Origin of the sequence: Salimicrobium album (assembly GCF_900107115.1) — a bacterium.
In the GTDB taxonomy this organism is placed as follows: Bacteria; Bacillota; Bacilli; order Bacillales; family Halobacillaceae; genus Salimicrobium; species Salimicrobium album.
This window is the reverse complement of the sequence record NZ_FNOS01000002.1, coordinates 236,778-467,463: the sequence shown is the minus strand read 5'-3', so window position 1 is coordinate 467,463 and position 230,686 is coordinate 236,778. Positions and strand designations below refer to the sequence as shown.

At 45.8% G+C, this 230,686-nt stretch carries 239 protein-coding genes, 5 tRNA genes, 1 other RNA gene, 1 pseudogene, 2 riboswitches and 2 other annotated features (1 of these 250 running past the window's edge); of the genes and pseudogenes, 35 read left to right on the top strand and 211 right to left on the bottom strand.

The window, feature by feature from the left end:
• Window positions 1-919 carry the 3' end of a PBP1A family penicillin-binding protein gene (locus BLU03_RS05925; protein ID WP_093106275.1) on the top strand. The gene continues 2,639 nt to the left of window position 1, outside the view, so 919 of the gene's 3,558 nt are visible here — the last part of the coding sequence; its start codon lies beyond the left edge, outside the window; it ends in the stop codon at window positions 917-919.
• A gap of 152 nt (window positions 920-1,071) precedes the next feature.
• Here the strand turns inward: BLU03_RS05925 and nth are convergent, their stop codons facing one another.
• The 13 genes from nth to BLU03_RS05865 all read right to left on the bottom strand — a co-directional run bounded on the left by nth (window position 1,072) and on the right by BLU03_RS05865 (window position 13,470).
• The gene (gene nth, locus BLU03_RS05920) at window positions 1,072-1,722 is read right to left on the bottom strand and encodes an endonuclease III (RefSeq protein ID WP_076570113.1); all 651 of its coding nucleotides are present in this window, start codon (window positions 1,720-1,722) and stop codon (window positions 1,072-1,074) included.
• Between the two features lie 10 nt (window positions 1,723-1,732).
• Complete coding sequence (locus BLU03_RS05915) at window positions 1,733-2,419, bottom strand: DnaD domain-containing protein (RefSeq protein WP_076570216.1); 687 nt, start codon at window positions 2,417-2,419, stop codon at window positions 1,733-1,735.
• Window positions 2,420-2,545: 126 nt separating this feature from the next.
• Complete coding sequence (gene asnS, locus BLU03_RS05910) at window positions 2,546-3,841, bottom strand: asparagine--tRNA ligase (RefSeq protein ID WP_008587552.1); 1,296 nt, start codon at window positions 3,839-3,841, stop codon at window positions 2,546-2,548.
• A gap of 17 nt (window positions 3,842-3,858) precedes the next feature.
• Window positions 3,859-5,043 carry a pyridoxal phosphate-dependent aminotransferase gene (locus BLU03_RS05905; protein ID WP_076570110.1) on the bottom strand — a complete coding sequence of 395 codons (1,185 nt, stop codon included), beginning with the start codon at window positions 5,041-5,043 and terminating at the stop codon, window positions 3,859-3,861.
• A 15-nt stretch (window positions 5,044-5,058) separates the two neighbouring features.
• Window positions 5,059-5,556: a hypothetical protein gene (locus BLU03_RS05900; protein WP_076570108.1), complete on the bottom strand. Its 498-nt coding sequence runs from the start codon at window positions 5,554-5,556 to the stop codon at window positions 5,059-5,061.
• Complete coding sequence (locus BLU03_RS13515; RefSeq protein ID WP_102335854.1) at window positions 5,546-5,707, bottom strand: DUF4264 family protein; 162 nt, start codon at window positions 5,705-5,707, stop codon at window positions 5,546-5,548. Before BLU03_RS13515 ends, BLU03_RS05900 begins: the two co-directional genes overlap by 11 nt.
• Window positions 5,708-5,757: 50 nt before the next feature.
• A complete protein-coding gene (dinG, locus tag BLU03_RS05895; RefSeq protein WP_176765414.1) occupies window positions 5,758-8,583 on the bottom strand; it encodes an ATP-dependent DNA helicase DinG in 2,826 nt (941 codons plus the stop codon).
• 25 nt (window positions 8,584-8,608) lie between these two features.
• On the bottom strand, window positions 8,609-9,601 hold the full coding sequence (locus BLU03_RS05890) for a biotin--[acetyl-CoA-carboxylase] ligase (RefSeq protein ID WP_076570105.1): 993 nt from the start codon (window positions 9,599-9,601) through the stop codon (window positions 8,609-8,611).
• Entirely contained in the window at window positions 9,565-10,764 is a 1,200-nt protein-coding gene (locus BLU03_RS05885) for a CCA tRNA nucleotidyltransferase (protein WP_176765413.1), read from the bottom strand. The genes BLU03_RS05890 and BLU03_RS05885 overlap by 37 nt, the downstream gene beginning before the upstream one ends.
• A complete protein-coding gene (bshA, locus tag BLU03_RS05880) occupies window positions 10,754-11,887 on the bottom strand; it encodes an N-acetyl-alpha-D-glucosaminyl L-malate synthase BshA (protein WP_093106267.1) in 1,134 nt (377 codons plus the stop codon). The genes BLU03_RS05885 and bshA overlap by 11 nt, the downstream gene beginning before the upstream one ends.
• 17 nt (window positions 11,888-11,904) lie before the next feature.
• A complete protein-coding gene (gene mgsA / locus BLU03_RS05875) occupies window positions 11,905-12,309 on the bottom strand; it encodes a methylglyoxal synthase (RefSeq protein WP_008587536.1) in 405 nt (134 codons plus the stop codon).
• 58 nt (window positions 12,310-12,367) lie between these two features.
• Complete coding sequence (gene dapB, locus BLU03_RS05870) at window positions 12,368-13,162, bottom strand: 4-hydroxy-tetrahydrodipicolinate reductase (protein WP_093106264.1); 795 nt, start codon at window positions 13,160-13,162, stop codon at window positions 12,368-12,370.
• Entirely contained in the window at window positions 13,162-13,470 is a 309-nt protein-coding gene (locus BLU03_RS05865) for a nucleotide pyrophosphohydrolase (protein ID WP_076570211.1), read from the bottom strand. The genes dapB and BLU03_RS05865 overlap by 1 nt, the downstream gene beginning before the upstream one ends.
• A 163-nt stretch (window positions 13,471-13,633) precedes the next feature.
• On the opposite strand from BLU03_RS05865, the gene BLU03_RS05860 reads away from it, so the two are divergent.
• The gene (locus tag BLU03_RS05860) at window positions 13,634-14,509 is read left to right on the top strand and encodes a YitT family protein (RefSeq protein ID WP_008587531.1); all 876 of its coding nucleotides are present in this window, start codon (window positions 13,634-13,636) and stop codon (window positions 14,507-14,509) included.
• Window positions 14,510-14,569: 60 nt separating this feature from the next.
• Here BLU03_RS05860 and BLU03_RS05855 read toward each other — a convergent pair whose 3' ends face one another.
• From BLU03_RS05855 to prsW, 29 genes are all read right to left on the bottom strand, one after another.
• Window positions 14,570-15,244, bottom strand: coding sequence for a zinc metallopeptidase (locus tag BLU03_RS05855; protein WP_008587529.1), 675 nt, complete (start codon window positions 15,242-15,244; stop codon window positions 14,570-14,572).
• Window positions 15,245-15,421: 177 nt separating this feature from the next.
• On the bottom strand, window positions 15,422-16,072 hold the full coding sequence (gene lhaT / locus BLU03_RS05850; RefSeq protein ID WP_176765419.1) for a lipoprotein heptaprenylglyceryl N-acetyltransferase LhaT: 651 nt from the start codon (window positions 16,070-16,072) through the stop codon (window positions 15,422-15,424).
• 88 nt (window positions 16,073-16,160) lie between these two features.
• On the bottom strand, window positions 16,161-16,964 hold the full coding sequence (locus BLU03_RS05845) for a menaquinol-cytochrome c reductase cytochrome b/c subunit (protein WP_076570096.1): 804 nt from the start codon (window positions 16,962-16,964) through the stop codon (window positions 16,161-16,163).
• 29 nt (window positions 16,965-16,993) lie between these two features.
• Window positions 16,994-17,668 (bottom strand): menaquinol-cytochrome c reductase cytochrome b subunit, encoded by a 675-nt coding sequence (qcrB, locus tag BLU03_RS05840; RefSeq protein WP_008587523.1) that lies wholly within the window; start codon window positions 17,666-17,668, stop codon window positions 16,994-16,996.
• Window positions 17,669-17,682: 14 nt separating this feature from the next.
• The gene (locus tag BLU03_RS05835; RefSeq protein ID WP_008587521.1) at window positions 17,683-18,180 is read right to left on the bottom strand and encodes a QcrA and Rieske domain-containing protein; all 498 of its coding nucleotides are present in this window, start codon (window positions 18,178-18,180) and stop codon (window positions 17,683-17,685) included.
• Window positions 18,181-18,301: 121 nt separating this feature from the next.
• Complete coding sequence (locus tag BLU03_RS05830) at window positions 18,302-18,763, bottom strand: DUF2487 family protein (RefSeq protein ID WP_008587518.1); 462 nt, start codon at window positions 18,761-18,763, stop codon at window positions 18,302-18,304.
• 161 nt (window positions 18,764-18,924) lie between these two features.
• Window positions 18,925-20,175 (bottom strand): tetratricopeptide repeat protein, encoded by a 1,251-nt coding sequence (locus BLU03_RS05825; RefSeq protein ID WP_093106258.1) that lies wholly within the window; start codon window positions 20,173-20,175, stop codon window positions 18,925-18,927.
• A gap of 145 nt (window positions 20,176-20,320) precedes the next feature.
• Entirely contained in the window at window positions 20,321-21,607 is a 1,287-nt protein-coding gene (gene aroA / locus BLU03_RS05820) for a 3-phosphoshikimate 1-carboxyvinyltransferase (protein ID WP_093106255.1), read from the bottom strand.
• Between the two features lie 28 nt (window positions 21,608-21,635).
• On the bottom strand, window positions 21,636-22,730 hold the full coding sequence (locus BLU03_RS05815; protein WP_093106253.1) for a prephenate dehydrogenase: 1,095 nt from the start codon (window positions 22,728-22,730) through the stop codon (window positions 21,636-21,638).
• Window positions 22,727-23,827: a histidinol-phosphate transaminase gene (hisC, locus tag BLU03_RS05810; RefSeq protein ID WP_008587508.1), complete on the bottom strand. Its 1,101-nt coding sequence runs from the start codon at window positions 23,825-23,827 to the stop codon at window positions 22,727-22,729. Before hisC ends, BLU03_RS05815 begins: the two co-directional genes overlap by 4 nt.
• The gene (gene aroH, locus BLU03_RS05805; protein ID WP_008587506.1) at window positions 23,824-24,201 is read right to left on the bottom strand and encodes a chorismate mutase; all 378 of its coding nucleotides are present in this window, start codon (window positions 24,199-24,201) and stop codon (window positions 23,824-23,826) included. The genes hisC and aroH overlap by 4 nt, the downstream gene beginning before the upstream one ends.
• Entirely contained in the window at window positions 24,198-25,265 is a 1,068-nt protein-coding gene (gene aroB, locus BLU03_RS05800) for a 3-dehydroquinate synthase (protein WP_093106250.1), read from the bottom strand. Before aroB ends, aroH begins: the two co-directional genes overlap by 4 nt.
• Window position 25,266: 1 nt before the next feature.
• On the bottom strand, window positions 25,267-26,433 hold the full coding sequence (gene aroC, locus BLU03_RS05795) for a chorismate synthase (protein WP_008587501.1): 1,167 nt from the start codon (window positions 26,431-26,433) through the stop codon (window positions 25,267-25,269).
• Between the two features lie 251 nt (window positions 26,434-26,684).
• The gene (ndk, locus tag BLU03_RS05790) at window positions 26,685-27,131 is read right to left on the bottom strand and encodes a nucleoside-diphosphate kinase (protein ID WP_093106248.1); all 447 of its coding nucleotides are present in this window, start codon (window positions 27,129-27,131) and stop codon (window positions 26,685-26,687) included.
• Window positions 27,132-27,210: 79 nt separating this feature from the next.
• The gene (gene hepT, locus BLU03_RS05785; protein ID WP_076570087.1) at window positions 27,211-28,185 is read right to left on the bottom strand and encodes a heptaprenyl diphosphate synthase component II; all 975 of its coding nucleotides are present in this window, start codon (window positions 28,183-28,185) and stop codon (window positions 27,211-27,213) included.
• Between the two features lie 24 nt (window positions 28,186-28,209).
• Complete coding sequence (locus BLU03_RS05780; protein WP_093106245.1) at window positions 28,210-28,914, bottom strand: demethylmenaquinone methyltransferase; 705 nt, start codon at window positions 28,912-28,914, stop codon at window positions 28,210-28,212.
• Window positions 28,915-28,928: 14 nt separating this feature from the next.
• Window positions 28,929-29,711, bottom strand: coding sequence for a heptaprenyl diphosphate synthase component 1 (locus tag BLU03_RS05775; protein WP_008587492.1), 783 nt, complete (start codon window positions 29,709-29,711; stop codon window positions 28,929-28,931).
• Between the two features lie 24 nt (window positions 29,712-29,735).
• Complete coding sequence (gene mtrB / locus BLU03_RS05770; RefSeq protein ID WP_008587489.1) at window positions 29,736-29,966, bottom strand: trp RNA-binding attenuation protein MtrB; 231 nt, start codon at window positions 29,964-29,966, stop codon at window positions 29,736-29,738.
• Between the two features lie 120 nt (window positions 29,967-30,086).
• On the bottom strand, window positions 30,087-30,359 hold the full coding sequence (locus BLU03_RS05765; protein ID WP_008587486.1) for an HU family DNA-binding protein: 273 nt from the start codon (window positions 30,357-30,359) through the stop codon (window positions 30,087-30,089).
• 311 nt (window positions 30,360-30,670) lie between these two features.
• Window positions 30,671-31,393: a hypothetical protein gene (locus tag BLU03_RS05760; protein ID WP_093106243.1), complete on the bottom strand. Its 723-nt coding sequence runs from the start codon at window positions 31,391-31,393 to the stop codon at window positions 30,671-30,673.
• A 13-nt stretch (window positions 31,394-31,406) separates the two neighbouring features.
• Complete coding sequence (locus BLU03_RS05755; RefSeq protein WP_008587482.1) at window positions 31,407-31,604, bottom strand: DUF2768 domain-containing protein; 198 nt, start codon at window positions 31,602-31,604, stop codon at window positions 31,407-31,409.
• A 143-nt stretch (window positions 31,605-31,747) separates the two neighbouring features.
• Window positions 31,748-32,788 (bottom strand): NAD(P)H-dependent glycerol-3-phosphate dehydrogenase, encoded by a 1,041-nt coding sequence (locus tag BLU03_RS05750; protein ID WP_093106240.1) that lies wholly within the window; start codon window positions 32,786-32,788, stop codon window positions 31,748-31,750.
• A gap of 21 nt (window positions 32,789-32,809) precedes the next feature.
• The gene (der, locus tag BLU03_RS05745) at window positions 32,810-34,120 is read right to left on the bottom strand and encodes a ribosome biogenesis GTPase Der (protein ID WP_076570083.1); all 1,311 of its coding nucleotides are present in this window, start codon (window positions 34,118-34,120) and stop codon (window positions 32,810-32,812) included.
• A 208-nt stretch (window positions 34,121-34,328) separates the two neighbouring features.
• Entirely contained in the window at window positions 34,329-35,342 is a 1,014-nt protein-coding gene (fni, locus tag BLU03_RS05740) for a type 2 isopentenyl-diphosphate Delta-isomerase (protein ID WP_093106238.1), read from the bottom strand.
• Window positions 35,343-35,434: 92 nt separating this feature from the next.
• A complete protein-coding gene (gene rpsA, locus BLU03_RS05735) occupies window positions 35,435-36,577 on the bottom strand; it encodes a 30S ribosomal protein S1 (protein ID WP_093106235.1) in 1,143 nt (380 codons plus the stop codon).
• 103 nt (window positions 36,578-36,680) lie between these two features.
• On the bottom strand, window positions 36,681-37,265 hold the full coding sequence (locus tag BLU03_RS05730) for a lysophospholipid acyltransferase family protein (protein WP_008587473.1): 585 nt from the start codon (window positions 37,263-37,265) through the stop codon (window positions 36,681-36,683).
• Window positions 37,262-37,942: a (d)CMP kinase gene (gene cmk, locus BLU03_RS05725; RefSeq protein WP_076570078.1), complete on the bottom strand. Its 681-nt coding sequence runs from the start codon at window positions 37,940-37,942 to the stop codon at window positions 37,262-37,264. Before cmk ends, BLU03_RS05730 begins: the two co-directional genes overlap by 4 nt.
• A gap of 61 nt (window positions 37,943-38,003) precedes the next feature.
• Window positions 38,004-38,645, bottom strand: coding sequence for a flagellar brake protein (locus BLU03_RS05720; RefSeq protein WP_076570076.1), 642 nt, complete (start codon window positions 38,643-38,645; stop codon window positions 38,004-38,006).
• Between the two features lie 103 nt (window positions 38,646-38,748).
• A complete protein-coding gene (gene prsW, locus BLU03_RS05715) occupies window positions 38,749-39,426 on the bottom strand; it encodes a glutamic-type intramembrane protease PrsW (protein ID WP_076570074.1) in 678 nt (225 codons plus the stop codon).
• Window positions 39,427-39,485: 59 nt separating this feature from the next.
• Here prsW and BLU03_RS05710 point away from each other — a divergent pair, with 59 nt between their 5' ends.
• Complete coding sequence (locus BLU03_RS05710) at window positions 39,486-40,454, top strand: asparaginase (RefSeq protein WP_076570209.1); 969 nt, start codon at window positions 39,486-39,488, stop codon at window positions 40,452-40,454.
• Window positions 40,455-40,614: 160 nt separating this feature from the next.
• Here the strand turns inward: BLU03_RS05710 and BLU03_RS05705 are convergent, their stop codons facing one another.
• The 7 genes from BLU03_RS05705 to BLU03_RS05675 all read right to left on the bottom strand — a co-directional run bounded on the left by BLU03_RS05705 (window position 40,615) and on the right by BLU03_RS05675 (window position 47,750).
• Window positions 40,615-41,664 carry a YpdA family putative bacillithiol disulfide reductase gene (locus BLU03_RS05705; RefSeq protein WP_093106233.1) on the bottom strand — a complete coding sequence of 350 codons (1,050 nt, stop codon included), beginning with the start codon at window positions 41,662-41,664 and terminating at the stop codon, window positions 40,615-40,617.
• A gap of 83 nt (window positions 41,665-41,747) precedes the next feature.
• Window positions 41,748-43,010, bottom strand: coding sequence for a Glu/Leu/Phe/Val family dehydrogenase (locus tag BLU03_RS05700; RefSeq protein WP_093106230.1), 1,263 nt, complete (start codon window positions 43,008-43,010; stop codon window positions 41,748-41,750).
• A gap of 145 nt (window positions 43,011-43,155) precedes the next feature.
• A complete protein-coding gene (locus BLU03_RS05695) occupies window positions 43,156-43,728 on the bottom strand; it encodes an adaptor protein MecA (protein WP_093106228.1) in 573 nt (190 codons plus the stop codon).
• A gap of 42 nt (window positions 43,729-43,770) precedes the next feature.
• Window positions 43,771-44,493 (bottom strand): metallophosphoesterase, encoded by a 723-nt coding sequence (locus BLU03_RS05690; protein ID WP_008587455.1) that lies wholly within the window; start codon window positions 44,491-44,493, stop codon window positions 43,771-43,773.
• Window positions 44,494-44,657: 164 nt separating this feature from the next.
• A complete protein-coding gene (locus BLU03_RS05685; protein WP_176765412.1) occupies window positions 44,658-45,227 on the bottom strand; it encodes a CPBP family intramembrane glutamic endopeptidase in 570 nt (189 codons plus the stop codon).
• Window positions 45,217-46,716, bottom strand: coding sequence for a RecQ family ATP-dependent DNA helicase (locus BLU03_RS05680; RefSeq protein ID WP_093106223.1), 1,500 nt, complete (start codon window positions 46,714-46,716; stop codon window positions 45,217-45,219). Before BLU03_RS05680 ends, BLU03_RS05685 begins: the two co-directional genes overlap by 11 nt.
• A complete protein-coding gene (locus BLU03_RS05675; RefSeq protein WP_093106220.1) occupies window positions 46,716-47,750 on the bottom strand; it encodes a helix-turn-helix domain-containing protein in 1,035 nt (344 codons plus the stop codon). The genes BLU03_RS05680 and BLU03_RS05675 overlap by 1 nt, the downstream gene beginning before the upstream one ends.
• A gap of 89 nt (window positions 47,751-47,839) precedes the next feature.
• On the opposite strand from BLU03_RS05675, the gene BLU03_RS05670 reads away from it, so the two are divergent.
• Window positions 47,840-48,088, top strand: a complete 249-nt coding sequence (locus tag BLU03_RS05670; protein WP_008587447.1) for a ferredoxin — start codon at window positions 47,840-47,842, stop codon at window positions 48,086-48,088.
• Between the two features lie 53 nt (window positions 48,089-48,141).
• On the opposite strand, the gene BLU03_RS05665 is transcribed toward BLU03_RS05670, so the two are convergent.
• The 19 genes from BLU03_RS05665 to BLU03_RS05575 all read right to left on the bottom strand — a co-directional run bounded on the left by BLU03_RS05665 (window position 48,142) and on the right by BLU03_RS05575 (window position 66,185).
• Window positions 48,142-48,654: an ECF transporter S component gene (locus BLU03_RS05665; RefSeq protein ID WP_093106217.1), complete on the bottom strand. Its 513-nt coding sequence runs from the start codon at window positions 48,652-48,654 to the stop codon at window positions 48,142-48,144.
• A gap of 6 nt (window positions 48,655-48,660) precedes the next feature.
• A complete protein-coding gene (locus BLU03_RS05660) occupies window positions 48,661-49,065 on the bottom strand; it encodes a DUF4430 domain-containing protein (protein WP_093106215.1) in 405 nt (134 codons plus the stop codon).
• Window positions 49,066-49,204: 139 nt separating this feature from the next.
• Window positions 49,205-49,373: riboswitch (cobalamin riboswitch) on the bottom strand.
• A gap of 24 nt (window positions 49,374-49,397) precedes the next feature.
• Complete coding sequence (locus BLU03_RS05655; RefSeq protein ID WP_176765418.1) at window positions 49,398-51,161, bottom strand: ATP-binding protein; 1,764 nt, start codon at window positions 51,159-51,161, stop codon at window positions 49,398-49,400.
• Entirely contained in the window at window positions 51,161-51,877 is a 717-nt protein-coding gene (locus tag BLU03_RS05650; RefSeq protein ID WP_076570047.1) for a response regulator transcription factor, read from the bottom strand. Before BLU03_RS05650 ends, BLU03_RS05655 begins: the two co-directional genes overlap by 1 nt.
• A gap of 161 nt (window positions 51,878-52,038) precedes the next feature.
• Window positions 52,039-53,223, bottom strand: coding sequence for a c-type cytochrome biogenesis protein CcsB (gene ccsB, locus BLU03_RS05645; RefSeq protein ID WP_093106210.1), 1,185 nt, complete (start codon window positions 53,221-53,223; stop codon window positions 52,039-52,041).
• On the bottom strand, window positions 53,204-54,880 hold the full coding sequence (gene resB / locus BLU03_RS05640; protein ID WP_093106207.1) for a cytochrome c biogenesis protein ResB: 1,677 nt from the start codon (window positions 54,878-54,880) through the stop codon (window positions 53,204-53,206). Before resB ends, ccsB begins: the two co-directional genes overlap by 20 nt.
• Before the next feature lie 27 nt (window positions 54,881-54,907).
• Window positions 54,908-55,459, bottom strand: a complete 552-nt coding sequence (resA, locus tag BLU03_RS05635; RefSeq protein WP_076570039.1) for a thiol-disulfide oxidoreductase ResA — start codon at window positions 55,457-55,459, stop codon at window positions 54,908-54,910.
• Window positions 55,460-55,511: 52 nt separating this feature from the next.
• Window positions 55,512-56,240, bottom strand: a complete 729-nt coding sequence (locus tag BLU03_RS05630) for a pseudouridine synthase (protein ID WP_076570037.1) — start codon at window positions 56,238-56,240, stop codon at window positions 55,512-55,514.
• 264 nt (window positions 56,241-56,504) lie between these two features.
• Window positions 56,505-57,071, bottom strand: coding sequence for an SMC-Scp complex subunit ScpB (gene scpB, locus BLU03_RS05625; RefSeq protein WP_076570034.1), 567 nt, complete (start codon window positions 57,069-57,071; stop codon window positions 56,505-56,507).
• Window positions 57,058-57,804 carry a segregation/condensation protein A gene (locus BLU03_RS05620; protein ID WP_093106205.1) on the bottom strand — a complete coding sequence of 249 codons (747 nt, stop codon included), beginning with the start codon at window positions 57,802-57,804 and terminating at the stop codon, window positions 57,058-57,060. Before BLU03_RS05620 ends, scpB begins: the two co-directional genes overlap by 14 nt.
• A gap of 114 nt (window positions 57,805-57,918) precedes the next feature.
• On the bottom strand, window positions 57,919-58,272 hold the full coding sequence (locus tag BLU03_RS05615; protein ID WP_008591313.1) for a GNAT family N-acetyltransferase: 354 nt from the start codon (window positions 58,270-58,272) through the stop codon (window positions 57,919-57,921).
• Between the two features lie 214 nt (window positions 58,273-58,486).
• Window positions 58,487-58,918 carry a peptidylprolyl isomerase gene (locus BLU03_RS05610; RefSeq protein WP_008591312.1) on the bottom strand — a complete coding sequence of 144 codons (432 nt, stop codon included), beginning with the start codon at window positions 58,916-58,918 and terminating at the stop codon, window positions 58,487-58,489.
• Entirely contained in the window at window positions 58,899-60,224 is a 1,326-nt protein-coding gene (gene lysA / locus BLU03_RS05605) for a diaminopimelate decarboxylase (protein ID WP_008591309.1), read from the bottom strand. Before lysA ends, BLU03_RS05610 begins: the two co-directional genes overlap by 20 nt.
• 303 nt (window positions 60,225-60,527) lie before the next feature.
• Window positions 60,528-61,829 carry a pyrimidine-nucleoside phosphorylase gene (locus BLU03_RS05600; RefSeq protein WP_093106202.1) on the bottom strand — a complete coding sequence of 434 codons (1,302 nt, stop codon included), beginning with the start codon at window positions 61,827-61,829 and terminating at the stop codon, window positions 60,528-60,530.
• 84 nt (window positions 61,830-61,913) lie between these two features.
• Window positions 61,914-62,729, bottom strand: a complete 816-nt coding sequence (locus BLU03_RS05595; protein ID WP_093106200.1) for a purine-nucleoside phosphorylase — start codon at window positions 62,727-62,729, stop codon at window positions 61,914-61,916.
• Between the two features lie 17 nt (window positions 62,730-62,746).
• Entirely contained in the window at window positions 62,747-63,925 is a 1,179-nt protein-coding gene (gene deoB, locus BLU03_RS05590; RefSeq protein ID WP_076570024.1) for a phosphopentomutase, read from the bottom strand.
• A 103-nt stretch (window positions 63,926-64,028) separates the two neighbouring features.
• A complete protein-coding gene (gene xerD / locus BLU03_RS05585) occupies window positions 64,029-64,916 on the bottom strand; it encodes a site-specific tyrosine recombinase XerD (RefSeq protein WP_076570021.1) in 888 nt (295 codons plus the stop codon).
• Between the two features lie 37 nt (window positions 64,917-64,953).
• Complete coding sequence (gene fur, locus BLU03_RS05580; protein WP_008591296.1) at window positions 64,954-65,418, bottom strand: ferric iron uptake transcriptional regulator; 465 nt, start codon at window positions 65,416-65,418, stop codon at window positions 64,954-64,956.
• Between the two features lie 209 nt (window positions 65,419-65,627).
• Window positions 65,628-66,185, bottom strand: a complete 558-nt coding sequence (locus tag BLU03_RS05575; protein WP_093106197.1) for an NUDIX hydrolase — start codon at window positions 66,183-66,185, stop codon at window positions 65,628-65,630.
• Between the two features lie 72 nt (window positions 66,186-66,257).
• Here BLU03_RS05575 and BLU03_RS05570 point away from each other — a divergent pair, with 72 nt between their 5' ends.
• The gene (locus BLU03_RS05570) at window positions 66,258-67,175 is read left to right on the top strand and encodes an aldo/keto reductase (RefSeq protein ID WP_076570016.1); all 918 of its coding nucleotides are present in this window, start codon (window positions 66,258-66,260) and stop codon (window positions 67,173-67,175) included.
• A gap of 80 nt (window positions 67,176-67,255) precedes the next feature.
• Here the strand turns inward: BLU03_RS05570 and BLU03_RS05565 are convergent, their stop codons facing one another.
• The 3 genes from BLU03_RS05565 to BLU03_RS05555 all read right to left on the bottom strand — a co-directional run bounded on the left by BLU03_RS05565 (window position 67,256) and on the right by BLU03_RS05555 (window position 69,435).
• Window positions 67,256-67,594 carry an iron-sulfur cluster biosynthesis family protein gene (locus BLU03_RS05565; RefSeq protein WP_076570014.1) on the bottom strand — a complete coding sequence of 113 codons (339 nt, stop codon included), beginning with the start codon at window positions 67,592-67,594 and terminating at the stop codon, window positions 67,256-67,258.
• 103 nt (window positions 67,595-67,697) lie between these two features.
• Complete coding sequence (locus tag BLU03_RS05560; protein ID WP_076570011.1) at window positions 67,698-68,480, bottom strand: SDR family NAD(P)-dependent oxidoreductase; 783 nt, start codon at window positions 68,478-68,480, stop codon at window positions 67,698-67,700.
• Window positions 68,467-69,435, bottom strand: coding sequence for an MBL fold metallo-hydrolase (locus BLU03_RS05555; RefSeq protein ID WP_084193843.1), 969 nt, complete (start codon window positions 69,433-69,435; stop codon window positions 68,467-68,469). Before BLU03_RS05555 ends, BLU03_RS05560 begins: the two co-directional genes overlap by 14 nt.
• A gap of 191 nt (window positions 69,436-69,626) precedes the next feature.
• On the opposite strand from BLU03_RS05555, the gene BLU03_RS05550 reads away from it, so the two are divergent.
• The 4 genes from BLU03_RS05550 (at window position 69,627) to BLU03_RS05535 (ending at window position 74,347) form a co-directional block, all read left to right on the top strand.
• Window positions 69,627-71,147 carry an AbgT family transporter gene (locus tag BLU03_RS05550; protein WP_008591284.1) on the top strand — a complete coding sequence of 507 codons (1,521 nt, stop codon included), beginning with the start codon at window positions 69,627-69,629 and terminating at the stop codon, window positions 71,145-71,147.
• 109 nt (window positions 71,148-71,256) lie between these two features.
• Window positions 71,257-71,994, top strand: a complete 738-nt coding sequence (locus BLU03_RS05545; RefSeq protein WP_076570005.1) for a glycerophosphodiester phosphodiesterase — start codon at window positions 71,257-71,259, stop codon at window positions 71,992-71,994.
• Between the two features lie 4 nt (window positions 71,995-71,998).
• The gene (gene rnz / locus BLU03_RS05540; RefSeq protein WP_076570003.1) at window positions 71,999-72,931 is read left to right on the top strand and encodes a ribonuclease Z; all 933 of its coding nucleotides are present in this window, start codon (window positions 71,999-72,001) and stop codon (window positions 72,929-72,931) included.
• Between the two features lie 60 nt (window positions 72,932-72,991).
• A complete protein-coding gene (locus BLU03_RS05535) occupies window positions 72,992-74,347 on the top strand; it encodes an aldehyde dehydrogenase (protein ID WP_093106194.1) in 1,356 nt (451 codons plus the stop codon).
• Here BLU03_RS05535 and BLU03_RS05530 read toward each other — a convergent pair.
• The 5 genes from BLU03_RS05530 to BLU03_RS05510 form a co-directional block, all read right to left on the bottom strand.
• Entirely contained in the window at window positions 74,344-75,573 is a 1,230-nt protein-coding gene (locus tag BLU03_RS05530) for a DNA polymerase IV (RefSeq protein ID WP_093106192.1), read from the bottom strand. The genes BLU03_RS05535 and BLU03_RS05530 overlap by 4 nt on opposite strands.
• Window positions 75,574-75,656: 83 nt before the next feature.
• Window positions 75,657-76,775: a M20/M25/M40 family metallo-hydrolase gene (locus tag BLU03_RS05525; protein ID WP_093106189.1), complete on the bottom strand. Its 1,119-nt coding sequence runs from the start codon at window positions 76,773-76,775 to the stop codon at window positions 75,657-75,659.
• 59 nt (window positions 76,776-76,834) lie between these two features.
• The gene (locus tag BLU03_RS05520) at window positions 76,835-78,382 is read right to left on the bottom strand and encodes an acyl-CoA carboxylase subunit beta (protein ID WP_076569993.1); all 1,548 of its coding nucleotides are present in this window, start codon (window positions 78,380-78,382) and stop codon (window positions 76,835-76,837) included.
• A 5-nt stretch (window positions 78,383-78,387) separates the two neighbouring features.
• Entirely contained in the window at window positions 78,388-79,200 is an 813-nt protein-coding gene (gene mce / locus BLU03_RS05515; protein ID WP_076569990.1) for a methylmalonyl-CoA epimerase, read from the bottom strand.
• Window positions 79,201-79,215: 15 nt separating this feature from the next.
• A complete protein-coding gene (locus BLU03_RS05510) occupies window positions 79,216-80,865 on the bottom strand; it encodes an acyl-CoA mutase large subunit family protein (protein ID WP_093106188.1) in 1,650 nt (549 codons plus the stop codon).
• Window positions 80,866-81,019: 154 nt separating this feature from the next.
• Between BLU03_RS05510 and prli42 the strand changes: the two genes are divergently transcribed.
• Window positions 81,020-81,136, top strand: a complete 117-nt coding sequence (gene prli42 / locus BLU03_RS13645) for a stressosome-associated protein Prli42 (RefSeq protein ID WP_233129772.1) — start codon at window positions 81,020-81,022, stop codon at window positions 81,134-81,136.
• A 37-nt stretch (window positions 81,137-81,173) separates the two neighbouring features.
• Here prli42 and BLU03_RS05500 read toward each other — a convergent pair whose 3' ends face one another.
• From BLU03_RS05500 to BLU03_RS05455, 10 genes are all read right to left on the bottom strand, one after another.
• Window positions 81,174-82,127 carry an aromatic acid exporter family protein gene (locus BLU03_RS05500; protein ID WP_093106183.1) on the bottom strand — a complete coding sequence of 318 codons (954 nt, stop codon included), beginning with the start codon at window positions 82,125-82,127 and terminating at the stop codon, window positions 81,174-81,176.
• A 60-nt stretch (window positions 82,128-82,187) separates the two neighbouring features.
• Window positions 82,188-82,625 (bottom strand): BrxA/BrxB family bacilliredoxin, encoded by a 438-nt coding sequence (locus BLU03_RS05495; RefSeq protein ID WP_076570207.1) that lies wholly within the window; start codon window positions 82,623-82,625, stop codon window positions 82,188-82,190.
• 85 nt (window positions 82,626-82,710) lie between these two features.
• Window positions 82,711-83,994 (bottom strand): dihydrolipoamide acetyltransferase family protein, encoded by a 1,284-nt coding sequence (locus BLU03_RS05490; RefSeq protein ID WP_093106181.1) that lies wholly within the window; start codon window positions 83,992-83,994, stop codon window positions 82,711-82,713.
• A gap of 14 nt (window positions 83,995-84,008) precedes the next feature.
• Window positions 84,009-84,992: an alpha-ketoacid dehydrogenase subunit beta gene (locus BLU03_RS05485; protein ID WP_076569982.1), complete on the bottom strand. Its 984-nt coding sequence runs from the start codon at window positions 84,990-84,992 to the stop codon at window positions 84,009-84,011.
• Between the two features lie 12 nt (window positions 84,993-85,004).
• Window positions 85,005-85,997, bottom strand: coding sequence for a thiamine pyrophosphate-dependent dehydrogenase E1 component subunit alpha (locus BLU03_RS05480; RefSeq protein ID WP_076569980.1), 993 nt, complete (start codon window positions 85,995-85,997; stop codon window positions 85,005-85,007).
• Window positions 85,998-86,016: 19 nt separating this feature from the next.
• The gene (gene lpdA, locus BLU03_RS05475; protein ID WP_093106178.1) at window positions 86,017-87,438 is read right to left on the bottom strand and encodes a dihydrolipoyl dehydrogenase; all 1,422 of its coding nucleotides are present in this window, start codon (window positions 87,436-87,438) and stop codon (window positions 86,017-86,019) included.
• 19 nt (window positions 87,439-87,457) lie between these two features.
• On the bottom strand, window positions 87,458-88,528 hold the full coding sequence (gene buk / locus BLU03_RS05470; RefSeq protein WP_093106176.1) for a butyrate kinase: 1,071 nt from the start codon (window positions 88,526-88,528) through the stop codon (window positions 87,458-87,460).
• Window positions 88,529-88,541: 13 nt separating this feature from the next.
• Window positions 88,542-89,639 carry a Leu/Phe/Val dehydrogenase gene (locus BLU03_RS05465; protein ID WP_076569973.1) on the bottom strand — a complete coding sequence of 366 codons (1,098 nt, stop codon included), beginning with the start codon at window positions 89,637-89,639 and terminating at the stop codon, window positions 88,542-88,544.
• Window positions 89,640-89,641: 2 nt separating this feature from the next.
• A complete protein-coding gene (locus BLU03_RS05460) occupies window positions 89,642-90,535 on the bottom strand; it encodes a bifunctional enoyl-CoA hydratase/phosphate acetyltransferase (protein WP_093106173.1) in 894 nt (297 codons plus the stop codon).
• Window positions 90,536-90,546: 11 nt separating this feature from the next.
• On the bottom strand, window positions 90,547-92,589 hold the full coding sequence (locus tag BLU03_RS05455) for a sigma 54-interacting transcriptional regulator (RefSeq protein ID WP_093106171.1): 2,043 nt from the start codon (window positions 92,587-92,589) through the stop codon (window positions 90,547-90,549).
• Between the two features lie 136 nt (window positions 92,590-92,725).
• On the opposite strand from BLU03_RS05455, the gene BLU03_RS05450 reads away from it, so the two are divergent.
• The 3 genes from BLU03_RS05450 (at window position 92,726) to BLU03_RS05440 (ending at window position 95,652) form a co-directional block, all read left to right on the top strand.
• Window positions 92,726-92,959: a DUF2627 domain-containing protein gene (locus BLU03_RS05450; protein ID WP_008591245.1), complete on the top strand. Its 234-nt coding sequence runs from the start codon at window positions 92,726-92,728 to the stop codon at window positions 92,957-92,959.
• Between the two features lie 69 nt (window positions 92,960-93,028).
• Window positions 93,029-94,933 carry a DUF294 nucleotidyltransferase-like domain-containing protein gene (locus tag BLU03_RS05445; RefSeq protein ID WP_076569966.1) on the top strand — a complete coding sequence of 635 codons (1,905 nt, stop codon included), beginning with the start codon at window positions 93,029-93,031 and terminating at the stop codon, window positions 94,931-94,933.
• The gene (locus tag BLU03_RS05440) at window positions 94,933-95,652 is read left to right on the top strand and encodes a 3'-5' exonuclease (protein ID WP_093106168.1); all 720 of its coding nucleotides are present in this window, start codon (window positions 94,933-94,935) and stop codon (window positions 95,650-95,652) included. Before BLU03_RS05445 ends, BLU03_RS05440 begins: the two co-directional genes overlap by 1 nt.
• 31 nt (window positions 95,653-95,683) lie before the next feature.
• On the opposite strand, the gene BLU03_RS05435 is transcribed toward BLU03_RS05440, so the two are convergent.
• From BLU03_RS05435 to BLU03_RS05360, 16 genes are all read right to left on the bottom strand, one after another.
• On the bottom strand, window positions 95,684-97,033 hold the full coding sequence (locus tag BLU03_RS05435) for an aspartate kinase (RefSeq protein ID WP_093106165.1): 1,350 nt from the start codon (window positions 97,031-97,033) through the stop codon (window positions 95,684-95,686).
• 184 nt (window positions 97,034-97,217) lie between these two features.
• Window positions 97,218-98,945 carry a DNA repair protein RecN gene (recN, locus tag BLU03_RS05430; RefSeq protein WP_093106163.1) on the bottom strand — a complete coding sequence of 576 codons (1,728 nt, stop codon included), beginning with the start codon at window positions 98,943-98,945 and terminating at the stop codon, window positions 97,218-97,220.
• A 17-nt stretch (window positions 98,946-98,962) separates the two neighbouring features.
• A complete protein-coding gene (gene ahrC / locus BLU03_RS05425) occupies window positions 98,963-99,418 on the bottom strand; it encodes a transcriptional regulator AhrC/ArgR (protein ID WP_008588939.1) in 456 nt (151 codons plus the stop codon).
• Between the two features lie 30 nt (window positions 99,419-99,448).
• Entirely contained in the window at window positions 99,449-100,270 is an 822-nt protein-coding gene (locus BLU03_RS05420; RefSeq protein WP_008588938.1) for a TlyA family RNA methyltransferase, read from the bottom strand.
• A gap of 3 nt (window positions 100,271-100,273) precedes the next feature.
• Window positions 100,274-102,166: a 1-deoxy-D-xylulose-5-phosphate synthase gene (gene dxs, locus BLU03_RS05415; RefSeq protein WP_008588937.1), complete on the bottom strand. Its 1,893-nt coding sequence runs from the start codon at window positions 102,164-102,166 to the stop codon at window positions 100,274-100,276.
• Between the two features lie 34 nt (window positions 102,167-102,200).
• Window positions 102,201-102,773 (bottom strand): hypothetical protein, encoded by a 573-nt coding sequence (locus tag BLU03_RS05410; RefSeq protein WP_093106160.1) that lies wholly within the window; start codon window positions 102,771-102,773, stop codon window positions 102,201-102,203.
• Between the two features lie 693 nt (window positions 102,774-103,466).
• Window positions 103,467-104,339 (bottom strand): polyprenyl synthetase family protein, encoded by an 873-nt coding sequence (locus tag BLU03_RS05405; protein WP_093106158.1) that lies wholly within the window; start codon window positions 104,337-104,339, stop codon window positions 103,467-103,469.
• The gene (gene xseB / locus BLU03_RS05400; protein WP_008588931.1) at window positions 104,339-104,572 is read right to left on the bottom strand and encodes an exodeoxyribonuclease VII small subunit; all 234 of its coding nucleotides are present in this window, start codon (window positions 104,570-104,572) and stop codon (window positions 104,339-104,341) included. The genes BLU03_RS05405 and xseB overlap by 1 nt, the downstream gene beginning before the upstream one ends.
• Complete coding sequence (xseA, locus tag BLU03_RS05395) at window positions 104,565-105,914, bottom strand: exodeoxyribonuclease VII large subunit (protein ID WP_076569944.1); 1,350 nt, start codon at window positions 105,912-105,914, stop codon at window positions 104,565-104,567. Before xseA ends, xseB begins: the two co-directional genes overlap by 8 nt.
• An 18-nt stretch (window positions 105,915-105,932) precedes the next feature.
• On the bottom strand, window positions 105,933-106,781 hold the full coding sequence (locus BLU03_RS05390) for a bifunctional 5,10-methylenetetrahydrofolate dehydrogenase/5,10-methenyltetrahydrofolate cyclohydrolase (protein WP_076569941.1): 849 nt from the start codon (window positions 106,779-106,781) through the stop codon (window positions 105,933-105,935).
• Window positions 106,782-106,803: 22 nt separating this feature from the next.
• Window positions 106,804-107,178: a transcription antitermination factor NusB gene (nusB, locus tag BLU03_RS05385; protein ID WP_076569938.1), complete on the bottom strand. Its 375-nt coding sequence runs from the start codon at window positions 107,176-107,178 to the stop codon at window positions 106,804-106,806.
• A gap of 158 nt (window positions 107,179-107,336) precedes the next feature.
• A complete protein-coding gene (locus tag BLU03_RS05380) occupies window positions 107,337-107,726 on the bottom strand; it encodes an Asp23/Gls24 family envelope stress response protein (protein WP_076569936.1) in 390 nt (129 codons plus the stop codon).
• A complete protein-coding gene (accC, locus tag BLU03_RS05375) occupies window positions 107,726-109,093 on the bottom strand; it encodes an acetyl-CoA carboxylase biotin carboxylase subunit (RefSeq protein ID WP_076569934.1) in 1,368 nt (455 codons plus the stop codon). Before accC ends, BLU03_RS05380 begins: the two co-directional genes overlap by 1 nt.
• 16 nt (window positions 109,094-109,109) lie before the next feature.
• Window positions 109,110-109,628 carry an acetyl-CoA carboxylase biotin carboxyl carrier protein gene (gene accB, locus BLU03_RS05370; protein ID WP_076569932.1) on the bottom strand — a complete coding sequence of 173 codons (519 nt, stop codon included), beginning with the start codon at window positions 109,626-109,628 and terminating at the stop codon, window positions 109,110-109,112.
• 169 nt (window positions 109,629-109,797) lie between these two features.
• Complete coding sequence (gene efp / locus BLU03_RS05365) at window positions 109,798-110,355, bottom strand: elongation factor P (protein ID WP_076569930.1); 558 nt, start codon at window positions 110,353-110,355, stop codon at window positions 109,798-109,800.
• A 15-nt stretch (window positions 110,356-110,370) separates the two neighbouring features.
• Window positions 110,371-111,432: a M24 family metallopeptidase gene (locus tag BLU03_RS05360; protein WP_093106155.1), complete on the bottom strand. Its 1,062-nt coding sequence runs from the start codon at window positions 111,430-111,432 to the stop codon at window positions 110,371-110,373.
• A 257-nt stretch (window positions 111,433-111,689) separates the two neighbouring features.
• On the opposite strand from BLU03_RS05360, the gene BLU03_RS05355 reads away from it, so the two are divergent.
• Complete coding sequence (locus BLU03_RS05355) at window positions 111,690-112,079, top strand: SA1362 family protein (protein ID WP_093106152.1); 390 nt, start codon at window positions 111,690-111,692, stop codon at window positions 112,077-112,079.
• A gap of 66 nt (window positions 112,080-112,145) precedes the next feature.
• Here the strand turns inward: BLU03_RS05355 and mntR are convergent, their stop codons facing one another.
• Window positions 112,146-112,571 (bottom strand): transcriptional regulator MntR, encoded by a 426-nt coding sequence (gene mntR, locus BLU03_RS05350; protein ID WP_076569924.1) that lies wholly within the window; start codon window positions 112,569-112,571, stop codon window positions 112,146-112,148.
• A gap of 234 nt (window positions 112,572-112,805) precedes the next feature.
• Complete coding sequence (locus BLU03_RS05345; protein ID WP_008588899.1) at window positions 112,806-115,370, bottom strand: vitamin B12-dependent ribonucleotide reductase; 2,565 nt, start codon at window positions 115,368-115,370, stop codon at window positions 112,806-112,808.
• A gap of 328 nt (window positions 115,371-115,698) precedes the next feature.
• Between BLU03_RS05345 and BLU03_RS05340 the strand changes: the two genes are divergently transcribed.
• The gene (locus tag BLU03_RS05340; RefSeq protein WP_076569922.1) at window positions 115,699-116,079 is read left to right on the top strand and encodes a rhodanese-like domain-containing protein; all 381 of its coding nucleotides are present in this window, start codon (window positions 115,699-115,701) and stop codon (window positions 116,077-116,079) included.
• Window positions 116,080-116,144: 65 nt separating this feature from the next.
• Here the strand turns inward: BLU03_RS05340 and gcvPB are convergent, their stop codons facing one another.
• From gcvPB to gcvT, 3 genes are read right to left on the bottom strand one after another with little or no spacing between them, the layout of a single operon-like run.
• A complete protein-coding gene (gene gcvPB, locus BLU03_RS05335) occupies window positions 116,145-117,608 on the bottom strand; it encodes an aminomethyl-transferring glycine dehydrogenase subunit GcvPB (RefSeq protein WP_008588895.1) in 1,464 nt (487 codons plus the stop codon).
• Window positions 117,601-118,953: an aminomethyl-transferring glycine dehydrogenase subunit GcvPA gene (gene gcvPA, locus BLU03_RS05330; protein ID WP_093106150.1), complete on the bottom strand. Its 1,353-nt coding sequence runs from the start codon at window positions 118,951-118,953 to the stop codon at window positions 117,601-117,603. The genes gcvPB and gcvPA overlap by 8 nt, the downstream gene beginning before the upstream one ends.
• 12 nt (window positions 118,954-118,965) lie before the next feature.
• Entirely contained in the window at window positions 118,966-120,069 is a 1,104-nt protein-coding gene (gene gcvT / locus BLU03_RS05325) for a glycine cleavage system aminomethyltransferase GcvT (protein ID WP_093106147.1), read from the bottom strand.
• Between the two features lie 139 nt (window positions 120,070-120,208).
• A riboswitch (glycine riboswitch) is annotated at window positions 120,209-120,313 on the bottom strand.
• A 188-nt stretch (window positions 120,314-120,501) separates the two neighbouring features.
• Between gcvT and comGA the strand changes: the two genes are divergently transcribed.
• The 8 genes from comGA to BLU03_RS05285 all read left to right on the top strand — a co-directional run bounded on the left by comGA (window position 120,502) and on the right by BLU03_RS05285 (window position 124,569).
• Window positions 120,502-121,467, top strand: coding sequence for a competence type IV pilus ATPase ComGA (gene comGA / locus BLU03_RS05320; protein WP_008588889.1), 966 nt, complete (start codon window positions 120,502-120,504; stop codon window positions 121,465-121,467).
• The gene (locus BLU03_RS05315) at window positions 121,454-122,482 is read left to right on the top strand and encodes a type II secretion system F family protein (protein ID WP_093106145.1); all 1,029 of its coding nucleotides are present in this window, start codon (window positions 121,454-121,456) and stop codon (window positions 122,480-122,482) included. The genes comGA and BLU03_RS05315 overlap by 14 nt, the downstream gene beginning before the upstream one ends.
• Before the next feature lie 17 nt (window positions 122,483-122,499).
• Window positions 122,500-122,811, top strand: coding sequence for a competence type IV pilus major pilin ComGC (gene comGC, locus BLU03_RS05310; RefSeq protein WP_076569915.1), 312 nt, complete (start codon window positions 122,500-122,502; stop codon window positions 122,809-122,811).
• Window positions 122,795-123,235: a competence type IV pilus minor pilin ComGD gene (comGD, locus tag BLU03_RS05305; protein WP_008588885.1), complete on the top strand. Its 441-nt coding sequence runs from the start codon at window positions 122,795-122,797 to the stop codon at window positions 123,233-123,235. The genes comGC and comGD overlap by 17 nt, the downstream gene beginning before the upstream one ends.
• A complete protein-coding gene (locus BLU03_RS05300; RefSeq protein ID WP_008588883.1) occupies window positions 123,225-123,506 on the top strand; it encodes a hypothetical protein in 282 nt (93 codons plus the stop codon). Before comGD ends, BLU03_RS05300 begins: the two co-directional genes overlap by 11 nt.
• Window positions 123,499-123,912, top strand: coding sequence for a competence type IV pilus minor pilin ComGF (locus tag BLU03_RS05295; RefSeq protein WP_008588882.1), 414 nt, complete (start codon window positions 123,499-123,501; stop codon window positions 123,910-123,912). The genes BLU03_RS05300 and BLU03_RS05295 overlap by 8 nt, the downstream gene beginning before the upstream one ends.
• Window positions 123,881-124,243 carry a hypothetical protein gene (locus tag BLU03_RS05290; RefSeq protein WP_008588881.1) on the top strand — a complete coding sequence of 121 codons (363 nt, stop codon included), beginning with the start codon at window positions 123,881-123,883 and terminating at the stop codon, window positions 124,241-124,243. The genes BLU03_RS05295 and BLU03_RS05290 overlap by 32 nt, the downstream gene beginning before the upstream one ends.
• Before the next feature lie 83 nt (window positions 124,244-124,326).
• On the top strand, window positions 124,327-124,569 hold the full coding sequence (locus tag BLU03_RS05285) for a DUF2626 domain-containing protein (RefSeq protein WP_008588880.1): 243 nt from the start codon (window positions 124,327-124,329) through the stop codon (window positions 124,567-124,569).
• A gap of 42 nt (window positions 124,570-124,611) precedes the next feature.
• Here the strand turns inward: BLU03_RS05285 and BLU03_RS05280 are convergent, their stop codons facing one another.
• Window positions 124,612-125,235 (bottom strand): MBL fold metallo-hydrolase, encoded by a 624-nt coding sequence (locus tag BLU03_RS05280; RefSeq protein ID WP_008588878.1) that lies wholly within the window; start codon window positions 125,233-125,235, stop codon window positions 124,612-124,614.
• Between the two features lie 142 nt (window positions 125,236-125,377).
• On the opposite strand from BLU03_RS05280, the gene BLU03_RS05275 reads away from it, so the two are divergent.
• On the top strand, window positions 125,378-125,542 hold the full coding sequence (locus BLU03_RS05275; RefSeq protein WP_008588876.1) for a DUF2759 domain-containing protein: 165 nt from the start codon (window positions 125,378-125,380) through the stop codon (window positions 125,540-125,542).
• Window positions 125,543-125,570: 28 nt separating this feature from the next.
• On the opposite strand, the gene BLU03_RS05270 is transcribed toward BLU03_RS05275, so the two are convergent.
• From BLU03_RS05270 to BLU03_RS05190, 17 genes are all read right to left on the bottom strand, one after another.
• Window positions 125,571-126,371: an ABC transporter permease gene (locus BLU03_RS05270; RefSeq protein WP_093106142.1), complete on the bottom strand. Its 801-nt coding sequence runs from the start codon at window positions 126,369-126,371 to the stop codon at window positions 125,571-125,573.
• 10 nt (window positions 126,372-126,381) lie between these two features.
• A complete protein-coding gene (locus BLU03_RS05265) occupies window positions 126,382-127,068 on the bottom strand; it encodes an ABC transporter ATP-binding protein (RefSeq protein WP_093106140.1) in 687 nt (228 codons plus the stop codon).
• Between the two features lie 71 nt (window positions 127,069-127,139).
• Window positions 127,140-129,011, bottom strand: a complete 1,872-nt coding sequence (locus BLU03_RS05260) for an LTA synthase family protein (RefSeq protein WP_076569910.1) — start codon at window positions 129,009-129,011, stop codon at window positions 127,140-127,142.
• A gap of 150 nt (window positions 129,012-129,161) precedes the next feature.
• Complete coding sequence (locus BLU03_RS05255) at window positions 129,162-130,142, bottom strand: ROK family glucokinase (RefSeq protein WP_008588860.1); 981 nt, start codon at window positions 130,140-130,142, stop codon at window positions 129,162-129,164.
• A gap of 7 nt (window positions 130,143-130,149) precedes the next feature.
• A complete protein-coding gene (locus BLU03_RS05250) occupies window positions 130,150-130,362 on the bottom strand; it encodes a YqgQ family protein (RefSeq protein WP_008588843.1) in 213 nt (70 codons plus the stop codon).
• Between the two features lie 119 nt (window positions 130,363-130,481).
• Window positions 130,482-132,005: a rhomboid family protein gene (locus BLU03_RS05245; RefSeq protein ID WP_008588840.1), complete on the bottom strand. Its 1,524-nt coding sequence runs from the start codon at window positions 132,003-132,005 to the stop codon at window positions 130,482-130,484.
• A gap of 23 nt (window positions 132,006-132,028) precedes the next feature.
• Window positions 132,029-132,982 carry an L-lactate dehydrogenase gene (locus BLU03_RS05240; RefSeq protein ID WP_008588838.1) on the bottom strand — a complete coding sequence of 318 codons (954 nt, stop codon included), beginning with the start codon at window positions 132,980-132,982 and terminating at the stop codon, window positions 132,029-132,031.
• A 4-nt stretch (window positions 132,983-132,986) separates the two neighbouring features.
• A complete protein-coding gene (locus tag BLU03_RS05235; RefSeq protein ID WP_008588836.1) occupies window positions 132,987-133,556 on the bottom strand; it encodes a 5-formyltetrahydrofolate cyclo-ligase in 570 nt (189 codons plus the stop codon).
• 92 nt (window positions 133,557-133,648) lie between these two features.
• A complete protein-coding gene (rpmG, locus tag BLU03_RS05230; RefSeq protein WP_073991986.1) occupies window positions 133,649-133,798 on the bottom strand; it encodes a 50S ribosomal protein L33 in 150 nt (49 codons plus the stop codon).
• A 219-nt stretch (window positions 133,799-134,017) separates the two neighbouring features.
• The gene (locus BLU03_RS05225) at window positions 134,018-134,632 is read right to left on the bottom strand and encodes a superoxide dismutase (protein WP_008588831.1); all 615 of its coding nucleotides are present in this window, start codon (window positions 134,630-134,632) and stop codon (window positions 134,018-134,020) included.
• 204 nt (window positions 134,633-134,836) lie between these two features.
• Window positions 134,837-134,909 (bottom strand) — tRNA-Phe (locus BLU03_RS05220).
• Between the two features lie 13 nt (window positions 134,910-134,922).
• A tRNA-Ser gene (locus tag BLU03_RS05215) sits at window positions 134,923-135,017 on the bottom strand.
• 7 nt (window positions 135,018-135,024) lie between these two features.
• Window positions 135,025-135,098: transfer RNA gene (locus BLU03_RS05210), tRNA-Ile, on the bottom strand.
• A 3-nt stretch (window positions 135,099-135,101) separates the two neighbouring features.
• Window positions 135,102-135,177: transfer RNA gene (locus BLU03_RS05205), tRNA-His, on the bottom strand.
• 13 nt (window positions 135,178-135,190) lie between these two features.
• A tRNA-Met gene (locus tag BLU03_RS05200) sits at window positions 135,191-135,264 on the bottom strand.
• 115 nt (window positions 135,265-135,379) lie between these two features.
• Window positions 135,380-137,017 (bottom strand): Na/Pi cotransporter family protein, encoded by a 1,638-nt coding sequence (locus tag BLU03_RS05195; protein ID WP_093106137.1) that lies wholly within the window; start codon window positions 137,015-137,017, stop codon window positions 135,380-135,382.
• Window positions 137,018-137,163: 146 nt separating this feature from the next.
• Complete coding sequence (locus BLU03_RS05190) at window positions 137,164-137,787, bottom strand: NfeD family protein (protein WP_008588826.1); 624 nt, start codon at window positions 137,785-137,787, stop codon at window positions 137,164-137,166.
• Between the two features lie 199 nt (window positions 137,788-137,986).
• Between BLU03_RS05190 and ispG the strand changes: the two genes are divergently transcribed.
• Window positions 137,987-139,090, top strand: coding sequence for a flavodoxin-dependent (E)-4-hydroxy-3-methylbut-2-enyl-diphosphate synthase (gene ispG, locus BLU03_RS05185; protein ID WP_008588823.1), 1,104 nt, complete (start codon window positions 137,987-137,989; stop codon window positions 139,088-139,090).
• A 121-nt stretch (window positions 139,091-139,211) separates the two neighbouring features.
• On the opposite strand, the gene BLU03_RS05180 is transcribed toward ispG, so the two are convergent.
• Both BLU03_RS05180 and BLU03_RS05175 read right to left on the bottom strand, forming a co-directional pair.
• Entirely contained in the window at window positions 139,212-140,105 is an 894-nt protein-coding gene (locus tag BLU03_RS05180) for a deoxyribonuclease IV (protein WP_076569907.1), read from the bottom strand.
• 18 nt (window positions 140,106-140,123) lie between these two features.
• Window positions 140,124-141,446, bottom strand: a complete 1,323-nt coding sequence (locus BLU03_RS05175; protein ID WP_093106133.1) for a DEAD/DEAH box helicase — start codon at window positions 141,444-141,446, stop codon at window positions 140,124-140,126.
• Window positions 141,447-141,582: 136 nt separating this feature from the next.
• Here BLU03_RS05175 and BLU03_RS05170 point away from each other — a divergent pair, with 136 nt between their 5' ends.
• The gene (locus BLU03_RS05170; protein ID WP_076569903.1) at window positions 141,583-142,554 is read left to right on the top strand and encodes a 4-hydroxy-3-methylbut-2-enyl diphosphate reductase; all 972 of its coding nucleotides are present in this window, start codon (window positions 141,583-141,585) and stop codon (window positions 142,552-142,554) included.
• Between the two features lie 131 nt (window positions 142,555-142,685).
• Here BLU03_RS05170 and BLU03_RS05165 read toward each other — a convergent pair whose 3' ends face one another.
• The 30 genes from BLU03_RS05165 to lepA all read right to left on the bottom strand — a co-directional run bounded on the left by BLU03_RS05165 (window position 142,686) and on the right by lepA (window position 172,108).
• Window positions 142,686-143,789: a Nif3-like dinuclear metal center hexameric protein gene (locus BLU03_RS05165; RefSeq protein ID WP_093106130.1), complete on the bottom strand. Its 1,104-nt coding sequence runs from the start codon at window positions 143,787-143,789 to the stop codon at window positions 142,686-142,688.
• Window positions 143,776-144,486 (bottom strand): tRNA (adenine(22)-N(1))-methyltransferase, encoded by a 711-nt coding sequence (locus tag BLU03_RS05160; protein WP_093106126.1) that lies wholly within the window; start codon window positions 144,484-144,486, stop codon window positions 143,776-143,778. The genes BLU03_RS05165 and BLU03_RS05160 overlap by 14 nt, the downstream gene beginning before the upstream one ends.
• Before the next feature lie 59 nt (window positions 144,487-144,545).
• A complete protein-coding gene (gene cccA / locus BLU03_RS05155; protein WP_076569897.1) occupies window positions 144,546-144,902 on the bottom strand; it encodes a cytochrome c550 in 357 nt (118 codons plus the stop codon).
• 138 nt (window positions 144,903-145,040) lie between these two features.
• Window positions 145,041-145,571, bottom strand: coding sequence for a hypothetical protein (locus BLU03_RS05150; protein WP_076569895.1), 531 nt, complete (start codon window positions 145,569-145,571; stop codon window positions 145,041-145,043).
• A 73-nt stretch (window positions 145,572-145,644) separates the two neighbouring features.
• On the bottom strand, window positions 145,645-146,772 hold the full coding sequence (rpoD, locus tag BLU03_RS05145; RefSeq protein WP_008588808.1) for an RNA polymerase sigma factor RpoD: 1,128 nt from the start codon (window positions 146,770-146,772) through the stop codon (window positions 145,645-145,647).
• 30 nt (window positions 146,773-146,802) lie between these two features.
• Window positions 146,803-148,617 (bottom strand): DNA primase, encoded by a 1,815-nt coding sequence (gene dnaG, locus BLU03_RS05140; RefSeq protein ID WP_093106123.1) that lies wholly within the window; start codon window positions 148,615-148,617, stop codon window positions 146,803-146,805.
• Window positions 148,618-148,644: 27 nt separating this feature from the next.
• Window positions 148,645-149,100: a YaiI/YqxD family protein gene (locus BLU03_RS05135; protein WP_093106121.1), complete on the bottom strand. Its 456-nt coding sequence runs from the start codon at window positions 149,098-149,100 to the stop codon at window positions 148,645-148,647.
• A 169-nt stretch (window positions 149,101-149,269) separates the two neighbouring features.
• Complete coding sequence (locus tag BLU03_RS05130; protein ID WP_008588801.1) at window positions 149,270-150,082, bottom strand: pyruvate, water dikinase regulatory protein; 813 nt, start codon at window positions 150,080-150,082, stop codon at window positions 149,270-149,272.
• A gap of 21 nt (window positions 150,083-150,103) precedes the next feature.
• A complete protein-coding gene (locus BLU03_RS05125; RefSeq protein WP_008588798.1) occupies window positions 150,104-150,733 on the bottom strand; it encodes a helix-turn-helix transcriptional regulator in 630 nt (209 codons plus the stop codon).
• Window positions 150,734-150,818: 85 nt separating this feature from the next.
• Window positions 150,819-152,900: a glycine--tRNA ligase subunit beta gene (glyS, locus tag BLU03_RS05120; RefSeq protein WP_093106117.1), complete on the bottom strand. Its 2,082-nt coding sequence runs from the start codon at window positions 152,898-152,900 to the stop codon at window positions 150,819-150,821.
• Complete coding sequence (glyQ, locus tag BLU03_RS05115) at window positions 152,893-153,777, bottom strand: glycine--tRNA ligase subunit alpha (protein WP_076569887.1); 885 nt, start codon at window positions 153,775-153,777, stop codon at window positions 152,893-152,895. Before glyQ ends, glyS begins: the two co-directional genes overlap by 8 nt.
• A gap of 295 nt (window positions 153,778-154,072) precedes the next feature.
• Window positions 154,073-154,816: a DNA repair protein RecO gene (gene recO, locus BLU03_RS05110; RefSeq protein WP_076569885.1), complete on the bottom strand. Its 744-nt coding sequence runs from the start codon at window positions 154,814-154,816 to the stop codon at window positions 154,073-154,075.
• 107 nt (window positions 154,817-154,923) lie between these two features.
• Window positions 154,924-155,826 (bottom strand): GTPase Era, encoded by a 903-nt coding sequence (gene era / locus BLU03_RS05105; protein ID WP_076569884.1) that lies wholly within the window; start codon window positions 155,824-155,826, stop codon window positions 154,924-154,926.
• A gap of 16 nt (window positions 155,827-155,842) precedes the next feature.
• Window positions 155,843-156,211 carry a diacylglycerol kinase family protein gene (locus BLU03_RS05100; protein WP_093106115.1) on the bottom strand — a complete coding sequence of 123 codons (369 nt, stop codon included), beginning with the start codon at window positions 156,209-156,211 and terminating at the stop codon, window positions 155,843-155,845.
• Window positions 156,186-156,653 carry an rRNA maturation RNase YbeY gene (gene ybeY, locus BLU03_RS05095; protein WP_076570205.1) on the bottom strand — a complete coding sequence of 156 codons (468 nt, stop codon included), beginning with the start codon at window positions 156,651-156,653 and terminating at the stop codon, window positions 156,186-156,188. Before ybeY ends, BLU03_RS05100 begins: the two co-directional genes overlap by 26 nt.
• A 17-nt stretch (window positions 156,654-156,670) precedes the next feature.
• Window positions 156,671-157,630 (bottom strand): PhoH family protein, encoded by a 960-nt coding sequence (locus BLU03_RS05090; protein ID WP_008588786.1) that lies wholly within the window; start codon window positions 157,628-157,630, stop codon window positions 156,671-156,673.
• Window positions 157,631-157,867: 237 nt separating this feature from the next.
• Window positions 157,868-158,293 (bottom strand): hypothetical protein, encoded by a 426-nt coding sequence (locus BLU03_RS05085; protein ID WP_076569880.1) that lies wholly within the window; start codon window positions 158,291-158,293, stop codon window positions 157,868-157,870.
• A gap of 43 nt (window positions 158,294-158,336) precedes the next feature.
• A complete protein-coding gene (gene floA / locus BLU03_RS05080; protein WP_008588782.1) occupies window positions 158,337-159,329 on the bottom strand; it encodes a flotillin-like protein FloA in 993 nt (330 codons plus the stop codon).
• Complete coding sequence (locus tag BLU03_RS05075; RefSeq protein ID WP_093106112.1) at window positions 159,326-160,666, bottom strand: NfeD family protein; 1,341 nt, start codon at window positions 160,664-160,666, stop codon at window positions 159,326-159,328. Before BLU03_RS05075 ends, floA begins: the two co-directional genes overlap by 4 nt.
• A 103-nt stretch (window positions 160,667-160,769) precedes the next feature.
• The gene (locus BLU03_RS05070; protein WP_076569876.1) at window positions 160,770-161,216 is read right to left on the bottom strand and encodes a GatB/YqeY domain-containing protein; all 447 of its coding nucleotides are present in this window, start codon (window positions 161,214-161,216) and stop codon (window positions 160,770-160,772) included.
• A 29-nt stretch (window positions 161,217-161,245) separates the two neighbouring features.
• A complete protein-coding gene (gene rpsU, locus BLU03_RS05065) occupies window positions 161,246-161,419 on the bottom strand; it encodes a 30S ribosomal protein S21 (protein ID WP_008588775.1) in 174 nt (57 codons plus the stop codon).
• 110 nt (window positions 161,420-161,529) lie between these two features.
• Entirely contained in the window at window positions 161,530-162,201 is a 672-nt protein-coding gene (gene deoC / locus BLU03_RS05060) for a deoxyribose-phosphate aldolase (RefSeq protein WP_093106109.1), read from the bottom strand.
• A 73-nt stretch (window positions 162,202-162,274) separates the two neighbouring features.
• Window positions 162,275-163,018, bottom strand: coding sequence for a 16S rRNA (uracil(1498)-N(3))-methyltransferase (locus tag BLU03_RS05055; protein WP_076569872.1), 744 nt, complete (start codon window positions 163,016-163,018; stop codon window positions 162,275-162,277).
• The gene (prmA, locus tag BLU03_RS05050) at window positions 163,018-163,968 is read right to left on the bottom strand and encodes a 50S ribosomal protein L11 methyltransferase (RefSeq protein WP_093106373.1); all 951 of its coding nucleotides are present in this window, start codon (window positions 163,966-163,968) and stop codon (window positions 163,018-163,020) included. Before prmA ends, BLU03_RS05055 begins: the two co-directional genes overlap by 1 nt.
• A gap of 189 nt (window positions 163,969-164,157) precedes the next feature.
• The gene (dnaJ, locus tag BLU03_RS05045) at window positions 164,158-165,279 is read right to left on the bottom strand and encodes a molecular chaperone DnaJ (RefSeq protein ID WP_093106107.1); all 1,122 of its coding nucleotides are present in this window, start codon (window positions 165,277-165,279) and stop codon (window positions 164,158-164,160) included.
• A gap of 192 nt (window positions 165,280-165,471) precedes the next feature.
• On the bottom strand, window positions 165,472-167,304 hold the full coding sequence (dnaK, locus tag BLU03_RS05040; protein ID WP_093106104.1) for a molecular chaperone DnaK: 1,833 nt from the start codon (window positions 167,302-167,304) through the stop codon (window positions 165,472-165,474).
• 30 nt (window positions 167,305-167,334) lie between these two features.
• Window positions 167,335-167,880 carry a nucleotide exchange factor GrpE gene (gene grpE / locus BLU03_RS05035; RefSeq protein ID WP_008588763.1) on the bottom strand — a complete coding sequence of 182 codons (546 nt, stop codon included), beginning with the start codon at window positions 167,878-167,880 and terminating at the stop codon, window positions 167,335-167,337.
• Window positions 167,881-167,976: 96 nt separating this feature from the next.
• Complete coding sequence (hrcA, locus tag BLU03_RS05030; protein ID WP_093106101.1) at window positions 167,977-168,999, bottom strand: heat-inducible transcriptional repressor HrcA; 1,023 nt, start codon at window positions 168,997-168,999, stop codon at window positions 167,977-167,979.
• A gap of 101 nt (window positions 169,000-169,100) precedes the next feature.
• Window positions 169,101-170,237: a radical SAM family heme chaperone HemW gene (gene hemW, locus BLU03_RS05025; protein ID WP_093106099.1), complete on the bottom strand. Its 1,137-nt coding sequence runs from the start codon at window positions 170,235-170,237 to the stop codon at window positions 169,101-169,103.
• 56 nt (window positions 170,238-170,293) lie between these two features.
• Window positions 170,294-172,108 carry a translation elongation factor 4 gene (lepA, locus tag BLU03_RS05020; protein ID WP_093106097.1) on the bottom strand — a complete coding sequence of 605 codons (1,815 nt, stop codon included), beginning with the start codon at window positions 172,106-172,108 and terminating at the stop codon, window positions 170,294-170,296.
• 279 nt (window positions 172,109-172,387) lie between these two features.
• On the opposite strand from lepA, the gene rpsT reads away from it, so the two are divergent.
• Complete coding sequence (gene rpsT / locus BLU03_RS05015; protein WP_076569862.1) at window positions 172,388-172,645, top strand: 30S ribosomal protein S20; 258 nt, start codon at window positions 172,388-172,390, stop codon at window positions 172,643-172,645.
• 91 nt (window positions 172,646-172,736) lie between these two features.
• On the opposite strand, the gene holA is transcribed toward rpsT, so the two are convergent.
• The gene (holA, locus tag BLU03_RS05010; RefSeq protein ID WP_076569861.1) at window positions 172,737-173,738 is read right to left on the bottom strand and encodes a DNA polymerase III subunit delta; all 1,002 of its coding nucleotides are present in this window, start codon (window positions 173,736-173,738) and stop codon (window positions 172,737-172,739) included.
• A gap of 227 nt (window positions 173,739-173,965) precedes the next feature.
• Between holA and BLU03_RS05005 the strand changes: the two genes are divergently transcribed.
• On the top strand, window positions 173,966-174,100 hold the full coding sequence (locus tag BLU03_RS05005; RefSeq protein ID WP_008588751.1) for a YqzM family protein: 135 nt from the start codon (window positions 173,966-173,968) through the stop codon (window positions 174,098-174,100).
• A 31-nt stretch (window positions 174,101-174,131) separates the two neighbouring features.
• Here the strand turns inward: BLU03_RS05005 and BLU03_RS05000 are convergent, their stop codons facing one another.
• From BLU03_RS05000 to BLU03_RS04950, 11 genes are all read right to left on the bottom strand, one after another.
• On the bottom strand, window positions 174,132-176,312 hold the full coding sequence (locus BLU03_RS05000) for a DNA internalization-related competence protein ComEC/Rec2 (RefSeq protein ID WP_143023816.1): 2,181 nt from the start codon (window positions 176,310-176,312) through the stop codon (window positions 174,132-174,134).
• 47 nt (window positions 176,313-176,359) lie between these two features.
• Window positions 176,360-176,929 (bottom strand): ComE operon protein 2, encoded by a 570-nt coding sequence (locus tag BLU03_RS04995; RefSeq protein ID WP_093106093.1) that lies wholly within the window; start codon window positions 176,927-176,929, stop codon window positions 176,360-176,362.
• 59 nt (window positions 176,930-176,988) lie between these two features.
• Window positions 176,989-177,579 carry a helix-hairpin-helix domain-containing protein gene (locus BLU03_RS04990; RefSeq protein ID WP_008588745.1) on the bottom strand — a complete coding sequence of 197 codons (591 nt, stop codon included), beginning with the start codon at window positions 177,577-177,579 and terminating at the stop codon, window positions 176,989-176,991.
• A gap of 194 nt (window positions 177,580-177,773) precedes the next feature.
• Window positions 177,774-178,496: a class I SAM-dependent DNA methyltransferase gene (locus BLU03_RS04985; protein WP_093106090.1), complete on the bottom strand. Its 723-nt coding sequence runs from the start codon at window positions 178,494-178,496 to the stop codon at window positions 177,774-177,776.
• A complete protein-coding gene (rsfS, locus tag BLU03_RS04980; RefSeq protein ID WP_008588740.1) occupies window positions 178,493-178,849 on the bottom strand; it encodes a ribosome silencing factor in 357 nt (118 codons plus the stop codon). The genes BLU03_RS04985 and rsfS overlap by 4 nt, the downstream gene beginning before the upstream one ends.
• Window positions 178,842-179,426, bottom strand: a complete 585-nt coding sequence (gene yqeK, locus BLU03_RS04975; protein ID WP_076569856.1) for a bis(5'-nucleosyl)-tetraphosphatase (symmetrical) YqeK — start codon at window positions 179,424-179,426, stop codon at window positions 178,842-178,844. Before yqeK ends, rsfS begins: the two co-directional genes overlap by 8 nt.
• Entirely contained in the window at window positions 179,413-179,982 is a 570-nt protein-coding gene (locus BLU03_RS04970) for a nicotinate-nucleotide adenylyltransferase (RefSeq protein WP_093106088.1), read from the bottom strand. The genes yqeK and BLU03_RS04970 overlap by 14 nt, the downstream gene beginning before the upstream one ends.
• Before the next feature lie 15 nt (window positions 179,983-179,997).
• On the bottom strand, window positions 179,998-180,288 hold the full coding sequence (gene yhbY / locus BLU03_RS04965; protein ID WP_008588734.1) for a ribosome assembly RNA-binding protein YhbY: 291 nt from the start codon (window positions 180,286-180,288) through the stop codon (window positions 179,998-180,000).
• Between the two features lie 4 nt (window positions 180,289-180,292).
• Window positions 180,293-181,123 (bottom strand): shikimate dehydrogenase, encoded by an 831-nt coding sequence (gene aroE / locus BLU03_RS04960; protein ID WP_008588732.1) that lies wholly within the window; start codon window positions 181,121-181,123, stop codon window positions 180,293-180,295.
• 17 nt (window positions 181,124-181,140) lie between these two features.
• On the bottom strand, window positions 181,141-182,241 hold the full coding sequence (gene yqeH / locus BLU03_RS04955) for a ribosome biogenesis GTPase YqeH (protein WP_093106085.1): 1,101 nt from the start codon (window positions 182,239-182,241) through the stop codon (window positions 181,141-181,143).
• Window positions 182,242-182,257: 16 nt separating this feature from the next.
• Window positions 182,258-182,761 carry a YqeG family HAD IIIA-type phosphatase gene (locus BLU03_RS04950; protein WP_093106370.1) on the bottom strand — a complete coding sequence of 168 codons (504 nt, stop codon included), beginning with the start codon at window positions 182,759-182,761 and terminating at the stop codon, window positions 182,258-182,260.
• A 511-nt stretch (window positions 182,762-183,272) separates the two neighbouring features.
• Here BLU03_RS04950 and mbhE point away from each other — a divergent pair.
• The 6 genes from mbhE to mnhG are packed head-to-tail and all read left to right on the top strand — an operon-like array spanning window position 183,273 to window position 188,552.
• On the top strand, window positions 183,273-185,600 hold the full coding sequence (gene mbhE / locus BLU03_RS04945; RefSeq protein ID WP_093106083.1) for a hydrogen gas-evolving membrane-bound hydrogenase subunit E: 2,328 nt from the start codon (window positions 183,273-183,275) through the stop codon (window positions 185,598-185,600).
• A gap of 2 nt (window positions 185,601-185,602) precedes the next feature.
• Window positions 185,603-185,941 (top strand): Na(+)/H(+) antiporter subunit C, encoded by a 339-nt coding sequence (locus BLU03_RS04940; protein WP_008588723.1) that lies wholly within the window; start codon window positions 185,603-185,605, stop codon window positions 185,939-185,941.
• The gene (locus tag BLU03_RS04935) at window positions 185,934-187,418 is read left to right on the top strand and encodes a Na+/H+ antiporter subunit D (RefSeq protein WP_008588722.1); all 1,485 of its coding nucleotides are present in this window, start codon (window positions 185,934-185,936) and stop codon (window positions 187,416-187,418) included. Before BLU03_RS04940 ends, BLU03_RS04935 begins: the two co-directional genes overlap by 8 nt.
• Window positions 187,419-187,424: 6 nt before the next feature.
• Window positions 187,425-187,901, top strand: coding sequence for a Na+/H+ antiporter subunit E (locus BLU03_RS04930; protein ID WP_093106080.1), 477 nt, complete (start codon window positions 187,425-187,427; stop codon window positions 187,899-187,901).
• The gene (locus BLU03_RS04925) at window positions 187,901-188,212 is read left to right on the top strand and encodes a Na(+)/H(+) antiporter subunit F1 (RefSeq protein WP_093106078.1); all 312 of its coding nucleotides are present in this window, start codon (window positions 187,901-187,903) and stop codon (window positions 188,210-188,212) included. Before BLU03_RS04930 ends, BLU03_RS04925 begins: the two co-directional genes overlap by 1 nt.
• Window positions 188,193-188,552, top strand: coding sequence for a monovalent cation/H(+) antiporter subunit G (gene mnhG / locus BLU03_RS04920; RefSeq protein WP_008588715.1), 360 nt, complete (start codon window positions 188,193-188,195; stop codon window positions 188,550-188,552). Before BLU03_RS04925 ends, mnhG begins: the two co-directional genes overlap by 20 nt.
• Before the next feature lie 102 nt (window positions 188,553-188,654).
• On the opposite strand, the gene mtnN is transcribed toward mnhG, so the two are convergent.
• The 16 genes from mtnN to BLU03_RS04840 all read right to left on the bottom strand — a co-directional run bounded on the left by mtnN (window position 188,655) and on the right by BLU03_RS04840 (window position 203,885).
• A complete protein-coding gene (gene mtnN, locus BLU03_RS04915) occupies window positions 188,655-189,335 on the bottom strand; it encodes a 5'-methylthioadenosine/S-adenosylhomocysteine nucleosidase (RefSeq protein WP_008588714.1) in 681 nt (226 codons plus the stop codon).
• Between the two features lie 20 nt (window positions 189,336-189,355).
• Window positions 189,356-190,096, bottom strand: a complete 741-nt coding sequence (locus tag BLU03_RS04910; protein ID WP_093106075.1) for a YrrS family protein — start codon at window positions 190,094-190,096, stop codon at window positions 189,356-189,358.
• Window positions 190,097-190,180: 84 nt separating this feature from the next.
• Window positions 190,181-190,657 (bottom strand): transcription elongation factor GreA, encoded by a 477-nt coding sequence (gene greA / locus BLU03_RS04905; protein ID WP_093106073.1) that lies wholly within the window; start codon window positions 190,655-190,657, stop codon window positions 190,181-190,183.
• A 91-nt stretch (window positions 190,658-190,748) separates the two neighbouring features.
• Window positions 190,749-191,396 (bottom strand): uridine kinase, encoded by a 648-nt coding sequence (gene udk / locus BLU03_RS04900; protein WP_008588708.1) that lies wholly within the window; start codon window positions 191,394-191,396, stop codon window positions 190,749-190,751.
• Entirely contained in the window at window positions 191,386-192,066 is a 681-nt protein-coding gene (locus BLU03_RS04895) for an O-methyltransferase (protein ID WP_040609192.1), read from the bottom strand. The genes udk and BLU03_RS04895 overlap by 11 nt, the downstream gene beginning before the upstream one ends.
• 85 nt (window positions 192,067-192,151) lie before the next feature.
• A complete protein-coding gene (gene mltG, locus BLU03_RS04890; protein WP_076569848.1) occupies window positions 192,152-193,276 on the bottom strand; it encodes an endolytic transglycosylase MltG in 1,125 nt (374 codons plus the stop codon).
• Between the two features lie 172 nt (window positions 193,277-193,448).
• Window positions 193,449-193,733: a DUF1292 domain-containing protein gene (locus BLU03_RS04885; RefSeq protein WP_008588702.1), complete on the bottom strand. Its 285-nt coding sequence runs from the start codon at window positions 193,731-193,733 to the stop codon at window positions 193,449-193,451.
• Between the two features lie 14 nt (window positions 193,734-193,747).
• Window positions 193,748-194,164 carry a Holliday junction resolvase RuvX gene (ruvX, locus tag BLU03_RS04880; RefSeq protein ID WP_076569845.1) on the bottom strand — a complete coding sequence of 139 codons (417 nt, stop codon included), beginning with the start codon at window positions 194,162-194,164 and terminating at the stop codon, window positions 193,748-193,750.
• A complete protein-coding gene (locus BLU03_RS04875; RefSeq protein WP_008588699.1) occupies window positions 194,161-194,433 on the bottom strand; it encodes an IreB family regulatory phosphoprotein in 273 nt (90 codons plus the stop codon). Before BLU03_RS04875 ends, ruvX begins: the two co-directional genes overlap by 4 nt.
• Before the next feature lie 60 nt (window positions 194,434-194,493).
• Window positions 194,494-197,130 carry an alanine--tRNA ligase gene (gene alaS / locus BLU03_RS04870; protein WP_093106070.1) on the bottom strand — a complete coding sequence of 879 codons (2,637 nt, stop codon included), beginning with the start codon at window positions 197,128-197,130 and terminating at the stop codon, window positions 194,494-194,496.
• A gap of 372 nt (window positions 197,131-197,502) precedes the next feature.
• Window positions 197,503-199,824: an SF1B family DNA helicase RecD2 gene (gene recD2, locus BLU03_RS04865; protein WP_093106068.1), complete on the bottom strand. Its 2,322-nt coding sequence runs from the start codon at window positions 199,822-199,824 to the stop codon at window positions 197,503-197,505.
• A gap of 11 nt (window positions 199,825-199,835) precedes the next feature.
• Window positions 199,836-200,498, bottom strand: a complete 663-nt coding sequence (locus tag BLU03_RS04860) for a tetratricopeptide repeat protein (RefSeq protein WP_093106065.1) — start codon at window positions 200,496-200,498, stop codon at window positions 199,836-199,838.
• 64 nt (window positions 200,499-200,562) lie between these two features.
• The gene (mnmA, locus tag BLU03_RS04855) at window positions 200,563-201,675 is read right to left on the bottom strand and encodes a tRNA 2-thiouridine(34) synthase MnmA (protein WP_076569836.1); all 1,113 of its coding nucleotides are present in this window, start codon (window positions 201,673-201,675) and stop codon (window positions 200,563-200,565) included.
• A gap of 12 nt (window positions 201,676-201,687) precedes the next feature.
• A complete protein-coding gene (locus BLU03_RS04850; protein ID WP_076569833.1) occupies window positions 201,688-202,818 on the bottom strand; it encodes a cysteine desulfurase family protein in 1,131 nt (376 codons plus the stop codon).
• 19 nt (window positions 202,819-202,837) lie between these two features.
• Window positions 202,838-203,257, bottom strand: a complete 420-nt coding sequence (gene cymR / locus BLU03_RS04845) for a cysteine metabolism transcriptional regulator CymR (RefSeq protein ID WP_008588689.1) — start codon at window positions 203,255-203,257, stop codon at window positions 202,838-202,840.
• A complete protein-coding gene (locus BLU03_RS04840; RefSeq protein WP_093106062.1) occupies window positions 203,211-203,885 on the bottom strand; it encodes a YczE/YyaS/YitT family protein in 675 nt (224 codons plus the stop codon). The genes cymR and BLU03_RS04840 overlap by 47 nt, the downstream gene beginning before the upstream one ends.
• Window positions 203,886-204,002: 117 nt before the next feature.
• Here BLU03_RS04840 and BLU03_RS04835 point away from each other — a divergent pair, with 117 nt between their 5' ends.
• Window positions 204,003-205,277: a replication-associated recombination protein A gene (locus tag BLU03_RS04835; protein ID WP_008588687.1), complete on the top strand. Its 1,275-nt coding sequence runs from the start codon at window positions 204,003-204,005 to the stop codon at window positions 205,275-205,277.
• Between the two features lie 70 nt (window positions 205,278-205,347).
• Here the strand turns inward: BLU03_RS04835 and ssrS are convergent.
• The 26 genes and pseudogenes from ssrS to radC all read right to left on the bottom strand — a co-directional run.
• Window positions 205,348-205,541: non-coding RNA, 6S RNA (gene ssrS / locus BLU03_RS04830), on the bottom strand.
• Between the two features lie 56 nt (window positions 205,542-205,597).
• Window positions 205,598-207,361: an aspartate--tRNA ligase gene (aspS, locus tag BLU03_RS04825; RefSeq protein WP_008588683.1), complete on the bottom strand. Its 1,764-nt coding sequence runs from the start codon at window positions 207,359-207,361 to the stop codon at window positions 205,598-205,600.
• 3 nt (window positions 207,362-207,364) lie between these two features.
• Window positions 207,365-208,639: a histidine--tRNA ligase gene (gene hisS, locus BLU03_RS04820; protein ID WP_093106060.1), complete on the bottom strand. Its 1,275-nt coding sequence runs from the start codon at window positions 208,637-208,639 to the stop codon at window positions 207,365-207,367.
• A gap of 104 nt (window positions 208,640-208,743) precedes the next feature.
• Window positions 208,744-208,960, bottom strand: a binding site (T-box leader).
• A 52-nt stretch (window positions 208,961-209,012) separates the two neighbouring features.
• A complete protein-coding gene (gene dtd, locus BLU03_RS04815; protein WP_008588680.1) occupies window positions 209,013-209,459 on the bottom strand; it encodes a D-aminoacyl-tRNA deacylase in 447 nt (148 codons plus the stop codon).
• A gap of 12 nt (window positions 209,460-209,471) precedes the next feature.
• A complete protein-coding gene (locus BLU03_RS04810; protein ID WP_093106057.1) occupies window positions 209,472-211,673 on the bottom strand; it encodes a RelA/SpoT family protein in 2,202 nt (733 codons plus the stop codon).
• 116 nt (window positions 211,674-211,789) lie between these two features.
• On the bottom strand, window positions 211,790-212,305 hold the full coding sequence (locus BLU03_RS04805) for an adenine phosphoribosyltransferase (RefSeq protein WP_076569821.1): 516 nt from the start codon (window positions 212,303-212,305) through the stop codon (window positions 211,790-211,792).
• Window positions 212,295-214,595 (bottom strand): single-stranded-DNA-specific exonuclease RecJ, encoded by a 2,301-nt coding sequence (gene recJ, locus BLU03_RS04800; RefSeq protein ID WP_093106054.1) that lies wholly within the window; start codon window positions 214,593-214,595, stop codon window positions 212,295-212,297. Before recJ ends, BLU03_RS04805 begins: the two co-directional genes overlap by 11 nt.
• Before the next feature lie 55 nt (window positions 214,596-214,650).
• Window positions 214,651-214,983, bottom strand: a complete 333-nt coding sequence (locus BLU03_RS04795) for a LapA family protein (RefSeq protein ID WP_076570201.1) — start codon at window positions 214,981-214,983, stop codon at window positions 214,651-214,653.
• Between the two features lie 376 nt (window positions 214,984-215,359).
• Window positions 215,360-217,645, bottom strand: a complete 2,286-nt coding sequence (gene secDF, locus BLU03_RS04790; protein ID WP_093106052.1) for a protein translocase subunit SecDF — start codon at window positions 217,643-217,645, stop codon at window positions 215,360-215,362.
• A gap of 455 nt (window positions 217,646-218,100) precedes the next feature.
• The gene (gene yajC, locus BLU03_RS04785) at window positions 218,101-218,361 is read right to left on the bottom strand and encodes a preprotein translocase subunit YajC (protein ID WP_076569814.1); all 261 of its coding nucleotides are present in this window, start codon (window positions 218,359-218,361) and stop codon (window positions 218,101-218,103) included.
• A gap of 14 nt (window positions 218,362-218,375) precedes the next feature.
• A complete protein-coding gene (gene tgt / locus BLU03_RS04780; protein ID WP_076569811.1) occupies window positions 218,376-219,512 on the bottom strand; it encodes a tRNA guanosine(34) transglycosylase Tgt in 1,137 nt (378 codons plus the stop codon).
• A gap of 15 nt (window positions 219,513-219,527) precedes the next feature.
• Complete coding sequence (queA, locus tag BLU03_RS04775; protein WP_093106049.1) at window positions 219,528-220,562, bottom strand: tRNA preQ1(34) S-adenosylmethionine ribosyltransferase-isomerase QueA; 1,035 nt, start codon at window positions 220,560-220,562, stop codon at window positions 219,528-219,530.
• 12 nt (window positions 220,563-220,574) lie between these two features.
• Complete coding sequence (locus BLU03_RS04770) at window positions 220,575-220,775, bottom strand: DUF2905 domain-containing protein (RefSeq protein WP_076569807.1); 201 nt, start codon at window positions 220,773-220,775, stop codon at window positions 220,575-220,577.
• Window positions 220,772-221,776, bottom strand: a complete 1,005-nt coding sequence (gene ruvB, locus BLU03_RS04765; protein ID WP_076569805.1) for a Holliday junction branch migration DNA helicase RuvB — start codon at window positions 221,774-221,776, stop codon at window positions 220,772-220,774. The genes BLU03_RS04770 and ruvB overlap by 4 nt, the downstream gene beginning before the upstream one ends.
• A gap of 16 nt (window positions 221,777-221,792) precedes the next feature.
• Complete coding sequence (gene ruvA / locus BLU03_RS04760; protein ID WP_076569803.1) at window positions 221,793-222,401, bottom strand: Holliday junction branch migration protein RuvA; 609 nt, start codon at window positions 222,399-222,401, stop codon at window positions 221,793-221,795.
• Between the two features lie 154 nt (window positions 222,402-222,555).
• On the bottom strand, window positions 222,556-223,305 hold the full coding sequence (locus BLU03_RS04755; protein ID WP_008588667.1) for a YebC/PmpR family DNA-binding transcriptional regulator: 750 nt from the start codon (window positions 223,303-223,305) through the stop codon (window positions 222,556-222,558).
• 113 nt (window positions 223,306-223,418) lie between these two features.
• Window positions 223,419-224,291 carry a prephenate dehydratase gene (gene pheA, locus BLU03_RS04750; protein ID WP_076569802.1) on the bottom strand — a complete coding sequence of 291 codons (873 nt, stop codon included), beginning with the start codon at window positions 224,289-224,291 and terminating at the stop codon, window positions 223,419-223,421.
• 18 nt (window positions 224,292-224,309) lie between these two features.
• Window positions 224,310-224,759: an ACT domain-containing protein gene (locus BLU03_RS04745; RefSeq protein ID WP_093106047.1), complete on the bottom strand. Its 450-nt coding sequence runs from the start codon at window positions 224,757-224,759 to the stop codon at window positions 224,310-224,312.
• A gap of 13 nt (window positions 224,760-224,772) precedes the next feature.
• The gene (gene obgE, locus BLU03_RS04740) at window positions 224,773-226,059 is read right to left on the bottom strand and encodes a GTPase ObgE (protein WP_093106044.1); all 1,287 of its coding nucleotides are present in this window, start codon (window positions 226,057-226,059) and stop codon (window positions 224,773-224,775) included.
• A 426-nt stretch (window positions 226,060-226,485) separates the two neighbouring features.
• Window positions 226,486-226,776 (bottom strand): 50S ribosomal protein L27, encoded by a 291-nt coding sequence (gene rpmA, locus BLU03_RS04735; RefSeq protein WP_008588663.1) that lies wholly within the window; start codon window positions 226,774-226,776, stop codon window positions 226,486-226,488.
• A gap of 14 nt (window positions 226,777-226,790) precedes the next feature.
• Window positions 226,791-227,111, bottom strand: a complete 321-nt coding sequence (locus BLU03_RS04730; RefSeq protein ID WP_008588662.1) for a ribosomal-processing cysteine protease Prp — start codon at window positions 227,109-227,111, stop codon at window positions 226,791-226,793.
• An 11-nt stretch (window positions 227,112-227,122) separates the two neighbouring features.
• Window positions 227,123-227,431, bottom strand: a complete 309-nt coding sequence (gene rplU / locus BLU03_RS04725) for a 50S ribosomal protein L21 (protein ID WP_076569796.1) — start codon at window positions 227,429-227,431, stop codon at window positions 227,123-227,125.
• Window positions 227,432-227,444: 13 nt separating this feature from the next.
• Window positions 227,445-227,517: a sequence feature (ribosomal protein L21 leader region), on the bottom strand.
• A 205-nt stretch (window positions 227,518-227,722) separates the two neighbouring features.
• Window positions 227,723-228,241 carry a rod shape-determining protein MreD gene (gene mreD / locus BLU03_RS04720; RefSeq protein ID WP_093106041.1) on the bottom strand — a complete coding sequence of 173 codons (519 nt, stop codon included), beginning with the start codon at window positions 228,239-228,241 and terminating at the stop codon, window positions 227,723-227,725.
• Window positions 228,238-229,110, bottom strand: a complete 873-nt coding sequence (mreC, locus tag BLU03_RS04715) for a rod shape-determining protein MreC (RefSeq protein WP_076569793.1) — start codon at window positions 229,108-229,110, stop codon at window positions 228,238-228,240. The genes mreD and mreC overlap by 4 nt, the downstream gene beginning before the upstream one ends.
• 12 nt (window positions 229,111-229,122) lie before the next feature.
• Complete coding sequence (locus tag BLU03_RS04710) at window positions 229,123-230,163, bottom strand: rod shape-determining protein (RefSeq protein WP_076569792.1); 1,041 nt, start codon at window positions 230,161-230,163, stop codon at window positions 229,123-229,125.
• 133 nt (window positions 230,164-230,296) lie between these two features.
• Window positions 230,297-230,593: pseudogene (radC, locus tag BLU03_RS04705) on the bottom strand (RadC family protein); the annotation flags it as partial.
• Between the last annotated feature and the right edge of the window lie 93 nt (window positions 230,594-230,686).

Genomic DNA, 230,686 nt, shown 5'->3' with positions numbered 1-230,686 from the left:
AAATAATGGTTCCGGAAATCAGAATAATGAGTCAGACGGCCAAAATAACGAAGCCCCGGAAGAAGACAGCAGTTCCGGGGCTCAAAATAACAATTCGGAAAGTGAAGGAAACGGATCAGACAGCCAGAATAACAGCTCTTCCGAAGGTAACAACAGCTCTTCTCAAAACGAAAGCGGTAATTCAGACTCTCCGGAAGAAGGAAATTCCGGAACAGATTCACCATCCGATAACAGTTCTGATGAACAGTACAACGGTTCCTCCGAAGAAGGAAACAGCGATTCCGGTCAGGAAAGTAATCAAAACTCCGATTCTTCAGGCGAAGGCTCCGGTGCAGACGCTGGTAACGGAAGTTCAGACAGTGCTCCCGCTTCCCAGGAAGACTCAGGCAACTCGGAACAGGATCCCGCCCCTTCCTCAAGTAACAATTCCGGCGGTTCTTCAGAAGGAGAAAGCAGCGATTCCGGTCAGGAAAGTAATCAAAACTCCGGCTCTTCAGGCGAAGGTTCCGGTGCAGACGCTGGTAACGGAAGCAGCTCCAATTCTTCGGAACAGAGCAGCGAGACGGAGACACCGGCTACTGGTTCAGATAATGAAGAAAGTAATGGATCTTCCGGCTCCTACAACAGCTCATCCGAGAGAAATACCGAATCATCTCCGGAACAGAATAGCGGTTCAGACGCCCAGGAAGAAAGCTCCGACCCGGCATCGGGCACAGGTGATTCAAATGAACGTTCCTCGAATGCCGACAGTGAAACTCCGGATACCTCTCAAGAGAACTCTGAATCCCCGGATGAAAATTCCAATCCATCAGAGTCCGACAGTAATTCGGATAACCAGACGACCACCCCCTCTGAAACAGAAGAAAGTTCAACTCAGAAAAACAGCGACCGTCGCGAAGACAATGACTCCACTGATTAAAAACCCACTGAATATACATCCCGTCGCACGACGTGACAATACCTCCATGCGTCAATTTTTACACCATATAAAATTTGTTTGTATATGCTTTTCAGCCAGGTCATTTACTGAAAACAAAAATGAGTACCGGCGCTTTTCACAAGCACCGGTACTCATTTTTTCTGTTTCATTCTTTTTTGCCCTTCCCGGCACAGCGAAAGAAGCGGACACTCCTCACACCGGGGATTTTTTGCTCGGCAGTGGTACCTTCCGAAAAAAATGAGTCGATGATGTGTAGCACTCCACTCTTCTTTCGGCACCTTTTTCATCAGAGTCTTCTCCACCTGTAACACTGAATCTTTCCAGCGGCAGATGCCTAATCGTTTCGAGACTCGCTCCACATGAGTATCCACTGCGATCGCAGGTTCCCCAAAAGCGACCGAAGCTACCACATTTGCAGTTTTCCTGCCTACCCCTGCCAGGGACTCCAGCGACTCTTTACTTTCCGGTACTTCTCCATCGAAACGTTCCAGAAGCGTCGCCGCCATCTTCTTAAGATTTTTCGCCTTGCTTCTGTAGAGACCGATCGATTTAATATCTTTTTCCAACTCTTCTGTCTCAACAGCAGCTATATCCTCCGGACTTTTGTATTTCCTGAAAAGATCCGGTGTCACTTTGTTCACAAGATTATCAGTAGCCTGAGCCGATAAAATCACGGCCACCAGCAGTTCAAAGGCGTTCGAATGGGACAACTCGCAGTCTGCATCCGGGTACATTTCCTCCAGTATATCCAGGCAATATCGTATCTGTTTTAAAGTAAGCATTTCTTCTCCTTTACTCTTCTTCCAGCCAATTGTAGTACAGGGACTTGTCCCGTTTTGAATTTGATGGCGAAAAGTTCGGTTTCTGACCGTTTCTAAACTGTTTCCCGTGATTCTGGGCCTGTTTTATCGTCCGGATACCCTTCCGATCCCATTCCGACAGAATACGGTCAATGTACTTGAAATTCATTTTTCCCATCAGAACAGCTTCCCGTAACGCAGCTTTTATCAGATTTTCTTTATAGTTCTCCTCATCAAGCCAGATATTAATCGTTTCTATTTCGAACGGGGATAAAGGCCTTCCGAATTCCTTCTCAAATAGTGGAAACAGCGACTCTTTCATATCTGACGAAGATTCTTTCTTCGCCTGCTGTTTCTGGAATAGTAATACGAAAAGAGGTTCAAGGGAGTATGTTTCCTGAATGATTCCTTCAGGTCCTTTTTCATGTAGTATTTCGACTATTCCTTTTTGTATCAAGGAGCGAAGCAGATTGGAACATTCCTCTTCAGACACAGTCAAATATTCGGCTATTTCCTCCGGAGTAGGAAAATTCACTCCTTCCTGCTTGAAACGGAATAGCTGAAGTACGATTGCCAGTTCTGTTTCATTCATCCCCAAGGCTTTATACCCGGTAACCAATTGTTGCGGGAGGGTCAGCTGAGTCTGCAGTATATATTCGTAAGGTTGGTTCTTGGTCATGATGATCCCTCTCTTTAAAAGTACTAAACCTCCATCTTTCGTTTCTCCTGCTGTCGGAGACACCCTTCTCATTCAAGTGAAATATCAGGCACCGGTAATTCCCGATGCCTGACAGCCACTGCACAATTATGGATATAAACGGTTCAACAGACGAGGGAACGGTATCGTTTCCCTCACATGTTCGACTCCGGCTATCCAGGCGACCGTTCTTTCCAGTCCCAGTCCAAAACCGGAATGCGGTACGCTACCGTACTGACGAAGCTGCAGGTACCACTGATAAGCATCGCCGGTAAGATTGTGTTCTTCATAACGCTGTTTCATCAGCTCCAGATCGTCAATGCGCTGGGAACCGCCGATGATTTCACCGTATCCTTCCGGAGCAATAAGATCTGCACATAAGGCCACGTCCGCACGTTCCGGATCCGGTTTCATATAGAAAGCTTTGATCTCAGTCGGAAAGTGGGTAATGAAGACCGGTTTCTCATAACTGTCCGCAATCGCTGTTTCATGCGGAGCACCGAAGTCATCGCCCCAATCAATGTCCGTGAATCCTTTATCCTTCAGCAGTTGGATAGCATCATCATAAGTAATCCGCGGAAAAGGCGCCTCGATCTTCTGGAGGGAAGTCAGGTCCCTTTCCAGAACCTCAAGCTCCATTTTACAATTCCGCAGTACGGATTGTGCGATGTACGAGACATATTCCTCCTGTACTTCCAGGCTGTCCTCGTGATCCATGAACGCCATCTCGGGTTCAATCATCCAGAACTCTATCAAATGCCGGCGTGTTTTCGACTTCTCCGCACGGAATGTAGGTCCAAAACTGAATACCTTATTGAAAGCCATGGCAGCCGCTTCCAGGTAAAGCTGGCCACTCTGAGATAGATAAGCTTCCTCATCAAAATATTTCGTATGGAACAGTTCTGTCGTCCCCTCTGCAGAAGAACCCGTCAAGATCGGTGGATCGATTTTGACATAACCGTTATCATTGAAAAACTCATAAGTTGCCCGGATGATTTCATTTCTCACCTTCATCACGGCATGCTGTTTTTTGGAGCGAAGCCACAGGTGACGATGGTCCATCAGGAATTCCGTACCGTGTTCTTTCGGCGTGATGGGATAGTCCTCCGCTTCCTGAATGATGGAGAAATCGCTTATCTGCAGTTCAAATCCAAGCGGAGACCGCTTGTCTTCCACTACCGTGCCCGTAACGTATAACGACGTTTCCTGTGACAGAGTTTTTGCTTTATTGAACTTATCTTCCCCTAGATCATTCTTTCCTACTACTCCCTGAATGAATCCTGTGCCGTCACGGAGTTGCAGAAACGCTATTTTACCGCTTGAACGCTTATTATGGATCCAGGCACCAATAGTAACTTCCTCGTTTAAATGTCTGGATACGTTTTGAATTGTAGTTTTAGCCATAACTGAATGTCCCTTCCCTACTTATGATGTGTCTTTAGAAATTTTTCTATTCTGTCTGCCGCTTTATTCAGGTTATCCATGGAAGTCGCATACGACAGTCGTACGTTATTTTCGGAACCGAAACCCGACCCGGGTACGAGAGCCACCTTCTCTTCCTCAAGGAGCGCTTCCACGAATGCATCTACGTCCCGGAAGCCGCAATTGGAAGCAGCTTCTTTGACGTTCGGAAATAAGTAGAAGGCTCCCTTCGGTTTTTCGCAACTGATGCCGGGAAGGTTTACGAGTCTTTCATAAAAAACGTCCAGACGTTCCCTGAAAGCGTCTCTCATTTTCATTACCTCGTCTTCACCGCCGGAATAGGCTGCCAGAGCAGCATGCTGGGCTATGGATGTTGGGTTCGAGGTTGAATGTGAAGCCAGACTTGTCATAGCTTTAATGATCTCCCCGGGTCCTGCTGCGTAACCGATTCTCCATCCGGTCATGGAGTGGGATTTGGATACCCCATTGATCACTATCGTACGTCCATACAAGTCATCCGACAACTGCGCCATGGAAACGTGAGGGTCCTCGGTATATACCAGTTTCTCATAAATTTCATCGGAGACGACGAGAAGATCTTTTTCCCGCACTACTTCTCCGAGTTTTTCCAGTTCTTCCCTTGTGTACATCATACCTGTAGGGTTGCTCGGGGAATTGATGATAACAGCTTTAGTTCTGGAAGTGACGGCATCTCTGAGCTGGTCGGGAGTGATTTTAAATTCGTTCTCCTCACCTGCTTTCACGAACACCGGTTTTCCACCCGCAAGCTTCACCTGTTCCGGATAGCTGACCCAGTATGGTGCCGGGATGACTACTTCATCTCCAGGATTAAGAAGTACCTGAAATAAAGTGAAAAGAGCGTGTTTTGCCCCCGTCGTTACAATTATCTGGTTTTCATTGTACTCGAGTTCCTGATCTTTTTTCAATTTGTCGGCTACCGCTTTTCTGAGTTCCGGAATCCCTCCGGAGGGGGTGTACTTCGTCAGCCCTTCATCCATGGCCTGTTTGGCCGCCTTAAGTATATACTCCGGCGTATTGAAATCAGGTTCTCCCGCCCCGAGACCTATCACGTCGTGTCCTTCCTGTTTCAAAGCTTTCGCTTTAGCCGTAATAGCCAGTGTGCTGGAAGGTGTCAACGTCTGTACTCTGTTTGCTAATTCCATAATCATACCCCTTTTCTACTCATTTTTTTTAAAAGCGAATCTCTGAAACTCTTCCCCGGTCTCTCCATTGAAATAAGCAAGACCATATCTTCCTTCCTGATCGGTAAAAGTGACCTCCCAGGAGGGGGTACCGTCTTTGTAAGCAGGCTGGATATGAGTAAATGTACAGTTACGGCAACTGTCCTCCCACCTGTTCACAATTTCTTCTCTCGGTACAAAATCTTCCCGATCTATCCGGTCAGCTATGGTGCCGCTTTTTTTGTTTACATAATAGATCATATCTTTATCGTTGCTCGTAGTAAAGAGTATCTCAAACGGCGCAGAGCTGTTGAAAGTATAATTTGCCATGACTTTTACATCCCCTGCCTTCTCCTGCACGGTTTTCAGTGCAGTGTCCGCTCCCTCGGTACGTCTCTCTTCAAGTATGTTATAGACACTGATATACAGTATCATCAAACCGAGGAGTATTGCTGCAAGAACTCCGGCAATCCACCACAGATGTTTACCCTTCATAAAATTTTATCACCGCTGTTCCGGACTCTTTCAGAGAAAGACCGATTATAATATTATTTTTCTTAAATTTCTTATTCAGATAATCGATAACTTTATACAGGTCCTCATTATAAACCGTTTCGATTCTTGCTACGAGGGTCTGTTTATTCATGATGTCCTTCCCCCTCCCCCGCTGTGGACCCGCGTCTGCTGTCCAATATCTTATTCCCCCGGTTCGGCGCCGGGTGTCGGAAGATAATCGTCGAACTTCTCCAACAGCTCTCTGGATTCGACTTCATGCACTCTTGTAACAGGCAACGCTTCTATGAAATAACGCCCGTAGTTCGCTTCAAGTATCCGCTTATCGAGAATGACCAGCAGGCCTCTGTCGTTTTCACTGCGGATAAGACGTCCCACTCCCTGTTTGAACCGGATAACCGCTTTCGGAAGGGTCAGATCCATAAACGGGTTCTCCCCTTCACGGCTCCAGAGCATCTCTTCCTTCTGCTGACCGGGGTGAGCAGGAGGATCGAAAGGCAGTCTCACCATCACGAGACAACTAAGATCTTCTCCGGGAATGTCCACTCCTTCCCAAAAAGTGTTCGTTCCAAGAAGTATAGAGGAATCAAGCGCCTGAAAATCCTTTTTAAGCCGGTCTCTGCTGCCACTCGTAATCCCCTGGGCGATCAGCTGATAACGGGAGGATTCCTGAAATTCCCTGAGCAGATAATAAACGCTTTTTAACATAGAGTAGGAAGTGAATAAAACGAGCATTCTGCCGTTCGTTTTCAAAGCCAGGGAAAAAATCATTTCACTGATGGCATAAAGGAACCCGTTTCCCTTCTTCTTAATGGAAGGTATATCAGTAGGGACGACCACCTTCATCTGGTGTTCGTAATCGTAGGGAGAAGGGATGATTTCTTCCTTTTCCACCGACTCCATACCAAGCTGTTTTTTCACAAATTGAAACGATCCCCGGGCCGCGAGAGTAGCACTTGTGAATATGATACTGTCCTTTTTGGTGTGCAGCCGTTCCGACAAAACGTGCGTATGCATATGGCTTTCACTTTCCAGCGTCAGCGTCCCCTGGGGATGTTTAAGATCGAATTCCGCCCATACCGGATTCTCCGTGTTTTTAAGGAAGATAGAATCGATCTCTTCAGTCAGTTCCTTATAGTATCCGATCTGATAATCAAGACGGGTAATAAGAATGACAAGATCCGGGTTCTCATGGGTCTGTAATTGCATAAGCAGCTCATTCATCAGTGTTTCTGTCCCCCGGATCAGCTGATTCAATTCTTTCAATAAACGCTCACACATATCAGAGATGATTCTCAAAAACTTTCCGGATCCGAGATTGTAAAAGTCGAAAATCACTTTGCCGGTATCCGATGAAACCGCAGGACGGTTCTTCACGGCATAAGAAGAAAAATACGAAGACAGCTCTGCCCACTCAGATTTGGCATTATCAATATGAACAGTGCAATATTTTAAAAGTTCCTGCTTTTTTTCTTTGTTCATCGTCACATTCTGATAGTAGGACGGTTCGAAAATTTCTTTCCACTGGGAGAACAGCTGCTGCACGGACGGATAGTACAGACGTGAGCCGAAGTATTTAGCTGCCACGCTGTTTAAATGATGCGCTTCATCAATAATAGCATATCGGCACGAAGGAATAAATTCCTCTTCTTTCAGGAGATCATAACAGAACAGAGCATGCGTCGTTACGATAATATCGGCGTATGCGGCTTTCTCATAAGCTTTGTGATAATAGGAATAGTTTCCCATGGACAGCGCAATTTCTTTTCCTTTCTGATCTGCCGACACTTTGCGCCAGAATTTATAACCGTTGGAAGGCATCTGAATTTCCTCGATATCACCTGTTTCGGTTTCGAGCACCCATACGAGCAGCATCGCTTTCGTCAGTACATCGTCATAGTTATGGAGCGTCCCATATTCAAGTTCATACCGGAAATGGGCGAGGCTTAAATAATGCTCGCTCCCTTTCAGGGTGGCAAAGGTGAAAGGGACCGGACTGATCCTTGAAAGGAGCGGTAATTCTTTTTGAGCAAGCTGGGACTGGAGCGTATTTGTATGGGTGGAAATCAGTACCGGTTCCTTTTTTTCGACAGCTGTATGTACAGCGGCTGTTACATAGGCCATCGATTTTCCTATACCGGCACCGGCTTCTATAAAAGCGGATTCCTTCTCATGCAAAGACTGATGGATCGATTCGGCCATTTTCTTCTGTTCTTTCCGGGAACGGTATGACTTTATAATACTGTCAAGGCCCTCCGGCTCTTCAAAAAGAAACTGTAGCCACTCTTCCCATGCGGGAGCAAGACGTTTCCCTCGGTAATCCTTCTCCTGGGAGGACAGTTTAAGTACAGGAACGCCTTCCCACAGTTCATATTTATCATCGGCAGGACCGCTCCCCTCATACCTTCTTGCAGTCAGAAGATCTTCGAGTATGAGAGTTACATCACTTTTGAAAGCCGCTGAAAGCTTCAGCAGGTACAGAAGCGTCTTTTCCGGCAGACTTTTCATTTTAGCTTGAAGTACTTTCCACAGTTCCGCGGTCACACGTGCATCCGAAATGGCGCGGTGGGGTTGATCATGCGACAATTCAAGGGACTCCGAAAGTTCCGACAGTTTATGACCGGAAGCTTTGGGCATTAATACTCTCGAAAGCTCCACCGTGTCGATTACCTTCGCGGAAATCTGATCTTCTCCGAGCTGAGCCAGAGCATCGTTTATGAAAGTGAGATCGAAATCAATATTATGTGCTATTACGTAGTCCTGACGAAGAAGTCTCTTCAAATCGGGAACGATTTCCGAGAAGAGCGGGGCATCCATAACATGATCATCCGTAATTCCGGTCAGATTACTGATAAACGGTGGAATTTCAGCTTCAGGGTATATAAAAGTCGAAAATTCCTCTGTTACCTTATCGCTCTCCATTACTACTATTCCTATTTCTATGATTTTATCTCCGCGACCCGAAGAATTGCCGGTGGTCTCCAGGTCAATAATCGCATAGGTACTCACGTTTACCACTTCTTTCCGGAAAAACTTAATAGTGTTTATTCCACAATATTTCAGCTGAATAAAGACGCTCTCTTTTTCCTGATTCATCTGTTACCGACAGCGCTCCGTCAGCTTCTATCTTATCAATTCTCGCAAGCCACGGCTCTTTCCACGTAGACACCTGCACCCACTCTCCCACTTTATAACCGATAGTTGAGAAGTCATTTTCAAAACAGGTGAACCCCTCTTCTATAAACCGCTCATATTCCTGTTCAAATTCATGAAGCACAGCAACAGCCACTTCGCCTATCGAAGTCTTTTTACCGGTTTCTCTTTGAATAGAAGTAGCTTTCTCCCGGAGATTTTCCGGAAGGTCTTCCTCCCTCTGGTTGATATTCACCCCGAGACCGAGAACGATATATTCGACGAAATCCTGTTCAGCTCTCATTTCAGTCAGAATACCACTTACTTTTCTGTCTCCTATCATAACATCATTCGGCCATTTGATCGTAGCACTGATACCAAAATTCCGTAGCGCTTTCACCAGGGCCGAAGCAGCCACGATCGTAACCTGGGGAGCTCGCTGCGGGGAAAATGAAGGTCTCAGCAGCAGACTCATCCAGACTCCGCTTCCCTTCGGAGAATCCCATGCCCTTTTGCGTCTCCCTTTCCCGGCTGTCTGTTCATCCGCTAATACGACAGTGCCATGAGGTTTCCCTTCTTTCGCTAAAGTATGTATCTTTTCCTGAGTGGAGGTGACTTCTTTAAAGTGAAACAGGGGATGGCCGATTTCTTCAGTAGTAAGAGCAGATTGAACGAAGGAAGGAGGCATGTCGTCTGCTTCGTCTTTCAGCCTGTATCCCTTTTTCTTAACAGCCTCGAAAGTAAACCCCTCTTTTTCCAGTTCTTTGATATTCTTCCATATAGCTGTTCTCGAGACGTTGAGCTCCCCGGCCAGCTTCTGACCTGATAAATACCCTCCACTTTCCTTCAACAGGCTTATCAGCCTTGTCTTTGTCGATCCAGTTCTATTATCCATTTTATCAACTCATCCTTCTCGTTTACACAATTTCCTTCCACCACACTCTGCACCAGAGCATTTAAATATTCGCCGATCCACTTTCCTTTCTTTCGTTCCGGGAACAGCTGCAGCAGTTCTTCCGTATCAAGATGGAGCTCCGACCGGGAATGGATCGGAAGCGACCGGTATCGTTCGACCGGGTCCGTCTCCAATTCATATCCCAGACTTCTCATTACGTTTACCCAGCTGCCCAAGTCGGCTTCCCCAAGAGTGTAAAGCAGATAATTCCCAAGCCCCCGCTCTTTATACATCTGAACCGCTCCGGAAATATTCTGGGCCTTCTTCTTCGTACGGTTTGAAAGTTTCCACTTCCTGCCCCAATCTTCTGCTGGTACCCCGGGGATCTGCTGATGGTAAAAACTGAGCATTTCGCTCCAATCCCGCAATCTTACCAAGGGGAACCGCCCGGCCGCATCCGTGTGGGCACAGAATACCGGAAGGTGTGCAAACACCCCCGTCCCGGCGAGATAATTCAACCCTTTACGATACCACGGGCCTGCAACCGTCTTTTCGAACTCCGCAGCTAATCTTTCCACGGACAGGTGCTGCAGCAAAGAGCTTTTTTCTTTTATCACTTCCAGCACGGAAGGACTGACTGTAAACCCGAGTTGGGAGGAAAACCGGAGAGCCCTCATCATTCGTAACGGGTCTTCTTCAAAACGATTCGAGGGGCTTCCCACCGTCTCGATCTGCTTTTCACTGATCGCTTTCTCCCCGGAGAAAGGATCGATCAGCCGGCCTCCGGAAGTCATAGCCATCGCATTCATAGTGAAATCCCTGCGTGACAGATCCTGTTCTATCGATGAAACGAAATACACCTGACTCGGGTGTCTGTAATCTTCGTAGTCCTCTTCCATTCTGTAAGTCGTCACTTCGAATGAAAGGGACCTTTGTCTTACAATTACGGTGCCATGCTCTATTCCGACAGGGATGACTTTATCGAATATGTTTATGATCTCTTTGGGGCGAAGGGAGGTTGCTATGTCTACATCTTTTACTTCCTGTCCCAGAAGGAAGTCTCTTACGCAGCCTCCCACCATAAAAGCTTCCCCCCCATGATCTTCAATGGCGGAAATCACTTCTATGGCCGGACCAAACAACGCGTGCTGTTTAAAGTTCACTGTGCAACACCTGCTCATACAGTTTTTCGTACTGTTTAACGATTTTCTCTGCCGAAAACTTCTCACTTACCGCCCGGACGGCGTTTTCGGAAAACGAGCGACTGAGCTGAGCATCTTTCAGTATCCGAAGCGCTTTTTCCTTCACCTGTTCTATGTCCTGAACCTCTACGATATAGCCATCCACGCCATCGTCTATGACTTCGGGAATTCCTCCTATGTTCGTTCCTATGCAGGGAACTCCGCATGCCATAGCTTCAAGCAATACGAGACCGAAGCTCTCCTTCTCGCTTAACAAAAGCTTTACATCCGCAATCGATAAAAGCTCCTGTACACGTTCCTGTTTACCCACAAACAGTACTTTCTCTTCTATGCCGAGCTGCTCCACCAGGTTATACACCTTGTTGAATTCGGGACCGTCTCCGACCAGAACAAGTTTTGCAGTCACTTCCTGCTGTATCAGATGAAAAGAGCGGACTACGTCTTCCACCCGTTTCACCTTACGGAAATTAGAGACGTGGATAACGACCTTTTCGTCTTCCCCAATGTTAAACTGCTGTTTCAGGTTGCGCGAGTCTACGTGTTGGTATTCCCGCTCGTCCACGAAATTATGGACGACGTGCATGTCTTTTTCCGTATCCAGCATTCTTCTCGTCTGATCCACAAGACTGTTGGAAACGGCTGTTACCGCATCCGACTTCTCGATCCCGAATTTGATCAACTGTTTCAGGTTATCGTCAATGCCGAGTACGGTGATATCTGTTCCGTGAAGCGTAGTAATAACTTTAAGATCCAGTTCGCTGCACATCTGCTTAGCCAGAATAGCACATACTGCATGAGGCATAGCATAATGGACGTGCAGCAGATCGAGTTCCTCCCGTTTCGCTACCTCCGCCATTTTGTTGGCAAGAGCGAGATCGTAAGGGGGATGCTGGAAGACCGGATAGTTGTTCACTTCCACTTCATGGAAATAGATGTTCGGATATATTTTGTTCAACCGGAAAGGGATCTGCGTCGTTATAAAATGGACTTCGTGCCCCTTTTCAGCAAGGAACTTCCCGAGTTCCGTCGCCAATACCCCGGACCCGCCCACGGTCGGGTAACACGTAATACCTATTTTGGACATTTACGTCACCTTCAATTTCATTTAGACTCTTTCTTTATTTGCCGGTAATCAAGGTCGCCTCTGCTTATACCATGAACGAGCATTTCGGCTCCTGCCATGTTAGTGGAGAGAGGGATCTGGTGAACATCACACAGACGCAAAAGCGCACTGATGTCCGGCTCATGGGGCTGGGCAGTCAGTGGGTCCCGGAAGAAAATTACAACGTCCATCACTTCCTCTGCAATTTTTGCACCGATCTGCTGATCACCTCCGAGCGGTCCGGACTGGAACTTAACCAGATCAAGACCCGTAGCCTCTTCAATTCTTGCTCCGGTCGTCCCTGTGGCGTAAAGGTTGTGGTTCTCCAGCACAGGCAGATACGCCTGCACAAAATTTACCAGGTCATCCTTCTTTTTATCATGAGCTACAAGTGCAATGTGCATGTGGTTCCTCCCCTGTAATGATGTATTTGACGACGGGCCTTTTATTTTTCAGTTCTGTTCATTCCAGCAGATGCTCGAGGCCGTAAACGAGTGTGTCCAGTTCCATCACTTTTTCACACGAAAGTTTCACGCCGGACATAAAGGATGCGCGATTCATGGAGTCGTGCTGGATGGTAAGCGTCTGCCCGTCTCCACCGAACACTACTTCCTGATGGGCTACGAGACCCGGAAGTCTCATACTGTGAATTTTCATTCCGTCTACATCTGCGCCGCGGGCCCCTTCAATCGTCTCTTTTTCTTCCGGGTGCCCCTGGCTTTTCCTTTCTCTCTCTTCTTTTATCAGCTGGGCCGTTTTGACAGCCGTACCCGAGGGAGCATCGAGTTTCTGATCATGATGCTTTTCAATGATTTCCACATCCGGGAAATGTTTTGCTGCCCATTTAGCAAACTGCATCATAAGTACAGCACCGGTAGCAAAGTTGGGAGCGATGACGGCGCCAAGTTTTTTCTCTTCACTCAGTTTTGTGACTTCCTGAAGCTGCTCCTCTGTGAATCCGGTCGTACCGACTACAGGACGCACTCCATGCTCAAGGGATGCTTTCGTATGCTTATATCCGAATTCGGGAGTCGTCAAATCTATGAGCACGTCTGCATCCGTTTCCTTCAGGCATTGTTCGGCATCTTCATAAATTTTCGCTTCAAACGGGGGAAGTCCCTCAATATCTTTGACACGGGACTGGTCGTTTTTTCGATCGATGCATCCGACAAGCTGTAAATTATCTTCACCTTCGATCATATCAAGGGCGGCACTTCCCATCTTTCCTCTTGGTCCGGCTACTATTACATTTATCATCAGTCTTCCTCCTTCTTTGTCCATCTGTCTTTATCTCTCGTTTCGATTTTGCTCATAGACATATCAAAAGCTTCCGATATATCTATACCCAGGGAATTAGCAAAGCTTGTAAGAACAAACATCACGTCCCCCAGTTCTTCTTCCAGAGCCTTTTCCGCTTCCGAATCTTTCTTCGGTTTCTCTCCGTATACGTGGTTGATTTCCCTGGCAAGCTCCCCTACCTCTTCGGAGAGTCTTGCAAGCATGCTCAACGGGGAAAAATACCCCTCTTTGTATTGCGATATATAGCGGTCCACCCGTTCCTGCATTTCTTCAGTCGATATACTCAAAGCTCAGAACTCCTTTCGAAGCATCTTCTTAAATGGTAGCTAAAACTCCTCTGTTTGACAAATCTTTCCCACTGTTATTGTAAGTCCTATACTCTTTCCTTATAATTAAACAGGAAAAGAAAAATATTACAGAGGTGATTTCTTGAAAAAAATTGGATTAAAATGGAAAAATATTATATTCATCATACTCGGATCTGCCATCTTCTCTTTCGGACTTGTACATTTCAACATCCAGAACGAGCTGGGCGAGGGTGGCTTCACCGGGATTACACTGCTCTTATTATACCTCTTCGATCTTGACCCCGGGGTTATGAACATCGTCCTTAACATTCCCATTCTGCTTATAGGATGGACCTCTCTCGGAAAGCAGACTTTCTATTACACCCTTCTCGGCATAGTCTCCGTTTCCGTGTTCATTTGGGTGGCACAGTCCTACATGATTGTAATCGATCTCTCCGCTGATCTTACACTGGCCTCGCTATTCGCCGGAGTGTTCATCGGAGTTGGTCTCGGCATCATTTTCCGCTACGGAGGAACGACAGGAGGCGTTGATATCATCGCCCGGCTCATCAATAAACATCTCGGTTGGAGTATGGGCAGAGCTATGTTCTTATTTGACACCGTCGTTATTTTTACTTCTATCGTTACGTACCTGAACCCGGTTCGCGGGATGTACACATTAGTAGCCGTGTTCATAAGCGCCCGGGTGATCGACTTTATTCAGGAAGGGGCTTATGCTGCAAGGGGCGTGACAATCATTTCCAACCACAGTGAACAGATTGCCAGTAAAATACTCGTTGAAATGGACCGCGGTGTTACTACCCTTGAAGGAAGGGGTACGTTCACCGGTGAAAAAAGGGATGTGTTGTACTGTATTATAGGCCGATTGGAAATTGTACGGATGAAACAGATTATAGAAACCATCGATCCTCATGCTTTCGTCGCCGTCAGCCACGTCCACGATGTAATCGGGGAAGGCTTCACACTCGATGAAAACAAGAACCCTATCGATCCATAATACAAAAAGAAAAGTAGCGGGCCTTAAAGCCTCCGCTACTTTTTTTAGTGCTTCTTTCATTTAATCTTGATTCATACCGATAAACATGAATATGAACCGGAGAAGTTCCGCCAGAGCGACAAGAGCACCCGCCACGTAAGTCATCGCAGCTGCATTGAGAACTTTTTTCGTACTTCTTTCTTCATCATTCTTAATGACCCCCGTGGAGATCATCTGTGTCATCGCCCGGTTGGACGCATCGAACTCCACCGGAAGCGTTACGAGCTGGAACAGCACGGCTGCTGCGAAAAAGATGATCCCGAACAGGAATAGCTGCTGCATGCCGAGCAGCAGTCCACCCATAATAAGAAATATGGATATGTTTGAACCGAACCCGGCTACCGGTACCAGAGCGCTCCGGAACTTTAGGAACGCATACTCCTGATCATCCTGGATGGCATGTCCTACTTCGTGCGCAGCGACGGCCGCCCCTGCCTGGGAAGCATAGTGATAGTTATGGGAAGACAGACGGACCACTTTCTTCCGCGGATCATAGTGGTCTGTAAGTGTACCTTTGACTTCTTCCACACCGACGTCGTATAAACCGTTATCATCCAGAATTTTTCGTGCTACCTGAGCCCCGGACATCCCTGAGGATGTAGCGACTTTAGAGTATTTTTTATACGTACTCTTCACTTTTGACTGCGCCCATAAAGGCAGAATCAAAATTATTGCAATGTAAATAAGAAATTCCATCTTTTTTCTTTTCCCCCTGTCATAGTAACTAAAGGTCTTCACAAATTTCCGGAGGTTGAATAGCGGAAGATATAACCGTTCCTCTTGCTCTTCCGTCTATAACTTTCCACTTATAATTTTACCTTTATTCTTCAAACGTGTCCATAACTTTGCATCAGTCAAAAATCCCGCTGAATGTCACTTTACATCTCTTAGCGGCGATGCGGGAGTATTCTCCCTGAGCTTCTTCCCGGTTCCGGATTTGACAACCAACCATGCCACTCCTATGCATCCTATACTGAGCCAGAATGTGCCGTAACCTATTTTGTCCATATACTGATTGATAGAAGGGTATACCGGCATCTGTCCGAACACGTAATCGATCACGTCATTGTGAAGCGTCCATACAGCTGCAATAGAGAGGTGAATGTAACTGAATTGGTATCTGCCGAGATAAAGCAGTGCCTGCAGGGCCATGGCACCGTGTGAGACGATCAACATATAACTCGTCCAGGGAAGCGTCCCCTCGACTGTCAGTGACAGCAGATTCATAGCTACTGCCCATACCCCGTATTTCACGAGTGTCACCAGAGCAAGAGCTTCAATTAATTTAAAGTGTTTGCCGAAAATCCAGCCCGCAACAGCTATAGTGAAAAACAGACTGGCCGTCGGACTATCGGGGACAAAAATAAGAAAAACCGGAGCGGTATCGACTAATTGAGGTATGTACCAAATATATCCATACAGCGTTCCGAAAAGGTTCACAAGCAGCAACACGGTCAAAAACGCTCTTGAATGCATTATGTATCTTATCACCCTGTTCAGCCTCCCATTCAAAGAAACTATCATCATTTCGGAATTTTCTGCGACATTCCTTTAAAAAAACAAGTCGTGCTTAATAAGCACGACTTGTAAAGATGTCTCTGTTCCAATGGAGTTACTCGCCAGAGCCGCCTCCACTGTTAGCTTTCGCAGTTTCTTTAATGAATTCGGCCAGTTGCTGACGTTCTTCATCAGAGCCGCTGAACATATCAGCAGGCATACTGCCTATACCATTAACAGCGATGTCTTTGATTTCCTCTACAGATTTCTCTGTTTCCAAGAGCGAAGGGTTATTGCCCGAACCCTGAAGCTGTTCGCCGTGACACTGCATACAGTTGGCTTCATATGCGGCATAACCTGCAGCTTCGGTGTCGATTTCCACCTCCGACTCCTGAGCTTCTACGTCCACGGCATATTTCTCGCCGCGTGCCTGGTAGTCAACTCCTGAGACCGACTCGTATGTAAGCCAGATGGTCGTAGCTACTCCGATCAGCATCAACCCAACAGCAATCGGACGCTTATTGACATTACGTCCCGGCGCACGATCGAGAAACGGTGCGAGAAGTAGAGCTGTAAAAGCCAGACCGGGTATGACGATAGCACCGATTACGATGTACTCACCGCCTGCGAACTGATATTTAAGCAACTGGTAAATAAAGAGAAAATACCAGTCGGGCAACGGGATGTACCCTGCGTTCGTCGGGTCGGCCTGCTGCTCGAGAGGTGAAGGGTGGGCAGCCACCAAAATAAGAAACCCTATAAGAAACACGGAGCCCGTCAACCACTCTCTAAGCAGGAAGTTAGGCCAGAAGGCTTCCGTCCGTCCGGGATATTCCGAATAATCCTTCGGGACGTTCCTCTCCTTGTTCGCCTTGATACGGGAATCTCCCACAAATTTCATTCCTTTTCCTCTATGCATGTCTTTCCCTCCTTTGTTTCGCTAAAGATTTATAGCGGTCCTGAAATACCTTGTCTTCTTATCAGAATAAAGTGTGCTCCAAGAAGTCCGAATAGTACAGCTGGAAGGAAGAACACATGAATCGCAAAGAATCTTGTAAGTGTCTGAGCTCCTACGATAGACTGATCACCTGCGAGTAACGTTCTCAGCATATCACCTATGACAGGTGTAGCTGCTGCAATTTCAAGACCTACCTGAGTAGCAAAATAAGCTTTGTTATCCCATGGAAGAAGGTATCCGGTAAAGCCCAGACCCAGGATTACGAAGAACAACAGAACTCCGACAATCCAGTTGAGTTCACGCGGTTTCTTGTAAGCTCCCTGGAAGAAAACCCTGAGTGTATGTAAAAATAACATGACCGTCACAACACTGGCTCCCCAGTGGTGCATCCCCCGGACGATTTGTCCATGAGCAACTTCCATTTGCAGATAGTAAACTGAATTCCAAGCATTTTCAATGTCAGGTACATAATACATCGTCAAAAACATACCTGATAAAATCTGAATTACGGTAACGAAAAACGTAAGACCACCGAAACAATAAACAAACGCCGAGAAGTGGTACGCCGGGTTCACGTGTTCAGGTACTTCGTGATCCGCGATATCTCGCCATATCGGGTTGACGTCTACACGCTCATCGACCCAATCATATAATTTTTGCAGCATGAACTACGCCCCCTTTATCTAGCAATTTCTTCACCTAAGTACAACATGCCTTCTTCGACCTTCGTTTCAAAAACCGGTAGCGGTGCGGTCGGAGGCGTGCCCGGAACGTTAACTCCATCTTTCGTATAGCGTCCGCCGTGACATGGACAAAAGAACTGTTTTGGATATTCCTCATTCGAGGCCCAGTCCACCGTACAGCCCAGGTGTGTACAGATAGGTGATAGTGCGATGATTTCGTCATCTTCTTTGCGATACACCCATGCTGTTTTCTGGATAGTGGATTCATACCAGGCATCCACCTGCTCCACTTCCCACTCAAAACGCTGTGGTTCGTTCGTCACTTCTTTAACGTCGGCAACAGAATGGAAATCGCCTGCCGCAGCGGGCTTGAAAACAGGATCAATGGCAAATCTGACCATGGGAGCCATCATTCCTGCGGCCATAAAACCGCCGAGCCCTGTTAGTGTGTAGTTAAGAAATTGACGACGGGATACTTTTTTTGGTTCACTCATTCTTTTCCCCCCTCTATACTGACCCGATGTTTCATGGATATTAAAAATACTTTACTAAGACACTACCATGATAGCGTAAAAAGCCTGTTCGGTCAATAAATTATCAACTGTCGCGTAGGAATTATGTCTGCCAGCTTTCTTTAATAATCTCCACGATTTCTTTCGCCTGTTCTTTAACGAACGACTGGGTCTCCGTGGACTGTAAATCTCCGTTCCGCAGGCCGGGGAACCAGAGCAGTTCACCACGAAGGTCACTTTCCGATTTTCTCCAGTTTCTGTCAAAACTGAACAAGAATACGTAAGAGAAAGGTTTTTCGGTGAAGGAGTCTATCCAGTTGTTCACTCGTTCCACCTCGGCTTCCGCGTTCCCGGCTATATAATAATAATCCGGAGCCAGCACAATCCTTCCCCTGAACTGCTCTTCAATGATTCTTGAGAAGAGATTCGTCAGTTCCGCCTGAAAACCGGAACCGGTCATCTTTTCGTCAATAGAGGTATGAATTGGTATCAATGGAATAAAAAGGGTGTCGATATATTCTTTTTCTTTTACGAATTGTTCAAGATCTTTTTTTGCCCATTTCATCATTACACCCCCCTCCGAATAACATTGCCCACGTCCTGGCCGGACAGAAGTAAAAACAGGGGCGTGGATTAAGTCCCCTGTTTTTTAAACACTGTATTTATCAGTATACTTTCTGATTCACAGTTTGAAAAGTAATTCTATTTTTTTCCGGGTTCCCGGAATTAAGCTTCCAGCCTTTCGATGAATTCTTCAATTTCGGTGTTCGAAGGCTCAAGAACCAGAAACTCTTTAAATACAGACACAGCTTCTTCTTTCTGTCCGTTTTCAACAAGAAAATAGCCGTAGTCCTCAAGGAATTCCACATCTTCTTTAAAAGATAAATAAGCATTGGCATAATAACCGGAAGACTTCTCGAAGTTTTCCTCTTCCCTGCTTGCCTGGGCGAGTTTCCAGTCGTAGAGCGGGTCCACTTCTCCCGTCTTTTGAATATCTTCAAGAAGGAGTATGACGCTTTCATAATCTTCTTCTTCTTTATACCGTTCAAGAAGGAACAGCACCGCCTCTTTATAACCGGGATCTATGGCAACCGCTTCTCTCATCGCCCGATAAGCAGCTTCTTTATCTCCCTGTTTGTAGGACAGAAAACCGGTCATGTAGTATAGATCTTTATTATACTCATCTTTCGTAAGACCTTCCCGTGCTTTCTCCAGTGCTTCGGCAGCCATCCCTTCCTCTTCATAGACTCTGGCCAGAAGCGGATAAACGGATTGATAATATGGATCTTTTTTAAGAAGATCTTCCCATACCTGAATGGTTATGTCGCTTCTCCCTGCCTTGTTGGCTATGAATCCGTACCGGAACTGCACATCCGGGTTTTCCTCTTCCACTTCCTGAAAGTACTCGAGGGCTACTTCGAACCCGCCTGTAGCCGCATAGGCTTCTCCGAGCCGGGTTGCTACTTCGATATCTCCGATGACCCGGGAGTGTTCCATCGCATTTTCATAATAGGGGATACTTTTGTTATATTCACCGTTCGAAAAAGCAAGTTCCCCTAAAGCGAAGTCGATCACCGGTTCGTTCGGATCATAATGTTTCGCTGTCAGAAGTTTACTTTCCGCCACCTCAAACAGGCCCTGAGACTGATACAGATCAGCGACCTGCATGAGAGCCTGGAGATACATTTCGTCCTCGGGTTCTATTTTATTCAAAAGGTCGACCGCTTCCATGTCTTCCTCAAGGTCGATGTGGATCTCCGCCAGCATAACGATGATTTCCTGTTCCTTCGGATACTGCTGAAGAAATTCTTTCAAAATCATCTTCGCCTCTTCAAGCATCCCCCACTGTATATAGAGTTCAGCTATTGTGAATTTCTCTTCTTCATCAGCTTCCGGCAAATAATTCTGCAGTGTTTCTAGCGCATCCTGCGTTTTATTTTCCTCCATCTGATGGACTGCTTTCTGAATCTCTTCCATTAATTACACCCTTTCTGCACCGCGGGTTTCATTCTCCCTTAACAGAGCAATGATATACGAATGTCGCTTTGTATTCAAGTAAGGAAATTCCTGACCCATTAAAATATCTTCACCCGGGACCTTTCGTCCGGTGAAGATATTTTTCCTAACGATTATATAGCAAGTGCTCGAGGTCCGAAAAGAAGTCAGGATAGGAAATGTTTATGGCTTCCGGGCGGTGAATAGTGGTCTCCCCTTCGGCTAGAAGTGAAGCTACGGCTTCCATCATACCTATGCGATGGTCCCCTTTTGAAGATACTTCCGCACCCCGGAGAGCAGTTCCGCCTTTAATGATCATTCCATCTTCTGTAGGCGTAATATCCGCCCCCATTAAAGAAAGGTTGTCGCACACAGCCTGTATGCGGTCCGTCTCCTTCACTTTCAGTTCCCCGGCATCTTTGATGACCGTCGTTCCCGCAGCTTGAGTTGCGGCCAGGGCAAGAACAGGGACTTCATCGATAAGATTGGCGATCAATTCTCCTTCCACCGTAATACCCTCGAGTTCACTGCTTTTCACAGTAACATCTGCTACAGGTTCCTTCCCGATCCGGTCGGTGATTTCCACATTTATATCGGCGCCCATCTTTTTTAGAGCCTGAATAATGCCGTTACGCGTTTCATTGACACCCACTCTTCGAATAGTTACATCACTTCCGGGAACGACAGCAGCAGCAACTATAAAAAAGGCGGCTGAAGAAATATCTCCCGGGATATCTACGTTCGAAGCTTTCATTTTCTGGCCGCCCCGGACGGATATAGCGCCGAAGTCATTGGTAACTTCCACTCCGAATTCAGGGAGCATCGTTTCCGTATGGTTCCTCGTCTTCGCAGCTTCGATCACTGTTGTAACCCCTTCGGCAAAAAGTCCGGCAAGAAGAATGGCAGATTTAACCTGGGCACTCTTGACAGGCATTTCATAAGTTATTCCGCTCAGGCCGGTTCCGCTGAAAGCAAGAGGAAGTTTCTTTCCTTGTTCTCTACCCTCGATGACAGCGCCCATCTGACGGAGCGGCTTCACGACCCGGTCCATAGGGCGCGCGCTGAGAGATTCGTCCCCGTACGCTGTCGTAAATAACGGAAGCCCGGCCAACACTCCGCTCATCAGTCTGGCAGTCGTTCCGGAGTTTCCGAAATATAGCGGGGCATCCGGCTCCTTCAGTCTATCCGCTCCCTTGCCATGTACAGTCAGATCCCGTCCGTCCCGGTCGATCTGCAACCCCATTGCCCTGAACACCTCTACCGTCCTTAAACAATCTTCCGCGTCCAGGAAGCCGCTGATTCTGGAAGTCCCCTCCGCCAGAGATGCGAATATAACAGCACGATGTGAGATCGATTTGTCTCCGGGTACTGCAATCTCTCCCGATAAACCCGCTGATGCCGGATTTCTTTTCATATACATCTTCCCCCTTCATACTGCATATTTACTGTTCGGTCACTACCTCATAATTCTTCCTTCTCAGAAGGAGAGCGCTCTCCTCCTGTTCTTTTCCGGTCGGAAAGCTGATGCGGAGTACTCCCGTTATGCCTTCACGTATTTCGAGTATTTCTATGTTCTTAATACTTATACCCGCTTCGGCAAGAACTTCGATCACTTTATGGATGGTTCCCGGCTGATCATAGATATCCACGAAGATGTCATAGAAACCGGGGATGGCTCCCTTCTCTTTGACAGGCAGACCATCCCTGAATGTTTTAGCTTCCGTCAAATAACGTAACGTCTCCTCCTGTGAGTCGTTCTGCAAGTATTCTTTCAATCTGGTCATTTCCTGGATCCAGTCTTCAAGCATTGGCACGAGTTGCTGTTTATTTTGAAAAAAAATATCCTGCCACAGTGGAGGATTACTCGAAGCAATTCTTGTAATATCACGAAAGCCTCCGGCAGCAAGGTTTTTCAATTCCGGGTGTGTATGCTGCCATTTTTTTGCCTGCTGGACGAGGGAGGAGGCAATCAGGTGCGGAAAATGTGAAATTACGGCGGTCATCTCATCATGTTCCTGAGGCGAGAGAGTTACGAAGCGGGCTTTCGTCGCCTCCAGCAGCTCCCGCAGCTCTTTTGTTTTCTCACCCCGGTCGTTGACCGGAGAGAGGACGTAAATAGCATTTTCGAATAAATGAGGTTTGGCTGCTGTAAATCCGTTTTTGTGTGATCCGGACATCGGATGACCACCGATAAATGTTATCCGGTCGTTTGTGAGAAGAGAAGCTTCCTTCATCACTTCATTCTTCACTGAAGAGACATCGGTAACCAGCAGATCTTTGGTAAGAGTCACGTTGTTCAACTTCCGGATCACCTGAACGGTAGTAGTGATAGGCAGCGCGAGAAACAGAGCATCTGCCCGGGACAGCGCTTCATAGAGGTCCTCCGCCTTCTCATCAATGACGCCCTGGCGATAAGCCAGTTCAAGGCTCTGGACATCTTCATCATGCCCTAATATGAAGTGGCCTTCCTTTTTAATATTCATGGCCAGAGAGCCACCGATCAGACCGAGACCGGCGACTACTACAGTTTTATTCATATCTCTTCCTCCTGCTTCACCTTCTCTTCAATGTACCCCTGGATTTTTTTCATATCCTCTTTACTTCCAATGGTGAGACGAATGGATTCCGGGATACCGAGAGCTTCTCCGGAACGTACGATGAACCCTTTCGTCAGCAGGTATTCAAACATTTCATCTCCACTGATCGGTAAATGCAGCAGTACAAAGTTAGCTTCCGAGTCATCGTAGCGAAGATCGATAGAGTCACAGAAATCCATAAACGCTTTCTTGTTTTCCCTGGTCCGCGTCACCGTATCTTCTAAAAACTCCTGATCTTCAAGCGCCAGCACAGCCGCTTTCTGGGCTACGACCGAAGTATTGAACGGCTCACGTGCCGGTTCCATCGCGGAAATCGTTTCCGGATCGCCTACGCCGTACCCTATCCGCAGGCCGGCCAGCCCGTAAGCTTTGGAAAACGTCCGCAATACCATTACATTCTTGTGATTATTAACGAGTTCCAGTGAGGATGCCCGTTTTTCTTTATCTGCGTATTCATAATAAGCTTCATCTATAACGATCAATACGTGGGAGGGGGTACGATCTATAATCTCTTTCAGTTTTTCCTCCCCGAGCAGTACCCCTGTCGGGTTGTTGGGGGAACACAGCCAGAGAATCCTTGTGTGATCATCCACTTTATTCAGCATAGTTTCGGTGTCATGATGTCCATCTTCCGTAAGAACCACTTCGCGCACCTCCGCTCCTTCAAGAAGAGCGTTGTGTTTGTATTGAGGGAACGTAGGTACGGCCATCACCGTGTTCGTCAACGGTTCCAGGAAAGCACGACATAGAATCTGAACGATCTCATCCGACCCGTTCCCGAAAATAAGCTGGTCTTCCCCGATTTGATAAAAATCCGAGACCGCTCCCCTGATTTCTCTGGCATGACCATCCGGATAGTACTCTAAACTTTCGAGCATCCGCGGGAGTTCTTCCTTCACCTTTCCTGAGAACCCGAACGGATTCTCATTGGAAGCCAGTTTCACTATCTTTTCAAGTCCGTATTCCCTCTTCACTTCATCAATCTGTTTCCCCGGTTTATACGGAGTCATTTCATTTAATATCGGTTTCGTCTTCATTTGGCACCGCCTTCCTCTTTTAAATCAGGACGAAGCTTAATCGCTTCGTGATGATAAATATGGTTAATTTCTTTCTGTTCCGCAGTCGTATTGACCGTTACCATCACCCTTATACACCTGCTTAAACCTTCAGGTACATCGATTTCACGCATGCACATGACCGGCACGTATTTCCAGCCGTCCAGGTTCCGTAACGATTTTGCAGGAAAGGCAGCGTTCAGATCGGCCGTGGCGCTGAAAAGTACCTGGGTTACGTCCTCTGCCGAAATTCTGTTTTCCTCTACGATCTCTTTCATTAATTCATACGACCTGCTCACGATTTCAGTAGCGTCGTCTGTTTCAACTGTGGTCGCTCCACGGATTCCACGAATCATTCGATCACCTCATTTTTGAACTGCTTCAACGCATGGAGAAGCTCATCTTCTTCTACATGCGAAACGTAAGGACTGCCGACTGCCTGTAAAAGCACATAGTTGATTTTCCCTCTCTCGGCTTTTTTATCGCGCTTCATATGTTCCAGGAGTTTCCTTTCATCCAGTTCGCCGACTACTTCCAGTGGGTAACCGTTATTATCAGCCCAGACGAGAAGACTATTGCGTTCTTCTTCCATACCGCTGAGGGAAAGAGCAAATATAATTCCGATAACCACCGCTTCCCCGTGTGTAACGGATCCATAATCCAATTCTGTCTCGATGGCGTGAGCCAGTGTATGGCCGAGATTCAGGTACTTTCTAACACCGGCCTCTTTTTCATCCTGCTCGACGATGGAGGCTTTCAGCCGGACTCCACGAATAAGATCTCGGGCTGCCTTATGATTTTCAAGTTCTTTCAGTTCCCTCTCCATAATTTCATCGAACCAGCATTTATCACTGAGCAGTGCATGTTTCACTACTTCGCCATATCCCGAGCGTTTCTCTTTCAAAGGTAAAGAATCAATCATTTCCGTATCGAAAAGAACTTTATCCGGATGATGGAAAGCACCAATCAGATTTTTTCCCGCTTTATGGTTGATTGCCACTTTCCCGCCGACGCTGCTGTCGTGGGCGAGAATACTCGTAGGCATTTGTATATAGGAGATACCACGAAGGTAAGTGGCAGCAACGAACCCGGCCAGATCTCCGGTCATTCCTCCGCCAAGGGCTATGATCAGCGATTTTCTATCCAGATTGCACGAGATACAATAGTCAAGAAGACGATCGTACCATTCCATGCTTTTCGTACCTTCCCCCGGCGGGATAACTTTACAAAAAATATTTCCTCTTGTCTTCAGGACATTTGTTATATCATCCATATATAGACCCGCCACATGCCTGTCCGCAATGATAAGAATGCTGCTGTAGCTGTCAGCAATATATTCATTCAGTTCGCGTCGCAGACCGTCTGCTATCATCACGTCATACGCTGTAGTCCCGGGGATATTCACCTGTAACCGTTCCATGTCAGAAATTCCTCACTTCCTCACGATAGTTATCCAGAGCCTCTTTCAGACGCGGGAAATAATCGGAAGGGAATTCTTCCGTAATCGCTTTTGCCACCTCGAAAGCCACTACGTGCTCCATCACTACAGATGCAGCCGGTACCGCACAGGAATCAGAACGTTCGATACTTGCAGAGAAAGGTTCTTTCGACTCGATGTCCACACTTTGAAGCGGTTTGTAGAGCGTAGGGATCGGCTTCATCACCCCTTTAACGACAATCGGCATTCCGGTAGTCATACCGCCTTCGAATCCTCCGAGTCTGTTCGTCTTTCTGAAATAGCCCCGGTCCTCTTCCCAGTCTATTTCATCGTGAACCTCACTTCCGTTTTTCCGTGCAGCTTCAAAACCGATTCCGAATTCGACACCTTTGAAAGCGTTGATACTCATTACACTGAAGCCTATTTTCGCGTCCAGCTTCTTATCGTACTGGACGTAAGAGCCAAGACCGGCAGGTACACCTTCCACGTAAACTTCAGCTACGCCGCCGATCGAATCGCCTTCTTTTTTCGCATCGTCGATCGCCTTTTTCATTTCTTCGGTTGCGCCGTCATCGAGGGTGTTGACAGGGGATTCCTCAGCTTTCTTCATTCTCTCATCGATCGGCATAGTCTCATCAAAAGGACTGACGATCCCTGCAATCTCCCTCACGTAGCCGGCTACCTTGATTCCGAGTTCTTCAAGGAGTACTTTAGCAACGGCACCTGCAGCAACTCTGGCAGCGGTTTCTCTGGCTGAAGACCTTTCCAGTACGTTTCTGAGGTCTCTGTGGCCATACTTCATCCCGCCGTTAAGATCGGCATGTCCCGGCCTGGGTCTCGTTACTGTGCGTCTAATCTTTTCACCTTCAGGAAAAGGGTCTTCTCCCATAATATCCGTCCAATGTTTGAAATCGTCGTTATGTATGACCAGAGAAATCGGTGAACCAAGCGTGTACCCATGACGGACACCGGAAGTGATATCAGCTGTATCTTTTTCGATCTGCATTCGTTTTCCGCGTCCGTGACCTCCCTGCCTTCTTCTCAAAGAACCATTGATCTGTTCCTGAGTAATGGGAAGATGGGAAGGAATCCCTTCAATAATTGTTGTCAGTTGTTTTCCATGAGATTCTCCAGCAGTCAAATAGCGCATATTCACCCCGACCTTTCTTGAATTTTACGTACTACTATACCACATACTTTCCGGGTTGTGTGATTTAAAATTCTAAATTGTAATACTATTAAAGATTATCCTTCGATTGAATATTAGTAACGAACATGGTGATCCCCGGCTGCGGAAATAGTACCTTCTCCACTTATAATAGATAAATATTTTTCTACTGTAAAGCGTAGAAGCACAAAAGTAAAACTAAACCGCTTTCAATATGAAAGCGGTGAAGGTCTTCAGAAAATCCATTTGTCTCCGTCTTTTTCGTAGTCCACGAATGGCTTTCCGCCTGCGAATAGAGCGATCTCCCTTTCCGCACTTTCCTGGCTGTCGGACCCGTGAATCACGTTTTTTCCAACTGTCAGGCCGAAATCGCCTCTGATAGTGCCGGGCTCCGAGTCTTTCGGGTTTGTCGCACCCATCATTTTACGACCGATCGCAATCGCATTTTCACCTTCCCAAACCATGGCAAAAGAAGGATTGGATGTAATGAAACCTACGAGATCTTTAAAAAACGGCTTATCTTTATGTTCTGCGTAATGCTCTGATGCAAGTTGTTCCGTAACCTGCGTCATTTCCGCATATACGAGCTTGAGACCTTTCTTTTCAAATCGGGAAACGATTTCTCCCACAAGGTTACGCTGTACTCCGTCGGGTTTAACCATAATGAACGTTCTTTCCATTGTGAACCACCTCACTGTAAAATATGTAAGCGCTTATACGCCTTTTACATTGTAACAAGTTTGATCCACATAAGCAATTTCAGGAATTCCTTTTACCGATATATTTGGCGATGGCTTTTAATGCCTGCTTGGGTCTCCCTGTCGGCAGCTGCTGAAGGGACTGGAACGCTTCCTTCAGATAACGTTCACTGAGCTCTAACGACCTGTCGATGTAATCTCCTTCTTTCACTTTTCTGATGAACGGTTCCGCTTCCTCTTTTGTAAGAGTTGAAGTATGAGAGAAAGCTTTCCTCAGGTCTTCCCTGAATTCTTCATCTTCCTGTATGGCGTAAAGGACAGGGAGCGTTATATTCCCCTGCATCAGATCACTTCCCGCCGGTTTTCCCAGTTCTTCCTCGGATGAAGTGAAATCGAGAATGTCATCTATAATCTGATAACTCATACCCACATTATATCCGTACTTATACAGAGCTCTCTCTTTTTTCAGGGAAGCTTCTCCTGCTATGGCTCCAAGACGACAGCTTTCCGCAATTAAAATAGCGGTTTTCCTCTTGATTCTGCGCAAGTAAGTACGGAGGTTCTGATCCACTTCCCCTTTATCTTTAATCTGCTCAATTTCCCCTACACAAAGTTCCATCATCGTTTTTGACAGAACCTGATGAGCTCTCATATTGTCTATGCTGCCCATGGCTTCGAGCGCAAGCGCAAACATATAATCACCCGTGTACATGGCCACGTGGTTGTCGTACTGTTCTTTTACAGTAAGGTCACCGCGTCGCAGCTTGGCATCGTCGATCACATCATCGTGGACGAGAGAGCCGGTATGAATAAGTTCAAGGGCCTTGGCACAATTTTTCATTTTATCAAAATCATACTTCCCGAATTTCCCTGCGAGCAGCACAAAAACAGGACGGATACGTTTCCCTCCTGCTTCAAGAAGCTGATTGGAAGCTTTTTGCAGCACTTTTTCCTCGGTAGAAACCGAATGCAGCACTTCCATTTCGACTGCATCAAGGTCTTTATTTAAAAATGAATAAAGTTTAGTTAATTTCATATACTTTCATCCTTGGTGTATAAATTACTTTCTTCCCATGTGCATGGCCGCTACACCTGCTGAATAGGATTTCATCTCAACGTCGGAAAAGCCGGCATCTTCGAAAAGACGCTTAAGCTCGATTTTTCCGGGAAAACTTTTGGCAGATTCGTTCAGCCACTGATATTCTTTGAAACTCTCCGCAAACCACTTTCCGAGAAGCGGCATCACTTTCTCAAAATAAGTATAATACACCTTCTTGAAAACCGGATTTTCCGGCTGGCTCGTCTCCAGACAGACGACCGTCCCGCCGGGCTTCAGCACCCGGTACATTTCGCACAGTGCCTGAAAATAATCAGGAACATTACGGAGGCCAAATCCTACAGTAACATAATCAAACGTATTATCTTCAAAAGGAAGAGCCATCGCATTTCCGTGCTGATATTCTATATTAATAAAGTGCGGCTGCTCGATTTTCTTTTTCACTGCTTCGGCTAACATATTGTAGCTGAAGTCCACGCCGATGACATGACCGCTGTTTCCTACCGCGTTACCCATCGCCATCGTCCAGTCCCCGGTACCGCAGCAGACGTCCAGTGCATGTGAGCCTTTTGCAACGTCCATCCGTTTCATTACATCCCTTCTCCACAGCTTGTGCTGCTGAAAAGATATAATTGAATTCATTTTATCGTAACGGGTGGATATGTTTTCAAACACGCGGTGTACCCGTTCTTCTTTTCTTTCCTCCATTAGAATCTCATCCCTCAGTTAAATTCTTGTGCTAAATCTTCGTCGAGTTTCCTGTACAATTTTTCCGGAACACTGCTTCCAGGACCCAGATTTTTAAATGAAGCGTAGGCTTCTTTCTTATACTTCTCTATGTTGTCAGCAATTTCATACGCATAGTTCTTCGACTGTTCAGGTTTAGAAAAAGCCTGGTTCTTTTCGAAACCCCAATTGTTGAGACCTTTAACGTACATACTTTCCACTACAGCGCCACAGTCGCCGGGAGGCATGAAATGACACCATACATTGTAGGCAAGCAGAGTTTCCACGTTTTTATATGTCTGAACATACGAAGTCAGAGAATCGTGCTTTCCGTAGTATAAACGGACTTTCTGCTCGTTCACTTCCCTTATCGTTTTGGCGAGAACCTGAATGAAATCAAGGTCATTTATAAGTGAGAGCAGATGATAATATAAACCGCTGTAAAAATCACCGGCAAGTACGGTTAATTGCCTTTTGCGTACTTCATCCACTTCTTTGTTACTGTTATCCACCGTAACGAAATCGTGAGTATCCAGAGCCATCTGTACGAACATCACAGATAACAGATAGTTATCGTGCATATCTTTCCGCTCAGGTAAATGATCAAACAAGTGTATGTAAGTTTTCATTTTTCTTTCATCTATAGCAGGTTCACCAATGTGCTTACTAAGGTAAGGATGATAAGCGTAGGATGAAATTTGCTCTTTATAGTAGGTGATGCGACTGTTCAAGTCATTCATTTCCATCAGAAATCCCTTTCTTTCTGTACATGCAGCCATCAGTACCATTCCCCGCAGGGTAAGTTATAAACTCATTTCGCTTTCATTTGTTATTTCCCCGTGGCTCGTCTGAATCACGGCTTTTCCGCGCACCTTAACTGCTGACGTATGGTCGGTGAACTGGGCGATCATGACTTCTCCTTTATCCAGCTTCTCTGAATGATGGAATCTCGTATCACTGCCTCTCGTGAGTCCGATCACGTTGACCCCGTCTTCCAATGCCTTTATTACAAAAAACTCATTTGAATCTTTCATCATCTGTCCTCCTCACCTTTCTTTATTTAACTATCGCTTATATAAACTACCATGTCAAAAAAAATATTTTTAATAGAAAAAGGGTGCTCTTATGGCACCCTTCTTCACGCCCTATGTAGCTTATTTTACAGCATCTTTAAGGGCTTTACCTGGTTTGAATGCAGGAACTTTACTTGCTGGAATTTCAATTTCCTCTCCAGTTTGCGGGTTACGTCCTTTACGGGCGGAACGTTCGCGTACTTCAAAGTTCCCGAATCCAATCAGTTGAACCTTTTCACCATCTTTAAGTGAATCCATGATAGATTCGAATACAGAGTCTACTGCTTTTGTAGCGTCTTTCTTAGAAAGATCCGCCTGCTCAGAAACTGCATTGATTAGATCTGTTTTGTTCATGATATTCACCTCCTCTCAAAGAAGGTTAACTCCTTCATCAGTCCCCGTAAATACGGGGTGACATGCTCAATACTAAACGACTTCTTTCCGTTTTTCAATAGCTAAACGTACGATAAACGTTGATATTACAGGGTTTTTTTAATAATAAGGCGTATTTGCACGTGTTAATTTACATATTTTTACTTTTAAATACAATTTATTGAAATTGCTATGCTTGTATTTCGCTGATTCAAACTTAAGCATCCGGTTCATCAGTCATCAAAGAAGCCTGCGGACAGGCTGAGTCAGCTTTCCGCAAGCTTTTCTTCTGTTCAGGGGGCCTGCTGCATAAACACCGGCTCCCCGTTCTCGATTGTGTAAGGAGGGCTGTAAACCGGAGCTACAGCTGAATGCTGCGTTAACAGGTATCTTATATCCTCACCTGTGTCATAGGAATGGTCATATTCCTTAAGAAAGCTGTTCAAATCCTTCCGGTAATCGATTAATACATCACCGCTCCCGTTCACATACAGCGGCAACAGTTCACCGGAGTATGGACTTTTTACAGTCGGAGGTCCATCCAGATTCAACTTTTCGTGATCCAGGCTGTAGACACCCGGCGCAATCCTTTCTTTGTAGGGGGTGAACTGGTTTTTTTCTTCATAAAAATGAAGTTTCGTTTCTATTTCCCGAATCTTTTCGGTTATTCTGAGATCTACGACTTTCACTTTAGCTTCGGTCTCCGGTTTAATAATGATGTACTGATAATAGCCGCCGTTCTCAAAAGCTGTTCCGGGTATCTCCATCAGTAAACCGGCCTCTTTCAGACGGGTGAAGTCTATCTGGTATTTCTGAAAGACAGGAGTTTCCTCCGGTTTCGTTTTAATCGGCAGGCGTCCACTCTGCTGCTGCTTGAACTTATCGACAGCATTCTGTACCTGGGCCAGCTGGGCATCGTTCGGAAGACTGTTAGCTGCTTCCTCGGATTGAGGGAACATACAACCACTTAACAATACCAATACCAGAAGCATGATCGGGTATTTAACTGTGTTCATCTGTTTCTCTCCTTTACGGGGTAGGCCCGCTCAGTACTATGTACATAATGATAATTCCTCCTACAATCATACACAAATAAGCTATAACAGCTGTTATTACGGAGAAAACGCCTTTCAACTTATGTCTGCTCAGTAAAATCAGCCCTACAGCCAAAAACATCAGTATTATACCTGCAAAAGAAATCCACATTTTTATCAATGATAGTGACATATTGTCCAACTCCTACCTGGCTTTTCAGAAAAATCTTAGCATAAGCTTCTAAAAGGGTCAAAGTAAAAAACCGGTCCGCCTGGCAATGCGGGAATCCGGTTTTTCTATTCAGGGTGACCGTTATTTAAATGAAAGAACGTCTCTTACTTCTTCATCTTCTGATCAAGCACATCTACAAGATCTTCCATTTCATGACGTCTGACCCTGGTCATGAGCTGTTCCACTACCTCCCTCGGGTTGGCATCCTTGAAAAGAATATAGTAGATTCCCGAAGTGATGGGCATATTGATATTCTGCTCTTCAGCCATCTGGAAGGCAGCTTCGGTGGTCCGCACGCCTTCAACTACCATACCCATGTCAGCCAGAACGGTTTGAAGATTCTCTCCCTTACCGAGCTTGAAACCGGCTCTCCAGTTTCTGCTGTGAGAACTCGTACAGGTGACAATCAAGTCACCGATTCCCGCAAGTCCGGAGAAGGTAAGAGGATTGGCTCCCATGGAAGTCCCGAGTCTCGCCACTTCGGCAAGTCCTCTTGTTATAAGAGCCGCCTTCGCATTATCCCCATACCCGAGACCATCGGAAATACCGGCACCAAGCGCAATAATGTTTTTCAAAGAACCACCGAGTTCCACTCCGACCAAATCGGGAGAGGTATATACGCGAAATTGGCTGTTGATAAAAAGACTTTGCACTTCTTCCGCGATTTCAAGGTTTTCAGAAGAGACAGTAACGGTTGTCGGCTGCCTTAACGCTACCTCCTCCGCATGCGAAGGACCGGATAACACGATCACAGCCCGGCGTTTCTCTTCCGGGATTTCTTCTGTAATGACTTCCGAGACACGCTTGTATGTTTTCGGTTCGATTCCTTTGGAAGCGTGAATAACGGTTGCTGGTGAGTCAAGAGCCGTTATGAGAGAACGACAAACCTCTCTCACTGCTTTAGTCGGTACAGCCAGAAGTATATAATCAGAACCTTCCACGCTTTCTGTAAGATCATCGAATATCTGAATGTTATCAGGCAGGGAAGCATTTTCCAGATATCTCTTATTCTCTCTCGTCTTCCTCATTTCTTCCGCATGCTCGACTCTGTGGGCCCACAAATGGACCTGATGATCATTGTCAGCTAAAACGAGGGCAAGAGCTGTCCCCCAGCTCCCGGCACCAAGCACTGAAATATTGGCCATTTATATCCCTCCCGTAAGTTTTTAAGTTCTCTTTCTAGCAATGATGTGTATCGGTGTCCCTACAAATCCGAATGCTTCTCTGATTCTGTTTTCCAGAAAACGTTCATACGTAAAATGCATCAGGTTCGGGTCATTTACGAAGACTACGAATGTCGGAGGTTTCACTGCTACCTGGGTGGAATAGAAAATCTTCAGCGTCTGTCCCTTGATCGATGGAGAAGGGTTCATTGCAAGCGCGTCCACAATAACTTCATTCAACAGATTGGTCGACACTCTCTTGGCGTGATTCTCACTGGCCTGCACGACGGCAGGTAACAGCGTATGAATTCTCTTTTTAGTTTTTGCGGATAAGAAAACTACCGGAGCATAATCAAGGTATCTGAAAGCCGAACGGACCTCATCTTCGAATTCCTTGATCGAGGTCTCGTCCTTATCTATAGTATCCCACTTATTCACGACAATCACTACTGATTTACCTGCCTCATGCGCGTACCCGGCTATTTTTTTGTCCTGCTCCTGAATACCCGTATCCGCGTCAATCAGAGCCAGAACTACATCCGATCTTTCAATTGCTTTAAGGGCTCGCATAACACTGTATTTTTCCGTGGATTCGTACACTTTTCCGCGTTTCCTCATGCCAGCGGTATCGATGATAACGAAATCCTGGTCATCTCTCGTAAAAGATGTATCTACTGCATCTCTCGTAGTTCCGGCGATGTCGCTCACTATGACCCTTTCCTGACCGAGAAGGCTGTTAATCAGAGAAGATTTGCCCACGTTAGGACGTCCGATTACACTGAAACGTATAGTTTCGTCATCTTCCACCTCTTCCGGCAAGTCGGGGAAGTGCGTAATTGTTTCGTCCAGAAGATCCCCGAGGCCAAGACCATGGGAACCCGAAATCGGATAAGGATCACCGAAACCGAGAGAATAAAATTCGTATATGGTTTGCCTCATCTCAGGGTTATCCACTTTATTCACGGCAAGTACCACGGGTTTATTCGACTTGAACAGAAGCTTACTCACTTCTTCATCCGCTGCAGTAATCCCGTCCCGGCCGTTGACCATGAATATGATTACGTCCGATTCTTCTATCGCGATTTCGGCCTGTGCTCTCATCTGAACCAGAAGTGGTTCGTCCCCGAGTTCTATACCACCCGTATCTATGACGTGAAAAGTATGGTTCAGCCACTCTGCGTCAGCGTATATTCTGTCTCTTGTAACTCCGGGGGTATCTTCTACAATAGAGATCCGTTCCCCGACCAGTCTGTTAAATATGGTAGATTTTCCTACGTTTGGTCTTCCTACTATAGCTACTGTTGATTTCCTCATGAAAGGTACATCCTTTCTTTCTTCCTCTATAAATTACTTTACTACATCTTAACCTTATCATTTTAGCAGAAGGTCGGGAATATGACAATCTGTATTAATAACGGCGCATCAGAAATATACCGAATAATATGGAATGGCGCAGCCGGACCATTTTAATCATATTACAGACACTTCTATATGTATGTTCCCCACAAAAAAAAGCCTGTATTCAGACTCCTTTTTGACTGATCCAATTTTTTGTTTCCCCATGCAGGATGTAAGGCTTTCCTTTCAGCTGTTCGACTGTTTCGCATCCGAGAATCATCATCACCGATTTCAGCTCGTGGTGGATCAGGTCTATTTTCCCACGCAGTGCCGGTTCACCATCTTCCATTAATGTTTTCAAAAGAGGACCCGCCATACCGAACGCCTTTGCTCCGAGTACCAGAGCTTTCGCTCCGTCCACGCCGGAACGTATACCTCCGGAAGCAATAATATGTTCCGCCTCCAAACTGTGTAATATGGAAACAGGTGTCGGGATGCCCCAGGAATGAAAGCTGTCCATACTATTATCCCTTCGTTCATTCTCCACTTTAGAGAAATTGGTACCTCCCTTGCCCCCTACATCGACGTAGCGGCATCCGAGTGCCTGCAGTTCTTTCACCGTCTCTCCGGACATCCCGAAGCCTACTTCTTTCACTATGACCGGGACGGGAGACTCCGAAATCACTCTTCTAATATTTTCTATGCGGAATGAGAAATCCCTGTCCCCTTCCGGCATGACGACTTCCTGTACAGTATTCAGATGAATCTGGAGGGCATCTGCACGTAACATCTCTATGGCGACTTCCGCTTCTTCCCACGTAGCTTCGCTTCCTACGTTTGCAAAAATGATGCCATCTGGATTCACTTCGCGGACCACTTCATATGTTTTACGTTCTTCCTTGTCTTTAATAGCGGCCATCTGAGAACCGACTGCCATGGCAATATTTTTTTCTCCGGCAATTTCAGCCAGCTTTCTGTTTATTTCTTTCGTCTTTTCACCACCGCCACCTGTCATCGCATTCACAAAAAGAGGGGAACTTACATTAAGTTCCCCCAGTTGAACAGAAATATCCAGTTGCTCCCAATCCAGTTTGGCCAGGCTCCGATGTACAATATCCACTTCATCAAAATAATGTACCGGCCCTTCGGAATGGTTAAGAGCATGGCGGATGTGATCCAACTTGCGCTCTGATCTCATCCTTCCACCTCCGGCTGCACACAAAGGAAAAAGGCAGGAAAAACAGTGCGTTAATAGACGCACGCTTCTCTTTCCTGCTTTTTTTCCGCTGATTATTTTTTATATTTATCCAGTTGATCACCAATCATGTCGCTTAATGAGAACCCACCGGAATCTTCCTCTTTTTGATAGGATTCAACTTCTTTTCTCTGGTTGTCTTCATCAAGTTCTTTGATACTCAATGAAAGGCGCTTCTGATTCTCGTCCACGTCAAGAACTTTAACGTTTACCGTCTCCCCTTCTTCCAGAACTTCCTGAGGGTTGGCGATATGACGGGTGGAAATTTGGGAAATGTGTACAAGTCCTTCTACGCCCGGCAGAACTTCCACGAAAGCTCCAAAGTTAACGAGACGCTGTACTGTACCTTCCAGTACATCACCCTGGCTCACTTTGTCTCCGATATTTTCCCAAGGTCCCGGCTGCGTTTTTTTCAGCGAGAGGGAAATCCTTTCGTTATCGCGATCTACCGAAAGAACTTTGACACTGATCTTCTGTCCTTCTTCGACCACGTCGGAAGCTTTGCTTACGTGTTCGTGGGAAAGCTGGGAGATGTGCACAAGTCCGTCGATGCCACCCAGGTTTACGAAAGCTCCAAAATCGGTAAGACGCTGCACTGTACCTTCAACGACCTGTCCGGATTCAAGGGACTGTAGAACATTCTGTTTCTGTTCTTTCTCTTCACCCTCGACTACCGCACGGTGGGAAAGGATGACCCTGTTCTGTTCACGGTCCAGCTCAACTACTTTCAGGCTAAGTTCTTTACCTTTATAGTCTTCGAAATCTTCCACGTAGTACGTTTCTACGAGTGAAGCAGGGATAAACCCTCGCAGGCCGATATCAACGACAAGGCCGCCTTTTACTACGTCCTGGACTTCCGCGTTGAAGATCTCTTCGTTTTCATATTTGGTCTCCAGATCCTCCCAGGCTTTATCTGCATCTACTGCACGCTTGGAAAGGACGATTTCGTCATCTTCCACTTTTTTGACTTTCAGTGTGATGTCGTCGCCTTCTTTTACGGCATCTGAAGCTGTTTCAATGTGCAGGCTGGACAGTTCACTTATAGGAACGATCCCTTCAACTTTATTTCCTACGTCTACGAGGACCTGTTTGTCCTCTACTTTGACGACTTTCCCCGTTACAAGATCACCTTCGTTAAATTCTTTCATTCCAGAAATTTCTTGATTCATTTCATCCATACTGAGTCTACCTCCTTCAAATTCCGACACAACTTTGTCATTATTAAAAATATCCTTTTGTCTAACTTCTAATATTTGCACGCTTTTGTCAAGCGATAGACGCTTATTGTTGATGAAATTTATACAATTGTCTGATTCTTTCCATGATATAATCCGTCACTTCTTTTGCACTTGACTTGTTTTCCCGGAAAGACGTCAGATCAATCGGCTCCCCGTAGGCTACTTTCAGTCTTCTTCCCGGTTTGTAAGGACCTATGATGGCGCAGGGGACCACTACCGCTTCCGAACGCAGCGCAAAGAATCCGAGACCGGTCAGACCCTCCCCGATTTCCCCTGTCCGCTGTCTTGATCCTTCCGGAAACAGACCGAGAACCTCTCCCTGGCTTAAAATATTAAGACCGTTCCGCAGAGCGTTTCTGTCTCTCATTCCTCTTTTTATAGGGAAAGCGTGAATATTATTCAATAGAGAACCGAGCACCTTCTTTTCGAACAATTCCTCCTTGGCCATGAAATGGATAGTACGGGGAGAAGTGATTCCCACTACCGGAGGATCGAAATTGGAAATGTGATTGGAACATATAATTACAGGACCCTCATTCGGAATGTTCCCTTTTCCCACGACTTTAATCCTGTATAAAGGGTAAAGAATGACGGAGACCAGGCTTCTGGCCAGTTTGTAAAGTTTCATCGGGAGTTCACCCTCTCGTTGACAAGGTCCAATATTTGCTCGACCACATTATCAATGGATAATGATGTAGTATCCACTTCCACAGCGTCTTTCGCTTTAACGAGGGGAGAAGCAGTCCTGGTGGAATCGATATCGTCTCTCCGCTTGATCTCCTCCATCAGCACCTCAAGATCGCTCTCGTATCCGGAACGGGTGTTTTCTTCATGCCTTCGTCTTGCTCTTTCTTCCACCGAGGCAACCATAAAAATCTTCAGGTCCGCCTCAGGGATAACCTTCGTCCCTATATCCCTTCCGTCCATCACTACATTCTGGCCGGCAATCATCTTCTGCTGTCTGTTGACCATTTCGATCCTCACTTCCGGATAACTGGAAACGGCCGAGACGTGTCTTGTAACCTCATCCGTACGTATTTCTTTCGTAATTTCTTCTCCGTTTATAAATACAAGCTGACCTTCATCCGTCTGCTCAAATTGAATGTCGCATTTCATCAGCACTTCCAGCACTTCTTCCTCGGAAGAAAGGTCCGCCCCCTCCTTTATCGTTTTAAGCGTCAGCGCTCTGTACATGGCGCCGGTATCGACGTATATGTAGGTAAGAGCGTGAGCCACTTTCCTGGCCACTGTACTTTTTCCGGCGGCTGCCGGGCCATCGATAGCTATTGAAACTGTGTCACACATAAATCCTTCCTCCGTTCGCTTATATAGTACTGTGTCAGAATAACACAGAACTATCATCTATTCACTTGTACTCCATGTTTTTCATGTATCTTTGCTGTTCAAACCCATATTTTATAATTGTCTGTCTGTCTTTTTCGGCAAGTCCTTCAAACTTGACTGAAATAATTCCCGGAGTCGACCCTCTCGGTTCCGCCTGACGTATAATGACAGCTTCCGTCTCTACATAATTGTACCCGCCCGAATTCATCGGTAAAACCATCGTGACATATATGTGCTGCCCTTTGTTGAATTGAGCGTCGACAGGCTGTACGAAAGCTGCACCTCCTCCACTAAGATCAGCGGTTACCGTATGGTAGTTACGGTCTTTCGTATTGATGGCAACGTCTACGGAAGTTTTCGTCCTTACGTATCTTCGCCGCTGAATCCTTTTGAGGAACTCCTGTCCCGGGAAGGTAATCTCCAGAACAGGAATAGTCAGCTTCTTTCTGGAAACCACCTGTGTCTCGAACTGATAGACTGCAGCGTCCTTACCTACATAGCTGCCTTTAAATTCGGTCCCCTCCAGAAAAAAAGAGATTTTTCTCGTTTCGCTGTGGACAGGGTAGTCGACATAGAGCTTTTCTTTCTCCACTTCCTGCACTTTACAGTAAAACTCCTCATTTTCTTCTGCAGTCAAAACCAGTTCTGTGCCAACTTCAATCATTTATCTCCACCCTTTCTGAGCCCTTAGTACTAATATTATCGCAAATAAGTAGCATGAATAGAAGTTAAAAATGATAAAAAATTATTTTTCTAGTACAAAAAGGCTACTTTCCCTGGAGATGATGAGTATTTGCAAGCCTGATCAGCTGAAAGCCCACTACCCACAGGATCACCATGAAGGGGAGAAGGCTGTACAGCCATGCGGGTAAACTCACCATGTAGCCGTAGGACCCGTGGAGAAGAGCCGGGATAACGAGAGCGAAAGCTATACACCATTTTTTTCTGTCGGTACGGAATTTCGCTTTCCCCATGTAATAGCCCATGATCAAACCGAACAGGGCGTGGGAGGACACCGGGAAGACCGCACGCAGAAATGCTATTTCTATACCGTTTGAAAAGATATAAATTATGTTTTCCACAGTGGCGAACCCGAGACTCAAAGATACGCCGTAAATGATTCCATCATAGTGGTGATCGAAATTTTCGTGTTTGAAAACTATAAATAAAAAAAAGAACCATTTAAAAAATTCTTCAAGAAATCCTGCCGACAGGAAAGGTTTCCATACCGTTCCCGTCAAATGCTGTTCCTGTTCGATTCCGTACTGAATAAACATGATAGGGAAAACTAACAGACACCCGACGATAAACACGCGGATAATAAGAGAGAGCGGCTCCAGTTCCATTTTTTTATTTAAATATATATATGTCATAAGCGCTATTATCGGCGCGACTGCAGTAATCAGTAATGCCAAATTCAATGCCCCGCTTTCCATTCCTTCCATTTCATATTATCATGAGATAACAGGAAAAGGTAGAGACTATGGGAGATGGAGGTACACAGATGAAAAACATACTGATTATCCATACAGGCGGTACCATTTCGATGGAGGAAAACACCAGTACCGGTGAAGTGAATACTACTTCGGAACACCCGTTATCCGAAGCGACGAAACACTTGAAACACATCGCCAACATCACCGATGAAGCTGCGTTTCACGTTCCTTCCCCTCACATGAGGCCCCGCCACATGCTTCAGCTTGGACAGCTGATTCATGAACGGTTCATCGAGAAAAAGTTCGATGGAATAGTCGTTACCCACGGGACGGATACGCTTGAAGAAACTGCATATTTCCTTGACTTGTTTCTGCAGACGAGAAAGCCCGTCATTGTTACGGGAGCTATGCGAAGCGCCAATGAGATAGGTGCGGACGGACTGTACAACCTGATCACTGCCGTCCGGGTAGCAAGCAGCGATGAGGCATACGAAAAAGGAACGCTCGTCGTTATGAACGACGAGATACATACTGCTAAAAGTGTAACCAAAACTTCCACAAGTAACGTTGCTACGTTTCAGAGTCCCCAGTACGGCCCGATAGGTATTACAACTAAACAGGAAGTTTTCTTTCACCATAAAATCACTTACAGAGAAGCTTATCCTGTACAACAGCTGTCTAAAGACGTCGTTCTGCTGAAAGTATACGCCGGGATGGACGGCTCCATTATCGATTCCCTGCTGGACTCTAACGTGGACGGTCTCGTAATTGAAGCTTTAGGGCAGGGGAATGTCCCTCCTTCCATGATCGGTTCACTGACGGCAGCAGTGGAAGCAGGGGTGCCCGTACTGGTTGTCTCCCGTTGTTACCAGGGATTCGTTCAGCCCACTTACGCTTACGAAGGCGGCGGGAAACACCTTGAAGATATCGGTTTGATTTTCGCAAATGGATTGAATGGACCTAAAGCAAGAATAAAATTAATGCTGGCCCTTGAAATGACGAATAACCGGGCAGAAATCATTTCCATGTTCCAGTAAATCCCGGCATGATACTCTTTGAAGAAAACCTTGGAGAAACACTAAAAAACCCCCTCGGTAACCGGGATCTCCGCTTTCCGAGGGGTGCTGTTTATGGCGGGATAAAAACAGAAGTCTCCGCATCGTGCTGTTATCCGACCTGTTCCGGTTTCTTTACGGATCAGGTGAGAGGTTCTTTTTCCGTACATATATCTGCAGCGATCTTTCCTCCGTGCCATCTTCCATTCTCGATAAAGATCTCGTTATTGTTATAACCTGCAGCGATGACCCCGGCTACGTACACGCCGGATACGTTCGTTTCCATAGTCTCTTCGTTAAATACCGGCCGCCCCGTCTCTTCATTGATTTCAACACCTATACTTTTGATAAACGGGTGATCAGGCTTATAACCGGTCATGGCGAAAGTAAAGTCGTTGGCCCTGGACTTCCTTTCCCCGTTCACCTCATAAACGATTTCGTCATCTGTTATTTCTACAATCTCTGCACCAAATTCCATATTCACAACCCCCTTATCCACAAGGGCAGAGAATTGCGGAAGGATCCATGGTTTAATACTTGGGGAATAGTCACCTCCCCGATAAAGCACTGTTACTCTGGCTCCTGCCTTGACAAGTTCCAAAGCTGCATCCGCTGCCGAGTTCTTTCCCCCGATAACAGCCACTTCTTTATCGAAAAATGGGTGGGCTTCTTTAAAATAATGACTGACTTTATCTTTATCCTCACCCGGCACTTTCATATAATTAGGCTGGTCATAATACCCGGTAGCCACCACAAGGTAATCAGCCTGATATTTTTTCTTTTGATCCGTCATCTCTCTGTGAGTCTCCAGAACGAAACCATCTTCCGTTTTCTCTACGTGTACCACTTTCTCAAACGTGTTTATTCTGAGGTTTTTTCTCTTCGACACGCCCCGATAATAAGTCAGCGCTTCGTTTCTGACAGGTTTCTGTCTTTCGGATATGAAGGGTACATCCCCGATCTCCAGTTTTTCACTCGAACTGAAAAACGTCTGGTGAGTCGGGTAATGGTAAATGGAATGCACTATGTTCCCTTTTTCTAAAATGAGAGGTTCGATCCCTTTTTTCTGCATCTCTATTGCAGTGCTCATGCCGCAAGGGCCTCCTCCGATAATTATCACTCGTTCCCGTTGCAAAATCGTCACTCCCTGTCTGTTATAACTTAGCTGGTTGCACCCGGTACCTGTCTGCATAAATGAACAAGCTCCGGATTATAAAATCACCTAAAAAATCTCCTATCAAAATAATGATAGGAGATTTCCGTTCCAATATCAACTTAAACCCATCCACGGAACCGGGCGGCTTCTGCCATCTTGCGTACCCCGACCATGTAGGCAGCAAGGCGCATGTCCACTCTTCTGGTTTCTGCCGTATTGTAGATGTTGTCAAAACCTTTAATTATGACTTTGTGTAATTTCTCTTCCACTTCCTCTTCTGTCCAGTAATATCCCTGATTGTTCTGTACCCATTCAAAATACGATACAGTCACACCACCTGCTGAAGCCAGCACGTCAGGGACCAGCAGAATCCCTCTGTCCGAGAGGATTTTCGTACCTCCGAGAGTAGTCGGCCCGTTAGCTGCTTCTACCACTATGCTTGCTTTAATGTTGTGGGCATTTTCTTCGGTGATCTGGTTTTGCACAGCTGCAGGTACCAGCACATCACATTCGAGCTCAAGTAGTTCTTTATTAGTGATAGTATCGTCAAACAGGTTCGTTACTGTACCGAAACTGTCCCTGCGGTCAAGAAGATAATCGATATCAAGTCCTTCCGGATCATAAAGACCACCGAGAGCATCAGAAATACCTACAATTTTTGCGCCTTTATCATACATGAATTTGGCCAGAAAACTGCCGGCGTTCCCGAAACCCTGAACCACAACGCGTGCTCCTTCGATATCTATCCCTTTTTTCTTCGCAGCTTCGTCGATGCATATCGTTACACCTTTGGCCGTAGCTGTCTCCCTGCCGTGTGAACCGCCCAGTACTATCGGCTTGCCCGTAATGAAACCGGGATTGTTGAATTCATCAATCCGGCTGTACTCATCCATCATCCAGGCCATAATCTGGGAGTTTGTGAATACGTCAGGAGCCGGTATATCTTTCGTCGGACCTACGATTTGACTTATGGCACGGACATATCCACGACTTACCCCTTCAAGTTCGCGGAAGGACATTTCTCTCGGATCACAAATAATACCGCCTTTACCTCCCCCATAAGGAAGATCAACGATACCTGCTTTAAGACTCATCCAGATAGAGAGGGCTTTGACCTCCGTTTCATTGACATCCGGATGAAAGCGCACTCCGCCCTTCGTAGGACCGATGGCATCGTTGTGTTGCGATCGGTACCCTGTGAATATCTTAATTGAACCGTCATCCATCCGGACAGGTATGCGGACTGTCATCATGCGAACAGGTTCTTTCAGTAATTCATACACTTCTTCCGGATACCCGAGTTTATCAAGGGCATTCTGAATTATAGTTCTCGTGGAAGTCAACACATTCATATTTTTATCTTCCGGTTTATCGGCTGCCATCACTAAACCCCCTATATGAAAATCATCACGTCATCAGTGAATAGTATACACTCATTCCCCGGGATTGAAAAGGAACCTTTTCTTCCCCGTCGAAAGAACTCCCATCCAGGGTAAGCGTTTTCATAATTTAGAAAAAATTCTGCACTCAGAAGAATGCAGAAAATTTATCCACAGCGGTACCGTCCGTAATCTTCGATCCGTATTCTTCCAGCCAGACAGACGTCATTGCAGTGGCGCTGCCGAATTCAGAGAGTACCGCTACGAGATCTTCCTTGTTCACGTTCTCCACTTCATGTTCTTCCATCAGCAGATAATAGCCATCCCTTTCCTTAAACAGGGTGCCTCCCGTTAATCCCATACGCCGCAACGGTTCAGTAGCCTGTATAACATCTTCCACATCTTCAAAGTGATATAAAAGTTCCTTATACTCATCCAGTGTGACCTTCATTTCAAGAAAATCATCGTCTCCTGCAGCATCTTCCGATTTTGTAACGATTACCAGTAAGCCCTGAGCCTGGAGCATATATATCTGAACCGTCAACACTCCGATCAATTCCTCTTCCAGTTCTTCCTGGGCATCGAGTATCATATCGCTGAAAATCTGATGGACCTTCGGAAGGTCTTTCCAGATTTCTTTCGTCTCAAGACCTCTTTCCGTAAGATCATCTGTCGTCAGGAACATTTTGAATTTATGAGTTGATAAACGCTCAATCCGCATAATTTTCCCCCTCCCCCTTTATATAATAAATCGTACCACCATCTAATCCAGTTTCTGCAGTTCAAATAAGTGGTATTCGGAATTGGTTTCCAGCCGCAGAGGTAATAAAGAAGTTCCGTATCCTTCGCTTACAAAGACCCTGGTATTCTCAAAAAGCTTCCAGCCACCCCGTTCATAGGGGCCGTACCCCATGAATCTGATCTGTCCGCCATGGGTATGACCCGAAAGTATTAAATCGAAATCTTCGGCGAAGGAAGCTATCTGCTGCATTTGAAAAGGGTCATGCATGACAAGTATAGAAGGACGGACGTCTGATTTCACAGGTTTTTCAACCTCCTCCACGGAATAAGGATCGATACCTGTAATGCTGTAGTCGTTTTCTTCGAGCGTTTCGTTGGAGAGCACCCGCACGTTAAACTTCTGAAGCAGTTCGAAAGTAGTTTCTTTTTCTCTATCGTTATTGCCAGGAATAAAATAGATTGGTTTTCCGATTTTCGTCAGTAAGTTGAGATTATATTCCATAGATTTGTCAGAGACGCGTCTGTCAACAAAATCACCGCCAATCACAATTAAATCGACGTTTTCCTCAGCTATACGCTCGGCAATGCGATTGTTGTGTACATCCGAAATAAACAACAGCCGCAGCATTCCTTCCATATCGCTGACAGTCAACATGTGCACTTTCCTTACCGGTCTCACTGCTTTTCTACCCATGTACCGGATAATTGCTATTACCAACAGGAAGACGGTCCAGATTTTGTTCAATTAACTCACCTCTACTTCCAATGACTCTTCTCATCTTGAATACTAGTTCATCATATCAGAAAACAGAAAAAAGAAAAATTGAATCCACTTGCCGCTTTTTTGCCGGAGTACATGTATGTAGCAGATAACCGACGAACGGACCCGGTACAGGAGAAACTGAATCATTAGCCGCTTTTACTCTTCAATAGGAGTGCCAGAGTAAAATCCACGATAAAGTGAGCTGAAACGACATACGTCAACGTTTGAGTCTGTTCATAAATAAAACCGAACAGGAAACTGATTGTTAGCACACCCGTAAAAAGCAGCGGCTTGCTCAAATAACGGAAATGGACAAACGCAAAAAGGAGACTCGCCGGTACGAAACCGGTCAGCGGCTGGAGTACTCCCCGAAACAGCATTTCTTCACTGAACGCAATAACTGCAGTCAGGAGGAGTATCGCCGGTACCGGAAGTCCTTCGAATAATTTCCTGTTGATCCCGCCGTCATCATAGTGTTGCTCCGGTACGGTCTTCATCGTTATCCCATCGAACCCTACTATCAAAATCGCAGGTACAATCGCATATACTACCCAGTCCTTAATGTTGAATCCCCACTGAGCAGTCCAGTGTTCCCGGAAATCCAGAAAAACAGAACTGACCGCTAAAGCGATGACCATCAGCAATCCTTGAGTGATGAGCACATGTTTCATCAATTCTTTTGAAGACATCTGTCTGATTATCTTATTATTGTCCATATGAACTCCTGGCATGGAATATGTTGTAGAGGCGTTCTTCCCAGAGAGGAAGACCCTGCCGTTCTTTTACGCTTTCGTAGGTCACCTGAAAGATTTCCGGGTGACAGTGGTCGCAGCATTTTTGGTGCGGAGTCTGGAAGCCTTCCTGAAAATGCCTGTACAGGTCTTTTCTTCGGCAGCCGGGCGTGTTTATTACCTCCATCATATGAATGAGGTGATTCTGTTTCTGTTCGGTCCTGAGAAGCTGCCGTTCTTTCAGCTTATCAGCAGTTTCCCTTGCAGTCGCCTGCAGAGAAAAGTCTTTGTCGCCGGCATTTGCAATAAGAAAATTGTACTGGGACTCCGATAATTCAAGATGCATACAATCCTCATAGGAAGGAGTCTTTTCATTCGCGTAGCAGAACCGCAGAAAAGCATCTATCTGTTCATGGGAAGGAAGCTCGGACTGTATGAACATTTGCGGCAGTCTCTCATCTCCCGGTGCATACAGCAGCAAACTCGTACATTCTCCTCCGTCTCTCCCTGCTCTTCCGATTTCCTGTATAAACGATTCTATCCTTGGAGGTAAATGATAATGGATAACGATGCGTATGTCAGATTTATCAATTCCCATTCCGAAAGCGCTCGTGCAGCAGACGATGTCCAGTTCGTTATTCATGAACTGCTGCTGGACGAGCTGCCTGTCCACGGGGTCCATCCCGCCATGATAATAGGCGATACGCCCGAGACTGTTAGCTTTCAATTCCAGCGAAACTTTTTCGGCCATCTGCCTGCTTGAAAAATAAATCATCGCGGGAGCTTTTTGACGACTCAAAAAATCGATGAGAAATCTCCTTTTTTCCTGTTCATTTTCAATTTCCGCTACACCCAGCTGGATATTCGGCTTATCCATCGGGTATATAAGTTTACAAGCCCCCGTCCGGCCAAGCTGAAACAGAATGTCCTCCTGCACTTCAGGCGTCGCCGTTGCGCTCAAAGCCAGCACGGGAGGTTCCCCCAGATCACTGATCACCTGATGAAGTTTCAAGTAATCCGTCCGGAATTCATGTCCCCATTGAGAGATGCAGTGAGCTTCATCCACCACGAACAGGGAAATGGTCTCCCGCTTCAGAAGTGATTTCATTTTCGGCATCTGAAGCATCTCCGGAGAAATGTAAATAAGATCCAGTTTCCGTAAATTACCGCTTATCTTTCTCTTCTGTTGGGGGGAAAGGAAACTGTGCAGGGCAGCCACCCGTTTCATCCCTTTCGCTTTCACCTGTTTAACCTGATCGATCATGAGCGATATCAGCGGGGAAACGACGATCGTCAGTCCCGGAAGGATAAGGGACGGTAGCTGATAGCACAAAGACTTTCCACTGCCGGTAGGTAAAATGGCCAGGGTGTCCACACCACGCAGTGCATTCTCGATAACATTTTCCTGTCCCGGTCGAAACTCACTGAATTTAAATTGGTCTTCCAGCACTTTTTTAACATTGATCGGTTCCATTATCCCTGTCCTTTCTGGAGCTTAGCGAGTACTATTCTTATCTGAAAATATGAATAGTCTCCGTTCAGTTGTTCCCGGATTACCTTCAGACGTTTGGTACTCGTCTTTCGGACTGCGGCCGAAATATCCCGGGCCCCTTCCCGGCTTATAAAAGCGTCGATGTTACGGGCCGGATCAACAAGCACCGCTTCAACGAGGTGGTCCTCGATTGTACTCGGTTGCAATTGTCTTATCTTCGCAACTTTTTCTATCGATCCGAATTTGTTATACAACGCAATGGACTTTCCCGAGGAGGAAGTGAACGCCTCTTTTTTCACGAGATCTTCTGTCAATTTATACAGGTAGCTGGAAGAATCCGAAGAAACCTCCGAAAACATGTAATAATACATATTCGTTAAGTAAAGAGGAATGTCCCATGCAGGTTCGCCACTTTCTTCCGCTAACTGGCTATATGTCCAGCCGCTCCTGTCCCCACCTGTAAGTCGTCTTACGAACATCTCTTTCTCCGTATCGGAAAATGGGGTGAGCAGCGCACGCAATTCTTTGTATAGAATCGGCGCTTCCTCGTCCAGTACCGCTTTTCGCTCACTGTAAAATTTTCTTGCCCAGGTCTGTACCGGGCCTTTATCTACAATCGGCAAGTAACCGGCGTGTCTGTACACAGCATTGCTGATGATTTGAATCCATAGCATCAGCCTGTTCTTGAACTCTTCCACCGCTTCGGAATACTCCAGTCCGGAAAAGTACAGAGGCATGTGCGTTTCTTCCATTGATCCTTGACCGTAAGCAGTGACACTCATCCTTCCATGGTCGTGCCAGACTGTTTTACCTTCTTTGCACAACTCGTGGAGTGCATGATCCAGAGTCTCTCTTTGCAGATCGGGATAGATTCCATAGTATCCTTCTATACGATATACTTTTGCGTCCTGAAATGTCTGGGAAGATTTCTTCCCCCGCAACAGATGGTAGACGCCCGAAACGGTGCGTTCAGCATTCATTTTACTAAGACAATCTAACAGTATATATGTAAACATAAGGAATTCCTTTCGAATGATATAGTTGAATTCGATACGGATAGAACGTAGACTTGAAGGAGAGATACTATAGAAAGAAGGTATTACTTATGAAGCTTTATTCAATCGTGGATAAAGATACATGTATCGCCTGCGGTGCGTGCGGAATGGCTGCCCCGGAACTCTACAATTATGACGATGAAGGGCTTGCCTATTTCCTGCCGGACGATAATCAGGGAAACACACCTATTGCGGAGGAATTGGAACTTGATGCCGAAGATGCTTACGAGGGATGCCCGACCGGGTCCATCAAACTTGCAAACTCCAATTTTAATGGAAGTATACCAGAGGAAGACTAATAAACAAAAGAAGGTGCTCCCGGCACCTTCTTTTATTATACCATGTATTATTTTCAGCAGGCGAGCTGCGCACGCCGCTCATATTTGACAAATAACTTTTCGAATACGGAATAGAAAACCAGAATAAACACGAAATTCGAGGCAGCATGCATCAGGTCAAAAGGAATTCCGGCAAGATAGTAACCCCAGAACGTCTGGGAGATCGCGCGCATTGTAAATGCCATCACCAGTCCAAAAAACAGCCCTGACAATAAGCCGTAAATACTTAATCCTAATACAGGGAGTCTCGGTAAGAATTTACCGAGCAGCCCGGCTCCTATACCTATAAATCCCCAGGCTGTCACCTGCCACACTGTCCATATCCCCATACCAAGCACCATATTCGTCAAAAAAGTGGTCAGAAAAGCAGTGATCACTGCCGCCAGCGGCCCAAGCCAGAAGCCGGTCAGAATAATTATAGCTGTTACCGGCTGGGCATTCGGAATAGCGGCAAAAGCTATCCTTCCCACCACGGCCACTGCTGCAAGCATGGTTATCAAAGTTAATTTATAAGTATTCCACTGCATTTATGATCATTCCCAGGACTGGAAATCAAAATGTATTTCGTCCCCGTCCTCGATTTCATACTCAGCAGCTCCGACTTTTGCTTCTTCGCCGTTCACGTCATAGACCCAGGCCTTTTTCTCTCCTTCTTCAGCGGATATGCCTTCAATGCCATTAATGAATCCGTCTTTTTCTTTCACCTCAAAATTTTCTTCCATAGCATCCATCAGTACCGTACCTTCTTCAACTGTTATATCTTTTTCTTTCACCTGTTCTTCACCCTGGTTTTTTGTCAGCTCCACGGTAGCTTCAATTTCCTGGGAAGACTGGCTGCCCTCCTCTTGACTTTCCGATGTTTCACTTTCCGCCTGACATCCTGTAAGCAATACGAGTGTCAAAGCTACTACTCCTGCATAATTCCTCAATTTTTCCATGCGACTTCACCCTTTCTTCAAGTTTTAGAAGAAAAAGCATTGGAACAACCTGCCATAAAAAAGCCCGTCCATAAAGGACGGGCTTGAGATATCGACATACATTGATAGTCCAGGTCATCTCAAACGCTCAATCCTCGAAGCAATGAATCCTTCACAGACAGGTTTACTGGCTTATGTCATCCTACTCCGATACCTTCCCGTGACGAACTTTCATCACAGTGGATCTTATCGTTTCGTTACATTTACAGTTGCGAGGACAGCTCCGGATTCGCACCGGATTCCCTAAAACCTGTGAAATTTATTCAATTAATTATAACATTACATGAATCGTTCTATTTTGGCAAGTTCTCTACAGGTAAATATATATAGAACGTAGTTCCTTCCCCTTCTTTACTCTGGACAGAGATTTTCCCTTTATGGGCCTCTACGATATTCTTCGCAATAGCAAGACCCAGTCCCGTTCCCTGCTTCTCTTCGGAAGGAGCCCGTTTCCTGGACTTATCTCCTTTATAGAAGCGTTCAAAGATGAACGGAAGATCCTCCTCCGGAATACCTGCGCCTGTATCTTCCACTTTTATTTCAAAATGGTCCTCCCCTCCGTGAAGGTGAACATGTACAGAACCGTTCTCCGGTGTATGACGGATAGCGTTATCCAGAAGGTTCGTTACCACCTGCTCTATACGGTCAGAATCTATGGACACTGTACCTGCCGGAAGGCCGGATCTTTCATGAAGGAGTTTTACACCGGTTTCCTCTGCCACTCCCTGGAATTTATTCACTATACGATCAAGAAAAAGATTTACGTCCACTGGCTCTTTATGCAACTGAATGTTCCCGGATTCCATTCTGGCAAGGTCAAGCAGTTCGTTTACAAGACGACCCATCCGCTCGGATTCTTCCAGAATAATCTGAGCCAGCTCATTTTTCTCTTCTTTCGTAGTTGCTACTTCATCGACGATCGCTTCGCTGTATCCACGCATCATGGAAATAGGAGTGCGGAGTTCATGAGAAACGTTTGCAAGGAAATCCTTGCGCAGTTTATCGAGCCTTCGTTCTTCCGTCATATCCCTGAGTACAGCCACTACTCCTCTGATGGTAGTGTTGCTATAAAGAGGAGTCATGATAATCACCCAGTTTCTCCCCTGGACAGTGACTTCCGTCATGCCTTCCCTCTCTTCGGTGATGACAGATTCGAACAGTTCATGCAGGGGCGAAGGCAGTTCTTCCTCCTCCAGCTCCTCTTCATATCTCCACGACTGTAACAGCTGTTTCGCAGGAGGGTTGGTTACCAGTATTTTTCTTTTATGATTTAAGGTGATTACTCCGTCGGCCATGGATTTCAAAACGCCCGATAGCTGCTCTTTCTCCTGATTCAGCGCATCAATATTCTGCTTAAGCTGACGGCCCATCCGGTTGAATGCAATTGCCAGTTCTCCTATTTCGTCATGAGTAATAATGGGTATCTTAGTATGAAACTCGCCTTCCGACAGCTCAAACGCCCCTTTACGCATTTTCATAAGAGGTGCTGTAATCCGTGTCGATAAGAAAAAAGCGAAAATCGTAGTCAATACTATAGCTATACCGGCACCGAGAAAGACAGTTTTAGTCGTCTGCTGAGTCGTTTCTTCCACAGAATCCAGGGGTTTGTAGACGAATACAGCGCCGTTGTCTCCCGACAGGGGAGAACCGACGGCCAAAAACTTCCTCCCGTCAGCCGAAGCTACTTTTTTCACTTCCGTTCCCCCGGTCATTACCCGCGCCAGCTCTTCATCCTTTTCAAACCACTGTTTCTGAAGTTCTTTGAATTCACCGCTATTGCTTTCCGCTTTCCAGGACTGCCCGTTTCCACGAACGACAAGAACGTGGCTCGAAGCTGATTTCACGGTGTCTATAGTACTTCGGAGAATGTCCTGGCGTTGCTCACTGTCTATAAGCGTCGACACTACCGTAGCGGTACGGAGCATTTCTTCTTCAGCTTTATTCACATGAAAGTTTTCGAAAAATTGAAGCAGCAGTACAGTCAGAATTATAAGAACGAAACAGACAAGGAGCAAAATGGTGAACCACAGTTTTACTACTACACTGCGCCAGAACATCAATCGTTATTTACCACGAACTTGTATCCTACACCCCATACCGTGGCAATCATACCGGCCGATTCTGCCGATACTTTACTCAGTTTCTCCCTGAGTCTTTTTACGTGGGTGTCCACAGTTCTCAGATCCCCGAAAAATTCATATTTCCACACTTCCTTCAACAACTGTTCCCGGTCGAAAACTTTATTAGGACGTTCAGCCATATACAGCAGCAGCTCATATTCTTTAGGCGTAAGCGGAACTTCTTTTCCTTGCGCCGTCACTTTATGAGCATCATTGTCAATGGTGAGGTGAGGAAAGACGATAATATCTCTCGCCTCGGTATCCGTATTCAGAAACTTCGTACTTGATGCTCTGCGCAGCAGAGCTTTAACTCTCAACACGACTTCGCGCGGGCTGAAGGGTTTTACTATGTAGTCGTCCGCTCCCGTTTCAAAACCTTCCACGCGATTCGCTTCCTCTCCTTTGGCCGTGAGCATGATAACCGGTGTCGCTTTCTTCTCACGCAGGGCTTTACAGACCTCGATACCGTCCATACCCGGAAGCATCAGATCCAGTAAAATCACGTCGTAATTATTCTCCAAAGCTTTTTGAAGAGCGCGTTCCCCGTCCTCGGCTTCTTCAATAGTGTAATCTTCTCTTTCAAGATACATTTTCACAAGTCTTCTAATCCGTTCTTCATCATCTACCACTAAAATTCTGGCTCCCTGATCCATCGAAATCCCTCCTGAAATTGAATTAGAATCGCTACAGAGCACCCGGGCTTCTGCCGAATGAATGCAGCATTTTCTTAAAAATCCGTATACTCGTCCCCATATCCAATCATAATAAAAAGAATTTTAAAAGAAAAGACAGGAGTTTGTCCCCTGTCTAAACGTTATGCGTAAGAATGTAGGCCGGAAATTATCAGGTTGACCGCCAGCAAGTTGAACATAATGATGGCGAAACCTATTACGGCGAGCCATGCAGAACGTTCTCCTTCCCAGCCCCGCGTAAGCCTCAAATGCAGAAAAGCTGCATAGAAAAGCCAGGTTATCAGGGCCCACACTTCTTTCGGGTCCCATCCCCAGAATCTGTCCCAGGCTTCCTGAGCCCAAATAGAAGCGAATATGATTGCTCCCAGGGTAAATACAGGAAAACCTATGGCGACAGACCGGTAGGAAACTTCATCAACCAGCCTTGGACTCGCACTTTTCAGTAAAGGCTGAATGGATTTAGCAATCCTTTTTCTCAATATTAACCTTAAGAGACCGTAAATCACAAGTCCTGCCATGAGTGACCAGATAATCGTGTTGAATTTAACCGGAGCATTCACTCCCTGCATCCAGCCGGGAGTCTCGAACAACGGTCCGAAAGCACCTTCTGTAACCAGCTCTCCATCGTTCGGCCCGGCTATCGCGGGCATTTCATAAGTAATTTCTGTCATCTGTTCATTGACAGGTGCTTCGAATACCGTTTTATAGTCTGCAGCACCAAAACCGGAAGCCACCACTATGTACCCGAGTGCACTCATAAGTGCGAACAGGACGAACTCCAGCCACCTTGTCCGTTTCGTAGCTTTTTCCTGATTGACCTGGCGAATGAGATAAATCAGGCCGGCAGCAAAACTGATGGCAAGGATTGCCTGCCCGAGAGCTGCAGTCGTCACGTGGATATATAGCCAGTGAGATTTGAGCGAAGGGACGAGAGGACTGATTTCAGTCGGGAACATGCTGGCATATGCAATGACCAGAAGAGCCACCGGCAAAGCGAAAAGTCCGAGCAGCGTAATTCTGTAAATAAGAAACAGAACTATGAAGCCGAACACAAGCATCATGCCGAAAAACGTCATGAATTCGAAAAGGTTACTGACCGGCGCGTGACCGGCTGCGATCCAGCGGGTTATGAAATAACCTATTTGGGTAATAAATCCAACGATCGTCAGTCCGATCCCCGCATTCCCAAGTTTTTTGTTCGTTTTTTCATTCGTCATTTTCACTGTAGCACCGAAAATGAAAGTGGCTATCAAATAAATGAAGAATGAGGCATAAAGTAAATTACTGCTAATCGCTGATAATTCCATCATCCTTCCTCCTTTCTTCCGCATCTTTCTCTTCCTGTTGATCTACCGGGAAATCTATACCCGTTCCTTCAAGGGTTCTGTCGATATCTTTTTTAAGAGCGAACCAGTTTTTATTGGTGTGACCGGCTACCCAGACTCCGGCACCTTTCGGCTGAATCCAGATCCGACGATGGTTCCAGTACATTCCCTGGATGACGCCTATCATGAAGATAGCCGCTCCGACGGCAATGATCGGCAGCGTATAGTCTTTTTTGACCGTCAGCCCCGTTACGTCCCTCGTTTCAAAGTTGGTAAGTCCGAGTTTATAATCATTGTTTCCGGAAGCATCTATGTTCACACCGATACCGGCAAAACTTACTTCCGGTTCCTCTCCAGGAGCATCCACTTCAAAGATGAACGCCGGATTTCTCGGGAATTTCGAAACCTGCTTCGGTTCTCCATCTTCAAGTTCAAATTCCGGGAAGTATCTTTCAAGTTTGACGGTAGTACCGTTTTCAAGTTCGTACTCATCTTTAGGTTCAATCAAGTCTACCGTAAACTCTCCGTAGTTTGACTCCTCATCACCTTTATCATGAAGTTTGAAGGTCATGGAAGAGAATTCGTTCAGTTGATAACTGGCCTGATAAAGAGAAATACCGTTTTCGAGCGGAATCGGATGGTTCACTCTCGCCTCCGCTTCTTTCACTTTTTTAAGTTCGGGTTCTTTACCCGGAACGACAGGCAAATCCGTCCGTTTATATATTACAGCGTTCGTCTGATAGTTTTCAGGAACCGGAGCGCTCTGCTTCTGCAGCGATTCACGGAACTGGGAATTTCCTTCATCTTCCATGTCGTAAGTTTCCAAAATGAAATCTTTGTTTTTCATATAGTAGATTCCATCGGTACCTACAATCTGTTTTGTCTCTCCTTCTCGCACCCAGAGAAACTCGTCCATATACATAGCAGGAACAAATCTCAGCATAGCACCCAGAAGAACGATAATCAGACCTATATGGTTAACATACGGGCCCCATCTGGAAAAACGATTTTTTTCAGCCAGTATGTTTCCGTCTTCTTCGTACAAATTATATCTTTTGGATTTCAGATTGGCTTTCAGTTTTTTGTAATCGATGTTGCCCGAATCGGTCTCACCGAAGATACGCTGCTTTTTCATAAAGTTCGGATGACGTTTCGGCTTCTGTTTCCTAAGCGTTTTATACAGGGGTACGAAACGGTCGATACTTGCAATTACGATGGAAATCCCGAGCATAGCCAGGAGAAGCAGGTACCACCATGAGCTGTAAAGATTATGAAACCCGAGCTGATAATATATCTGTCCGAGTATACCGTACTGATCTTTGTAGTGGGTAGAGGGGTCCGATCCCGGAGGTAAATACATCTCCTGCGGAAAAATTGTTCCCAACGCGGAAGCTATCACGATTACTATAATAATGGATACCCCTATTTTTACAGAAGAAAAGAAGTTCCATGTTTTATCTATAAATGTCCTCTGATACGTTTGTGACCTTCTCGCACTGCCATCGTATCTCATATTCAGCAACTGCTCGGGTTTATTATTGTTCAAGTGCTGGTTTGCTTCGAACGGTTTCCCGCAGGCTTCACAAAGCACCGTTCCTTCCGGGTTCACATGCCCGCATTCGCATGTAATTTTACTCATATAAATACCCCACATTTTTATTCATATTTAAGAAGAAGGAGTTATATCCTGAAGGTGACCTTCCAGTTTATCCAAGGTCAGCGGCCCGATGACCGTTTCCTCTATTTTTCCATCTGGACCGATGAATAGTGTCGAAGGGATTGGGCCGATGTTATACAGATTCATCACCTGCCCATCCTTATCCTGTAGTATAGGAAACGTTAACTGGTATTCTCTCATAAACTGCTCGACTACTATATCGGTAGTATCCAAATTAATCGCGAGAATCTCTACGCCTTTTTTCTTGTATTTCGGATACAGTTTTTCCATGTAAGGCATTTCGTCTTTACATGGTTCGCAATATGTAGCCCAGAAGTTAATCATAACGCCTTTCCCGCGGTAATCCTTAAGCTCTACTGTCTCGTCAGTCCCGAATTTTTTAAGGGCGAAATTCGGAGCTGTTTCGCCTTCCTCTACAGAGACGCCGTCTTCCTGAAATGCGGACGCTACGGCAAAGACTACGAGACTTAGCATAATTACCAGTAGAGTTGAACGGAAAATAAGTCGCTTTTTCTTTTTCTTGATTGTTTTTCCACTCATACCACTCACCCCCCGACATTATAACATGAGTGTTTTTAAAATTTGTTGAACATTATTTAACATTTTCCTCGGCAAGCTGACGTAGCTGCTTGACTTCGTGAGGTTTGAGTGGGCGAAAGTCTCCGGCATTCAGTCCGTGAAGATTCAGGAATCCGTATTGTTCTCTTTTTAGTTTATCCACAGGTACTCCGAGTGCATCAAACATTTTTCTTACCTGTCTGTTTTTTCCCTGATGAAGAGTCATTTGAATGATGGCAGTGTTCTTTTTCCCATCGGTCGAAGTAATTCTCACATCTTCCGCTTTAAAAAATTCGCCTTCGATTTCCATTCCCTGCTTCAGCTGTTTCATCTGTTCACGGGTCGGTATGCCACGGGACTTGATGATATATACTTTATCTATTTTATGTTTCGGGTGCATCAGTTTATTTGCGAATTCCCCGTCATTCGTAAGAAGTATCAGCCCTGACGTATCGTAATCCAGCCGCCCTACCGGAAACAGTCGTTGTTCGATATCCGGAATGTAGTCGGTCACGACTTTCCGGCCACGGTCGTCTTTGGCACTCGAGATGACTCCTCTCGGTTTGTATAATAAAAAATAAACGGGGGCTTCCCTTTGAAGGGGTACTCCGTCAACTTCCACTTCATCCTGAGAGGACACTTTGGTTCCCAGTTCCTTAATTGTTTCATTATTTACCTTCACTCGCCCTGCTTTGATAAGTTCTTCAGATTTTCTTCTCGATGCGACGCCGGCCTGGGCCATTACTTTCTGCAATCTTTCCATTTTACCTACTCCCTCTTTTCTCCACTTAAGAGACCACGCTGCGAACACAACGCGGTCATTTATCGAAAACGTTCAATTTATATTCCTGATGTTACTTCCGTAGCCATTATACCAACAATCTTTAAGTGCAGTCCAACATTGAGAATTTTTCTTTATCTATTGTGACCAAACAGTGAAAACCTTTATGTGGTAAGTTATGTATTTGTCGAATCTGTAGTTGTTTCTGTACATGATAATCTCTATGAACCGGGATACACCGGCTATTCACCCTTCTTCCAGGGAATCGAAGAAATTCTCTGCCGCTGAATAATCCTCCTGGAATGCTTCCCTCAATTCAGGAAGATCTTCCAGTGACTGTAAACCGAAGTAAGTGAGAAAATGTTCGGTCGTTCTATAAAGAATAGGTCTGCCTACCGTTTCCTTTCTACCTGCTTCTTCCACAAGCTGCCTTTCGGCAAGTGTCTGCAGTGCCTGATCACTCTTCACTCCGCGGATGTAATCCACTTCGACTCGGGTAATCGGCTGCCTGTAAGCTATAATAGCCAGAGCTTCCAGCGAAGCCTGGGATAGACGTGTATGATTTTTTTTGTATCCCCATCTCTTATAGACTGCCGCGTACTCCGGTTTCGTCGTCAGGCTGTACGTTCCTCTCGATTCCATCAGACGGATACCTCTCCCGGGGCTCTGCAGCTCTTTCTTCCAGTCTTTAAGTAATTCTTCCACGTCATTTTCCCTGATCTCGAGTATTTCTGAAAGCTGTTTCTTATGCATCCCTTCTTCTCCGGCAGCAAACAGCAGCCCCTCGAGAATTGCAAGCTTACTCTCTCCCATGATTATCCCCCTGTTTAAAAATATATAAATCTTCAAAATGTTTATCTTGCCTGCATGAAACCTGTTTATCTTTCACCAGTTCCAACAGGGCGAGAAATGTAGTCACCATTTCAGTTTTGGTACGGGCGGAGAAAAGTTTTTCAAATGTTATACCGGAAGGGAATTTCTGTATTTTTTGCAGTATATGATCCATCGTTAGTTGAATGGGCATCTCATCTCTTTTTACCCCTGTCTCCATTTTTGGAGACGGAGATGCAGTTTTATTAAACATGCGCTGCAAAGCTCCAATCATATCAAAGACGGTAGCCTGCTGGTCATCGCCGGCCCCCTCCTCTATACTCACCGGAGGTCTGGAATAGACTTCATTATCCTCTGCTTCCCTGTCTTTCAGCTGACCCGCCGCATACTTAAACTTCCTGTATTCTTTAAGTCTTTCCATAAGCTCTTCTCTCGGATCCTCTTCGCTTTCAAACTCTTCCGGATCGACCGGTTCTTCCGGCAGCAGTGTGCTGCTTTTCATTGCAAGAAGCGTAGCAGCCATCACGAGATACTCGCTTGCTATATCAAGCTCCAGCTCATTCATAGTGTGAATGTATTCCATATACTGATCAGTAATTTCAGCTACTGGAATATCGTGGATGTCTATTTCAAGTCTCTGGATGAGATGAAGGAGCAGATCCATCGGTCCTTCAAAACCTTCTACTTTTATATGATACTCGCTTTTCACGGACATCAGCCTTTTCTCTGTAAAGTTCTAGTTTATTATAACATGAGGCTGCAAATATTTTCGTAAGGACCACAACTCATTTTCCACGCCACAAAAAAAGAGCGCGGAGTTCGCGCTCTTTTACTTTGCTTTATTACATTTTTCTATAAACGCTTCTGTCTCTTCAGTGGCACAGACAGAGTAGGAACCCTGATATTTATCTCTTACTTTTCCAACCATTTTTCGCCCGATGCCACTATTGCGATGTGACGGGTTAACGGAGACATGCTGAATAATCGCTTCGCGCTCGTTCACACGAACACCTGCGGCACCTATAATGTCTTCGCCCTCTTTCCACAAATATAAATGCCAGTCCTGATTATTCTCATATTCCTTAATAATGTCCTGCAGCTTCTTAACATCTTTTGCTTCCGGCATAAAGGACAGCAGTCCCATAGCAATTTTCTCAAAAGATTTTTTAAACCTGATTAACATAGTGACCCCTCAATCATCTTAGAAATTGATGTAAAGCCGGTCTACTGAACGACTACCCCAAACCAGTAGTACAGTCCGTAAACCAGACAAAATATCAATAATATTATTAGTAACCTTATATTGCGTTTACGCATTGAATTCCTCCCGGAATGACCCAGATAATAGCATACTCCATTCTCAAAAATTATTCAAGCGGTTATAGCTTTAACGGCAGTCATTCGGAAACTCTGACCTCTTTCATTACGTCACCCTTATTAATGCGATCGACGAGCTCCACTCCTTCAACTACCTGACCGAAAACCGTGTGTTTTCCGTCGAGATGAGGCTGAGGACTATGACAGACGAAAAACTGACTGCCTCCTGTATCCTTTCCTGCGTGAGCCATGGATAGCGTGCCTCTCTGGTGCCGGTGAGGGTTGTCGTCTGTTTCACATTTGATAGTGTAACCAGGTCCGCCAGTTCCGTCTCCTCTCGGGCACCCTCCCTGGACTACGAAGTCAGGAATGACCCTGTGGAAAGTCAGACCGTCGTAGAACTTACTGTTTGCAAGGCTTTTGAAATTCTCCACTGTACCGGGAGCATCTTCTTCATAAAGTTCCAGAACCATGCGTTCGCCATTTTCAAATTCAATATAACCGTTTTTCATCAGTATCTCCTCCTGTTTTAAAATTCAGATCAAATCTCGTAACCTCATCGAAGGACTCCCGTCTGATCACCAGCTGATGAGAGCCGTTCTCTACGAATACGACAGCCGCTTTCGGAAATCGATTGTAGTTATTCGACATAGAATAGCCGTAAGCCCCGGTACTGAATACTGCCAACGTGTCACCGGGCGTAATATCAGGAAGTGTCGCATCCCATATCAGCATGTCCCCGGACTCACAGCACTTACCCGCTATGGCATACGTACGCCTCTCTTCCTCATTCATCCGTTCTGCTGCTTTAATGTCGTACCTGGCATCATAAAGAGCGGGGCGTATATTATCGGTCATACCTCCATCCACCGACAGATAGGTACGCACACCTTCGATTTCTTTTACTGAACCTGCTTCGTAAAGTGTTATTCCGGCATCTCCCACTATCGCTCTTCCAGGTTCTATCCAAATCTCAGGCATAGGATAATTCTGTTTCTCCGATTGAAACTTCACTTCGCTCATAAGAGCCCGGGCATACTCATTGAGGCTAAGCGGATCATCCTCCTCCGTATAGCGGATTCCGAATCCTCCCCCCAGATTAAGCACTTTCGCTTCGAAGCTATATTCTTCTTTCCACTTCTTCATTATATCAAACAGTTTCCTTGTGGCCATCAAAAAACCGCTCGTTTCAAAAATTTGGGAACCGATGTGGCAATGCAGGCCGATGACATTCATTCCGGTTGATTCCAGGAGAGAGGTGAAGGCCCGGTCCGCCTGACCACTCGTTAAATCAAAACCGAATTTAGAATCTTCCTGTCCTGTTAAAATGTAATCGTGCGTGTGCGCTTCTATACCTGGTGTCACTCTGAGGAGTACGTCCATCGTTGTATTTTCTTCCTCAAGAATTTCTTCAAGCAAAGCTATCTCATAGAAGTTATCTACTACAATACACCCAATTTTAGCGTCCACGGCCATTTTTAATTCTGCTCTGCTTTTATTATTCCCGTGCATGTGTATTTTTTTCACCGGAAAACCTGCTTCGAGAGCAGTATAAAGCTCCCCCTCGGAAACTACATCCAGACTCAGCTTTTCTTCATCCGCCACCTGGATCATGGCGACGGATGAGAATGCTTTGCTGGCATAAGCTACCTGGGCCGGGATACCTTCCTGTTCAAACGTTTCTACAAAAGCTCTTGCATTCTGTCTTATCCTTCCTACGTCATAAACATAAAGAGGGGTCCCGTATTCCTTTTTCAACGTGGAAACATCCACCCCTCCTATTTCAAGTATTCCTGCCGTATTTGTGGAATGTTCCAATTACACCCGTCCTTCCGTTAAGTACACCTGCAATTTCTCAGACAGAGCTGCACCTTCAAAAAATATAAGGAATGCTGCAACCAAGTTATTTCAATACAAATAATATTTTAAATTTATCATAATCTTTTTACACCTACAACATATTAAGTCCGGTACCGGAGGCCAGGAGTTTACAAAATCTGATAAAAATCGTCGCCTTCACCGCTGATTATATTGGGTCATAAAAAGCGGATAATGATAAGGAAAGGCTGCCGAAATAGTTTTCGACAGCCTTTCCGGGCAGCATTCACCCACATAACCGTACTACTTGATGATATTATGAAGAAGGGTTGGAGCTTCTTTTTTGTCGGAAGTAATGGTGTAAGCTTTCTTCACTTTCTCCACTGAATCTTCCGGTTCTTTCATATTACTGTGGAGAACAACGAGAGGCTCTCCTTCTTCCACTTTATCGCCGATTTTCTTCTTGAGGGTGATGCCGACACTGTGATCGATCTTATCGTCTTTCGTCTGACGGCCTGCGCCGAGATACATCGCTGCTACTCCGATGGATTCCGCATCAATCTCATTTACATACCCGCCAGTTTCAGCCGGTATCTCCACATGATATTCAGCCTGTGGTAACTTACTCAAATCATCAATCATTTCCCCAGCCCCGTGCTGGGCTTCGATGAATTCTTTCAGTTTTGCGTGCGCTTTTCCGTTTGATATGTTTTCCTCAAGCGCCTCTCTTGCAGCTTCCGGTTTATCGAAAGCCCCTGCCAGGACACTCATCTGGGAAGCAATCTCAAGCGAAAGTTCACGAAGGTCCTTCACATCGCTCCCCTTAAGAATTTCAGCCGCTTCTTTTATCTCATTTGCGTTTCCGACCTCAAAACCCAGTGGCTGGTTCATGTCACTGATAACAGCTACTGTATTTTTACCGAGTTCATTACCGATGGTGACCATTTCTCTGGCAAGCGCTTCAGAGTCTTCCAGTGTTTTCATAAATGCACCGGAACCCGTTTTCACATCAAGTACAATACTGTCCGCGCCCGAAGCCAGCTTTTTACTCATGATGGAACTTGCAATCAGGGAAAGGGCGTTCACCGTACCGGTCACATCCCTCAGGGCGTACAATTTCTTGTCCGCCGGAGCCAGATTCCCCGTCTGGCCGGCCACCGCCAGCTTATGGGTGTTTACATTTCTGACAAATTCCTCTTTGGTTATTTCAGTAGTGAATCCCTCTATCGCTTCTAACTTGTCAATTGTTCCTCCGGTATGACCGAGACCACGACCGGACATTTTTGCTACAGGAATTCCGAGGGAAGCGACCAGCGGGCCTATAATAAAAGTGACTTTATCTCCCACTCCGCCTGTGGAGTGTTTATCGACAATGTGACCTTCAATGTCGCTCAGGTCTATTTTTTCGCCTGAATCTACCATTGCCTGGGTCAATGCCGCCGTTTCTTTTCCGTTCATTCCCTGAAAATAAATCGCCATAGCCAGAGCCGAAGCCTGGTAATCAGGGATTTCTCCGTTCGTGTACCCGTTTATGAAAAATCTGATTTCCTCTTCATTCAGAATATTACCTTCTCTTTTTTTCACGATAATGTCATACATTCTCATTTAGAGTCACCTTCCTGTGGGTCACTTCTCCGCACGTGTAGCCGAGAAATTATATTTTTACTTTTTGCTTCCGAAAGGAAATTATTATACAGCTTTCACGACCGCCTTAACGAAACTGAGAAAGTCTTCCCTCACTCTTGCAGTCGTCTCTATCACTTCATCGTGAGTCAGGGGCTGATCCAGAATGCCTGCAGCCATATTTGATATACACGAAATACCGAGAACTCTGAGACCTGCGTGGTTCGCTGCTATAACTTCCGGCACAGTCGACATGCCAACCGCATCCCCACCGAGCGTTCTGAGCATACGGATTTCGGCAGCCGTTTCGTACACGGGACCGGTATTGCCGACATATACCCCCTGCTCCACTTTCAGTCCAAGGGCGTCCGCCTTATTTTGTGCCGTCTTAATAAGGGTTCTGTTATAGGCTTCCGACATGTCCGGAAATCTGACCCCCATCGAATCATCGTTCGGACCTATTAGCGGGTTGTCCCCCATCTGGTTGATGTGATCTTTTATGATCATGAGCTGCCCCGGTTCATAACTTTCGTTGATACCACCGGCGGCGTTCGTAACGAACAGATCCGAAATACCGAGTGATTTCATGACCCTTACAGGGAACGTCACTTCTTTCATCGTATAACCTTCATAATAGTGGAAACGTCCCTGCATGGCGATCACCTGTTTACCTTCAAGTTCACCGATAACCAATTGGCCTTTATGACCGGAGACGGTCGATTCCGGGAAATGTGGTACGTCTTTATAAGGAATAGTAACAGGATTCGTGATTTCATCGGCAAGCACTCCGAGGCCGGAACCGAGAATCAGACCGACCGCCGGTGTCTTATCCAACTTCCCTTCAATAAAAGCTGCCGCTTCTTTAACTGCTTCAGTATTCATTAAATTACCTCCATATTTTAAAGAATGTTTTTCAGGAAACTTTTTCCGTACTCCGGCATTTTCACAGAGAAGTTCTCAGCTACCGTTGCTCCGATATCAGCAAAAGTCTGGCGCTGATCCATCTCCTGACCGTTTTTCACATTATTGTGATAAACGATAAGAGGAACCAATTCTCTCGTATGGTCAGTGCCGTGATGGACAGGGTCATTTCCGTGATCCGCTGTAATTATAAGAAGATCGTCATCGTTCATTTTTTCAAGTACTGTCGGCAGGCGCTCATCGAACGCTTCAAGCGCTTTGCCGTAACCGACAGGATCTCTGCGGTGACCGAATTTTGCATCGAAGTCCACGAGGTTAAGGAAATTAAGACCTTCAAAATCTTCATCCATAGATTTTATGAACTTGTCCATTCCATCATCATTGTCGTCGGTCCGGATCGCTTCTGTGACACCTTCTCCGTCGTAGATATCCGAAATTTTACCCAGAGCCACGACGTCATAATCTTCATCCTTCAAGTGGTTCATCACTGTGCGTCCGAAGGGTTTCAATGCGTAATCGTGACGATTTGACGTCCTTTCAAATTCCCCGGGTTTCCCTACGAACGGACGGGCAATCACTCTTCCTACCATGTACTTTTCATCACGTGTGATTTCCCTTGTGAATTCACAGATTTCATAAAGTTCTTCCGGAGGAATGACATCTTCATGGGCAGCTATCTGGATAACGGAATCCGCAGACGTGTACACAATCAAATCACCGGTTTCCATATGGTGCTCTCCCAGCTCTTTAATTATTTCCGTTCCGGAAGCAGGTTTATTCCCTACAATTCCACGACCCGTTTTCTCTTTAATCTGATCCAGAAGTTCATCCGGGAAGCCCTCAGGGAAAGTACGGAAAGGTTTATCAATATAGAGCCCCATTATCTCCCAGTGGCCTGTCATCGTATCTTTTCCATTGGAAGCTTCCATCATCGTCGTATAATGAGCTTTAGGCTGATCAGCTTTATCTATACCCGGTATTTCTCTGATGTTACTTAATCCGAGCTGACCGATATTAGGCATTTTCAGTCCGTTCATTTTTTCGGCTATATGACCGAGCGTATCTGCACCTTCATCATTGAACTGAGGAGCATCCGGCGCCTCTCCAATACCTACTGAATCCATTACTATTAAAAACACTCTTTTGAATTTATTCATAATTGATACCTCCTGCTAATTTTGTTTCCCGTCTTTTCCGGAGAATAAGCATAAATATGTTGTAAGATGTCAGACAACAGAACCTGTAAGTTAATTGTATCAGTTAAGCCCTGGGATGGAAAGTACGGTACACGTCCTGTAGTCTCGTTTTCGTAACGTGAGTATATATTTGCGTCGTGGAAATGTCTGCATGCCCAAGCATCTCCTGAACCGCACGAAGATCCGCACCATTCTCCAGCAGATGAGTAGCGAACGAATGCCGTAATGTGTGAGGAGTAATCTCATTGTTCACCCCTACGTCCTTAGCAACCGCTTTCAATATTTTCCAGAAGCCCTGCCGGGAAAGTGCGTTTCCGTGGTGGTTAACAAACAATTCTTCCGTTTTCTTCTTTTTAACGAGCGCCTGACGTGGTCCCTGTAAGTATTCTTCCACAGCTTCCCGGGCCATATCCCCAAGCGGGACAATCCTCTCTTTTTCACCTTTCCCGAGACAGCGGACGAATCCCATGGTCAAATGAAGATCGGAGACCTTCAGGGAAACAAGCTCCGAGACCCGCAACCCTGTAGCATAAAGCATTTCGAGCATAGCTTTATTTCTGGCATCGAGAGAATTAGTCACCGTCAGGTTCAATAATTTTTCTACATCTTGATTGGAAAGTATTTTGGGAAGTTTTCTTTCTTTCTTCGGTGTTTCTATATGTAAACTTGGATCTTTATCCACTTTCTTTTCACGGACAAGAAACTGATGGTACAGACGTATGGAAGAGAGAAGTCTGGCAATGGTGGAGGGACTTCTCCCTTTATCATTCAGCGTATAAAGGTACTGCATGATATGATGCCTCGTAACCTGATTGAAATCAGTGACCGCCTCTCTTTCCTTCAAATAGGAGAGGTACTGTTTCAAATCTCTTTTGTAGGACTGCACTGTGTTGTCAGACAGCCCCCTTTCAACTGTTAAGTAATGGAGAAAATCGTTAAAATCGTCCCACATGGCTGAAACTCCTCTTCCGATTTATAGTGCAATGCCCTCAATTGGACACGCTGTTAGTAACAGTGATTTCCTGACAAACTTTACATATACCATGAAAAGTGAGGCGATGATCCTTCACCTGGAACTTCCAGTCACTCTCCACGACTTTCTCGACTTCTTCAAGTAAGTCCTCTTCGATTTCCTCGACAGAACCGCACTCGGTACAGACAAGGTGGTGGTGGAAATGTTCCGCTCCTTCTTTTCTTAAATCATATCTCGAAACTCCATCACCAAAGTTGATTTTATCAACCACTTTCAATTCCGAAAGTAACTCCAGAGTCCGGTATACGGTGGCCAGCCCTATTTCGGGGGCTTTCTCTTTCACGAGCAGATAAACATCCTCAGCACTCAGATGATCCGCTTCGTTCTCCAGCAGAACACGGACGGTAGCTTCACGTTGAGGCGTCAATTTATAACTTTGGGAGTGTAATTGTTTTTTGATTCTTTCTAATCGATGTTCCATACAACCGCCCCTCTTTCCTATTTCAATTTAATTATAGCAAAGTCGTTCTCAGTGTCAAATTAAAATAATTCTTATCTGTTATTGATAATCATTTTAATATAACAGATACTGATTATCACGCATTCTCACTGAGCACGTAAGGCCGGGGCAAAAGATCACAGAGGACGTGAACCGTCATACGACCCATCTTCATCTTTACTCTGAAAGATTCAGTCCCCTTCAGGAAACAGAAAGAGCTTGGCATAGAGTAAAGCATAAGAGGTTTTGGCATCGTGGATGATTTTCTCTTCTTCCTGCCGGAATGCCTCCTCAAGAGTCAACTCTTCCACGGTTACGAATTCATCGTCATCTCCCTCTACATTATCGGACAATTTCCAGGGATCCTCGGCCAGATAAAGATAAACCAGTTCGTCCGCGAAACCCGGGGATGTATAGAAGGAATTGATCAATTTCAGATTCCCGCTGGAATACCCCGTTTCCTCCTCCAGTTCACGGATTGCCGTATGTTCGGGATCTTCCCCTTTTTCAAGCTTGCCCGCAGGAATCTCAAGCAGGAATTTCTCAAGCGGTTTCCTGTACTGTTTAACCATGACTATTTTCCCCTCTCCGGTAACCGCCAGAACTGCCACCGCCCCCGGATGATTGACAATCTCACGTTTTGATTGGTTACCGTCGGGTAATTGTACCGTGTCCACCTTTACATCAATTATTTTTCCTTTGTATATTTCTTCTGTGGAGATCGTATTCTCTTTGAAATCTTCCTTCATCATTTATCACCTCTAAGTTTTCAGCTATTATAAGTTTAGGGGAAATCTACTATACAGGAAAGGATGAAATTCATGCAGAAAAGACAAATCGGTTCGTCCGATCTTCATATTTCAGAATTGGGACTCGGATGTATGTCCATCGGTACCGAAGAGAATAAAGCGAAAGACATTATCACTGCAGCTCTTGATAACGGAGTGAATTATCTCGACACGGCAGACTTATACTCCTTCGGGGAAAACGAAAAGATGGTAGGTAAGGCCGTTCAGGGTAAAAGAGATCAGGTCGTAATCGGATCGAAAGTCGGCAACGATTTCGACAAGGAAAAAGGTACGTGGGAATGGAATCCTTCCCCACAGCACATTAAAGAAGGGCTGAAAGACAGTCTTCACCGTATGAACCTCGAATACATCGATTTGTATCAGCTCCATGGTGGAACGATCGACGATTCCGCAGATGAAATCATCGATACATTTGAAGATTTAAAACAGGAAGGACTTATCCGGGAATACGGCATATCCTCTATCCGTCCGAATGTAATCAAGCAGTATTTGGAGCGTTCCTCCATCGTGTCCGTTATGATGCAGTACAGTCTTCTGGACCGCAGACCTGAAGAATTATTTCCACTGTTAGATGAGTATAACGTTTCCGTGCTGGCGCGCGGTCCTCTGGCAAAAGGAATGCTTTCCGGCAGCGCCGGAGAAGTTGTGCAAAGTAAAGGGAAAGAAGGCTTTCTCGAGTACAGCTATGAAGAGCTGAAACAGTTCACGGAACAATGGAGTCAACTGGCCGGTACTGAGGAAAATGCTAAAAGCTTTCAGTATATACTGAATAACAGAACAGTAGCCAGCTGTATCTTCGGAGCGAGCACTCCCGCTCAGGTGGAAGAAAATATACAGTCGTATGAAAAGGCGGATCCGCTGCAGGAATATCTGTACCAACAGATGCAGTCGATCAGTAAACCGCTCCAATATAAAAATCACAGATACTAAAAAGAGCTGCCGCACTGCGGCAGCTTTCTTATTCTCACATTCCGGCCGCGAGCCGGCTCTGATACCCCGAAGCTGATTTATTAGAGAACTTCCGCTTTTTCTTTTACCTGTTTTACAGAAATGACAGGATTCAGTATTCCTTCATCACTTTTAAGACGAAATGCTCCCTTGAATACTTCCACAGTCATATTCTTCCGGAAAAACAAAGACTGTTCTCTGTTCATAACGACAGTGTATCTGTCGCTTTCCACGTGCATATCCGCAGGGTCAGTTTTATCATCCAGTCTCATCAGCGGCACTCCATTTACCCCACATCCGCAATCGTCCGTATCATACTCGAGTCTGAGGACTGATCTTCCCGAATCTTCTATTAATCCATCAAGAAGCTTCCCGGCTTCATCCGTGAATTGAATATGCATAACATCCTCCCCTTTCCCTTCAATTATAATATGCTGCCCGCGTTTTGTAATGTTTTTCAACTTCAGGTGTGCACTACCCCGGGGCATCAGGAGAACATTATCATCACTTTTTATGGAACTGGGCGGAGAACACTTTTTCTATAGTAGAAGGCATAAGCTGATAAAGTTTACTTGCTCCTTCCATCCATCCCGGGGCGTTAATCTCTCTCCTGTAAGAGATGAAAGTATGCACCATTTTAGCGGCGATTCTGTTAGGGTTGAGCATAATTTTCCCGACAGAAATGCGATAATCTCCGGTCGGATCGGCCCGGTCGAAAAAGCTGGTGTCCACTGGTCCCGGATTCACTCCGGTTACACTAATGCCATCGACTTCCATACGCAGAGAATTAGTGAAACCCACAACTGCATGCTTCGTCGCTGTATAAACTGCGGCTTTCGGCGTAGCTATCTTTCCGGACTGCGAAGCGACATTAACAATATGACCGGCGTTACTTTCGAGTAAGGGTAAAAGTTCTTTAGTTATATGAATCAGAGCAGTTACATTCAGCTGGATCATCATATCGCTTTTCGACCAGGGCTCGGACTGAAGCTGTTCAAAACTTCCGAAACCCGCATTGTTTATGAGACCGGATAAATCTTTGTGGTTTTCTTTAACATATTCGATGAGTTCCTTTCTGTCAGCTTCCCGGCCCAGGTCCCCCGTGTGAATGTAAGGTTTTATTCCATAAGACTCTTCTATAAATCGGGAGATCAATTCGAGTCTCCGACCGTCCCTGGCCGCAAGGATGGGAATCGCCCCCTCCTCAGCAAGATGCAGTGCAGTAAACATGCCGATCCCTCTGGAAGCTCCGGTTACTAATACTTTTCTGTTGTTAAGACTTTTCACTGATGAAATAAAAATCCACTCCTTTTGAACTTTCCCTGTAGATTTTCCCACGTTCTTCGAGAAAATCCAACTGTCCGACAGTTTCCGACATAGTCAGCGGGTACTGCTTTTTGTATTGTCGCGGAAACAGCTTCCGGCTTATATCAAAAGAATGCGAAGGTTGTTCCTCTATAATGGAGTAGACTTTGTCTGCGCGTTCCTCCTGCTGGGAAAGTCTTTTCCCTATGATTTCTTCAACATTGTTAAAACGGGGTCCATGGCCGGGCATTACTTCCTTTACATTGTAACGGAATAACTTCTTAAGAGAGTCCCGGTACTGAATCAGAGGTCTGGCCCTTTCGTTCCCGTGGAAAGGAGGCTCAATGATAGGGTTCGGCGAAATGTGATACAGGAGATGGTCTCCACCTATCATTACCCCGTCCTCCTTGCTGAATAAAGAAATGTGACTTTGGGCGTGGCCTGGGGTCTCTATCACTTCCCAGTCAGAATGGCCGGGAATCGTCTCGCCTTCTTTCAAAGTACCGGTAAGGGTGAACACCGGAAACTCCTTCAGCTTTTCAGGAGCTTCCCCGAGCTTATCAATCAGTGATTCCGGTACTCCGTTCTTCCGATAGAATTCTTCGAAAAAAGATACGTACCTGGAAGAGAACCGGTCGTCCCTGTCTATCCAGGGGAATGCCGCCCGATGCGCAAGACATTGTTTCACGTTAGGAAGATACTCCACGAGCCCGACATGATCGGGATGGTGGTGAGTGAGAACTACCTGACGGATATCTTCAGGTCGCAGATTATAGACGGCAAGCTGGTTTTTGAAAGCTTCCCACGCTTCATCGGAACGGACGCCGGCATCGATCAGGGTAATGGGCTCCCCTTTCAGGACGTATAAATGTACGTCTCCTACAGCGTAGGGGGTAGGTACGGTAATCGTATATAGACTGTCTTTTATAGTTTTCAATATGTAACCTCCGATACGTAATGAATGGTTATTCATTATTATAGCACGTCTTACAAATTATTTTTCAATTTTCTTTGTTTTGATAATAATCTTCCTAGTTAGACTTTTAGCAAAAGACTTTCTTTCGGACCACTCGTTTACTATACTTTCTCAAGTATATACAGCATTACAGTAAAGAAAGGAAGTCAGCTATGGAAAGAACTTCTAAAAAAGGGTTTTTGATGAAAACTCTTGACTGGATTGAAAAAATAGGGAACAAATTGCCGCATCCCATTACATTGTTTGCAATATTCGCTTTGCTTGTAGTGGTGCTTTCAGCAATATTATCTGCTATAAACGTACAGGTACAGGACCCGGCCACCGGAGAAAATCTGGAAGTGGTCAACCTTCTCTCCGCTTCGGGTGTCCAGTACATGTTCGAATCAATGGTAGAAAACTTCGTCGGTTTCGCTCCGCTCGGAACCGTCCTGGTAACAATGCTCGGTATTGGTGTCGCGGAACGCTCCGGACTTATAAGTGCTATGCTGCGGGGTCTCGTGACTTCGGTTCCGCAGTCCCTTCTTACGGCGGCTCTCGTTTTCGCCGGAATTATGTCCAGTATGGCCTCCGACGCCGGTTACGTTGTTTTGACGCCACTCGGAGCCGTTCTATTCGCAGGGCTCGGCAGACATCCGTTAGCCGGTCTCGCTGCTGCATTCGCAGGTGTGTCTGCCGGTTACAGTGCCAATCTGTTTCTGACTTCCCTCGACCCGTTACTCGCCGACCTGACGATTCAGGCGGCCCAGACGATCGATCCGGCTTATGCAGAATCCATTTTATATACGATGAACTACTACTTTATGATCGCTTCTGTATTTGTGCTTACCATAGTAGGTACTCTCATTACCGATAAACTGGTCGAGCCGCGCCTTGGGTCTTTTTCCGGGTCTTCGGATGATGAAATAAACTATTTGACGAACAATGAGAAAAAAGGATTGTGGGGAGCACTCGCTGCTCTAATTATTACGGTCGGGCTCTTATCTCTGCTCATTCTCCCGAGCTGGGGACCGCTGCGTAACCCTGACGAATTTCTTGCTTCTCCATTTTTCCAAAGTCTCGTTCCTGTCATTCTCATCTTGTTTTTTATTCCGGGATTTGTTTACGGAAAAATGACGGGCGCAATTAAAAACGATAAAGATGTGGCCAATCAGCTTTCGGAAACGATGGCTACGATGGGAATGTACATCGTCCTTGCATTTACGGCAGGACAGTTCGTAGCTTACTTTAACCATACAAACATGGGTAAAGTGCTCGCTGTAACAGGAGCTGACTTCCTTGATTCCATCGGTTTCACAGGTTTAGGACTGATCGTCGCCTTCATCATCGTTGCGGCTGTCATCAACCTGTTCATCGGTAGCTCTTCCGCCAAATGGGCGATTATGGCACCGGTATTCGTGCCGTTGATGATGCAGCTCGGTTATTCACCGGAATTGACTACTCTTGCCTACCGTATAGCGGATTCGACAACTAATATCATTTCACCGCTGATGCCGTATTTTGCCATTGTTATCGCTTTTGCCCAAAAATACGACAAAAATGTAGGAATCGGTACGTTGATCGCCACTATGCTTCCTTATTCTATCGGTTTTTTCATCATCTGGATTATCATGCTTTTCGTATGGATGGCGTTCGGATGGCCGATCGGTCCGGGAGCCGGTTTCTTTTATCAATAGTACTGCAGATAAGCTGCCTCTTATATGGAAGAGGCAGCTTTTTCTTTTATGTAAAATAGGAACGTGGTAAGATTCTAGTATTGAGATTACTGGAATAGGAGTGGACGTTATGCAGACACAGATTTTCGCGCATCGGGGAGCCAGCAGGTATGCTCCCGAGAACACGATGCCCGCTTTCAGACTCGCACTGCATATGCAGGCTGAGGGAGTGGAGACGGATGTGCAGTTGACCAGGGATCAGATTCCTGTGTTAATTCATGATGAGAACGTAAAGCGCACTACGGACGGTTCAGGTTTCGTCCAGGACTATACCTTCCAGGAACTGCGTTCACTTGATGCCGGAAGCTGGTTCTCCAAAGAATACGAAGGGACGCACATCCCCTCTCTTGAAGAACTTCTTCAGTGGGTCGCACCACGTCCATTATTTCTTCACCTAGAATTAAAAACGGATAAAATCTCTTACAAACATATAGAAAAAATCGTCTATGATCTTTTGCAGAAATATAACGTAATGGAGAGAACCACTCTTTCAAGCTTCAACGAAGACACTCTGAAGAATGTCAAAGAGCTCAACTCTTCAATCGACACAGCTTTTCTTACATCAACGAAAATGAGGAAGATGCTTTCATATCTCTCCTCTATCCCGGCAGACGGGTTACACGTAAAACATACGATACTGAACAGAAAACTGGCTTCCCGTTGCATAAAAAACCAGATACCACTCAGAGTATACACGGTGAACAGACCCGCTCATTTAAGGAAATGTTATCATCTGAAATGTTCCGGTATCTTCACCGACGTCCCTGATATCGCATGGAGCATAAGAAAAGCTGTAGAGGAGAGTTGATAGGATGGAACTATATTTTCTCGGTACCGGGAGCGGCGTCCCCTCCAAAGAAAGAAATGTCTCCTCCCTGGTGCTCCGTCTGATCGAAGAGACGGGGAAAAGCTGGATGTTCGACTGCGGCGAAGGGACTCAGCATCAAATATTGGACTCGCCTGTAAAAGCACGGAGAATCGAAAAAGTTTTTATTACACACCTGCATGGAGATCATATTTACGGGCTGCCCGGATTTCTCAGCAGCAGATCTTTCCAGGGAGGCACAGAACCTCTTACCGTCTACGGCCCGGAAGGATTACAGGAATTCGTCGAATCCGCTCTGCGCATCAGCGGAACCCACCTGACTTACGACCTGCATTTCCGGACGATAGAAGAGGGTTTCAGAGAAGAAAATGAGCAGTTTGAAATCAGTGCCCATCTGCTTGAGCACGGCTTACCCTCGTATGGATTTTTCATAAAAGAAAAACCGAAACCGGGAGCATTACAGAAAGAAAAACTTGAAGCGATGGGGATTCGGCCGGGTCCGGTTTACCAGACCATCAAAAATCAGGAAACGACTATACTGGAAAACGGCACAGTCGTTCAGAGATCAGACGTACTCAGTGCCCCAAAGCCTGGAAGGTCCGTCGCCATCCTTGGCGACACGCGATTCAGAGAGCGTCACATGGAATGGATCAAAGGAGCGGATGTTCTTATTCATGAAGGGACATTCGAAGGAAAAGAAAGCCGGATGGCTTATGATTATTATCACTCTACTGTCGTCCAGGCAGCTGAAACAGCTGCTCAGTCAGGGGTGGATACGCTATATATCAACCATCTCTCCTCCCGTTACCAGAGAGAGGATATAGTCAGGTTACTTACGGAAGCCCGCGAAGTGTTCCCGGATACATTCATCGTCCATGATCACTTCCACACGAGTGTGGTAAGAAAAGAAAGACAATAGTGTAACTGCTGCTTATTCAGGGAAAAGAAACGGAACCGTATTTACTAAGGAGGAAACCTTATGGAAATCGTCACCCGTCAGAAACAGTGGTTCAAAAACGGATACACCCAAAGCTATGATTTCAGAAAACAGCAGCTGCTGAAAATGAAAAGAATGCTTCAAACTTTTGAAGCACCTCTATTGAAAGCTTTGCAGTACGATCTCAATAAATCGGAATTCGAAGCTTACACTACGGAAATAGCTTTTCTTAATGCAGAAATACAGGAACAGCTGTCTCATTTAAAAAAACACATGACTCCGGAAAAAGTGAAGGCTCCCCTGTCTCATACAGGCACACAAAACTATATCAGAAAAGAGCCCTACGGCAGCGTCCTGATTATAGCACCATGGAACTACCCGCTCCAGCTTGCTATAGCTCCAGCTATCGGTGCAATAGCCGCCGGAAATACGGCCGTTCTCAAACCATCGGAAATGACACCCACGGTTTCCTGGGTAATCAGACGTATGATCGAGGAATTCTTCCCTGAACACGTGCTTAAGGTGGTCGAAGGCGGTAAGGAGATCACCCAGCAGCTATTATCCGAGCCGTTCGATTACATCTTTTTTACCGGAAGCGAACGTGTGGGTAAAATTGTTATGCAGAAAGCATCCGAACAGCTTATTCCGGTAACGCTTGAGCTTGGTGGCAAAAGTCCGGCAATCGTCCACAAAGATGCGAACGTTCCGGTAGCAGCAAGGAGAATCGCCTGGGGGAAACTGATCAACGCCGGCCAGACTTGTATCGCCCCGGATCACGTATATGTTCACGAGGACATAAAAGAAGCCTTCATCAGGGAATATAAAGCGGCCGTTCAACTTCTCTATGGTAAAGAACCTTTAAAAAACGATGATTTCGTTAAAATCGTAAGCAAGGATCACTTCGACCGTATTAAGAGCTATCTGCCCGACGGGAACATTGCATTAGGTGGCGAAACTGACGAGAAAAATAATAAAATCGCCCCTGCCGTCCTGACAGAAGTAACAGAGAAGGATCCGGTTATGCAGGAAGAGATTTTCGGTCCCATACTGCCGGTTCTTGGATACAGGGAGTTGAAGGAAGCAGTGGAAACGATCAGCGAAAAACCGGATCCGCTTGCTTTGTATTATTTCGGCGAGGACGAAAAGTCCCAGGAATTTGTCACAACCTCTCTTTCTTTCGGAGGAGGCTGCATCAATGATACGCTTTATCATATCATTAATCCTCATCTCCCGTTCGGCGGTGTCGGTACCAGCGGGATGGGCAGCTATCACGGCAAATTCAGCTTTGAAACATTCACTCACAAGAAGTCGATTACGAAACAGAACACGAAGTTCGACCCGTCATTCAGGTACAAGCGGGATAAAAACAGCCTTAAAATTATAAAACGTATTCTTTAATCACCATCCAGAAAGTCCTTTTGAAAACTTGTTCGGATGGGGGGGAGCGGCATTTTTGAACTTTTGAAAACGTCGCTCCCGTATTTTTCTTTAAGTTCTTCAATCGTTTTATATAAAGGTTCCTTCTCCGCCACCCGTTCATAAGTGAACAGGTTGAGCTGTTCGACCGCTTCATTCGTTTCAACCAGCTCGGACATGGTAATTCCAAGAAGGCGTATCGGCTGCTGAGTCCAGTGTTCCTCAAATAAATCGACAGCTTCCCGGGATATGATTTCCCGGCTGTTCGTATTGTTATGAAGGAGCCTCGTCCTCGTTACTGTCTTCCTGTTGTTATAACGGATCATTATCTGCAGCTGCTGTCCTACCACTTCTTTTCTCTTCATCCTTCCTTCCACTTTTTCGGCGAGTTCCCTGAACGTACGGTAAACCTCCGTTTCCTCCGCCGTGTCCTCTGCAAGTGTCGTCGAAGCACCTATACTTTTAAATGAATGAATCGCTTCAGGATCCACTTCCCTTTCGTCAAACCCGTTAGCCCGCTGATGAAGCTTGCTTCCGTTAACACCAAGAAGATTTTTCAGTTCGTATTCTTTCCGGTTGGCCAGGTCACCGATCGTGCGTACGTCGATCTTTTTCAGTTTTTCTGCCGTTTTCTCCCCTACTCCATGCATGTCACGTACGGGCAGAGGCCAGAGTTTCTTCGGGATATCCCGTTTTCTCAGAATTGTACACCCCATCGGTTTTTTCATGTCGGAAGCCATCTTGGCGAGAAACTTATTGGGGGCGATCCCGATACTGCAGGGTACCTTAAGATCTGCGAATATTCTCTTCTGAAGTTCTTCCGCAAGTTCCGGAGGATGGCGGTCAGCCAGGTCCGATATATCCATATACCCTTCATCAATTGATACAGGCTGCACCAGTTCCGTAACTTCTCTCAATATGGCAAATAACTGTTTCGACACTTCTCTGTAGCGGTCAAAATTCGGCCTGCGAATGAGAAGAGAAGGACACAGTTTTCTTGCTTCTCCTACGAGCATCGTTGTCTTCACGCCATATTTCCTGGCTTCATAACTGCTTGTGACGATCACCCCTTTTCTTTCTTCGGGGTTTCCGGCGATAGCTAAAGGCTTTCCCTGAAGTTCCGGGTAATCCGCCATCTCTACCGAAGCATAGAAGCTGTTCATATCAATGTGTAGAATAACTCTCGGTTGCCGGTTTTTGTTATCCATTCGGAATCACCTTTCGAACGCTTGTTTCCCTATATTATATCAATGATCATTTCAAAAAAGAAGAGCCGTGCTTTATGCACGGCTCATATCTCTTCCATAATTGCTAGGACAAATTCCGATACCTTAACGAGATCTTCCACAGCAATTCTTTCATTCGTCGTATGAATATTTTCATAGCCTACTGCCAGGTTTACTGTAGGAATACCGTAACTTGAGATTACGTTAGCATCACTGCCGCCTCCGCTTTTAAGCAGCCGGCTTTCGCGCCCGATTTTTTCAGCTGCACTTCTGGCGACCTCCACTACCTGATCCCCTTGTTTCTGTTTGTATCCCGGATACATGACTTGTACTTCGCAGACTGCTTCTCCGCCCAGCTCAGCGGCAGCCTGATCGAAAGCCTCCGTCATCCGTTTTACCTGCTCCTGCATTTTGTCAGGATTCAATGACCGTGCTTCAGCCAGGACTGCCACGTGGTCACACACCACATTCGTCTGCTGTCCGCCTTCGAAACTGCCGATATTGGCCGTCGTCTCCTCATCGATTCTTCCAAGGGGCATATTCGCTATAGCTTTTGATGCAATCGTAATTGCGGAGACACCCTCCTCGGGTGCTACGCCGGCATGAGCCTTTTTCCCTTTTACGGTAGCCGAAATCTTGGCCTGAGTCGGAGCTGCAACGATGATATCTCCTACTGTACCGTCGCTGTCCACAGCATAACCGTATGCAGCCTTCAGTTTGGAGTGATCGAGATGTCTCGCACCGACGAGTCCGCTTTCTTCTCCGGCAGTGATAACGAATTGGATCGTGCCATGCGGAACACCGGATGCTTTGAAAACGCGGGCTGCTTCAAATATCGCTGCCACTCCTGCCTTATCATCGGCCCCAAGAATGGTCTCCTCCCCCGAAACGATGTAGCCGTCCTCTACCCTCGGCTGAATGTTCTTTCCGGGCAGTACCGTGTCCATGTGTACGGTGAAATAGACCGGATCTTTCGAAGGATCATTTCCTTCAAGAGTAGCAATAAGATTGCCTGCTCCGTGTCCCGTCGCTGCCTTCGAATCATCTTCCTCCACGTTAAACCCTATTTCCTGAAGTTTCGTTGTCAGTACTCTGGATATTTCTTCTTCATTCTTAGTCTCGGAATCGATTTGCACAAGTTCCATAAACTCTTCCAGAAGACGTTCTCTATTCACTGAACTCAATTTATTTTCCTCCTTGCTTTCCTGCAGTGATTCTGTCTATACGATAAACATCCCTAACTTCACAGAGGTATGTTCCCGTGTTTCTTATCCGGTCGTTTTTCTTCTTTGTTACGAAGCATTCTGAGTGACTGTTTCAGCTTTATACGCGTTTCTCTCGGATCTATTACGTCATCTACCATACCGAGGCCGGCAGCGACATAAGGGTTGGCGAACCGTTCCCTATACTCATCAATTTTCTCCTGACGGGTCTGCTCCGGATTATCACTCTGGTTGATTTCTTTAGCGTATATAATATTCGCAGCGCCCTCCGGCCCCATTACTGCTATCTCGGCATTAGGCCAGGCAAAAACGATGTCGGCACCGATGGATTTACTGTTAAGTGCTACATACGCCCCGCCGTAAGCTTTTCTTGTAATTACCGTCAGTTTCGGCACCGTCGCTTCCGAATAGGCATATAATATTTTAGCCCCGTGACGGATTATCCCTCCATGCTCCTGTTTGATACCCGGGAAAAATCCGGTAACGTCCTCGAAAGTAACGAGAGGGATATTAAAGGAGTCACACATCCGGATAAACCTTGCTGCCTTATCACTGGAATCGATATCCAGCCCGCCGGCCATGTACTTCGGCTGGTTTGCAATAATACCTGCAGTCTGTCCATCGATTCTTGCGAAACCGACTACTACGTTTTTCGCGAAACTGGCATGGATTTCGAAAAATGATTCTTCGTCAACGATATGGTCAATCAATTTTCTCACGTCATAAGGACGGGAGGAATTGAAAGGCACAAAATCTGTAATGTCCGGAAGGAAATCTTCTTTTTCCTCTTTTTCATTTTCAATAAAAGGCGGCTTCTCTTTATAGTTGTCCGGAAGATATAGAAGCAGATTTCTTACAGCATCAAGAGCTTCTTCTTCGGTGGAAGCCTGCACATGGGCGTTTCCGCTGGTAGAGTTATGTACCCGGGCACCTCCCAGATCTTCCGGAGAAATCTTTTCGCCAGTGACGGTTTCGATAACTTTCGGCCCCGTTATAAACATCTGGGAACTCTCTTCGACCATAACGACAAAGTCCGTAATTGCCGGAGAATATACAGCTCCGCCGGCACATGGCCCGAGAATGACAGAAATCTGAGGAATGACTCCCGAATAGATGGAGTTCCGGTAAAATACATGACCGTACCCATCCAGCGATGAAACACCCTCCTGTATTCTGGCTCCCCCGGAATCGTTAAGACCGATGAACGGAACTCCGTTTTTAGCAGCCAGGTCCATTACTGACGCGATCTTTTTCCCGTGCATTTCACCGAGTGCTCCTCCGTAAACAGTGAAATCCTGAGCGAACAGATATATGCCCCGGCCATTGATTGTGCCATACCCGGTAACTACACCTTCTCCGGGCGCATCTTTCACTCCTGCATCGTGATGACGGTGCTGTATGAAAGGGTTGAGTTCCATGAACGACCCTTCATCCACAAGGTAGTCGATACGCTCGCGCGCTGTTTTCTTGCCCTTATCATGCTGCTTGGCTATTTTTTCATCTCCGCCTCCGAGTTCCGTCTCCCGCCTTTTATCATAAAGTTCATTGATTTTATCGAACATATCCATAACAACTAACCCTCCTGTTTTTCTTCGCAAAGTTCATATAGTACACCCTGCCCTGCTTTTGGATGAAGGAAGGCGATACGACTGTCGTGCGCACCCTGTTTCGGAGTTTCATTCAGCATACTTATTCCCTGTTCCTTAAATAAACTGATTCTTTTCTCGATATCGTCAACGTCAAGAGCGATATGGTGGATTCCTTCTCCTTTTTTATCTATAAATTTCTGGATCGGAGAATCCTCATCCATCGGCTCCAGCAGTTCAATCCTTGTATCGCCGATCGGGAAAAACGCTACTTTCACTTTTTCCTCCTCCACCGTTTCCACCGATTCAAGGGGAAGCCCGAGGCTGTGCTGATAGAATGGGATTGCCTGCTCCAGATGCTGAACCGCTATTCCGATATGCGATATTTTGTTTGGAGGCGGCGTCTCTTTCCCCTGTACCAGCTGTTTAATGAAAGTAGCAGTATCAGACATAGCTGTACCGCTGGTGAATATCTTCCTTACTCCTTTTTCTTCCAGGTAAGGGATATCTTCTGTCGGAATAACTCCTCCGCCAATCACAGGTATATCTTCCGCATTATTCGCTCTCAACGCTTCCACTACTTTCGGAAACAGGGTTTTATGTGCTCCGGAAAGAGAGGAAAGACCAATAACGTTAACGTCCTCCTGGATGGCAGCCTGTGCTATCTGTTCCGGCGACTGGCGTAATCCGGTGTAAATCACCTCCATGCCTGCATCTCTAAGTCCCTGTGCAATAATAAGTGCTCCACGATCGTGGCCGTCAAGACCGGGCTTGGCAATCAATACTCTGATAGGTTCCATCTCAGTTCATCCTTCCTACATTGCTGTATATTCCCCAAATTCATCTCTCAGTACGTTAGCTATTTCTCCGACGGTCGCATACACTTTCACGGCCTCCACTATAAAAGGCATCAAATTCTCATTATTTACAGCCGCTTCTCTCAATTTCTTAAGAGAGTCAGTAACAGCGTCAGCGTCCCGGTTCTCTCTGATCCGCTGTGTTGCTTCCACCTGATTTTTCTCGAGCTTCTCATCTACACGCAGAAGCTCCGGCTCCACTTCTTCATCAATCGTAAACTCATTCACCCCTACGATGACATCTTCGCCTTTTTCGATATCTTTCTGTGTTTCATAAGCGGTCTGATGGATTTCTCTTTGCATATAACCGGCTTCCACCGCCTTTACGGCTCCTCCGAATTCATCAATCCGTTTAATATACTCGTTCGCTTTCTTTTCTATCTCATCAGTAAGGGACTCCACAAAATACGAACCTGCGAGTGGGTCCACCGTTTCGGTAACGCCGCTTTCATGAGCCAGAATCTGCTGGGTCCGGAGAGCGATTCTCGCAGAATCCTCGGTAGGAAGTGCGAGAGCCTCATCTTTCGAGTTCGTGTGCAGACTCTGTGTTCCTCCCATTATGGCAGCAAGAGCCTGTACAGTAACTCTTACTATGTTGTTATCCGGCTGCTGGGCCGTCAGCGTGCTTCCTCCGGTCTGCGTATGGAAACGCATCTTCCAGCTTTTCGGATCCTGGGCGTTATATTTTTCTTTCATGATTTTCGCCCACATTCTTCTGGCAGCTCTGTATTTTGCAGCCTCTTCGAAAAACTGGTTATGGGCATTAAAGAAAAATGCGAGCCTTGGAGCAAACTGATCTATTTCCAGCCCCGCTGCAAGTGCGGCATCTACGTAAGCCATTCCGTTAGCAAGTGTAAATGCCACTTCCTGTACTGCTGTAGCTCCGGCTTCTCTTATATGGTAGCCCGATATACTGATCGTGTTGAATTTAGGCAGGTTCTCCTGACAATAGGAAAATATATCCGTTATAATTCGCATGGATGATTCGGGAGGATAAATATATGTCCCTCTTGCTATGTATTCTTTAAGTATATCATTCTGAATAGTTCCTGTAAGTTTTTCCTTGGCAACTCCCTGTTTCTCGCCTACTGCAATATACATCGCCAGGAGGATGGAGGCGGGAGCGTTAATAGTCATAGAAGTACTCACTTTGTTCAGCGGTATTTCGGCGAATAACTGTTCCATATCCTCGAGGGAATCTATGGCGACCCCCACCTTCCCGACCTCGCCTTCTGCCATGGGATCGTCCGAATCATAACCTATCTGGGTAGGCAGGTCGAAAGCGACGGAGAGTCCGGTCTGCCCCTGATCAAGAAGATATCTGAAACGTTCATTTGTTTCCTTCGCAGAACCGAATCCGGCGTATTGACGCATGGTCCAGTGCCTGCTGCGGTACATCGTCGGCTGTATCCCTCTCGTATAGGGATAGGCACCCGGAAAGCCCAGTTTCTCCAGATAGCCGTCTTCGGGTTTTTCGGGTTCATACAGTCTATGTACAGGAATGCCCGAACTGGTTTCAAAAGGTTCTTTTCTTTCGGGAAACTTCTGCAGAGTTTTATCGACATTCTGCTTCCATTTATTCTTTTGATTCTCATAGGACCCACTCATAATATTCCTCCTTAATAACTTACTATATTAACATAATAACAATAAAGCGCTTACTTTGTACAAGTTTTATTACCCGGGTTTTCCACTCCCTTGTCTTCTTTCAAAATCTTGTGTAAAATACGATTAGCATATGTAAGTGAAGGAGGTACCGCACTTGGCCGAGCACAGAAAACCGTCGAAACGGGAGAAGCGTATGAAAGTCGTTATATATCTTATGATTTTTTCCATGCTGTTGTCTTCCCTATTAATGGGAGCCAGTTATTTTTTATAATCAGCAGAGAAAGCAGTCGTCCGAAACGACTGCTTTTTTAAATGTCGCTTCTCTTGAAGGAACGTTTAATGATCAGGTAATCCTCGAGTTCGTTCAACAGTTGATAGAGACTCGCCCTGCTTTCGAATTCTTCGCGTGACTCGGGCAGCGGCTCCTCTTTAAAGTAGTTACGTAATTCCTCCAGCTTTCTCAAGTACAGGACAGCCGTATTCCCGGGATGGACTGCTCCCGATAAATCTTCAAAAAGATCCCCGATTTTACTTGCATATTCATCGTACTGGGAAATTCTCGTTACAAGCGGGAGCATCTGCTCCAGCAGTTCAAACTGTTTCGTCCTCATATGGAAATAATGATAATAAGGGTGGTGCGGTTTAAGCAGACGATTCTCCACCTGTTTGTAGGCCAGCGCCTTCGCTTCCTCCAGCAATTCGGCAGTTCTGGTCAGTTCTTCTCCCGCCCAGGCATATTTCTCCTCCTTCAGATAAAGGGAAATTTCCTTCAGTATCGAAGAGAAACAGTCTTCCACATCCATCTGATATTCCTCAAGGCTGCGTTCAAGGTTCGGCATATATATATTAAGTATTAAAGCTATTCCTATACCGATTACAATCAGTAAAAATTCATTCCACACGATTGAGAAATCGATTTTCCCGAACGTATACAAATGGAGAACGATTACAGAACTCGTAATAATCCCGGGTGTTATCTTCAGCCGAACCGTAGTAGGTATAAACACGAGGAGCATAACTCCGATAGCAAGTGGAGTGAAGCCCATCAGCCCTTCGAAAAATATAAATGAGTAAAGAATCGCAAGCATACAGGCAGCAAACCTGTGCCATGCAGATAGAAGAGATCTTTTCCTCGTAACCTGAATACATAAAATCGTCACGATACCTGCCGAAGCGAAATTATCCAGCTCCAGCAACTGCGCCATCCATATGGCCAAAGGTGTACCAAGAGCAGTTTTAATAGTTCTGGATCCTATCCTCATATTGTTAAACCCTTTCATAGAAAAAGAGTCTTTGCAGCCAAAGACTCTTTTTCTTTCCGATTACATTTCTTCACAGTAAGTATCGAAATCTTTCTGAAGTTTGTTGATAACCTCCATCGGTTCAAACCCTTCGATGTCATGACGCTCCACCATGGTCTGGATTTTTCCATCTTTTAAAAGGGCAAAAGACGGCGAGGAAGGCGGGTACCCTTCAAAGTATTCTCTGGCTTTCTCTGTAGCTTCTCTGTCCTGTCCTGCGAAAACCGTCACAAGCTGGTCCGGTCGTTTATCATAATGAATCGCATTTCTCGCAGCAGGTCTTGCAATACCTCCGGCACAGCCGCAGACCGAATTAACCATAACAAGCGTCGTTCCGTTCTTTTTCAGAGCTTCGTCCACTTCTTCCGGGGTCGTAAGTTCTTCGTATCCGGATTCTACAATTTCGTTTCTTGCTTTTGTTACTACATCATCCATATATAAATTGAAATCCATATCAATCGCTCCTTTACGTAGTGTTAAACACATTCTACCAACCAGAGCAGTAACTTTCAATTAAGAGATAGTTTACATAACATTGCTACGGTTAATAAACTGAATCATTTTCATCCATATTTTCAAGTATCTCTTTTACTTTTTGCAGGAAGTTCCCCGCAATCAGTCCGTCCAGAACGCGGTGATCCAGAGATAAACAGATGTTCACCATATCTCTCGGTCCGAACATTCCATCCATGTACACAGGTTTTTTAACAATCGATTCCACCTGAAGAATGGCTGCCTGAGGATGATTAATTACCCCCATGGACTGTACGGAACCGAAAGAACCGGTGTTATTGACGGTGAATGTGCCGCCCTGCATATCTTCTGTAGTCAGCTTACCTTTTCTTGCTTTTGCTGCAAGGTCGGTAATGTTTCTTGCGATACCTTTCACACTCAGTTCGTCCGCATGTTTGATGACAGGTACGAACAGCTCATTTTCCTTAGCAACCGCAATGTTCAGGTTGATATCTTTTTTCTGGATAATTTTATCTCCGGCCCACTGGCTGTTCAGTTCGGGATATTCCTTGAGTGCCTGAGCAACCGCCTTTACGAAGAAGGAGAAATAAGTAAGGCTGTATCCTTCCTGTTTTTTGAAGGCCTCTTTGTTCTTCTCCCTGAGTTTCACGAGATTCGTCACGTCCACTTCGACCATCATCCAGGCATGTGGTATTTCAGTAGTGGAAGTGACCATATTGGACGCGATAGCTTTGCGGACCCCTGTAACAGGAATTTCTTTATCGCCCGCATCGGAAGAGACTTCGGTCACTGGGGCTTTTTTCTTACGGCTTTCCGTTGCTTTCGCCTCCCCGGCCGGCTGTTTCGTTTCTTTTTGTGCCTTGGAAGCTTCGCCTTCAGTCTGGTATTTCTCTACGTCTTTTCTTGTAATACGGCCGTCTTTACCGCTTCCCGGCACGTCTTCAAGGTCGATACCATATTGGGATGCAAGAGTAAGCACCGCCGGTGAGTACCTCGGTTTAGCCGCAGCTGTTTCTTTATTAGACTCTGCTTCCGCTTTCCCGGAAGCTGTTTCTTCCTGTTTGTCCGATTCATCCGTCCCGGAATCAGCTTCAGAGCCGTTCCCGGATGCATCTTCTGTTTCTATATAACAAATGAGCTCTCCGACTTCTATAGTCTCTCCCTCATCAGCCTGTAATTCCGTAATGGTACCTGTAAAAGAAGAAGGGACTTCCGCGTTGACCTTGTCCGTCATAACTTCTGCAATCGGATCGTATTTCTCCACTGTATCCCCGGGCTTTACAAGCCACGTACTGATTGTACCTTCCGTTACGCTTTCCCCAAGCTGGGGCATGTTTATCTTTTCAATTGCCATATGAATATTCCTCCCTAAAACTCTGCGAGGTTTCGCATAGCTTTTTCTACTTTGTCCGGATTCATCATAAATGCTTTTTCCATGGTAGGTGCATAAGGCATAGCAGGAACATCGGGACCGGCCAGACGTTCAACGGGACTGTCCAGATCAAACAGACAGTTTTCGCTGATGATAGCGGAAACTTCGGAGATGATTCCACCCTCTTTGTTATCTTCACTGATCAAAAGAACTTTCCCTGTCTTTTTCGCTGCCTCGATGATACTTTCTTTATCCAGCGGGTAGACGGTACGCAAATCAAGAATGTGCACGTCGACTCCTTCTTTTTCCAGTTTTTCCGCGGCCTGGAGGGCGAAGTGTACGCACAGACCATACGTAATCACGGTAATGTCCGAACCTTCCCTTTTCACATCCGCCTCACCGATAGGGAGTGTATAATCCTCTTCGGGTACCTCGCCCTTTATCAGACGATAAGCGCGCTTATGTTCAAAGAAAAGCACGGGATCGTTACTCCTTATAGAGGCTTTCAGCAGCCCTTTAACGTCATAAGGAGTAGAAGGCATAACAATCTTCAGTCCGGGTGTTCCTGCAAACAGTGCCTCCACGGACTGGGAATGGTACAGCGCTCCGTGTACGCCGCCACCGTAAGGGGCTCTGATAGTCATCGGTACGTTCCAGTCGTTGTTCGAACGGTAACGAATTTTGGCTGCTTCCGATACAATCTGGTTCACTGCAGGCATAATGAAATCGGCGAACTGCATTTCGGCCACCGGGCGCATACCATACATCGCTGCTCCTATCCCCACTCCGGCGATAGCTGATTCAGCAAGCGGAGTATCAATGACCCGCTGTTCGCCGAACTCTTCATACAAGCCGTCGGTCGCACGGAAAACTCCTCCGCGGACGCCGACGTCTTCCCCTAATACAAACACCTTATCGTCTCTTCTCATTTCTTCTTTTAAAGCCTGGGTTACAGACTGAATATAAGAAATCACTGGCATTTCCCATCCTCCTCACTCTTCATATACAAAATCCATCAACGATTCAGGAGAAGCGTACGGAGCTTCTTCGGCATAGTCAGTAGCATCATTGATTATGTCTTTCAATTCCTGTTCCAGATCCTTTTCCCTCTCGGTTGTAAGGATTCCCGTTTCGCGCAGATAATTACCGAATGTAATAAGTGAATCTTTCTTTTTCGCCTCATCCACTTCATCCTTCTCGCGATACGTACGGTCGTCATCGTCACTGGAATGGGGGGTGAGCCGATAGGAAACCGCTTCGATGAGAGATGGTCCCTCACCATTCCGCCCTCTGTCTGCCGCTTTTTTAACAGCTTCGAATACTGCAAGAGGATCATTTCCGTCCACAGTTTCCCCCGGCATGCCGTAACCGATAGCGCGGTCTGAGACTTTTTCGCAGGCAATCTGCTTCTCTACAGGAACTGAAATTGCATATTTATTGTTTTCCACCATAAAAATCACCGGAAGTTTATGGACACCTGCAAAGTTCGCCCCTTCGTGAAAATCTCCCTGGTTGGAAGACCCTTCGCCGAATGTAACGAGACTTACGATATCTTTATTTTCCATTTTAGCTGCCAACCCGATACCGACTGCGTGAGGTACCTGTGTCGTGACAGGAGAAGAGCCGGTTACTATTCTGTTTTTCTTCTGGCCGAAATGCCCGGGCATCTGGCGTCCGCCGCTGTTCGGGTCTTCCGCTTTGGCGAATGCGGACAGCATAAGTTCTCTCGGTGTCATTCCGAAAGAAAGAACGACACCCATATCACGATAGTAAGGTAGGGCATAGTCCTCTTCCAGATTAAGCGCGTACGAAGCGCCCACCTGAGCGGCTTCCTGACCCTGACAGGAAATGACGAAAGGTATTTTACCGGAGCGGTTCAACAGCCACATTCTTTCATCTATTTTCCTTGCCAGTAACATAGTGCGGTACATATCCAAAACCTGTTCATCGCTGAGTCCCAACTTTTTGTGTCTATTCTTACTCATCCTGTTTCTTCCTCCTTTGTCAGCCGTGAATTTGTTTACCGTCTACCGCCATAGCAGCCTCTCCCATTGCCTCCGAGAGTGTAGGATGAGGATGTATGCTCGAAGCGACTTCCCACGGAGTGGCATCGAGTACTTTCGCAAGTCCGGCTTCGGAGATGAGATTCGTAACGTCCGGGCCAATCATATGGACACCGAGAATATCGTTTGTGTTTTTATCCGCTATAATCTTTACGAACCCATCGCTTTCCCCTTCTACAAGAGCTTTTCCTACCCCCTGGAAAGGGAATTTACCCGTTTTAATGTCGAATCCCGCTTCTACGGCTTCCTCTTCCGTCCAGCCTACTCTGGCTGATTCGGGACTGGAGTATATGCAGGAAGGAATCAGTTTATCATCCACGGGGTCCGGCGTTCCGTCGTTCATATGTTCCACGGCTGTCATCCCTTCGTGTGAAGCTACGTGAGCGAGCTGCAGTCCGCCTATCACGTCTCCGATAGCATAAATATGGCTTTCCTTCGTCTGATACATGTCATTTGTGTCTATAACATCATTTTTAATTTCAATATCAGTATTTTCGAGTCCGATATCTTTGACGTTCGCATTACGTCCAATAGAAACGAGAATTTTTTCGGCTTGAAGTTCCAGCTCCTCTTCCTTCTTCAAAGCTGAAACTGTCAGTGTTTCACCGGTATTCAGCGTTTCGGACTGAAGCTTCGTGCCCGTGTGGATAGTAATTCCTTTTTGCTTTAGAAGGCGCTCCATTTCTTTCGAGACGTCTTTGTCCTCCTGAGGAAGGATTCTATCGGCGAATTCAACCACTGTTACATCCACTTCAAAATCAGCCAGCATCGAAGCCCATTCGATCCCGATGACCCCGCCTCCGACGATAATGATTGACGCCGGCAGTTCCTTCATTTCCAACGCCTCATCCGAGGTCATAATCTGCTCGCCGTCCACCTCGAGTCCCGGAAGAGTTCTCGGGGCCGAACCGGTGGCCACAAGCACGTTTTTAGGAAGCAGCATTACATTCTCTTCGCCGCTCGTCATTTCTACGGAAATCGTTCCGGCTGAAGGCGAGAAGATTGATGGGCCGAGTATTCGCCCATGTCCTTCATATACATCGATCTTGCCTTTCTTCATGAGGGATTGAACTCCGTTGTACAATTTGGTAACCACCGACTGCTTTCTTTCCTGTACTTTCCCGAAGTCAAGCTTCACCCCTTCAGAGGCCACTCCATACTCCATCGAGTTCTTGGTCTGCGAAAAAACTTCCGCACTTTTTAACAGTGCTTTGGAGGGTATGCAGCCCCTATGCAGACACGTACCTCCGAGAGCCCCTTTTTCAACGATAGCCACTTTCTTCCCAAGCTGAGAAGCTCTTATGGCCGCGACATAACCGCCGGTCCCTCCTCCTAAAACTACCAGATCATATTCATTCGCCACTATTAATCATCCCCTATCTTCAAGAATACACTTTTGCTTCTTCTTCCCCTTTAAGTACGCGAAGAGCGCCTTCGTTTAACGCCGACATCTCATCTTCACCGGGAAAAACCATCACTTTGCCGATCCAGGAAACTTTCTCCTCGATCCAGCCGGTAAATTCTTTACCGTAAGCGAGCCCTCCCGTAAGTATTACTGCATCAATCGTCCCGCCGAAAAGTACGCTGAGACTTCCAATTTCTTTAGCTACCTGATAGGCCATACCTTCGTAAACAAGTCTGGCCTCCCTGTCGCCTTTTCCTATCCTGTCCTCTATTTCCACTGCATCACTCGTACCAAGATAAGCCGTGAGTCCTCCTTTGCCGATAAGTTTCCTCATGACCTCATCGAGAAAATAATCGCCGGAGAGACTCAACTGAACCAGGTCCCCTGCCGGTACTGTCCCGGCTCTTTCAGGAGAATATGGTCCTTCCCCGTGAAGACCGTTATTGACATCCACCACTTTACCGCCGCGGTGAGCCCCTACCGTTATCCCGCCCCCCATGTGGGCGACTATAAGGTTGGCTTCTTCATATGTCAGATTTAATTCCCTGCAGGCGCGTCTGGCTACGGCTTTCTGATTCAAAGCGTGGAAAATGCTCTTCCTCGGTAACTCGGGAACTCCCGAAAGACGGGCTTTTTCATCCAGTTCATCAACTACTACCGGATCAACGATAAATGCTTTCGCTTCCACCTCCACTGCAATATCATGAGCTATGAGACCGCCCAGATTGGAGGCGTGCTCCCCGTTGTATCCCTTTCTCAAATCATCTCGCATAGAATCATTAACTTCATAAGTGCCGCCGGGAATGGGCTTTAACAGCCCGCCCCGGCCACATACTGCATCTAACTTATCTGCCCGGAACCCTTTTTCTTCTAATAGTCCAAGGATCAGCTGCTTTCTGAACGGATACTGATCCATCAGGCGTCTAAACTGTTTCAGTTCATCCTGCCCGTGCCGGATGGTCTCTTCCCATTCCGGGGTACTGTTTTTGAAAAGAGCAGCTTTTGTCGAGGTGGACCCCGGGTTTATTACCAGTGTATGAAACTCCATAAGCGCTCTCCTCTTAGATACGGTTTTTCAGTATATGTTTTTCGCTGTGAAGGAACTGACTTCTGGAATGTCTCATTCTTTCGATCCGCTCTTCGGCAAGCCGGTCCGCAGCTTCGTTCGTCGGTATGTTATCTCTTCTCGATATTTCGAATACCTGACTGACGTTATCATAAATAGTTTCCACTTTCTTCATAGCCCGGTCTTTATTGTAGCCGTTCAGTTCATCAGCCACGTTAATGACTCCGCCGGCATTCAATACATAGTCCGGAGTGTAGATAACACCTTTTTTATGCAGCGTTTCTCCATGACTTGAATCTTTGAGCTGGTTGTTGGCAGCACCCGCGATCACTTTCGCTTTGATTCTTGGAATCGTGTCATCGTTCAAGGTAGCTCCAAGGGCACAAGGGGCGTAAATATCGCAATCCACGTCATAGATTTCATCAGGTTCGACGACGCGCGCCCCAAATTCGTCGCGGGCTCTTGCTACTGCTTCTTTATTAATATCGGTAACAATCAGGTTCGCGCCTTCCTCGTGCAGATAACGGCAGAGATTGTATGCTACGTTACCCACTCCCTGAACAGCTACTGTTCGGCCATTAAGATCATCAGTACCGAAGCCTTCTTTGGCAGCCGCTTTCATTCCTCTGTAGACTCCATAGGCAGTAATCGGGGAAGGGTTACCGGAAGCTCCGGAGGTGGAAGAAATTCCGGTCACAAAATTAGTTTCCTGATAAATAAGATCCATATCCTGCACGGTCGTACCTACATCTTCCGCAGTAATATAACGTCCGCCAAGCCCCTGGATATAACGGCCGAACGCCCGGAACATTTCTTCGTTTTTCTCGGTTTTAGGATCCCCGATAATTACTGTTTTACCTCCTCCGAGATTCAGTCCTGCTGCTGCGTTTTTGTAAGTCATTCCTTTAGCAAGTCTTAAGGCATCTTCCACTGCTTCTTCCTCGGTTTTATACGTCCACATCCTTGTTCCACCCAGTGCAGGGCCAAGAGTAGTGTCGTGAATAGCAATGATCGCTTTCAGACCCGAAGTCTTATCGTGACAGAATACAAGTTGCTCATAATCGTACGTTTCCATGTAGTTAAAGATTTCCATTATTATTCCTCCTCATTTATGGCAAGTGCCAGTGAAAACAGCTTATTCTCGGTACTGTCGGATCTCGAAGTCAAAACTATCGGCGCCCGAGCTCCTGCAATAATCCCCGCTACCCTTGCCTGTCCAAAAAATACAAAAGATTTATATAATACATTAGCCACCTCAATATCAGGTGCTACTAATATATCAGCATGACCCGCTACCCTGGAAGTAATACCTTTCTTCCTGGCAGCCTCTTCGTTGATCGCGTTGTCGAAAGCCAGCGGGCCGTCGACGATACATCCAGCTATTTGTCCCCGAGCATTCATTTGACTGAGCAGTGCTGCGTCGGTAGTAGCTTCCATCGATGTATTCACCGTTTCAATAGCAGCCAGCGGAGCTATGAGAGGTTCATCAATACCCGTCCTGCGGGCAATGTGTGCGGCATTTTCGATTATCTGTTTCTTCTCGTGGAGATCCGGACTGATATTCATTGCGGAATCGGTAAGGAACAGGACTTTTTCGTATTCCGGGAAATCGAAAAGCGCAACGTGAGAAAGTATTTTGTTCCCTTTCAGCCCATAGTCCCTGTGGAGGGCCTGTTTCATAAGTGTGCCCGTGTCTACGTGGCCCTTCATAAGAACATCTGCCGCATTTTCGCTCACCGCTTTTACAGCCATCTCTGAAGCGCTGCGGGAAGAAACATTCTCTATAGTTACTCCCTGTTTAAGAGAGATACCGTTTTCCGAAGCGATGCTCTCAATTTTCTCCTTGTCTCCGAACAGGCGGAAATTACACAACTCCTCTTCCACTGCACGAGCCACTGTTTTTAAAATCCCTGGTTCATCCGCCTGAGCTACGGCTACCGTGCGCCTGTTGACATTCGATTTATGCAGCAGCTGATCCAGTCGTTTCATTGCCCCACCTCCTACTCTTTATTATCGTTCTTGCTTAACCCGTATTTATCAAGCTTGTAGTAGAGATTCCGGAGAGACACCCCTAATGCTTTGGCCGTTCTTGTCTTATTGAAATTATGAGTGCGATACGCCTGTACGAGCACCTGTTTTTCATACTGTTCGACCACTTCCTGAAGCTGGAAGTCCTCCCATTCTGCTCTTTTATTGAATTCGGCAGTAATATCACTGCTCAAAGCGGGGATATGGTGAGTTCTTATCACCGTACCGGAGTGTTCCATATTTATGAATGCTCTTCCAAGAATGTTTTCGAGTTCCCTTATATTTCCCGGCCACTCATAATTCATCAGCCTTTCGAAGGCTCCCCTGTCGACTTCCTCCACTTTGCGTCCGTAGGCATCATTCAACTTTTCCAGAAGAAAAGGGATGAGTTCGACGAGATCTTCTTTCCTTTCCCGGAGAGGGGGGATATGTATCGGCAGTTTGTTCAGACGGTAATAGAGGTCTTCCCTGAAGAACTCGTTACCGATAGCTTTTTCCAGGTTCATGTTCGTAGCTGCTATGATCCTTACATCAATTTTGCTGGCGCGGCTGCTCCCGAGTCTTTTCACTTCTTTTTCCTGCAGTACCCTCAACAGTTTAGCCTGTATTTTAACGGGCAGTTCCCCAATTTCATCCAAAAACAGAGTGCCTTTATGAGCTTCTTCGAAGTAACCTTCTCTGCCGGGGGAGCCTGCCACCCCGAATAACTCTTCCTCTATATAATCATGTGCCATAGTGGCGCAGTTGATTCTAATGAATTTACGTTCGGAACGTTCACTTTCATGATGTATGGCATGAGCCAGAAGTTCCTTCCCCGTTCCGGACTCCCCACGCAGAAGAACGGTCACGGAAGTATTGGCAGCTATTTTGGCCTGGTCGATGACTAATTGAAGCGCTTCCGATTTACCCAACAAATCTTTGAAGGTATAGGAAGCTTTTAAACTTCTGATGAGCTGTTTCGCTTTGGACAACTCTTCATTCAACTGATAAAGTTCCGAAACGTCATGCAGAACTCCCACACTGCCTTTAATTACATCTTCCACGATTATCGGAGCTACGTTTACAAGGACATCCCTCTTTTTAGGACCGACTTTCATCTGTACTCCTCTTACGGGTTCTCCGGTACGCAACACCTGCATATGCATACTTTCACCTTCTGAGATGTCGGCAGTTGCCGGTTTGCCTATCACCTGCGGTTCTGTGAGACCGGTGATTTTAGTGTATGCAGGATTGATCATCAGGCCATTTCCTTTTTCATCTACTACGGAGATGGCTTCTTCCGATGAATTGATGATAGCTTCCAGCATGGTCGTTACTTCTTTAATGTCCGTCAGTTCTTCGGCGAGTGCCACCGCTTCTGTGATGTCTTTGAATATAGCGTATGCCCCTATGATGTTGCCCGAAGCATCAACCATCGGAATTCTTGTGGATAGAAGTTTTTTACCATTCGGTAGGGATACTTCTTTATTTATCTGTTTCTCTTTCGTCGTAAGTAACTCGGGAAGTTTTGTAAGCGGTATCACATCTGTTACAGGACGACCAACCACCTGCTCTTTGGTGGTATGTAGTATTCTTTCGGAACTCTGATTGATAAAAACCACTTTGTTGTGAGAATCTATGACGATCATTCCATCGTGGATACTGTTCAGAATCAAATCCTGATTATGCGCCTGTTCACTTTTTTCGGAGATAAGTGAATTCTTCTCTTCAAGCAGCGCGGATATAACGTAAGCAATCGCTCCGGGAACGACAACTATATCTTTAGAAGTCCTTCTTTGCAGCTCTTTGAAGACTTCTTCTTCCCCGGTCGCCTCGAAAATTATATCAACCGATTCGTCCATCCAGTGTTCCCAGTTCTCCCCGAACGGAATGCCGAATTCCGCAGCTTTTTGCAGACCTACAGCCCCGGGATTTATATCGGTAATCGCTACAATCTCTATCTGATCCGTTTCTTTCAGCAGATTCAATAGAGCACTTCCCCCGGTTCCGGCACCTACTATAATTACACGTTTCATTTTCATCACACCCTGCAACTTTTTGCACACTTAAATCATAAATGATTATGCACACTTTAGCAATAGTGAAACTTTTCCCTAGTTACATAATTTTTGCTATACTGAGAATAATGTTAAGAAAAAAGGAGTACAGCATATGCGTTTAGTTGCACTGCTTATATTAGTGGCACCCGGGGTTCTTGCAGTCTATGGAATTAAACTTATCAGGGATTCCTTATTCGGCGAGCTACAACCAATCTTTCTCCACCTGTTCCTCCAGGGTGTGGCAGGAGTTATATTTGTAATCGGCGGCCTCTTTTTCATCGGAGGATTCATTCTGCATCGCGACAGAAAAAGAAACAAAACGAAAGGCCGTTTTGAAAACAGGTAGAGCTTGAAAAGCTCTACTTTTTTGTTCCCGTGCAGTATCTTTAATTTTTCTTCAGAAAGGGAGTTATCTATGGAAGTGAATATAGACGTTTGGAGACATCAATATCCGTTCGAACTGCTGGACGAAGAAGAGTTTTCGGAGCTCTTCAGAGAGTCAACCCGAGAAGAGTACTCAAAAAATGAATTCGTCATCCACGAAGATCAGAGCGAAACGGACGTACACATACTGATCGAAGGCCTGGCCGACAGCATTATGCATCGTGCAGACGGGACACAGCATTCGATCCGTTATTTTTACCCCGGTGATCTCATCGGCCTCATGGTTCTATTGACAAGTGAAAAAATGCGTTTCTCGGTCAGATGCCTTGAACCCGTCCAGACTTTAAAGCTTAAACGTGCTTCCTTCCTGAAAATAATGAAAGACAATCCGACATTTTCGAATGTTATTCTCGATAGGCTAAGCGGTTTGACGAAAAGTCTTTACGATGAAGTCAAGTATAAAAGTTCTGACGAAGAAGAAGAAAATGAAAACGGTCTTTTCAAAGAACGCATCAAGAAATACATGGAGAAACCGGTATTCATCCAGCCGTCCTGCACTATAGCCGAAGCCGCCCAGGTGCTGCGCGAGGAAGAGGTGGAAGGTCTTCTCGTATCGGAAAACAGACAAAATTTCAAAGGTATGATCAGTTACCACGAAATCGTGGAAGCTTTTATGAATGGCGAGTCTTACTCTTCCGTCAGTAAGTATATGAAGGATGAAAACTTCAGTGTAGGTGAGCAGGATTTCATTTTTGATGCACTAAGCTTTTTAAAACACCACCCTGCCACCGTTATTCCTGTTATGCACAAAGATCAGGTAGCCGGAATTTTAAGGCAATCTTCGTTCATTCAGATTAATCAGTCTGTCTACTTCGACCTGACGTACAGAATTTCAAATGCCAAAACACTGGAAGAATTAGTGAAACTTTCTCCCGTGTACAACAAAAGATTTCAGGAGTTTGTACGAAGTCTTATCGATGATCAGATGCTTGCTTATCACATCGCTGAGTTAATAACCAACTATAACGATCGCATCCACAAGCAGATCATCCAGCTTGCAGAAGATGAAATGGTTAGTCTCGGCTACGGTGCGCCTCCTATCAACTACTGTTTTTTAATTATGGGAAGCGGCGGGCGGAAAGAACAGACGTTTTCCACCGATCAGGATAATGGCATCATTCTCGCCGATTATGAATCCTCCAGAAACAAAGAGAAGATTGAAGCCTACTTTTCCCGCTTCACGAAGAGAATCAATGACATGCTGGATGAGTGCGGTTTTCCCTACTGCAGCGGCGGGATTATGGCTAAAGAAAGAAAATGGAGAAAAAACGAACAGGAGTGGAGAACAAGCGTGGATGAATGGATAAAAAAACTGGATGCCGAAGAAATAAGGGATTTTACGATTTTCATGGATTTCCGCCCTGTGTTCGGTGACTACACGCTTGCCTATGAGTTGAAAAAATACGTATCCAATAAAGTGAAAAATTCTCTCGGACTCCACCAGCTGCTTATGAAAGATACTTTGAGATTCCGCGTTCCGGTACAGCCGTTCGGACGTATAAACGGCTTCGGGAAGAAACGTTTACTTGATTTAAAGAAATCAGCCACTATGCAGATCGTTAATGCTGTTCGTATTTACAGTATGAAATACGGGGTGGAAGTGAATAATACAGTGCAGCGTCTGACTTTATTGGCCGAAGAAAATCACTTTCATCCACGGGATGTGGAAAATGCGAAGCTGTCCCTTCACAGACTTATGCTGTTCCGACTGACGTTAAATCTTGAGCAACTCAAAAACGGTTCTCCCCTCAGTAACTATGTCTCTCTTGTGAAGTTCCAAAAACAGGAAAGGCGTTCTTTGAAAGAAGCATTGAATGTAGCGAAGCGTCTTCAGCAGGTGCTTGAGTTAAGCTATAATCGGAATCGGGTGATGTAATGCTGCCGGTAGACCTTCAAATTTTAAAATACATTTTTATAGAAAAACCTATATATTATTTCAAAATGAAACCTTACTTTGAAACCGAGGAATATAACAACCTGTGTACCTATATGGAGAACAGAGGGGAAAGTAATAGTTCGGATTTCCTAAAAGAAAGGGAGTATACGGTGTTCGACCTTGAAACGACTGGATTCCTCCCGGAAATAGGGCATGAAGTACTTTCTATCGGGGCTGTGAGAATAGATGGGGAAGGACAGAAGTCCGGGGAAATGCATCAGCTGATCAGACCGATCAGACCCGTTCCGAACCATATCCTCTCTCTTACCAATTTATCGAGAGAAGACCTTGAGGGTGCCGAATCTTTTATTACAGGCTTCCAAAAATTTCTCTCCTTCTCTGAAAACAGTACGCTTGTGGCTCATCCGGCCCATTTCGACGTACGGTTCCTGAGAGCTATGGTGAAGCGCTGGAAATTACCGGAATACTCTCCTGCATGTATCGATTCGCAAATGATGGCGAAATATACCCTTCCAGGTGTAAGCCACCGGCTGGATCCGTTACTCAACCATTTCAACATTCACAATTTGGAACGACACCATGCTTTAAACGACGCAACGATGACAGCCCGTCTCTTTACGGAACTTCTTCGTATAGCGGAAAAGGATTATTTTATCACTTCCTACAGTGTGCTTCAGCAAAAAATAAACGAGCAGTAAATCTGCTCGTTTAAAAACAATAACTTTATTATCACGAAAAATACATTTTATACAGTTCCTGTACAGATTTCTCCATCCCATCTTCATGAATACCGAACATCATCGAAACTTCGGAGGAGCCCTGGTTGATCATCTCAAGGTTTACACCAGCCTTTTCAAACGCCCTGGTAGCTTTGCTGGCAACTCCCACTCTCTGATTCATCCCTTCCCCGACGATCATAATCATCGCCATGTTACGTTCGATTTCCACCGTATCCACCTGCAATTCTTCCCTGATCCTTTTTACTACGGTTTCTTCTTTGTGAGGAGGAAGAACATCTTCCCTGAGAATAATGGACATGTCATCTATACCGGAAGGAGCGTGTTCAAAAGAGACTTCTTCATCTTCAAGTATATGCAAAAGACGACGCCCAAACCCGATTTCGCGGTTCATCAGATACTTACTTACATATATCGTCACGAATCCGTCATCGCTTGCTATGCCGACTACATCCCCGCATGTATCTTCTCTTTCCGCAACAATCATAGTCCCCGGTGCTTCCGGATTGTTAGTATTTTTTATACACACGGGTATTTTCTCCTTGAAAGCTGGAATCAGTGCTTCATCGTGGAATACAGAAAACCCTGCATAGGAAAGCTCGCGCATTTCTCTGTAAGTCAGATTCTTCATCTCTTTCGGGTTCTTAACAAGAGCCGGGTTAACACAGTAAACCGAATCAACGTCCGTGAAATTTTCATAAAGATCGGCTTTGACACCCGCAGCTACAATAGAACCGGTGATATCCGAGCCGCCGCGTGAGAATGTGATAAGCTTCCCTTCTTTCGTATAACCGAAAAATCCCGGTATTACGAGAATCCCCTCTTTCTTACGCAATTCATAAAGATGGGCGAAACTTTCTTCAAGTACAAGAGCACCCCCCGGTTCATCTTTCAGAAAGATTCCCGCTTCTTTCGGATGGACATACGAAGCGTTATGCTTCCTTTCGGATAAAAACGCACTTAAAATCAGGGCCGTCCCGTCTTCCCCGCATGCTTTCAATGCATCTATACCGTTTGCGGCTCCTCCTCTGATCATCGCTATCCCTTCATCAATTTTATTCGTAATTTCCGAAAGAGTTCTGTCCGAAAGATCCAGGTCATCTATAATCTCCTTAAAACGGTTTCTCACCTTCTCGTAAATATCCCCGTTCATATGATTGTCGTCTACGGATTCCCCCAGCTGAATGAGCAGATCAGTGACCTTCTCATCATCTGCCGTCCGCTTACCCGGGGCCGAAACGACGACGACCGTCCGTTCAGGATCACTCTCCAGAATTTCCGTCACTTTTTTTAATTGTGCCCCACTGGCCACAGAACTTCCTCCGAATTTCACTACTTTCATATGTACAGCTCCCTTTTAATGTGGTAAAGAATTAGATAATTAAAAATTTTAACACATACCTTTCCACATTTCGAATGGTTTTTGTAATCCACCTGAACGTTCTGAAATAAATAAATACACTTTTTGCATATAAAAGGTTATATCCGTCGTAAATTCATAATAAAAAGCGCCCATATGGGCGCTTTTACACTTTTGCTTTGAACGACTCAGCGAGATTAAGTAATTCACGGCCGTTCTGCAGTGTGGTCTCGGTAAGTTCCGCTCCGCTGATCATCCGTGCAACTTCTTCGACTTTTTCGTGGTGATCGAGTTCTTTGGCGTTCGTTTTTGTGGTGTTGTCGGTGATATTTTTTTGAATTTGCACATGCGTATCCGCCATAGCAGCAACTTGAGGCAGGTGGGAAATGCATAGCACCTGAGAATTAACGGAAATCTTAAATATCTTCTCGGCTATCGCCTGTGCTACACGTCCGCTTACACCCGTATCGACTTCATCAAAGATTACACTGGTAATACCCTGATGCCTTGAAAAGATCTGCTTTAAGGCCAGCATGATTCTGGACATTTCTCCACCGGAGGCTATCTTATGAAGTGGTTTCAACGGCTCACCCGGATTCGTCGTAATCATGAACCTTACTTCATCAACCCCGTTCGAATTCAAAGACACCTGACGTCCATTCATCATGGGACTTTCCTTTCCGCCTTTTCTTTTCTCGACTTTTACATCGAAGACGGATTTTTCGAGATAGAGGTCTTTCAGTTCTTCATGCACCGCTTCTACGAGCTCTTTAGCAGCCTCGCTCCGTATATCATGGATGTGCTGAGCTTCCAGAAGGAGGTCTTCCGACACATCATTTATTTCCGATTCAAGCTTTGAAAGAAACGAATCTTTATTGTTAATTTCATCAATTTCTTCCTCCACTTTACTCTTGTGTTCAAGCATTTCTTCGACGGACTGCCCATACTTTCTTTTGAGCCGGTTAATTTCGTCGAGTCTCTCTTCGATTTCATTTAACCTCTCGGGATCGAATTCGAGGGCTTCCATTTCCGTGCTCAACCGGAAAGTCAATTCCTCCACTACGTAATAGGCATTGGAAAGCTCATCAGACATTTTTTGGTAGTTTTCGTCATAGTCACTGGTCGCCTCCAGGCTCATCATAGCATGAGAAACCCAGTCCATCCCTTTTTGTTCACCGTATAAAGCTTCGTACGTATCGTTGAGACCGGAATAAATTTTTTCGAAATTTGATAACTTATTCCTTTCTTCCATCAGTTCTTCGTCTTCTTTTGGGGAAAGGTGCGCTTCTTCCAGTTCATTCCATTGGAACTCCAGCAAATCGAGCCGCTGTGCCATTTCCTGCTCGTTGTCACTTAATTCCTGATATCTTTTTTGGAGAGACCTGTACTTTTCGTACTGTTTCCGATATTCCTGTTTAGGATGTTGCAGCTTTTCCGCCGCATAGGTATCCAGCAGATCAATATGGCGTTCCGGGTCCATCAGCGATTGCGTTTCGTGCTGACTGTGTATGTCTATTAAGGATTTACCGAACTCCCTTAAAACACCGAGAGTCACCAGCTTTCCGTTCACCCGGCAGATGCTTTTCCCCTGATGGGTGATGGAGCGTTGCAGCACCACCATACCATCCTCATCTATTTCCACTCCGTACTCCTCGCCTTTAGCATAGACAGAGTGGTTTCCATCTACGTTGAATAAACCTTCTATCTCTGCACGTTTGGCTCCATGCTTTACAAATTCTACAGAGCCTCTTGCTCCCGTCAGTAATTGAATGGAATCAATAATAATCGATTTACCGGCACCCGTTTCTCCGGTTAACACAGTCAATCCATCTTTCAATGTCAAAGAGACGTAATCGATAATTGCAAAATCTCTGATAGTCAATTCAGTTAACATGATAGAAACCCCTTCGCTTACAACATATTCAGCAGCTGCTCACTCACCTGTTCAGTCTGGGACTCTGCCCTGCATATGATCAGACACGTATCGTCCCCGCAGATCGTCCCCATGATCTCTTCCCAGTCCAGGTTATCAATGAGAGCTCCTACCGCGTGAGCATTTCCGGGTAAAGTCTTCAATACGATAAAGTGTCCCGAACGGTCGATACTGACAAATGAGTCCATCATCATCCTCTTCAGTTTTTCCAGAGGGTTGAATTTCTGGTCAGCCGGAAGACTGTATTTGTAACGCCCGTCGGCTACCGGTACTTTTACCAGATGCAATTCTTTAATATCCCTCGAAACAGTAGCCTGGGTGACGTTATATCCCAGTGATTTCAGTCTGAATACAAGATCATCCTGTGTTTCAATATTTTCACTCGTAATCATTTCGCGGATTTTTATGTGCCTTTGCCCTTTGCTTAAAGTCATATAAAATAACCCGTCCCCTTTCGAATCGGCTCACACTTTCGTCAACTGAGAATGTGCGTCCGCCACAAGTTCTCTTACCTTTTCTATCTCCCACGGACGCTCCTCTTCCCCGGGGTTGAATTGCCAATGTACGAGAAATTCTATATTCCCGTCCCCGCCTGTAATCGGCGAAAAAGTGAGACCTTTCGTTTCAAAACCAAGTTGACGGGCATAGGTAATGAGTCTGGTGATCACTTCTTCATGTATTTGAGAGTCTCTTACAATACCTTTTTTACCCACTTGTTCTCTGCCAGCTTCAAACTGGGGTTTAATAAGGGCTGCTACATCTCCGCCGGGTTTTATCAAATCTGCCAGCACCGGGAGAATAAGCTTCAAAGATATGAATGAAACATCAATAGTGGCAATCTCAGGCATCCCGAAAGACAGATCATCTCTCGTGACGTACCGGAAGTTAGTTCTTTCCATCACTACTACCTGCTCATGATTCCGGAGCCGCCAGTCCAGCTGGTTATTCCCGACATCTATGGCGTAGCTCAGCTTCACTCCATTCTGAAGACCGCAGTCCGTAAAGCCTCCAGTCGAAGAGCCGATATCCACCATCACTTTGTCTTTCAAGTCAAGAGAAAAGCAGGAGATAGCTTTCTCAAGCTTCAGTCCTCCCCTGCTTACGTAAGGGATAGCTTTCCCCTTCACTCTCAGTTCAATATCCTCTGCCACCTTGACCCCTGGTTTTTCAAGCCTCTGCTGTTCAGAAAAAACCAGACCCGCCATGATGGTTCTCTTTGCTTTCTCCCGCGTTTCCACGAATCCTCTTTCCACAAGCAATGTGTCCAGTCTAACTTTCTTTCCCATAAACTACGCCCTTTTCTCGCTTTGCGGTAACAACTTCAAAACTTTATCCACTACATTTTCTCTGGTTAATCCGACTTCCTTCCATAAGTCCTTAACATCTCCATGTTCAACGAACCTGTCAGGTAATCCAATACGTTTCAGAGGTCTGTTATAGTAACTGTGATCACTCTGGAATTCGAGAACTGCAGATCCGAAACTTCCCTGTACCACAGCTTCTTCAAGAGTGAGTACCGGTATATTACGTTCAAATATTTCATGAAGCATTTTTTCATCCATCGGTTTCATAAACCTTGCATTCACAACTTCTACGTCCACACCCTGTTCCTGAAGCGTTTCAGCCGCCTCTATCGCAAGCGGAATGGTCGTGCCGAAAGTCAGAATCACCGCATCTTCACCAGGTTTTAATGTTTCCCATGAACCGATATCAATCGTTTCGGGTTTATCCGCCACTTCGACGCCGAGCGCGTTTCCTCTGGGATAGCGAAGAGCAATCGGTCCATCTTCATACTTCACAGCCGTGTGAACCATATGTTTTGCTTCATTCTCATCTTTCGGCATCATGATAGACATATTAGGGACAGTTCTGAGAAAAGCGATATCAAATACACCTTGATGCGTTTCTCCGTCTGCGCCTACGAGACCCGCACGATCAATCCCGAAGATAACATTAAGGTTTTGTCTGGCCACGTCATGGATAACCTGATCATATCCGCGCTGTAAAAAGGTTGAATAAATAGCGAGGAAAGGTCTCATACCCTGCGTAGCAAGTCCTGCTGACATTGTCGTCGCATGCTGCTCGGCGATCCCGACATCATACAGACGATCCGGGAATTCTTCTCCGAATTTCTCTAATTTCGAACCCAGAATCATGGCCGGGGTAACGGCTACAATACGCTCATCTTCCCGTGCTTCCGCCCTGAGAGCCTCACTGATCACTTCACTCCAGGCTGGGGGAGCGTCTGCAGGTTTGATTTTTTCTCCGGAATCGATTTTATAAGGTCCGACGCCGTGCCATTTATCTTTCACATCCGATTCCGCAGGCTGATACCCTTTCCCTTTTTGGGTCATTACGTGGACGATGACCGGCCCCTCGGTCTTCCGGGCGTAATCAAGATTCCCCTGCAGGTCTTCGAAGTCATGACCGTCTACCGGACCGTAATAGGTGAAACCAAGTTCTTCAAAAAACATCCCTGGAACGACGAAGTATTTCATTGAATCTTTCAGCCGTTCTGCAGTCGATGCTACTCTCCCGCCGATTGCCGGGATTTTTTTCAGAAGCCATTCGAAATCGTCTTTAACTCTGTTGTATTTACCTGCACTTCTCATTCTTGCAAGAGCGCTATGCAAAGCTCCCACGTTTTTGGCAATCGACATCTCATTATCATTAAGAATAACGGTTACATTCTTCTTCTCATGGCCAATGTGATTAAGCGCTTCCAGAGCCATTCCTCCGGTCAGGGCTCCATCCCCTATGATAGGAACTACGGAATGACTTTCATTTTTCAGGTCTCTTGCAATAGCCATCCCCATAGCTGCCGATAAAGATGTGGAGCTGTGCCCTGTTTCCCAGACGTCGTGTTCACTTTCATTACGTTTCGGGAATCCGCACAAACCCTGATACTTGCGCAGCGTGTCAAACTGACCTCCGCGACCTGTAAGGATTTTGTGCACGTAAGACTGATGCCCCACGTCAAAAAGAAAGCGGTCATTGGGGCTGTCGAACGTGCGATGGAGTGCCAGCGTCAATTCGACCACCCCGAGGTTCGCCCCCAGATGACCTCCTGTTTCCGATAAATTATTTATTAAAAAGTTTCGTACATCCTGAGCTAAGTTTCTCATTTCCTCATCGGTCAAATTTTTGACGACCGACGGGTCTTTAATATTGTTCAGATCCATAAAAGGACCCCCTTCACTATAAGACAGTAATAATTTATTTTGTGACTATTTTCCACTTAGAATATTTCTCAAACCTTGCTATAAGCTTTGCGGTAAAAAAGATTATAGCAGTTGAATGATTAATCGCTAAATATTTACCCACGGCTTTCCCGCCAACCGTAAATGCCGCGATCGTACTTGTCATTATAACAGAAAGCACCAGTTGCAAGGTAGAACCTTCTCCATTTCCAAAAGCAACGGCCAGTTGAAGTACGACAAGTGCAGAAGCCGTACCACTGATAATGCCGGCGATGTCGCCTATTACATCATTGCAAAAAGTTGCGAAACGATCGGCATTTCTGACTATCGCCACTGCGTGTTTGGCCCCGAATACTTTCTCCGAAGCCATGGAATGAAAAGGAGCTTCTCTGCCTGCTGTAGCTGCAATCCCCAGCATATCAAAAAACACTCCGGTCAAAACGATGACAAATACGACTACCATACCTGCGATCCAGGGGACACCATTGAGCAGCGATGAAGAAATGATGGAAAAAATAGCCGCTAACACAAAAGTGATAACGGCAATGGTGAAACTGAATGATAAAGAACGTTTTAGTTTTGAATTCATAGTTTGCTCCAATTATCGTTTCAAAGTTATGTAGGAAGGAATGGTCGAAAAACAGGTAAAAATTGCGGCTTAGGTCCAGTAGGTTTTCCCACCAGGCTACCGAGTGTCACCACTCTGGCGGTTCCCCTTTAAAGCCTGGTCGAGCACGTCTCCGTTACTCGGACTGGATTACCACTCAGTCCACACTATAATAACTGTTTTCCGTCCTTACGAACAGTCTAGGGAGTTTCTCCGGCAGTCTTTGACCGTTCCTTAGCCTCTTTTGCAGCTTCGATTTCATACAGCAAAGAACGAAATCATGTTTCATTGGCCATTTAGACATGGTTCCTGAAATACTGTAATCCCCTCGAAGCCACTCAAGGCAGGCTACGCTGTACATACAGATATTACTCCATATGAAACAGGTTCATACCCCATTTCATAAAGAAAGCTGGCTCAGCTTTCCTTACAAAGATGGGCCTCCGCGGAAGCGGGGTCAACGCCCACATGCCTTTGTGGATCGCCCCACAACCTTAACTCCCAGCACCGACCCAAGGCTGGGCGCCTCAAGCCGGCACAAGGAACTTCATCGATATGCCCTTTGGCGGATTTTTAGGCCCGCCTTCAGGGACGGAGGACTGACTAGAATACTGCACCATTCCTAACTTACCTTAAATATATCACACAATATATGCCGTCTCAAAGTAAAACCGACTAATATTCTCTTTGACTCATGTAACCGATCAGGTCCGCTAACGGAGTTTCATCGGCTTCCAGATCACCAAGGAGTTCTTCCACTCTTCGTTCATATTTCTGCTTTTCCTGTTTCGCCCCTTCAAGACCCAGAAGTTTAGGATACGTACTTTTCAAATTTGATTCATCGCTTCCTGTTGCTTTCCCCAATTTGGCAGTATCTCCTGTCACATCCAGTATGTCATCCTGGATTTGGAAAATAAGTCCGACAGCTTCTCCGATTTCCTTCAGCTTCTGCAACTTCCCTTCCTCAAGACCGGCAAGATAACCGCCGGTAATAATAGAAAAAGCGATCAGCTTTCCTGTTTTATTTGAATGAATCCTTTTCAGCGTATCCACGTCTGTTTCCAGGTCTTCATATTGCATATCCCACATCTGCCCGGCGACCATACCTTTCGGACCGGCAGCACGGGAGAGTTGGTGTACAATAAAAACTTTCTGTTCTGAGGAGAGGGAGGGGTCAGAACTTATCAGCTCAAAGCTCATCGTCAGGAGAGAGTCCCCTGCTAAGATGGCAGTAGCTTCGTCGAATTCTATATGATTAGTCCATCGGCCTCTTCTCATATCATCATCATCCATTGCCGGAAGATCGTCGTGTATGAGTGTATAGGTATGAAGCATTTCAAGGGCTATAGCGGGAGAAACATACAATGGATCCGAGTCCGAGAAAGATTCGAACGTCGCTTTCATCAGCATGGGACGTAATCTTTTCCCACCCGCTTTCATCGAGTAGATGATAGAATCACGAAGTCTTCCCTCGGATGTGAACTCATTTATTTTCTTATATATTTTCTCATCGATCCAGGCCTTCTGTTCTTTAAGGTACTGATCCACTATTCGTCCTCCTGTATATCAAATGACTCAAATTCTCCCTGCTCATTCAGAATCTGTTTCATCTGCCCTTCTACACTGCTCAATTTATCATTACATGTTTTAGAAAGTTTCATCCCCTCATGGTAATACTGAATAGCTTTTTCCAGAGGAACATCGCCGGATTCAAGTTTTTCCACTATTTCTTCCAGCTGCTTCATGTTTTCTTCAAATGTCTGTTCTTTATTGTCACTCATCTTTCTTCTCCTCCCATCCAATGATTTTACCGTAAATCGTTCCGTCATTTATCTGCAGGTGGATCGTTTCATCTTCACTTACATTTTTGACGGATTTAATCAGTTCATTCTGTTCGTTATACGGCAGGGCATAACCCCTTTTCATAATTTCCAGAGGGTTTACGAGTGAGAGCTGCTGCACGAGCGACTGCCAGCGGTACTTCTTCTCTTCCACAATTCTCTGCATCTGTTTGTTCAGACGGTTATCCAGCTGACGGACATTCGCCTGTTCTCGTTCCAGGCGTTTGTCCGGGCTGATCTGATGCAGTCTGTTTTCCAGCCGTTTAGCCGAATCGGTCTTTTCCCTTTGCAGTCGTTTTGCAGCGGCATGGAACCGGTCCATTATTCTGTCGAGATCCTGCTCTTTCTGCTGAGTAAGCTGTTTCGGATATTTGAAGGCATATGATTTTTTCAGTGATTGCAGCCGCTCTTTCGCATGCTCCACTTTCACATCGAGAGCCTGCTGAAGTCTGCGGGTATAATTAATAATTTGACTGTTCAATTCTCTCCAGTCCGGCACCGCTATTTCTGCCGCTCCTGTCGGGGTAGGGGCACGGTAGTCCGCGGCAAAATCAATAATGGTAGTGTCCGTTTCATGGCCGACTGCAGATATTATCGGTATATGGGAATGATAAACAGCTCTCGCAACTTCCTCTTCATTGAATCCCCAAAGATCTTCTATCGACCCTCCCCCTCGGCCTACGATAAGCAGGTCGCATTCAAGGTTCTGATTAGCGTAGGCGATAGCGCGTGAGACAGAAGAAGCTGCTCTTTTCCCTTGAACAGGAACCGGGAGTACGGATATTTTCACTACGGGGAATCTTCTCTCTATGGTTGTGATAATATCTCGGATGGCCGCCCCTGTCGGAGAAGTAATAACACCGATGTGAGCGGGGATGAGCGGAGCTGACTGCTTGTTTTCGTCGGAAAATATTCCTTCTTTCATGAGTCTGTCTTTAAGCTGTTCAAAAGCAATATGTAAGTCTCCAATACCATCCGGTATCATTTCTTTTGCATATAACTGATATTGACCCATGGGCTCATAAACATTAATTTCCCCTCTTATGAGGACGCTCATGCCGTTTTCCGGTGCAAAATTAAGATTACGGTTATTGCCTGCAAACATAACCGTCTGAATCCGTGCGCTGTCATCTTTCATTGAGAAATACATGTGGCCGCGACTGTGATGTTTGAAATTGGAGATTTCCCCTCTTAACCACACTTCTTTAAGATGGGAGTCCCTCGATATCTTCTGCTTGATATACCTTGTCAGGGCCGTGACCGTCAAGTAACGATCTTCCACTGGATACCCCTCCCCCGGTTATTGATGTATTCTTTTCGCTGCTTCAATCGTGTTATGGAGAAGCATCGTAATAGTCATTGGACCTACTCCTTTAGGGACTGGAGTGAGATAGGAAGCTTTTTCCTTAACGGATTCAAAATCCACGTCCCCGGTAAGTTTTCCATCTACTCGGTTCACGCCTACATCGATGACGACTGCTCCGGGTTTAATATCTTCTGCTGAAATTACGGACGGTTTACCTATCGCCACAATAAGAATATCGGCCTGTTTCGTTATGTTTTGCGCGTCCTCGGTTTTTGAGTGGCAGTAGGTCACCGTCGCATTCTTATTAAGCAGGAGCTGTCCTACCGGTTTTCCTACAAGGTTACTTCTGCCGAGGATGACTGCATGTTTCCCTTCCAGTTCAATCCCGGCCCGTTCCATCATTACTATAATTCCATGAGGAGTGCATGGAAGAAACGTCTCCTGATTCGTCATCATCTTACCGATACTGATCGGATGAAAGCCATCCACGTCTTTTTCCGGCGAGATAGCTTCAATCACTTTCTGATCTTCAATATGATCGGGAAGGGGAAGTTGAACAAGAATACCGTGCACGCTTTTCTCGTTATTCAGCTCTTCAATTTTGTTCAGCAACTCTGTTTCTGTGATTGTACTGTCATATTCCCACAGGTCAGCATCCATACCGATTTTATTGGAGGCTTTCTGTTTTCCCCTTACGTAGGATTTGGAAGCGGGATCGTCCCCGATTATAATAACCGAAAGTTTCGGATGGATGCCCTGTCCGTTAAGAGTCTCCACTTCACTTTTCAGTTCACTTCTTATCTCCTGGGCAAGTTCGCTGCCATATATGATTTCTGCTGCCATTTCCTTACTCCCCCGTTTCCTGTTATTGAATTTTAGATAATACTCCGTTTACAAACCTTCCGGAGGTCTCTTCCCCGAATGTTTTCGCGAGTTCGACGGCTTCATTGATTGCAACCTGAGTTGGAGTGTCGCCGTAGAATTTCAACTCGAATATCGCTATGCGAAGCACTGTTCTTTCCACCTTAGGAAGACGTTCGAGTGACCAGTGCTCCAGATGATCCGAAATAATTTCATCAAGTTCCTGCTGATGCCGGGTCACTCCGGCAACGAGCTCCATCAGAAACTCGTCTCTTTCGCCTTCCATTACGTAATCCACTGCTTCCTGCTGTGTCAAATGTGTTGTGAGCATTTGAAAAAGCGTCTGAAACGCTTTTTCTCTGGCTAACCTTCTTTTCATTTTCTTTCCCCTTTCGAACTCTGTCCGATTAAAATCATATCATTTACAAACCCGAAATGCGAACAAGATCCGTAAGTAAATTACGTAAGAGGGGCAGCGCCTTTTTCGTTCTCCACTTTTATCATCAAAAAAAGATCGGAGCAGTTGCTCCGATCCTTTTATTCGTTCGTTTCTGTTTCTTTTATATCCATGTGGACACCGACGACATGAACGTTCACTTCTTTTACGGAAAGAGAGGTCATGTTTTCAAGAGCCTGGCGAGTGTTTTCCTGAATTTTTTTCGCAGCTTCGGGGATGGAAATTCCGTAATCCATCACTACGTAAGTCTCGATTACAACACCTTCTTCGAGAAGATCTACTTTCACACCTTTTCCGCGCGATTTCTTACCGAGTCTTTCAGCCACCCCAGCTGCAAAGTTACCTCTCATTTCAGCTACACCGCTCACCTCGGACACTGCAATACCTGAAATTACTTCGATTACTTCAGGGGCTATTACTATAGAACCGAGGTTCGAGCTTTCGGTTACATTCACCGGATGTTCATCCATTATAAATTCTCCTCTTTCTCATCCATGACAGCGTATGTTTCGAGGAACTTCGTGTTGAAGTCGCCTCCCTTAAACACTTCATGGTTCATCATTCGCTGATGGAACGGGATAGTAGTGTGCACCCCTTCCACCACAAATTCACTGAGGGCACGTCTCATTTTTGCGATAGCTTCGTCTCTGTCTTGTCCGTATGTGATCAGTTTAGCTACCATGGAATCGTAGTACGGAGGAATCATATAGCCTGTGTAGGCTGCCGAATCCACCCTGACTCCGAAACCTCCCGGTGGAAGGTACATGTCAATGTAGCCGGCTGAAGGCATGAAATTCTTAAAAGGGTCTTCCGCGTTGATCCTGCATTCAATCGCCCAGCCCTCAAATTTAATATCTTCCTGACGAAAGGAAAGCACTTCATTGTTAGCAACTTTAATCTGCTCTTTAATCAGGTCGACTCCTGTAACCATCTCCGTCACAGGGTGTTCCACCTGAATACGTGTGTTCATCTCCATAAAATAGAATTTCTTTTCGTTATGATCGAAAATGAACTCTATCGTTCCTGCTCCGGAATAATTAACCGCGAGCGCTGCCTGCACAGCAGCATCACCCATTTCCTTACGGATGTCTTCCGTGACTGCGGGAGAAGGGGTTTCTTCGATCAGCTTCTGAAGACGTCTCTGTACAGAGCAGTCCCTTTCTCCCAAGTGAATGGCATTGCCATGATTATCGGCGAGAACCTGAATCTCTACGTGACGGAAATCCTCTATGAATTTTTCAAGATACACACCCGGGTTACCGAAAGAAGTTTCCGCTTCCTGCTGCGTCATCTTAATACCTTCAATCAGTTCTTTTTCGTCACGGGCTACCCGTATCCCTTTACCTCCGCCGCCGGCAGTGGCTTTAATGATTACGGGGTAGCCGATTTCTTCAGCAACCTGTTTACCTTCATCGGTATCCTTGATTATCCCTTTCGAACCTGGCACCACCGGGACTCCGGCATCTTCCATCGTCTGTCTCGCTACGTCCTTCGTACCCATGTTCTGAATGGCATATGCTGAAGGACCGATAAAAGTCACATTGCATTCTTCACACATCTCAGCGAACTCAGCATTCTCCGATAAAAATCCGTAACCCGGATGAATGGCATCGGAGCCGCTCATCGTAGCTGCACTAAGTATGTTCGTATAGTTCAAGTAGCTGTCCTTACTGAGTTTGGGACCTACGCAGTAGGCTTCATCTGCAATTTGGACATGCAGAGCCTCCTTATCCGGTTCGGAATAGACAGCAACAGTCTCAATGTCCATTTCTTTACACGCACGGATGATGCGGACCGCAATTTCTCCCCTGTTGGCTATTAATACTTTTTTAATCAAATGCTCCCACCTCTCTTTAGCGTTTTACGCGGAAAAGTGGCTGGTTATATTCTACAAGATCCCCGTCGCTTACCAGGATTTCAACAATCTCCCCAGAAACTTCCGCTTCAATTTCATTAAATAGTTTCATTGCTTCTACGATACAAACTACAGAATCATTACTTACTCTGTCTCCTACCTGTACGTAAGGATCATCTTCCGGCGCCGGAGCGTGATAAATAGTCCCTACCATTGGAGAGGTTACTTCATAATCATAATCGGCAGAAGCTTCTGTCTTCGATTCCTGAACTTTCTCTTCTGCTTTATTTTTCTCATTGGAAGGCTGTTCCTCAACGGAAGTGTTTTCCTGCCTGACCGGCGCAGCCTCTTGCACCGGTGATGGTGCCTGAACTACAGGTTGTGCCTCAGCCACAGGAACTGAGCCTCCGTGTTTTTTCAAAGTGACTTTGCTGTCTCCGGATTCGTATTCGAATTCCTGAACACTTGATTCATCAATTAGCTTAATAATTTCCCTGATTTCCTGCACCTTTAGCATTTACTGGCACTCCTTTTATGTAAAATCTGTATAATGTGACTACTTCCTCATTTTACGATAGATATTTCCGGCCTGCAACTACTCGGAAAGCGATTACAAAAAGTAATCTTTGAAATTTTTTTGTTAAAACTGTCTTTCCGGAGTCCGAAAACTCCGGAAGGACAGTTGACTAGGCTCTGGATACATATTTCCCTTCATCAGTGCTGATGAGGAGCATATCGCCCTCGTTCACGAAGAACGGTACCTGAACAGTAAGACCCGTTTCAAGAGTGGCAGGTTTCGTACCTCCGCTCGCTGTATCACCTTTCACACCGGGTTCCGTTTCGGTTACTTGCAACTGGACGTTTTTCGGAAGTTCAATTCCGATCGTTTCAGCTCCATATGTCTGAATAGACACTTCCATATTTTCTTTGATGTAGTATAGTTTATCGCCAATCTGCTGCTCCGGCAGTGCCAGCTGGTCGTAGGTGTGCGTATCCATAAACGTATGCATATCGCCCGACCCATACAAATACTGCATTTTTTTCGTTTCAATGTGAGCACGGTTCACTTTTTCGCCACCACGGAACGTCTTTTCCTGGATATTTCCATTCCTGAGATTCCTGAGTTTGGTACGGACAAAAGCCGCTCCCTTACCCGGTTTAACGTGTTGAAAATCCATGACACTCCAAATTTCCCCATCCACTTCAATAGTTAGTCCTGTCTTAAAATCGTTTACTGAAATCATTATTTTCCTCCCTACTTATAAAACAATCAGTTCTTTAGGCGCAAAATTCAGGGGCTCGTTCCCCTTTTCCGTTATGACCGTATCGTCCTCGATTCTGCAGCCGCCTACGCCTTTCACATATATACCCGGTTCCACCGTAACGACCATGCCGGGTTTCAATTCCACGTCGGACCGATGCGACAGTGCGGGTCCTTCATGTACGTCGAGTCCTATACCGTGACCGGTGGAATGTCCGAAGTAACTGCCATACCCTTTATCGTCGATGACATCTCTCGTAAGTGCATCAGCTTCTTTGCCTGTCAGTCCGGCCTTCAGACCGTTCATTCCTTTTTTCTGAGCCTCGAGCACAACTGAGTATATCTCTTTTTGTTTTTCATTAATCTCACCTACGGCCACCGTTCTCGTAATGTCGGAACAGTACCCTTTGTAGAGGGCTCCAAAATCGAGAGTGACGAGTTCCCCGGACTCGATTTCCTTCTCGGAAGCGACCCCATGCGGCAGTGCAGAACGATACCCGGAAGCGACTATAATGTCGAAACTCGAGGACGTGGCCCCTTGTTTCCTCATGTAAAATTCAAGTTCATTCGATACGTCTATCTCTTTTACACCAGGTTTGATGAAGTCCAGAATGTGAGCGAAAGCATCATCCGCAATTTCAGCTGCTTTCTTCAACACGCTAAGTTCTTCGTCCGTTTTTATTAAACGCAAAGCTTCGACGATACCTGATACAGGAACCAGTTCCCCTTTTACTTTCTCATAAAAAGTTTCATATATACCATAGGTAATGTGGTCCTTTTCGAATCCGATTTTTTTACTGCCTGCTTCGGAAAACTGTGCAGCCACTTCGTCGGACATGGGGCCCTTGTGTTCTACCACTTCAAATTCACTCACCTGATCATTCGCCTGATCTACATATCTGAAATCGGTAATCAGTTTCGCAGTCGTGTCCGTAATGACTACAGCTCCAGAAGTTCCGGTGAAACCAGTTATGTACCTCCTGTTTTTATCACTCATGACCAGTAGCCCGTCTATATTCTGTTTCTTCATGGACTCCCTTATTTGTACTAATCGCGACATATGTGTTCACCCTCCTTTGAATATTCTTACTAATAGCCATTAATAGTGTATCATAATTGTACGTCCCATCACTACTCTAGCGTCATCCCTCCGTATGCGACTATTGATCTAAAAAGATTTTCGCGGGTTTTCATCTGTTTAAGTGATTTGCCGGGCGATACGTGAAATAAGAATTAAAAAATTTTGCGATTTCATGATAGAAACACCCCGAAAAGTGGTATAACAGTAGTATAAGAGCTATGAAAGGAGGCCTCCTCATGGCACGCGGATGGTTTAAATGGGTAATGTATGTATTTATTGGATTTGCAGTGTTCTACATCGTCAATCAGCTTCTGACCAACACGGGCAGCTTTCTGGCTTCCATTCTTACTATGGTTGTTGTCGCAGCCATCATCTATGGAGTGATTTATTTCTTTTTCATTCGACGCAGACCCGGAGGTGTAAGGGGCAACACAGATGAAATGAAGAAATATAAGCAGGCCGTCAAACAGTCAAAACAGAAGTACGGCACCAGCTCAAGCGAACCGGTCAAATCTTCCAGGCCCTCAGGGAAACAAACGAGAAAACGCAGATCCAACGCTCCTCACCTGAAAGTGATCAACGGGAGTAAAGGAAAGAACAAAGACAAAGACAGAGCGACCTTCTGATCCCCGCCGTATTTGCATATGTTCATAAACACCGATTATTCAGGTGATCAAAAAAGAAGATGCGTTTTAAGCATCTTCTTCGCTTTTATTATGAATGTGGATTAAGGCTTCGCGTCGCGAGGAATCTTCTTCAAAATACTGAACCAGATCACCGATACGATCGATGGAATCCCAGCTCAAGTGGTGTTCGATCCCTTCCACTTCTTCGTATATTTTATCCTTCTCCACCCCGATTAATTCAAGAAAGTTCTCCAGTAACTCATGCCGGTATACTAAACGCTTCCCGATTTTCTTACCTTTTGAAGTAAGCATTAAACCTCTGTATTTTTCGTAGATCAAGTATTCATCTTTCCCGAGTTTTTGTACCATTTTGGTTACAGAGGAAGGATGAACCTTAAGATTTTCCGCAATATCGGAAACTCTGGCATATCCCTTATTCTCAATTAACAAATAAATCTGCTCAATGTAATCTTCCATACTCGGTGTGGGCATAATTTACCTCCGTTATCACTCAGGTCATTCACTAAAAATCATACACTAATTCAAAGGGATTAACAACTCGGCTTCACGTGAAAACATCCGTTCCATTTTACGTCAGGGTGGTCACGAAGGTTTATGACCACTGGTGGAAAATCATTCCGCATATATCGAAGACCCGGACTGTTCTGAAAGAGTCCGGGTCCTTTTCATACATATACGCCTTAAAATATCTTCACTTTGACACTTTTAGAGACCGCATTTCAACTGAGCATTACAATTCGTACAAGTATTACAGCCGCCGATGTCTTCAATCGTCCCCTGTCTGCATACAGGACATGTATCTCCGATTTCTGATCCGATAGAAACGTTAGTGGACTGCAACTCCTGTACAGTATCCATGAGAACTACTTTTCTTTTTTCATCTTCGAACTCAAAAGATTCCTGTTCCCCGTCGAATTCACTTTGTTCGGCTTTCAGGGTTAATACCTGGGAATCACGACTGCCGTCTACATAAACGGTACCGCCTTTTGCACCGCCATCGTATAATCTTTCGTAAACGGACTGCACCTGTTCCACTGTGTAACCTTTAGGAGCGTTCACCGTTTTCGAAATAGAACTGTCCACCCATCTCTGAATTACACACTGGGCATCAGCGTGAGCTTCCGGAGTCATGGACATGGCCGTTACGAACCAGTGAGGCAGATTGTTTTCATCAGCTCCAGGCGTTCGATCCAGATATTCCTGAACGATATCCGCCTTCACTTCGATAAATTTCCCGAGACGGCCGCTTCTGTAATAGGAGAAGGAGAAATATGGTTCCAGACCGGTACTCACTCCCGCCATAGTACCTGTCGAACCGGTAGGAGCAACTGTCAACAGATGAGAGTTCCGGATTCCATTTCTCATCACTCCTTCTCTTACGTGTTCCGGCATTCCTTTCATGTATCCCGTGTTGACGAATTGACTTCTCTTTTCTTTCGTATCTTCCGGAGATCCCCCTTCTATGAATGGGAAACTGCCTTTCTCGCCGGCAAGTTCAATCGAAGCCTCATAGGCGGTTACGGCAATCGTTTCGAAAATTTCATCGATCAGTTTATTGCCTTCTTCCGAACCATACTCTGTCTCACAATAAATAAGCAGATCATGAAGACCCATTACACCAAGACCTACCCGGCGTTCTCCCAGAGCCTGTTTTTTGTTTTCCTCCAGGAAGTAAGGAGTGGAATCAATAACGTTATCCTGCATGCGTACTCCGACGCTTACCGTATGTTTCAATTTTTCGTAATCAACCGTTTTGTTTTCCTTATCAGCCATCTCTGCAAGGTTCACAGCTGCAAGGTTACACACGCTCCAGGGAGCCAGTGGCTGTTCCCCGCAAGGATTGGTCGCAACAACTTTCTGTCCATACGACGTAGCGTTTGTTTTTTCATTCGCATTGTCGATGAAAAAGATCCCCGGTTCTGCTGAATAAGTTGCGCAGATATTAATCAGATCCCATAGTTCCCGGGCCGCAACTTTTCTGTAAGTACGTACGCCCAGTCCTTTTTCTTCCCATTCTCTTACATCCCCGGAGTTTTGCCAGTTTTCATTGTAATACTTCATTTCTTCTTCGGAGTACGACTCCACATCCGGAAAGCGAAGAGAGTAGAACGCTTCATTTTCAACGGCTTCCATAAATTCATCTGTGATACATACAGAAATGTTGGCCCCGCTCAAAAAGTCTGAATGATGCACGGAATACGTACCGCCATCCCTGAGTTTTTCTTCGGCTTCCCTGATAGACTGGTTTGTAAATCCTCCCTGACCTTCTATCCCCTTAAAATTAACGACACTCTGATAAAGGTCCCGTTCTTTTTCGGTAAGAGGCTGGAATTTGAGCTTATCCTGCGCCAGCTGCTTAATCTGTTCGTCTGTTGTATTTTCAATTAAATAGCGGAGAATTCTCGGGTTCTGCATCTTGGAAATTATGAACTCCAGAATATCCGGATGCCAGTCGGCAAGCATGATCATCTGAGCCCCTCTGCGGGAACCGCCCTGTTCCACCAGATGAGTCAGTTTCGCTATGTCATCGAGCCAGGAGACGGAGCCTGAGGACTTTCCGTTCACTCCTCTTGCCAACGTGTTTCTCGGTCTTAATGTCGATCCGTTTGTACCGACTCCTCCACCCCGGGACATAATTTCCATCACCTGTTTACGATGATCTGAAATGCCTTCCCTGGAATCCTGGATGAACGGCATAACGTAACAATTAAAATACGTTACTTCCTTTTCGGAACCTGCCCCGTAAAGCACCCGGCCTGCAGGAACGAAGTTCATCTGTGAGAGTTCTTCATAGAATTCGCTGAAACTCTGTTCCTGTCTTTCTTTAGTAGTCTCGACCCGGGAAAGACCCGCAGCATTTCTTTTGGCTATCTGTTCATAATAAACTTCCAGAGGTTTATCGATAGTATCGAGACCGCGTTTCACGATTCCGTCAGCTTCTTCTTCATCCAGCACGTGAGAAAACTCATCTTCCACTTTCACCATAGCCTCTCTCGTTTCCCAGTCGATAGAGACGATGAAACCGTATCCTCGTGCAGGGAATTTGGGATCAGCCTTGACGGTCAGTACGACAAAGTCCCCTTCTTTTAACGTCAGTCTCTCTGTATCCTTAAATGCATACCTGTCCAGCATTACAAGCCTGGAGACACCATTATGGGTGGTGGTCATGTCATCACTCACCTCAAAAACCTGAGGAAACAATTTGATATCCTCGTTCAACTGTTGTACATTAATTTTTGTGTGAACTTTTTCAGATGCACTCGTTGTCATGGTAATCCTCTCCCTTTCCGGAACATATCTTCTAATTAGTAACATACCACATCCACAAAAAGTTAATCAATATATTGTGCTTCATTTTTAAAAAAACACAATATATTGTGTTTTTGAACAACTTATTTTTAATTTGTCAACTTAGCAAACGTATATATAAAGAAACGTGACGGCGTATAATACAGGAAAATCCGTCAAAATCATTGCTTTCAAAAGAATTTGTGCCTTGCTTTTTTTGGATGGCTTTTCCAGGAAGGAAACCTTTGAAATTGTAAGGGGAACTGATTATAATTAATAAGGAAATATTCTTAATTAGGGGGAAGACTTTATGAGCTGGTGGATTCTACTGGGCATTGTCATTATTTTCATTGCCTTTTCTGTGTATCGATATATGAAATCCAAGAAAATTCTAACTACGCTGTCAGAAGATGAGTTTAAACAGGGATACCGGAAAGCACAACTGATTGATGTAAGGGAACCGAAAGAGTTCGATAGCGGACATATCCTCGGAGCACGCAACATTCCTCTTTCGCAGATGCGTAACCGTACAGCGGAAATACGTCAGGATAAACCCGTCTACCTTTATTGTCAGAGCGGAGCAAGATCGACACGTGCAGCCATGCTTCTCCACAAAAAAGGCTACAAAGATCTGAATCAGCTCGAGGGTGGATTCAAAAAGTGGAACGGTAAAATCAAGGCAAAAAAATAACAGTAATAACCCCCGGACTCTCTATTGTCCGGGGGTTATTATTATTACATATGCTCCCGCAGCCGTTATCTGTTGAAGTCGTATTTCAGGACCGGTTTTCTCGCAGCAGTCGTTTCATCCATTCGTCCCACTACTGTTGAATGAGGGGCTTCCTGCACTTTCTCTGGCTCGTTTTTCGCTTCCAGCGCAATCTGCTCCATCGTCTCAATGAAACCATCCAGCGTTTCTTTGGCTTCTGTTTCCGTAGGCTCGATCATCATCGCTTCCTCGACATTTATCGGGAAATAGATCGTCGGCGGATGATAACCGAAATCAAGCAGTCTCTTCGCCATATCCAGCGTCCGTACTCCCTGCTTCTTCTGAAGTTTTCCGGAAATTACAAACTCATGCTTACAATGCTGTTTGTACGGAAGGTCAAATGATTTTTCAAGCTTCCGCATCATGTAGTTGGCATTAAGGACAGCGTACTCACTGACTCTCCTGAGCCCCTCTGCCCCCATAGTCCTGATGTAGGTGTAGGCACGCAGATTTATGCCGAAATTACCGTAATAAGGCTTCACTCGTCCTATGGAGGAAGGTCTCTCGTACTCGAACGTAATACTGTCATTGTTTTTCACGAGTACCGGTTTAGGCAGATACGGGTCAAACTCGGCGGTCACCCCGACCGGCCCGGACCCCGGTCCTCCTCCTCCGTGCGGGCCTGTAAATGTCTTATGAAGGTTTAGGTGGACAACATCAAAACCCATATCTCCGGGCCTTGTGTACCCTAAGATCGCGTTCAGGTTCGCTCCGTCATAATACAGTTTGCCGCCGGCTTCATGAACGATTTTTGCCATTACAAGAATTTCTTCCTCAAACAAACCGAGAGTATTAGGGTTCGTAAGCATAAGGGCAGCGGTCTGATGATCGACCAGTCGCTTAAGATCTTCAATGTCCACCAGCCCGCGTTCATTCGTCTTCACTGTTACCGCTTCAAACCCGGCTACCGTTGCGGAAGCAGGATTCGTTCCATGGGCAGAATCAGGCACAATAACTTTGGTCCGTCCGTAGTCCCCATTATTTTCATGGAAGGCCCGGATCATCATAAGTCCTGTCCATTCGCCCTGAGCACCGGCTGCCGGCTGAAGTGTCACGGTGTCCATACCCGTGATTTCACAGAGAGACTCCTGCAGATCATACATCCATGTGAGAGCCCCCTGCACCGTGCTCTCCTCCTGGTAAGGATGAATGTGACTGAAGCCCGGAAGTCGCGCTACGTCCTCATTCAGCTTTGGATTGTATTTCATCGTACAGGAACCGAGAGGGTAGAAACCTGTGTCCACACCGTGGTTCCTCGTGGAAAGACCTGTATAATGCCTGATCAGCTGAAGCTCACTCACTTCCGGAAGTTCTGCCTTCTCTTTTCGGATGTATTCATCTTCAAACATGCTTTCAATCTCCATGTCCTCCACATCATTTTCGGGCAGACTGAAACCGGATCTTCCAGCGGTACTTCTTTCAAATATAAGTGGATACGCCTCGTTATTCATCTAATCCCCCCAACAACTGTGCAAATTCTTCAATTTCATCTTTTGAACGGAGTTCAGTTACTGCCACCAGCATGCAGTTCTCATATTTACCGTCTATCTTTCCAAGATCAAAACCACCTATGATTCCGTGGTCGAACAAATACTCGTTGGCTTTTTTGACCGGAACAGGAAGTCTGATAGCCAATTCATTAAAGAACGGACCATCCACGAGCAGACTCATTCCTTTTTCTATTACACACTTTCGCAGATACATTGCTTTCTGAATATTCATTTTCGCCATTTTAACCAGACCTTCCTTGCCGAGTGATGTAAGTGCAACACTTGAAGCAAGAGCATTCAGTGCCTGGTTGGAACAGATATTCGATGTCGCTTTTTCTCTGCGGATATGCTGTTCCCTGGCCTGAAGCGTCAGAACGAAGCCTCTTTCCCCTTCTTCATCCACCGTTTCCCCGATGAGCCTTCCGGGAACCTTCCTCATCAGTTTCTTCGTAACGGCAAAGTACCCGCAGTGTGGCCCCCCGTACTGGGCCGGAATACCAAACACCTGTGTATCACCGACTACGATATCCGCCCCGAAGTCCCCGGGTGGAGTCAGGTATCCGAGAGCAAGCGGATTGGCAGAGACGATGAACATCGCCTTTTCAGCTTTTTCTTTCATGGCTTTCTTTATTTTTCCGAGCGGTTCGACTTTCCCGAGGAAATTCGGGTACTGGGCTACAACTGCCGCAACATCTTCCGACAGATGAGTTTCGAGCTCGTCTAAGGCCATCGTCCCGTTCTCTTCCTTAAGAAACACCAGTTCCAGGTCGTGTGCTTTGGCGTACGTCTTTATTACTTCCAGTGAATCAGGGTGTACCGTATCCGAAAGTAATATTTTTTTTTCTTTCGACTGTGCCGCAGCAAGGGTTACAGCTTCTGCAAGCGCCGTGCCGCCGTCGTACATGGAAGAGTTGGCGACGTCCATGCCTGTAAGCTCGGCAATCATCGTCTGAAATTCGAAAATAGCCTGCAGCTCCCCTTGAGAAATTTCAGGCTGGTAAGGGGTGTATGCTGTATAGAATTCCGATCTTGAAATGATATGATCAACTACTGCAGGTATGTAGTGATCATATACGCCCGCTCCAAGAAACGAGGTATACTGACGCATGTTCGCGTTCTTCTCGGAAAGCTCCCTCAGTTCCTTCATCAGAGCATATTCATTTTCAGGAGGTTTCAGCTTCATTTCCTCTTTTAATCTGATCTTTTCGGGGATATCCGAAAACAAATCATCGGTCGACCCCACTCCGATCGTTTCCAGCATCTCAGACTTATCTTCGTCGGTCATAGGTAAATATCTGAATTCCATCCGTCGTGCCTCCTACCTTTTATAAAATGGAGTATTTATTATTTTGGCTTTTAACATTTTCTTTCTTACTTCTACGTATACTATCTGATCCAAGTCCGTATATTCTTTTTTCACAATGGCAAGACCCAGGTTTTTTCCGAGAGTCGGTGATTGAGTACCGCTCGTAACAAAACCGATATTTTCGCCATCTTCATCGTAAACCTCATATCCGGTTCTCGGAATTCCTTTATCCAGCATTTCGATTCCGGCCAACTTCCTCCCGACTCCGGACTGTTTCTGTTTTTTCAGGACGGCCTTACCTGGATAATTCGCCTCTTTGTCTATTTTTAACGCGAAGCCAAGCCCAGCTTCTACCGGGGTGATATTTTCGGATAGCTCCTGGGAATACAGCGGCAGACCGGCTTCAAAGCGCAACGTGTCTCTTGCACCTAAACCGACCGGCTGAATCCCGTACTCTTCCCCCGCTTCGAGACACGCCTTCCATAAATCTACAGCGGATGATGCGGGAAGATAAATTTCAAATCCGTCCTCTCCGGTATAACCGGTACGGGAAACGAGCGCCTTTCCGTCTACCCCGGCAAAACTCGTCCCGGCATGAAAGCGGAAAAACTTAATGTCCTGAAGCTGAGTATCCGTAAGAGATTGGAGAATCTCTTCAGCCTTCGGACCCTGAATGGCAAGTTGTGCATAGAAGGCGGAAACATCATCAATCTCGACTCCACCCGTCTGATGGGCAAGCAGCCATTCCAGATCTTTATCTTTGTTAGCAGCATTAACTACAAGTAAATATTCATTTTTATTGAGATAATAAACGATCAGGTCATCGACAGTGCCACCATTTTCATAACACATCATCGTGTATTGAGCTCTTCCCTCGCTCAGTTTTTCCACATCATTAGTAAGAACGCTGTTCAAGAAAGCTGTTGCCTTTTCTCCTTTGACGGATATTTCTCCCATGTGGGAAACATCGAACAACCCTGCAGCTTCCCTTACGGCTGCATGTTCTTTCTTGATGCCCGTAAACTGTACCGGCATCTGCCAGCCGCCAAAGTTAATCGTCTTCGCTCCCAATCTGACAAACTCTTCATATAGTGGAGTCTTTTTCTGTTGATCCATCAGGTTTCCTCCTTTTCACCGGCATAAAAAAAGAGACTTTCCCCTTTTAAGAAAAAGTCTCTGTCCTGTTACCGGAAAGTTTAACGCCCGAGGGCTTGCTTCGTAGGTGGTCTGCATATGCAGACGCTCTCCAGAGTTGCGTCCCGTGAAAGTCTTTTGTGCCTGAGAGATTCGCTCGTAGCTTGCTCCTTCGGCGCCGCAGTTACTAATGATCCGTACTTGCAGTCTCTCCCTCCACGGTCATCCGCGCTGATTATGTAATTTAACTTTTATGAATAATGAAGCATTTTCATTGTATCATACCAGGATATAATATTTCACTTAATTGAAAATTTTCTAAAATAAAGAAGCGCGGGCCAGACAAAAAAGAGGAATATCTCCTTCGGGGTCGAATATATATTACTATAAACATAAGAAGAGGTGATTAATGAGTTGAACGCCAAAGAATTAAGCAGAAGAATTATTGATGAAGCCCTGGACCGGAAAGCTTCGGATATTCATTTTATTCCGGAGGATGAAAACGTCCACGTTTATTTCCGCGTACAGGGACTCCGGGTTTTTTCCCGCTCCCTCCCTCTCCCCCTTTACAACAAACTTCTCACATTTCTGAAATTCTCCTCGGAAATGGATATAGGAGAAATGAAGCTCCCTCAAAACGGCAAACTCTCTTACCTTTCCCGCGGTCTTTCTACAGACCTCAGGTTGTCGACATTACCCCTTTCTTCTACGGAAAGTCTTGCCATCCGGCTGTTTTCCGTAACCGAAAATCTTTCTATCGGTGAGCTTTTCCTCTTTCCTGAACAAATGAAGAGGGTTATGAAATGGATCGGTTACACCTCAGGTCTTGTTCTTTTTACGGGTCCGACCGGATGTGGCAAATCAACGACTCTATATGCCCTAATGGAAATACTTGCACAAAAAGGGCACCTCCAGCTTATTACCCTGGAGGATCCGGTGGAAAGAAGTGTACCCGGTGTCATTCAGGTACAGGTGAATGAAAAAAATGCTTTCGATTACAACGAAGGACTGAAAGCCGCTTTACGACATGATCCGGATATCATCATCGTGGGAGAACTCCGGGATGAAGCCACGGCACATTTTGCAGTACGGGCAGCTCTCAGCGGTCATCTGGTTTTCAGTACCCTTCATGCCAAAAACGCTCTGGGTACAATCAGAAGGCTCCAGGAAATGAATATACCGAAAGTTGATTTGGAGCAGACTTTAAGGGCAGTCGCCAGTCAGAAACTGCTTCTTTCTTCCGCTATTAAGCGCAGAGTGGCCATTCTGGAAATACTGGAAGATGCTGCTCTTTCCACCGCCTTGAAAGGTTCCCCCCCTGTTACTTCTCATACCTTCCCTCACCTGAAAAAGAAAGCATGGGCCTATGGATTTATTTAATCGGAAAACTCTCGCTGTCCCACTGCAGATTCATTTCTTCAAAAGAATGTACCCATTGCTGAACAAAGGATATTCCCTGCCCCGGGCGTTAAACATTACAGGCTGGGACCAGGACCTGAAGCCTTTGACTTCGCAGCTTTTATATCATTTCGAAAAAGGCGAACCTATGGAGAAGGCGTTTGCCGAAGCCCGCTTTTCTTCCCTCGTCATATCTTTCCTTTACTTCGGAAAGATGAGAAAAGATTTCCCCTCTTTATTCCATCAGTGTTTTCAATTATTAACCATAACTTATGAAACTAAAAAGAAACTTGCGCACACGTTGAGGTATCCTGTCATTTTAATGTTGTTTCTGTTGTTGACCTTTTATTTCATGAAAAAGTCCGTAATTCCGAGTTTTCAAAACCTTTATGAACATGAAGAGAATAAACCGTGGTCCCTTTACATCTTTCAGACCATAGATTATTCCATATCTTTCTTTGTTCTTCTTTCGGTTATTGCCGGCACCACTTTTTTCGTATACAAACTGGCTGCTCCTAGACTGAAATTCGAGACAAAAATGAATGTTTACAGAAGAATCCCGTTTATTCTAAGTATAAAAACTTACATTGTCAGCTATCAGTTTGCGATCCATGCGAGCTCCATGCTTAAAGCGGGTTTCTCCCTTAATCAGGTGCTTGATATTCTTATTTCCCAGAGAAACCAGCAGGAACTCTCCTTCAGCGCCCGGACTATTCTCGAATCTTTATCCGAAGGGAACACTCTGGGCATGGCAGCTAACGAAACAGTATTAATGCGTAAAGAAATGGTGTCAATCTTCCACGAAGCTAATGACAACCAGGCACTGGCTGATGAACTATCGCTGCTTGCGGGGATGTTTCTGGAGCAGCTGCAGATGAAAACTGAGAAGACGATTCAGCTTATACAGCCGATATTTCTGATTATAACTGCAGTAGTAATTATTTCCATCTATCTGTCTATAATGCTTCCTTTATACAGCTGGATAGAAACATATTAAAAATGAGGTGTACCATAATGAAAAATAATGCCGGTTTTACATTAATAGAAATGCTTGTAGTCTTACTTATAATCACTGTGTTGCTTATCGTGGCACTTCCGAACATCACCGAAAATAACAACACTATCAGAACAAAAGGGTGTGAAGCTTTCACTCTGACAGCAGAGGCACAGATAGAATCTTATTTTATGAAAACCGGAGCTTTCCCTTTAAGTCTGGAAACTCTGGAAGACGAAGGATACCTGAAACAAAGCACATGTCCTAACGGAGAGACCCCTAATTACGACAGTTCAACCGGAGAAATAACTTCGAGTGTTTTACAACCATAAAGGTTTCACGATGGTAGAAGTGATAGTGGTTCTTTGTTTCATTACCGTTTCGCTTGCTATTTTAGCTCCCGGCCAGCACTTAAGTCATTCTCATCTCACAGAGAAGCAGACCATTCAACAATTTGCCGACGACATACATTTTGCTCAGCAGATGAGTGTTCAGAAGGGAATAGAACATACGCTCTATATTGATAAAGTCAACAACGTTTATCGCATTTATGAAAGCTGGGGCTCTTCCCCTATAATACAGGAAGAGTTCCCTCCCGAATGGGAGATACAGCTTGCAACTTTGAAATCCTATACGACTTTTCACGTGAACGGTACAATCAGCACTCCGGGTACAATGTGGTTCCATACCGGAGATAAACAGTATAAAGTCACCTTTCCTTTCAGCAGAAACGGGGTCGTTATTGATGAACAATAAAGGATTTGTATTACTGGAAGCTGTCGGAACACTTGCTCTTATCACTGTTTTTACCGCTCTGATTTTCCCTTCTTTTATTACCGTCCATACATCATTGAATCATTTGAAAGACGAGCGTGAAATTCTGATGCTGTTGCACAATTACACTATACTGGATTCACACGCGGGCGAAATCGAATATAAGTATCCGGTCACTGTACTGAAAGAATCCCATAGATACTGCGCACGTTGGGAGAACGGACAGCAACAGGAGCTTTGTCTGTATGATTAAAGATACGAAAGGTTTCACGTTAATGGAAGTGCTGTTATCCCTTTCGATCCTTTTGACAGCACTCGTCGTGTTAGTCCCCCTGATGAATTATTTGAGACCTTTGGAGTGGAACGGGGACTGGCAAACACACCAATATATTCAGCTGCTGCAGGAAGAACTGAACACGGCCTCTTCAGTGAATGTTCAAAAGAATAATCTCCATTACACTAATATAGAGGGAAGTATCGTCTCTATAGAACAATATCGTAACTTAGTAAGAAGAAGAGTGAGCGGTAAGGGACATGAAACGTTACTATTCGACATAAGGGATATGACTTTCTTTTTTAAGTCGGACGTATTGCATGTAAAAATTGAATACGAAGGTGGAGAACGGTTTGAAAAATCGCTATACGTTCCCGGTAAATGAAAAGGGATTCTACTACCCCTGGGTTTCGGCTTTACTATTTATGTTTTTGCTGGTATTCGGTTATATGATCCATACCTATTATCAAAACATGGAACTGAATCAGGCAATTAAAAAAAGCTATCAGACCCAGCGATACTACCAGTCCGTTTATGATAAATGGACCCCGTTCATTATCTCTTCCACAAGCTTTCCACTAACTATCCGCCGTCCCCTGACGGATGGAGAGGCATCTGTCACCTGCAACGATGAAGAAGTCCGAATCTTGTGCACATACACGGTAATCTACAAAGATTTACACAAAAATTACAAACAAACTTACAAATTGGATTAGATTCCCTCTTACGTTTCATTTACATCCTGATTATTCTCGTATATAATGTGAATGATAGTTTAATATGAAGGAGGGGAAGAAGTATGGATCGTATGTTTCGTACGCTGGCCTTTTGGACAGGTATATTTGCTGTCATGTTTTACGCTGGTGACATGATGGAAGCTACATTGATATCCCTGGCTCAAACTGCCTTTTTCCTTGCGATTGGCTTTCTCAAGCTGTCTGAACGTATGTATATCTACATATTTTTCTCTTATTTGACAGTCTTTATGATTGGTTTTACTTATTATACCTCGTTTATTTTACAACCAGGTTTTGGTCACTAAAAAAAACGTTCCATCAGTGCTGTGCACTAATGGAACGTTTTTTTAGGTAAGAAAAGGATTCGATTTTCTTTCATCTCCAACGGTCGTGGGATCTCCGTGCCCGGGATAGATTCTCATATCGTCACGAAGGGTGAACAGTTCACTTAATATCGCATCCAGCAGCTGTTCATGATCTCCACCGGGCAAATCAGTCCGACCTATCCCTCCCTGAAACAATGTATCTCCGGCGATAGTGAACCTTTCATTCCGGAACACTAAAGCTACGCTTCCGGGAGAATGACCCGGGACGTGTCGGACTTCAAAGGAAAACGCTCCGATCTTCTGCTTTCCTTCCTCCAATATAAAATCAGGGTCCGCAGCAATGACAGGATCCATCCCAAACCATTCCGAACCGTTTTTTGCAGGGTCACTCAGCCACCCGGCTTCGTCCAGATGGAGAAAAACGGGAGCGTCATAGTGCGTCCTCGTTTCTTCAAGTGCCCCTATATGATCAAAATGAGCGTGAGTCAAAATTATCGCTTCCACCTTCAATTCTTTTTCGTCCATAAGTTTTCTCAACTTATCAAAATCACCACCCGGATCAATAACGAGAGCCCTGCCATTTTCATAAAGTACATAGCCATTCGTACCCAGAGGTCCGAGTGGTATTCTTGCAATCCGTAACATAATGTCCCTCCATTATCAGCTTTACATTTTTATTCCTCGACAAAATAGAAAAAATCCTATAAAATAAGTGAAGAATGAATATCTTACATAAGTATAACATCTCGTACAACAGTACAGATAGAATCAACTGGGAGGTGCGGACATGGTAACAGCTATCCTGTTTTTGCTCGTGACTATTCTTTGTGTCATGGCAATTTTCCGGGAAATTAAAACTAAAAACTTTCTTGCCGTAGCTTTTTCTTTAATTTCTGCAGCAGTATTCGGATGGTTTTCTGTAATGACCATCTATGCTAATTTATTCGGCTAAAAAGACGCTGAGATTCTCAGCGTCTTTTTTATTTTTCCTGATTGGAAGCATAAGCGAGCATCGCTTCTTCCGATTCAAGCAATTGCTTGTTTTCCGTAAAAAAGTGTCTGTACATAATAAGCGTGACGAACATCGCACTTAAAGATACGGATGAAAATATACTGAGGGAAATTACCAACTGGTATTTGATAGCCATAATCGGCTCCACTCCTCCGAGAATCAGTCCCGTCATCATTCCCGGAAGCTGGACGAGTCCAATGGTCTTGATTCTGTCCACGTTCGGAATGAGTGCTGCATTCAAAGTTCTCCGAACAATCAGCGTGGACGCCTGTTTCGGTTCCGCCCCTAACGAAAGAGCAGCAAAAAGCCTCCCCCGATTCTCGGAGAACTCACTTTTCATCCTTTCGAGCGCAAGTCCCATCGCTACCATACTGTTCCCGATAACCATCCCGCTCATCGGTATAACTTCGGAGGGGATGAATTCCACCATGCCGAAAAGAAGCCACATGGCCAGTACGCTGACTTCCACGAGCACGAGCCCGCCAAAAATCACAGGAAGAACGTGCGGCAATTCTTTCCCTTTCTTTCTTGCATGGAAGCTTGCAACTACCAGCATGACCGTTACCATTAAAGGAATACCTATATATGCATTTAAATCGAATAAGTAAGTAAGGATATAACCGATCGCAAAAAGCTGCACAGTACCTCTGAGAGAAGCGACTATGACATTACGGCTTAACCCCAGTTGATAGAAATAAGATACGGATAGCGGTATAACTACAAAAATAATCAAAAACCATAAAGACTGACTCGAAATTTCAGGTGACATGATTCCCCCCCTATCCCTGTAAATATTCCTTCAATGCTCTACTTTGCGGCTGCTCAAGCATTTCCGGTATTTTTCCATGTTCCTCAATAGTTCCTTCATTCATGAACAAGCCATTTGTCCCCAATCTTCTCGCCTGGGCCATCTGGTGGGTCACCATTACCATCGTAAGCCCCTGCTGTTCAATAAGCTCCTTCAGCACCGTTTCGATATCTTCTCCAGTTTTATCATCAAGAGCGCTTGTCGGCTCATCCAGTAAAAGCACCTCCGGTTCATTTGCAAGAGTCCTCGCCAGAGACACCCGCTGCTGCTGACCTCCCGACAGATGATCGACGTCACGGTCTTTCATCTCCGGAGACAGCTGGACATACTCAAGCAGCTCCTTCTCTCTGCCCGGTCGCCACGAATTAGTGAGAGAAGGGCCATATTTCAAATTATCGAGGACAGTGCCCGGAAATAGATTCGGAGATTGAAGAAGCAGACCGAATTTTTGACGCAGTTCGATAATTGGTACATCTGTCAAAGGTTTTCCGTTGTAAAAAATTTCCCCCTCCTCCGGATCTTTCAGCCGATTAAAAAGAAAAAGAAGCGTACTTTTTCCGGTTCCTGAAGGTCCGAAAAGAATAGCCCGCTCCTGTTTTTGAAGCGTAAAAGAAATATCTCTGAGCGGCCCGTGGCTCACATTTCTGAATTCGATCACATTTATTTACCCCCTATGCGTTCTCCCGATAAAGGAAAGACCGTCCTGTGCTAAAAAGGACGGTCCCATGGCTAATCTTTGAAATCATAAAACCTGAATAAATCTCCATAAATGATGTTGTCCGAATACTCGAGTTCTTTCGATACTTTTTCTTTAAAAGGTTCACAAGGCGATTCCTCTTCCGGAGGCAATTCGACAGGCTCACCGGTTTCCTTATCATAACAGACAGATTTCGAATAAATATAATCTTTCGTTATAAAGCTGCCATCGCGCATAGCTATAAAATCCTTCCTATGTTCTGCCAGCATATTCTCACCGAAATTAATATCTCTTTTCTCCTCGATTCCCAATAAGTGCAGTATCGTGGGCTTCATATCTATTTGTCCGGCGATTTTTTCATAGATTTTCCCTTCCCCCGAACCAGGTATATGAATCATTAAAGGGACACGTTGAAGCTGGATATGTTCGTATCCGTTAATATCCCGGCCGAGATAATCACTCATGGCACCTTTATGGAATTCACTTATTCCATAGTGATCTCCCATGAATATAAACATCGTATCTTCATACATACCTTTTTCTTTCATCCGGTTCATAAATTCCTTCAGCGACTCGTCCGTGTACCTCGCTGTCTGTACGTATTGATTCAGTGTAGTGGAATTTGTATCCAGTTTATCGATCGATGCTTTATCTTCCGGGAGGTCAAAAGGAAAGTGATGGGTAAGTGTTATAAACTTGCTGTAAAACGGCTGCTCCTGTTCTTTCAAATATGGAATGGACTGTTCGAAAAATGCTTTGTCTTCCAGACCCCAACCGAAAGAATTCTCTTCCTTGATTTCAAAATCTTCTTTCGAATAAAAATGATCATACCCGATATTATCGTACATGACGTCCCGGTTCCAGAAACTTTCATTGTTAGCGTGGAACACGGAAGTAGTATACCCCTTTTCATTCAACAATTCGGGCAACGCATTGTAATCGTTCTGGGCATGTGTAAAATAAACAGCCCCCCGGTCGAGAGGGTACAAAGAGTTTTCTACGAGGAACTCGGAGTCCGACGTTTTCCCCTGTGCTGTCTGATGATAGAAGTTCTTGAACCATAAAGTATCTTTATTTTCTTTCAGATCGTTCATAAAAGGGGTTATCTCCTCCCCATTCACTTCTTTATCCAAAACAAAGTTCTGCATCGACTCCACACTTACCAAAACTACGTTTTTGTCTTCGGCTATGCCGAAAAGTTCTGTCTTCGACGATTCTTCTCCCTTTTGATCGGCTATATAATTACGGATTTTTTCTATTTCACTTCCGTCTGCAAACACTCTCTGGGCCTGTGTTCTCGTCTGCATCGTCAAGTCATATATGTGATAGTTGAACAGTCCGATATTCTTCACCAGATACTCCCTGTCAAACGTTCTTGTAAAAAGCATGGGCCTCTCCACTTCAGCTAAAGTGACGTTCATCGCAAGCAGCAGAAACATAACTGCCGTAGCCGCTACTTTCTGCGGTTTTTCAGAAATGGCGGGCCATCCGGGATTTCTACTGAGAATCCAGATCAAAATCACATCCAGAAACAGCAGCAGATCCGTGAAGTGGATCAGAGTAAAAATACTTGAAGTCAGATCTGCCGCATTGTTTCCCTGAAAAAGGACGGGAAGTGTAATGAAATCCGTGAAATTACGATAAAACAGCAAATTCACATATAGTACAAGAGTTGCTAATAGCGATGAATATTTCAGGTATCTTCCTTGTTTATTCGTTTTCAGCCAAATGCTTATAACAAAAATCACATAGGCACTGACAAGCGGGTTCAGAATTAATATAAGTTCCTGCAACGCACTATCGATAGAAATGCCGAACATGAATCTGTAGACCAAATAAGTTTTTAAACCGAACAAAATGGCTGCAAGAACAAATAAGGGAGTTCTCCTTATTAATTCTTTCATTAAATTTCCTCCTCGTTCCGCTTCACAACAAAACACTTTACATACCATCTCCTGCCTCGCAGAAGATAACACCTTTCTTTATTATAACGTTCGACTGCTTTCATAAGTTTCAAGTAAATGAAAATAACGAAGTCGATCGCAAGGGAGCGATTATCTTTCCTGAGCCCCGGTCTGTTTGTTCTCCGTCTTTGTCTTAACCAGGAAGGCGCCTCCTATAACACCTGCATCATTACCAAGCTCGGCGATACTGATGTCACAGACTTCCCTGACACGTGGAAGAGCATACTTACGGAAAGCCGTCTTCAAAGGTTCTATAAGCTGTTCGCCGGCTTTCGATACACCTCCGCCTATCACTATCTTTTCCGGATTGATGGAAACTGCGAGGTTGGCCAGAGCCAGACCCAGCTGATCCGTGACGTCTTTCACTATAAGCCGGCAGTCTTCGTCGTCTTGTTTCAGCCCCTCGAATACGTCTTTTGCTTCCGGATTTTTAATGGATGATAAAAACCCGTTTTCATTCTTCAACTGTCTTTCTTTCGCTTTACGAGCTATCGCCGTCGCAGACGCTTCTGTTTCGAGGCACCCGTATCTGCCGCAATTACAATAATGCGGAGACCCCGGTTTTACTGTGATGTGACCAATCTCTCCACCGGTTCCGTTCGTACCGTTGATCACCTTATGATTGACGATAATACCGCCACCTACACCGGTTCCAAGAGTGACTGCCACCATACTGGCGCAATTATGCCCCGCTCCGAGCCAGTTTTCCCCGAGTGCTGCGATATTAGCATCATTATCAGCCCATACCTGCAGGCCGGCAGCCTGTTTTAAGGCTTCTCCCATTCCGAAGTCTTTCCAGCCTATATTTATAGCTTCATAAACGTAACCTTCTTCCTGCTCTATGAACCCCGGTGCTCCTACTCCTATACCATGAAGTGTACGTTTATCAATTTTCAGCTCATCCAGTGTATGCTCCAGAGACAAAGCGACATCAGAAATGATACTGTTCCCGCTTTCCTCAGTAACGGTGGGTATCTCCCACTTATGTATCATTTCCCCATCTCTATCAAGAACAGCCATTTTTACAGTAGTACCACCGATATCAACACCAATATATTTATCTTTTTCCATAGCAGTATTAGACCTCTTTTCTTTTCCTGTCCTTCTCCCGGGCTATCTCCGAACGCAGCAATAGTATAGCCATACGGTAGTCTTCCTGGGTCATGCATTGAGATTTATACAGTTCCTGAATTTCATCTTCCATTAGTTCGAGGCCCGCTTCCCGGTCTCCGACATAAATAATGGTTCCGAATTTCTTCAGAAACTGTTGGATATCGTAAATTGTTTTCATCTTTATCACCGCCTTCATTATATCAATCCTGCCTGACAAAAGAAACGATGGAACTCTGCTGGAACGGGCATTATTTATAAATTTCTCCAAACACAAAAAAGAACGGCGCTTCTTTCATGCTACGAAGAAGCAGGCCGTTCGGGATCTTTGTTCCGTAATTCTGCATTAAGTTCCTCAGCCTTTTCCTGGTGGTACTCCGCTTTCTTTTCATTACCCCGGCGCTCATAAAGGATACTCAGGTTAAAATGAGCTTCAGCAAACTCCGGAGCAATGTCCACGGCTTTTCTCAGGTCGTCGAATGCCAGATTTTCTTTTCCTGTTTGTAAGTAAGCATATGATCGGAAAAATAAGTATTCATCTTCCCACTCGCCTTCCGTCTTCTCCAGGCTTTCCGTAATATCCAGCATATCTTCATATCTTTCTTCTTCCTGCAATTCCTGCAAATACTGTATATCTGCGGCCGTAAGTTTTAAATCACCTCCGCTTCCTGATGCTAATAATACAGCTAACCCCAAAGCGTACAAGGCGACAGACACTGTCCGATAAACCCGATGAGAAAGTTTTGGCAGATCCACCAGCTGCGCAGCCAGAAAACCGCCGATAAGTCCTCCCATGTGACCGCTGTTATCCACCTGGGGCACCGTTATACCGAATACGATATTAATCGCAACCAGTATAATAAGGTTCCATCCCATCGTGCGGAAAAACAGAGAGGGATACCGCCATGCAAAATATAAAAGCGCTCCGAACAATCCGAAAATCGCTCCCGAAGCTCCTGCAGCCACCGAAGTATTGAAGTAAAAACTCGCTGCACTACCGAGTATTCCTGCAAGAAAATAAATCATCGTAAATCTGAAAGATCCATATATCTGTTCGACTGCTGTACCTAAATAAAAAAGAGCCAGCATGTTCATCAGCAGATGCAGGACACCAATGTGGAGAAACATGGAAGATATAAGACGCCACCATTCCCCTTCGATGATTCCGGGATTATACTTAGCTCCGTATTCAATGAGAGTGCTGATGGAAGTAGTACTCCCGACACTTTCCAAATAATAAAAAATGATTAAGTTTATTATCAACAGGAGGTAAGTGATCCTGGGCTTTCCATACTCGAAAACTTCTCTCATTTTCTGCTGCTGCTTCTGCCTGATAGAATAAAGCTGATGTTTCATATATTCAATGGTAGATTCATATTCAAGAGGGGCATCCGGAAGTTTATAGTTGATTTCTGGCGGGTGATCCAGCTTGTTCGTGGCAGCTAATTGTTCCAGTCCCCTCTCTTTATTATCATCACTCAGAAAAATAACGTTCGAATTATGTGCCAGTTTTACCGACGGAGAATCGAACTCGTCTACTGTCGGGTGTTCAGCCACATATAATAAATCGATGTTTTTTATCCGTCCCGAAAAATATCTTTTGTTTTTCTCCAGCTGTCTGTTCACATGCTCAATGTCCGCCTTCACGTGATTAGACCAGTGAAATTCCTTGTTCAGCAGACGGATTACGTGTGACTGACCTCCGGACGACTTCTCAAGCCACACCTCTTCACGCTGCAGGTGGAGATGTATAATCTCAAAATCGAAGCGGGAGACGAGATCATACGCCAACTTCCAAAAAAAATACCGCTGTTCCATCTCCATGTAATCTCCCCCTTCGTCACAACTTAATAATGTTTTACGCGCTCCACAGCATCCTTCACTACAGAGACGGATTTCTTGAATAAATCCTTCTCGTCCTGTCGTAAATTCAATTCCACTATTTCCCTAACGCCGTTTCTGTTAATGATCGCCGGTACGCCCACGTACACATCTTCCTCATCATACTGCCCTTCAAGAAGTACCGATACAGTGAACAGGGCATCTTCGTTGCGGAGAACCGCTTTGGTCAGGCGTACCAGCCCCATTGCTATTCCATAATGAGTAGCACCTTTTCTTTCTATAATATGATAAGCCGCATCGCGTACTTTATGGAAAATAGGTTCCAGATCCTTTTCATCATATCTCTCCGTATGCATGGATATGTACTGATCCACGGGAATACCGCCCACGTTCGCATGACTCCAGACAGGCAATTCCGAATCACCATGCTCACCGATGATGTAGGCGTGTACATTTCTTGCATCGATACGGAAATAATCTCCCAGCTGATACCTCAATCTGGCGGTATCCAGAATCGTGCCGGACCCTATAACCCGCTCGGAGGATAACCCGGAGAACTTCCAGGTCATATAACTTAAAACGTCCACAGGATTGGTTGCTACTATAAATATACCATCAAATGAATGGGACATCACCTGATCAACGATGGATTTGAACACTTCCGTATTCTTCATGGCAAGGTCCAGTCTGGTTTCTCCGGGCTTCTGATTGGCTCCCGCAGTAATTACAACTATATCCGCTCCCTCACAGTCCCGGTAGTCCCCCGTTCTTATCTGCATAGAAGATGGTGCGAAAGCAAGTCCATGATTCAAATCCATGACATCTCCTTCCGCTTTATCTTTATCCAGATCGATGATCACCAGCTCATCAGCCACTCCCTGGTTCAGGAGTCCATAGGCGTAACTGGAACCCACCGCTCCGTTCCCAATGATAACTACTCTATTTCGCATATTCATCATAAGTTCATTCCTCCCCGGAAGTATTGATAAGACGGCTCTCTGTTACAATCAACTGAACGGGTATATCGTGATCTTCGACGGGTATGAAGTCCTGCAATTGATTTTCGGAAGTTACAGATAACGTCTTTCCTGAAAATGTTTCCAGGTAACGGTCATAGAAGCCCCCGCCGAACCCTATACGATACCCGTCGTAATTAAATAATAAGCCCGGCACAAAAAGTAAATCAATGTCTTTTTTGTGAATTATTGAACAGAATTCAGGATCAGGTTCCAAAATACCGCTGTATCCTTCTTTCATTTGTTCATATGTATGAACGAGATAGAACTCCATGCTTTTTAAAGTTGGGGAGACTTTGGGAACCGCGACCTTCTTACCTTCCTCCCACCCTTTTTCGATAAAGTTTCTCGTACTCCATTCCGGGTATTTGGAAACTGTTATAGCTATTACACGGGCTCTTTCCCATTGGGAAGTACCCGTTACGTTTACAAACTGTTCCTCCTCAATTCGATGCCTCTGTTCTCTCGAAAGGTTCTTTAAGTAACGCATAATTTCAGTACGCATCAATTTCTTCATGGACTCACCCTCTCCCCTGAAGCAGTGAAATGCCTGTACTTCCGTATGTAAAAAAAGATCGCAACAGTAAATGTCGCGATCTAATGAGGTCTTTATTTTGTTTCACGGTGCAAAGTGTGTTTCCCCTGACGCGGGCTGTACTTCATCAATTCCAGACGCTCAGGATTTGTGCGTTTGTTTTTAGTAGTGATATAGTTACGGTCTCCTGTTTCAGTACAGGCTAGTGTAATATTTACGCGCATATTCTGTCCCTCCAATATTTCTTTAATGTTAATGATTTCAAAGTTGTAATCAGACTTCATTATAATAGCAGATTGTCGCTTCCCTTTCAAGCATTTTCACAATACACTTTTCTTTTATTTGAATGTTTTCCGTCAGAAGCTGCCTATACGCAGGGAGCGGAACTAAGGTCCGCAACCTAAGCAAAACCCCCGCCGTATGAACGGCAGGGGCGTAAAGAATTACTTAGCTTCGTTATAGCGTTTTTCTACTTCGTCCCAGTTGACAACGTTCCAGAACGCTGCAACATAGTCAGGACGACGGTTCTGGTAGTTGAGATAGTACGCGTGCTCCCATACGTCCAGACCGAGTACCGGTGTCTTACCTTCCATAAGAGGAGAATCCTGGTTCAGTGTATCAATAACTTCAAGTTTTCCGTTATTAACTACGAGCCAGGCCCATCCGGAACCAAAACGGCCTTTAGCGGTAGCTTCGAATTTCTCTTTGAAATCTTCAAAGCTTCCGAACGTCTGTTTAATATCGTCCGCAAGTTTACCACTTGGCTCACCGCCACCGTTCGGAGACATGATAGTCCAGAAAAGGTCATGGTTAGCGTGACCGCCGCCGTTTCTGCGTACCGGTGTTTTAATCTCGTCAGGAACAATTTCCAGGTTGTTCTGAAGAAGTTCTTCGAGGGATTTGTCCTGCAGGTCACTGTGACCTTCCAACGCATCATTCAATGTTGATACGTACTTGTTGTGGTGTTTGGTATGATGGATGTTCATCGTTTCCTTGTCGATTGTCGGTTCCAGTGCATCATAAGCATATGGAAGTTCTGGAAGTTCAAATTTAGCCATAAATAAAATCCTCCTTGTATTTAATATGTAAGGGATTGAAACCCTTACTATTAACTTACCAAACGGTCAGTATCGATGCAAACGTTTTGATCGACTACCTTCCGCATCCATCCATTGTTTACCTCAGTTACTTTCCGTTTAAACAAAAAATCATCAAATTCATATGAATTTGATGATTCCGGATGATGCCTGTTCATTTTTAAATGGCTCGGGACGGAATCGAACCGCCGACACACGGATTTTCAGTCCGTTGCTCTACCGACTGAGCTACCGAGCCTAAGTAAAGGAAGTGGCGGAGGAGGAGGGATTCGAACCCCCGCGCGGCATAAATACCGCCTGGCGGCTTTCGAGGCCGCTCCCTTCAGCCGTACTTGGGTACTCCCCCGTAATAATGGACCCTGCAGGACTCGAACCTGCGACCGATCGGTTATGAGCCGATAGCTCTAACCAGCTGAGCTAAGGGTCCGTATGGGGCGGTTGATGGGGATCGAACCCACGTATGCCGGAACCACAATCCGGTGCGTTAACCACTTCGCCACAACCGCCATAGATATGTAATGGCGGTGGAGGGAATCGAACCCACGACCTCACGGGTATGAACCGTACGCTCTAGCCAGCTGAGCTACACCGCCATATGAAGTATTTTAACGACGCTATTTAATATAGCATGCGTCATTTATTATTGTCAACACGTTCATGAAAATTTAATGGAGAAGGAAGGTTTTCCCCTCCCTCCTCCTGCTTTTTCTACAGGTTTTCTTTCTCCCCAAGCACTTCTTCCGCCACGTTTACAGCATGATCACCGATACGCTCAAGGTTACTGAGCATATCCACAAATACGATACCTGCCTGGCCTGAACAGATTCCTTCGTTCAATCTGATAATGTGCTTCTTACGGTAAGTACGTTCCATTCGGTCAAGCTCATTTTCTTTCCGCACTACTTCCCGGGCTTCATCTTCATCCATGAATTCCAGAGATCTGGTGGCCTGATTCACCGTTTCCAGAGTCAGACTGAACATTTCATTCAGATCGTCATGAGCCTGTTCAGTCAAGTTCACTTTGTGCGTATTTTTATAATCGATCAGTTCTATAAGGTTTTCAAAATGATCTCCTATCCTTTCGAAATCGCGCACCGAGTCCAGAAGTGCCCCGTGCTTATGACTGTCGTCGTCGGAAAGTGAGGTCTGCGACAGGTCGACCAGGTAATCTGTGATTTTTCTGTCGAGGTTGTTCAGTGCTTCTTCCACCTGTGTCGCAAGCTCGGAGTGTTTTCTCAGGTTACTTGTGAGATACAGGTTCGTTTCACTGAGACCTTTGTAGGCATAGTCTCCCATACGTATAATCTCTGCTTTCGCCTGGTCCAGGGCAAGAGACGGGGACTGTTCTATGAAGATCGGATCCAGGTGCTGAGGTTTGTACTCGATTACCGTATCCTCACCCGGCACCAGTTTCATTACTATCCATGCAAGTATTGCGATGAATGGAAATTGTACAATCGTGTTCGCGATGTTGAACGACCCGTGAGCAAAAGCTATCGTCATCTCGGGGCCCAGGTCCAGATAACTGCTTATCCATCTGACATAAGCTTCGAAGGGTACGAGGAGCATAAGAAAGATTACGGCTCCAAGCACGTTGAAGATAACGTGAGCGAAAGCTGCCCGTTTGGCTCCGACACTTGCCCCGATTGCAGCAAGAGCCGCCGTTACGGTAGTACCGATATTATCACCGAAAAGCACCGGTAGGGCGGCATCAATGGATACCAGTCCTTCCCCCATCAGACTCTGAAGAATACCTATGGTGGCACTTGAACTTTGGACAAGAACCGTGAACAGAACTCCCACGACTACACCCAGAATCGGGTTGTTACTCATGCTGACTGTGAGGTCTGTGAATGTCTGAACATTTTCAAGAGGTTCTACACCTTTCCCCATCGTCTCGAGTCCGAAGAAGAGTGCACCGAAACCGAAAATGGTCTGGCCCCAGTTGGAAACTTTGTGGTTTTTAAAGAAGAAAATCATAAAGGCCCCGATTGCCAAAATAGGCAGCCCGTATGCCTTAATATCAATACCGATAATGAATGCTGTAAGTGTAGTACCTATGTTCGCTCCCATTATGACCCCGATCGCCTGTCTGAAGGTCATGAACCCTGCGTTCACAAGCCCGACAGTCAACACGGTCGTGGTTGAACTACTTTGAAGAAAACCCGTTGCTACTGCACCGGCGATGACTCCCATAAAAGGGTTCTTCGTAAATTTATCCAGAATATCTCTCAGGCGATCTCCGGCTGTCCTCTGCAAACCGTCCGCCATATACTTTAAACCGAATAAAAATATTCCGAGTCCACCGAAAAACTGAAATATAATTTCCTGATAACTAATATCCAATCCCCTCACCCTTTCACTGCCCAGGCAGCTGGTTATCAATCATTCTCTCTGTTACCGTCCTCATTATTAATGATTGAAAGAGCTATTGTAAAGGTTATTTTCGAATCTTAACATTATCTTTACAAACAAAGACAGAAACCATTTGTTCAGGTTTCTGTCTTCGTAACGAGAATCCTTGTACCATCGGCATCCTCGACGGTCAACTGTTCTCCTTTTTCCAGCCACTTACCATTCGTAGTGGCACTATATTCTTTCCCCTTTACTTCTATCGTTCCGGTAGGGCGCATATCGGTTACGGCTGTCGCATTTTCACCGATAAGAGCTCTATATGTCTCATTCATACTGTTATACCCGAGCTCCGAGGATAACTGATCATTCAAAGCAACCTTGCTCCACATCTGACGTTTAGGGAATACTTTAAGGAATACCAATGAAGATAATCCACCAAGAACTACCCCGCTCGCACTGTATAATCCCGCTCCCCAGCTCGGTGCACTGAGACTTACGGATAGTACCATGATTACCGCCCCGATCGTACCGAGTGTACCGTCGTTCACAAATTTTCCGTCCACAATGAGAAGTGCCAGCCCCAGCAGATACATCGCCCCCATCAGGAAGAACATATCAGGTTCGAGATACGAAGAGAAATACACAGTAATAAACCCGATACCGAGCAGCGCAAAAACGCCTTTCATACGGACGAGCAGTTCCCCCAGAAGGAACATTGTACTGAAGAAGGTTATAAAGAAAGCAATCCAGTCATATGTCAACAAAGTACTCACCTCACCTTTACCATATGTACGAAAAATATACGTATTTCGTTTCAATAACTTCTCTTGCTTTGTAGATAGTTTTAAACATGATATGATGTTATTATTCAGTATAAAGGAAAAAGGGAAACTTCTCATTTAAAATATTGGCCTTTATAATGAGACAAGAGACCTTTTAATGTAAAAGGAGCGATTCATAATGGCAATAACTCACAGAAAAGACACCAGACCTGTAAAAGTAGGAAATCTCACTATCGGAGGTTCCGACCAGGTCGTTGTACAGTCCATGACTACCACAAAAACTCATGATGTAGAAGCGACTGTGGCAGAAATTCTTCGTCTGGAAGAAGCAGGCTGTCAGATTGTACGCGTAGCCTGTCCCGACGACCGGGCAGCAGACGCTATTCCCGAGATTAAAAAGAGAATCAATATACCGCTTGTCGTAGATATTCACTTTGACTACCGGAAGGCACTGAAAGCTATTGAAGGCGGAGCGGACAAAATCCGTATCAACCCCGGGAACATCGGCAAACGTGAAAAAGTCGAAGAAGTTGTCAAAGCGGCAAAAGCGAACGGTGTACCGATCCGTATTGGGGTAAACGCCGGGTCACTCGAAAGACACATCCTCGAAAAATATGGCTATCCGACCGCTCAGGGTATGGTAGAAAGTGCGCTTCACCATATTCAGATTCTGGAAGAACTGGATTTCCATGATATTATCGTCTCTCTTAAAGCTTCCGACGTTAAATTGGCGATTGAAGCTTATGAAAAAGCTGCTGAACAGATCTCATACCCTCTTCACTTAGGTATAACCGAATCAGGTACTCTGTTCGCAGGAACGGTAAAAAGTGCTGCCGGTCTCGGCGCTATATTGAGCAAAGGCATCGGAAGTACCGTGCGTATCAGCCTGAGTGCCGATCCTGTGGAAGAAGTGAAAGTAGCGAGAGAGCTTCTTAAAACCTATGGCCTGGCATCCAACGCAGCCACACTCATCTCCTGTCCTACATGCGGGAGAATCGAAATTGACCTGATCAGCATTGCCAACGAAGTTGAAGAGTATATCCAGACGATTAAAGCTCCCATCAAAGTTGCAGTACTTGGCTGTGCGGTGAACGGTCCGGGCGAAGCCCGTGAGGCCGACATAGGAATTGCAGGTGCCCGCGGCGAAGGTCTGTTATTCAGACACGGCGAAATCATACGTAAAGTTCCTGAAGACATTATGGTAGAGGAACTGAAAAAAGAAGTGGATAAACTTGCCGAAGAACATTACGAAAAACAAAGAGAAGAAGGAATTATTAACTGATTCTCTTTTCCTGGCATCAGCCCTGACGAAGAAATATTCGTCGGGGCTTTTTCTATGATAAAAGATAAAAAAACTGCCGCTTCCCTCCAATGTTTCATAGAGGTCGGCAGCAGTCGCGAACTTACTGATTCATAATTTTTTCTTTCAGATCCCGGTCGAAAATCCCGGCCTCCAGCATTTCAATTTCGTGCTGATAAGGGGGTTTTTTATTTTTCTTATCTTCTCCTACGTAAGGGGTCTCCAGTATTTTGGGAAGATCTTTGAGTTTAGGGTGGTGAACGACGTGATGGAGAGCTTCAAAGCCGATATAACCGAAACCTATATTTTCGTGCCGGTCTTTGGCGGCCCCTCTCTCATTCTTACTGTCGTTTACGTGAATAACCTTCAGCCGGTCGAGTCCCACAATACGGTCGAACGTTTCCAGCACACCATCGAAATCATTTACAATGTCGTAGCCTGCATCGTGAATGTGACACGTATCAAGGCATACGGAAAGGTGTTCATCATGCTCCACCCCTTCCATTATCGCAGCCAGCTCTTCGAAGTTCCTGCCTATTTCAGAACCTTTTCCGGCCATCGTCTCCAGTGCTATCTGTACGTGCTGGTCTTTATATAACACCTCATTCAGCCCTTCGATAATTTTGGCGATGCCGAGATCCGCCCCCTGAGCTACGTGAGAGCCCGGATGAAGAACAATCTGTTTTGCTCCGAGAGCTTCTGTTCTTGAAATTTCATTTCTGAGAAAATCCACGCCCAGCTCGAACGTTTCCGGCTTCACAGTATTACCGACGTTGATTATATAAGGAGCATGCACTACAAATTCTTCGATTCCATGCTCCTTCATATGCTTTTGCCCGTTCTCGATGTTGAGTTCTTCGATCGGTCTCCTCTTCGTGTTCTGAGGGGCACCTGTATAGATCATAAATGTATTGGCGCCATAGGAGACAGCTTCTTCGCTGGCCCCCTGAAGCATTTTTTTACCTTTCATCGAAACGTGTGAACCAATTTTAGTCATACTTCAGCAATCCTCCTGTTATTTCTTCCCTTTACGATAACTTTCCCTTTTCATTTGTTTATAGTTTTTATCAGCTTTGTATTTCATTTTCTTCTTGTAGCCCGGTTTTACTTTTTTCGGTTTACGTACGAGCTGTTTCGCTTTCTTTTCCATTTCGTTTTCCTGTTTTTCTCTATTTTCTCTGCGCCGGTAGTCCTTCGCTTCTCTCCATTCACCTTTTTTCACTTCATAGAAGTTGAATGTGAGCCCCTTTCCTTGCAGCTTTTCAATGAGGGGAAGGTCCGTGTCTTTGTACAGATTAATGGCGGTACCTTCTAATCCTGCTCTCGCTGTCCGTCCTACCCGGTGAAGATAAAATTCCGTTTCTTTAGGCATCTGAGCGTTGATTACGTGGCTGACCCCCTGAATATCTATACCTCTTGAAGCAAGATCGGTAGCTACAATGTATTGGAACCGCAGTTCCTTGAGATCTTTAAGTACACGTTTTCTTTCTCTTGGACTGAGACCTCCGTGGATAAGACCCGGCTTTATTCCCTTTGAAGTCAATTCCGCAGCGAGTTTGTCGGCTTCGTCTTTCCCATTTGTGAAAATAATAGCCAAATACGGCTGTATCGCTTTCGAAATTTCGATAATTACATCAGCCGGTTCCTTATGCTTCAGTTCTACCAGCCTGTGTTCCATGGATTCCGGCGCCAGCTGCTTCATGTCCGTTTCTATATATACAGGGGACTGGAGGTATTTTTTAAGAAAAGGCTGCAATCTTTCCGGGATGGTGGCGGAAAACACTCCTACCTGCAGGTCCTCTTTCATCCGGATCAGAATCTGATCCACATCCTCAATGAACCCGAGATCCACCATCAGATCAGCTTCATCCAGTATAAATGTTTTTGCATCAGACAAATCAAGTGCGCCCTCTTTAGTCATATCAAGAATTCTCCCGGGAGTGCCCACAATTATTTGCGGAGGAGTCTTCTTCAACTGTTCCATCATTCTGTACTTGTCGCTTCCCCCTACGACAAGTTTCGCTTTCACTTCTTCGCTGAATCCGGAAGCCTGTAGAGACTTTTTGACTTCTTCATGAATCTGCATGGCCAGTTCCCGCGTCGGGGCGGTGACGACCGCCTGCACTTTTCTGTCCGCCTCCAGACGGTTGAAAATCGGCAGAAGGTAGGCATGCGTCTTACCAGAACCGGTGTGAGACCGTGCAATTACACTTTCTCCTCTCAAAAATGGAGGTAATACTTTATGCTGAATTTCAGTAGGTTCTTTGAATTTCAAGGCGCTCACGATATTAGAAACGGTGGATGTAATGTCGTACTGGTCGAACGAATGTATACTCATAATCAAACTCCTTTAGAATTTATCCTTTCCCTATTATAATAGAGGCTGGTTCATATTGCACACTAATAATTTTTACATCAGTAACGTTTACCTTTATAATGAGATTAGAGTTTGAAGACGGAGGAGGACAAAACACATGGAAGTCATTAAAATTGCCCCTCGTGGCTACTGCTATGGTGTCGTGGATGCGATGGTTATTGCGCAGAACGCAGCGAAAGACCCGAATCTTCCACGGCCGATATATATTTTAGGGATGATCGTCCACAACTCCCACGTGACGGACGCATTCGAAAGCGAAGGGATTATAACTCTCGACGGTGAGAATCGTCTGGAAATACTGGAATCCATCAATGATGGAACAGTCGTATTTACGGCCCACGGAGTTTCCCCCGAAGTTAAAGAACGGGCTAAAGAAAAAGGGCTGATGACACTGGATGCTACATGTCCTGACGTTACGAATACGCACAACCTTATCAGGGATAAAGTGGCAGAAGGATACGAAATCGTTTATGTGGGTAAAAGAGGGCACCCGGAACCCGAAGGTGCACTTGGAGTCGCCCCCGGAAAAGTTCATCTCGTTCAGACGGAAGATGAAGTGGAGAACCTGGAAGTGGACAGTGAAAAACTGCTTATCACCAATCAGACCACGATGAGCCAGTGGGATGTCTATGATGTTATGGAAAGGGTGAAGGAGAAGTATCCTCACACCGAAAAACACCAGGAAATCTGTATGGCCACCCAGGTCCGCCAGGAAGCCGTTTCCGAGCAGGCAGGGGAAGCCGATCTCACCCTGGTTGTGGGAGACCCTAAAAGTAACAACTCCAACAGACTTGCCCAGGTATCTATTGAAAAAGCCGGTACACAGGCCTATCGCATTAAAGACGTAACAGACATCGACCTCGACTGGCTTGATGGAGTGGAAACCGTAGCTGTAACCGCCGGTGCATCCACCCCTACTCCAATCACCAAAGAGGTAATCCGTTTTATTGAAAACTTCGACGAGGAAGACGAAGACACTTGGATCCGCGAATCCAAAGTAGAACAGAAAAAAATACTACCTCCGGTTAAACGGAAACAGAACAAACCGAAAGCATCAAAGCAAAACTGAAAAGCGTTATCACCGTATAGTACTTTTAAATACAGAATGCCGCAACAGGCATTCTGTATTTTTTGTATGTTAAATAAAAATTCAAAAAAGACCGGCGAAGGTAAAACTGCCGGTCTTACTGCATTTCTCTTCTAAATGAATCGAAAAGGTTCAGTATGTGTCTCCGATATGATCACTTCTACATCGAATGCTTCTTCGACTCTTCTTTTAATCTCCGGACATACCAGTTTTTCCACGTGGTGGCCCGGATCAATGATGGCCAGTCCTTCCGCCCAGGCATCCTGGGCTTTATGGAAGGTCACGTCACCTGTGATCAGCACGTCAGCGCCTTTTGAGATTGCTGCTTTGAAAAAATCTTCGCCGCTCCCTCCGACGACTGCCACTTTCTTCACCGGTTTATTCAAATCTCCGGTAACCCGTACTGAGGGTACCTGATAAGCTTTTTTCACTTTTTCCGTAAAACTTTCAAGATTTGTCGGCGAGGCTAGTGTTCCTATTCGGCCAAGGCCTCTGTTCTCCCCATTGATTTTCACTTCGTAGACATCATACGCAGGTTCTTCATACGGATGAGCTTTCGCAATTGCCTGAATAACACTATTCAAATCGTTTTCTTTCACTATAGTTTCTATTTTTAACTCATCGACTCTTTCCATTTCTCCCGGTGCACCTATATAAGGGTCTGCTCCTTCCAAAGGCTTAAATGTCCCCTCACCCTCAATCTGAAAAGTGCAGTGACTGTATTCACCAAGGTGTCCGCCTCCGGCTTCAGCCATAGCGTTTCTGATATCTTCTGCATGGTCATGAGGAACATGTATAGCTACCTTGTACACCTTTTCCTGAAATAAAGATACAAACGGTTTCGTTCTCTGTAATCCTATGCTGTCACTCAACACGTCATTTACACCGCCTTCAGCGATATCAAGGTTGGTGTGCGATGCATAGACGGTGATGTCGTGAGCGAGCAGTTTCTGGAGTATTCGACCTTTAGCCTTCTCTGTATCAATCGTATCCGGTTTTTGAAAAAGGAGGGGATGATGAGCAATAATTAAGTCCGCACCTTCACTGATTGCCTCATCAACTACAGGTTCAAGTACATCCAAAGTAACCATAACTTTAGACACCTGTTTATTTTTGCCGCCTACCTGAAGACCGATATTATCCCAGTCAAATGCCCACGTCTCCGGTGCCCAGTCGTCCATTACCCGCATAATTTCTTTTGCCTTAATCGTTTTCATGATAGAGGACCTCCTTCAGTATATCGATTTCTTTTATAATTTCTTTCTTTTTCGATTCCTGTTCATCTGCAGCCCGTTCCAGCTGATGAAGAATTTCCATATTTTTCTTCAATTGCCGTTCCCATTTTTTTCTGAACGCTTCCGTTTTTTCTTTCATTAAAATAGGACCGAGCCATAACTCTGTTTCTTTACAGTCCTTTGTATACAACGAAGACGGTGCACCGCGGTCTGCAATCAATATTTCATATATATGATTATTTTCTTCGATGATTTTTTCATCGACCAGGGCGAACCCGTTTTCCTCAAGCCATCTGCGCACTATTCCGGAATGGATATTAGGTTGGAGCAGTAAGCGCCTTACATCTCGGAGTCTGTCCTTCCCTCTTTCCAAAATAGAGGCGATCAGCGGCCCGCCCATACCTGCAATAACCACCTCGGAAACGTTACGGCCCTCCAGAACATCCAGACCATCCCCTTTTCTCGCTTCCACTCTGTTATGCACGTCGTATTCTTTTATCACTTTTTCAGCACTGTTCAATGGCCCCTCGTTCACCTCACCGGCCAAAGCCTTCGCTTCCGGATGATTCAAACAGAAATATACGGGCAAATAAGCATGATCGGACCCTATGTCTGCAAAATATGTCTCCTCCGGAAGATACCCCGCGATGAGAGACAGACGTTCAGATAACCTCACCATTTACTCCTCCTTCAATAAGAAAAGCTTCCTGGCATCCAGAAAGCTTTTCACTTACGTATTTATTGTTCCGCCAGCCATTCAGCTACTGCTTTAGCTTCTTCTCCGGTGTAAAGTCCTGCCGGCATCTGGCCTTTTCCGTTCTCTATAGTACTGACGATTTCCTCAACGGAGAGACGATCACCCACGCCCTGAAGGTTTGGACCTACTCCACCGCTCAAATCACTGCCGTGACAGCTTGCGCAGGAATTCTGGAACATTTCTTCAGGATTGGCGCTGGCCGTCTGTTCTTCTCCACCGCCTTTGTCTTCGTTTTCAATTGCCTGTTGCTGGTTCATCCCTACACTGCCGACAATTATCATCGTCAGGATACCCAATACGGCGATAAGTGCAAAAGGGACTAATCGTTTCTTTATCATACAAAACTTCCTCCTTATGTATTCATTATACTGTAGGTATTTTAAACCGAGCTATATATATTCTACTCGATATCCTCCATTTAGAAAAGATGATAAATTAAAAATTAAATTTTTAAAGAGGTTTATAAGTACTAAAAATTATCTGATCAGCATGCTGATCAACGTGCCTGCCAACAGAGCGATGCCTGAAACCTTGACATAGAACAGGCTCCTCCGCATACCGATCGTCATCCATCCGACTGCATTCAAAAGAGCAATCCCCTCGGCGTATAACATGGGGAAATAATAAGCAGCGGAAGAAGTGGTCAGCAGGAGAACGATAATAAGTGTAATGATCATCGGAAGCTCAACCGGCGCCTTTTCTTTTTTTATCAAGCTCTGCAGTAAAAAAGAGGAACCTGCAAAACCGGTCAAAAGTAAGGATTGCAAAATGATACCGTTTTCAGTAAAATATATAACTGTAAACGACAATGGAATCAACAGGAAATTAACAGAGTAATATGTAGCAAGCCACGGGCTTGTACGTAAGACTTTTTTCTCTTTATCATCTCCGCTCTCACCTTCTGTGTATAAAGCTAACAGAAAATCACAGTATTTATCAGGTAACAGCTTATTCTTTTTCCAGTATCTGATTTCATCTACGATAACGTCCTTACGGTTTTTTGACAATGTCCGTCTACCTCCAGGGGATTAATGGATGCCCGGAGACATTAAGCTCCCCGGACCCCATACTTTATTCCCTTTACTCCATAAAATCCTTCAGACGTTTACTGCGGCTCGGATGTCTAAGCTTGCGCAGAGCTTTAGCTTCGATTTGCCGTATTCTCTCGCGAGTAACCCCGAAAACTTTTCCTACTTCTTCAAGTGTCCGCGTCCTGCCGTCATCGAGGCCAAAACGTAGACGAAGCACATTCTCTTCCCGGTCTGTAAGCGTATCCAGCACATCTTCAAGCTGTTCTTTCAAGAGTTCGTATGCTGCATGATCGGAAGGAGATGTAGCCTCCTGGTCTTCAATAAAATCTCCCAGATGGGAATCATCTTCCTCGCCTATAGGCGTTTCAAGGGAAACAGGCTCCTGGGCTATTTTCAGTATTTCTCTTACTTTATCAGGAGTAAGCTCCATTTCCTCAGCAATCTCCTCAGGTGTCGGCTCTCTGCCGAAATCCTGAAGCAGCTGCCTCTGGACACGAATAAGTTTGTTGATAGTCTCTACCATGTGGACCGGGATACGTATTGTCCGGGCCTGGTCCGCGATAGCTCTCGTAATCGCCTGGCGGATCCACCAGGTTGCATACGTACTGAACTTGAAACCTTTTCGATAGTCGAACTTCTCTACCGCTTTAATCAGACCCATATTCCCTTCCTGAATCAGATCCAGGAACAGCATACCCCGACCTACATAACGTTTGGCGATACTTACGACGAGACGAAGGTTCGCCTCCGCCAGCTCTCTCTTAGCGAACTCGTCTCCTTCTTCGATACGGTGGGCAAGACTGATTTCGTCATTCGCAGACAGCAGGTTCACGCGCCCTATTTCTTTGAGATACATACGCACGGGATCGTTTATTTTCACCCCTGGCGGTACACTCAAATCGTTCAGATCAAACTCTTCTTCTTTGTTCAACTGCTGCATATTAGGGTCTTTCTCGGAATCCCCTATCACTTCTACACCCTGCTCGTTCAGCTTCTCATAAAATTCATCCATCTGGTCGGAATCCAATTCAAAATGGGATAATTTCTCTGCCACTTCTTCATAAGCAAGAACTCCACGTTTCTTTCCAAGCTCCATCACCTGTTCTTTAGCCTGGTCCAGCGTCAGTTCATTTTCGTTAGCGTTAGCGTTAGCTGACTTTTGGTTATTTTCAGCCATGAGCTCCCCTCCTTCAAACTTGTAAACAGCCTACTTTCTGCTCTTCCAGCCTCTGTTTTCCTGCAACAGTTGCATAGCTATCTCAGCAGCGCGTATCGGGTCCTGTTTCTCCACTTCTTTCATTTCTTTGTGCAGATGATTCGTATTTTCTTTTTTCCATTTCTCCCTTTTCACCTGATACAGATAATCCTCTATCTCTTTTTCAGGTACTTCAGGCGTGAGAGGTATGGAAGCTATATCCGTAACGAGATTCCTGAGACGGTCTTCACTGAAGCTTTCCAGAAATTCACTGGTATTCATTAATTCATTTTCTTCATAATAAGCATATAGCTGCATTGCTATAATCTGGTGATCTTCAATATTAAAAGAGGCAGAAATCTCCTGTTTCACCACTTCAGCAATATAAGTGTCTTTCATCATATAAGCCAGCAGTCTCCGCTCCGCGTTGTGAAAAGCACGGCGGGGCTTATTACCGGAAGAAGCACGTGATTCTTTATCGTTTGCTGTCCGCCAGCTTTGATGACGGTGTGTCCCCGTATTTGCTTCAGGTTTCCATTTCTCCATTTCCTCTTTGAGGCTCTCCATGGATAAAGAGAACTCCTTACTGAGTTCCTGTAGGTAGTATTCCCTCTCCACCCCTCTTTCTAACTTGGCGACTTCCCGCAGGACAGTCTCGAGGTACTCGAAACGATCACCTTCAACCTGAAGATTGAACTGATTTTTATAGTATCTCATGAGATACCCTACAAACGGTTCGCTCGTATCGATTACTTCCCGTTTGAACCTGTCTCCGCCTTCTGTTTTTATAAATTCATCAGGGTCTTTCTGGTCAGGCACTCTGGCTATGAATACATGAATGCCGGCATTCTGGAGTTCTTTGGCTGTCTTCACAGACGCTTCGATTCCAGGTTTGTCCCCGTCATAACATATAATAACCTTCTCCGAATACCGCTTCATAAGCTCCGCCTGCCCCGGGGTGAGCGACGTTCCCATGGTAGCAATGGAGGCGCCGATATCCGCCTGATAAGCAGCAATCACATCGGCATATCCTTCAAAAAGAACGATCCTGTTCTGTTTCCGGATATAACCGCGCGCCAAATCAAAATTATACAACAGTTTCCCTTTATGAAACACAGAAGTCTCGGGGCTGTTTAAATATTTAGGCTGGCCTTCCCCGAGGGTCCGGCCGGCAAAAGCTACCGTTTTTCCCAGATGATTCCGCAGCGGGAAAATGATTCTTCCGCGAAAACGGTCGAGGTACCCTCCACTGTCTGTTTCCGAAAGCAGACCGGCTTTCACCATTTCCTGAGGGTGATAACCCTTCTTCTCCAGAAAAGTGGCTACTACATCCGGCTTGTCAGGAGCGTATCCCAGATTGAAAGTATCAATGGTCTCCCTTGAATAACCTCTTTCCGTCAGATATTGAAGTGCTTCCTTACCTTCCGTAGTGTTCACCAGAAAATGATGGTAAAGTTTGGCCAGCCACTGATGGGCTTCCAGTATCCGCTGGGCCCCGTCATCTTCCCTTTCGGTCACCGTCTGACTCTTTTCGGGAAGGGCAATATTATTCCTGGCTGCCAGATGTTCGACAGCCTGGATAAACGTCCAGTTCTCTTTTTCCATCAGGAAGGAAAATACGTTTCCTCCCTTTCCACAACCGAAACAGTGAAAAATCTGTTTTTCCGGGGAGACAGAGAAAGAAGGCGTGCTCTCTCCGTGAAACGGACATAGTCCGAAATAGTTCCTCCCCTGTTTCTTCAGTTGTACATGTTCCCCGATTACATCTGTAATATCCGCGGTTTTCCGAACTTCTTCTACAGTTTCTTCCGGAATACGTCCGGCCATTTCTATCACCAGCACTCTATAATTTGATTACATGCCACGCTCATGCAGGATATCCGACAATCTTTCTTTGAACAGCATGCGGTCATGCCTGGTCAGAGCGGCAGGCCCCTTCCCATAGTTTCCGCGTCTTTTTTCCTTCATTCTTATATACTTGGAATGCATAATCGATTCCACCTCGAAGCTTTTAATCAGTTTACCTCTGGGGGTCAGAACGTAAACCCCTCTCTCAAGAAGCAGTGATGCCAGTGATAAATCCTGGGTCACCACTACATCACCAGGTTTTACATGATTAAGAATAAACAGATCCACCGCATCCTGCCCTTTTTCTACAAAAGTCCACTCCTCCCCGAGATCGGGGGAATAGTGGTCGTAGCTCGCTACAAACCGGACAGGTATGGTCTGTCTGTACGAAATTGATCGAATCTCTTCTTTTACGGGGCAGCTGTCAGCGTCTACCCATATAGTCAGTGTAAATTTCGTCATAATTTTAGTTTCTACAGAGCACTCTGAAATCCTTCTTTCTGATGAATGTTTTATTATTCTGAAAGCTCCATATTGGGCTACGACATTCTATTATAAAACAACTTTCTGGCCGGATGCCACTATTTGGCTTTCACGCTTGAAAAAGTCGCGCTGTCACAGCGCGACTTTTCTATTTTTCTCCATTGGTACGTAAAGTGTGAATAATTTTATTAGCCGTCTCTTCCACAGCCTTGTGGGAGACATCTATTACTTCACAGCCGATATCTTCGACAATTCCTTCAAAATAGGAAATTTCCTGTTTGATCCTTTCAAGATTGGCATAACTCGCCTCATCGCCCAGACCTAACGCTTTTAAGCGTTCTTTTCTTATATCATTCAATTTTTCGGGCGTTATCTTCAGGCCTATACATCTTCTTGGATCAACTTCGAAAAGTTCCTTCGGTGGTTTGACTTCCGGAACGATTGGAACGTTGGCAACTTTAAGCCGTTTATGCGCCAAATATTGGGAAAGAGGGGTTTTGGAAGTCCTGGAGACCCCGATAAGTACAATGTCGGCTTTCTTTATCCCTCGCGGATCCCTGCCGTCATCGTAGCGGACTGCAAATTCGATCGCTTCCACCCGCTTGAAATAATCTTCGTCAAGTTTGTGGACGAGTCCTGCTTCAAGCCTAGGTTCTCTACCGAAGTGTCTCTCCATAGAGTCTATCATAGGCCCCATTATGTCTACACATTCCAACTCTTCTTCTTCGGCCCGTTTAAGCAGATACTTTCTGAGTTCCGGCGATACCAGGGTGAACCCGATTAACGCTTCATGTTCCTTTGCCTGAATCAGCGTTTCATCGATGATCGATTCATCTTCGATATATGGTATTCTCTGTACGTCAAAGGGTCCATCATTAAACTGGCTCAAAGCCGCTTTCACTACGAGTTCCGCCGTTTCCCCGACGGAGTCTGACATAATATATACAAATGGTTTGACCATGCTGTCCCCTCCCAAAATGATTTACAGGTGCTCGTCTCTCCCGAGTTCGACCAGCGCTTTCGCTACATTCGTCTTCGTCAAACGGCCTACCACTTCAAGGCCGTCTTCCTTTTCCTCCACGACCGGCACTCCATCTATCTGTCTTTCAATTAATGTCTGGGCGGTATCGAGCAGTAAATCTTCTGCTGAACAGTAAGCAATATTCGGCATTCGGGTCATTATGATGTGTACGGGTACCGAAGTGAGATCCTGATTCCCTATGCTTGCCCGCAGTAAATCTTTCCTCGAGAGGATGCCTGTCAGTTTAGCATTTTCATTCGTGACGAAAATAGTACCTACATCCTCCAGAAACATATTAACAATAGCATCGTAAACCGATACATTCTCATCTACAACAATCGGGATCGATTGAAAATCTCCCACTTTGAATTTTTTCAGTTTCTCCGTAAGCAGTTCCGATCCGGTTTTACCCGTAAAGAAATAGCCTACTCTCGGCCGGGCATCAAGGTAGCCGGCCATTGTCAGTATCGCAAGATCAGGCCGCAACGTGGCTCTCGTGAGACTAAGCTGATCAGCTATGTTTTCACCGGTAATAGGGCCCTGTTCTTTTACGATTTCAATAATTCTTTCTTGTCGGTTGGACAGATCCATGATTTCACCACCCTCGTCCTAACTATGCCATACTATTATTTAATATTATATACATTTTTAAAAAGAAAGGAAAAGAAGGGAGGCGTCAATTCTGCTGTTTCCACTGGATAGCATTGAAGTCTGCAAAAACGTATAGAGTGTCCGCCACGTTCTTTAAAAGTGCCAGACGGTTCATTCTCACTCTTTCATCTTCCGCCATGACCATAATATTGTCGAAGAATGAGTGAATCGGCTCCGCCAGTTCGCTCAGAGTGCGAAGAGAAGCATTTATTTCTCTTTCCTCCAGTTGTTTAAAGAATGCTTCTTTCACTTCTTCATGTTTTTCATATAGCCTCAGTTCTTCTTCTTTTTCAAATAAAGCTTTATCCACTTCGGCACCTTCCGCTTTGTCGGCCATATTCAATGTTCTTCCGAACGCTTCCTGAACAGCGCGGAATCCATCTTCATGCCTTTTTCCGGAAAGCAGATGGGCTTTTTCTTTCGTGAGGGGGTAATTACCGCTCCCTTCCGCTAGCACCGCTTCCACGACATCGCTTTCTACATCTTCTTTTTTCAGCAGGTAGGCAGTTCTTGCATTGAAAAACTCATGGACGTTGGCTCGAAGTTCCGTTTCTGCTGCTGTTCCAACCGCCTTCTCCCCGTAATAGGACACCGTTCTGTCCAGAAGTTCCGTTATATTGATATCAAACCCGCGTTCCTCGATGATTTTAAGAACCCCGAGCGCCTGCCTCCTTAGACCATAAGGGTCCTGGGAACCGCTCGGAAGGTTTCCTACAGCTATCGCCCCGACGATTGTATCCAGTTTATCAGCCAGGCTTAACACGGCACCTGTAACTGTTTCAGGCACGGCGCCTCCCGCCTGTTTCGGAAGATACTGTTCACGGATAGCTACAGCCACATCATCATTTTCCCCGAAAATGCGCGCATATTTTTCACCCATGATTCCCTGTAAATCAGTGAACTCGTCGACCATTTGCGTAACGAGATCGAATTTGGATATACGGGCTGCCCTTTGCACATTTGCCCTGTCACTATCTGAGATAGCGAGTTTGTCGCTTATGATAAGAGCTATATCTTCATTTCTGCTCACTTTTTCAGCGAGAGTTCCCAGTTCTTCCTGATAAACGATTTTACCAAGCTTTTCAAGCCTTTGTTCAATCGATACCTTCAGGTCTTCTTCGTAAAAGAACTCGGCATCCGACAGTCTTGCCCGTAACACCTTTTCATTCCCCTTCGCTACATTATCGATGTGCTCTCCATTGCCGTTTCTCACACCTACAAAGTAAGGGAGAAGATCCTCTTCCCGGTGCACGGGAAAGTAACGCTGATGTTCTTTCATAGAAGTGATCAGTACTTCATCCGGTACCTTAAGAAAGGACTGGTCAAAACTCCCGCTGAACACCGTTGGGTACTCTACGAGGTCCGTGACTTCCCATAACAGTTCTTCGTCTTCGTGAATGTTCCAGTTTTTTTCCTGTTGCAGCTGCTCCAGTTGACGCTGAATATCCGCTTTCCGTTCGTTACGGTCCACTGCCACAAATTGTTCGTAAAGAGCGCTTACGTACCGGGAAGGGCGTTCTATTGTAACGGTTTTTCCTAAAAACCGGTGACCGCGCGTAGTTTTTCCTGCGGAAACCCCTTCGATTTCCAAAGGAATGATTGTTGACTCGAACAAAGCGACGAGCCAGCGGATCGGTCTTATGAATTTAAGGGAATGATTTCCCCAGCGCATATTTTTCGGAAAAGCGAGGGACAGGATCACGTTCTTATAGTCCTGCAGAATAGTTTCCGTCTCTTCGCCTTTAATATATTTATCTATGTGCGCATAAGACGTACCGTTAACCTCTTCAAAGTAGATATCCTCCGGGGTTTTTCCCTGACCTTTGGAAAAACCGATAGCTGCCTTCGACCACTCTCCATTTTCATTTACCGCAATTTTTTCAGCAGGACCTTTCGCCTTTTCCTCGGTATCCGGCTGCTTTTCAGGCAGCCCTTCTATATATACGGCCAGTCTTCTCGGAGTGGAATATACAGTTATCCCGGTGAATGGCAGTCTGTTCGCCTCCAGCCACTCTTTTGTTTTTTCTCTCAGTTGATTTTCGGCACTGCTGATGAATCGGGCAGGCAGCTCCTCAAGACCTATTTCGAATAGTGCCTCATTACTCATGAGTCGATTCCTCCTTTAACATTGGAAAACCTAGTTCTTCCCGTTTCTCTACATACGCCTTCGCTATCTTTCTCGCCAGGTTACGCACTCTTCCGATATAACCGGTCCGTTCAGTGACGGATATGACGCCTTTTGCATCCAGGAGGTTGAACGTATGGGAACATTTCAAAACGTAGTCATAGGCAGGGAAAACGAGATTTCTTTCCATAAGCTTCTCCGCTTCTTTTTCATACGTTGTAAACAGTTCAAACAGCATTTCTTCATCCGATTCTTCGAAAGTATAGACGGAATGTTCATACTCGGGCTGAGAAAAAATATCGCCTACGGTCACCCCGTTCGTCCATTCCAGCTCGAATACATTTTCCTTATCCTGAATATAGGAAGCCAGCCGTTCAATACCGTACGTAATTTCCGCAGAAACCGGTTTCGCTTCCAGACCGCCTATCTGCTGGAAATAAGTGAACTGAGTGATCTCCATGCCGTCAAGCCACACTTCCCAGCCAAGGCCGGCAGCACCGAGGGTCGGGTTTTCCCAGTTATCCTCCACAAAACGGATATCGTGCTGCAACGGGTCGATTCCGAGAGCTTCCAGGGACTCCAGATATATCTCCTGTATGTTGTCCGGAGACGGTTTCATTATGACCTGGAACTGATGGTGCTGGTAAAGTCTGTTCGGATTCTCTCCATACCTTCCGTCAGCCGGACGACGTGAAGGTTCCACATAAGCTACATTCCACGGTTCCGGTCCCAGACTCCTTAACAGCGTCATAGGGGACATCGTCCCGGCCCCTTTCTCCGTATCATAGGCCTGCATTAAAATGCATCCCTGGTCTGACCAGTGTTTCTGCAAAGTTAATATCATCGTTTGGATATCCATTCCACTACCTCCTGTATATTAAAGAAATTCTTATTACTCACCATCCTGCACGAAAAATCCCGCCCCTATGCCGTAAAGACATAGGGGCGGGATTTCCGCGGTTCCACCCTATTTGCCGATACGTCCTGACGTATCAGCCACTTTCCGATCATTGCTCCGGACTGCCTTCTTCGGAGGGAAATGGGCTGCCTTACACCTGTTACAGCCTCGCTGGGCATCTCCGCTTCCGAGTACTACTTCCCTTCTTCACAATGTATATGATATATGAAAGCATACATAATCTGAGCTCCACTTGTCAATAAAACTTATCCATTTGCTTCAAAAACTTCCGGGACTTCAGAAAGTACCCTCCGTATTGTTCGTAGTACCTGTCCAAAAGCTGACGAAGCTTTTCTTTATTTTCTTTCTTCATCGATATGTTTCCGAGTCTCTTCAGGTCCATTTCTGCGAGCAGAGGCAGCAGACTGCTGAACCTCTCCGACAAGTCATAACGATCAGGATCCACGTGTTTACATCTGTTGCAGAGATATCCTCCCTCCGCGACAGAAAAAGAAAAAGGACCTTCCGAATTTCCACAATTAATGCACCTGGAGAGAACCGGAGCAAATCCCGCTTTCCTGTAAATTTTCAATTCGAACATCATCGTGACAATTTCCGGATCCCGACCTTCATCGATGTAGGTAAGTGTTGTAAGAAGTTGTTCGAAAAGGAATGGGTCCGGCTCTTTTTCTTCCACCAGTTTATCAGCGAGTTCACAGGCAAAAGAAGCGTATCCCGCCTTTAATATATCTTCCCTCACTGATCGAAAAGAATCGACAGTTTCTCCCTGGGACATCGATCCCATGCCGCTCCCTATATATATAAGGTAGTTGCCGTAAATAAAGGGCTGGGTCACCGAACTCATTCTGCTGCTCGGTTTTTTCGCTCCCCGGGCCATTACAGTAATCTTTCCTTTTTCCCGTGTCCAAAGCGTGACAATTTTATGAGTTTCTCCGTAATCTCTTGTCCTGATAACCAGACCCTCGATTTTTTCCAACAAACTCTTTCACCTGTCCTCCCACTCATGATTCTTTCCCCGTCATTTCAAACCTGTCTCCCACGGAGTAAATATTTCACTTAAAATAGGCGGGGCGAGGAGTGTCTCTATTAATAGTCATCTTCTCTGTATCCGAAGTCATTCAGATCAATCGACCGGTTTCTCCAGTCTTTCTGAACTTTTACCCAAAGCTCAAGAAAAACTTTGCTGCCGAGGAGCGCTTCTATGTCTTTCCGGGCTCTTGTCCCTACTTCTTTCAGCATGCTTCCCTGCTTTCCGATGATTATACCCTTCTGTGACTTTCTTTCTACAACTATAATTGCCTGAATGTGAAGAGAACCATTCTCCTCTTCATCTATTCCCTCTATTTTTACCGCGATGGAGTGGGGGATTTCTTCTCTTGTCAGGTGCAGAACTTTCTCCCTTATGAATTCACTTATAACAAATCGCTCGGGATGGTCTGTAATCTGATCTTCCGGATAGTATTGCGGCCCTTCCTCAAGATGGCCTTTGATAACCGTGAGAAGATGGTCGACATTGTTTCCTTCCAGAGCAGAGATGGGAACGATTTCTGTGAACTCCATCAGCTCTCTGTACTGCTCAATAAGCGTAATCAGCTTATCAGGATGCACGCGGTCGATCTTGTTGATGATCAGATAGACGGGGCGGTCCACGTTCTTCAGACGGTCCACGATGAACTGGTCGCCACGCCCATAACCTTCCTCGGCGTTTATCATAAACAGAATAATATCCACTTCGTTCAACGTCTGCTCAGCAGTATTGACCATATAGTTCCCGAGCTTATGTTTCGGTTTATGGATGCCCGGGGTGTCAATGAACACTATTTGGCTGTCTTCATCGGTATATACACCCTGTATTCTGTTTCTTGTCGTCTGCGCCTTATCACTCATAATAGCAATCTTTTCACCGATCACCCGGTTCATGAATGTGGATTTCCCCACATTGGGCCTGCCCACAATGGCTGTGAAGCCGGACTTAAACGTATCTGACATATGTCATCCTCCATACTTATAAATTTGGCACGAAAATTACCAGAGCAATCATTACTGCAAAAATTGCCGCAATAAGAACTGCTCCGGCTGAAGCATCTTTAATCACTTTCACTTCCTGATGATAGGACGGATGAATGAAATCCATCACCCGTTCTATCACAGAATTGACGACCTCCAGGGACAGGACGAGCCCCATCGTCAAAAACAATACTGCCCATTCAATGGGTGAAATGGAAAGGAAGATTCCTGTTAAAAGTACGGCTACAGAGGCAAAACAGTGGATTCTCAAATTCCTCTCTGCCTTTACCACGGCAAGGATACCCGACAGGGCGAAGCGGAAACCTATCCGCTTATTTCCTTTACTTCCTTTCAAGTCCGAATTCATTCAATATGTCCTCTTGACGTTTGAACATTTTCTTTTCGTCCTCTTCCTTTTCATGATCATACCCGAGCAGATGCAGGAGGCTGTGAAGGGCAAGAAAAGAAAACTCCCTCTCTAAAGAATGGTCGTAATCTTCCGCCTGCTCATTTGCTTTATCAACGGAGATAACGATATCCCCGAGCATTCGCGGCATATCTTCATCGATGGCCTCAAGCTCATCTTCCCCTTCTTCAAGCATAGGAAACGAGAGAACATCTGTCGGCTGATCTATCTGCCGGTAATTTCTGTTCAGTTCCTGAATCTGCGAATTGTTGACAAAGGTAATGGAAAGTTCATTATCCCCTGCTACCCCCTCTTTCTCGGCAGCAAAAGATAACACCCGTTCAATCAGATCCACAAATGCTTCATCGATGGAATTCGTTTCATCATGAAAATCGATTTTCAACATCTTGACAGCCCCCTCTATTCTTTATCTTCATACGCTTCAATAATCCGCTGCACCAGCGGATGTCTAACAACGTCCGTTTCATCAAGATGGATGAAAGAGCTTCCTTTCACCTTCGACAGCTTCTGTTTCGCTTCGATAAGACCGGAATTCATCCCTTTCGGAAGGTCCACCTGGGTTATGTCCCCCGTAATAATCATTTTCGATCCGAAACCGAGCCTTGTCAAAAACATCTTCATCTGCTCCGGCGTAGTGTTCTGTGCTTCGTCAAGAAGAGCGAAAGCGTCATCAAGCGTCCGTCCTCTCATATAAGCAAGCGGTGCAATTTCAATCGTTCCCCTTTCAATCAGTCTTGCCGTGTGCTCAACACCGAACAAGTCATGTAAGGAGTCGTAAAGGGGACGAAGGTACGGATCGACCTTCTCTTTCAGATCTCCGGGCAGGAAACCGAGACTTTCTCCGGCTTCGACAGCAGGCCGGGTGAGTACAATTCTCTTGACGTCTCCATTCTTCAGCGCGTTGACAGCCATAACTACAGCAAGATATGTCTTTCCCGTCCCGGCAGGGCCTATACCGAAAGTCAGATCGTTCCTTTTAATGGCACTGATATAATCTCTTTGCCCCAGTGTTTTCACACGAATCGGTTTTCCTTTGGCGTTTCTCGTTATCTCATCTTCATACAATGCTTCGAACTGATTAATTTTACCTTTTTTAGCAAGCTCAATAGCATATACAATGTCTCTCTCCGTAACGCTGAGGCCTTTGCGTATGAGCGCCAGCAGGGAACCGATAACATCTTCTACGATGGCTACGTGTTCCGGAACACCGGAAACGTTCACTTTTTCTCCTCTGGAAACAATAGTTACACTTAACTGTTCTTCCATCTGTTTAAGGTTTCTGTCTTCCGTCCCGAACAGCGTGAGCGCTTCTTCGGGACTGTCCAGATGCACATCTATCGTTTGTAAGTCTTCCTGCATATTCAATCTCCTTGATTAATATATTTCGTTGCATAAAATTTTGATTTAATTTATATTTTAGAATTAATTTTACTTTACCACTGTCTGTATAGCGGTGCAAAACTTTTCCTCCAGTCCCTGTGCTCTTCGTAATAAGGAGGAGGCTATGTATGTTTATAGTTTTCACATACCTTTTCACAGCTCCTTCTAAACCACGAGCAAAACCCGGCCTGCATTCAGCAGACCGGGTCTCATGCTTCACCATCTTCTTAAAGGCCGATGGGGACGTTTTGCTCTTGGCGGACCCAGGATCTCACTCATTATGACACCGTCCTGAATTCGTCTTTTCGTCCAATTTTCCCTGAGGAACGGATGGACTTCCTGAGTCTCGTCTTCTTTTTTGTCTACAACGAGATCTCCGTGCTGCAATATTCCGTCATGTTTTCTCTCGGATGCTTTTTCAACGTGTACATTCTCTTCTTCAAAATCCTGATCCGCGTGTTCCTTCATCTCTTCATACTTCTCGTTGAGAGAAGGGGCGGGACTGTTCTGCCGTTCCGGTACGGAGGAAGGGCTGTTATCTTCCCGGTTTTCCTGAGAACGCTGGAAGAGAGAAAAAATCCCGTAAAGTACAGCTCCCACTATGAAAATGTTTGAAAAGATCACTGATATTAAATCTCCCACTGATCATCACCTCTTTCTTCAAAAGCTTGAAAATGAGGTCCAATTACTTGCCGTTGTCCTCGTCATCCGTTTCTCCGGTAGTACCTAACGTTTTTCTCATGTCGGTATCCGCATCAATGTTCTGGTAGTTCATATAATCCATAACTCCCATTTTTCCGGAACGCAACGCCTCTGCAAGAGCCTGTGGTACTTCCGCTTCCGCTTCGACCACTTTCGCCTGCATTTCCTGAACACGGGCGCGCATTTCCTGCTCCTGGGCGATAGCCATCGCTCTTCGTTCTTCCGCTTTCGCCTGAGCGATATTTTTATCAGCTTCTGCCTGGTCCGTCTGCAGAATGGCTCCGATGTTCTTACCGATGTCTATATCGGCAATATCAATCGAGAGAATCTCGAAAGCCGTACCTGCATCAAGCCCTTTTCCGAGAACGTTTTTGGAAATCGAATCCGGATTCTCAAGCACTTTATTGTGGTTCTCACTGGAACCGATAGTAGAAACGATACCTTCTCCGACACGTGCGATAATCGTGTCCTCCCCGGCACCCCCTACGAGCCGGTCGATATTAGCCCTGACCGTGATACGGGCTTTCGCTTTCACTTCAATACCGTCCATAGCCACACCGGCGATGAAAGGAGTCTCTATCACTTTAGGGTTAACACTCATCTGAACAGCTTCCAGTACATCCCGGCCGGCCAGGTCGATCGCTGCACATCGCTCGAAAGTCAGTTCTATGTTTGCACGGTGCGCGGCAATAAGCGCATTGACCACCCTGTCCACATTACCCCCGGCCAGGTAGTGGCTCTCGAGCTGGTTCGTATTAATATCAAGACCGGCTTTATGAGCTTTGATCAGAGGGTTGATGACTCTGGCGGGAGTTACCCGTCTTAATCTCATACCCACAAGACTGAATATACTGATCTTGACCCCTGCAGCCAGTGCGCTGATCCACAGCATCACGGGGATGAAAGTGAACAGTACAGCTAAAGCAATAATAATGATTCCAACGATGATTAATGGCATTAATTCCTGTAACGTCATGATTTTTCCTCCTTATTATCTCCAATTTCCCGTACTACAATTCTTGACCCTTCCACTTTCACGATTTTGATTCCTGTACCTGCCTGAATAAATGACCCTTCACTCACTACATCCAGCCTTTCGTCTCCGAAAACTCCAGACCCGGAAGGACGGAGAGGGGTCAGACTTTCGCCTGTCTCGCCTATCAGTTCCAGTCTGCTTCGGGACGAAACGTAGCCTTCCGAAGTATTTGTGGAATCGCTCAGAACAATTTTTTTAAAGAAGTTGTTCTGGAAACCGACAAATTTAAAGAGCAGAACTGACGCTACGATAGTAACGAGAACGGCTATTCCGATGCTGAAAGCCATGTGTCCGAGGTCCTGGCCGGACATGAGAAGCGAAGCCACAATAGCGACCGCTCCTCCAATCCCGGCAATTCCTCCCGGCAGGAAGATCTCTGCGATAATAAGCGCTATTCCCGCTACAAGCAGAATGATCGCTTCAAGTCCTGCAAGTCCGGCGATTACGTGCCCATAAAAGAAAAGGACAAGCGACATAATACCTATAGAACCGGGAATACCAAAGCCCGGAGTATATATTTCCGCTATAAGCCCTAAGCTTGCAAGCGATAACAATATAGGTACGACCGCAGGGTTTGTCAGGAATCTGGCAAGATTTTCGGAAAATGTAGGCTCAACCCTCACGGTATCGGAAGGCTCAAACCCGAGTTTCTTAACGACAGCGTCCATACTGGAAAGCGTTTCTGAAGAATACCCCACCTCTACTGCCTGTGCAGGGGTCAATGTAAGAAACTCTCCCTTCGGAGCTCCATACTCGGGTAAGTCTATACTTTTATCCGCCATGGCTTTTGCATACAAAGGGTCCCTACCGGTATTCTCTGCTGCCGCAGTCATAGCTGATATCCAGGCTGACTGGGCTTTTTTATCGGCTGCTGTTCCGTCCGAATTAATGACTCCGGAGGCCCCCATGGTCGACTGGGATTTCATATAGATCTCATCCATATTCAAAGCTATATAAGAGCCGGCAGAGTACGCACGACTAGTGACGTAGGCAGCGGTCGGGACGTCAGTATCGGTTAAATACTCCCCTATCTCGTTCGCTGCATCCACGCGTCCGCCCGGGGTATCGATTTCGAATATAAGTTGCTTCGCCCCCGCATCTTCCGCTTCAGTTATTGCTCTGTCGATAAACGAGGCCATACCTTTCTCCACCGTTTCTTCAACAGGAACTACATACACCTCGCCCGCCGCTTCCACGGAGACAGGAGCTAATAACATAAGCAGAAATGGAAAGAGCAATATGAAGCTTTTCCATTTCCTGATCACGCTCACCGTCATCCCCCCTTTCGTCTCACTTATATCTTATACGTATGTAGCTGTGAAAACGTTTCAGGGAATTTATGAAAAAAGACCTCTCGTTTCTGAGAGGCCTTTTCTTTGTTTATGATAATTGCTTCATAACTTCTTTATTGACCTGGGTGCCGTCCGCTTTTCCTTTTACTTTAGGCATAACGGCAGACATTACTTTACCCATGTCGCTTTTACCGGAAGCATCGACTTCATTAATGGTTTCGGAGACTACAGCCTCCAACTCTTCTTCCGTCAACTGCTTCGGCAGATAGTCGTTTAGAATGTTGATTTCTTCCCGAAGGTCACTTACAAGGTCATCCCGACCAGCTTGTTTAAATTCTTGGAGGGAATCTTTCCTTTGTTTTACCTCACGCGATAAAACCGTCAGTTCCTCTTCTTCCGTCAGATCATTCTTACCGAGTTTTATCGCTTCGTTCTGCATGGACGATCGCACCATACGGATAACGCCAAGTCTTTTTTTATCCCTGGCTTTCATAGCGACTTTCATGTCCTCTGTAAGACGTTCAGAAATAGTCATTTTATCTCTACACCCTCTTCACAGAACACTTACTTGCGCTTTCTTGCTGCCTCGGATTTTTTCTTACGACGAACGCTTGGCTTATCGTAATATTCACGCTTACGAGCCTCAGCCAGAGTACCGCTTTTAGATACGTCTTTCTTGAAACGACGAAGAGCATCCTCTAAAGATTCGTTTTTGCGTACGCGAGTGGTCTTAGACATATTACTTCCCTCCCTCCGAAACAAACAAAACTAGTTCAAGATATGGACAGACCCCATATCTTTGTCAATTATATTACACCAAATTCATCAGGTCAACAAGCACTCTGCTCTTAATAATCAGATGTGCCTTCTTTCCCCTGAATGATCGCAATTCCGGAACTCGCTCCAATTCTCGTAGCTCCGGCATCAATCATCTGTTTTGCATCTTCGTAATCTTTTACGCCGCCTGATGCTTTGACTCCCATGTCGTCGCCGACTGTCTCCCTCATAAGAGAAACGTCTTCCAGTGTGGCTCCTCCACCCGAAAAACCGGTAGAGGTCTTCACGTAATCAGCACCGGCCTGTTTAGCAAGTTCGCAAGCTGTGACTTTTTCTTCATTTTCAAGAAGAGCGGTTTCAATAATCACTTTTACAGTGGCTTTACCGGCTGCGGCTTCCACGACAGCCTCGATATCTTTTTGTACCGCTTCCGTGTTGCCGCTTTTCAGTTCCCCTACATTGATGACCATGTCCACCTCTTCGGCACCATGTTCAATCGCCGTTTTTGTTTCATATACTTTAACTTCTGTTGTAGATGCGCCAAGCGGGAAGCCGATAACCGTACAAACCATTACATCTGTATCTTTCAACTGTTCGTTGCAGTAAGAAACCCAGTATGGATTTACACAGACAGAAGCGAAATCATACTCTTTTGCTTCTTCGCATATCTGTTCGATTTTTTCCTTCGTTGTTTCGGGTTTAAGCTGTGTATGGTCAATCATCTTTGCCAGTGTGCTCATAATACATCTCCTTTTCAGCTTGTTCGTACATCTAATTCCATAGTAACTGTTTTCAAATCAAAAGAAAAGCGTTTTCTTATTCTTCCCATTCATACGACAGGGCAGAGAGGAAATATAAAGCAGCTGTTTCCATTCTTAAAATGCGACGGCCGAGCCGCACCGGTTGAAAAAATGCCCCGTTAAGCACGGAAACTTCTTCCGGAGTGAATCCGCCTTCCGGGCCTATAACCAGACAGACGCTCTCACCGGGGTCCACTTTTCTGATGTACTTGGACAACCGTGATTCCGTCTCTTCCCGGGCTTCGTTTTCATAAGCGAACAACAGATGCCCGAACCCCTCCGTCCACTCGATGACCTGCTTTAAGGATGCCACCGATTTAACTTCGGGGATCATCAATCTTTCCGATTGTTCAGCAGCTTCCTTGGCAATTTTATTCCATCTTTCCACTTTTTTCTGCTGCCTTTTTTCATCCCATTTTGCCACGGACCGCCCAGCCTGAAAAGGAATCATTTCCGTCATCCCCAGTTCCGTGCCTTTTTGCACGACCCACTCCACCTTGTCGGATTTTCCGATTGCCTGCACGATAGTCACTTTCTGGGGAAGTTCCGGATCGGTTTCGAGCGGATACTTCAGTACGCAGTATACTTCCTCATCTATCTCTGTTATTTCCGCCTCAAAGGCTTTCTTATCAGGGTGAACTACTGTCACTGTATCTCCAGGGGCCATTCTCATAACTTTCCGTATATGATGCACATCCGGACCGGTGATCTTCACTCTGTCTTCATACCAGTTGTCACGTCCTGCAAAGTACCTTTGCATCATCCGTCCTCCTGCAGCGGACGTCTTGCCGTATAGGAAACCCAGTCTTTCATGTTAGTCGTTTCCACGATTTCGAATCCGGCTTCCTCCAGGCTGTTACGTACGAGGTCTTTTTTTCCTTTTATAATTCCGGATGTTATAAAATAACCGCCCGGCTTCAGCAACGAGAAGGCGTCATTTGGAAACTTGACGATGATCTCCGCAAGTATATTGGCGACGATGACATCCGCCTCCTGTGTGACGCCTTCCAGAAGGTTGTTTTCTTTCGCTTTCACCCTGTCCTCTACACCGTTCAACTGTGCATTGTTTCTGGTACTCTGGACCGCTATCTCATCCAGATCAAACGCATGTACGTGATCGGCTCCCAGAAGCACGGCTCCTACACTGAGGATACCGGACCCTGCGCCGACATCAAGTACCACGTCCCCATCTCTAATATATTTCTCCAGCGCCTGCATACTGAGAGCCGTAGTGGGGTGTGTTCCGGTTCCGAATGCCATGCCGGGATCCATCTCAATTACAAGTTCTTCCGTTGTGTCCGCTTCATAATCTTCCCAGGTCGGTGCAATTGTGATTTTTTCGGATATTTTTACCGGTTTATAGTATTTTTTCCAGGAGTTTGCCCAGTCCTCTTCCTTTATTACCGCTACAGTAATTTCATTATATCCAATGTCAATGCCATAATCGGTAAGAGACGCCACTGAGGCCTCAATCTCTTTTATAACCTCCGGCGATGAAGAACTCTCGGGCAAATATGCTTTAACGATAACACCATCTTTCGGATAATTTGAAGGATCCAGATCATAGATTTCCCCGAATCTTGCGGCATATTTTTCAAGATCCGACGGGTCCTCGATCACTACTCCGCCTGCCCCGGATTCCTGCAGGAGGTTTGAAACCGGTTCTACCGCTTCATTTGTTGTATGTATACTAATTTCGGACCAATTCATTTCCTCCACCTGCTCTTTCCTCATTTATCTTCCAAAAATATAACAGAGAGTGTTTTATCACGGACCGTATTTGAAAGCGGTCTTTATCGACACTTCCCTTTGAACACGCCATAAAACAAAATACTCCATGTAAATGGAAGGAGGAGCTCCTCCTTCCTATCTTACATCGAGCATTATATTTACACAAAATTATTCACCTTTAAAAGCACGTTTCATTCTTTCGAAAAAGTTTCCATGCTGTTCTTCGGCTGTCTCATTCCCGCTGATTTCGTTGAATTCACGGAGCAGTTCTTTCTGTCTGTCCGTCAGGTTTTTAGGAGTAACCACTCTTATTTTAACATGCTGGTCACCGTGGCCGCGGCCATGAACGTTAGGGGAACCTTTCCCTTTCAAGCGGAAGGTTTTGCCTGTCTGCGTTCCTGCAGGAATCTTCAGCATAACTTTTCCGTGCAGGGTCGGCACTTCGATTTCGTCACCGAGCCCGGCCTGAGCAAATGTGAGTGGCACTTCACAGAAAATGTGATCGCCGTCACGTTCATAGAATTCGTGACGTTTGACCTGGATAACTACATACAGATCCCCGGCAGGACCGCCGTTGACACCTGCTTCTCCTTTTCCTGGAATCCGTACCTGCTGGCCTTCATCCACACCTGCAGGAATGTCCAGATGGATGGAATCTGTTTTGGTTACCCGGCCGTTTCCGCCACAGGTCGCACATTTTTCTTTAACGATTTTTCCGGATCCCTGGCAGTGATGACAAACGCGGCGATTAACGACTCTGCCGAACGGCGTATTCTGTTCCTGGTTAATCTGCCCTGCCCCCTGACAATGAGGGCACGTTTCCGGAGAAGTGCCAGGCTTGGCGCCTGAACCGTCACAAGTGTCACATTCTTCTTCCCGTGGAATCTCTACATCCGTACTCTTGCCGAAGATCGCTTCTTCGAATTCAAGAGTCATCGTATACTGCAGGTCATTACCTCTTCTCGGGGCGTTCGGGTCGCGTCTGCGTCCCCCACCGCCGAAGAACATATCGAAAATGTCACTGAAACCTCCGAAGTCTTCAGCTCCGCCGAATCCTCCCTGACCCATGCCAGGACCTTCATGGCCAAACTGATCATACTGAGATCTTTTCTGATCATCGCTCAGTGTTTCATAAGCTTCTTTTACTTCTTTAAACTTCTCCTGAGCCCCTTCTTCTTCGCTTACATCAGGGTGGTATTTTCTGGCGAGTTTGCGATAAGCTTTTTTAATATCCTGTTTTGAAGCATCCTGGGAAATCCCAAGGACCTCATAATAATCTCGTTTACTCAAATTCCATCACTCTCCCGAACTCTGTTACAAGCATAATTATAGAACGATATGTCCCTTCCTTCAACCGGCGTCCGAAAGAAAATCCGCCTTACAGGCGGATTACCTCTTCCAGTTTACCCTGCACTGACATGTTCATTCTGTTGAAAAAAGTCAAAGCCAAGAAAATCCTGACTTTGACTTTTTTGATCTTTCTTATTTATTTTCGTCTTTATTATCGTCTTCGTTCACTTCTTCATAATCAGCATCTACGACATCGTCCTGACCTTCTTCGCCTTCAGCCTGCTGTTGTTGCTGGGCGGCCTGCTCGTACATTTTCACGGACAGCGCCTGAACCTGCTCCTGAAGGTTGTCGCGCTTAGCTTTGATGTCTTCCAGATCTTCGCCTTCAAGTGCTGTCTGCAGCTCAGCTTTAGCATCTTCAGCTTTTTGTTTCTCTTCTTCACTTACCTGTTCGCCAAGATCTTTGATCGTCTTGTCTGTAGTGAAGATCAGCTGATCAGCTTCGTTACGAAGTTCGATTTCTTCGCGCTTCTGCTTGTCAGCCTCAGCGTTTTCTTCGGCTTCGTTAACCATACGCTCCACTTCTTCGTCGGAGAGACCGGAAGAGGACTTGATGGTAATGGATTGCTCTTTGTTCGTTCCGAGATCTTTGGCACGAACGTTTACAATACCGTTTGCATCAATATCGAAAGAAACTTCGATTTGTGGTACACCGCGCGGTGCCGGCGGGATATCAGTCAGCTGGAAACGACCTAGCGTATTGTTATCCTGAGCCATTTCACGTTCCCCTTGCAGGACGTGAATATCGACAGCTGTCTGATTGTCCGCTGCTGTAGAGAAAGTCTGGGAATGACTTGTAGGAATCGTAGTGTTTCTTTCGATAAGTTTCGTCGTTACGCCACCCATCGTTTCGATACCGAGAGAGAGCGGTGTTACGTCCAGAAGAACAACGTCCTTGACGTCTCCCTGAAGCACTCCACCCTGAATAGCGGCACCGAGAGCCACTACTTCATCCGGGTTTACGCCTTTGGAAGGTTCTTTTCCTACTACTTTTTGAATACCTTCCTGAACAGCAGGAATACGAGTGGAGCCACCTACGAGAAGAATACGGTCAATGTCGGATGCACTCATGTTCGCATCTTTAAGAGCCTGACGTGTAGGTTTCATCGTACGCTCCACGAGCTCGGAAGTAAGCTCTTCGAATTTCGCACGGGTAATTGTCATCTCCAGGTGAAGAGGACCTGCTTCGCCCGCTGTGATAAACGGAAGGGATACTTGCGTCTGTGCTACTCCGGACAGATCTTTCTTAGCTTTTTCAGCGGCATCTTTCAGGCGCTGTTTAGCCATTTTATCTTTGGAAAGATCGATTCCGTTTTCTTTTTTGAATTCTTTGACCATGTGGTCCATAAGAAGTTCGTCGAAATCGTCACCACCGAGACGGTTATCCCCTGCTGTGGACACAACTTCGAACGTACCGTCACCAATGTCCAGAATGGACACGTCAAACGTACCGCCACCAAGGTCATATACAAGGATTGTCTGATCCTGGTCTTCTTTGTCAATACCGTATGCAAGCGCCGCAGCTGTAGGCTCGTTAATGATACGTTCTACTTCAAGGCCTGCAATCTTACCGGCATCTTTTGTAGCCTGACGTTCGGAATCGTTGAAGTAAGCAGGTACTGTAATAACTGCCTTCTCCACTTTTTCACCGAGATAGTCTTCCGCATATTCTTTCAGATACTGAAGGATGATTGCTGAAATTTCCTGTGGTGTATATTCTTTTCCTTCGATTTCCACTTTGTAATCCGTGCCCATGTGACGTTTAATGGACTGGACAGTGTTCGGGTTAGTGATAGCCTGACGCTTCGCCACTTCCCCTACCTGACGTTCGCCATTTTTGAACGCTACTACAGATGGAGCAGTACGGTTCCCTTCCGGGTTAGGGATTACTTTCGATTCCCCGCCTTCCATCACTGCTACACAAGAGTTTGTGGTACCTAAATCAATTCCGATAATCTTACTCATAGTGACTTCCTCCTTCAATACATTAAACTTTTATTGGTTTACTTTTACCATAGCAGGGCGAATCACGCGGTCATTCAGTTTGTAACCGGTCTGAAGTACATCGACGACCACGTTTGATTCATAACCCTCTTCCTCCACCTGCATCATTGCCTGATGCACATGAGGGTCGAACGTTTCTCCCTGGGCACTTATTACTTCCACACCCTCTTTTTCAAGAGCGCTCCACAATTGGTTATATACCATTTTCATCCCGTCGACAAACCCTTGAGCGGATTCTTCTTTAACTTCTGTCTGTAAAGCACGCTCAAAGTTATCCAGGACAGGGATCAATTCTTCTGTGAGAGACTGGGATCTGTATTTACGATCCATCTCTTTTTCTTTCTGTGTACGCCGACGGAAGTTGTCGAAATCCGCCTGTACACGAAGCATTCTTTCCTGGATTTCGTCTCTTTCCTGCTCGACTTTCTCCAGTTCTGTCTGCTCTTCTGTGTATTCGGACACTATATCTTCAGGGTTTTCTTCTGTCCCATCCGATTCGTTCATAACAGTATTAGTGTCTTTTTCTTCTTCTGCCATGAAGGCCACCTCCCAGGGTTATTCTCACCGTTACTGAATATAACACATATAAACACCATCACAAAAGAAAGTGACAGCAACAAGCGGAACCTTCGTTTAATACCATTCCCTGAAGGTTTCCGTCATGTGTCTGGACAGTTCTTCCACTAACGTTACTACGCGGTTGTATTCCATACGGGTCGGCCCGAGCAGAGCCAGTGTCCCCACCTGCTGATTCCCGAGGTAGTAATTAGCGGTAATGATACTGCAGTGCTGAAGGGCAATGAAAGGATTTTCATGACCGATCATTGTCTGAATACCCTTATCGCTCGTTTTCAAAAGGCTGGCAATATCCTTTTCCTCTTCAATCATGGACATAATAGACCTTATCCTGTCTATGTCCTTGAATTCGGGCTGCATCAGAATATTGGTCTTTCCCCCTACGTAGAGCTTGGCGGAGTTATCATTGGCCAAAGCTGCACGAAGGTACATGAAAGCATCATTGAAGTGTTCGGCATGCTCTTTCAAAAGAGAAAAAATTTCTCTGTTCAATCTCTCGGGCACTTCAATCAAAGCCACGCCTTTCAAACGCTCGTTAAGGATATTGACCATTTTCTCAAGATCAGTCGCTTTAATCTCCACCGGTGTTGAAAACACGCGGTGTTCCACATGACCCGTGTTGGTAACGAGCACTGCTACAGCTTTTTCATGAGACAGGGGAGTAATCTGGATTTGTTTAAGTCTGGTTTCGAAAACTTCCGGCCCGAGAATGATAGAGGTGTAATTGGTAAGGTCAGAAAGTATTCCTGCAGACTTTTCCACCACCTGTTCAAACTCCAGCGTTTTCTTCCCGAAAGATTCCCGAATGAGGTTTTTCTCCCTGGAACTCAGTGTGGAGGGAGAAAGCAGATGATCCACATAAAATCGATACCCTTTCTCAGATGGAGCTCTTCCTGAAGAGGAGTGAAGCTTTTCCAGAAAACCCATTTCCTCGAGATCCGCCATCTCATTACGAATAGTCGCCGGACTGTAGTCCACGGTTTCTTTCTTGGAAATGTACCGTGAACCCACCGGTTGGGCAGTAAGAATAAAATCATCAACGATTACTTTTAGTATTTGCAACTGACGATTTGTTAGCATCGATGATCACCTCTGTTAGCACTCATTGGTTCCGAGTGCTAAATCTATAATTAAGTTATCAAAAGGTCAGAAAGATGTCAACGAATAAACCGGAAAAATTCTCAGTCGATTAAAAAAGATGCAAAGACGTCATTGCCGAACAGTTTCCCCTGTTCCGTCAGCTTTATATATCCGCTGTCCTCTTCTAAAAGGCCCCGTCCGATCAATGTATCTACGGCTCCTCCGAAAACTTCGTCAGGGTCCCTGTCGTACTTCTCTTCAAACCGTGCCCGGGAAACACCTTCCATCTTCCTCAGCCCGAGAAACATTTCTTCTTCCATCATTTCTTTCAATCCTACCGGTTCTTCATGCAGTACCGGCTTTCCGTCTTCAAATACTTTCTTCAAATAGGCAGGGAGCGGCCTGATGTTTATGGTCCGTTTTCCAGGCAGGTATCCGTGTGCGCCTGCACCGATCCCATAATAACAAGCGTTGTCCCAATAAGTCAGGTTGTGCTCGCTCTCATAACCCGGACGGGAAAAATTGCTTATTTCGTAATGGTAAATGCCTTCTTCCCGGAGTCTTCTCTGCAGGAGATGGTACATTTCCACTTCATCTTCTTCCGGGGGTTTTGAAAGTTCACCTTTTTTGTAACGCTGATGGAACACCGTTTTCGGTTCTATTTGTAACGAATAAGAGGAATAGTGAGGCAGGTTCAGTTCAAGTGCCTTGTCCACAGATTCCTCAAAGAGCTCGACGGACTGGTTCGGAAGACCATACATCAGATCGATGCTGATATTGTCTATCCCTGCCTTACGCAACCTTTCAATATTAAGATATACATCTTCTTCTTTATGGACCCTGCCCAGTTCCTCCAGAAGTGTATTATCAAAAGTCTGAACTCCGAGAGAGATCCGGTTTACTCCGTATTTCGCAAGCAGATCGGCTTTCTCCTGATCAAGATCACCCGGGTTCGCTTCAAAAGTATATTCTTCACATTTATCTATATCAAAATGGCCATCGATCATTTTAAGCAATTTTTCCAGCTGGACGGCTGTCAGAACCGTAGGTGTACCGCCTCCTACATAAATCGTCTTCATCACTTGTTTCGCATCCGGGACATACCCGTCCATTTCGATTTCCAGCGCTTCCAAATACTGATCTGCAGCTTTCTCGTCGTAAAAGAATTTAACAAAATCACAATAGTGACAAATCTGCTGACAAAACGGAATGTGGATGTAAGCTGAAGAAATTTTCATATTTATTCCTCCCCACTAAAGAAAACCGCAAGCATTTCCCTGCGGTTTTCCGTTAATCAATCATCATTAATTTCAAGCACGGACATAAAAGCTTCCTGAGGGACTTCTACAGACCCTACCATCTTCATACGTTTTTTACCTTCCTTCTGTTTCTCAAGGAGCTTACGTTTTCTGGAAACATCCCCGCCGTAACACTTGGAAAGTACGTTTTTCTTCATGGCTTTGATAGTGGACCTGGCAACGATCTTATTACCGATAGCTGCCTGAACAGGAACTTCAAACTGCTGTCTCGGTATGAGATCTTTCAGCTTCTCCGTAATCTGCTTGCCGCGCTCGAAAGCGAAATCTTTATGGACAATGAACGAAAGAGCGTCAATCGTATCACCGTTCAGAAGAATTTCCATTTTCACGAGATCGGACGTACGGTTACCTATGAACTCATAATCGAAAGAAGCATATCCTCGAGTCTGTGATTTCAGCGTATCGAAAAAGTCATAAACGATTTCGGATAATGGGATATCATAGATGATGTTCACGCGATTGTCATCAAGGTATTTCATGTCCACAAAATTACCGCGTTTTCTCTGGCAAAGTTCCATAACAGGGCCGACATACTCATTCGGCACCATTACGGTCGCCTTCACATAAGGTTCCTGAACTTCTTCAAGTTTCTGGTTGTCAGGCATCATGGAAGGATTATCTACCTGTTTTTCTGTGCCATCCGTCAGGATAACGTTGTAAATAACGCTTGGAGCCGTAGTTATCAGGTCGATACTGAATTCCCGTTCAATCCGTTCCTGAATGATTTCCATATGCAACATACCGAGAAACCCTGTACGGAAACCGAAACCGAGAGCCTGCGACGTTTCGGCTTCGAACTGTAGGGAGGAATCATTTAGTTGAAGTCGCTCCAAAGCATCTCTCAGGTCGTTATAGTTGTTGGAATCAACCGGAAACATTCCGCAATAGACCATAGGGTTCATACGTTTATATCCCGGCAATGGTTCAGCAGCAGGATTTTTGACAAGGGTGATGGTGTCCCCGACCTGGGAATCACCGATATTTTTGATGGAAGCTGTAAGGTAACCGACATCACCCACTATCAATTCTTTGACCGGCGTAGGCTCAGGGCGGAAGACACCGATTTCCGTTACTTCAAATTCCTTCCCTTTTGCCATCATCCGGATTTTGTCACCTACGCGGATGGAACCTTCCCGTATACATGTATAAGCAATGACTCCTTTGTAAGAGTCATACAGAGAGTCGAAGATCAGCCCTTTTGAAGGGTTCTCTTTTGCTCCGGCGGGAGCCGGGATATCTGTTACTATCCGTTCTAGTATTTCATCGATGCCAACTCCATCTTTGGCGGAAGCGAGAATGGCTTCCGAAGCATCGATACCGATAACGTCTTCGATTTCCTGTTTTATTCTGTCCGGATCAGCGCCTGGAAGGTCAATCTTGTTGATGACAGGAATAATCTCCAGTTCGTTCTCAAGAGCGAGGTACACGTTTGCGAGCGTCTGGGCTTCAATTCCCTGTACAGCATCAACGACTAAAATCGCTCCTTCACAGGCAGCCAGGCTCCGGGACACCTCGTATGTAAAATCCACGTGACCCGGTGTATCTATAAGGTGAAATAAATAATCTTCCTCCGCTGCAGAGGTGTAATTCAACTGAACTGCGTTCAGCTTGATGGTTATACCTCTCTCACGTTCAAGATCCATTCCGTCAAGAAACTGCTCTTTCATTTCTCTCTGGGTCAACGCCTTCGTTTTTTCCAATATACGGTCGGCGAGCGTAGACTTTCCGTGGTCAATGTGGGCGATAATTGAAAAATTACGCACATTCCCCTTTTTAATTTGCGTTGTCACATATATCACTCCTAGTAAAATCGCGCATACAACTAGGTTGATTATAGCAACTGAACAGGAATTATTCAATTACATCCCTTCATCTGTATCAACCTTTTCAGCTGCGTTCCCTGCGGGGTGTCGATACAAAGCGGAGCTCACCCTTCCCGCGCGCCCCTCCCTTTACCGTCATTTTTAAAGATTGAGGAACGAATATCATTGAAATAACAGCTCTGCTTTGATACAATATCCCTTGTTCGAATGCAATTATGCTACTGTTTTTACCTAGGAGGTGAAAGAATGGCTAACCTTAAACAATCCAAAAAACGCGTAATCGTTAACGAAGAAGCTCGTCAACTGAACGCAGCTTTCAAATCAGATATGCGTACTGCGATTAAACGCGTAGAAAAACTGGCGCAAAGCAATGACCAAAACGCAGAAGAAGCTCTTGACGGGGCAATTAAGAAGATTGATAAAGCCGTTAAACGTGGAGCAATTCATGAAAATAACGGTAACCGTAAAAAATCCCGCTTGACGAAGCTTGTTCAGAACGCGTAATAGGTTTTCTTTTATGACCAACAAACGATCCGTGAGCGGGTCGTTTTTTCATCCCGTGAATAAATGAACATAACAAAGGCGCACCTCCTCGTTACGGAGTAAGTGCGCCTTTGTTATGTTCGGCTATAATATCGTAAAGCATCATCTCAAACGCCAGTTCCTTCTCCATCTGCCCGGTTTTCATATACTCATCTGTCCTTGCGAGGGTAAGAAGAATGTGGTCCAGTTTTTCCTGAGTGAAGTTCTTTTCCCTCTGACCTGCCAGCTTCAAAACGTAGGGGTGAGCTTTAATGTAACTTTTCATATGGTTTTCCGTGTACCCTTTCTGCTTCAGAATCTTCACCTGGGCGATCATTCTGAACTGGGAGGCCAGCAGAGCGACGAGAGCAATGGGTTCTTCATTCATCCTCAGCAGTTCTTTATAAATGGATACGGCTTTGCCTAAATCTTTATTAATAACAGCATCCACGAGCTTCAGGCCGGAAGTGTCAAGAGAAGATGATAGAAGCTCCTCGGCAATATCCGTGGAAATGTAGTTATTGTCTGCATAAAGGCCGAGTTTTTCAAGCTCACTTCTCATAACCATAAGGTTGGTGCCGGCAGATTGTATAACCAGTTCTTTCACCCCGGACGCCAGGTCAAGATTCAGTTCCACAGCTAATTTGTCCACCCACTCTTCCATATTCCATTCCTTGATGGCCGAAAAGGATTTCACTTCCGCTTTTTTCTTCAGTTCTTTCATCACTTTTTTCCGTTCGTCCACTTTTTCATAGGGAGCAATAAGCACGAGAGTTGTGTAAGGTGCAGGATCGTTTATGTACGTCAGCAACCGGTTTATATCATGCTCCACTTCCGACTTTGGAGGCTTGGCAAGTAAAAATACGGGGTTTTCTGCGACGATAAGTTTACGATCTCCGAGAAAAGGCAGAGTTTCAGCGTCCGCCACTACCTCTTCTACAGGAGTATCTTCAAGATTAAACGTACTGTAATTGAATTCTCTTTCCTCTTTTGTCGTTTCTGCTCTTACAATCTTTTCTTTTTCCTGCTCGATCAGGTATCTTTCTTCTCCGTATAACACGTAGATTTTCCCCATTGTATAACCTCGCTCACATTTAAACGTACTGACTTCCTGTCAGTTTCATCACTATCATTTTAAAAAGGAATCCTTCTCCTGTCAAAAACCCTCCGGAAGGCGGCGGGACCATTTTATACAAAGAAGTTTACATATACAATGGTAGTCCCTTACAATGATAATATATTTTCATCTGGATTTTTTTCTATAATTCTTTTATACTTAATGAAGATATAGGAGGGTGAGTCATGAACCAATTTGAAAAAGAAATTCAAACAAAAACAAATGACGTCATCGATTCGGGACTCGGATTTGTTTTTTCATTCGTTTTCTTCTTTATCATTTTCTTTATCGGAACGGCTTTTTCCGTATTAGGATCATAGTCGTGCAAAGACTGCTTCGGCAGTCTTTTTTTTATGGAGAAAGAAAGCCCGTAACCGTCGCAATGTTGCTATCCGTAAAAGTGACAGTTACAGCACCATGCCTGTCCGTTCTCCACACTTCGACTTCCGCCTTTTCCAGTGTACGAAGCACTTCGGGATGAGGATGACCATATCTGTTGTTACGCCCGGCCGAGATAATTCCGATACCGGGTTCAAAAGTATCGAGGAATAGTTCCGAGGTAGAAGTTTTACTGCCGTGGTGAGCCACTTTCAGAATCGCGACTGGAAGCGGTCCATGAGCCTCCTGCACCGTTTTCTCCACCCCTGCCGAAATGTCTCCCGTAAATAGCCATCCTTTTCCGCCGAGGGCAGTATGAAGAACCAGTGAATTATCATTTTTATCCAGGTGATCCTTTCCTGGGGACAGTACACGGAATTCGTACCCCTCTATTCCGTAAGTATCTCCGGCGGAGAGTTCCGTCTTTTTGAATTTGTAGTCCCCCTCATCATAAGGGGAGACGAAAAGACGGCCGACATCGATATCTTCAAGCAAACCGGCGAAACTGCCGTTGTGATCACTATCATTATGAGTGATGAACACTGCATCCACTTTCCTTATCCCACGGGAGTTGAGAAAAGGCACAAGAATATTTTCCGCTATTTTATCCCGATTCTCCTGGAAGTGAGGGGGACCCGCCGCATCCACTATAATTACACCTCTTCTGTGAGGAAGTTCAATAACTGCACTGTCCCCCTGACCGACATCCAGAAAAGTCACTTTCCCTTCCTCATTAATGTAAGGGAGAGAACTGTGAACAATAAGAACCAGAGACAGTAGTGCCCCGTAACAGAACGCTGCCCGGTTTTCTCCTTTCACAATATGATCCATCATTACATAAAAGCATAAATAGTACGGAAGAAACCAGGAGAGAGGGAACTCCCCTGTCACCCACTGTACGTTCATTCCTTCTCCCAGGTAAAGAACTGTATCAATAAATATGACGTGTATTCCGCCCAGTATTTCCGTGAACGCTTCATATACGAATTCCGGAAGGCTGAAGAATGCCAGAAACAAAAGGAAAATGGAAGGAATAAAAAAGAGGGTGAAATAAGGAACGAGCAGTAAATTGATCAGGGAAGATAAAGGGGAAAATTCATAAAAGTAGTAAAGCTGGAGAGGCAGGAGCGCTAACTGGGATATCAGCGCGACCCGTAAGGAAAGAACCCACGCCCGCGTGTCCCGTCCAAGAAAATCGGCGGAGAGAAGCAGACTGAATGTTACAGCGAACGAAAACTGAAACCCTGCGTTGTAAAGCAGTGAAGGATTGATGAAAAGGAGTATAAAAGCGGCTGCCGACAATATATCAGTCATGGAAGGCTTCAATTTCAAATACCACATTATCGCCATAAAACATGCCATCAGGGAAGCACGGAGTACGGAAGGCTGTGAGCCTGCCACGAAAGCAAAAATCGGGAGCACCGACAGAATCAGTATTTTCACCTGTGATAACGTCATAACCCCGCTTCGGTAGAAAAGAACGTATATCAGGCCACACAATAACCCCACGTGTAAACCGGATATAGCAAGGATATGAGAAGCACCCCATTCACGGAACGCCTGGAGAGTCTCTTCCCTGATTTCTGTCTGTTCCCCGAAAACGAGAGCTTTCATCCAGGGCCACAGGATGGTTGAAGTCTTCCCTGCCAGCTCGTCCATAACCATTTCTCTTCGTTCATAAAACTCACCGAGCAGACTCGATCCGTCACACGTAATTTCAGCAGTATGTTCGACCTCTACCTGCCCCCCGTAGCCGCGCTTTTGCATAAAACCGGAGTAATCGAATTCACCGGGATTGGACGCTGCAGGGAACGATTCGATTTCTCCCTGCACCCTGCATTCAGCACCTGCTTTGAATTCATCAAAGAAAAAGGAGCTACCCTCTCCGACAAAGTGAGTAATGTCCAGAATCACCCCTTCGTCTGTCTTCAGTGAAAAAGATTCTGCACTCCCGTTATATTTGGGAGGAGAAAGGATTTTTCCCGTGTAGGGACTTCCTGTATCTTCAATCGGCTCGGCAGATAAACTGTATACGAGTACACCGGAAAAGAAAGCTGCGAGCATCACCGGGAACAAAATTCCGGACCGTATAAAGAAGAGCATCCATACCAGAAAAAATGGGAGGATCACCCACGATGTTGAAAACTGGATCAACGAGGCACCGAGCAAAAAACAGAGAAGGGGAAAATGCCATTTCCCCTTCACAGATTGGAACTTATCCGTTCATTCGTAAGGTTATCAACTTTCCTGCGGAACTCTTCGTACTCTGGATCATCTTTTTCCTTCAGCCGTTCCAGCATTTCATCCATAAGCCGGGTCTCTTCCTCAGAATCTCTTATGGCTACTGTCGACGGTACTTCTTCTGTATGTACGCCTGCGTGCTGAAGCAGTTCTACGGCATAAGGGTGGTTTTTATAATCCCCCCCATAATACACCGCTCTGATGCCCGCCTGGATGATAGCTTTTGTACAATGCACACATGGGAAATGACTTACATATATCTCTGCACCTTCTGTGGCTACTCCGAATTTGGAACACTGAAGCAGTGCGTTCATTTCTGCATGGATCGTTCTGATGCAGTGACCGTCCACAACGTAGCACCCTTCATCTGTACAATGAACACCTCCGGTGACACTTCCGTTATAACCTCCGGCGATCATTCTCTTTTCTCTTACTATCACTGCACCGACGGAAAGGCGTTCACACGTACTTCTCGACTTGAGTAAATGAGCCTGGGCCATGAAATATTGGTCCCATGCAATTCTAGCCATTGCTCTCACATCCTTTTTGAAAAAAGTTTAAATACTTCCACCTGATCCGTCAAATCTTTTCAGGGGATCAAAATATATTCCTCCATATTTTCAAGAGTTTTCTCACCTATCCCCCTGACTTCCAAAAGTTCTTCAGTCTTCCTGAACATTCCATTTTCTTCTCTGTAGGCTACAATCGCTTCTGCCTTAGAAGGTCCTATACCATTGATGGTCGTTATTTCATCCACTGTGGCGTAATTAATTTTCACTTTGTCGCCTTGCTCCGAAACGGCCAAGCCAGCGCCGCCCTCCGTCCCGGTAACAACTGTTACAAGAATAACCATTTCGTCCTCAAGTTTCTGAGCGAGATTTACGCTCGCCTCGTCCGCCTGATCGGTAAATCCTCCGGCCATCTCCACAGCGTCATACACCCTCATACCGGGCCTCCCTTCATAGATGCCCGGGGCGTTGACTTCCCCTTTAACATCGACGATCAGATCACCTTCCGCAGCTTCTGTTTCATCATCGCCCGCCGGCTCCGCCTCTGTAATTAAAGGGTTTTCTTTCTGCTCTAGTACTTCCTCTCTGCTGCCGGTCGTAAAATTGAACAATAGGCTGATAACGATAATAAGTACGATACCCGCCGGCCAATATCTTTTTATGAAAGTCATATTCGATCCTCCATATACGGGAGGAGAAAGTGGACTTCGGAAACGAAAAGGAAGAGGATAAACAGGGGTAATTGATTATGATGTGTTATCTGAGGGGGATGGTGTCAGTAAGTAAATATTCGACATTTATTCTCATATTCCTCTTTTACCTCCCTTCAAATTTTACACGCCTATGAAAAAAAGATGTGAAGTTATCACACCTTTTTACATACAAAAAATATTCGATCACCGTCTTCTGCTTCATCCAGGGAAAAGTCGCTGTAAACACCCGGAATTTCAAAGCCGGCATCCGATAGCGCTTTACGAATATAGTCCGGTTGGTATATGCGCTGATGATGCACTTCATCAAAACGACGGTAGACCCCCTCATGTTCTATGAAAAATGTAAGGTCATGGGTCATCACGTCGTTCTCTTCATCACAAAACCATATATAACTGAGGTCATCATAAACTTCTGCAAAGGTCTGACCCGACATATGTTTATGCGCATGAGAAGGCGAGTGGATATCGAAGATGAACACTCCTCCTTCTTCGAGTGCCTCATAAGCATTTAGAAACATCGATTCGATCCCTCTCTCTTCTGTGATGTAATTGACTACATCACAGAAGCTAATGACGGCCCCGTATCCCCGCAGCCCTTCAAGGTTTGCAATATCCTGCTGCACCCAACGGATGGAGGAGTTGCGTTTAGAAGAAGCTATCGCAAGCATCTCTTCCGACATGTCGACGCCAGTCATCTTAAAACCTTCCTCTTCCAGCCGATGAGTGATTTCACCAGTACCGCATCCGAGTTCAAGTACATATTCAGCGCGGACCTCTTCTTTTGATAAAATGTTCAGAAAAAATGCTTTCCACTCATCATATGGAGCATCCTCCATCAGCCGGTCGTAAACGACGGCTAACTGCCCATAACTCATGAACTCGCTATTCCTTCAAGTGACATTGTTTCGGCATCTCCCCATAGTTTTTCGAGATTGTAATGGTCGCGTTCGTCTTTGTGGAAGATGTGGCATACAACATCTTCAAGGTCTACAAGAATCCATCTTCCTGTCTTTTCCCCTTCTACGCGCTTTACTTCAATCCCATTTTTATCCGCCTGATCTTTCACTTCCTTGGCAATAGCCTGCACCTGTCTTTCATTGGAACCGTCGCAGATCAGGAAATAATCAGTGATCAGAGAAATCCCTTCCATATTCAGAGCAACTATATCGTTGGCCCTTTTATCGTCGCAGGCCTGAGCCGCTATTTTCACAAGTTCTTTACTATCCATAATGTTCCTCCTGTTTTCGTTGTAGTTCGTTATAAGCATGAAACGTATCCGGGTAGACGGTCTGCTTCTTCTTCATCAGAAAACCGATCGTATTCGTAAGGGCAGCGAGACAGGCCCGGTCCAGGCTCTCCTCGGCGATCTCCCTTACATCCTCCACTCCCGGAAAAGCACGTGCAGGTTCTATATAGTCGGCCAGGAAAATAATTTTATCATACAGGGACATATGAGCTTTCCCTGTCGTATGAGAAGCGATGGCCGTACGTACCTCCGGCTGCAAAGGGCCCCATTCCTTCTCAAGCATTTTCACAGCTACCGGTCCGTGCCAGAGAACCGGAGAATAATCCAGAAGATCTTTAGGCAGCCCCACACTTCCGGAAATCCAGCGGGCCATTTCCTCTTTCGGCCTGAACTTGGCATAATCGTGAAGCATACCCGCTTCCTCAATTTTATCACTGTCTCCGCCGAACCTGCCACTCAGCTGATGCGCAGTATCCGTCACCCGTATGGTGTGTCGGAACCGTTCTTCTGTTAAATGGGGGCGGACAAACTCTTTCAGCACTTCTCTATTCGTGTTCATACAGACCCTTCCTTTTGATATAAAAGTAAACCGGCTCAGGTACCATATAGCGGATGGTCAAATTTCTCTCCATCCTTTCCCTTATTTCACTGGAAGATATAGACAGAGGAGGAATTTCCACCTTCGATACAGGATAATCAGTTCCGAATGAGTAACCGGGACGGTTCACTCCGACAAACGAAACCTCCTCCATAAGTTCTTCAATATGGTACCAGCTCCCGAGAGACTCGACCATGTCTCCGCCTATGATGAAAAAAAACTTTTTATCCGGATACCGTTCTTTCAACTCACGTACCGTTTTCAAAGTGTAGGATTTATCCCCCCTCAGGAGTTCCAGATCACAGACTTTGAACTTGTCATTTTGGCTGATGCTCTCCCTGACCATCTCCATACGATCCCTGCCGCTGACGGAAGCTTTCTCTTTGTGGGGAGGGAGGTGAGAGGGGATAAACCATATCTCCTCCAGCTTCCAAGCTTCCCGAACAGCCTCTGCAAGAATCATGTGGCCGATGTGAAGAGGATCGAACGTACCTCCAAACAAACCTATTTTCTCCATTTAAGTACGCTCCTTCTAAGGAAGCTCGATTTCTTTATTTTCTTCCGATTCTCTGTAGAGTATGATCGTTCCCCCGATCACTTGTACAATTTCAGCATCTGTATCCTGCGCTATTTCTTCTGCAGCAACAGATGGTTCTTCCATCGAGTTCTGAAGTATACTGACTTTAATCAGTTCTCTTTTCTCCAGTGCTTCATCTATCTGAACGACCAGGTTACTGTTCAGACCGCCTTTTCCAATTTGGAATATAGGCTGTATATTATGGGATAATTTCCTTAAGTGTTTCTTTTGTTTACTTGTGAGCATGATATCATCCTTCCAGTTTCGATTCCATTTCTGTTATTAAAGAAGCGGGCAGCACTTCTTCGTTCGTCCAAAGGGCAAATGAGTAAGCAGCCTGATAAAGAAGCATCAGATGCCCGTAATGAACTCTCGCTCCTTTTCTTTTTGCTTCCAGCAAAAATCGGGTCTCAAGCGGCCTGTACACTATATCACTGAACAAAGCATTCTCTTTCACTTTCTTTACGTCAATCGGAATTTCTTCCGCCTTCGGTGCCATTCCCACTGAAGTGGTCTGGATCACCCAATCGTATTCATCCAGAGCAAGAGCAGCTTCGTTCAGTGTTAAAAAACGGCCCCGAACAGCTTCCGGGAGATCCGAAAGCAGCTCTTCGGCCCTGGAGGGAGTGCGATTCGTAACATCGATTTTAAGCGATAAACCACTTAAAGAAAAAGCGATTCCCCGGGCGGCACCTCCACTTCCAATGATGAGCACCCTTTCGGCAGAGGAAATAATGTCAGGGTATACAGCACGGACTGATTCGAGATAGCCGTCGCCGTCAGTGTTGTAACCCCTCCATTTTCCATTTTGCACCACCACTGTATTGACGGCTCCCAAACGAGAAGCCCGGTCATCAATGCTGTCCAGAAACGGAATGATTTCCCTTTTGAAAGGAACTGTTACATTAAAGCCGTTCATTTCCCTGTCTTTCAACGTGCTGATTTCTTCGGGGAAATTCTCCGGCTTAATCTCCATTAACTGATATTCACCCTTCAGTTCTGTCTGCTCCAGGAAATTGCTGTGAAGCCACGGAGATAAAGAGTGTCCGAGCGGTGATCCGATCAATCCTAATTGTAACATGTAAGACCTCCCTCTTTTTAAATTAGTGATTCGCGGAGGGAAATTTTCACTCCCTCAGGTGCATGGATGTGGACAGTGACTTCTCCCTCGGGAATCATGATCCAGCCGAGCCCGGATATGACTACATCGTGTTTTCCTTCAGGAATTCTGAAAGTCTGCCGCTTCCACTGAGGCAGTTTTGATAATGAGTTCTCATCCGGAGGCACGAGCATTTCCCCGATCCTGTTTTCGGTGATATGTCCGGCTTTTTCCATTTTCGTACGATGAATCGGTATACGGTTAGAAAGATAGCATACAAAGGAAGAGTGCTCCCCTTTAACGAAATCCATACGTGCCAGGCCACCGAAAAAGAGAGTCTGTTCCTCGTTCAGCTGATAGATTTTCGCTTTAATTTCTTTTTGGGGAGTGATGAGTTTGAGATCCTCATCCGAAACGTAATGTGCCAGCTGATGACGTTGAATTACACCAGGTGTGTCATATAGAGAGCTGTAATCATCCAGCGGGATGTCGATGAATCCCAGTGTAGTTCCCGGAAAGTAAGATGTAGTAATGGCATCCTTGATTCCTGTCGACCGGTTGATGAGCTCATTGATAAGCGTGGACTTCCCGACGTTCGTCGTGCCCACGACAAATACATCCTTACGACTTCGTTTCTGTTCAATCGCTTTGGCAAGTTCGTCGATCCCCTGGTTCGTGGAAGCGGAGATAAGATGCACGTCTTCCACGAGCAGTCCTGCTTCCTTCGCTTCCCGTCTCAGCCATTTCTCAACTTTATTGAGATTCACCGATTTCGGAAGTAAATCCATTTTATTCGCCGCAAGTATAACAGGGTTGTTCCCCGTCAGACGATTCAAACCGGGAATCAGACTCCCATTAAAATCGAATATATCTATAAGCTGTACAACCAGGCTGTCTGTATCGTTAATTTGCTGCAGCATTTCCAGGAAGTCGTCATCGTCGTAATCAACATCCTGTACTTCGTTGTAGTGTTTCAGACGAAAACACCGCTTGCAGATCACCGTTTCTCTTTCAAGTGCTGACTTCGGAGCGTAACCCGCTGCCGATTCATCCTCCGTCTGGATTTCCGCGCCGCACCCTGCGCATATCAATTTGTCCATATTTGGACCTCCCATGTTATATTTTCCCTTTATGCTTGAGATTCTTCATAATGACTTTTTCTATTCTTCTGTTTATCTTCGTCCAGAACCCGTCTCTGTCTACGATAGGGGTAACGAGTACTGTGTAATACCCGGCCAGGTTCCCGCCCAGTACGTCTGTCAGGAGCTGATCTCCTACTACGATGATTTCTTCTTTCTTGAGTCCCATATCTTTTCTCGCTTTCTGAAAAGCCCGCGCCAGTGGTTTTCTGGCACTATGGATAAAGGACTTATCCAGAGGTTCAGAGAAAAGTTTGACGCGGTTTTCATTGTTATTGGAGGTAATTACTATCTCAATTCCAGCGTCTCCCATCCTTTTGAACCACTCTATTATTTCCTCCGGAGCGTTCGGCTCATCCCAGGCGACGAGCGTATTGTCCAGATCCGTAATGATACCTTTCACGTTTTGTTTTTCAAGATCTTCCGGAGTTATCTCCAAAATGTTGTTCGCATGCCTGTCAGGAATAAATATATTAAACACCTGCTTCTCACTCCCCGTTCCGTATATATACCCTTTCAATCATATACAAAATTCTTCCGGGGTTCAAAGTCATTCTTTTCATGAATAACTGTTCCACTTACCCGGACGGTCATACTGTCAGATCATTCGCCACCGTATCTGACGATAACTATCATATATTAACCTATTTTATTAAATTACACTTCAGATAACTACCCCATTGTACCTCACATGTAACCCGATAGTAACCTCCCTGTTGAATCAGCAGCTGATTTCCTCCGTCATTCATTAAGGTTTGCAACTCTTCCATGTATAATTACACGCTCTCACCCTTAAGGAAACTGCATCTTTACAGAACTCGGAAGAAATTTTATCAGGCCGGAATCATCTGTCTCTTCCTATTTAATATTTAAACAGAAAAGTGCATTTATCTGCAGTACAGGAAGAAAGATTAGTTGAATAATAACTGTGTTTTTGATTACAATTGAGAAGACATTCTAAAAGGACGAGAGATTGAGGGAGGCACCTTTAGATGATACTACCCGTATTATTACCGTTTATCATTGCTATTTTTATCCCTTTCCTGAGTAAATGGAAAGAAAAGTTTCATACAGGCATAGTGGTTACAATTGTACCGCTTATAATATTCATTTATTTTGCCAGTTTCTTTGCAGGAGGCTTCAGTGCTGTAACTAAAACCTACAACTGGGTCCCCTCCCTAAATATGAATCTGGTTTTTCATCTGGATGGCTTAAGCCTTCTGTTTGTTCTACTTATTTCAGGCATAGGTACACTGGTAGCTCTGTACTCCATTTACTACCTACATACGACAGAAAATCTCGGGAACTTCTACGTTTACTTTCTGATCTTCATGGGATCCATGCTTGGGTTGGTGCTGTCCGATAACGTATATGCACTGTACAGCTTCTGGGAATTCACTTCCCTGTCTTCATTTCTTCTCATCGGGTTCTGGAATCATAAACATGCATCCAGATACGGCGCGCTGAAGTCGATGCTTATTACGGTATTCGGCGGACTCAGCCTTCTGGGTGCACTTGTTTTTATGCACTCCATAACCGGAACTACGAGTATCCAGCAGATGCTGGCTGACAGTGAAGCTATTTTAAATAGTGAGTTTTTCCCGTTAATCCTTATACTTCTATTATTGGGAGCATTTACGAAATCGGCACAGTTTCCTTTTCACATCTGGTTACCGGACGCTATGGAAGCTCCGACGCCGGTCAGTGCATATCTGCATTCGGCTACCATGGTAAAAGCAGGACTGTTTCTCGTAGCCCGCTTTTCACCTATGCTGTCTTCTTCCGAATGGTTTTTCATCATCGTCTCCAGCTTCGGAATCCTCACTTTGTGCTGGGGTTCCTATATGGCTGTAAGACAGACAGATTTGAAAGGGATTCTGGCTTTCTCTACCATCAGTCAGCTTGGTATGATTATGGCTATGTTAGGATTTGGTACGAAGGTCGCTGTATTTGCAGCCATGTTCCACATTTTAAACCATGCTACTTTTAAAGGAAGTCTGTTTATGGTGGCGGGGATTGTCGATCATGAAACCGGAACACGGGATATCCGCAAGCTGGGCGGTCTGATGAATTACTTACCGATGACCGCGACTCTGGCTATGTTCGGCGTATTTTCGATGGCAGGCTTCCCGCTTCCGTTTCTAAACGGATTCTACAGTAAAGAAATGTTCTTTTTATCATCGCTGGATCTGAGCGGGCAGGGAGACTTTGCGTCGATAGTCGCAAGCCTCGTTCCTTATCTGGCGGTTTTTGGAAGTATTTTTACATTCGTATATTCCATGTACTTTTTCTTCGGAACGTTCCGGGGACGGGCGAACCTTGGAAAACTGCCGAAAAAACCGCATGAAGCACCTGTAGGGATGCTTATTTCTCCTGCTATTCTGGTGCTGCTCGTAGTGATTATCGGACTATTCCCGTCTTTCATCAATGAACCTTTCATCAGTCATGCGGCTACGGCCGTTTACGGGGCCGATGCTTCCAAGGATATATACTTCTGGCACGGCTTCAACCTTCCGTTAATCATGTCTTTGACGGTGGTAGCTTTCGGAACGATACTGGCGTTGACCATCCCGCGGTGGAGTTCCGTCTATAGCTATGTTCCGGGCGTACTGAGTCTGAATAAGGCATACGATTTCACAGTCGATAAGTCCGTATCCTTCTCGTCGAAATTGACGAGAGGCTACATGAACGGATCGCTTGCCCTTTATATGAAACTTATACTCGGAGCTATTATATTAGTGAGTTTCGCGTTTTTCTTCCTTACAGACGGGTTTGCGATAGATACGTCACAACTTGCATCAGTTACCACAATTGAACTTATCGTAGCAGTCACTATGGCAATTGCTGCTTTAGGAACAATATTTACGAACAATCGAATTGCGGCCATTTTGATACTCGGTGTGGTCGGTTACGGGCTTTCCATGCTGTTCATTATTTACCGGGCCCCTGACCTTGCTCTTACACAATTGATTATTGAAACAGTTACAGTAGCCCTGTTCCTGCTGGTGTTCTACCATCTTCCTTCCCTGAACAGCAGGGGGGAATCCAAACCTGCCAAAATATCCAACTGGATCATTTCCATAGGATTCGGACTTCTCGTAACCACTGTGGCCATTTCTTCCCACAGCAGTAAATGGTTTGATTCGATTTCCAGTTACTTCGTTGAAAATTCCTATAAACTCGGAGGCGGAGATAATATAGTGAACGTCATCCTGGTGGACATGCGTGGACTGGATACTATTTTCGAAATTACCGTCCTCGGCCTTGCAGCCATGGCTATTTACAGCCTGATTAAAATCAAGAATAAGAAGGAGGAATAAGAATGGAAATAGTGATGTCCGTCCTCGCCGGTCTTCTGTTTATGACCGGCGTGTACAACCTCCTCCAAAAACAACTGCTGAGAATCGTTATAGGAACAGCACTCATTTCACACGGGGCTCACCTCACCATCCTTACCATGGGTAAATTGAAAGATGGGGCTGCACCTATTCTGACCGACGGAGTGGAAAATTACACCGACCCTCTTCCACAGGCACTGATTCTTACTTCTATCGTTATCAGTTTCGGTGTCACCAGCCTCCTGCTGGTATTAGCTTATCGGGCATCCAAAATAAACCACACGGACAATATGGAAAAACTGAGAGGTAACGACTATGAGTAATTTAGCTATACTGCCTATACTGCTGCCGTTTCTGGCAGGGGTACTGGTAGCTTTCTTTCATAAAAATCTGATAGCATCAAGAATTTTTTCAATCATAGCCACTGTTATCCATCTGGCGCTCACTATTTTCATCTTTATGAGTGTCCAGGAATCGGGTACTTATGTGCTTGAAGTCGGAGGGTGGGAAGCGCCTTTCGGTATTGTGATAGTAGCTGACCCTCTGTCTGCTCTACTGACTATGACTACAGCAGTGGTAGCAACGGCGGCTGTCATCTATGCACCTAAATCACTTTCCAGGATCCAGGAGGAATTTTATTTTTACAGCTTTTTCTTCCTGCTGATTGCAGGGGTGAACGGTGCTTTCCTTACCGGGGACCTTTTCAACCTGTTCGTGTTCTTTGAAGTACTGCTCATGGCTTCCTACGGGCTCATCGTTCTCGGGAACGGAAAAGCACAGCTGAGGGAATCGCTGAAGTATATTTTAATTAACCTTTTCTCCTCCATGCTTTTTGTAACCACTATATCGTTCCTTTATTCCGTTATCGGTACAGTGAACATGGCCCAGGCGGCCGAAAGAGTGGGCGAGGTCGAACAGCAGGGTGTGCTTACCGTAATAGGTATATTGCTGTTTTTCGTTTTTGCTACAAAAGCAGCTGTTTTCCCTCTCTATTACTGGCTCCCTTCTTCCTATACCGTGCCTAATGCTGTCGTATCCGCTTTGTTTGGAGCGCTTTTGACCAAAGTAGGGGTATACTCCATCCTTCGTACGTTTACGCTCATCTTCAACTACGAAGTCGATTTAACGCATACCCTCTTCATTTACCTGGCGATGTTTACAATGATATTCGGGGTGATAGGCGCTTTATCAACGAACAATGTAAAACTGATCATAGCTTATAACGTTATTCCGGCTGTCGGTTTTATGCTTATGGGAATCGGTATTTTCACGGAGACGTCCATTGCAGGTTCCATTTACTATCTGGTACACGACATGATCATCAAAGCCGTTTTATTCCTTCTTATCGGTGCTGTCACTTATGCTGCCGGCACTTCCGATCTGAAAAAAATGGGAGGGCTGATCCACCACTATCCGGTGCTCGGCTGGATGTTCTTTCTTTCTACTCTGGTTCTGGCCGGAATTCCGCCCTTCAGCGGTTTCATAGGAAAGCTGCTGCTGCTCCAGGGAGGTTTGAATCAGGAAGAGATCCTCATCGTAATCGTAGCGCTCATATCCAGTCTTGGAATTCTGTTTTCCATGATCCGAATATTCATTGGAGGATTCTGGGGAGAAGCTGATATAATGGATTTACCGAAACAGAAACCTTCTCTGGCCGCCATGACGTGGCCGGTCGGCATCCTGCTCAGCCTTTCCATCCTTCTCGGTGTCGGCGCAGAAATGTTTTACCCTGCCGTATCCTCCATCGCCGAGTATGTAATGGACCCTGAATTATACATTGAATCTGTTCTTAAGGAGTAAACGTCTATGCCATTTCAAATAGTTTTAAATATTATTATCGCTGTTATGTGGATGTTTCTGAGTGAAACATATAATTTCTCAACCTTTGCGGTCGGGTACATTTTAGGGATCTTCCTTCTCTTCATCATGAGGCGATTCGTTAAAAGACCTTTCTACCTTAACAGAGTGTGGAAAGTGAGCCTGCTTATTCTGCTGTTCATCAGGGAACTCATTATGTCCTCTATCGATATCGTGGAATTCGTCTACAAAAAGGAACTGGATAACCGCCCGGGTATTTTCGCCCTTCCTCTTGAGGTTAAGAGCGATTGGGAGGTAACGCTTCTGGCTAATCTTATTTCTCTTACCCCGGGAACTCTGTCGCTTGCAGTAAGTGATAATCACGACGTGTTATATATACACGCCATGGATATCCCTGATATTGAATCCTCAATATCGGATATCAAAGACACTTTTGAAAAAGCGATAATGGAGGTGACCCGCTGATGGAAACTGCATTGAGTGTGACCCGGACCATCATGGAAATCTCGACCCAGGTGGCTATCATCGGCGTCGGGATATCTATTTTCTTGTTGCTTTACCGGGTAATCAAAGGTCCTACCAATCCTGACCGGGCCGTCGCCCTCGACGTAATGGGCATTACTCTGATGGCACTGGCCGGGCTGGTCACCATCCTTCTCGTTACGACAAAACTGAATGACGTTGTCCTGTTAATCGGGATACTTCTTTTCATAGGGACGATCGCCCTGGCGAAATTCATAGAAAAGGGTGTTATTATTGAACGGGACGATAATTAATTTACTGATAGACATTCTGATCATTTTTTTCCTGCTTTCCGGTACATTTTTCGTGTTTTCCGGTGCTTTGGGAGTAGTAAGATTCAAAAACGTATATTTACGTCTGCACGCTGCCACCAAGAGTTCAACTCTCGGTGTGGCCGGCCTTATGCTGGGGGCTTTTCTTTTCATGCTTAACGAACATGGCATCGTCAGCGGAAAACTTCTGCTCGGTATTCTGTTCGTTCTCATTACGGCTCCCGTCTCCGCTCATATGATCGGTCGTGCCGCCTATAAAAGCGGTATCCCTCTTTCTGAGGAAGCGGTCCAGGATGACTACAAAGAAACTTTTGAAGAGTAATCCGTCTGTTTTTTCCTAAGGACAGGAATTTATTTAATCCATACAAAACCCGGAGCAGAGAAGATGCAACACGCATCCTCCCTTCTCCGGGTTTTGTTCTGACTATATGAGGGCTTTGATTAAATCAGTGGAATTTTTCGCAGCCTGATCGAGAAATTTCTGAAAGGATACAGACGATTCTTTTCCTGCCACGTCGGACAAAGCGCGAATGACGACGAATGGAGTACTGTATCTGTAACATACCTGCGCCACTGCAGCAGCTTCCATCTCGACAGCAATAAGATCGGGGAAACGACCCCTCACTTCGTTGATTCTCACTTCTTCCTGCATAAACGTATCTCCGGAAGCAATGACCCCCAGCTTTCCGTTCAGCCCCATTTCTTTAAGCTGACGCAGGGCATCAAAAGCAAGTTGCTTATCGGCAGGGTATACAGCCGGCATCCCGGGGACCTGACCGTGAACGTAATCGAATGCCGTAGCATCCACGTCGTGATGCAGAACGGTCTCTGAAATGACTATATCTCCTGTTTCCAGTTCATAATCAAATCCGCCTGCAGAACCTGTATTGATGCAGTAGTCTATGTCAAACTCTTCATGCAGAATGGTGGTGGACATGGCGGCGTTCACTTTCCCTATACCTGATAATAACAGTACTACGCTTTTTCCATTTAATCGTCCCTTCGTAAAAACCTGTCCTGCTACTGTACGTTCCTCTTCTACTTCCATCGCTTCTTTCAAATGCTTTATTTCCTGATCCATCGCTCCAATTATACCTACACTCATCCAAAAGCTCCTTTATTCCATCAATCGTATGGGTTATTCTCTAAAACTTCTTTTTCAATAGGCTTGTACCCTTGCCCCTCCTGCCATTCGATGAGCACACGGTAAACACTATTCTGCTGACTGTCCGAAACAACGGTATTCACCAGTTGAGGACCACCGCCGTTTTCGACTCTCCAGGCAATCATATCGCTCTGGTTCAAACCGGTAGCATTAGCGGCTGCCTGCAAAATCTCATTCCAGTCCTGTGAGCCGCGATCGTAAGTGACTCTGTGAGACCCTGAAGTATCCTGTTCCGTTTCTACAACATCGAACTGTCCGTCTTCCTCACTGTTTTCCTTCTGCTCTTCCTCAGAGGATGCATCTTTATCCGATTCATCACCGGAAGTCTTTTCTTCGTCTGAAGAACTTTCCTCGTCTGAAGAACTTTCCTCGTCTTCGGAAGAGTCTTTATCTGAGGAAGAGTCTTTATCTGAGGAAGATTCATTCTCTCCGGAAGAATCTTTGTCGGTGGAAGACTCATTTTGTGAACTCTCGCCTTCAGACTCATTTTCACTGCCCGAACTCTCGTTCCCGGACTGCGTTTCTTCCGTTCCGGAAGCAGACTGATCACCCGCCTGCTGCTCATTTCCTCCAGTCAGACTGCCTGCCACCCAGAACAACAGGAGCACGGCCACTAATACAATCGCTGCCGAAACTACCGTTTTCTTTTTTCTTTTTTCTTTCATCCGTTCCTGTCTGGAATTGTTTTTCGATTCACTCATGTAAGAAATCCTCCTTCACATATGTATTATACTACGTATTGAAAAAAGATGAATATAGCAAAAAAGCAGGAAATGTATTCCTGCTTATGAGACCGATATAATTTTAACTTTCAAATCGCCTGCCGGAGTCTGTACCGTGACTTTATCCCCTATTTCTTTGCCAAGCAGACTTTGCGCCATCGGGGATTCGTTGGAGATTTTACCTTCGAAAGGATCGGCTTCGGCACTACCGACTATTGTATACTTCTCTTGGTCTCCTTCAGGAAGTTCCTGAAATGTGACGCTTTTACCGAGAGTCACGACATCCGGATTATCGGACGTATTTTCAATGATAACTGCGTTTCTGATCATATTTTCTATCTGCTGAATGCGGCTTTCCACGAAAGCCTGTTCATCTTTAGCAGCATCATATTCAGAGTTCTCGGAAAGATCTCCGAAATCTCTCGCTGTTTTTATACGTTCCACTACTTCCTTACGTTTCTCTGTCTTCAATTCATGAAGTTCACTTTCTAAATTCTTTTTACCTTCTTCTGTCATATAAAAGCTTTTTTCTTCTGCCATTTTTTACACTCCTTAATGAACTGCTCCACTATTCATAACAATCTCTCTATACTTTACCAAATTATGAAAAACAGTCAAATAATTTCCCGTATCAAAGGCTGTCCGGGATGAGGCCCCGCTCTCTCAGAATAGTATGGATCTTCGTAGCCATAATATCAATAGCGACATGATTCTGTCCGCCTTCCGGTATAATGATGTCCGCATAGCGTTTCGTCGGCTCCACAAATTGCAGGTGCATGGGACGCACGACGTTTGTATACTGCTCTATGACAGAGTCAAGCGTCCTCCCCCGCTCATTGATGTCACGGAGCATTCTTCGTATAATGCGGACGTCCGCGTCAGTATCTACGAAGACCTTGATATCCATAAGATCACGAAGTTTTTCATCCTCGAGAATCAGAATACCTTCGAGAATAATTACGTCTCTCGCTTCCACCTGCACCGTTTCTTCGGAGCGCGTGTGCATTTTATAATCGTAGACCGGTTTCTCAATCTGTTCCCGCTTGATCAGTTTATTGATATGCTCGATTAAAAGATCGTTGTCAAAAGCAAGAGGGTGGTCATAGTTCGTATTCAATCTCTCTTCAAAAGGGAGATGGGACTGGTCCTTATAGTAATAATCCTGTTCTATCATCAAGATGGACTGTTCCGTAAACTGCTGAATGATCGACTTTGTCACGCTCGTTTTTCCGGAACCGGAACCACCGGCTACTCCTATTACAATCGGTTTATCTTTCATCTGAAAAATTTTCTCCCCTCATTGATCTTCTGTGCTTTCGGGTGGTAATCGCCACACCGTCTCCTGAAGGGACGATGGACGTTTCGTAATCTTCAAGCTGCATAAGCCAGTCGTTGAAGCTGCGGATTTTCCCGGCAATCTTTCCGAATCTTTTGTCAGCATTATCCGGGTCGGCCACCAGCCCCTTGAATAACACGTTGTCGGTGACGATTACCCCTTCCTCCCTCAAAAGAGGCGTGTATAGCTCAAAAAACCGTTTGTACTGCCCTTTCGCTGCATCGATGAATAAAAGATCAAACGGCCCTTCCTTCTGTACAACATCTTTCATTTCAAGAGCGTCTCCATGGTAAAGAATGAGGTCAGCTCCACAGGGGGATTTTTTCCTGTTTTCCATCGCCTCTTCATACCGTCCGGCATCTCTTTCTACTGATACGACACGCACCCCCGGAAATGCTTCGGCCATCTGAATAGCAGAATAACCGATTGCAGTCCCGATTTCCAGAATGACTGAGGGTTTTTGAAGACGTATCATCTGCCTGAGAAAATGGATGGAGTCTTTCTCCATTATAGGTACGTGATTTTCTGCTGCATATTCTTCCATTTCACGTATATGCCCTTCCGAATCAGGAAGGAGGCCCCTGATATATTCGTTATCATTATTCATAGACATCTTCCTTTATAAGATTCCGTTCACAACTTAATTATTCTAACATAAAAAAATTAAGGAAAGCGAGGGTTATTCCCGCTTTCCCTATTCAATTACCGGAGATATATTTTTCCTTTTTCTTATTGTGTTCCTTCAGCGTTTTCGAATAGTGGATATTACCTTCTCCATCCGCAAGGAAGTACAAGTATTCAGAATTAATAGGACTTGCCACAGCTTCCATGGAGTTCTCATTGAAATTGGAAATCGGTCCGATAGGAAGCCCGCTTATATGATAGGTGTTAAAGGGAGACTCGATCTCCAGATCATCATATTTCGTACGTTCCAGGTGCTCCCCGTGTGCATAAGCAACAGTAGGGTCCGTCTGAAGGCGCATATCTTCTTCCAGACGATTATAGAACACTCCGGAGATTTCCCTGCGGCTTTCAGCTGTTCTTGCTTCATTTTCAAGCAGCGAGGCCATCGTTACCGCTTCATGAATGTTGAGGCCCTGTTCCTTCACTTGTTCTTTGTAAGGAATAACGACCGAAGATGTTTTCGACACCATTTTCTCTATGATCTTTTCGATGCCCACCTCCTTTTTGTAAAAGGAATAGGTGGCTGCGAACAGATATCCTTCGAGCGGATAACGTATCTCTTCCTGCATAATAGCTTCGCTCAACAGTTCCGGATACTTCTCTCTCAAGCTCGAGATGTAGTCGGTATCCTTCATCTTGTCCATAAATTCCTTTTTGGAAAATGAAAATTCACCGGCGTAGATCTCCGCTATCTGTTCCACTGTCTGCCCTTCCGGAATAGTGACCCGTTTTTTGGGTTCCTTAACGACTTTTCCGGACTGAAGTGAATCTATAATACTATCCGTCTTCATCGCGGGCGTAAATTCATAGGACCCGGCCTGGAAGCCCGTCTCATTTTTGAACTTCGTATAAAATCTGAAGATGGTTGAATTCGATATAACTCCTTTGTCCTCAAGAATCGCAGCTATCTCAGAATTGGTGGAGCCACTGGGAATCTCTACGTTCACGGGTTCTTCATCATTTTCGTCCACAGGTTTTAAAGCACTCGAGACGTAGAAATACCCGCCTACCACACCAACGATAAGCACGATTGTTATAACAATCAGCACAGATGCTACAATTTTCCGGACTTTACCGGCTTCTTCGGTGCGGTTTTTCTTATTCTTTTCGTATTCTTCATTGAACTTGGAATCCGACACGTCACATCCTCCTTCACCGGGTTTATTATACTATAATTCAGAGGATTGTGTCGAAATTCTTCACTTTTTCAACAAGCGGTTCCACTTGCCCCTCATGAATGCTATGTATTCCATTTAATGCAGAACAGTTGTATTTAAAGGAAAAACTCCCGGTTTCAAACCGGGAGTTAACTTAAGTCAAATCTTCGTCAGAAAGGGTGTTCAGCATTTCTTCGACCATTTCCCATTCCTCGTCGGATTCAATCTGATAGAGGGAAAGATTCTCATCATCGTCTTCTTTTTCTTCATAACGGAAGGCGAAAACTTCCACCTCTTCATTATCTTTCTGCTCGGCGGGCACAACTGCGATATACGATTGTTCCGTTTTGTCGACATCGAACGTGAACAATACTTCAAAAAGGTGCTCCTCTCCGTTTTCATCAGGTATTACAATTTTTTCTTCTTTTTCCAGTGCCATGATATTCATCCTCCTTATTTTGGGGCATCCAGATATCCCTGAAGGATCATTACAGCTGCCATTTTGTCCACTACTTTCTTACGCTTTTTCCGACTTACATCGGCTTCTAACAGCACGCGTTCAGCTGCCATCGTAGTCAATCTCTCATCCCACAGGTGTACAGGAATTTCGAAGTTCTTTTCAAGCCAATTCGCGAACCGCTCGCTCTGCTCAGCCCTCGGTCCGATAGACCCGTTCATGTTTTTAGGATATCCGACTACTGCTTCGGTAATCATTTCCCGTTCGATGATCGGCGTCAGAGCTTGCCTCGCCGTCGAATAATCATCTTCATCCCAGTGAATCGTTTTGATTCCCTGCGCTGTCATCCCCAGAGCATCGGAGACAGCTACACCTATCGTTTTTTCCCCGACGTCCAGTCCCAGTTTCTTCATTCCTTACCCTCTTTTTGTTTATTCAGGTACGATTTCACCAGCTCTTCGATCAATTCATCCCGCTCCACGTTTCTGATCAGATTGCGCGCTTCCCGGTGACGAGGGATATAAGCCGGATCACCTGAAAGAAGATAACCGACAATCTGATTAATCGGGTTATACCCTTTTTCCTGAAGCGCATCGTAAACGTTCATTAAAATCGATTCTATCTCCCTGTTTTCAGGATCTTCCGGGGAATTGAACTTCATAGTCTTATCCATTGAACTCATCTTCATCACCTCGCACGTTTAGTTACTCTCCATTATATACTATTTAACGAAGAATAAAAATCAGACAGTCCCGGATACGTAATCATAGGCATAGTCGAGAGCTTCCGAGATTCTGGAAGTATCCTTCCCGCCTGCCTGCGCCATATCCGGGCGTCCACCTCCGCCTCCGCCACAGCGGGAAGCGGCACCTTTGACGAGATTTCCTGCATGGTAACCTTTTTCCACCAGATCTTTGGAAACTCCGGCTGTGAGCTGAACTTTATTACCCGAAGGGGTGGCAAGCAATATTATCCCTGATGAAACCTTCTGTTTCAAGTCGTCCATCATTGCGCGTAAAGCGTTCATGTCTTTGGCCTCCACCTGTTTGGCAAGAACATTCACTCCGTTCACTTCTTTAAATTCATCGAGAATGGAGGAAGCTTCGAGGTTCGATAATCTGGAAGTCAACGATTCGTTTTCTTTCTTCATCTCCCTGATTTCCTGATGGAGGGTCTGAATTCTTTCCGGCACCTGCTCCATACGTGCTTTAAGAAGTTCTCCTGACTCACGCAATACGGCCTCCCGTTCATTCGTCAATTCATACGCAGCTTTTGATGTCAGAGCTTCAATACGTCTTGTACCTGCTCCGATTCCCGTTTCGGACTGGATCTTAAACACACCGATTTCAGAAGTATTTGCTACGTGACAGCCGCCACAAAGCTCAAGGCTGTAGTCGCTGATACTGATGACTCGTACTTCCTCTCCATATTTCTCACCAAAAAGCGCCATAGCGCCTTCACGTTTTGCTTCTTCGAGAGTCTTGTAATCGACCGAAACCGGAAGAGCCTGCCATATTTTCTCATTTACTGCATTTTCTATTTCTTTTAACTCATCCTCAGTAACAGCTCCGAAATGGGAAAAGTCGAATCGCAGCCGCTCGCTCTCAACGAGAGATCCGGCCTGATTCACGTGCTCACCCAATATATCTTTGAGAGCCTGATGCAGAAGGTGGGTAGCCGTATGGTTTTTGACAATGAAAGACCTCGAGCTCCTGTCCACTGTGGCCCGGACTTCTTCTCCCTGACCGATCGACCCCTCTTTCACTGTAACTTCATGCAGATTCTGATTATTCGGCGCATTTTGTACGTCCGTCACTTCAAGAGTGGCCTCCTCAGTCGATAGGAAACCTCTGTCAGCGATCTGGCCTCCGCTTTCCGCATAGAAGGGAGTACGATCAAGCATCAGGTACACCGTTTCTCCCTTTTCCGCTTTTTCCGCGATGGCTCCTTCTTTCACTATGGTCGTCACTACACTTTCCGTTTCGAGCAGATCATACCCCACAAACTTACTCTCCGTGTGGATATCACCGAGGACACTGTTCTGGATCTGCATGGAATCCGTTTTCTGACGGGCGCTTCTGGCGCGCTCCCTCTGGTTTTCCATCTCTTTCCGGAAACCTTCTTCATCTGCGGTGAAGCCTTCCGCTTCAACGTATTCCACCGTCAGCTCTTTAGGAAATCCATATGTGTCATAAAGCAGAAATACATCCTCGCCAGGGAATACCTGACTCCCCTTTTCCGTTTCCCTCTTCATGATCGAAGAAAGGATATCGAGACCTTCATTTAAAGTTTCGTGGAACCGCTGTTCTTCCGATTTAATGACCGTCTGGATAAAGTTCTCTTTGTTCTTCACTTCCGGATAGAAATCTTCCATGATGCCGGCAACTGCAGGAACGAGTTTATAAAGAAACGGCTCATCGATGCCCAGCTGTTTTGCAAATCGGACAGCGCGCCGCAGCAGTCTCCTTAATACGTACCCCCGGCCTTCATTGGAAGGAAGAGCACCGTCTCCGATAGAAAAAGCTACCGTACGAATATGGTCGGCGATTACTTTAAAAGCCGCATCCGTCGTTTCATTTTCATCATAGGAACGACCTGAGATCTCTTCAGTATGCTTGATCAGCGGAAGGAAGAGATCCGTCTCGAAGTTCGTCCGCGTGCCCTGGACGACCGAAACGATCCGTTCGAGTCCCATGCCGGTATCAATATTCTTCTTCGGCAGTGGAGTGTACGTATTATCCGGGTTGTGATTGAACTGGGAAAACACGAGGTTCCATATTTCAAGGTACCGTTCATTCTCTCCTCCCGGATAAAGTTCCGGGTCTTCCGGGTTATTCCCGAAGCTTTCCCCGCGATCATAGAAGATCTCTGTGTTCGGGCCACTCGGTCCTTCTCCGATGTCCCAGAAGTTTTCTTCGATTCTGATGATTCTTTCTTCAGGCAATCCGATTTTATCTTTCCAGATGTTGTACGCTTCGTCATCCTGAGGGTGAACAGTTACAGAAAGTTTGTTTTCATCGAATCCTATCCACTTGTCACTGGTAAGAAATTCCCATCCCCATTCAATCGCTTCTTTTTTGAAATAATCGCCGATGGAAAAATTACCCAGCATTTCAAAAAATGTGTGGTGTCTCGCGGTGAAGCCAACGTTTTCAATGTCATTGGTTCTGATCGACTTCTGCACGTTCACTATTCTCGGATTTTCGGGCACGACACGTCCATCGAAATATTTCTTCAATGTAGCTACTCCGCTGTTGATCCAGAGAAGCGTCGGATCTTCGTGAGGAATAAGGGAGGCGCTCGGTTCTACCCCATGCCCTTTCTCTTTAAAAAAATCGATGAACATTTGCCTGACTTCTACTGATGATAAATTTTTCATACGTGTGCCACTCCTTTTTTCCTTTTAATAAACTCAACGTCAGAAGGTAATATTCACCTTCCTGATCTCTCTAATAAAAAAATCCCTCAGAAATATTCTGAGGGACGGCTATGACCGCGGTACCACCCTGGTTATGGATAAACCATCACTTAGTGGACCTGTAACGGCGTCCATAAAGCCGTCGGGGATTAACCCGCACTCCGGGAGAGCTTTCCGCATTCAGTTACATAACACCCCTTCCAGCCTCTGGGGGCACCTCTCTGGATGACCGATATACGTACTTCTTCCCATCTTCGCATTAGTCTTAATATCTAAATTAAATTATAAGCAACGGATATTCCCGTGTCAACGGTTCTAAAAGAAACCGGCTCTTTACATGAAATCATATGGAGAAAGAGCCTCATCCTCTTCATCTTCATCGTAAGTAAAATCCGTCTCTTTTTTCAATTTCTCCTGAAGATACGTATATCTCTGATTGGTATCCTTTGTCCGTATGCCCTTGATGAACGCCTGCGGGTCACCACAAAGAATCAGCGACTGCTTAGCACGGGTCACCGCCGTATAAAGAAGATTCTTCTTCAGCATACGGTTGTACTGATAGGTGACCGGAAGAACCACTATCGAGAATTCACTGCCCTGAGACTTATGGATAGAAGTGCAGTAGGCAAGCATAATGTTGGAGAGTTCTTTTTTGGAATACGTCACTTCTTTCGTATCGAACTCTACTACCACCTGTTCAACGTGATCGATGTTTTCCTCCGCACGGAAAATGGCGGCCACTTCCCCTATATCTCCATTGAAAACTCCCTCTTCCGGCTGGTTTACAAGCTGGATGACTTTATCCCCTTTTCGGAAAATGTTTCCTTTCCACTCTATTTCTCGTTTGTTTTTACTTCCGGGATTCACTCTGTTCTGCAAAGAACGGTTGATCTCATGAATACCCGTTTCCGATCGGTACATGGGAGCAAGAACCTGGATATCTTTCATATCGATAGATTTCTCATGCGCTTTCGCCACGATGTTGGTCACTACTTCGTTCAGGCGGCTGTCGGGAGCGTGGATAAAATTAAAATCCTGCTCTTTCTTCAGCATATCAAGGGTACACGTATCATTTTTTATTGCGTGAGCAAGGTGGATAATCTTCGAACCTTCTTTCTGCCGATACACTTCAATCAGCTGTATCAGCGGAATGACATCGGAAGCTATCAGGTCGGCGAGCACCTGCCCCGGCCCGACCGAAGGCAATTGGTCCTCATCCCCAACGACCACTACCTGCATGTCGGAAGGAATCGCACGGAATAACTGATTGGACAGCCACATATCCACCATAGAGAATTCATCAATGATCAAAATCTTTCCTTCGATCTGATTAGTACTGTCTTTTTCGAACGTCTGATGGCCGTCCCAGCCGAGAAGCCGGTGAATAGTACTCGCAGGAAGACCTGTAGACTCATTCATTCTTTTAGCCGCCCGGCCGGTAGGAGCTGCGAGCACAAAAGGGAAAGGCACATCTTTCGTATAGTCTTTCGGGTCGAGAGAGCAGTCTTCAAGTTTGGAGTACGCATGTAACAGGCCTTTGATTACGGTCGTTTTTCCCGTCCCCGGACCACCGGTGATTACCATCATTTTCTTTTTTAGCGCTGTCTCAATAGCTTCGAACTGTTCTTTTCCGTAACTCATCGTCTCTTCCTCTTCAATGGAACCGATAACTTTCAACAATTCGGCCTGGGTGAAGTCGACCTCCATCTCTCCGGAGAGAATGCGCTCCACCTGTGTGACGAAACCATTTTCTGCAAAATAAAGGGTCGGGAGGTAAATACGATCCTCTTCAATATATACATATTTCTCTTCCCCGAGGTGAATCACCTCCCCGGAAAGCTGTTCATACGTAAGCGGCGACTCCCCGGGATGGTGGAGCAGCTGCTCCATCTCGAGAAGACACGTTTCAAGCGGCAAATAAATGTGACCGGCCTGAAGGTTCTGGTGAAGAGTATACAGGCATCCGGCCCTGATACGGGTAGGATGATCATGGGTCAGGTTCCTGTATCTTGCCAGCTCATCTGCTCTGTGGAAACCGAAGCCTTCGACGGTGAAGACGAACTGGTAAGGGTCCTCTTCCAGAATATCAAGCGTTTTATCCCCGAACGCACCATAAATCTTCTGTATCGTTTTGAGGCCGAGACCGTGCTTCGTAAGCTCTACCATTACCCGTTCGAACCCCTGATGCTCCGTGAGAGAATAATAAAGCTTATCTTTTATCTTCGCCGACATCTTCGGCACCTGATCGAGGACCTGTTTGTCGGAGAGAATTCTCGGTACTGCATTTTCCCCGAGAGTCTCTACAATTCTCTCGGCCGTCTTCTTCCCGACACCGTCAAACAGTTCGCTGGAAAGGTAGGCGATCAGTCCATCCTTCGTCTCCGGGAGAAGTCTGCGATACTCCTCCACTACATATTGTTCCCCGAATTTTTTATGATGTTCGAAGTACCCGTAGAATATATAGGTTTCCCCTTCTTCAAGAGGAGTGAAATGCCCTTTGACAATCAGTTCTTCCGTTTTTAGATTTTCGGTCGTTTCCAGTACTTTCACGGAAGCTATCGAAAATGCCTCTTCTTCTTTATGAAAAATCATCCGCTTCAGTTCCGCTTTTACATACGGTCTCTTTTCCTGTTCGATCGATTGCTGATTATCCATCACCCGGCTCCTTATTTCCCATTCAGTGCTTTTTCGACTTCCCCTTTTGCATGGGCAGCGAGCATGTGATCACTCTGCACCTTCAGTGCTTTATTGAAATAATCGAGGGCTGCTTCGGCTTCTTCTTTATAAATGCAGATCACGCCGAGGTTGTAGAAAGCATCCGCATGTTCCGGAACTATATCAAGAAGCGCCTTTAATACCCGTTCCGCTTCATCGAATTGTTCATTCTGTGCAAGACAGAGGCCGAACTGAAACTGAATGTCCACATCGTTCGGATCTATTTCGGCTGCCCGGGACAGATAGGGAAGAGCCAGCTTGTGATAATCCTGCTGAACGAGACTCATTCCGAGCAGAAAATAAACGTCCGCTTCATCCAGCCCTTTTTCGATCGCCTGCAGGAATTGATTCTGGGCTTTCGTAAAACTATCCTGTTCATAATACACATTACCGAGACCGTAATAAGCGGTGGCTGCAGTATCATCCAGCGAAATCGCACGTTCAAAAAAACTTTCTGCCCTTTCGTATTCCTGCATATGCAAAAGCAGATTTCCGAAGTTTATATAGCCGAGCGGCTCCCCGGGATTCTCCTCAATAACATCCGTAAACAATTTCGCAGCTTCCTCAAATTTCTGTTCCTGCATCCGGTCGATGCCCTGTTGCAGTTTATCCATGCCGATACTCCTTTCTTTTATGTAGGAAAAAAGCCATGCCGTATAACTACATGGCTTCCCTCTATTAACCGACGTGTTGCATCGGTTCCTCGTTCTTTTCGACTTCATCGATTGTGGCTCCTCCGAGACACACTTCGTTATCGTACAGAACAACTGCCTGGCCCGGTGTGATAGCGCGTTCCCGTTCATGGAACACAACTTTGATCCGGTTGTCCGTCAAAGGATGGACGGTGACTTTGGAGTCTTTCTGACGATATCGGAACTTGGCTGTACATTCGAATGAATCTTCGGGCACGCGATTGTCCGTCCAGTTCATATCCACAGCAATTAAAGAATCGGAATAAAGCGCTTCGTGGTCAAAGCCCTGACCGACGTAGAGAATATTTTCGCTTACGTTTTTGCCGACGACGAACCACGGATCACCCGCACCGCCGATGCCGAGACCCTGACGCTGTCCGAGCGTATAATACATAAGACCGTCGTGCTCACCCTTAGTTTCCCCTTCCAACGTCTCCATTTTACCGGGTTGGGCAGGCAGATACTCGCTCAGAAATTCCTTGAAATTCCGTTCTCCAATGAAACAGATGCCCGTCGAGTCTTTCTTTTTGGCCGTTGCGAGTCCGTTTTCGAGGGCGATTTCCCGCACCTCCGGCTTCGGTATATCTCCGAGCGGGAACATAACTTTAGTCAGAGCTTCCTGGTCCAGCTGGTTCAGGAAATACGTCTGGTCTTTGTTCTCATCCACGCCCCGCAGCATTTCCACTCGTCCGTCCCGCTCCCGGACACGTGCATAGTGACCGGTAGCCAGATAATCGGCTCCAAGAGAGAGAGCATGGTCGAGAAAAGCTTTGAATTTAATTTCTTTGTTACACATTACATCCGGGTTCGGTGTCCGTCCGGCTTTGTATTCATCAAGAAAATACGTGAATACTTTATCCCAGTACTGTTTCTCAAAATTCACTGCATAATAAGGGATATCAAGCTGGTTACAGACACGGATGACGTCTTCATAGTCTTCCGTAGCGGTACACACGCCGTTTTCGTCCGTGTCGTCCCAGTTTTTCATAAAAATGCCCACAACGTCATACCCCTGCTCTTTCAAAAGAAGAGCAGCCACGGATGAATCGACCCCGCCACTCATTCCGACAACAACCCGTGTGTCTTTCGGTTCTTTCATTAAGGATCCCTCCTATTTGTTTAATCTTCTGTAAATGGAAGCCACCCGTCGAGCAGCTTCTTTTACGTTCGTCTCGTTGTTCGCTGCTCCGAAACTGAAGCGTATGGAATTTCTCATACGTTCCGGATCATCAGGAAACATAGCGCTCAAAACGTGGGAAGGTTCAAAAGAACCGGCAGTACATGCGCTTCCGCTTGAAGCGGCTACTTTTTCCAGATCAAAATTCGTAAGCATCGTCTCTACGTCCATATTATGAAAACTGATATTGACGATGGCAGCTGTCGTATTCTGTCCGTTCACCTCGAACGACACTTCTTCCTCTTCAAGGACCGACAGGAACGATTTTTTGTAGTTTTCGTACTGCGCTACATGCTCTTCCCGATTCTCTTCCATCATTTCCATCGCTTTTTCAAGACCTTTCACAGCCTGAACGTTTTCCGTACCGGCCCGACGTTTCCGTTCCTGTTCCCCTCCGTAAGTCATCGGAGTGAGAGGTACACCTTCCCGGGCGAAAAGAAAGCCGATGCCCTTCGGTCCATTAATCTTATGGCCGGAAAATGCAAGCAGGTCCACAGCCGTCTCCCTTACATCAATGTTCTCGATTCCAAGAGCCTGAACTGCGTCCGAATGAAAATAGGCCGGATGATTTTTCAAAGCTTCTCCGATCTCTTCCACGGGCTGCCGCACCCCTGTTTCATTATTCACCATCATAACAGAAACAAGCACTGTATCCTCGCGGAGTGCTTCTTTAACAGCTTCGGCCGTTACCGCTCCGTCCGGTTCCGGAGCGACGTACGTCACGTCAAACCCCTGTTTTTCCAAAGCAGCCACGGCGTGGAGCACAGCGTGATGTTCGATGGAGGTGGTAACGACGTGACCTTCACCCAATTCTTCGGTCACACCGAAAATCGCAAGGTTATCAGCTTCCGTTCCACCGCTTGTGAAAATGATTTCTTTTTCCCCGGCTCCGATAGAGGCAGCCACCTTCCGTCTCGCTTCGTCCAGCACCTGCCGTGCTTTTCTTCCATACTGGTGGATGCTGGAGGGGTTTCCGTATACTTCCCGGTAAACAGGTACCATAGCTTCAATCACTTCGTCGTGTACTGGCGTCGTGGCAGCATGATCAAGATAAATTGCTTCCATAACTGATTTCCTCCTGGTCTTAAATGTAGAACATAAACTCATCCTGTGTCTGTTCTCCGGTATGATTCTTCAAATCTTCCAGAGTAGTCGTGTCAAGCACTTCCCTGACCGCATCCCTGATCCGCAGCCACAGCGCCTGTTTTGCCGGTTCCTCTTCTTCGATTCCTTCAACAGGGGTGATCGGTCCTTCCAGAACTCTGATCACATCTCCTGCCGTAATTTCGTCGGGACGATCCTTAAGCATATAGCCCCCATAAGCACCGCGCACGCTTTTCACGAGGCTGGCGTTTCTGAGAGGAGCGATAAGTTGTTCAAGGTAATGTTCGGATAAGTCGTTGTCTCTCGCAATCTGCTTGAGAGACACGGGACCTTCCCCGTATTTTCTGGCCAGTTCAATCATTATCGTAAGACCGTAACGTCCTTTGGTCGATATTTTCATTCTTCTCACCCTTCTTCATAAAAAACTTCAACAAACGTTTCGCCATAGGCAGGCTGTATCCTACCATTGTACCGAGCATAAGTGCTATAAATACTGTCCCTACACCTACCGGTCCCTGCAGCAGCCATCCGAGGACCGCCACGGATACTTCCATCACGTTTCTGGAGGTGGAGATCTTCCAGCCAAGCACATCGGAAAGCATCAGCATAAAGCTGTCCCTCGGACCCGCACCTAGATCAGGAGCTACATAGATTCCTATCCCGAACGCCATAATCAGCGTTCCGAGCGCGAAAACGGTGATCTGCATTGCAAGTGTCTCGGGTTCTACAAGCATCCAGTTAAATATATCTATGAATACGCCAATCAGAATCATATTTAAAATAGTCCCGAGTTTCGGCAACTGCCTGTAAAAAATGGAGGTGGCGACTACGATAGTTATCCCCGCGATTATCGACCACGATCCTATCGTAAGTCCGAGCTGCTCGTACAATCCGTAATGGAACACGTCCCACGGGCCGATACCAAGAGCCCGGCCCTGGATTGTAAGAGAAATTCCGAACGCCAGAATAATGAGACCGATGGTGAAAAAAGACCATCGTAACTTTTTATTGTCCATAGTTTTCCGCATAATTAATCCTTCTCCCTATTTTACCACACGCCATTATACCATGAAGGGTGGAGTGCTTGCATTTTTTCTGTACAAACTCTACGATTATCGTATATTACCTACACCAAGGAGGACATAATGAGTCAACAACCACTGGCATTTCGAATGAGACCTGCACACATAGAAGACATTATCGGCCAATCACATCTCGTGAGCGAAGGGAAAACGTTACGGCGAATGATCGATTCCGGAAGACTTCTGTCAATGATTCTGTACGGTCCGCCCGGCACCGGAAAAACTTCTCTCGCTACAGCTCTTGCCAAGAGCTTGTCTCTTCCCTATAAAATATTGAATGCGGTGACGGATAAGAAGAAGGACATGGAAGTAGCTGTAGAAGAGGCGAAAATGCACGGAGGGATGGTGCTTATTCTGGACGAAGTTCACCGGCTCGATAAAGCCAAACAGGACTTCCTTCTCCCTCATATAGAAAAGAATACTATCACATTGATAGGCTGTACCACAAGCAATCCCTACCACTCCATAAACCCTGCAATTAGAAGCCGGGTCCATCTCTTTGAACTTGAGAAACTGTCCCTCGAAGAAGTGAAGGAAACGATCGGACGTGCTGTAGACGCCGAAGAAGGACTGGCCGATCTTTCTCTTGATATTTCCGAAGAAGCTCTCAATCACTTTGCGCTGGCTTCAAATGGAGACTTGAGAGGGGCTTTGAACGGTCTTGAACTTGCCGCTTATTCAACGAAGGAAGATGAAAATGGAGTTATATCAATCGACTTGAGTGCTGCGGAGGAATCGATGCAGAAGAAAAGTTTTTCTCACGATAAAGACGGGGACGCTCACTACGACGTATTATCCGCTTTTCAGAAATCGATTCGCGGGAGTGACGTCAACGCTGCTCTTCACTACCTCGGAAGACTGATAGAAGCCGGAGATCTCGAGAGTATCGCCAGAAGACTTGTTGTCATCGCCTACGAAGACATAGGAGTCGCCAATCCTCAAGCCGGACCGAAAGCTTTATATGCGGTACAGGCAGCGGAACGCCTCGGCTTTCCCGAAGCGAGAATTCCCTTGGCGGTAGCCGTGACGGACTTATCACTCTCACCGAAATCAAACAGCGCATACAAAGCACTCGATGCAGCTATATCAGATATTAAAAAAGGAAAAAGCGGGGAAGTGCCTGATCACTTAAAAGATTCTCACTATAAAGGAGCGGAATCCCTCGGACACGGAGTCGATTACAAGTACCCTCACAATGCACCGGCGGGATGGGTCAATCAGCAGTACCTCCCGGATGAAATTAAGGACAGGCGCTACTACGAGCCGAAATCGAGCGGTAAATATGAGCAGGCACTGCAGAAAGTTTACGAAAATATAAATCAGCAAAAGAAAAAATAGGACAGCTGTAAGTGTTGAGCTGCAAACTAAAAACCCGACTTAAAAAGTCGGGTTTACTTACATTAAAAAAATCAATCCCGATCGTGCCGTCGTGTCATGAGTTTTGAACCCGCTACTGGCAGGTGGGTGTCCTGTTCTGCATTTCTTGAGTCCTCTAAGTATAAATATACAACGAGGCATTCATTCCATGCAGAAACTTCGGACTCCCTTCTCATAAATGTTCGGTCAAAACGTACAGTTTTACAACGAACACATCAGGATTGATTTCTTTTACTTTGTATTCAAATCATAGCATAGATGTATAAGGTTATCAAGGAATCTTATTTCTTTTTATTCAATTTCAAGTGCAGTTCCTCCAACTGTTTCCCGGCAACTTCAGACGGCGCGTCCGTTAAAAGATCGGAAGCGGAAGCCGTTTTAGGAAACAGAATCGTGTCACGAAGGTTTTGACGATGGGCGAGAATCATGATCAGCCGGTCCAGTCCGAAAGCGATTCCGCCATGAGGAGGTGCTCCGGAATCCAGTGCCTCCATCAGGAATCCGAATTGCTCTTCGGCTTCTTCCCTTGAGAAACCGAGAGCTTCAAACATTTTTTCCTGAAGTTCGCGCTTATGAATACGAAGCGATCCTCCTCCAAGCTCATATCCATTCAGTACAATATCGTAAGCTTCAGCCTGTACACTCTCCGGGCGGTCGAGAAGATGCTGTTCATCTTCAGCCGCCGGCATAGTGAACGGATGGTGGGCAGCGTAGTACCTTCCATCTTCTTCATTGTATTCAAACAGCGGCCAGTCCACCACCCAGAGAAAGTTGAAACTGGAACGATCGATAAGGCCGAGACGGCTGGCCAGCTTCTGCCTAAGTGCTCCAAGGCTTTCCTGAACCACTCCCGATTTATCTGCTACGAACAGCAGCAGGTCATCATCTTTGGCGTTTAAAGCTTCTTTAAGAGAAGAGGCTTCCGGCTCGCCGAAAAATTTAGCTATGGGACCGGTGATTTCCCCGTCCTTGATTTTCATCCAGGCAAGCCCTTTCGCTCCGTAAACCTTCACCTCTTCGGTGAGCTGGTCTATATCTTTCCGGGAGAACTGATCAGCCTGCCCTTCCACATTAATGGCACTCACCTGACCACCCGAAAAGACGGCTTTTTCAAAAACCTGAAAACCGCTCTCGGAAACAACCGAAGAAACGTTAACGAGCTCAAGTCCGTATCGAGTATCCGGTTTATCGGACCCGTATCTTTCCATAGCTTCCATATAGGATAGTCTCGGGAAAGGAGTATCGATCTCTATCCCTTTCACTTCTTTCATGACCGCTTTCATCATACCCTCTGTCATGCGCATAATGTCTTCTTTTGTTACGAAAGAAGCTTCGATGTCCACCTGGGTGAATTCAGGCTGACGGTCCGCCCGGAGATCTTCGTCCCGGAAACACCGGGCGATCTGATAATATTTTTCAAATCCGCTCATCATCAGTAATTGCTTGAACAGCTGAGGGGACTGGGGCAGAGCGTAAAATCCGCCGCCATGGACACGGCTCGGCACAAGGTAATCCCTTGCCCCTTCCGGTGTACTTTTAGTCAGAATAGGTGTCTCCATCTCCAGAAAATTATCGCTGTTGAGATAGTCGCGGATGACCTGTGTCGTTTTATGACGGATGAGAAATGTCTCCTGCATCTCACTTCTCCTCAGATCGATGTAGCGATGTTTCAATCTTACATCTTCTGCAACGTCCGTATCGTTCTCGATCATGAAAGGAGGAGTTTTCGCTTTGTTTAAAACCTGAACATCTGTCGCTACCACCTCGATACTCCCGGTAGCTACCTGTTCGTTGACGGTGCTCTCATCCCGCTGCACCACTTTCCCTTCCACTTCGAGGACGTACTCGCTGCGCACCGATTCCGCTACCGCCAGTGCCTCTTTGGACGTTTCCGGATTAAACACCACCTGCACGATACCGGAACGGTCCCGGAGATCGATGAAAATAAGACCTCCAAGATCCCTCCGCTTCTGCACCCATCCTTTCAGTAATACGTTCTCTCCTTTGTGTTCTTGCCGTAACGATCCGCAAGACGTACGCTCCATTCTCTATTCCTCCTTCATTTTCTTCAGCTCAGCCATAACATTTTCAAGAGAGACTTCTTTCTGTTCTCCCGTTGCCATATCTTTAACGTTCACCAAGTTATTTTCCACTTCTCTATCTCCAAGAATCAGCACTTTTTTAGCTTTCAGTCGATCCGCAGCCTTAAACTGTGCTTTCATTTTCTTATGGAGATAGTCTTTATCAACGCGAAGTCCTTCCGAACGTAATTTATCCACCAGTTTTACCGCTTCAAGCTCCGGCTTTTCACCGATTGCAACGATATAGCAATCAAGTTCTTCCTGTTTCGGCAGTTCCACTCCTTCCGCTTCCAGAGCCATCAGAAGACGTTCGATACTAAGAGCGAAACCTATACCCGGTGTCTCAGGACCGCCGATATCCTCTACGAGCCCATTATATCGGCCGCCACCGCTCAGTGTTGTGATGGCGCCGAACCCTTCAGCCTCACTCATGATTTCAAAGGCTGTATGATTGTAGTAATCAAGCCCCCGTACCAGATTCGGGTCGACTTCATAATCGATATCCATTGCGTCAAGATAAAACTTCACTTTCTCAAAATACGTTCTCGAGTACTCATTCAGAAAGTCCAGAATAGACGGAGCAGTCTTCATCGCCGGATGATCTCTGTCTTTTTTGCAGTCAAGTACCCGCAGCGGGTTTTCTTCAAGACGGATCTGACAGTCACTGCAAAGTTCCTCTTTGTGAGGAGAGAAGTGGTTCACAAGTGCTTCCCTGTGCGCTTCCCTGCTTTCCTGATCCCCAAGACTGTTTACGATCAGTTTTAACGAAGAGAGACCGAGTTCCTGATATGCTTTCATCGCGAAAGATAAAACTTCGGCGTCTACAGCAGGATCTTCACTGCCAAGGGCCTCTATTCCGAATTGCACGAACTGGCGGGTTCTTCCCTGCTGAGGACGTTCATAGCGGAACATAGGACCGATGTAGAAAAGTTTGGTAGGCTGGTTCGCAAGACCATGAAGTTTGTTCTGTACGAATGAACGTACAACCGAAGCCGTGCCTTCGGGTCTTAACGTTATACTCCGGCCACCCCTGTCTTCAAACGTGTACATCTCTTTTTGCACGATATCGGTGGAATCACCCACCCCGCGCTGAAAAAGTTCCGTATGTTCGAATATCGGCGTGCGAATTTCCTTGTAATTAAAGCGATGCGACAAATCTTTAAGAGTGTTTTCTATATATTGCCAATCCTCTACAGTTCCCGGCAGTATATCCTGAGTCCCTCTCGGCGCATTCATTGCCATAGCCATTCCTCCTGATTCATATTATGAATATTCATTTACTCTTACCGATCAGGGCGACAGAGCCACTAAAAAAAGCCCCGTCCCTTTTTCTGCAATGCTGCAGAAAAAGGGACGGGACTGCCCGTGGTGCCACCCTAATTGAAGATAATTCTTCCACTTTGGACCTTTAACGCAGGCTTTACGTCCGCACCTACCAATAACGTTCGGCACGGCACCTAAGAAACGTCTTTCACCGATGCATCATAGGGAAGTGTTCTCAGCCGTGACACTTCTTCTCTGAACTATGTGGGTACCGGTTACTTTTTCCCTCGATGGTTTTATCTTTAACTGAATTGCTTTCTATCATATAGACGTCCTGTCATTCTGTCAAGACTCACCGCTCTTTGCTGTCCAGAATCAATGTGACGGGACCGTCGTTCACAAGATCCACCTGCATCATTTCTCCGAAACTCCCGGTCACCACAGGGATTCCTTCCCTGCGGACGTAGGCGTTAAATTTTTCATACAGGTCATTGGCCATATCAGGCTTGGCAGCCTGCATGAAATTGGGCCTGCGGCCTTTTCTCGTATCACCGAATAAAGTGAATTGAGATATCGAAAGTATCTCCCCCTCCACGTCCACCGCAGAATAATTCATCTTTTCATTTTCATCTTCAAAAATCCGCAGATGAGGTATTTTTTTCGCCAGATACAGAGCGTCTTCTTCCGTATCTTCCCGGGAAACGCCAAGAAGAACCACGAGACCTTTATCCACTCTTCCCGGTTCTTTCCCTTCTGCCGTAACTTTCGCTTCAGTCGTCCGCTGTACTACTGCTTTCATTTGATTTCACCTCTATTGCATTACTCTCCGCACCGTATATACTTCCTGGATCTGTTTGATTCTCTCCACTATCTTCCTGAGATGGGAAGTATTCTGAATCAGTATTGTAATATTGATTGTAGCCATCTTATTGCGGTCGGACCTTCCCGAAACCGCCGTAATATTCGTTTTCGTTTCGTTGACAGCCTGTAACACTTCATTGACAAGACCTCTCCGATCATACCCCCAGATCTCGAGATCCACGTGATACTGTTTGCCGTTATCTTCCTCTTCTTCCCACTTAACAGGCAGGAGACGGTCTTTAGCTTCTTCGGTCTTGACGTTCGGGCAGTCGGTCCGATGCACGGAAACACCGCGGCCTTTCGTTATATATCCGATGATTTCGTCACCCGGAACCGGACTGCAGCACTTGGCTAAGCGGACGAGCAGATTGTCGACCCCTTCCACTACGACCCCCGCATCTTTTTTCACGTTGGGCTGTTTTTTTAAGTCTTTTTTGTTTACATTGGCTACCGTATCTTCCAGAGCCTCCTGCTTTTCTTTCTCACGCCGGATTCTCTCCGTAAGACGGTTTGCTACCTGAATTGCAGTGATTCCCTGGTATCCTACCGCTGCATACATATCATCAAGCGAGGTGAAATTGAATTTATCGAGCACCCGCTGAATATTATCCTGTGTCAGTACCTCTTTCGGAGACAGTTGAAGATTCTTTATTTCCCGTGCCACTGCGTCCCGGCCTTTGGAAATATTCTCTTCCTTGCGCTGCTTCTTGAAAAATTGTTTGATTTTATTTTTTGCCTGGGAAGTCTGGGCAATATTCACCCAGTCTTCAGAAGGACCGTAGGAATGTTTCGAAGTCATCACTTCTACGATATCTCCGGTTTTCAACACGTAATCAAGAGGCTCCATTTTGCTGTTCACCTTGGCACCTATAGTCTGGTTACCGATTTCCGTGTGGATCCGGTATGCAAAATCAAGAGGGTTCGAACCGTACGGCAGTTCGATAACATCGCCTCTCGGAGTGAAGACGTAAACCATATCGGAAAACAGATCCATTTTTAAGGATTCCATAAATTCTTCCGCATCGTGGGTCTCGCTCTGCCATTCCATAATTTCACGGAACCAGGACAGTTTTTCTTCAAAAGACTGGGTGCTGCCGGACTGTTTCCCTTCTTTATAAGCCCAGTGGGCAGCAATGCCGTATTCGGCGATTTCGTGCATATCATGTGTTCTGATCTGCACTTCGAGAGGATCACCTTTCGGACCGATGACTGTCGTATGCAGAGACTGATACAGGTTTGGCTTCGGCATGGCGATATAATCCTTGAAGCGTCCCGGCATCGGCTTCCAGCATGTGTGTATAATGCCCAATACTGCATAACAGTCTTTAATGCTGTTTACCAGAATGCGCACGGCAAGCAGATCGTATATTTCGTTAAACTGCTTGCTTTGCAGAACCATTTTTTTGTAAATACTGTACAGATGCTTCGGGCGGCCATCCAGATCAGCCTCTATGTCCACATTATCGAGCTCGCCCCTTATCTGATTGATGACTTCATCCACGTAGTGCTCCCGCTCGTTTCTCTTCTGCTTCATAAGGTGCACGATACGGTAATACTGCTGGGGATTCAGATATCGCAGTGCTGTATCTTCAAGTTCCCACTTGATAGTTGAAATACCGAGACGGTGAGCGAGAGGTGCAAAAATCTCCAGAGTTTCGTTGGAAATTCTCCGCTGTTTCTCGGCCGGCAGGTGCTTGAGAGTCCTCATGTTATGAAGTCTGTCAGCAAGTTTAATCAGAATGACACGAAGATCCTTCGCCATTGCGACGAACATCTTCCTGTGATTCTCCGCCTGCTGTTCTTCTTTAGACTTATATTTGATTTTTCCTAATTTAGTCACTCCGTCCACGAGCATAGCGACTTCCTCATTGAAAGTCACCTTCAGATCTTCCACCGTTACGCCTGTATCCTCCACCGTATCATGAAGAAAGCCGCTGGCTATCGTTTCAGCATCGAGTTCCAGATTGACGAGGATCCCGGCTACCTGGACCGGGTGTATGATATAAGGCTCCCCTGACTTTCTATACTGATCACGATGTGCCCAGGCAGCATATTCATGGGCTTTCCGAATAAATTGTAACTCGTCTTCATTCAGATAATGTCTTGCCCCATCAATCACTTCTTCCGCAGTCAACACATTATCATTCGCCATAACAATCACCCTGATTTCTATATGTTGAATTATCTTTTACTGAAATGCTGAACATAACCTCCGCCTTTCCAAGGGAAATGATAGCAAAAGAGCGCCCTTACAGAGGGCGCACTCTTCTACTCGTATTGCATTAGTGTCAGTACATCGTATCCTTCGAGCTTGTCTCTGCCGTTCAGGTATTGAAGCTCGATGAGAAAGGCACACCCTGCCACTTCTCCGCCCAGCTGCTCCACCAGATCTATAGTTGCTTCAATTGTACCTCCGGTAGCGAGCAGGTCGTCGATGATAAGTACGCGCTGGCCGGGTTTTATTGCATCTTTGTGTATAGCCAGGATGTCCTGGCCGTATTCCAGACCGTAATCCACTTCAATCGTTTCCCGGGGAAGTTTTCCTTTCTTACGAATCGGGGCAAAACCTATTTCAAGAGCGTAGGACACAGGGCACCCTACTATAAAGCCACGGGCTTCAGGACCTACTACGATGTCGATGTCGCGCTTTTTGGCATAAGTCACGATGTCATCCACAGCTGCTTTAAAAGCAGGACCGTTATCCATGAGGGGAGTGATGTCTTTAAACTGAACTCCCTCTTTCGGCCAGTTTTCAACAATTGCTATATGTTCTTTATAATCCATATCTTATTTCCTCCTTGACTTCCGCCCCTGTAATTTGCAGCCGGGTTTCCATCCAATCTTTCAATTCTTTATATGTCGAATAGTATAGTACTTTTTCAACTTCCATCTGCTCCTGTCTCGCCTGGAACGTCCGGGATTCTGTCAAGCTTTTCTGTTCGGGTTGTGTGTTCATAAACAATTGACCATCTTTTATTGTAACAAAACCCAAATCAAAAAACACGTTACAAATGAATTTTATCGAATCGACTTTCCATCCCTTGTGCCTTGCGAGAAGAGCCGAATCTTTTTCAAGGTCAAACGTTTTTTTCTTTTTCAGCATTCCATAAAAGTACTTGAAATGCTCCCGGGACGGCAGCGTCTGCATAAATGCATCGTCTCTCAAAGAGTAGACGGCGTAAATACGCTCAGGTGATACCTCCCCGAGGAGCGCATTCAGATCTTCAAGCCGTTCGGGGAGATCGATTAAAATCAATATACTGTAATCCTTGACCCTGCTGTCGTTGAACCCGATCACCGGTAACTCTCCCGGCCCTTCCGTCTGCAACCCGAAAGTGACACAGGCGGCTTCGTCTCTCTGGAAGGACGGTAAAGACTTCTGCAAATGTTTCGTTCCTCTCCAGTCGAACAGCTGCCACTCTTTCACTGCAATGTCTTCCACCATCAGCTGTGGTTTCCTCGTTCCGTTCCATTCGTTGATACTCAGCTGCCCCACCATATCTATCGGGGACTGAGGAGCGATTGAGTGATACGCTTCTCCCTGTCCGAACGCGATAGCATCTAGACGGGAACCGTTCTGCTCCAGCGTTACTTTCATATGATTCTTTTTGCTGCCTATCAGCCTCAATTCCTTCGCCCTGCTTCTGACGTGGAAGTACGGTTTAGGATTAGCCATTCCGAATGGCCGTAACTGATTGACGAATTCTATCTGCTGTAATGACACTTCACTGAGATCGAGACTCATCGTGACAGGTAGTGACTGACCGTAGTCCTCCGGCGCAAGTTTTTCTCTCGCCAGTCGGGACAACTCTTCTCGTAGCGAAATTATATTGTCCTCCGCCAGTGTCATGCCTGCAGCCTGGGAATGCCCACCGAAGTGAAGAAACAGTTCCCTGTGCTCCATGCAATTTTCAAACATATCATAGGCATCTATACTTCTGGCGGATCCTTTTGCCTGACCTTTCTCCTTATCAATGGTAAGAACAATCGCAGGCCTGTCGAATTTCCTCACAAGCTTGGAAGCGACGATACCGAGCACTCCGGCATTCCAGCCTTCCCTGGCCACCACAATCACTTCATCTTTCACATCTTCCCCGAGCAGTGCCTCGGCTTCGTCAGCTATTTCCTGAACAATTTTCTGACGCTCTTTATTCAGTTCCTGAACGAACCCGGCCAGTTCCTGTGCCTCTTCTTCATCCCTGGTAAGTAAAAGATCCACGGCAGGAGAAGCATCCTGCAGGCGACCGACTGCGTTCATTCTTGGACCTATCATAAATCCGACCGCTTCTTCGTCTACGTCTCCGTCTATGCTATTCAAATTTTTCAGTTGACGAAGCCCCGGACGCCTCGTCTTTGTAATAGCCTCAAGTCCGAAGGAAACAAGTATCCTGTTCTCATCTTCAAGTGGCACCAGGTCGGCGACCGTTCCTATAGCTACAAGATCGAGCAGGTGAACCGGCTTCTCTTCCAGAAGAGCGTGGGCGAATTTGAACGCCACCCCGACTCCTGCCAGTTCCTGAAAAGGATACTGGAGAGAAGTTTTCGGATGCAGAATCGCAAATGCCTCAGGCAGTTCGTTCTGAACTTCGTGGTGATCCGTAATAATGAGATCGATCCCCAATTCTTTTGCAACTTTCGCTTCTTCCACAGCGGCTATACCATTGTCCACTGTAATTATAAGCGTGTATCCCTGTGCGGAGGCCCATCTGAATGCATTTTCGTTTGGACCGTATCCTTCCGTAAACCTGTTAGGAATATAAAAGTCGCATTCCGCTCCGAGCGATCGCAGACACTCCATCATTAACGCTGTCGAACTGACACCGTCCGCGTCATAATCCCCGAAAATCAGAATGGGCTCTTCGTAATGGATAGCCTCTTTGACCCGGTTCACAGCTTTCCGCATTCCGTTTATGAGAAAAGGATCATGTAAATCAGCAAGCGCCGGGTGCAAAAACCTGCTTCTTTCCTCTTCCGTATGCAAGCCGCGCTGCTCCAATAATTCATTTATCAATTCCTGCCTATTGGCAGAATCCGAACTGTATGTAAAATCCCATTTCATTTTACTTTTTAACATAACGACACCCCTGACCCGTTAATTATACTAAAGGCCGGGGGTGTGAACAACCATATTACCTGTCCTTATGTTTATCCGGGTTATCGTCCAAGTCTTTATCCTCATCTTTTTCATTAGCGGTTGGCTCTTCCGGTGCATTCTCCGTGTCATTTTGCATTTTTTTCTCCAGAGAACGGTAATTCTGTTTCAGCCGGAAATACCGGAGTGAGCCCACGGAAGCAGTTATAATTCCACCCATCAGTACGGAGATGAGGATCACAAGTATGAGGGGAGCCTCTCCGGAGCCGAATAAATAATCCACTTGCACAGGGTCCACGTTAATGACTGCAAATATAGCTACTAAAAGAGCAAATATAATGGCCAGTATAATGTAAGTCTGTCCCTTCACGACAGCCACCTCCTTTCCTCTGTAGTATACCCCCACGGAAAGTGATTCAATCAAAAAACAGGTAAGCCCGGCCCTCCTTTTTCCAGCGAATAGAAAGAGTAAGTGTCATCTGTCGGCTTTCCTTCCTTTCGTAAGCTGTGAAACGGAACGAAGGTAACGTTTATGCCGGAATCGTGACATTCACCGCTCCTTCATACCTCTCAACGTCACGAAAAGAACGTTATCCTTACCTTCGCATCTGAAGGGAAGGAAAACAGGCTTGCTCCGGGAAGAGGTGTCTAATCCATCTCCCCTTACTCGTAAGAAATACAAAAACCGAACACAAGGGTCCGGTTTTTGTTATCTGCTATTCAATTGTGCCGAAAACTTTTCGTTATTATACCTGCGGTCCATTCGTTTTCTTCTTCTCGGAGTACTCGATCGGTTTCTTCTCGATCGTACGTCCTCTCATTACCAGCCAGAGCTGCGCAGCAATAAAGAGGGAAGAGTACGTACCGGCTACGAGTCCTACTACAAGAGCAAATCCGAAATTCGTTATAGAAGAAGCTCCGAACAGGAAGATCATCAATGCTGCGAACACCACAGTGATTACAGTATTGAAACTTCTTGCAAGCGTCTGCATCAGACTTTCGTTTACCACTTTCGCCAGTTCACCGAAGGTCTTCACTTTCCGCTTAAGTTTCAAGTTTTCGCGTATCCTGTCGAAAGTTACGATCGTATCATTGACGGAATACCCGACGATTGCCAGAATGGCGGCAATTATCGTTATATCGAATTCAAGCCTGGTTATGCTGAATAGAGCTATGATAAAGAAAGCATCGTGCAGCAGGGCCAGAATTGCCGTGAGTGCAAAAAAGAACTCGAATCGGATCGTAACATAAATAACGATTCCTATAGAGGCATAGAGCACAGCCAGAGCTGCGTTCTTGGCAAGTTCCTGACCCACTATCGGAGATACAGTACTTACGTTAGGCGTGTTACCGTATTTTTCTTCAAAATGGTCCTGAATTTCTCCTATCTTATCTTTTGGAAGAACCGTTTCGAACCGGGCCACAGCAATCTCGTCGTTGTCCCCTGAAATCACTATCTGTTTCGGCGTGACGCCGAATTCTTCCTCGAGCGTCTCTTCCACCTGGGGAGCTTTGATATTGCCATCGGAAAGAATAGACACTCTGGATCCGCTTGTGAAGTCAATCCCTAAGTTAAGTTTGAATATCATAAGCGCGATACCGCCGGAGGCGATCAGTATAATCGAAATTGCAAAGAATCGCTTCCGTAACCCTGCAAAATCGAAAGTTTTACCTTTTACAGTTGTATTCACCGGGGTCGTATCATTAATATCCTGGATTTGTGAAGGCTTCACCCCGAACCAGCCGGGACGTTTATTCAGCAGACGGCTGTGAATCCACAGACCCATGAAAAGGCGGGTACCGAAAACGGCGGTGATGAAGCTTACCAGTATGCTCACTATCAGCATCGTAGCGAACCCTTTCACGGAACTCGTCCCGAATATAAACAGTACGCCTGCAGCTATCAGTGTTGTTATGTTCGCATCAAGGATAGTCGCAAGAGATCGCTTATTCCCCGATTTGAAAGCGGACATTACCGATTTACCGGATTTCAGTTCTTCTTTGATACGTTCATACGTTATGATGTTCGCATCTACAGCCATACCTACTCCCAAAATAAGAGCGGCTATCCCGGGCAGTGTCAGCACCCCGTTCATGAGTTCGAACACTACAAGAATAAGGTATATATATACGGAAAGTGTGACTGCTGCAATAATCCCCGGAAAACGGTAGTAGGCAATCATGTAAAGGAAGATTAGCGCAATACCTATCGCTCCGGCAATAACGGTTTTATTCATCGCCTGCTCCCCGAACTGTGCTCCTACGGACGTCGAGTACATTTCTTCGAGGTTCACCGGAAGCGATCCGGCGTTCAGCATGTCGGCCAGCTGTTTGGCTGATTCCACCGTAAAGTTCCCGTCAATCTGGACGTCCGTGCTTCTGATCGGCTCATCATTATTAAATCCGAGAGCGGAAATATATGCCGGATCTTCTTTGCCGTACTCTTCCGGGAACGTCGTCTCGGATTCGTTATAGTCGAGCCAGATGACCATCATACGGTCGTCATACGGAGTCTCCGGATCCTGTTCCTTACTCGTAATAGTATCCGAAACTTCGTAAAATTCCTGGGCACTTTCCATTTTCACAGTAACCACAGGCTGGTTCGTGTTCGCATCAAATGACTGCTGGGCACTGCCCTCGACAATATCACTGCCATCAAGGTATTCATTGCCCTCTACGTCACGAAAAGACAGTTCGGCGGTCGTCGACAGTAATTCTCTCGCTTCCTGCTGATTATCGACACCCGCAAGCTGCACCCTTATCCTGTTGGGCTCTTCGATGTTGATATTTGCTTCACTGATACCAAGGGAGTCCACCCTTTCTGTCAGTGACTGCACAGTCGCTTCAAGTACTTGACGGTTGACTTCCTGTTCCTCATCAATCGGATCCACCTCATAGAGAATCTCGAATCCTCCCTGAAGGTCGAGTCCGAGCTTTATGTCTTTGGCGACACCCGTAACAGTCGTACCTATCATCGTTCCAAGTAAAGCTACTATAAGAAAAAAGGCGACAATGCGACCTCGTTTTTTCATTTCCTTCGCTCCCCCTTATTGTCCCTCTTTTCAGGGACTCTTTCCTCTTGACGTCAATCATACGGGACTTCCTTTGAGTCACAAAAGCAGCCCCTGCTTGTATTGCATACCTTTTTCATCAATATATAATCACTGTTTCACCATTGCCTGCCCGTGCTTCAAAAGAGGGCAGGTAAGCACACACCCTCCCTGAAACGCGGAGGCGCCGGCCTATATGTACAAGCATATAATCTATTGTAGCGGAAAATCATTTCTTTGAGAAGATGAACAGGCTATTCAGTGAAAAACTGTACCGAATGGTCAGATTTTTACAGGTCAGTTTGAGTCGAAAGAATCCAAAAAACCCCTGCAAAAAACAAAGAGTGATTCCCGGCTCAATGCAGGAATCACTCTTTTTCCTCAGGTATTGATAAAAGACGGCTTGAAATAAGAGCCGTCTTTCGTTTCCCTAGGTCTTAGTCGTTCTTTCTTTCTCTGACTGATGAACGATCCATCTTCAACGAAGAGCCATCGTTAACCGTAACGACGACAGTGCCTTCGTCAAGCGCGTGGATCGTACCATGAATGCCGCCGATTGTAATAATTTCATCACCTTTTTGCAGTTCGGATTGCATCTGCTGCACTTTTTTTTGCTTTTTCTGTTGAGGACGAATCAGCAAAAAGTAAAAGATAACAAACATTAAAATAATAGGCAGTAGCCCTATCAATGTTTCCATCTCTGTCTTCCCCCCTAAAAGTTTTTCGCATCTGGCCTGTTGAAACCATATTGTTCAAAGAATTCTTCACGGAAATCTCCGAGTCTGTCTTCTTTAATGGCTTCTCGCACTTGCCTCATCAATTTTAACAGAAAATACAGGTTATGATAAGTAGTAAGTCTGATTCCGAACGTTTCATTGGATTTTACGAGGTGACGGATATAAGCTCTCGAATAGTTACGACACGTATGACAATCGCAATTTTCGTCGATCGGACCGAAATCACGGGCAAATTTAGCATTACGGACGACCAGACGTCCGTTAGACGTCATACAGGTACCGTTACGGGCTATGCGTGTCGGAAGCACACAGTCGAACATGTCGATCCCCCGTATTGCTCCATCCACCAGGGAATCAGGGGACCCTACGCCCATGAGATATCTCGGCTTATCTGAAGGCAACAAAGGTGTCGTCGATTCAAGCATCCTGTTCATTACATCTTTCGGTTCCCCGACCGACAGACCACCGATCGCATACCCCGGGAAGTCCAGCGATGTAAGATCACGCGCACTCTGTTTCCGCAGATCTTCGTATTCCCCGCCTTGAACGATACCGAACAGGCCCTGATCGTGAGGACGTTTATGAGCCGACAAGCAGCGCTCCGCCCAGCGGCTCGTCCTCTCCACGGAATCCTTCATATACTTGTGTTCTGCAGGGTAAGGCGGGCATTCATCAAATGCCATCATAATATCCGCGCCGAGCTGATTCTGTATGTGCATCGCTTTCTCCGGAGAAAGGAATAGCTTCTCCCCGCTTATATGGTTACGGAAATGAACGCCTTCCTCTTCGATTTTTCTCAGATCACTGAGACTGAACACCTGGAAACCTCCCGAATCTGTAAGGATAGAACCTTTCCAGTTCATAAATTTATGAAGGCCTCCGGCTTCTTCGACGATATCCGCTCCCGGACGCAGCCAGAGATGATAAGTGTTCGAAAGAATCATTCCCGCCCCCATGGACTCAAGCTCTTCCGGACTCATCGTCTTAACTGTCGCTAACGTACCTACAGGCATGAAGGCAGGGGTTTCGAACGTTCCGTGAGGAGTATGGACCTTCCCTAACCGTGCACCTGTCTGCTTACATGTTTTTATATGTTCATATGTTACTGCCATCTGTATCTTCCACTCCTACTTTAAAATTAGCATTGCATCCCCGAAACTGAAGAAACGGTACTTCTCCGTCACCGCCCGGCGGTAGGCTTCCAGTATGAAATCCCTGCCGGCAATAGCACTCACAAGCATGATCAGTGTCGACTTCGGAAGGTGGAAATTCGTCACGAGTCCATCGATTGATTCCACCTGATGCGGAGGATAGATGAAAATATCCGTCCACCCGCTCTCCGCCACAAATCGCTGATGTTCCCGGTAAATCGTCTCAAGCGTCCGGGTCGACGTCGTACCTACCGAAATGATGCGCCCGCCGTTTTCCTTTATACGATTAAGCGTCCCGGCTGACTCTTCCCCCAGGGTATAAAACTCTGCATGCATGTCATGTTCTTCGACGTTTTCCACACTCACCGGTCTGAACGTTCCGAGACCTACATGCAAAGTAAGATATACAAGTTCAACCCCCGACTCCTCCAATTCCCGGAGCAGCTTTTCCGTAAAATGAAGGCCGGCCGTGGGCGCGGCAGCCGATCCCTCTTCTTTTGCGTAAACCGTCTGGTAACGGTCACGGTCTTCCAGTTGCTCGGTGATGTACGGAGGAAGCGGCATTTCTCCGAGAGAATCCAGCACTTCAAGGAAGATGCCTTCGTATGAGAACTCGACGATTCTCCCGCCGTGCTCCAACTCTTTTGTACAAACGGCTTTCAGTCGTCCGTCGCCAAAGGTGAGTTCCGTACCTTCCTTCACTTTTTTGGCAGGCTTCATCAGTACTTCCCATTCGTCGCCTTCGCGCTGGTGAAGAAGAAGTACTTCCACTTTTCCTCCCGTATCTTCTTTCACGCCGTACAACCGCGCAGGAAGTACTTTTGTATCATTCAAAACGAGACAGTCTCCGGGATGGAGATAATCTTTCACATCCGAGAATACACGGTGCTCTATTTCTTCTGCTTCCGTGTTAAGAACCATAAGACGGGAAGAATCCCGATCCTTCAGTGGTGTCTGGGCGATGAGTTCTTCCGGCAGTTCAAAATCGTATTCATTGATATCTGTTGTCATTATCCTTCAACCTCACTTCAATCTGCTGACTATATAAAAAATTAAAGACAAAATAATACTTACGACGATTGACGTCATTATCGGAAAATAAAAAGTCGTATTTCCCTTCTTAAAAATCAGATCTCCCGGAAGTTTACCGATAAAGGCTCCGATGATTCCAAACAAAAGAAAAACGATGCCGATAATGATGAAGATTTTACTGAGCTCATTCATGATCCCCCGGGCATCTCCCGGTCAAAGTGCGTGTAAGTTTTAGGAGTAGCCGTCCGGCCCCTCGGCGTTCTCTGTATGTACCCTTTCTGCAACAGGAAAGGTTCATACACATCTTCGATAGTCTGAGATTCTTCCCCGATGGTGGCCGCCATCGTATCAACACCGACAGGCCCCCCGCGGAAAGAATCCATCAGCGCAAGAAGAAGCTTGTGATCGATATGATCCAGCCCGTCTTCATCCACCTGCAGCATACCGAGCGCTTCACGGGCAGTGGCAAGAGAAATTTCCCGTTCTCCTTTTACCTGGGCTATATCCCGTACGCGTTTCAGCAGACGGTTGGCAATCCTCGGTGTGCCCCGGGAGCGGCTGGCTATTTCGTCCGAGGCTTCTTCATCTATCGATACATTGAAAATTTCTGCCGTTCTTCTGATGATGTCGGAAAGAGCTTCGTTCGAATAGAATTCAAGTCGGCCGTGCACCCCGAACCGGTCACGGAGCGGAGCCGACAGCAGCCCTGCCCTGGTGGTGGCTCCCACGAGAGTGAACGGAGGCAGATCGAGACGGACGGATCTCGCGCTCGGACCGTTGCCGACCACAATATCAAGACAGAAGTCTTCCATTGCCGGGTACAGAACCTCTTCCACGGAACGCGGAAGGCGATGAATTTCGTCGATAAAAAGCACATCCCCCGCCTCAAGCGAAGAAAGGATGGCCGCAAGATCTCCGGCTCTTTCTACAGCCGGACCGGAAGTTGTCCGAAACTGTACTTCCATTTCGTTGGCGATTATGGAGGCAAGCGTTGTTTTACCAAGGCCCGGCGGCCCATAAAGCAACGTATGATCCAAAGGTTCTTCCCTCATTTTCGCAGCCTCTATAAATATACTGAGATTGTGTTTCGTTTTTTCCTGACCGATATATTGGGAGAGAAGTTCAGGTCTTAAACTTTGTTCGATTTCATCTTCTCTCCCCTGCTGTTCCCCGGAAATGATTCGATCTTCCATAGGATGTTGCTCCTTTCTATGTCTTCAGTAGTAACTGCAGTCCCTGTCTTACGTAATCATCCACCCGGTCCGCCTCCATAGTCTGAAGCTCGGGTTTTATCGACCTTAGTTCCTTATCCGAATAACCCAGAGCTTCCAGTGCCTCCAGTGCTTCCGCAATAAGCGACTGATCGGCTCTTGCTTTGGTATAGAAGATAGTCGCTTCATTTTCTTCCTCGGGCAGCCAGTCGACCAGTTTCCCTTTCAGATCCAGAATCATCTGTCTGGCGGTTTTCTTCCCGACCCCCGGAAATTTAGTCAGATATTTATCATCTTCCCGTTCAATGGCACTGATGAAATCCGATACGCTTACTCCGCCAAGAATGGCCAGCGCCCCCTTGGGACCGATTCCCGAAACGCTGAGCAGCCTGGCAAACAGACGTTTATCCTCTTTTTTCGGGAAGCCGAAAAGAATTTGAGCGTCTTCCCGCACATGATGGTATGTATATATTTTCACTTCTTCCCCGAGTTTCGTTTCAAAATAAAAAGGGTTGGCACAATAAACTTCATAGCCAAGACCTTGTACTTCCACATTAATGGTTTCTTCTTCTACCGCTGTCAATGTACCCTTAACGTATGCAATCATTCATTTCGCTCCATTCCTGCGTTGTCCCTGATATTATAACATACATACACACGTTCGTATCAGGAAAAGTGATGGCGTTGCCTCTATGATATTTCTATATAAAAAGAGTGGTTTCCTTTAAATGTAAAGAAAACCACTCTTTCCAACGACGAATTCAGGTCAGCTTCTCCAGTACTTCCTGATCGGCGTCAAGGTTATGCCAAATATCCTGAACGTCGTCATTATCTTCGAGCATATCAATGAGCTTAAGCATTTGTTCCACAGTCTCTTCCTCCTCCAGAGGGGTGTAAGTCTGAGGAATCATAGTCACTTCAGCTGTCTGCACAGGATAAGCTTCCAGCGCGTGTTTTACATTTTGAAAATTTTCGGGTTCCGTGTATATTTCAAAAAAGTCATCCGTAGTCTCAAGCTCATCTGCACCAGCTTCGATCGCTTCAAGCATAATATCATCCTCTTCCACTTCCGTGGCGGAGCGGTCGATGGTGATGAATCCTTTTCTGTCGAACATGAAGGAAACACACCCGTTTTCCCCCAAATTCCCTCCATGTTTACTGAAGGCGTGCCGAACTTCGGGAGCCGTTCTGTTTTTGTTGTCTGTCAGTACGTTGACCATGACGGCGACCCCGCCGGGACCATATCCTTCATACACGACGTCTTCATATTCATTTCCGCCGACATCGCCTTTAGCCTTTTTCACGGCTCTGTCGATATTGTCCTTCGGCATATTATTCGATCTGGCTTTTTCTATAGCTAACCGCAAATCCGGGTTCATCTCCGGATCCGGATCTCCCTGTTTTGCAGCAACGAAGATTTGGCGAGCCAGCTTCTGGAAAAGTTTTCCCCGTTTCGCATCCTGTGCACCTTTACGATGTTTAATGTTACTCCATTTTGAATGACCGGCCATGGTGCATTCTCCTCTCCAAATCAAGTTTTTTCCTTTAATAACTATATCAAAATTCATTCCACTGTCAAAACTGTACACTTCTTCATTAAAAAACGTGCCTCGGAAGGCACGTTTTACTTCATTACGGGAGAAAAAGTTTCAATTTCATAACTTGGATACGTGCCGAGGACTTTAAGTCTGCAGCCAAGTGCTTCCAGTTCCTGCTGTACTCCCGGGAAGAGTACCTGATCATACGGCTGGTCCACGTCCACAAGGAAGAAATAATTGCCGAGACCCGTCTTCATAGGGCGTGACTCGATCTTCGACAGGTTCATCTTTCTCCAGGCAAAAGCAGCGAGAACCTGATGAAGTGCTCCAACGTAGTCCTGAGGGAGAGTAACCATTACGGTAGTTTTGTGTTTTTTCACAGGCTGATCTTTCACTTTCAACGTTTTCGGCTCTTTTTGCACTACGGCGAACCTGGTGTGATTGTTGTCATAATCATGAATGTTACCTTCCAGGATGTTCAGCCCGTTCATTTCGGCAGCCAGATGGTTACCGATAGCCGCTGCGTGCACACCTTTTTCCCTGACGATTTCGGCTGCCCGCCCCGTAGAAGCAGTATAATGGATTGCCGCTTCCGGATAATGTTTGTGTAAATACTGATGGCACTGGGCAATCGCATGACTGTGAGAATGAATTTCGGTTATGTCATGATCGTCATAATCCGGATGCGTCAGCAGGTGCTGGCGTATAGGAACAGTAAGCTCTGCTATGATCGCCTGGTTCACCTGATGAATCAAATAATCGATTGTAAGATGAACGGATCCTTCGATCGCATTTTCGAGCGGGACGACCCCCGTATCGATTTCTCCTGCTTCCACTGCATCGAGACAGGCAGGGATGGTATCAAAGCTTACAAACTCCCCGCCGTCGAACAAAGAATCCACCGCCATTTTCGTAAAAGTACCCTTTGGTCCCAGATACCCTATCTTTTGCGTCTCCATTCTATCACCCCTCCATTGTTAAGCACCGGAACTTAAAACTTCCACATTATCGACGAAGGAAAGTCCCTGCATATCCTGCATCAGACTGTTCATCTCCTCCGTCATTCCTGCCGTATTAAGCGACAGGGTAACATTCGCTTTTCCCTGGATAGGAATCGTCTGGTGTATCGTGAGTACGTTGCATCCGAACCCGGCAGCTACTGCAAGCAGGTTCGAAAGACTCCCCTTCTGATCTTCCAGGTGAAAAAACAGTGTAACGATCTGTTCTTTTACCATCGTCTGGAATGGGTAAACAGCATCTTTGTATTTATAATAAGCGCTTCGTGATAAACCGACACCGCGGACAGCTTCGTATATGGACTCGGCTTTTCCGCGCTCGAGCATGGCTTTCACATCAAGTGTTTTTTTCATCGCTTCCGGAAGTATATCACTTCGTACCAGATAAAATTTCTCGCTGTAATCTGCCATGACTTCACCCCCGTTAACCGTCTACAAATTCAAATTCAAATTCAAGCAGGCGAATCGTATCACCGTGTTCGGCCCCTTTCTTCCGGAGGGCCTCATCCACACCCATGCTGCGCATCTGCTGTGCGAACCGGTTGACAGCCTGATCGTGATCGAAGTTCGTCCGGCGGAAAAGCGACTCTATCTTCTCTCCGTAAAGTACGTAAGCCCCATCATCATCTCTCATAATATGAAAGGCAGGTGCTTCTTTTTCGTATTTATACAGAACTCTGTTTTCCGTAGTAACTTCCTCTTTCACTTCTTTAGGAATCCGGTCGAGTTCATCCGCCACTGCGTAAAGGATTTCATCCAATCCGCTTCTGGTAATCGCAGAAAGAGGATAGATCCGCAAGTCTTCCTTTTCGGTTTCGGCACGGAATTTTTCCAGATTTTCTTCCGAACCGGGCAAGTCCATTTTATTGGCAATCACTATCTGAGGCCTGTCTTTAAGACTTTCATCATAGGAGGCGAGTTCGTGATTGATAGCTACATAATCTTCATAAGGATCACGCGCTTCCATCCCCGACATATCTATAACGTGCAGTATTACTCTGGTCCGCTCAATGTGCCTGAGGAACTGATGTCCCAGTCCTACACCTTCGTGCGCCCCTTCGATAAGCCCCGGAAGATCGGCCATAACGAAACTGCGTCCATCCTTCGTTTCCACTACACCAAGATTAGGATTCAGGGTAGTGAAGTGATAGTCAGCCACTTTCGGCTTCGCGGCAGTAACAGTGGAAAGGAACGTTGATTTTCCTACGCTTGGAAAACCTACCAGCCCGACATCCGCCAGCAGTTTCAGCTCTAACTGGACATCGAGTTCCACTCCGAGCGTACCATTCTCGGAGATTTCCGGCGCACGGTTTCTGGCAGTCGCAAATTTGGCATTTCCACGGCCGCCACGTCCTGCTGCAGCAATCACTGCCCGCTGCTTGTGCTCGAGTAAATCTGCTATCAGTTCGCCGGTAGCCGCATTTCGGACGGTAGTGCCCGGAGGTACCGGAACTACAAGATCATCAGCATTTTTCCCGTGTTTCTTCTGATTCATACCGTTTTCGCCGCGTCGAGCCTTGAAGTGACGCTGATAACGAAAGTCCATGAGCGTGTTTAAACCCTCATCCACTTCGAAAACCACGTCTCCGCCCCGGCCGCCGTCTCCGCCTGCAGGACCGCCTCTCGGAACATATTTTTCTCTGCGGTAGGCGACAAGGCCGTTGCCCCCATCTCCCGCTTTTACATATATTTTCACCTGATCGACAAACATATATTTTTCACCTCTTCAATTCAGTCTTTCGCCTATCCCCTTAAGGATACTTTCTTATCAAAACAAACGCTTATCCACAATACCTTCGCAGTATGGAAGCACCTTTCTCCCTGTCCGGGTCGATAAATCAACCTCAGCTTCCGATACGAGAACGGGGCCTGTTCAACCGGCCCCCCCAAACACTTCTCGAAGCAGTTCTTGAGCATGTTTCGTTCGGAAATTGAACTTGATTCACCCATTACCGTGACAGTGAAGAAAACGGCTTTCTTCATCTGCACATTTAAATATTATTAAGAATTATAGCAGAATCAACCTTATGATTCTATGATTCTATGGGGTACAGATACCGGTCGCTGTTCATTACTGATAAAGAAAAAACCACGTCCATGCAAAAAGCACGGCGTGGCTTCATCTTCATATAGCAATTTACGCTTCTTGTGCTGCAGGGTATACGCTGACTTTTTTACGATCGCGACCGTAACGTTCGAATTTTACAACCCCGTCTGCTTTAGCGAAAAGTGTGTCATCGCCACCGATACCCACGTTTGTACCCGGGTAAATTTTAGTGCCGCGTTGACGGTAAAGAATGGAACCGCTCGTTACTGACTGGCCGTCAGCACGCTTAGCTCCAAGACGCTTACTCTCGGAGTCGCGTCCGTTTTTAGAGCTTCCCTGACCTTTTTTCTGGGAGAAAAATTGCAGATCTAGACGTAGCATGAATTCCACCTCCTTCAGTTTATGATTGTAATATATTGAGAATAATCCTGTTCGATAGTTCTCAGGGAAATAAGCAGCCCCTCCAGGAGGGTCAACGCTTTTTCCTCTTCTTTATCTTTCCCGGTAAGAATGACTTTAAGGTAGCCACCTTCACCGCCCTGGACTATTTCCGGTTCGCAGCCTGCCACTTCCATCAATGCATTGGCTGCACCGAAAGAAACAGCCGATACTGCAGCACATACAAGATCATGTCCATAAGGACCGCTCTCTGCATGACCGGAAATTTCAAATCCAAGAATACGCTGATCCGCGGAAAGAATTTTTGCTGTAATCATATCTTCAACCCTTACGCGTCGATTTTGTCGATAACGACTTTTGTATAAGGCTGACGATGACCCTGTTTACGCTTGTAGTTCTTCTTCGGCTTGTATTTGAACACGGTAATCTTTTTCTGACGACCATGCTTGGCTACTTTAGCCGTTACGGAAGCACCATCTACAAATGGAGCGCCTACTTTGGAGTTGTCTCCACCGACGAACAATACTTTGTCGAAAGTTACGGACTCACCATCGGCAGCGTCCAGTTTCTCAACGTAGACTTCCTGGCCTTCTTCTACTTTGACCTGTTTTCCACCAGTTTCAATAATTGCGTACATACGTGCACCTCCTCATTAAACTAAGACTCGCCATCCAGGTACCACATTCATGGTTTATGACCTGTCCTGAGCGGTTGTAGCAGTGAAGTGCTACAAGATTAACAAACTAATGTTATCACAACCGGAAACCCCATGTCAATCAATCATCTGAACGACGGCTACTGCTATTACAGGCTCTCTGTAAAGCCCGCAGTAAATTTTACTAAACCGGAAGTATAAAAGCAATGAAAAACGAAAGAAATTACATCCGGAACATTGAAAATCCGTGGCCCCGATCCTCACCCTTATCCATTAAGAATACTTCCGCCATTTCACGAGCACGTTCTTGAGAATCAGGTAAAGAAGCAGGAAGACTATCAGATTAACGAGTAGCGCGGGGCCGAGTCGTTGAAGTATAAACTGCAGAAAATTCCCCTCCGCGACCTCAAGTGCAGAGTAGAACACGTACAAAAGAGTATCTGCGAACGAAACACCCGCAAGAACAAGCAGCGTTACGACCGGGAAATTGGTGTGGAAAAGTTTATTCAGCCCGTGTACGGTATAAACCACTACTGCGTAGACGAGCATATGTACTCCGATTATACCGGTATAGGCTACATCCATAAACAACCCCGCCCCCAGGGCGTACCAGAGCGTCCGGTACGTATCATTGGAATCGTAGAAAAGACTCATAAGAAGAAGGAAGACAAGAGTCCACTGCGGGGTCATAACAGTCTCGCCTCTTATAAGGGAGCCGGAAAAAAGATTGACGACCGTTCCTTCCAGAACGATAAACAGCAGAATAAGGATTGAAAGTTTAACAGTTTTCATGAGTTTTCTTCCTGACTCTCTTTATCGTTCTGATCGGAACGTCTGGCAATAATTACCTGGTTGATCTCATAAAGATCAGCTGCAGGCTCAATATAAGCGGTTTTCGTCAATCCATATTCATCATTCTTCACTTCATCCACCGTGCCGATTTGAAGTCTGCTCGGGAAGACACCGCCAAGGCCGGTGGAGATGACTTTCTCCCCTTTTTTCAGTTTCACGTCAAGGTTTATGCCACCGAGCAGGAGTCGTCCTGACTCTTCATCATAACCCTCTACAAGACCGAACACATTATCTCCATTTTTCTTCACTACCCAGGAAGAGATTTTGTTCGACGTATCGAACCCGCTCAACAATTTCACGGTTGAGTGAAAAGCAGCTGTAGATTGTACTTTTCCGATAAGACCTTCCTTCGTGATTACGGCCATATCTTTCTCGACTCCATGCTTGGAACCACGATTGATCGTAACCTGCTCAAACCATCTTTCCGGACTTCTCGCGATGACGCTTGCCTGAACCGGTGAATATTTCTCAAGACCTTCCGCCCGTTCCATTGTTCCCCGAAGCTCTTCGATTTCTTCTTCCAATTCCTGATTCTCTACAATCAGTCCTTCGTACTCTGCAAGTCTTTCTTTCAGCACTTCGTTCTGTTCGTATACCCGGAGCACATCCTGGAACGTTTCAATGGAGTTATCCACCCACTCCACCGGTGTGTGGATTATGGACTGCAGCACTCCTGTGGTATCGAGTATAAACCTCTCGGGGGCCGAAATATTTTCCCTTTCCCTTATAGAAAAGCCGATCAGTGTTACAAAAATAATAAATGCTACAAGTACCAGTATAAGTATTTTTCTTCTAAAAAATGAAGGCATGGGCTCTCATTCCTAATCTCTTAGACTTTGGTCTGCGACGTTCGGACGGGATTTGAAATGTTTCATATAGTCCAGGGAATGTCCGGTGCCTATAGCTACACAATCCAGAGGCTCATCAGCTATGAAGACGGGCAATCCCGTTTCTTCGCTGAGCACTCTGTCAAACCCTTTGAGCAGGGCACCGCCTCCGGTAAGGACGATTCCCCGTTCCATTATGTCGGCAGCCAGTTCCGGGGGAGTTTTCTCGAGCGTAGCCCGCACGGCTTCACCGATGGAAGAAATCGTTCCGGAGAGCGCCTCCGAAATTTCTTCCGGATACACGGAAATGGTTCTCGGGAAGCCGGTCAGCAGATCTCTGCCTCTGATCTCCATCCCTTCTGTCTCTCCAAGGTTCATAGCTGCACCGATAGTGAATTTAATTTCCTCGGCCGTTCGCTCTCCCACCATCAGGTTATGAGTTTTGCGGATGTAATTTGTGATTGCTGCATCCATTTCATCCCCGGCGATTCTTATGGACTGGCTGGTTACTATACCACCCAGAGAAATAACCGCAACCTCCGTCGTTCCTCCGCCTATGTCGACGATCATACTGCCGGTAGGATCCCACACCGGCAGGCCTGCACCGATGGCTGCCGCAAAAGGTTCTTCGATTGTAAAAGCCTCTTTTGCGCCCGCCTGCTTTGTCGCATCGATGACAGCACGTTCTTCCACCGAAGTGATTCCATAAGGAACACATATTATTACATTGGGCTTGCCCGCAAACGACGAACCGTTTTTCAAAGACTTCTGCATATAATACTTCACCATCTCTGTGGTCGTTTCGTAATCTGCGATCACCCCGTCCCTCATCGGTCGTATAACTTTTATATTTTCAGGGGTCCGGCCTATCATGACGTACGCTTCCTGCCCGACCGCTTCTATAGTGCCGGTCCTTATATTTCTAGCTACTACGGAAGGTTCACGCATCACTACTCCTTTGTCTTTCATAAAAACGAGAGTATTAGCCGTGCCGAGATCAATACCTATATCTTTGGAAAGTCCAAAAAAACCCAATACTATCTTCCTTTCTGTAACACCATGGATAAGAACAAGCGCCAGATGTAAGGGAACCTTACATTATGGCGCTTCTCGTTTCACGCTTATTTAATTATAAGAGAAATCGAATAAAATAGATAGAGGTTGGCGGTCATAGATAGCCTTTTTCTTTTAAAGAAATAAACGTGCCATCTCCTATTATTAAGTGATCAAGCATTTCTATTCCGATGATTTTACCGCACTCAGCTATCCGTTTGGTTACCTGTATATCTTCTCTTGAAGGTGCAGGATCGCCGGAGGGGTGGTTGTGTACGCATACAATAGAAGCAGCCGATCTCTTCACCGCTTCTTTGAATACCTCCCGCGGGTGAACTATGGAGCTGTTGAGGCTCCCGACGAATACCGTTCGCCTGGCCAGGACGCGGTTTTTGACATCGAGAAAAAGGGCAGTCGATTGTATGAGTATGGTAAAAATCATATGACTTCATATGCTATAATTATGGAAAAGGAGCGAAGCAATATGTGGACTTTTTATGGGAGA

Bases quoted from the DNA above. Each gene is read 5' to 3' on its own strand.
- alaS (WP_093106070.1), bottom strand. From the start codon at position 197,130: ATGAAAAATTTATCATCAGTAGAAGTCAGGCAAATGTTCATCGATTTT.
- BLU03_RS05485 (WP_076569982.1), bottom strand. From the start codon at position 84,992: ATGCCAGTGATTTCTTATATTCAGTCTGTAACCCAGGCTTTAAAAGAA.
- secDF (WP_093106052.1), bottom strand. From the start codon at position 217,645: ATGAAAAAACGAGGTCGCATTGTCGCCTTTTTTCTTATAGTAGCTTTA.
- hrcA (WP_093106101.1), bottom strand. From the start codon at position 168,999: ATGCTAACAAATCGTCAGTTGCAAATACTAAAAGTAATCGTTGATGAT.
- BLU03_RS05825 (WP_093106258.1), bottom strand. From the start codon at position 20,175: ATGGAAGAGATTCAGAAAGCAGTCCATCAGATGGAGGAAAATAAAACG.
- mtrB (WP_008587489.1), bottom strand. From the start codon at position 29,966: ATGAAAGATTCAAATGAGTTTTTTGTAATAAAGGCATTGGAAGACGGG.
- BLU03_RS04810 (WP_093106057.1), bottom strand. From the start codon at position 211,673: ATGGCGAATGATAATGTGTTGACTGCGGAAGAAGTGATTGATGGGGCA.
- BLU03_RS04730 (WP_008588662.1), bottom strand. From the start codon at position 227,111: ATGATTACAGCAAAAATTCTTTCCGCGGATCAGCGTATTCTTGGATTT.
- ruvB (WP_076569805.1), bottom strand. From the start codon at position 221,776: ATGGAAGATCGAATCATTTCCGGGGAACAGCAGGGGAGAGAAGATGAA.
- BLU03_RS05845 (WP_076570096.1), bottom strand. From the start codon at position 16,964: ATGCATAGAGGAAAAGGAATGAAATTTGTGGGAGATTCCCGTATCAAG.
- xerD (WP_076570021.1), bottom strand. From the start codon at position 64,916: ATGTGGGACGATTTTAACGATTTTCTCCATTACTTAACAGTTGAAAGG.
- BLU03_RS04995 (WP_093106093.1), bottom strand. From the start codon at position 176,929: ATGGCTAGAATTGCATGGGACCAATATTTCATGGCCCAGGCTCATTTA.
- qcrB (WP_008587523.1), bottom strand. From the start codon at position 17,668: ATGCTGCAAAAATTATATGATTGGGTCGATGAGCGTGTAGACGTCAAC.
- BLU03_RS05295 (WP_008588882.1), top strand. From the start codon at position 123,499: ATGATTAAAGATACGAAAGGTTTCACGTTAATGGAAGTGCTGTTATCC.
- BLU03_RS05380 (WP_076569936.1), bottom strand. From the start codon at position 107,726: ATGGATGAACATCCGGTGAATGTAACCGAAAGCTCGAACCTCGGTTCT.
- BLU03_RS05240 (WP_008588838.1), bottom strand. From the start codon at position 132,982: ATGATGAATATGCGAAATAGAGTAGTTATCATTGGGAACGGAGCGGTG.
- yhbY (WP_008588734.1), bottom strand. From the start codon at position 180,288: ATGCTCACAAGTAAACAAAAGAAACACTTAAGGAAATTATCCCATAAT.
- BLU03_RS05710 (WP_076570209.1), top strand. From the start codon at position 39,486: ATGAAAAACATACTGATTATCCATACAGGCGGTACCATTTCGATGGAG.
- BLU03_RS05500 (WP_093106183.1), bottom strand. From the start codon at position 82,127: ATGAGGATAGGATCCAGAACTATTAAAACTGCTCTTGGTACACCTTTG.
- BLU03_RS05855 (WP_008587529.1), bottom strand. From the start codon at position 15,244: ATGGAATTTCTTATTTACATTGCAATAATTTTGATTCTGCCTTTATGG.
- greA (WP_093106073.1), bottom strand. From the start codon at position 190,657: ATGGCAGAAGAAAAAAGCTTTTATATGACAGAAGAAGGTAAAAAGAAT.
- BLU03_RS05655 (WP_176765418.1), bottom strand. From the start codon at position 51,161: ATGTTCTGGCGCAGTGTAGTAGTAAAACTGTGGTTCACCATTTTGCTC.
- BLU03_RS05245 (WP_008588840.1), bottom strand. From the start codon at position 132,005: ATGGAGATGGAACAGCGGTATTTTTTTTGGAAGTTGGCGTATGATCTC.
- ruvX (WP_076569845.1), bottom strand. From the start codon at position 194,164: ATGAAGAAACTGGGACTGGACGTCGGGGAAAAAACGATAGGTGTAGCT.
- BLU03_RS05280 (WP_008588878.1), bottom strand. From the start codon at position 125,235: ATGTTACGGATTGCAAGAATACCACTCGGACCTCTGGGTACGAATGGC.
- BLU03_RS05685 (WP_176765412.1), bottom strand. From the start codon at position 45,227: ATGGACAATAATAAGATAATCAGACAGATGTCTTCAAAAGAATTGATG.
- BLU03_RS05005 (WP_008588751.1), top strand. From the start codon at position 173,966: ATGAACCAATTTGAAAAAGAAATTCAAACAAAAACAAATGACGTCATC.
- efp (WP_076569930.1), bottom strand. From the start codon at position 110,355: ATGATTTCAGTAAACGATTTTAAGACAGGACTAACTATTGAAGTGGAT.
- BLU03_RS04840 (WP_093106062.1), bottom strand. From the start codon at position 203,885: ATGCGGAAAACTATGGACAATAAAAAGTTACGATGGTCTTTTTTCACC.
- BLU03_RS05345 (WP_008588899.1), bottom strand. From the start codon at position 115,370: ATGACAACGAGTGCATCTGAAAAAGTTCACACAAAAATTAATGTACAA.
- grpE (WP_008588763.1), bottom strand. From the start codon at position 167,880: ATGGCAGAAGAAGAAAAAGACACTAATACTGTTATGAACGAATCGGAT.
- BLU03_RS04885 (WP_008588702.1), bottom strand. From the start codon at position 193,733: ATGGCACTGGAAAAAGAAGAAAAAATTGTAATACCTGATGAAAACGGA.
- BLU03_RS04745 (WP_093106047.1), bottom strand. From the start codon at position 224,759: ATGGCAGATTACAGCGAGAAATTTTATCTGGTACGAAGTGATATACTT.
- BLU03_RS05695 (WP_093106228.1), bottom strand. From the start codon at position 43,728: ATGCGGATTGAGCGTTTATCAACTCATAAATTCAAAATGTTCCTGACG.
- aspS (WP_008588683.1), bottom strand. From the start codon at position 207,361: ATGGAGCGTACGTCTTGCGGATCGTTACGGCAAGAACACAAAGGAGAG.
- BLU03_RS05165 (WP_093106130.1), bottom strand. From the start codon at position 143,789: ATGAAAACGATTAAGGCAAAAGAAATTATGCGGGTAATGGACGACTGG.
- BLU03_RS05460 (WP_093106173.1), bottom strand. From the start codon at position 90,535: ATGAAACGACTGGATCAGCTGCTGCATAAATCGAATGTCAACAGGCGC.
- era (WP_076569884.1), bottom strand. From the start codon at position 155,826: ATGTCAGATACGTTTAAGTCCGGCTTCACAGCCATTGTGGGCAGGCCC.
- BLU03_RS05900 (WP_076570108.1), bottom strand. From the start codon at position 5,556: ATGAAGGGTAAACATCTGTGGTGGATTGCCGGAGTTCTTGCAGCAATA.
- mntR (WP_076569924.1), bottom strand. From the start codon at position 112,571: ATGCCCACACCGAGTATGGAAGATTACATTGAGCAGATTTATTTGTTA.
- hepT (WP_076570087.1), bottom strand. From the start codon at position 28,185: ATGAAATTAACTAAACTTTATTCATTTTTAAATAAAGACCTTGATGCA.
- aroE (WP_008588732.1), bottom strand. From the start codon at position 181,123: ATGTTACAATTAGGATTGATCGGATCACCGCTCGGACACTCTTTATCT.
- BLU03_RS05355 (WP_093106152.1), top strand. From the start codon at position 111,690: ATGGCACGCGGATGGTTTAAATGGGTAATGTATGTATTTATTGGATTT.
- resA (WP_076570039.1), bottom strand. From the start codon at position 55,459: ATGAGTGGAAAAACAATCAAGAAAAAGAAAAAGCGACTTATTTTCCGT.
- BLU03_RS04990 (WP_008588745.1), bottom strand. From the start codon at position 177,579: ATGACTTTCATAAAAAGATATTGGCCGGCGGGTATCGTACTTATTATC.
- BLU03_RS05315 (WP_093106145.1), top strand. From the start codon at position 121,454: ATGGATTTATTTAATCGGAAAACTCTCGCTGTCCCACTGCAGATTCAT.
- BLU03_RS05455 (WP_093106171.1), bottom strand. From the start codon at position 92,589: ATGAAACGTGTAATTATAGTAGGTGCCGGAACCGGGGGAAGTGCTCTA.
- BLU03_RS04805 (WP_076569821.1), bottom strand. From the start codon at position 212,305: ATGGATTATAAAGAACATATAGCAATTGTTGAAAACTGGCCGAAAGAG.
- BLU03_RS05125 (WP_008588798.1), bottom strand. From the start codon at position 150,733: ATGGATCTGTCCAACCGACAAGAAAGAATTATTGAAATCGTAAAAGAA.
- BLU03_RS05650 (WP_076570047.1), bottom strand. From the start codon at position 51,877: ATGGATCAGGGAGCCAGAATTTTAGTGGTAGATGATGAAGAACGGATT.
- mbhE (WP_093106083.1), top strand. From the start codon at position 183,273: ATGATACTACCCGTATTATTACCGTTTATCATTGCTATTTTTATCCCT.
- fur (WP_008591296.1), bottom strand. From the start codon at position 65,418: ATGGAACATCGATTAGAAAGAATCAAAAAACAATTACACTCCCAAAGT.
- ahrC (WP_008588939.1), bottom strand. From the start codon at position 99,418: ATGACTTTAAGCAAAGGGCAAAGGCACATAAAAATCCGCGAAATGATT.
- bshA (WP_093106267.1), bottom strand. From the start codon at position 11,887: ATGTCCAAAATAGGTATTACGTGTTACCCGACCGTGGGCGGGTCCGGG.
- BLU03_RS05830 (WP_008587518.1), bottom strand. From the start codon at position 18,763: ATGAAATGGGCAAAAAAAGATCTTGAACAATTCGTAAAAGAAAAAGAA.
- BLU03_RS04930 (WP_093106080.1), top strand. From the start codon at position 187,425: ATGCCATTTCAAATAGTTTTAAATATTATTATCGCTGTTATGTGGATG.
- ndk (WP_093106248.1), bottom strand. From the start codon at position 27,131: ATGGAAAGAACGTTCATTATGGTTAAACCCGACGGAGTACAGCGTAAC.
- ccsB (WP_093106210.1), bottom strand. From the start codon at position 53,223: ATGGAATTATCAGCGATTAGCAGTAATTTACTTTATGCCTCATTCTTC.
- BLU03_RS05765 (WP_008587486.1), bottom strand. From the start codon at position 30,359: ATGAACAAAACAGATCTAATCAATGCAGTTTCTGAGCAGGCGGATCTT.
- BLU03_RS05595 (WP_093106200.1), bottom strand. From the start codon at position 62,729: ATGAATACTGAAGCAGTTAAAGAAGCGGCAGCTTTTATTGAAGGGAAG.
- BLU03_RS05130 (WP_008588801.1), bottom strand. From the start codon at position 150,082: ATGGTCAAACCATTTGTATATATTATGTCAGACTCCGTCGGGGAAACG.
- BLU03_RS05225 (WP_008588831.1), bottom strand. From the start codon at position 134,632: ATGGCTAAATTTGAACTTCCAGAACTTCCATATGCTTATGATGCACTG.
- aroH (WP_008587506.1), bottom strand. From the start codon at position 24,201: ATGATTCGTGGAATCCGTGGAGCGACCACAGTTGAAACAGACGACGCT.
- BLU03_RS05075 (WP_093106112.1), bottom strand. From the start codon at position 160,666: ATGACGGTGAGCGTGATCAGGAAATGGAAAAGCTTCATATTGCTCTTT.
- aroA (WP_093106255.1), bottom strand. From the start codon at position 21,607: ATGAAAAGAAATCCGGCATCAGCGGGTTTATCGGGAGAGATTGCAGTA.
- BLU03_RS05750 (WP_093106240.1), bottom strand. From the start codon at position 32,788: ATGGCCAATATTTCAGTGCTTGGTGCCGGGAGCTGGGGGACAGCTCTT.
- deoB (WP_076570024.1), bottom strand. From the start codon at position 63,925: ATGAATAAATTCAAAAGAGTGTTTTTAATAGTAATGGATTCAGTAGGT.
- BLU03_RS05435 (WP_093106165.1), bottom strand. From the start codon at position 97,033: ATGAAAGTAGTGAAATTCGGAGGAAGTTCTGTGGCCAGTGGGGCACAA.
- glyS (WP_093106117.1), bottom strand. From the start codon at position 152,900: ATGAGTAATGAGGCACTATTCGAAATAGGTCTTGAGGAGCTGCCTGCC.
- BLU03_RS05180 (WP_076569907.1), bottom strand. From the start codon at position 140,105: ATGACTAAAATTGGTTCACACGTTTCGATGAAAGGTAAAAAAATGCTT.
- cymR (WP_008588689.1), bottom strand. From the start codon at position 203,257: ATGAAAATATCGACCAAAGGACGTTACGGTCTTACGATAATGATTGAA.
- mnmA (WP_076569836.1), bottom strand. From the start codon at position 201,675: ATGAAAGAACCGAAAGACACACGGGTTGTTGTCGGAATGAGTGGCGGG.
- BLU03_RS05665 (WP_093106217.1), bottom strand. From the start codon at position 48,654: ATGCAGTGGAATACTTATAAATTAACTTTGATAACCATGCTTGCAGCA.
- rpsT (WP_076569862.1), top strand. From the start codon at position 172,388: ATGGCTAACCTTAAACAATCCAAAAAACGCGTAATCGTTAACGAAGAA.
- BLU03_RS05530 (WP_093106192.1), bottom strand. From the start codon at position 75,573: ATGGATAACAAAAACCGGCAACCGAGAGTTATTCTACACATTGATATG.
- scpB (WP_076570034.1), bottom strand. From the start codon at position 57,071: ATGGGAGAGAGTAAGCTTGCAATTCTCGAGGGGCTGCTGTTTGCTGCC.
- rpoD (WP_008588808.1), bottom strand. From the start codon at position 146,772: ATGGCTGAAAATAACCAAAAGTCAGCTAACGCTAACGCTAACGAAAAT.
- ruvA (WP_076569803.1), bottom strand. From the start codon at position 222,401: ATGATTGCATACGTTAAGGGTACATTGACAGCGGTAGAAGAAGAAACC.
- BLU03_RS05160 (WP_093106126.1), bottom strand. From the start codon at position 144,486: ATGGTGAGGTTATCTGAACGTCTGTCTCTCATCGCGGGGTATCTTCCG.
- mreD (WP_093106041.1), bottom strand. From the start codon at position 228,241: ATGAAAACTGTTAAACTTTCAATCCTTATTCTGCTGTTTATCGTTCTG.
- BLU03_RS05440 (WP_093106168.1), top strand. From the start codon at position 94,933: ATGCTGCCGGTAGACCTTCAAATTTTAAAATACATTTTTATAGAAAAA.
- dtd (WP_008588680.1), bottom strand. From the start codon at position 209,459: ATGAAAGCAGTAGTACAGCGGACGACTGAAGCGAAAGTTACGGCAGAA.
- buk (WP_093106176.1), bottom strand. From the start codon at position 88,528: ATGGAGTTTCATACACTGGTAATAAACCCGGGGTCCACCTCGACAAAA.
- mgsA (WP_008587536.1), bottom strand. From the start codon at position 12,309: ATGCACATTGCACTTGTAGCTCATGATAAAAAGAAGGATGACCTGGTA.
- BLU03_RS04895 (WP_040609192.1), bottom strand. From the start codon at position 192,066: ATGTCTATGAATAATGATAACGAATATATCAGGGGCCTCCTTCCTGAT.
- hisC (WP_008587508.1), bottom strand. From the start codon at position 23,827: ATGAAGACGAAACCGATATTAAATGAAATGACTCCGTATAAACCGGGG.
- BLU03_RS04770 (WP_076569807.1), bottom strand. From the start codon at position 220,775: ATGAATGAGCTCAGTAAAATCTTCATCATTATCGGCATCGTTTTTCTT.
- BLU03_RS05815 (WP_093106253.1), bottom strand. From the start codon at position 22,730: ATGAATAAAACTGTAGTAGTCGCCGGTCTCGGTCTGATCGGTGGCTCT.
- lhaT (WP_176765419.1), bottom strand. From the start codon at position 16,072: ATGATAGTTTCTTTGAATGGGAGGCTGAACAGGGTGATAAGATACATA.
- BLU03_RS05760 (WP_093106243.1), bottom strand. From the start codon at position 31,393: ATGAACACAGTTAAATACCCGATCATGCTTCTGGTATTGGTATTGTTA.
- pheA (WP_076569802.1), bottom strand. From the start codon at position 224,291: ATGGAGACGCAAAAGATAGGGTATCTGGGACCAAAGGGTACTTTTACG.
- BLU03_RS13515 (WP_102335854.1), bottom strand. From the start codon at position 5,707: ATGAATAAACAGACCCTCGTAGCAAGAATCGAAACGGTTTATAATGAG.
- fni (WP_093106238.1), bottom strand. From the start codon at position 35,342: ATGAGATCAGAGCGCAAGTTGGATCACATCCGCCATGCTCTTAACCAT.
- BLU03_RS05410 (WP_093106160.1), bottom strand. From the start codon at position 102,773: ATGAATTCAAAACTAAAACGTTCTTTATCATTCAGTTTCACCATTGCC.
- BLU03_RS05135 (WP_093106121.1), bottom strand. From the start codon at position 149,100: ATGACGAAATTTACACTGACTATATGGGTAGACGCTGACAGCTGCCCC.
- BLU03_RS05175 (WP_093106133.1), bottom strand. From the start codon at position 141,446: ATGAGTATACATTCGTTCGACCAGTACGACATTACATCCACCGTTTCT.
- BLU03_RS05360 (WP_093106155.1), bottom strand. From the start codon at position 111,432: ATGTCGCGATTAGTACAAATAAGGGAGTCCATGAAGAAACAGAATATA.
- BLU03_RS05235 (WP_008588836.1), bottom strand. From the start codon at position 133,556: ATGAAGAAATTGATGCGTACTGAAATTATGCGTTACTTAAAGAACCTT.
- BLU03_RS05630 (WP_076570037.1), bottom strand. From the start codon at position 56,240: ATGGAAAGATTGCAGAAAGTAATGGCCCAGGCCGGCGTCGCATCGAGA.
- dxs (WP_008588937.1), bottom strand. From the start codon at position 102,166: ATGGATCTGAACAATATTAAAGACCCGTCGGTCGTCAAAAATTTGACC.
- rpmG (WP_073991986.1), bottom strand. From the start codon at position 133,798: ATGCGCGTAAATATTACACTAGCCTGTACTGAAACAGGAGACCGTAAC.
- dnaK (WP_093106104.1), bottom strand. From the start codon at position 167,304: ATGAGTAAGATTATCGGAATTGATTTAGGTACCACAAACTCTTGTGTA.
- BLU03_RS05890 (WP_076570105.1), bottom strand. From the start codon at position 9,601: ATGGATAATAGAACTGGATCGACAAAGACAAGGCTGATAAGCCTGTTG.
- aroB (WP_093106250.1), bottom strand. From the start codon at position 25,265: ATGGAACGGTTACAGGTGAATATCCCCGGGACTACAGCGTATGACGTG.
- BLU03_RS05720 (WP_076570076.1), bottom strand. From the start codon at position 38,645: ATGATTGAAGTTGGCACAGAACTGGTTTTGACTGCAGAAGAAAATGAG.
- BLU03_RS05285 (WP_008588880.1), top strand. From the start codon at position 124,327: ATGGATCGTATGTTTCGTACGCTGGCCTTTTGGACAGGTATATTTGCT.
- BLU03_RS05680 (WP_093106223.1), bottom strand. From the start codon at position 46,716: ATGGAACCGATCAATGTTAAAAAAGTGCTGGAAGACCAATTTAAATTC.
- rsfS (WP_008588740.1), bottom strand. From the start codon at position 178,849: ATGGATAGTAAAGAACTTGTGAAAATAGCGGCTCAGGCCTGCGACGAT.
- BLU03_RS05450 (WP_008591245.1), top strand. From the start codon at position 92,726: ATGCGTTTAGTTGCACTGCTTATATTAGTGGCACCCGGGGTTCTTGCA.
- BLU03_RS05480 (WP_076569980.1), bottom strand. From the start codon at position 85,997: ATGAGTAAGAATAGACACAAAAAGTTGGGACTCAGCGATGAACAGGTT.
- BLU03_RS05510 (WP_093106188.1), bottom strand. From the start codon at position 80,865: ATGAGTGGGTCCTATGAGAATCAAAAGAATAAATGGAAGCAGAATGTC.
- rnz (WP_076570003.1), top strand. From the start codon at position 71,999: ATGGAACTATATTTTCTCGGTACCGGGAGCGGCGTCCCCTCCAAAGAA.
- rplU (WP_076569796.1), bottom strand. From the start codon at position 227,431: ATGTACGCAATTATTGAAACTGGTGGAAAACAGGTCAAAGTAGAAGAA.
- gcvPA (WP_093106150.1), bottom strand. From the start codon at position 118,953: ATGGAATTCAGATATTTACCTATGACCGACGAAGATAAGTCTGAGATG.
- BLU03_RS05730 (WP_008587473.1), bottom strand. From the start codon at position 37,265: ATGAAACTTTACAAACTGGCCAGAAGCCTGGTCTCCGTCATTCTTTAC.
- dnaG (WP_093106123.1), bottom strand. From the start codon at position 148,617: ATGGCCGGACGTATTCCGGAAGAAACTGTAGAAGAAGTTCGGAAAACC.
- BLU03_RS05090 (WP_008588786.1), bottom strand. From the start codon at position 157,630: ATGCAGGAAGACTTACAAACGATAGATGTGCATCTGGACAGTCCCGAA.
- BLU03_RS04910 (WP_093106075.1), bottom strand. From the start codon at position 190,096: ATGAGTGAATCGAAAAACAATTCCAGACAGGAACGGATGAAAGAAAAA.
- mtnN (WP_008588714.1), bottom strand. From the start codon at position 189,335: ATGAGTGTAGGTATAATTGGAGCGATGGATCAGGAAATAAAGCATTTG.
- rpmA (WP_008588663.1), bottom strand. From the start codon at position 226,776: ATGCTACGTCTAGATCTGCAATTTTTCTCCCAGAAAAAAGGTCAGGGA.
- recN (WP_093106163.1), bottom strand. From the start codon at position 98,945: ATGTTAACTGAATTGACTATCAGAGATTTTGCAATTATCGATTACGTC.
- BLU03_RS05755 (WP_008587482.1), bottom strand. From the start codon at position 31,604: ATGTCACTATCATTGATAAAAATGTGGATTTCTTTTGCAGGTATAATA.
- BLU03_RS05565 (WP_076570014.1), bottom strand. From the start codon at position 67,594: ATGCATATTCAATTCACGGATGAAGCCGGGAAGCTTCTTGATGGATTA.
- BLU03_RS05070 (WP_076569876.1), bottom strand. From the start codon at position 161,216: ATGACTATTTCTGAACGTCTTACAGAGGACATGAAAGTCGCTATGAAA.
- mce (WP_076569990.1), bottom strand. From the start codon at position 79,200: ATGGAACCTATCAGAGTATTGATTGCCAAGCCCGGTCTTGACGGCCAC.
- BLU03_RS05520 (WP_076569993.1), bottom strand. From the start codon at position 78,382: ATGGATATGTTCGATAAAATCAATGAACTTTATGATAAAAGGCGGGAG.
- BLU03_RS04940 (WP_008588723.1), top strand. From the start codon at position 185,603: ATGGAAATAGTGATGTCCGTCCTCGCCGGTCTTCTGTTTATGACCGGC.
- BLU03_RS05255 (WP_008588860.1), bottom strand. From the start codon at position 130,142: ATGGAAAAAGATAAATATATTGGTGTTGATATCGGTGGTACTACTGTA.
- BLU03_RS05390 (WP_076569941.1), bottom strand. From the start codon at position 106,781: ATGGCAGCAGAAATCATATATGGCAGCGAACTTGCCCAGGAGATAAGA.
- BLU03_RS05660 (WP_093106215.1), bottom strand. From the start codon at position 49,065: ATGGAAAAATTGAGGAATTATGCAGGAGTAGTAGCTTTGACACTCGTA.
- BLU03_RS04985 (WP_093106090.1), bottom strand. From the start codon at position 178,496: ATGAGTTATGGGCAGTTAGCCGTCGTTTACGACCGGCTGATGGAGGAT.
- BLU03_RS05300 (WP_008588883.1), top strand. From the start codon at position 123,225: ATGAACAATAAAGGATTTGTATTACTGGAAGCTGTCGGAACACTTGCT.
- BLU03_RS05170 (WP_076569903.1), top strand. From the start codon at position 141,583: ATGGAAGTCATTAAAATTGCCCCTCGTGGCTACTGCTATGGTGTCGTG.
- BLU03_RS05865 (WP_076570211.1), bottom strand. From the start codon at position 13,470: ATGCAGGAACGGGTGGACCGCTATATATCGCAATACAAAGAGGGGTAT.
- gcvT (WP_093106147.1), bottom strand. From the start codon at position 120,069: ATGGATCAACAGAAAAAGACTCCACTATATGAAGAGTTTGTCAGATTG.
- BLU03_RS05775 (WP_008587492.1), bottom strand. From the start codon at position 29,711: ATGGCTGCATGTACAGAAAGAAAGGGATTTCTGATGGAAATGAATGAC.
- xseB (WP_008588931.1), bottom strand. From the start codon at position 104,572: ATGAGTGACAATAAAGAACAGACATTTGAAGAAAACATGAAGCAGCTG.
- BLU03_RS05600 (WP_093106202.1), bottom strand. From the start codon at position 61,829: ATGAGAATGTATGACATTATCGTGAAAAAAAGAGAAGGTAATATTCTG.
- BLU03_RS04875 (WP_008588699.1), bottom strand. From the start codon at position 194,433: ATGAGTTCAATGGATAAGACTATGAAGTTCAATTCCCCGGAAGATCCT.
- resB (WP_093106207.1), bottom strand. From the start codon at position 54,880: ATGAGTAAAATTACATGCGAATGCGGGCATGTGAACCCGGAAGGAACG.
- BLU03_RS05250 (WP_008588843.1), bottom strand. From the start codon at position 130,362: ATGAAAACAATTTACGATATCCAACAGTTTCTGAAGAAATTCGGAACC.
- BLU03_RS05610 (WP_008591312.1), bottom strand. From the start codon at position 58,918: ATGAAAAACGGTTATATTGAATTTGAAAATGGCGAACGCATGGTTCTG.
- BLU03_RS04935 (WP_008588722.1), top strand. From the start codon at position 185,934: ATGAGTAATTTAGCTATACTGCCTATACTGCTGCCGTTTCTGGCAGGG.
- BLU03_RS05780 (WP_093106245.1), bottom strand. From the start codon at position 28,914: ATGGAGGAAAGAAAAGAAGAACGGGTACACCGCGTGTTTGAAAACATA.
- rpsU (WP_008588775.1), bottom strand. From the start codon at position 161,419: ATGTCTAAGACCACTCGCGTACGCAAAAACGAATCTTTAGAGGATGCT.
- BLU03_RS05535 (WP_093106194.1), top strand. From the start codon at position 72,992: ATGGAAATCGTCACCCGTCAGAAACAGTGGTTCAAAAACGGATACACC.
- prsW (WP_076570074.1), bottom strand. From the start codon at position 39,426: ATGGAAGGAATGGAAAGCGGGGCATTGAATTTGGCATTACTGATTACT.
- hemW (WP_093106099.1), bottom strand. From the start codon at position 170,237: ATGAAAATTTCTTCAGCTTACATCCACATTCCGTTTTGTCAGCAGATT.
- BLU03_RS04860 (WP_093106065.1), bottom strand. From the start codon at position 200,498: ATGGATAAACTGCAACAGGGCATCGACCGGATGCAGGAACAGAAATTT.
- aroC (WP_008587501.1), bottom strand. From the start codon at position 26,433: ATGCGCTATTTGACTGCTGGAGAATCTCATGGAAAACAACTGACAACA.
- BLU03_RS05275 (WP_008588876.1), top strand. From the start codon at position 125,378: ATGGTAACAGCTATCCTGTTTTTGCTCGTGACTATTCTTTGTGTCATG.
- asnS (WP_008587552.1), bottom strand. From the start codon at position 3,841: ATGGCTAAAACTACAATTCAAAACGTATCCAGACATTTAAACGAGGAA.
- BLU03_RS05835 (WP_008587521.1), bottom strand. From the start codon at position 18,180: ATGAGTGAACCAAAAAAAGTATCCCGTCGTCAATTTCTTAACTACACA.
- queA (WP_093106049.1), bottom strand. From the start codon at position 220,562: ATGACAACAGATATCAATGAATACGATTTTGAACTGCCGGAAGAACTC.
- rpsA (WP_093106235.1), bottom strand. From the start codon at position 36,577: ATGGATGAAATGAATCAAGAAATTTCTGGAATGAAAGAATTTAACGAA.
- BLU03_RS05615 (WP_008591313.1), bottom strand. From the start codon at position 58,272: ATGTTAATCAGGTTTAAAAAATCTTTTGAGAAAATTGCTATGGGACTG.
- BLU03_RS04850 (WP_076569833.1), bottom strand. From the start codon at position 202,818: ATGGAAGCAATTTATCTTGATCATGCTGCCACGACGCCAGTACACGAC.
- yajC (WP_076569814.1), bottom strand. From the start codon at position 218,361: ATGGAAACATTGATAGGGCTACTGCCTATTATTTTAATGTTTGTTATC.
- BLU03_RS05260 (WP_076569910.1), bottom strand. From the start codon at position 129,011: ATGAAAGAATTAATAAGGAGAACTCCCTTATTTGTTCTTGCAGCCATT.
- floA (WP_008588782.1), bottom strand. From the start codon at position 159,329: ATGACGTTACAGGAATTAATGCCATTAATCATCGTTGGAATCATTATT.
- holA (WP_076569861.1), bottom strand. From the start codon at position 173,738: ATGGGGAAAATCTACGTGTTATACGGAGAAGAAAGATACCTGATCGAG.
- BLU03_RS05490 (WP_093106181.1), bottom strand. From the start codon at position 83,994: ATGGCAATTGAAAAGATAAACATGCCCCAGCTTGGGGAAAGCGTAACG.
- recD2 (WP_093106068.1), bottom strand. From the start codon at position 199,824: ATGGATAATCAGCAATCGATCGAACAGGAAAAGAGACCGTATGTAAAA.
- glyQ (WP_076569887.1), bottom strand. From the start codon at position 153,777: ATGGATATCCAAACGATGATATTAACTTTGCAGAAACACTGGTCAGAC.
- BLU03_RS05705 (WP_093106233.1), bottom strand. From the start codon at position 41,664: ATGCAGACAGGTACCGGGTGCAACCAGCTAAGTTATAACAGACAGGGA.
- BLU03_RS05545 (WP_076570005.1), top strand. From the start codon at position 71,257: ATGCAGACACAGATTTTCGCGCATCGGGGAGCCAGCAGGTATGCTCCC.
- prmA (WP_093106373.1), bottom strand. From the start codon at position 163,968: ATGAATTGGTCCGAAATTAGTATACATACAACAAATGAAGCGGTAGAA.
- cccA (WP_076569897.1), bottom strand. From the start codon at position 144,902: ATGATAAAGAAACGATTAGTCCCTTTTGCACTTATCGCCGTATTGGGT.
- BLU03_RS05570 (WP_076570016.1), top strand. From the start codon at position 66,258: ATGCAGAAAAGACAAATCGGTTCGTCCGATCTTCATATTTCAGAATTG.
- cmk (WP_076570078.1), bottom strand. From the start codon at position 37,942: ATGTGTGACACAGTTTCAATAGCTATCGATGGCCCGGCAGCCGCCGGA.
- ispG (WP_008588823.1), top strand. From the start codon at position 137,987: ATGGCAATAACTCACAGAAAAGACACCAGACCTGTAAAAGTAGGAAAT.
- BLU03_RS05675 (WP_093106220.1), bottom strand. From the start codon at position 47,750: ATGTTTACATATATACTGTTAGATTGTCTTAGTAAAATGAATGCTGAA.
- BLU03_RS05055 (WP_076569872.1), bottom strand. From the start codon at position 163,018: ATGCAAAGGTACTTTGCAGGACGTGACAACTGGTATGAAGACAGAGTG.
- gcvPB (WP_008588895.1), bottom strand. From the start codon at position 117,608: ATGAATAACGAGGCGTATCCACTTATATTTGAAAGAAGTACCGCTGGA.
- BLU03_RS04970 (WP_093106088.1), bottom strand. From the start codon at position 179,982: ATGGAGAAAATAGGTTTGTTTGGAGGTACGTTCGATCCTCTTCACATC.
- nusB (WP_076569938.1), bottom strand. From the start codon at position 107,178: ATGAAAAGAAGGTTAGCCAGAGAAAAAGCGTTTCAGACGCTTTTTCAA.
- BLU03_RS05420 (WP_008588938.1), bottom strand. From the start codon at position 100,270: ATGGGAAAGAAAGTTAGACTGGACACATTGCTTGTGGAAAGAGGATTC.
- BLU03_RS05700 (WP_093106230.1), bottom strand. From the start codon at position 43,010: ATGGCAGCCGATAAACCGGAAGATAAAAATATGAATGTGTTGACTTCC.
- BLU03_RS05620 (WP_093106205.1), bottom strand. From the start codon at position 57,804: ATGTCCGTGAAAAGCGAGTATCATATAAAAGTAGAAGGTTTTGAAGGA.
- BLU03_RS05445 (WP_076569966.1), top strand. From the start codon at position 93,029: ATGGAAGTGAATATAGACGTTTGGAGACATCAATATCCGTTCGAACTG.
- BLU03_RS04925 (WP_093106078.1), top strand. From the start codon at position 187,901: ATGGAAACTGCATTGAGTGTGACCCGGACCATCATGGAAATCTCGACC.
- udk (WP_008588708.1), bottom strand. From the start codon at position 191,396: ATGAAAGATAAACCGATTGTAATAGGAGTAGCCGGTGGTTCCGGTTCC.
- der (WP_076570083.1), bottom strand. From the start codon at position 34,120: ATGAGGAAATCAACAGTAGCTATAGTAGGAAGACCAAACGTAGGAAAA.
- BLU03_RS05915 (WP_076570216.1), bottom strand. From the start codon at position 2,419: ATGACCAAGAACCAACCTTACGAATATATACTGCAGACTCAGCTGACC.
- BLU03_RS05575 (WP_093106197.1), bottom strand. From the start codon at position 66,185: ATGAAGGAAGATTTCAAAGAGAATACGATCTCCACAGAAGAAATATAC.
- BLU03_RS05905 (WP_076570110.1), bottom strand. From the start codon at position 5,043: ATGGAATTAGCAAACAGAGTACAGACGTTGACACCTTCCAGCACACTG.
- BLU03_RS04835 (WP_008588687.1), top strand. From the start codon at position 204,003: ATGAGTCAACAACCACTGGCATTTCGAATGAGACCTGCACACATAGAA.
- accB (WP_076569932.1), bottom strand. From the start codon at position 109,628: ATGCTAAAGGTGCAGGAAATCAGGGAAATTATTAAGCTAATTGATGAA.
- yqeK (WP_076569856.1), bottom strand. From the start codon at position 179,426: ATGAACACGAATAGAGAAGTGCTGAAAGAGTTTGTCCGCCCCCATTTA.
- yqeH (WP_093106085.1), bottom strand. From the start codon at position 182,241: ATGGACAAATTGATATGCGCAGGGTGCGGCGCGGAAATCCAGACGGAG.
- BLU03_RS05100 (WP_093106115.1), bottom strand. From the start codon at position 156,211: ATGAATTCGGACTTGAAAGGAAGTAAAGGAAATAAGCGGATAGGTTTC.
- BLU03_RS05270 (WP_093106142.1), bottom strand. From the start codon at position 126,371: ATGTCACCTGAAATTTCGAGTCAGTCTTTATGGTTTTTGATTATTTTT.
- obgE (WP_093106044.1), bottom strand. From the start codon at position 226,059: ATGTTTGTCGATCAGGTGAAAATATATGTAAAAGCGGGAGATGGGGGC.
- comGC (WP_076569915.1), top strand. From the start codon at position 122,500: ATGAAAAATAATGCCGGTTTTACATTAATAGAAATGCTTGTAGTCTTA.
- BLU03_RS04755 (WP_008588667.1), bottom strand. From the start codon at position 223,305: ATGGCCGGTCATTCAAAATGGAGTAACATTAAACATCGTAAAGGTGCA.
- BLU03_RS05550 (WP_008591284.1), top strand. From the start codon at position 69,627: ATGGAAAGAACTTCTAAAAAAGGGTTTTTGATGAAAACTCTTGACTGG.
- hisS (WP_093106060.1), bottom strand. From the start codon at position 208,639: ATGGCAATGAATGCGCCGAGAGGGACTCAGGATATACTGCCGGGAACT.
- tgt (WP_076569811.1), bottom strand. From the start codon at position 219,512: ATGGCAGTAACATATGAACATATAAAAACATGTAAGCAGACAGGTGCA.
- BLU03_RS05465 (WP_076569973.1), bottom strand. From the start codon at position 89,639: ATGGAAATCTTTAACTACATGGAAACGTACGATTATGAGCAACTTGTA.
- BLU03_RS05340 (WP_076569922.1), top strand. From the start codon at position 115,699: ATGAGCTGGTGGATTCTACTGGGCATTGTCATTATTTTCATTGCCTTT.
- BLU03_RS05670 (WP_008587447.1), top strand. From the start codon at position 47,840: ATGAAGCTTTATTCAATCGTGGATAAAGATACATGTATCGCCTGCGGT.
- recJ (WP_093106054.1), bottom strand. From the start codon at position 214,595: ATGTTAAAAAGTAAAATGAAATGGGATTTTACATACAGTTCGGATTCT.
- mreC (WP_076569793.1), bottom strand. From the start codon at position 229,110: ATGCCTTCATTTTTTAGAAGAAAAATACTTATACTGGTACTTGTAGCA.
- nth (WP_076570113.1), bottom strand. From the start codon at position 1,722: ATGCTTACTTTAAAACAGATACGATATTGCCTGGATATACTGGAGGAA.
- dapB (WP_093106264.1), bottom strand. From the start codon at position 13,162: ATGATAAATGTAATAGTAGCCGGACCAAGAGGAAAGATGGGAAGTGCC.